Genomic DNA, 230,686 nt, shown 5'->3' with positions numbered 1-230,686 from the left:
GCAGCTTGTCGCCGCTGACCATGAGCGCGAGGGCCCAGAAGAAGTCGTTGTAGATCCAGGTGACCATCAGCGTGGCCAGGGCGGCGAGCGCGGGACGGCACAGCGGCATGACCACCTGCCAGTACTGGCGGAACAGCCCGGCGCCGTCGACGGTCGCGGCTTCGAGCAGTTCGTGCGGCACCGTCTTCATGTAGTTGCTGAGCACGAAGACACAGAAGCCGGTCTGGAACGCGACGTGCACGATGATCAGACCCCAGTAGCTGTCGTACAGCGACCCGGAGGAACTGAGCCAATACGGCATCGGAATTGCGTTGTACAGGCGAAAGAGTGGGGTCAGCAGGGTCTGCTGCGGGAGCAAGTTCCCGGCGACGAACACCGCGAGCATGAACACGTTGAACTTCCAGCTGTACCGCGCCAGGATGAACGCCGCCATCGAGCCGAAGAACAGGATGAGCAGCACCGACGGCACGGTGATGATCAAGGAGTTCACGAAGTAGTGCGGGATCTCGCCGACCTGCCACGAGTCGATGTAGTTGGAGAAGGTGAACCCGCCGAAGGACAGGTACCCGTTGAGCAGCACGTAGTCGTAGCTGCGGAACGAGTTGTACACCGCCCACGCCAGGGGGAAGAGCCAGGCAGCGGCCATGACCGTGAGCAGGACGTAGACGGCTTTCTGTCCCACCCCGGCTCGGCGTCGATTGGCGACGGCCGTGCGGTTGGGGGTCAGCGACGTGCGATCCGGGGTGGTGACGGTAGTGGTCATCAGTCTTTGCTCCGCAGAACGATGGCGAGGTACATGGCGATGAAGACGAGCGAGATGACGAGCATGATCGTGGCGAGGGCGGAGCCGAACCCGATGCGACCGGCTTCGCCCACCACGTTCGCGGTGACGAGCGCCGAGATCAGCTCCAGTCCGTTGCGCCCTCGGTTGATCACCCACACCAGGTCGAAGGCTCGCAACGCCTCGATGACGGTGATCACGATGATCAGCAGGTTCGTGTTCTTCATCAGCGGGAAGATGACGCTGAAGAAGGTGCGCACCGGTCCCGCGCCGTCCATGACCGCGGCTTCGCGCACGGACGGATCGATGGCCTTGAGGCCGGCCAAGTACAGCAGCATGATGTATCCGGTGTGGCGCCAGCCGGCGGCCACCATGACGGCCCAGATGTTGATGTCCGGATCGCCGAGCCAGTCGACCTCGCTGCCGAGGACCGCGTTGAGCACGCCGCCGTCGGTGGCGTAGATGAGCTGCCAGATGAACCCGATGAGGGCCATCGACAGGACGACCGGGACGTAGAAGATGCTCTGGTAGAGCCGAGATCCCTTGAGGTTCTTGTCCAGAAGGATCGCGAGGCCGATACCGATCACGGTGGGAACGAGGAACAGGAACGCGAGCCAGAGGACGTTGTTCTGCAGCGCCTGCTGGAACGGCGGGTACGCCTGGACGGCGTCGACGTAGTTCTGGGTGCCGATCCATTCGATGCTCGACGTGCCGCCGATGCCGTCCCACCGGGCGAAGGACAGTACGACGGTGAACACCGTCGGAATCCACACCAGGCCGACGACGATCAGGGCCGGCAGGCCGAGCATGAGGGCGATGGTCCACTTGTCGCGCCCACTGCGACGGACTTTCGGTGCGCGAACCCGTTCGGGCGCAGCGGATGTGGTCATGGCGATACCCGATCTGAGGTCGAGGGACGTGGCGGGGACGCGAGTGCGATCATGTGCCGAACACCGCCGACTTCTGGCGCTCGATGCTGCGGACCAGTCCGTCGACGTCGTTGGGGTTGCCGAGGAACTGCTGCATGGCCGGGATGAGCACGATGGACGCGAAGTCCGGCCGGGTGTCGCGGTCGAGGAACTGGGTGATCGATCCCGCGTTCTGTACCAGCGCAGCAGATTTGCGGACCAGCTCCGGGAACTCGGAGAGGTCGGCGTCGCGGTGCGCGGGAATGGCCTGCGGGTCCTGCTTCGCGTACGCCACCGCGGGTTCCGGGCGGGTGACGAAGTTCAGGAAGCTGTCCGCGGTCGCGCGATTGCGCGGGTCGGCCCGCATCATGAATCCGTCCATCGGCGCCTCGACGGCGTCGGAGCCGACCGCGGAGTCCAGCTCGGGGAAGGTGAAGAAGTCGAGATCGTCGCGTTCGGCCCCGGCGGGGAAGGACTGGGCGACGAACATCCCGGCGACCAGTGAGCCCACGCTCTTGTTGAGCAGGGCCTGCTGCGCCTCCTCGATCCGTCGCCCGAGGGGCTGCGTCTGGTGGAACGGCAGCAGTTCGCGCCAGGTGTCGAAGACCGTGCGGACCCGGTTGTCGGTCCAGCTGATGTCGCCGGCGAGCAGCGTGCGGTGGAACTCGACGCCGTTGAGCCGCAGGTTCAGGTAGTCGAACGTGCCGAACGGGGGCCACCCGTCCCGTGCACCGAACCCGATGGGCGTCACGCCGTCGGCCTGCATCTGCCGGTTGAGGGCGATCCACTGGTCGTACGTGGCCGGCGGCTCGTACCCACGCTCGGCGAACAGGCTCGGCCGGTAGAACACCGCCCACGGGTAGTAGAAGAACGGGACCAGATACTCCTTGCCGTCCATGCCCGTCGAGCTCTCGCGGAAGCTCTCGTTGAACCCGCCGCCGTTCTGCGCCCAGACCGGCGACAGATCCTCGACGAGCCCTTTCTCGGCGAAGAACTGCATGCGGTAGCCGCCCATCCACGTGAACACGTCGTCCGGCGTGCCCTGCAGATAGTTGTTGACGTTCTCCTGGAACGACGTCGAGTCGACGGTGTTGATGCGCACGCCGATCCCGGTCTCCTGCCGGAACATCGCGGCGACGTCCTCGACGCCGGGACGGGAGTTCGCGTTGGACAACCGGGAGCCGAGCGTGACCGCGTTCGGATCGACACCGTCCCCGCAGGCGGACAGCAGTCCGCCCGCGGACACGGCGCCCGCGGCGATCAGCGCGGAGCGGAGAAAGTCACGCCGGGACGGGTGCCATGCGTGTGGGTTCATGAGAATCCTTCGACGGGAACGGACCGAGTCTGATCAGAAATGAACATCGACGCTGTGCGAACGTGTCGACAATCCGCTCGATCGGGGTGATGCAGGTTACAGAAACATGACCGGTACCGCCCTGTCAAGCGCATGATGGCGTCGCTACCTGGCGAAGTAGGAAAATGTTCATTCATGTTGACTTTCGAACACGACTGATTCATTCTGTAAGCATGGACACAGCACGACCCCTGCCTACCGTCAACCGCGTGCCGTGGCCCACCGACGGCATCTCCTTCGGTGGCGACTACAACCCCGAGCAGTGGCCCGAGGACGTCTGGCGTCGCGACGTCGAGCTCATGAACGAGGCGGGCGTCGACTTCGCCACCGTCGGCGTCTTCTCGTGGGCCCGGCTCCAGCCCACCGCCGACACCTGGAACTTCGAGTGGCTCGACCGCGTGATGGACCTGCTGCACGAGGGCGGCATCCGCGTCGACCTGGCCACCGCCACCGCGTCGCCGCCGCCCTGGCTGGCCACCGCCTACCCCGAGATGCGTCCGGTGGACGAACGCGGATACCGCTACGCCATCGGCAGCCGGCAGACGTGGAGCCCCAATTCCCCGGTGTACCGCGAACATTCGCTGGTCCTGGTCGAGAAGTTGGCGCAGCGCTACCGCAGCCACCCCGCCCTCGCCATGTGGCACGTGTCCAACGAGCTGGGGTGCCACAACGCGCTCTGCTTCTCCGAGGACAGCGTGCAGGCGTTCCGGCAGTGGCTCGGTAAGCGGTACGTCGACCTCGATCGCCTCAACGACGCGTGGGGCACGGACTTCTGGAGCCAGCGCTACAGCACGTGGGACGAGATCGTGCCGCCGTCGGTGAGCACCACCTTCGGCAACCCCACCCACCAGCTCGACTGGCGCCGTTTCTGCTCGAACTCGCTGCTCGATCAGTACCTCGCCGAGAAGGCCGTCCTGAACCGCATCTCACCCGGGGTCCCCGTGACCACGAACTTCATGGTGGGCATGGGGCAGGGCGACGCGCTCGCCGGGAACATGGACTACGCCGCGTGGGCTCCGGAGCAGGACATCGTCACCACCGATCACTACCTCGTCGGACCCGAAACCGGTGACGACGCAGCGCATCACCGGCTCTCGTTCTCCGCCGACCTCACCCGCGGTGTCGCGGGCCGGCGGCCCTGGCTGCTCATGGAGCACTCCACGAGCGCGGTGAACTGGCAGCACATCAACCGGGCCAAGGCTCCCGGTGAGATGATGCGCAACTCCCTCGCCCACCTGGCCCGAGGCGCCGACGGCATCGCCTACTTCCAGTTCCGCGCCTCCCGCGCCGGGGCCGAGAAGTTCCACTCCGCCCTGGTACCGCACGCCGGCGAGGACTCCGCGCGCTGGCGGGAGGTCGTCGAACTCGGCACGCTGCTGCGTACGTTGAAGCCGGTGGCCGGCAGCACCGTCGACGCCCGGGTCGCCGTTCTCTTCGACTGGGACGCGCAGTGGGCGTGCGAGCAGGAGGGCCACCCGACGAAGCTCATGCAGCCCTTCGAGATCGCCCGACGCGCCCACCGCGGCTTCACCTCGGGCGGCGTGACGTGCGACGTGGTGCCGTCCTCGGCGGATCTCGGTCGCTACGACGTCGTCGTGGTCCCCGCCCTGTACCTGTGCACCGACGACACCGCCCGGCGCATCGCCGACGCGGCCGAACGTGGTGCGCAGGTGCTGATCACGGCGTTCTCCGGCATCGCGGACACCGACGATCACGTGCATCTGGGCGGCTACCCCGGCGCGTTCCGCGATCTGCTCGGCGTCCGCGTCGAGGAGTTCTTCCCGCTCGGCGAGGGGCAGACCCGCACCCTCGACGACGGCACGGTCACCGAGATCTGGTCCGAGGTTCTCACCGTCTCCGACGACGTCGAGGTTCTCGCCCGCCACACCACGGGCCACCTCGACGGCGTCCCGGCCCTGACGCGTCGCGGCGTCGGGAGCGGCTCCGCCTGGTACCTCGCCACGGTGCCCGAGGCGGCGGGGTGGGCGAGCATCGCCGATTCCGTTTGCGGCGCAGCGAGCATCGAGGTCGCCCGAGGTCTCGGCTCCGACGTCGAGGTCGTGCGCCGATCCACCGACACCGACTCCTGGCTGTTCGTGCTCAACCACGGCTCCGACGCCGCGACCGTGCCCGCGGTGGGTCTCGACCTGGTCAGCGGCGAGAAGGCCGACGGCACCCTCGTGGTGCCGGCCGGTGGCAGCGCGGTCGTCGCCGAGACCGCGGCGGCGCGGTAGATGCTCGCCCATCTGCGTCAGCAACGCATCCTGGATCAGGTCACCGAGCGCGGAGCCGTGAAGGTGGCCGATCTGGGCGCGTCGCTGTCGGTGTCGGACATGACGATTCGCCGTGACATCAACGAGCTCGTGGCGCGCGGGCTCGTGGAACGGGTGCACGGCGGGGTGACGCTGCCGCAGTCGGCGAGCGTCTACGAGCCCGGGTTCTCGGCGAAGTCCGAACTGGACCGGGACGCGAAGGCCGCGATCGCGCGCGCCGCCGCCCGCTACGTGCGGCCCGGAACGTCGATCGGCATCTCGGGTGGCACCACCACTCACGCCCTCGCGCAGGAACTGCTCGACGTCCCGAACCTCACCGTGGTGACCAACTCGCTGCCCGTCGCGGACGTCTTCCACACCGGTGGGCGCACCGATCGGACGGTGCTGCTCACCGGTGGTGAGCGCACACCGTCGTACGCGCTGGTCGGTCCGCTCACGGTCGGTGCGCTGCAGGGGATCCACCTGGACATGCTGTTTCTGGGCACGCACGGAGTGGACGTCGAATCGGGCCTCACCTGCCCCAATCTCATGGAGGCACAGACCAATCAGGCGTTGGTCGCGTCGTCGCGGCGCGTCATCGTGCTCGCCGACCACACCAAGTGGGGCGTGCGCGCCCTCGCCAACACCATTCCCCTGTCCCGCGTCGACGTGTTCGTCACCGACGCCGGCCTCGACGCCGGCGCCCGCGACGCGCTCGACGACGCCGTCGACGACGTGGTGATCGCCGGCGACCCCACCGCACGAGAGTCGAACGAGGAACGAGCAGTCGATGACCGCCCCTGACGTGTCGATGGCCCCGGGCCACCGCCTGCGCAAGACCGCGACCACCCTGGCCGACGGTCGCGAGCTGATCTACTACGACGATTCCGAGCCGTACGTATCCGGTTCCGCCGCTCGGGATCTCGTGGATACCCGCGCCCTGCCGGCGCTGGTGTCGCAGTCGCAGATGCGCTTCGACGTGCTCACCGGCGAGTGGATCGTCATCGCCGCCCAGCGCATGGACCGCACCTTCCTGCCTCCCGCCGACGCGTCGCCGCTGGCCCCGTCGCAGCCCGGCCGCCCCGCGACCGAGATCCCGGCGGCGGACTACGACGTCGTCGTCTTCGAGAACCGGTTCCCCTCGCTGTCCGATACCGCAGCGCAGCAGGACCTTCCGAGCACGGTCGACGCGGAACCTCTGTGGCCGTTGGCTCCGGGAACCGGACGCTGCGAGGTGATCTGCTTCGCCAGCGATCCCGACGCGTCGTTCGCCGCCCTCGAGCCGTCCCGCGCGCGCACCATCGTCGACGTGTGGGCCGACCGCACGGAGGAGCTGTCCGCGATTCCCGGCGTGCGCCAGGTGTTCTGCTTCGAGAATCGCGGCAGGGAGATCGGGGTCACGCTCACCCACCCCCACGGCCAGATCTACGCCTACCCCTACCTGCCGCCCAAGACCGACGCGTTGATGCGACAGTCGCGCGCGCACCACGAGCGCACCGGGCGCCTGCTGCTGGCCGACGTGCTGGACGCGGAACTGCGCTCGGGCCGACGCATCGTGGTCGCCGCCGACCACTGGGTGGCCTACGTCCCCGCGGCGTCGCGCTGGCCGGTGGAGGTGCACCTGGCTCCGCGTCGGGACGTCCCCGATCTGGCGGCCCTCACCGCTGCCGAACGCGACGAGCTCGCCGTCCTCTATCAGCGCCTGCTGCGCGCGGTCGACGCGTTCTTCGAGGGCGTCGACGAGGTTCCGTACATCGCGGCATGGCACCAGGCCCCCGTCGGCGACGGTCGAGAGCTGGGACGGCTTCACCTGCAACTGTTCTCGATGATGCGCTCCCCCGGCCGCATGAAGTTCTTGGCCGGGTCGGAGTCCGCGATGGGGGCGTGGGTCAACGACACCACCCCCGAGCGCATCGCCGATCGACTCGTCGAGGTGCTCGCATGACGGTCACCTGGCGGCCCGTGGTGCCCGAGCACGATCTCGGCGACACCGCGGTCACCCGGTTCCGCGACACGTTCGGCGGTGAGCCCGACGGGGTGTGGATCGCGCCCGGCCGGGTGAACCTGATCGGCGAGCACGTCGATTACGCGGGCGGGGTGGTCCTGCCCTTCGCGCTCCCCTACGTCACCGCCGTGGCCGTCCGTCGCCGCGACGATCACCGGGTACGAGCAGCGTCGACGCACGAGAACGGTTCGTGGGGATGCACCATGGGGTCGATCGCCCCCGGCAGCCCGGAAGGCTGGGCGGGGTACGTCGCGGGCGTGGCGTGGGCGCTGGCGGATCGCGGCGTGAGCGGTGCCGACATCGCCGTGCACTCCTCGGTTCCCGTCGGGTCCGGGCTGTCGAGCTCGGCGGCGCTCGAGTGCTCCGTCGCTCTCGCGCTGAACGAGCTGTTCGACCTGAACGCGGACCGGCAGACGTTGATCGACGCCTGCATCCGCGCGGAGAACGACATCGCGGGCGCCTCGACCGGCGGCATGGATCAAGCGGTGGCGCTGCGCGCCGAGGCCGGTCACGCGCTGCTGCTCGACTGCCTCGACGGCGCCACCCGGCAGATCCCGTTCGACCTCGCCGCAGCCGACGCAAGCCTGCTGATCGTCGACACCAACGCCCCGCACCGCCTGGTCGACGGGCAGTACGGCGAGCGCCGGGCCTCGATCGAGGCGGCGTGCACCGAGCTCGGCGTCCCGACCCTACGGGGGCTCGACCCCGCTGTGGCCGAACGGTTCTCGGATCCGACGCTGCGGGCTCGGGTTCGGCACGTCACCACGGAGATCGGCCGCGTCGAGCAGTCCGCGACACTTCTCGACGCCGGCTCCACCGGCGCCGAGCTGGGCGAGCTCCTCACCGCCTCGCACCGATCCCTGCGTGACGACTTCGAGGTCAGCTCACCCGAGCTCGACTGCGCCGTCGACGCCGCCCTGGACGCCGGCGCGTTCGGTGCCCGCATGACGGGCGGCGGCTTCGGCGGATCGGCCATCGCCCTGGTCCCCACCGACCGCGCCGAGGCCGTTGCCCTCCACATCCACACGCGCGCAGCCGAATCCGGCCTGCCCGCGCCCACCTTCCTCACCGCCGAGCCCTCCCGCTCGGCGCACCGACTGCACCAGTAAGCACGAAGGAGAACAGACATGGCACAGGTCACGTACGAAGGAGCCACCAAGCTCTACCCCGGCTCGGACGTCGCCGCGGTCGAGTCGCTGGACCTGGCCATCGAGGACGGCGAGTTCCTGGTGCTCGTCGGACCGTCGGGCTGCGGTAAGTCGACGTCGCTGCGCATGCTCGCCGGCCTCGAGGACGTGGACTACGGCGCCATCAAGATCGGCGACCGTGACGTCACCTCCCTCGCGCCCAAGGAACGCGACATCGCGATGGTGTTCCAGAACTACGCGCTGTACCCGCACATGACCGTCGCCAAGAACATGGGCTTCGCGCTGCAGATCGCCGGGATGGACAAGGCGGAGGTCGGACGCCGCGTGGCCGACGCCGCGAAGATCCTCGACCTCACCGAGTACCTCGACCGCAAGCCGAAGGCGCTGTCCGGTGGCCAGCGCCAGCGCGTGGCGATGGGACGCGCCATCGTGCGCGAGCCGCAGGTGTTCCTCATGGACGAGCCCCTGAGCAACCTCGACGCGAAACTGCGCGTACAGACCCGCACGCAAATCTCTCAGCTGCAGCGTCGCCTCGGCACCACCACCGTCTACGTCACCCACGATCAGGTCGAGGCCATGACCATGGGCGACCGCGTCGCGATCATGAAAGCCGGTGTGCTCCAGCAGTGCGCGACGCCGAAGGAGCTCTACGAGCGTCCCGTCAACGCATTCGTGGCCGGCTTCATCGGCTCCCCCGCCATGAACCTGTTCGACGTGGACGTCTCGGGAGGCGCCGCGCAGCTGGGCACGCTCTCCGTGCCGATGGAGCGGACGATCTCGGACCGGGTCGGCGGCCCGCGCGTGACGATGGGTGTGCGCCCCGAGGCCTGGGCGGTGTCCGACACCGGGACCGACGTCACGGTCGACGTGGTCGAGGAACTCGGCGCGGACTCCTACATCTACGGCCGCACGGTGGGTGACGAGCTGCAGGTCGTAGCGCGGATTCCCGACATCGCGAGCCCCGATCGCGGCGACGTCATCCGCCTCGCCCCGCGCCCGGAGAGCGTGCACTGGTTCTCGGCGACCGACGGTGCGTCGTTGCACCTGTAGACGCCACGATCCGCACACCTTCCACCGGTTCGCACCGCCTCCGACACGCTGCAGGCGGTGCGAACCACGGCACCGTGTGCGGATCGGTGAGCCGCGCCTACCGCGACCCGGCCCCCACCCGATCCTCGCGCCGCACGCCACGCTCCTCGCCCGCGTCCACCCGCCCGGCCCGAGCGGCGAACACCGCGAACACGATGCCGCCCACCACCAGGAATCCGCCCACCGTCCCCGCGAGCGCCGGCCCCCGCATGGTCACCCACGCGAGCTGGTCCGCGGCGTCGCGGCCCATCGCCATCTGCTCCGCCCGCGCGTCGTCGGTGAGCCGCAACGAGGCGCGGAAGATGGTCATCTCCGGCACCGCGGGATCTCGGGCGAAGTACTGGTACGGGTTCTCCTCGGTACTGACCAGCACCCCGCTGCTCGGCTCGATGTAGATGTTGCGGACGTTCGAGTAGTAGCGCTTCATCGTCACCGGCGCGTCACCTCCCTCGAGGCCCCACTTCGACGCCGGCAGCGTGATCGAGTTGATCGCGGAATCGGTGGTCAGCGAGGTGTCGTACTGCTCGACGACCGACTGGAAGTGGTAGACCGGCAGCCCGTCGATGGTGGTCTCGCCGATGAAGCGGGCGTCGAACGAGTTCAGTGCGGTCAGGTCGAACGTCCGGTAGTCCTGCTTCTGCGTGTCGAACGGGAAGCGGTACACCAGACCGTCGTGCTCGATCTCGCGCGCCGGAGCGTCGGCGCTGGTCTGGATGGACCCGTTGGGCGCCACGGGGTCTCCCGTTCGGCGATCGACCGTCAATCGATGAATGGATGCCTGCACCACGCCCACCTCCTCGGGCCGATCGTCGCGGCGGATGGTCGAGCCCGCCTGGAACGTCACCCGGTCCGCGTCGGACGGCTCCTCGACGGTGACGAACCGCTGCACCACGAGCGGCACGTTCGAGCTCACGTCGAGCGGTCCGTCGGCCGTGATGGATCGCGTGTCCAGGATCTCGCCGCCCTCGCCCTCGGGGGTCTGCACGATCGCGGTGGTGCGGATGTCCAGCGGCGTCGTGGCCATCCGGCCGTACACGTACGTCGGCAGCAGCACCGCCGTCGTCAGCGCGAAGCATCCCAGCGCGATCAGCAGGCACGACGCGACGAGCAGAGGATTGCGTCTGTTCATCTCGTCACCTGCTGCCGTAGGTGACGTCGCCCAGCCGGGCGTCGGCGGGATCGAGGGTCTCGGTGACCTCGGGGCGCGCATCCTGCGCGCTCACCGACGTGACGCCGACGACGACGCCGAGCGAGATCAGACCCCCCACCACGGCACTCAGAACCACTGGAACGACAACTCTCATCTCGCCCGCACCCCCCGGAAGCGTCCGGCACGCTGCACGGGCGCAGCGCTGCCGACCTTCGAAACCTTGTCACCCCGTGCGCGCGAACGGGTCGGCGAAGAGTTGTGAATCGTCTCGTAAGTTTCCGGCCCCCGCTGGGACGGGTGCCGTTTCGCCTGTTCACTCCAGGGGTACCTACTGCGCATGACCGAAACCACCGGACGCCCCCCGGCCCCCGCCGATCTGTCCACCGTCCAACTGGTCGAGCGCCTCACCCAGCAGGTGGGCACACTCGTGCGCACCGAGGTGGGCAACGCCCTCGACGAGGTGAAGTCGAAGGGCACCAAGCTCGGTGTCGGCATCGGCATCTCCGGCGCCGGCGCCCTCCTTCTCTTCCTCGGCCTCGCCACGCTCGTCGCCACCGCCGTTCTCGGCCTGGCCACGGTGCTCGCACCCTGGCTGTCCGCCCTGATCGTGGCCGCCGTGCTGCTGATCGTCGGCGCGATTCTCGCCAAGGCGGGAACCACCGCCGCGAAGAAGGCCGTGCCGCCCGCACCCACCGACACCGTCTCGAGCGTCCAGCTCGACGTCGACGCCGTGAAGAACAACGCCAAGATTGGGCACTGATGAGCGACCCGAAGCACGCGCTGAACGAGAACACCCCCGTGACCGACGTGACGACGCCCGTCGAGGAGCAGCGTGAGGAGCTCGCCGACACCGTCGCCGCCCTCGCCGAGAAGCTCGACGTGTCCACCCGCGTGTCCGACGCCGCCAAGGAGCAGACCGACAAGGTCGCCGCGGTGGCGCACGACGGCATCGAGACCGTCAAGCAGAACCCGCAGACCGCCGGCATCTCGCTCGCCGGCGCCGTGGCGGCCGTCGTCGTGGTCCTGCTGGTTCGCCGTCGCCGGGCCCGGAAGAACCAGCCGCTGCCCGTGCTCGTGGCCCGCAAGAAAGGACTGCTGGCATGAGCTCGACCGCCAAGACCTTCTACAAGCCGCTGGCCCTGATCACCAGCATCGTCGGCGGCCAGCTCGCCGGTAAGGCCTTCGCCCAGATCTACGGGCGCATCGGGACCTCGGACGCGACCATGCCCGATCCCAAGGATCTGTCGCGCACCAACAAGGAGGTGCTGATCGCGGCCGCGCTCCACGGAGTGGTGTACGGCGTGGTCAAGGCCATGGTCGACCGGGCCGGAGCCCGCGGTTTCCGCGCGGTCGCCCACGAGAACCCCCAGTAACAGTTCCAGCCACCAGCACTTCGAGACCGGGAGAAACTCAGTGACCGAGAACCAGGGCGCCGCGTCCGACGCGCGCAGAGACCTGATCGACAAGGTGACCGGCCGTGCCAAGGAGGTGGCGGGCGCCATCACCGGCAACGACGAGCTCGCCGACCGCGGTCGGCTGAAGCAGGCCGAGGTGGAGAACCGTCGCGAAGCGGAGGCGACGGAGACCGCCGCCGCGCTCGAGATGGAAGAGGCGCAGCAGGACATCGCCGAGACCGAGGCCGAGTCGGAGGTCGCGCGACAGGAGGTCGAGGACAAGACCGACGCCGCCGAGGCCGCCGCGCAGAACGATCGTCTGCACGCACACCAGGTCGCCGAGACCGACGCCATGCGTGAGGCCGAGCAGGCCCGGGTCGCTGCGGAAGCCGAGTCGCGCCGCGAGGTCGCCGAGGCCGACGAACAGCGCCGGAAAGCGGAAGCCGAAGCCGCGGACGAGATCTCCGCAGCTCGCACCGACTACGAGAAGTCTCTCGACGAGGCCGACAAGCTCGAGCAGGAAGCGGCTGCAGCGCGCCGACGTGCCGCCGCTGCCGAGGCCGACGCCACCACACTCAACGAGGAGCGCCCGTGAACCTGGCCCGCCGAGTACTGCGACTCCAGTACGCCGTCGCCCGCCTGCCCCTGCAGGTGGTCGAAGCCACCGTCATCAGCCGACTCGACGCCGAGGGCGGCCTTCGCGGCGCCTACCAGCAGGTCATCGGAACGCTCGACGGAACCGTCGGCGCCCTGCTCGGAGACGAGCAGCTCGCCCGTCAGGGTGAGCAGATGCGCACGGCCGCAGAGGAATTGGCGAAGGCCAAGGAACTCGAGGCCCGGGCGCGCGCCGAGCGTGAGAAGGCGACCCGCGCCACCCAGCGCAAGGCCGACGAGGCCGCCAAGAAGGCCGAGCAGGCCCGCAAGGACGCCGCGGCCAAGATCGACGAGGCAGCCGACACCGAGGTCGAGAAAAAGGTGAAGGCCGGCACCGCGGCCGCCGAGCGCCTCGAAGATCGCACCTCCCGTGCGGACGAGATCGCCGAGCGCCGCATCGCCGCGAAGGAGAAGGAGCGCAAGGCCGCACTCGACGCGGTCGAGCGCAAGGAAGAACAGGCCAAGGCTCCCAAGACGGAGGAGATCGAGGAAGCCGTCGAGAAGCTCGACGACGCCACCGCGAAGCGTGAGGACGCGGAGCGACTGGCCGACGTGGCGGACGCGGAGAAGAACAGCTGACGTACCCCGCACCATCCGCATCACCGCGAACCCGAGCAGGCCCAGAGAAAGTGGCCTGCTCGGGTTCGTGCCAGTTGCGGACACCGGTAGTGGGACCATGAGCAGGTGAGCACATTCGAAACGTCCGTGGAGTCGATGCCGAACGGGGAGACCAGCCCCCGAACCACCGGGTCGGCCGCCGCCGCCCGCGACCACCGCGTCCTCGAGCAGTCCAGCAAGCTGCAGAACGTTCTCTACGAGATCCGCGGCCCGGTGCACGCCCACGCCGCTCGGCTCGAGGCCGAGGGCCATCGCATCCTCAAGCTGAACATCGGCAACCCGGCACCGTTCGGATTCGAGGCGCCCGACGTCATCGTTCGCGACATGATCGCCGCCCTGCCCTACGCCCAGGGGTACTCCGAGTCCAAGGGCATCATGTCCGCCCGACGCGCCATCGTCACCCGGTACGAACTCGTCGAGGACTTCCCCCACCTCGACGTCGACGACGTCTACCTGGGCAACGGGGTCTCCGAGCTCATCACGATGACCATGCAGGCGTTGCTGAACGACGGTGACGAGGTGCTGATTCCCGCGCCCGACTACCCGCTGTGGACCGCGATGACCACGCTCTCCGGCGGCAAGGCCGTGCACTACCTCTGCGACGAGGAGAACGACTGGAATCCCGATATCGCCGATATCGAATCCAAGATCACCGACCGCACCAAGGCACTGCTGGTGATCAACCCGAACAACCCCACGGGCGCGGTCTACTCGAAGGACGTGCTGACCAAGCTGGTCGCGCTGGCCCGCAAGCACCAGTTGTTGCTTCTCGCGGACGAGATCTACGACAAGATCCTCTACGACGACGCCGAGCACATCTCGCTGGCCACGCTGGCGCCCGATCTGCTGTGCCTGACGTTCAACGGGCTGTCCAAGGCGTATCGCGTCGCCGGTTACCGCGCCGGGTGGCTCGCCATCACCGGTCCCAAGAAGCATGCCGCGGGCTTCCTCGAGGGCATCGCCCTGTTGGCGTCGACCCGGTTGTGCCCCAACGTCCCCGCGCAGCACGCCATCCAGGTGGCGCTCGGCGGACACCAGAGCATCGAGGATCTGCTGCTTCCCGGTGGCCGCCTGCTCGAGCAGCGCGACGTCGCCTGGACCAAGCTCAACGAGATCCCCGGTGTGAGCTGCGTGAAGCCGCGCGGCGCGCTGTACGCGTTCCCGCGCCTCGACCCCGAGGTGCACGAGATCCACAGCGACGAGAAGTTGGTCCAGGATCTGCTGCTGCAGGAGAAGATCCTCGTGGTCCAGGGAACCGGCTTCAACTGGCCCGGCCACGACCACCTGCGCATCGTGACCCTGCCGTGGGCGCGTGATCTCGCGACCGCCATCGACCGCTTCGGCAACTTCCTGTCCTCGTACCGTCAGTGACCGCGAGAACGGGGACGACGGAAGCGGGGACAGCAGGAGCACGGACGGCGGACAACCGGTGACGAGCGAGCCCGACGCCACCACCCTGGCGTTCGTCCGATCTCTCCCCAAGGTGGAACTCCACGTCCACCTGGAGGGGTCGATGTGGCCGAGCACGCTGAAGGCACTCGCGGACAAGCACGATCTCGAGCAGATCCCGCGGTCGGAGGCCGATCTGCGGCGGTGGTTCGAATTCCGCGACTTCGCGCACTTCATCGAGGTCTATCTGGCGTCGATCTCGGTGCTGCGTGATCCCGAGGACTTCTCGCGGTTGGCGTACGACAGCCTCACCGCGCTCGCCGGGCACAACGTCCGCTACACCGAGATGCACGTCAGCCTCTACGGGCACCTGATGCGCGGGGTGGAGGCGTCGGTGGTCTTCGAGGGCCTCGAGGACGGTCGGCGCCGCGCCGAGACCGAGACGGGTATCGCGGCCCGCTGGATCCCGGACTTCCCCGGCGACTTCGGGGTCGAGTCGGCGGAGCAGACGCTCGATGCGGTGCTCGCCCACCGCACGGACTCGATCGTGGGTTTCGGCATCGGCGGCGTCGAGGTGCCGCGGGAGCCGTTCGGTCCGGTGTTCGCTCGCGCGCGGGCCGAGGGGCTGCGCTCGTTGCCGCACGCCGGTGAGACGGGCGGACCCGGTCACGTGTGGGCGGCGGTGACCGAACTCGGTGCCGACCGCATCGGGCACGGGATCACCGCGGTACAGGATCCGCGGTTGGTGGCGCATCTGGTCGAGCACCGCATTCCCGTGGACGTCTCCCCCACATCGAACCTGCGCACCCGGGTCGTCGACTCGATGGAGCGGCACCCGTTGCCGGCCATGATCGATGCCGGGATCGTTGTGACACTCAACAGCGACGACCCGTCGATGTTCGGCACCGACCTCACGTCCGAGTACCTCGCGGCCCACCGCATGGGTCTCGATCACCGGGCGCTGTGGACACTCGCCGGGGCGGCGGTGGACGCGTCGTACGCCGATGCGAGCACGGTTCGGGCCCTGCGAGCCGAGCTCGCGGAGATCGATCTCCCGTGAACCGCCACAGTGTGTGAGCAAACACCATCGCGATACCGAAATTTGTGACCCTGCGACGATCAGCGGCGCGGAATCGGGGTATGTTCGTACATGAGCCCTCCGGGGTTCCGAAAGCGCCGCCCGGCCCCCCACCCCCCCCGGTGGGCCGCGCGGTAGGTGGCGGGGGACACCCCCCCTGCTTCCCCGCCACCGCTTTCGTCGAAGCGCCACCTCTATAAGGTGTTCAGCGTGAGTCGCCGGAGTGAATTCGAATCCCGTTCGCGCCGGACCGACAGTTCGTCCGGACCCGGTCCCACCCCTGCTCACGGCCATTCTCACGGTCACGGCGGACCCGTTCCCATCGGTCCCACGGCCGCCCGCGTCGTCATCGGCATCCTCGTGGTGATCGCGGTCGCCGCCATCGCCGGTGTCGTGGCGCTGTGGCCCGGCGAATCCCAGGTCGAGGTGCCGGCGCCGTTCCAGACGTCGACGGGCGGGCAGGTCGCCACCGAGTTCGGCACCGTCGTCGCGCAGGACATCGGACCGTGCGGAAGCGCGTCGAACGGCCGGGTGTTCACCGGCTCGCCCATTCCCCCGACGGTCTCCGGATTCGACTGCAATCGCAGCATCGTGCGCATCGACACCGGCGCGAACGCCGGAACCTCGACGCTGCTCGAGATCACCCCCGGTCCCGGAACCCCCGAGTTGTCCCTCGGCGAGGAGATTCGGCTGGTCCGAGGCGTCGACGACGCCGGGACCGCCATCTACGCGTTCGACGACTACTCCCGCGCGACGCCCATGCTGCTGGTGGTCGCCGCGTTCGCCCTGGTGATCGTGGCCATCGCCCGGTGGCGGGGGCTGCGGGCGCTGATCGGCATCGCGGTGGCGTTCGCCGTGCTGGTCGGGTTCATGCTGCCCGCCATCCTGGACGGCAAGTCCGCCATTCTGGTGGCCGTCGTCGGCGGCACCGTCATTCTCTACTGCGTTCTCTATCTCGCGCACGGGCTCAATCTGCGCACCAGTTCCGCCCTGCTCGGCACGGTGGTGTCCATGGGTATCGCGGCCGTGCTGTCCGACGCGGCGATCCGGTTGACCCGCGTCACGGGTCTGTCCGAGGAGCAGAACACCAACGTCCAGGCGTACCTGGAAGGCGTCTCGATCACGGGACTGTTGTTGGCGGGCTTCATCATCGGATCACTCGGCGTCCTCAACGACGTCACCATCACCCAGGCGTCGGCGGCGTTCGAGCTCGCCGCCCTCGACGACACCGCCACCCGACGGTCCATCTTCGCGTCGGCGATGCGCGTCGGGCGCGATCACATCGCCAGCACCGTGTACACGCTGGTTCTCGCCTACGCGGGCGGAGCATTGCCGTTGCTCCTGCTGTTCAGCGTGGCCGGCCGACCCATCGGGGAACTGCTCACCGGAGACGCGGTGTCCATCGAGATCGTGCGCTCGTGCGTCGGCGGTATGGCGCTGGCTCTCTCGGTACCTCTCACAACCGGTATCGCCGTACTGCTTGCGCGGCCGCCGCAGAGCCGGAAGAACGCCCCTGAATCGGGGAGACACTCGGCGAGGCGGTGAATCGGACAAACCCGCCGTCCGCAACTTCATTGTTCTAGTTCACAAGGTTTGAGTTAGCCAAGCAAAACATTCTCCTGTATTGTTTTGCTTGGGTTCGGGGCCCGCCAGGTTCAGTCCGGCCGTTACGACCGGCGACGCCATACCAACCATGTGAGGACACAATGAGCACGTTGACAGCTGCGGACGTCGACCGCATCCGCGAGGTTCTGGGCAAGCACGGCAAACTCCCGGTCGCCGTGGACGCCATCGCCGAGCAGGACGATCTCTACGACAGCGGACTGACCTCGCATGCGAGCGTCAACGTCATGATCGCGCTCGAGGACGAGTTCGACATCGAGTTCCCCGATCGCCTGCTGCAGAAGTCCACGTTCGCCAGCATCTCGGCCATCGCCGACGCCGTCGCCGAACTGGCCTGATCACGATGACGACACTCGACGAGCGTCCGATCGACGCCTCCGCCCGGTCCTTCCTGCCTCTCGACGAGGTCCTGGCCGTGGTGCGCACCCATGCCGCCTCCGTCGACAAGGAGGCCCGCTTCCCCACCGAGTCCGTGCAGGCTCTGCGTGACGGCGGACTGCTGTCCGCCTCCGTCCCCGCCTCGCTCGGCGGCGGTGGCCTCTCGCTGACCGAGCTCGCGAAGATCGGTCGCGCGATCGGCGGCGAGTGCGCCTCCACCGCGATGATCTACGCGATGCACCACACCCAGGTGATGAGCCTGTCGCGGCACGGCCAGCGCAGCGACGTCATCCGTGAGTTCCTGGAGCGCATGCCGGTCGAGCAGACGCTCGTCGCCTCGGCCACCACCGAGATCAACATCGGCGGCGACGTCCGCACCAGCAGCTGCGCCGTCGAATACGACGGTGATCGCTTCCGGCTCGCGAAGAACGCTCCCGTCATCTCCTACGGCGAGTACGCCGACGTCGTGCTGGTCACGGCCCGTCGCAACGCCGACAGCGCGCCCAGCGACCAGGTCCTGGTGACCTGCATGCGGGAGAACCTGACGCTCGACAAGACCGGAACCTGGGACACCATGGGCTTCCGCGGAACCTGCAGCCCGGGCTTCATGCTCGAGGCGACCGGCTCCACGTCGTGGATCATCCCGGACAGTTACAGCGACATCTCCTCGCGAACCATGCTTCCCACCGCCCACGTTCTGTGGGGTGGCGCCTGGCTCGGCATCGCCGACGCCGCGGTGCGCAAGGCCCGCAAGTCCGTGCAGAAGCTGGCCCGCAAGAACCCCGGTGTCACGCCCCCGTCGGCGGCGCGTCTGGCCGAGCTCATGGTCGTGCACCAGCAGCTCGCGGACACCGTCTTCACCGCGTCCACCACGTTCGACGGCATCGCCGACGATCCTGCGGCTCTCGGCTCCATCGGGTTCGCCCTCGCGATCAACAACGTGAAGGTCACCGCGTCGGATCTGCTCATCGACATCGTCGGCCGCGCCCTCCTGATCTGCGGAATCTCCGGATACCGCGAGGACAGCGAGCTGGCCATGAGCCGTCACCTCCGCGATTCGCACGGCTCCGCCATCATGGTGAGCAACGAGCGGATCCTCAACCACAACGCCCAGCTCGCGTTGGTCTACAAGGGACTCTGACTTCTCATGACCACATTCGCAGAGCACACCTCTGTCTCCGATCTGGACGCCGCCCGCTCCGACTTCCGTGACGAACTCGTCGCCGCCGGCCTCCTGGTGAAGAGCTCCATCGACGGCCTCTACGGGCGGTCCGGTGAGTTCGAGGACATCATCGACCTGATCGACCGCAAGGTGGCCGCCGCCGGCGCCGCCGCCCACGGCGCCGATCTGCAGCGCTTCCGGTTCCCGCCGGTCTTCCCGCGCGAATCGTTCGAGAAGACGGACTACATCGCGTCGTTCCCCAACCTCACCGGCGCCATCAACACCTTCGACGGCGACAACAAGGCCCACGCCGAGCTCCTCGCCGCACGCGCCGAGGGTCAGGACTGGGATCACTGGCTCGAGCCCGCCGGGACCATGCTGGTCTCGGCCGCGTGCCACCCGTCGTACTCGATGCTCACCGGGACGCTTCCCACCGACGGCGTCCTCATGGACATCTACGGCTACTGCTTCCGCCACGAGCCCGCCATCGATCCCGCCCGCATGCAGGCGTTCCGGATGCACGAGTTCGTGCAGGTCGGTACCCCCGATCAGGCGGTGACGCACCGTGAGCAGTGGATCGATCGCGGCATGACCGTGCTCACCGAGCTGGGGCTCGACGCGCAGCCCGTCATCGCCAACGATCCGTTCTTCGGCCGGGCCGGACGCATGCTGGCCGCGAACCAGCGCAACGAGAACCTCAAGACCGAGCTCGTAGTCAAGCTGTACGGCGACCTCGACGAGGGCACCGCCGTGGTCTCGTGCAACTGCCACCGCGACCACTTCGGCCACACGTTCGGCATCGAGCTGGCCGACGGGTCCGAGGCGCACAGCGCGTGCGTCGGGTTCGGCATGGAGCGGATCGCGCTCGCCATGCTGCGCACGCACGGCACGGACACGCGGAGCTGGCCGAGCTTCTAGGCTCGCTACCCCGCGCCGCGCACCCTGCAGCGCCCCGTCCCCTCTCCCGCGCACCCTGCAGCACCCCGCCACCTCCCCCGCGCACCCTGCAGCGACGTGCGCACCGTGCAGCGTGCGCAGAGCGCTGGAGGGTGCGCGGGGGCGGGGGGAACGGGGGCGATGGGGAAGCTCAGCGACCCGAGAACGTCCCCCGCGCAACGCTGTTCAGCGCGCGCACGTGCCCCCGCGGCGTCGCCCCGTCCACCAGCGGCCGGAGTGCGATGCTGCGGGTGGTCCCGGGGGCGAGGTGGAACCACGAATCGGCGGGCGCGAACCCGTCGACGTCCACGCACACGTACTGCGCCGCGAACTCGGTGCTCACCTCGAGCGACCACGAATCGTCGTGCAGCACCGCCACCGCGCTCAACCCCACCGAGTTCTGCAGCGGCAACGCCGGTCCACCGATCAGGGTGACCGACTCCGCCAGCACGGTGCCGTCGCGCACCAGGCGCACCGTCACCGCGTCGTACGTTCGCGCGCCGAACCGATGCGCGTGGGTGGCGTCGGTGAACGCACCGATCACACCGTCCACCGTGGTCGTGAACGACGAGTGCGCCGACATCCGCACCGCAACAGCACCTTCCGCCGCCACGGACCCGGTGCGCGTGACACCCCGCACCTCGATCGACGCGTCGAACGCCTCGGGTCCGTCGTGCACCACCTCGATCCGTAGACCGTCCATGCCCTCGTCGGTGACCAGCACGGCGGTCGGTGCACTCGCGCGGGCCAGCGCGTACCACGGCGCCTTGGGCGCACCCGTGCTGTCCGAGAAGCCCCATCCCGCACCGGGTTCCAGATCGCGGAGCGTCAGCACCAGCGCGCCGCCGCACCCCGATCGCGCGCCCCGCCAGTACGGGTACGCCGCGGAGACCGCCTCGCAGATCGCGGCGCGCCCGTGGTCGAGGTACCGCTCGGGGTCGTCGCGGCGCACGGCCGACGGTTCCACCCCGAAGAGCTCGCGCACGTAGTGATCGCGCACGTCCTCGAAGTCCCAGGACGATCCCCGGTCGCGCGGCACCGCCGCCTTCCACCGGGGATGGTGTCCCGCCGGTGACGCGGAACCGAACATCGCATCGACGGCGCGCCGCTCGGGCGGAACCGAGAACGCCAGACACTCCGCCGCGAATTGCACTGCGCTGCTGCGGATATCGGACAGCGGACGCAGGTAGCCACCCACGCCGAAGTAGTGGGCCACCCCGGACCCCACGTGCGTGGCCAGGTCCCCGCCCGACGGCGTCGACGGCACGTACGCCACCCCGCGCTCGCTCTCCGCCACCGCGGCGGGCAGCACCGCGTCGAGCAGGGGCAGGTCCACGCCGAGCCCCAGCATGGTGGGTTGCTGCGCGGTCTCGCTGCCGCCGCTGATCACCGCGAGCGACGGTCCGGCCGCCGAGAGCACGGTCGCCAGTTCACCGACGATCAGTTCGTTCAGCTCCGTGGGCGGATCGAGGGTGGCGAGCATCAGGTCCTGCCACACCAGGATGCCGAGTTCGTCGCAGAGAGAGAAGAAGTCGCGCGCCTCGTACACCATCGTCCCGGTGAGGCGGACCGTGTTCAGCCCGGCGTCGCGCATCGCGGTCAGAGCGCCGCGCAGCGCAGCGGGATCGTTCTGCAGCGTCAGCGGATCCAGCGGAACCCAGCAGCCGCCGCGGCAGAACACCGGCACCCCGTTCACCGACAGCGTCCGGTCCACGAACTCGACCGACCGGAACCCTACCGCGGTCTCGGTCACGGCGGCGTCGACCCGGACGGTCACCGGATGCAACGCCGGCTCGCCGTGGGTGTGCGGCCACCACGGAGCGACGTCGTCGACGGTCAGATCCGCGGACACCGATCCGTCCGCAGCCACCGACACGCGATGATCGACTCCCGCGCACCGCACCTCGACCGTCGCCGACGGATCGACTCGGCCCCGCACCAGCAGGCGCGCACGATCGTCCCACCGGCCGAACACCTCGACCTCGGGGCGCGGAGACACGGGCACGCAGCGGACGGCGCGGAACGGTCCGATCACCGGCGGCACTCCCGAGAAGACCGGCGCGCGACCCAGCATCGAGGTGCGCACCCAGCGCAGACCCTGCTGCGCGACCATCGACGAGCGCCACCGCCCCCGAGCCCGACGCGTGGAGAGGTGGTCGGTCAGGGAACGGCATCGCAGCTCGAGCTCCATGGTGCCGGCGACGGCGATGTCGTCGAGCACCAGCGGCGCGAACATCGACTCCCCCGCGCCGCGCAGTTCCCCGCCCACCCACACCTCGTGGAGCGTGGCGATCGCGTCGAACTCGAGTCGCACGCGCCCGTCGGGCACATCGACGGTGGTGGCGAAGGTCCAGTCGTGGGCGTCGAGGTCCAGCGCCTCGATCGCCGCGGTGTCCCATCCCGCCTCGCGCAGCGCACCCGCCACGGTTCCCGGAACCGTGGCCGGTAGGGCGTCGATCCCGGCGCTCGCGGATCGGACGGTCCACCGCGCACCGTCCAGCAGGGACGCCGGCTCGCTCACAACGCCGACTTCAGCGCCGCCATCGCCGTCTCCCAGGCCGCGGCCATCGCGTCGGTGGATTCGGTGAGATCGACGGACCGACCCCGCGCGGCACGGGCCATGCGGAACTGCACGGACTTCGCGCCGGTGGCGACATCGCGGAACGGTTCGATCGCCGCGGCCGCGCCGGCCACCCCGCGATCGCCCAAGTACCCCGCGTAGTCGGCGGCGAGCTCGGCGGTGGCGCCGCACTGCCGAAGGGTGCCGAACGACCACAGGTGGAACGCGTCGGGTCCGGCCTGCTGGATCCATTCGATGTCGCCGATGACCTGAGCGCCCAACCCCTCCACCGGATTCGACGCGGCGGCGCGGGCGATGTGGGTGCGGGCGACGGTCAGATCGTTGTCCTCGAACGCCGGGCCTCGAGCCAGGACGTCGCGGTCCACGCGGATGCGCTCGACGTACGGCGGGAGCGCGACCTCGCCGGGGTGCAGGTGCAGGGCGAGCGCGCCGTCGAAGTCCGTGCCGCTCAACGTGAACAGGCCGGCGTTGTGGAGGTACGCCATCTCGCGCGCGGCGCTGTCCATGCGCACCGGGACGATCGTGGTCTTGGTGTGCTCGGCGCCGTAGCTGGTGCCCTCGGTGTCCGGCAGGTAGAACGCGTCGACCTCGACGGTGCTGAGCCGGCCGTCCTCGAGGTTCTCGAACAGGTGCTGGGAGAACGGCTTCCAGATGTTCATCTCGGCGACGTCGACGCCGTAGAGCAGGCGCAGATCCTCCGGTTCGAACTTGACGAACTGCCACTGCCGACCGTCCAGCCCGGCGTCGAGCACGAAGGCGGTGGCCGGGATGGGATCGGCGCCGAGCGAGTGCAGCAGTTCGATCCACAGATCGACGTAGCAGTTGGTCTCGGACCAGATGCGTTCACTGGCGTGCAGCGCGTGCGGTCGGTAGTTCGCGATGTCCACTCCGGCCAGCAGCGCCCCCGCGGCGGTGGCGTCGACTTCGGTGGGGGCGGTCGGTACGGACACGCGCGGCTCCTTCGGTTGCGGACGGAGTCGACACTATCCGCCCCCGCAGTGCCCCGACCCGACGACGGGTAGCGAAACGCGTCAGGATCCGCCGGCGGCGGAATCGCGCTCGGCCGGTCCCGGGGACGACGACACGGTGTCCGACGTCGACGCCGTGTCCGGCGCGGAATCGTCGCGGGCGCTCGATCCGGTGTAGGCCCAGAACGTGGCGCCCGCGAGGACCACCGCCGCGACGAGGACCACGACCATCGCCGGCACCAGGCTGGGCCTCGGTTCGATGATGCGCTCTTCCGGCGGTTCGAACTCCATCTCCTCCTCCACCTCGGCCGTGTAGCGGACGGGTTCGACCTCCGCGTAGGAGAAGGCCTGGGTGGGGGCGTCGGAATCGACGTCGAACGCGCGCGCGTAGTACGAGTCGGCCTCGAACTCCGCGACGTCCACGTCGAGGCCGAAGGTCTCCGCGTTCTCCGGGATCACGACGGGCACGCACAGAGCTTCGGCCAGCACGCGGCGCACGGCGGGGATGCGCGCGCCGCCACCGGTGAGGACGAGGGCGTCGATCTCTCGGTCCGCGGTCGCGACGACGTCGCGCACCAGTTCGGCGGAGCGCCGCAGCGGGACGTCGAGCAGTTCCTCGAACCGGGCACGCGTGATGAGGAGAGTGCCGCCGCCCGGCGTGCTCGCCGACCCGGCGGTGGAGAGGGACTCCTTGACCCGGCGGCAGAAGTCGAGGACCTCGGTCTCGGTGGCGTCGTCCGTGGGGCGCGCCAGAATCCCCTCGAGGATCAGATGGTCGAGAACGATGCGATCGAGAACCTGTCCGGAGAACCCGACGGTGTCGGCGGCGCCGAGCACCCGGCCGGACGAGACGTCGGCGACCGCGACGGAGGCCCCGCGGTCGCCGAGGTCGTAGAGCGCGACCGAGCGGTATCCCGCGGTGGTCCCGTGGTCGGCCAGCAGACGAAGTGCGGACGGCAACTGGGCGGCTTCGATCATGACGACACCGGCCGTGTCGAGCCGCGAATCGAGCCGCGCGCTGCGAAGGACACTTTTGTCATCGATCACAACTTTCTCGCGTGAACTCGACCGCCTGGTCGAGTTTGTGGGGTCGCCGACACTGAATGGCGACAAAAAGAATCTTCGGGTATGTTAACTCATGCAAAGGATACTGTGAGATCGAACTTGGTTGCTCGTCCCGAACACCCACACACCACGGCCTCGAAAACCCGTCGCGCGAGCGCTGGTGATTCGGCTCCGGGGAGCCCGCGGGTCGGTTCGGAACGTGACACCGCGACCGGATCGCCGCAGTCTCCGGCCACCTCACACGTGGCGTGTCCCGCGGGGTCGGCACGCCGGAGCCCAGCGGGCTCGGACCGAAAGGCATGTAGACCCCGATGACCACAGCTCCCGACGTACGCGACGCTCGCGCCGCAGCCGAGACGTTGCGGGTCCACATGACCGGTGCCGAGTGGTTCTCCGACACTCCCGGTGGCCTCAATCGCTATTTCACCGACCTGTACTGCGCTCTCGCGGCTCGGGAGGACGTCGACGCGTCCGCATCCGCTTTCGGAACCCCCGATGTCGCAGGGGCCCGCTCGTGGGGCCCGTCCACCGGCTCCACCCTCTCCCGGGTGTGGTCCGCGCTGTCCGACGACCGCGATCTGCCGCGGGGCGCGATTGTGAATCGTCACTTCGGATTGTTCGGTCGGCCGGCGCACGGCCTCCGCGGCAAGCATCCCCTCGTCGTGCACTTCCACGGTCCGTGGGCCGCCGAGAGCGCGATGTCCGGACAGAGCAGCCGCGCGGTGCGCGCCAAGTACTGGGTCGAGCGTCTGCGCTTCCTCGACGCGGACCGCTTCGTGGTCCTCTCCGCACACTCCCGACGCCTCCTCGTCGACGATTACGGGGTCGATCCCGCTGTGATCTCGATCATCGCTCCGGGGGTCGATCTCGCCCGTTTCCGGCTTCCGGAGACCACCGCGACCGAGACCACCGCCCAGACCGAGACCGACGCCCCCACCGTTCTGTGCGTGCGCCGCCTCGAGCGACGCATGGGCATCGACCGCCTCATCGCGGGGTGGCCCGCGGTCCGTGCCCGGCACCCGAAGGCCCGTCTGGTGATCGTCGGTACCGGTTCCGTCGAGGACGAGCTGCGCCGCCAGGCCGCCGACTCCGGTGTCGGAGAGAGCATCGAGTTCACCGGCCGCGCGTCGGACGAGGCTCTGCGGGCGCACTACGCCGCCGCCACCGTCTCCGTCGTCCCCACCGTCGCCCTCGAGGGTTTCGGTCTCATCGCCCTCGAGTCGTGCGCCGTGGGGCGCCCGCCGATCGTGACCGACTGCGGCGGCCTGCCCGACGCGGTCGCCGGACTCGATCCCTCCCTCGTCGTCCCCGCGGGCGACGTCGACGCACTGGCCGATCGCCTCAGTCGCGCGCTGGCCGGCGACGTGCCGAGCGCACAGGACTGCCGCGCCCACGCCGAGTCGTTCTCGTGGGCCGCGTCCGCCGCGTCCCACGTCGATCTCTACCGAGAGCTGGTCCGCTCGTGACGCGCGCACTCTTCCTCGCCCACACCGCCGCCCCGTCGGGCGCCGAGCTCGCGATGTACCGGTTGGTCCGCGCGATGGACAAGACGGATGTGACAGTCGTGTTCACCGAGAACGGCCCGATGGTGGATCGCCTGCGCGACAACGGAACCGACGTCACCCTGCTCGACGGCAGCTTCGACAGCCGCGACGTCACCATCGGTGGTCGCTCGATCGTCAAGCTCGCTCGCGGCGCGCGCGGCCTGCTGCGCACCGGATGGCGCGTGGGCGCCGAGGCGCAGCGCGTCGAGGCCGAGGTGATCGTCGCCGAGTCCACCAAGGCTCTGCTGATGGGCGCCGTGGCCTCGCGCCGCGCCGGCATCCCCGTCGTGTGGCACTCGCACGATCGGATCTCCCGCGAGTACTTCGGCCTCGTCATGTCCACGTTCCTGCGCATGCTCGGCTGGATCGTGGCGTCGGGCTACATCGCCAACAGCCGGACCACGCTGGAGTCGCTGATCCACGTCCGTCGTCCCTCGGTGGTGGCCTACCCCGGCATCGAACTGCCGACCCGGCCCCCGGAGGTGCGGCGCGAACAGTCGGCCCCCGAGGACACCGTCGTGTGCCTCGCCGCTCGCCTGACTCCGTGGAAGGGCCACGTGCTGTTCCTGCGCGCGCTGGCCGATCTTCCGGTGCGTCCGGCCGAGGTCTTCCTCGTCGGCGGCGCGTTCTTCGGCGAGGAGGACTACCGCACGGAGCTCGAGGAGCTCGCCCGCGAGCTGGATCTGCCCGTCACCTTCACCGGTCACGTCGACGACCCGCAGGTGTTCATGCGTCGCTCGGACATCCTGGTGCACTGCACGCTGACGGCCGAGCCGTTCGGCCAGGTCGTCGTCGAGGGCATGCTCGCCGGATGCGCCGTCGTCGCGTCGAAGCCGGGCGGCACCGAGGAGATCGTCGACGACGGCGTGAACGGCGTGCTCGTGCAGTCGGGCGATCAGGGCCAGCTCACCGCCGCGCTCGCCGATCTGATCGACGACCGCGCGCTGCGCACCGCTCTGTCCGCGGCCGGTCCGGCGCGGGCCGCCCAGTTCGACATCGCCGAGTCGGCGCGCTTGGTCCAGGACTTCCTCGAGCAGCTGCTCGGCGAGCGGGCGGGGGCCCGCCGTGGTTGACGAGCTCACCAAACTCTCCGACGTCGCCGACGGTTCCGCGTCGGGTCGGCATCGTCGGCCGGGGTCGAGAAGCCCACTGCGGAACCGGCTCTCGGCGGTCCGCGACATCGCGTACGTCAGCTTCGGAAAGTACGGGCAGTACCTCGTCACCATCGTGACGCTGCCCCTGACGGCGCGCATCCTCGGCACCGAGGGACTGGGTCTGCTGGCCATCGCGATGTCCGCGTTCTTCATCGGCTCGCTGCTGGTGGACCTGGGTATCACGACGTTCCTCGCCGCGATGGCCGACAACACGAACCTGAACCAGCTGCGCGGCAACTACCTCGCGATCCGCGGAACGATCCTGTCGGTGATGGCGCTGGCCCTCGGGCTGAGCGTCGTGTTCGAGGCCCACCAGCACCTGCACATGATCCTGCTGGGGCTCTTCTGCGGCGGCTTCGCCTCGTCGGGCGACGACTGGGTGCTCGTGGCCCAGGCGCGGTTCGGCATCGGTGTCGTCTACCAGGGCATCTCGCGTCTGGTGTATCTCGCTCTGCTCGTCGGCCTGTTGCCGGTGTTCCCCAACGCGTCGTTCGCGATGGTGTGCCTGCTGCTGTCGTCGATCATTCCGGTGGCCCTCACCTGGCGACTGACCATCAAGGACTTCGGTCGGCCGAGCCGGCCGAGCGGTGTGGTGGCCATGCTGCGCCTCGGCGCACCCGTGCTCACCTCGCGGCTGCTCATCACCAGCTACGGCCAGGGCGCGGCCACGTTCTACTCCGCGGCCCTGACCGCGGCGTCGCTGGGCATCTTCGCCGCCAGCGACCGGCTCATCCGCGCGTTCCAGTCCCTGCTCGACGCCATCGGGTTCGGCCTGCTTCCCCGCCTGGCCCGCGGCCGCGACAACACCGCGCGCTTCTGGCGCAGCAGCCTCGAAGGTCTGACGTTCTGCGTGTCGGTCGCCGTGGTGGCGTGCGGCGTGCTGTGGCTCGCGGCGCCGACCCTGATCGGTCTGATCTTCGGAGACCAGTTCCTGGCCGCCGTGGACGTGATGCGCGTGCAGGTCTTCATCCTGCCGTTCACCGCGATCACCTCGTTCGTGACCACGGCGATCCTGCCGGTGCGTCAGGACACGCGCGGTGTGCTCACCGGTGCGGTGATCGGCGCGATCTGCGCGGTCGGCGCCCTGGCGGTCGCGCTGTCGACTCGGTCCATCTGGGCGCTGGTCTACGGCACGTTGGTCTGCGAGGTCGTCGTGGCCACCTGGTACGTGTTCCGCGTGCGCCTGTTGTACGGCCAGGAGAAGAACGGCGGCGCTCCCGCCCTTACCACCGACGACGCCACCGCGCCCCTCCCTCTTCTTTCCGAGCCCAACCCCATGCAGACGAAGGTGACCTGATGAAAATCCTGTTCATCGGCGACGATTGGATCGGCAGCAACGCCCGATCCATGGCCGACGGATTCCGCATCGCGGGCCACGACGTCCTGGTGGTCGACACGACCGCGGTGGCTCTGCCCACCCGGCTGTCGCCGCCGTGGGTCTATTCCAAGCTCGGGCGCGGCCGCGCCCCCTGGGTGCTCGAGGCACTGCACCGCCACCTCGACACCGTCGCCGCGCAGTTCCGCCCGGACATGGTGTTCGCGTTCCGCACGGTGCACCTCGACCAGGAACGCCTGCTCGCGCTGCCCGCCGCGCTGCACGTGCACTACAGCCCGGACGACGTCTCGAACCCCTACAACACCACGCCGGAGTACCTGCGGCACGAGTCGCGGTGGGACCTGGTGGTGACGACGAAGGCGCACAACGTGGCCGAGCTCGACGCTCGCGGCGCGGCGTCCACGCTGTTCGTGCTCAGCGCCTACGACCCCGCGTGGCACCGTCCGTGCGCCCGCCGCGACCCGGCGCAGTTCCTGGTCGGGTTCATCGGCGCGTGCCGGCCGGACCGTCGCGACCACATGGTCGAACTGGCCCGCACGCACGGCACGGACATGCTGGTCCGCGGACCGGGTTGGCGCCGCGTCGCGCCGCTGCAGGCCACGTCGGCCACCGTGGCCGGTGCGGTCTACGGCGAGGAGTTCTCGGTGGTCGTCGCGTCCGTGACGGCGAACCTGGTGCTGCTCAACTCCGACAACCGCGACACCCACACCTGCCGCACCTTCGAGGTGCCCGCCGCGGGCGGTCTCTTCGTCGGCGAGCGGACGGACGAGCACGCCTCGCTGCTCGACGACGGCACCGAGGCCCGGTTGTTCTCGACGCACGACGAGCTCGACGAGATCCTCGACTGGTGCCGCTCGGCCCCCGCCGAGGCACGGGCGATGGCCGAGCGTGGCCACGCCCGCATCGTCGGCGACGGACACGCCTACGTCGACCGCGCTCGGCAGATGCTGGCGGCACTCGACGTGGAGGTGCCGCGATGACCATGATCTGGGAAGTCGGCGTGGTCATCGCCGCGCTGCTCACCATCGCCGTCGCGGCACTGTTCGTCCCCGGCATCGCGCGGGTGTTCCTCATCGCGCAGGTCGCGTACTGGTCGCTGAGCTACGTGTTCCGTCCCATCGTGCTGCTCTCGACCACCCCGGTGCCGCAGTTCGCGGACAGCCTGGCCGATCCGCGGCTGAACACCATGGGTTACGACCGCGCCATCGGCGAGGTGCTCGAGCCCGTGATGTTCGGACTGTGGTTCTACGCGGCGCTGGTGATCGCCTACGCGATCTTCTGCAGCGTGCGCGCCCACCAGAAGCGCGTCGAGGTCGCGCAGATCAACTCCCTCGGCGGCCGACAGGTCGCGGTGCCGACGGCGCCGACCACCAGCCGGGTGGCGCTGGAGGATCCGTACTTCTTCCGGAGCCTCGCGGTGGTCTACGGCATCGGGTTGCTGGGGCGGTTCGTCTCGTTCGCGACCGACAGCGCCGGCGGGGCGGGCGAGATCGCCTCGGCCAACCCGCTTCTGGACGTGGCGGCCGGTCTCGCCACCGTCGGCGCGCTGGGCTTCATCGTGTTCCTGCGCACCACCAGGCCCTGGCTGGGCGTCGTGCTCCTGGGCGCGCTGCTCGGTATGGAACTGCTGTGGACCGTGATCACCGAGTCCAAGACCCCGGTGCTGGGAGCCGCGCTGGCTCTGGCGGTGCGGTTCGCGCTGATCGGGTGGACGAAGGGCACGATCGCCGGTGTGATCGGTATCGCGATCTCGGCGGTGGGAGCCTTCGGCCTCCTGCAGTCGATCAAGGTCGATCCCGCCTCGCGGGCCCTCGGCGCCGCGGCCGACGCCAGCTACCCGGAGTCGGTCCAGCCGTTCCTGTCGATCCTTCGTCGATTCGACCTGCTCGAAGCCGCGACCGACGCGTACTTCATGCAGGGCCGTGAATGGATCTCACCGGGGGAAGTCGTCCGGAACGCATTTCTGAACTTCTTCCCGTCGCAGCTGCTGCCGGTGGAGAAGATGCAGGCCGGCACGGCCTGGGCGAACGAGGTTCGCGGCGCGTCCGTGGACATGTCGCAGATCCAGGTCTCGCTCGCCGAGGGCAACATCGCCGAGGGGTACGTGCTCGGCGGCTACCTCGGGGTCGCCCTGACCGGGATGTTCGTCTTCGGACTGCTCCTGATCACGGTCCGCTGGATTCTCGGCCGCAACCTCGTCCTCGTCGTCCTCGGACTGACGCTCATCGAGTTCCCCGTCCTCTTCGAGCGCGGCGTTCTCGGCGGCACCGAACTGCTCGGGAAATCGCTGCAGATCGCCGTCCTGGTCTGGATCATCTCGCTGCTCGTCGGCGAGTTCGCACGGCGAACGGACGACGTTCCCCCTCCCACCACCTATGTGCCCGACGACGTCTCTTCCCTCGAAGATTCGGCCGGGCGCCCTCATTCTGTACGTGACACCGCAAGCAAAGGATCGAAGCAATGGGCCTGAACGACTACCTCCTGATCGCACGACGACGCTGGATGATGATCCTCGCGTTCGTCGTCGTGGGAATCGTCGCGGCGGCGGCGTACACCTCGTCCCTCTCCGCGACGTACACGTCCACCACCCGTCTGTACGTGACCATGGCCACCGGCACGTCGGTGTCCGATTCGCTGCAGGGCAACACCGCCGCGCAGCAGCGCATGTCGTCCTACGCGAACCTGGTGACCAGTGACCGGGTCATGGACGCGACCATCGCGGAGCTCTCGCTCGACAGCACCACCGGAGCTCTCGCGGCGCAGACCACCGTCGACTTCGCTCCGGCCACGGTGTTGCTGGACGTCTCGGTCACCCAGAACAACCCCGAGGACGCGCGCATCGTCACCGACATGGTGGCCGCGAAGTTCCGCGAGCTCGTCGGTGAGCTCGAGCAGACCGAGACCGGTGCCGCCCCGGCCGCCCGCGTCGACGTGGTCGACCTGGCGTCCACGCCCACCGGCTCCGGCGGTCCCGCCCCCACGCGCAACCTGCTCCTCGGGTTGATCGCCGGCCTGGCCCTGGGCTGCGCCGCGGCGTACGTCCGCGACCGGCTCGACAGCCACATCCGCACCTCCGGTCAGGTCGCGTCGTTGTCCGACGCCCCGTTCCTGGGCACCGTCGCGCACTCGACGCGTCCCGAGGACAGCCGCCGGTTGGCGCTGCGCCTCGACCACGCCATGACCCCGTTCGAGTCGCGGGCCATCCTGGTCACCGGCCCGTCGCGTGGCTCCGAGCCGGACATCGTGCTCGCCCTGGCCAAGTCCCTGTGCGATCTCGGTGCCGCGGTCCTCGTGGTCGACGCCTGCACCGACGGCAGCGGCGTCTCCTCCCGGATGCGCGGAGGTGACAGCGTCGGCCTCGCCGATCTGCTGCGCTCCCCCACCCGTGCGCCCATCGAGGCCACCCGCCCCAGCCACATCGAGGGTCTGCGCATCCTGCCGCTCGGCGACGCCGACGCCCGCACGGGCAGCCTGTTCGCCTCGCCGCGGTGCTCGACGATCATGTCGGACCTGCGCAGCGTCCACAATTACGTCATCATCGACGCCACCTCGACAACGGACGAGACCGACGCCCTGGCCCTCGCGGTCGAGGCCGACGCCGTCCTGGTCGGCGTGGAGACGGCGAGCACGACGGTCGCCGAACTGCGCACCTACTTCGGTGAGCTCGAGACCGTCGGCGCGAGCGTCGTCGGGTCCGTCCTGCTGCCGCACCAGTCGCGCAAGCGCTTCTCGCTGAGCAAGCTGTTCCCGTCGAAGACGCCGGCCGAGCAGATCTCGGCGACCCCCGTCGACGCGAAGAGCAAGAAGAAGGCCAAGCCCGCCAAGCCCGCGCCGGAGGCCGCGAGCCGTCCCGCCGCCCGCACCGCTCCGCAGCCCGAGAGCCGTTCGGCCGCACCCGTAGCGGAGGAGCGTCGCCCGACGCACGCGCGGTCGACGCAGCGTCCGCAGCAGGTTCGCCCCCCCTACGCGGAGCAGCCGCGTGCGTTCACCCCTCCGCCCGTGGACCCGGAGCCCCGCCACGGCGGCTGGACCCCGGCGAGCACCCCCGCGGACGACGCGAACACCGACCGCATGTCCGTCGCGGGCATTCGGGCGGCGTACGAGCAGCAGCAGGTGCAGGACCGCTCGACCGGCACGGCGTTCGACGAGCCGTACGCGGACGTCGCCGACGCCGATACGGCGTACGCACCGGAGGACGTGGTGAACGCTCCGGTCGTCGACGAGTCCGTCGAGACCCCGATCGCGGACGAGGCCGAGGAAGCCGTCGACAGTGACAGTGCGGACGGGGAGATCTCGGACGGGGAGATCTCGGGCGTGGAGACCGCGGACGAGGTGACCGCCGACAGCGTGGTCACGGACGGTGTGGTGACGGACGGTGTGGTCGTCGACGATGCGGTCACCGATGCCGAGGTCGCCGGCGATTCCGGTGCGGACGAGGTCGGTGCGGACGAGGTTGTCGCGGAAACCGTTGTCCCGGAGGAGGCGTCGTCCGAGGCTTCCGTCGCCGACGATGCTCCTGCCGACGACGACGGAACCACCCGCCCGGACGGCTCGACCGGCGCCGATTCCACCGGCACGGAATCCACCGGCACGGAGTCCCGGAAGTCCGGTCAGTCCACCGGATCCGAGGGCTCGCGTTCCCGTTCCAGCCGCATCACCCCGGCTCGTTTCGACCCGAAGCGATCGCAGCGGGTCAACCGATGACGGCGGCATCCGCGCGAACGGCGCAGGGCCCCAACGATCTGAGCGAGGAAAGGCAAGGTCCGACGATGTCGCGTGTGCGACCGACCTGGTTCGGCCCGGCCGACCGTCCGCTGTTCGGCGTGGTCCACACCCCGTCCGGCGACACCGCGCGCGGCGGCGTGGTCCTGTGCCCGCCGATGGGCAAGGAGCACATGGACACCTACCGCGGCATGAAGATGCTCGCGCAGCAGCTGGCCGACGCCGGCTACCTGGTGTTGCGCTTCGACTATGCGGGCGTGGGTGATTCGGCCGACGACCAGCGCGAGCCCGACGCCGTGGACGGGTGGCTGTGGAGCATCGAGCAGGCCGTGCAGATGGTCCGCGACACCGGGTGCGGCCCGGTGTCCGCCGTCGGCCTGCGTGCCGGCGCCCTGCTCCTCGACCGCGCGGCCGAGCGACTCGGCCCGCTGTCCACCGTGGTGCTGTGGGATCCGGTGGCCAGGGGCCGCTCGTACGTGCGGGAGCAGCAGGCGTTCTACCGACTCGGGGTGGGCGGCGATCATGCCGAGACGGCGGACGACTCCGTCGTCGAGACCATCGGACAGTCGCTGCACGCCGACGCCGCCCGCGCGCTGTCCGGGCTCGAACTGTCCGCGGACGCGTCGGGCGTGGATCGGTGGGTCGTCGCACTGCGCGAGGGCGGGTCGTCGACCCGCATCCAGCGCACCGTGGACGCCGCCGGAGCATCCGTGCTCGAAGTGCCCGGCATGGAGCAGTTCGTCACGCCCGCAAGCTTTCTGGTGCCCATTCCGTCGAAGGCGATCGACGCGATCGTCGCGCAGCTCGAGTCCGGTGAGCCGGCCCGGCATCCGGTGACGTTCACCCCCGTCACCGCCGCCACCGTGGTCGGCGGCGACGGCACTGCGGTGATCGAACACATCGAATCCATCGGACCGGAAGGGCTGTTCGGCATCCGCTCCGTTCCCGTCGATGCGGCACCGGAAGCCGGGAAGTCGGTCGTGTTCTGCGCGACGGCCAATGACACTCGCATCGGGCCCGCCCGGCTCTGGGTGGAGCTCGCGCGCGACGCCGCTGCGGCCGGTGTGGTCGCGTTGCGGTTCGACCGCCGCGGCACCGGGGAGAGCGCGGCGGTGGAGGCCGACGAGCACACGCCCATCTACTCCGAGCAGAGCGCCGCGGACGTCCTGACCGCGACCCGCGCGGCGAACACCGACGTCGAGCGCGTCGTGCTGGCCGGCATCTGCTCCGGATCGTGGAACGCGGCCTACGCCGCCTCCGAGCTCGGTGCGGGCGGGGTGGTCATGGTCAACGCGATCGCCTGGAGCTGGCGACGCAAGAAGTCCGCTCAGGGACGCGTCGTTCCCGAGGACATGGGCGTTCCGCGCTCGGACCCCGCGTGGCAGAAGACGCCGCGCGCCCGCGTCAAAGCGGCTCTGCAGAACCATCTTCCGTACCCGGCCTGGCGTGAGCTCGGTCGGCGTGGGGTCACGCAGGTGCCCGAGGTGATGCTGCGCACGCTCATGGACCGGGGCATCGAGACCACCGTGGTCCTCGCTCCGCCGGATCAGCGCTGGTTCGACGATCAGCGCGGACCCGACGGCATGAAGCGCCTCGCCCGCCGCGGGGCCACCCCGGCCATCGTGTCGGTCGACGCCGGCGATCACTCCGGGTATCACGGAGTCATGCGTCGGGAAATCAGTCGTCAGGTACTCGCGTCCGTGTCCGCTCCGGCCGACTCGCGCTCATGAGCGGTGCACCGGTGGATCGGCGGCGACTCTTCACCGCCGGTCTGGCCGCGGCGGCGTCGTTGCCGGTCATCGCGGCCTGTTCCCGGAGCGACGACTCGGCCGAGTCGGCCCAGTTCTCCTCGCCGAACGTCACGGACATGCCGTCGGCCCGCAACGTCAAGGACTTCGGCGCGGTGGGCGACGGCGAGGCGGACGACACCGCGGCCGTGGCCGCCGCGTTCGACGTGACCGGTCCGGTGGCGGTGTACTTCCCCGGCGGCACGTACCGCGTGACGGCGTGGCCGGAGATGGAGAACTACGCGGCGATCTCCGGCGACGGCGCGGATGTCACCACCGTCTTCTACGAGGGCGACGACACCCTGCTCGAGCTCCGCGACAAGCAGCGCATCAACTTTCGGCGCATGGGCTTCTACTTCACCGGGGAGAACGTCACGGGAATCCGGCTGTCCGGATGCTTCCGGTGTTCGTTCGACGCGGTGACCATCCGCGGCAACCACACCTCGTCCAACTTCCCGCAGTTCGTGAATCAGAACGGTGTGGTGCTCGACGAGAACACCGGCGGCACCATGTTCGTCAACTCCGACATCAACAACTTCGGGGTGGGGCTCACCACGGCGTGCATCCAGAACTACCTCACGTCCTCGAAGCTCACGAGCAACCGCATCGGTGTGCTCGGCACGGGCGGCGACTTCAACGCGGGTCTGTCGATCACCAACTCCGAGTTCGTCTCCGACAACGATCCGCGGACCACCGACCGCCACCTGGTGGTCGACGGACCGTCCAACGACTTCTGGCTGACCAACGTGTGGTTCGAGGGCGCGGAGGTCGCGATGTCCATCGGCGCGGCCGGCCAGGGCGGACCGTCGCAGTTCGGTCTGCTCAACTGCAAGGTGTCCGCGCGGACCACGTGCATCGAGTTGATCTACTGCCGTCAGCCGTACCTGTCGAACATCATCTTCGACGCGGACCCCGGCTTCGCCCCGGCGGAGATGACCATCGACCCCGAGTTCGTGGCGACGGGCACCGCGATCAACCTGATTTCTACCATCAACGACGACGTCGACGGGTCCGTCTTCCCCGACGACTGGAACGTCATCGGCCGCGGCACCGCGTCGGGTCCGACGTTCACCAGCACCGTCGTCACCCGCGCGTCGGCCGGGGGAGGCGACCTCCTGCAGGCGCAGGCCCCGGACGGCGCCGTGACGGCGGCGGTGCTCTCGTCGGGGGCGTTCCTGTCCGACCGCGCGGAGGCCGGCGTCGTGCTCAAGGACGAGAACGACGGGTACTGGCGGTTGACCGTCGGCACCGACGGTTCGCTGGGCACCGCGCCGTTGGGCAACACTCGGCCGTCCTGATCGCACACCGAGTACTACTCGGCGTAGCAGGCTAGAGTGTCCCCGTGCCCACGCCCATCGACGCGACCTCCGGTCTGCGTGGGGCGGCGGTCGGCACGCTCTCGGCCCTGGTCACCGCCGCTGCGCACCAGGCCGGCGGCGGGATGTCCGCGTCGACCTCGGCCCTGGTTCTTCTCGTCGCGGTGTGCGGGGCCGTGGGTGCGGTGGCGTCGACGTCGGTGTTCTCCGACTCTCGGGAACGGCCCGCGTTTCATCTGATGTCAGTGCTCGCGGTCGCCCAGATCCTCGGTCACGCGATGCTGACCGTGGTCGACGGCCATCATCACGGTCCGTTGCTCACCGATCGGATGACCGCGAGCCACGTCACGGCGATCGTGCTGGGCGCATTCGTGATTCGCGCCGCGGAGCACGGAGTTCGCCGGGCTGCCTCCCTGATGCGTCGGGTGCTGCCGGTCCTGGTGGCCGTGATCGTCGAACGCGACGACGCGAGCACGTCCCTCCCGCCCTACCGCGCGCCCGTCGCGCGCGGAATCGTCGACCTGTCCGGGTGCGGAACCCGCGGTCCCCCCGTTTCCTGCTGATCCGAGTCCTTCCCGCGCCTGCGCATCGTGCAGGTGCGGTTTCTCGGCGCGTCGTCACCGGCGCGCCGCACTCCGGCACAGGAACGAGACACCCATGTCCGCACCCGACCTCGAGCGCGATTTCGCGCCGCCGAGCGCCCCTCCTCGGAGCTGGCGCCCGCTGATCCTTCGACTGCACTTCTACGCGGCGATTCTCGTCGCGCCGTTCATCCTTCTCGCCACCCTCAGCGGGGGCCTCTACGCCGTGGCCCCCACCCTCGAACAGCTCGTGTATCGCGACTACCTGCACGTCGAGTCGACCGGACCCTCGGTGCCCGTCTCCCAGCAGATCGAGGTGGCCCGCGCCGAACGACCCGATCTGACCGTCACCGGCGTCCGTCCCGCGACCGACCCCGGCGAGACGACGCGCGTCCTGTTCACCGATCCCGGCCTGGGGGAATCGGAGAAGCTCGCCGTCTTCGTCGATCCCGTCACCGCGCAGTCCGTGGGCGAGCTGGCGGTCTACGGATCCTCCAGCGCCCTCCCGCTGCGCACCTGGATCAGCGAGTTGCACCGACACCTGCACCTCGGTGAGCCCGGCCGGCTCTACTCCGAGTTGGCCGCGTCGTGGCTGTGGGTCATCGCTCTCGGCGGCGTCTACCTGTGGTTCGAGCGGTCCCGACGCCGGAAGACATCGCTGCTGAGCATCGACCGGACGGCCACCGGCCGCGGCCGCACCCTGAACCGGCACGGGGTGGTGGGCACGGGGATCGCCGTCGGGCTGATCTTCCTGTCCGCGACCGGGCTGACCTGGTCGACGTACGCCGGGTCGAACGTGACCGAGCTGCGTTCGTCGCTGAGCTGGAACGCGACCCCGGTGGCTACCGCGGTGGGTGGTGCGGGCCAGGCGATGGACCACGCCGGGCACGAGGGGCACGGCTCGATGTCCGCGGGTGCGAGTGATCCTCTCGCGCTGGAGACCTCGATCGCCGCCGTCGACACGGCCCTCGACGTCGCCGCCGCGAACGGGATCGACGGGAAGGTCGAGGTGAGCGTTCCCGACGCGTCCGACACCGCGATCACGGTGGCGCAGACGCGGCAACCGTGGGTGCTGAGCAACAACTCGATCGCGATCGATCCGGTGAGCGGCAGTGTCGTCGACACCCAGTGGTTCGCGGACTGGCCGATCATGGCGAAACTCGCCGCGTGGGGCATCCAGCTGCACATGGGCACGCTCTTCGGGGTGGCCAATCAGCTCGCGCTGCTGGCGCTCGCGATCGCGCTCGGCACGGTGATCGTGCGCGGCTATCTGATGTGGTGGCAGCGTCGGCCCACGCGCACGGCCGGGGTGGTGGGTCGGCCGCCGGTGCGCGGCGGATGGCGACGGGTGCCGCCGCTGGGGCTGGTTGCGCTCGGCGTGAGCGCCGCGGTGGTGGGATGGTTCGTCCCGCTGCTCGGGGCGTCGTCGGTGGCGTTTCTGATGATCGACGTCGTGGTCCAGCGTTGTCGCCACTGATACCCCCGGGGGTATGTACGATGGAGTTTCCGAACGAAAGGTTCTCCCATGTGTCAGCGAGTCACCTGCTCGTCGTGCGGCAAGGCGACGTGGACCGGTTGCGGTCAGCACGTGGACAGCGTGATGGCGTCGGTACCCGTATCGCGCCGCTGCTCGTGCCCGCCGGCTCCCCGCCGCTCGCTCCGTTCGCTCTTCCGCCGTTCCCCCGATCAAGGAGATTCACTGTGAACATCGCCCTCGCCACCACCCTCACCGGCACCGATTTCGACGCCGCCGTCCAGAAGACCAAGGACGCGCTCACCGAGCAGGGGTTCGGCATTCTCACCGAGATCGACATGCAGGCGACGCTCAAGGCCAAGCTCGACGAGGACATGGAGCGCTACCTCATCCTCGGCGCCTGCAACCCGTCGCTCGCGCACCGTGCGGTCGGCGTCATGCGGCAGATCGGGTTGCTGCTGCCGTGCAACGTCGTGGTGCGGGAAGGGGCCGAGGGCGCGGTGATCGTCGAGGCGATGAACCCGGCGATCATGGTCGAGGTGACGGGTGAGGCGGGACTGTCCGACGTCGCCGCCGAGGCCACCACCAAGCTCGAAGCGGCCATCGCCGCGCTCGCCTGAATTCTGCTGGAGGACAACATGGTCGGCGACGACGACAGCATTGCCCTGGTCCTCAACCGCCTCCGCCGTGCCCACGGGCAGCTGGCCGGGGTGATCGGGATGATCGAGGACGGCCGCGACTGCAAGGACGTGGTCACCCAGCTCGCCGCGGTGTCGCGCGCGCTCGACCGGGCGGGATTCAAGATCGTCGCCACCGGGTTGCGGGAGTGCATGACCGGGGCGGGGGCGGACGGGAAGGAGCCGATGAGCGAGGCGGAGTTGGAGAAGTTGTTCCTCGCCTTGGCGTGAGGGGTTTCCCCGCCCCCGCTCCCCGCGCACCCCGCGCACCCCGCGCACCCTGCAGCAACACGCGCACCGTGCACGGTGCGCAGAGCGCTGAAGGGTGCGCGGGGGCGAGGCGAGCGCCCGACGGATCAGCCGAGCAGCTCGTTCATCCGCTCGATCTCGGCGTTCTGCGTGTCCACGATGGTGCGGGCCAACTCGATCGCGTCCGCGTTGGCGCCGTCCTCGATCTCGGTCTCGGCCATGGTGACCGCGCCCTCGTGGTGCTCGATCATCATGGTCAACCACTCGCGGTCGAATGCGGCGCCCTCGAGCGACATGAGCGAATCCATGTCCTCGGCGGACATCATGCCCATGCCGGAGCCGTGGTCCATCCCGCCCATCGAGCCGTGGTCCATCCCGCCCATCGAGCCGTGGTCCATGTCCTCCATCGAGCCCATGTCGGCGGACGGTGCGGGCTGACCCCACGCGTCGAGCCAGGTGGTGAACTGCTCCATCTCGGAGTTCTGGGCTGCGGTGATCTCGTCGGCGAGCGCCACGACGTCGGGGTTCGTGGTCCGGCCGTCGACCATGTCCGCCATCTCGACCGCCTGCGCGTGGTGCGGGTACATCATCGTGGCGAACATGACGTCGGCGTCGTTGAACTGGGCCGACTCGTCCGCCGAATCCGAGGACTGCATCGACGTCTCGGCGCCGGCGGGTGCGGACGATTCAGTCGCGTCGCTGCAGCCGGCAACGAGCAGAACGCTGAACGCGGCCGCGGCAAGAGTGGTGACGGTCTTGTGGGTGGTGCGCATGGGTGTGCTCCTGAATGAGGTGTGGGTACGTGGACTCGTCGGAGCTGTGTGCTCCGAGAGGGTCCGTCACACCCGCAGGAGAACCGATCGATCCAGCTCGGGCACCGAGGGCGGTGGGGCTCGTTCGAGGACCGCGTCGGTGCAGGCCGCGTGGTTCGCCGGGACCGCGGCGGCGAGGTCGATGATCGCGGTGAGCGGCGGCGGCACCAGTCCGGGCCACGACGCGGTGGTCGCTACGCAGGGGTGCATGCCGTGGTGGGCGCCGGGATCGTGGTCGCCGCCGATGTGGTCGTGCTCGACGTGAACGGGCACGGAATGGTGATGGGTGTCGTGGGGCTGCGCGTGGGCCGACGGGACCATCGCCACCGAGTGCATGAGCACGACGCCGAGGACACTGGCGAAGATCAGCACGAGAGTGGGCACGACGGGTCGCCGGAGGGCGATGTTCCGCGGTGCGTTCACGTTTCCACCGTAACAACAGGTACCCCCGGAGGGTATACCGGCCACACCCCGCGCACCGTCCAGCGAGACGCGCAGACTGCACGGTGCGCAGAGCGCTGGAGGGTGCGCGGGGGGCGAAAGACTACAGAACGCCCAGATTCTGCCCCGTCACCTGACCGGTGTTGGAGATCGCCAGCCGCCAACTCCGACCGTCGGGCGACTTCACGATCGGCCCTCCCCCGGCCGAGACCAGCTTCCCGCGCCCCAGCACCGACCATCCCGGCGGGAACGTCGCCAACAGGAAGTCCGCACCCTGGCTGGTGATGAGGTTGACCGCGGTCCCCTCGGCGACGTGGGTCGCGTTGATGCGGATCAGCTGCGGCGTGGCCTGCTGGTCCGAGTCGAAGATGACGTTGGCCAGGTAGGGCTGGCGGCAGTGCTGCAGGTCGAGGCAGATGGCGCGGGCGGCGACCTTGCAGTTCACCATGCCGAACTGAGACGGTCCGCCGACCCCGGCCCGACCGATGGTGAGCGCGTTGGCGGCGCCCTCGAACCACACGTTGGTCAGCCACCACCCGTTGGCGCGGCCGTCCACCGCGATGTGCGTGGACGTGGTGTTGGGGTTGATGTCGGAGGTGAACTCCGAGTTGGCGATCGACATACCCGACGCGAAATTGTTGCCGGTTCCCAGCAACCCGATGTAGTTGGTCGTGAACTTGGTGTTCGCGATGTACGACTGGATGGCCGTCGTGGACATCCCGGTGCCGAAGTTGTTGATGTCGCAGTTGACGAAGGAGGTGCCGCCCGTGTTGTTGATGAGCGCGATTCCGGTCTGCCCCAGGAATCGCGGGTAGCTCGTCCCGGTGTGGTTGCCGCGGAACAGGATCGAGTCGAACGAGCACCGGAAGCACTGATCGAGCTGCACCACCAGCGACGGCGCCACCGTGGAGAAGAACCCCATGTTCTTGAACGCGACGCGCTGTCGGTTCTTCAGGGTGATCAACGTGCCCGTCGTGGTGTGCACGATGGTGGTGAGATCCGCGCCCGCACCGAAGATCGTGGAGAAACTGGCGAACGCCGGAAGCCGGGTCACTCGGTAAATGCCGGGCGGAAAATAGAGCGGTCGTTTTTGTTGCTCGGCCACCACATTGGCGGCAGCAATGGCGGCGGTGTCGTCGGCGCGATCGTCACCGCGAGCATTGAACGGGGCCGCTTTCACGTTCACCCATCCGACCAATGGCGTCAGATCACCTTCGCCGGCCATCAAGGCGATATTCGAATCACCCACGGGAGCCGATCGGGTGGCACCCCCGGCGGCGAACGCCGCCGTTCCGATACCCGCGGCCACGCCCCCCGCCAGGAGCGACCGCCGACCGAATGTGTTGTTGGGGTCGATATTCCGTTTCCGCACGACCGTGCCTTTCCTCTGGTGTGTGATCCCCGCCTCGACGCACAGTAAGCAGCAACCGTGACGAAAACATCGACGACGCGCCGAGGAAAACCCCAGCTCGACGCGTCGGGAACGCTCACCGAACAAAAAGTGTCAATGCCTTTCGGCGACAACGACGGTCGATAAGAAACGCAATGTCTGCGAATGCGCGCAGAATCGAACACCAGGTCATCGGAAGAGATCGACCCGAGCGAGAAACCGGCGATTTACTCGCCCGTGCGGACAACTCGGGCGAGAGGACCGAATCGAAATTTTCTGGTGATTCAGGCCGCTCCGAGGACCCATCGGGGCCGGGTCCACACCTGCCAGTACTCGAGGAGCTCGAACCCGAGACCGGTGTACAGCGGCAGGCCGTCGGGAGAGGAGAGGCCCAGACACGGCACCGAGCCGCGGTGGGCCGCGTCGATCGCCAGGGTGCCGGTGGTCAGACGTGACCCGTAGCCGGCTCGACGACGACCCGGCAGCGTCGCTACCGTCCACCCGGATCCGGCGCCCTCCGTTCGGCACATCAGAGCGCAGGCGACGAGAACGCCGTCGTCGTCCTGGAGACCGGTGAACAGGGTGTCCTCGCGGGCGAGCATGTCCTCCGAATAGGCCAGCGCCGCGACCTCGGGGCCGACGCCGAACGCGGCCGACGCGAGCGCCTGTGCCTCGGGAAGCAGGTCCGCCGTGAGCTCGCGCACACCCGGATCCGCGTCGTAATCGCCGGTGGGGGTGCCCACGAAAGGCATCGCCATGATGCTGACCCACCCCTTGTCGGCGAGAACCTGCGCGGCCGACAGTCCGCGGCCGGCCAGCATCACCAGCGTGGGGATGCGGGCTCCGTGCACGGACTCCACGATGTCCGTGACGTGGAGTTTCACGTCACCCTCGTGCACCAGGGCCAGGTTGTAATCGGGCTGCTGCGCACCGCTCTGCGCGATCCATCCGTGGTCGTCGACCTCGTAGCGATGGTGCGCCCAGGGGGCAGTAGACCGTCCGAAGGCCTGACGCAAGGTCTCCAGCGTTGTGGTTGATGACAACAATCCGGTACGCGCGTTCACAACACATCCCATTTTCGGACCTGCGGTTTGTTACAGACTGGTATATAGTTCACCACGACCTCTTCCAAGGTCGTTCGAAGCCAGTGAGACAGAAAAACAAGCACAGGTCGACCGATGTACTCGCCGCGGGGCGCGACCAGCACGGAGTGACTGTAAGACACCGTAGGCAAGGAGTGGACCCCGTGACGCACCCGTCACTCACCCCCGAACAGGTCGTTCGTGACGTTCTGACGCGCGTCGGCCGCCTGTCCGTCGATGCCACCACCGTGGAACCGGACACCGACCTCTTCGACGTGGGCATGAACTCGCACGCCAGTGTCAACGTGATGGTCGAACTCGAAGACGCCCTGGAGATCGAATTTCCCGACGCCATGCTGCGTCGTTCGACGTTCACCACCGTCGCCAACATCGTCGATGCCCTCGATCGCATGGGCGTCTCGTCCGAGGTTCAGGACGAGCAGAGCCCGGTGACGGCGAGCGAGCCCGTCTGATGACCACCGGAGAGATGGACGCAGTGCGTCGGGAGGGGGCGGAGGCCGCATCGGCCGACGACTCCCGGCAGCCACATCCCCACAATCTTCTTCCCTGGTTCGCCCGACGCGTGGGAGCCGCTCCGGCTCCTGACCGCGGAGTTGCCCGTGCCATCCCGCTCCGTCCCCACGTTCCCGAGCGTCGCCGTCGCCTGAACCGGTGGATCGTTCTCAACCTCCCGAGCATTCTGGGCATCGGCTTCGAGTCCGTCTTCATCGTGCTGGCCCTGCTGCTCGTGCCGTTCCAGGGCAATCTGCTCGGATTGATGATCGTGGTGGTGGTCTTCACCGTCGCCCCGCAGCGCCGCCGCCAGCACCTCACACTGTCCTTGCTCGACGACCTTCCGTCGATGGGACTGATGGTCGTCACCGCGACGCTGGTGGGTGCGCTCCTGCTGGCCAGCTCCTCGAGCTTGGTCAGCACCGCGTGGATCGCGGTGGCCGTGATGGTCGCCGCCGTGATCGGACGCGGATGCGCGTACACCATCACCCGACGCCTGCACCGGTACGAGCGCTATCAGCGACGCACCGTCATCATCGGCAGCGGCGTCGTGGCCAACCGCTTGGTCGAGACCATGCGCGAGTACCCCGAGCACGGCCTCAAGCCCCATGCACTGCTCGACGATTCGCCGATGCCCGCCGCCGTGGCCAGCAACATCCCGGTCGAACCGCTCGCGAACGAGCTCCGCACCTACATCGGGCTGCACCAGATCGACACGATCGTGATCGCCTTCTCCGCGATGCGCGAATCGGCGTTGCTCTCCCTGCTGCGCGAGTGCGATCGGATGGACTGCGAGGTCTTCGTCGTTCCGCGGCTGTTCGAGTACGTCGCGGTCACCGGCGACATGGACCGGATCCACGCGATGCCGCTCGTTCGTATCCGGCGCGACGTGCACCGCTCGCTCGCGTGGCGCGTGAAGCGGGTGTTCAGCAGCGTGCTCGCCGGACTGGCGCTGTTGCTGCTGCTGCCGCTGCTCGCCACCATCGCCGCGGCGGTGTACTTCTCGGACCGTTCCGCCCCGATCCTCTTTCGTCAGATTCGCGTGAGCGGCGACGGAAAGGTGTTCCACTGCCTCAAGTTCCGCTCCATGAAGCCGGCGTCGACGGAAGAAGCCGACACCACCTGGAACATCTCCCAGGACGATCGCATCGGCATGCTCGGGCGGTTCCTGCGCAAGAGCTCCCTCGACGAACTACCTCAGCTGTGGAACGTGCTGGTGGGCGACATGGACCTCGTCGGCCCGCGCCCCGAGCGCCCGCACTTCGTGGACAAGTTCACCACCGAGATTCCGGGATACTCGGCGCGACATCGCGTTCCGGGCGGGCTGACCGGGTGGGCCGCCGTTCACGGCCTGCGCGGGGACACCTCGCTGCGCGACCGCGCGCTCTACGACAATTACTACATCGAGAACTGGAGCCTGTGGCTCGACGTGAAGATTCTTCTTCGCACGGTTCTCGCCGTACTGCGACGAACCGGCGGTTAGTTGAATGACGTTCCGCCGTTTTCTCACGGCGATGGTGATTCTCGTGGCGGCGTTCATCGCCGCCGGTTGGCCGGTCTACGTACAACCCCAGGTGGATCCCCTTCGCCAGGCCGACGCCGTCGTGGTGCTCGGTGGTCATCCCTACGGTCGGTTCCACTACGGGATCGACATCGCCGAACAGGGCTATGCCCCGACCGTGTTGATCTCGAACTCGGTGGGCGCGGACGACGTTCGGATGCAGCAGATCTGCGAGGGCGAGTACACCGTCAGCGTCTCGTGCTTTCTTCCCGAGCCCTACTCCACCAAGGGCGAGGCTCAGGAGATCCGGCGACAGGCAGAGGCGAACGGATGGGAGCACATCATCGTGGTCACCTACGTTCCGCACCTGTCGCGTTCGCGCTACATCGTCCAGCAGTGCTTCGACGGAGAGGTGACCATGTCGCCGAATCCGTACGACGTGGGCTTGGAAGAATGGGCATTCGGCTACGTCTATCAGACGGCCGGATACATCAGAGCTGCACTCGATTCCGAGTGCTAGCGCGCGGGCCGGTTCGTCCGGCTCGTGTGCGACGTTCGACGCGAACGCCGTAGTTCGGCGTCACCGGTAGCGGTGACGCCGTCGGGGGCTACGGCGCTCGCGTCGGATGTGGGGGCGCAGCGCAATTCGCGCGCGCACCACCCGAGTGAGGGTGCCGTTGGGTCCGTCTCGCGACATCAGGGTGCCCCTGACTCCCACCGGCGCAGCACAATTCGCGCGCACCACCCGAGTGAGGGTGCCGTTCGCTCCGTCTCGCGACATCAGGGTGCCCCTGACTCCGACCGACGACCGGCGAGGGAGCGCGGGGCAGCCACCCCATGACCGACTAGAACCCCGGGATGAAAATCTGCGGCGGCGGCGGCAGTTGTATTCCGGGCGGCAGCTGGATCCCCGGCAAGCCGGGAATGATCGGAATGACCTGTTGCGGCGGCGGACCGGGGGCAGGTTGCGGCGCAGCCGGAGCGGGCGCCGGGGCCACGGGTTCCGGAGCGGGGGCCGGCGGCGGGGTGGATGACGGCGGCGGCGGAGGTGCCGCTTCGGTGGTCGGCGCCACGGACGACGGCGCGACGCTGCTGGGCGTCGCGGGCGCGGTGGTGTCGGCGGTCGCGGGCGAGGTCTCCGCCGAGCTGCCGTTACCGCCGTACCCCAACGCCAGACCGGCCGCGGCGAGCACCGCGAGCCCGACCGCCGCGATGATCGGCAGTTTCGCGCGCGCGGGCGGGCGCACATCGGCGCGCACCGGCTCGCCCTTCAACCAGGGTGGCGTATCGGCGGCACGGGGATCAACGACGTCCGAGCGCGGAACCTGGCTGTACGCCATTGTTCCCGCGGCACCGGTGCGAGGAGTGTCCGCATGATCGGCCTCGCCCGACGGGTACGACGCGTCGCTCGGCTCGACCTCGAAGTCGGCCCGCGGGCCCTCGACGCCAAACCCCTCGACTCCCAGCCCCTCGGGGCGGAACCCCTCGGCCGGCACACCCTCCGAGCCGGATCCGCCGTAGGGGGCGTAGGACCGCTCGCCCCCGTACGGCGACCCGTAGGACCGTTCACCGGCACCGTTCGACCCGGCACCGTTCGAAGCAATACCGTTCGAGCCGGCACCGTTCGACCCGAAACCAGCCGCCACCGCACCACCGACGACCACACCCCCGACCGCCGCAGCACCCCCGGAGTACCCGGCGAACCCGGATCCCCCCTCGTTGGGCGTCGCCAGCAACGCAGCCCCCTTGGCGGCGACCAGCTCGGGATCGGCGGGGGTGATGGTGCGCAGCCCCAGCCACCCGGCCAGCGTCGAGCGCACCAACGGGATGCGGGAGCCGCCGCCGATCATGATGATCGCGTCGGCCTCGCGACCGGAATCGGCGAGCACCTTGCGAGTGAGGCGCGCGGAGTGCTCGATGGGCACGGACACCATCGACTCGAAACTCTCGCGCGAGAGCAGGATGAGGCCGCCGACTCCCGGCAGGCACACGGCGCCACTGGTGGACAGTTGCTCCTTGGCTGCGCGGCAGCGCGTTTCGAACTCGCGCCCGTCGACGTCGTCGAGCCCGCCCTGCTGGCGATCGATCTGGCTGTCCCGGATGAGAGCGTCGAACATGTTGCCGCTGACGTCGAAGCTGCGCTCGGCGGCCAGAACCCGGCCGTCCTCGAGGTCCACGACGGTCACGGACAGGCCCGAGCTGCCGAGGTCGTACAGCGCCACCACCCGCAGCCCGGTGAGCTGACCGGTGCTGCGAAGGAACCGCAGCGCGGCGTGTACCTCGGGGAACAGGCGGTAGTTGGCGATGTTCTGTCGTGCCATGGCCCGGGAGACGGCACCGGCCTGGGCGTCGTCGCGGTAAGCGACGCCGGTGGCGGAGATGGCGTCGGACTCGGCCGGATCGGCGAGGATGGTGCCGATGGATTCGGCGGCGAGCTGCTCGGCCTCGTCGAACGTGGTGTCGATGGCGCGGTGACGGAAGGATGCCTCGGCGCCCACTCGCACGTCCTGTGCGGGGCGCGCGAGCCGAACCGCGCTGGTGCCCACGGACACACCGAGAACCGAACTCATGAGCCGCCTTCAGCTTGAACAGGGCCAACGCACGGTATCTGCCGCTGACTTCTCCGGCACCGAGTGTAGCCAAACCGCCTCATACACGTCACATTGCCCGTTTAGGGGCCTCGTAACATGGCGTTTCCCCGTGATCTGCACAACTCTCACAGCGAACTGCTGGACGGACCTCAGTGAGCGTAAGGCATGCGTGCCGTCTCCGGGTCCCCGTACGTCACGGCCCGTTCCCGACGCGATCCGGTGGCCAGCGTGGCGGCCCAGTTCAGCAGTGTGCCGCCGCGGTTGCGGTTCCCGGACAGGAACGCGATGTGGATGAACCCCCACGAGAGCCAGCCGGCGAATCCCGACAGGTGCACCGGACCCGCCTGCAGCAATGCGTGTCCGCGAGCGATGTACGCGGCGCTCCCCAGGTCTCGATACGTGAACGGCGAGGTGTCGCGCACCCCCGATTCCACCGTCCGCGCGATCAGCGCCCCCGCATGCCGTCCACCCTGCATGGCGACCTCGGCGACGCCCGGCAGATCGTTCAGGGCGCTGACGTCACCCACCACGTAGACGTCGGGGTGTCCGGCGACGGAGAGATCGGGCTCCACCGGAATCGCTCCCCCGTGCCCCTGCGTCACCCCCAGCGCCGACGCCAGCTCGCCCGCGAACGGCACGGCCTCGACCCCGGCGGTCCACAGCACGGTGTGAGTGCCGTACTCGGTCACCGCCGAATCGCTCTTACGCGTCACGGTCACGGAGTCGGCGCGGACATCGGTGACGTGGACGCCGAGGTGCGTCTCGACGCCCACCGTGTCCAACGTGGCCTTCGCCCGACGCGAGAGCTCCGGCGCGAACGATTCCAGCACCCGGTCACCGCCGTGGAACAGCATGACTCGGGCCTCGGAGGGATCGATCGTCCGGAACTCCTTCTCGAGCGCCCGCGTGGCGAGTTCCCGGATCTGGCCCGCGATCTCGACGCCCGTCGGACCTCCGCCGGACACGGCGAACGTCAGCCACGGTCGGCGTTCCTCGGCCGTCGGGAGTGATTCCGCCATCTCGAACGCGGTGATGAGCTTGCGACGGATCGCCAGGGCGTCGTCGACGGTCTTCATGCCGGGCGCGTGCTGGGCGAACTCCTCGTGACCGTGGTAGCTCTGGCGCATGCCGACGGCCACCACCAGGTAGTCGTACGCGAGCTCGAAGGTGCTGCCGTCCACCCGATTCGCGATCAGAACCTTGCGTTCGACATCCACGCCCGACGCTTCCCCGAGCGCCACCGAGGCGTTCTTCTGCCCGCGCAGGAGGTGGCGGAGCGGAGAGGTGATGGAACCTTCGGACAGCAGACCCGTCGCGCACTGGTAGAGCAGGGGTTGGAAGACATGGGAGGTGCCGCGATCGAGGACGGTGACGTCGACGTCGGACTTCTTCAATCGTCGTGCGGCGTAGAGGCCGCCGAATCCGCCACCGACGATCACCACGGACGGACGGACACGACGAGCAGCGAGAACCATGCAACTCATGGTTCCACGCGCGCGGCCGGTCGGCACCTAGACTCCGATGCATGCATGTCCTGTACGTCTGCACCGGCAACATCTGCCGCTCCCCCACCGCCGAACTCCTGACCACCGCCTACGCCGCGGACACGGGTATCGACGTGACGACGGAGAGTGCCGGAACCCGCGCGGTCGTGGGGCACGGGGTGGAGAAGACGGCGGCGGAGGTACTGCGTTCCTTCGGAGGCGATCCCGACGGTTTCGTGGCGCGGCGACTCACGCCGGACATAGCGGGCCGAGCCGACGTGGTGCTCACCCTCACCGCGAACCACCGCGACGCGGTGCTCACCGTCTCCCCGCGCAGCCTGCGCAAGACGTTCACCCTGCTCGAAGCGTCGGAGTTCGCGCAGCGCACCGGGAGCGCGGATCCCGCCGCCTGGTTCTCCGCGCGCGCCGCCAATCCGGTGGACAAGCTCGACATCGCCGACCCCATCGGGCAGTCGGACGCGGTGTTCACGCAGGTAGGACAGGAGATTGCGGACGCGCTCGGACCGTTGTTCGAGGTGTGGGCTCGCTGATCGGCCGGGCGGGAACGCCCCGGGGCATCTAGTTGTATGAGGCCATGACGTTGGTGACGCCAGCGGTGAGCCGTGATGCTGGTGGTTGGTTCCCGGCGGCAGTGTGAGGTCGATGGTAGTTGTAGTGCACGTTCCAGATCCTCAGGGCGTCCTCGCGCTGGTGTTCGGAGAACCAGGTTCGGGCGTAGAGGAACTCTTCGGCGAGGATCCTGTTGTAGCGCTCGACTTTTCCGTTGTGGCGCGGGGTGTACGGGGTGATGCGCTGGTGCCTGGACCCGAGCAACGCTCGGGCGAACACCTCGGCCCGGTAGCAGGACCCGTTGTCGGTGACCAGACGTTCGATGCGGTCGATGCCGTGCGCGGCGAAGAACACCCTTGCCCGGTGCACGAATCCCACTGCTGTGACGGCTTTCTCGTCTGCGAGGGCTTCGGTGTAGGCCAGGCGGGAGTACCCGTCGACCGCGGAGTGGAGGTAGACGTAACCGGCTCTCGCGCCCTTGGTCTTGGCGCGGTCGACGGCTTTGGCTTCGGCGCTGCCGCGGCCGTGGGCGCGCCATCCTCCGCCGTCGGGGATGCGCCCGACCTTCTTGATGTCGACGTGGACCATGTGGCCGGGCCGGCGGGCGACGATCGTGCGTGGGGTGCGGTTCGTCTCGCCGGTGGGGTCGAGGAATCGGCGTCGGTTGATGCCCAGGTGATCGAGGTGGCGGGTGACGGTGCGCCGGCTGATCTCGATACCGTCCCGCTGCAGCTCGAACGCGATCCGCGACGCGGGCCACTTCTTCTCGCGGCGGAAGCGTTCGATCCGCACGACCACCGAGGGGTCCGCGGCGGTGGGCTGACGGTGCGGGGCGCTGGAGCGGTCCTCGAGGCCGAGGTCGCCGAACTCGCGGTACCGGTGAACCCACTTGGTGGCGCACGCGCGAGAGATGCCCATCTCGGCGGCGACGTGCGCGATGGGCCGGGTGCGGCACCGTTCGACGAGTCGGCGGCGGCCTTCCGGGGACAGTGGGGCATTACGGTGTGTCACGACAGGTCTTTCTGGTCGGCGGACGAGTTGGTGGTACTTCTCATCCTGCCTACCGGGAAGACCTGTCCCACTACGGGGACGCATCACCGCGTGACTACAACCTCATGACCCGCAACATCTAGTCTGCGTCGGGGGGCTCCGACAAGCCGGGTCCTGCAGGTCGGGGTTCAGTCGAGCGGAGATCCGATGCGCGAGAAGTACGCGGTGAGTCTGGCCGTCGGTGCTGCGGCGGTGGCGATCGGCGCCGGCATCACGTTCGCGACGGTGGGCGGGGTGTTCGGCTCCGGCGTCCAGGACGTGTCGCCGCCGCCCATCAACGGCGTGGGCGTCGCGAACACGCTCTCCCCCAGCGCGTCGGTGGCGGTGTCCATTCCGCCGTCGCCCACGTGGCGCATCGCCCCCGAGAGGACCACGCGCCCACCGCTTTCCGAGCCGTCCAGCTCACCAGACTCCTCGAGCACCGAGTCGGAGGAGGACGACGAGTCGACCAGCTCGAGCCGCAGTTCCCGCACCACGACGGAGACCACCGAGAATCGCAACACCCGCGACGAGGGTGACGAGGACCAGCAGGACGACGACGAGCAGGACGAGGACGGCCGCACCACGACCGGCATCCGCTGAGCCACCGGAGTCAGGGGTCGCCTCACCTCGTCAGACGGACCGAACGGCACCCTCACTCACCGTGCCGGCCGGGAATCCCGCGCGCCCACCGGAGTCAGGGATCCCCTCACCTCGTCAGACGGACCGAACGGCACCCTCGCTCCAAACGGGTGGACCGAACGGCACCCTCACTCCTGCCGCCTCCGCCGCCCCACTCCCGCTTCCCGCGCCGGGGGCGCGCCGTACCCGTGACCGTTGCCGTTCCCGTTGCCCACGGGCGGCTGCTTCTGGAACGACGAGTTCTGCACCGCCGCCTGCGGAGCCGTGGGCGCCGCCGACGGCGGGGTCCCGACCGTGGCCGGGGTGATGTTGCCGGACTGATCGATGCGCGGCATCGTCTTGTCGGTCTCGTAGTAGTGGCGGTAGTCGTAGTCGCGCTTGCCCTTCGACGGGGCCATCGTGAGGATCACGCCGAGCACGGGTGCCCCGACCTGGTGCAGGTTGCCCAGCGCGCGGGTCAGTTCCTCGCGCTTGGTGTGACCGTGCCGGGCGACCACCAGGGCGCCGTCGGCGTGCGCGGTGAGCACGGACGCATCGGTGACGGGCAGCAGCGGCGGGGCGTCGACCACCACGTAGTCGAACCGCTCGCGCAGCGACGCCATCATCACGCGGGCCGCCTCGGATCCGAGGAGCTCGGACGGGTTGGGCGGCAACGGTCCGGAGGCGAGCACCTCGACGCCGGGGAACCGGGTGGGCTGCATGACCTCGTCCACGTCGGCCTGCCCGGAGAGCACCGTGCTCAGCCCCACCGAGCCGACGATGCCCATGTACTTCGACACACGGGGCCGACGGAGGTCGCCCTCGACCAGGGCCACCTGGTGTCCGGCCTCGGCGAGCACCAGCGCGAGGTTGACGGCCGTCGTCGACTTGCCCTCGCTGGGGATCGCCGAGGTGACGACGATGGCGCGCGGCGGTGAATCCACCTCGAGGAACTGCAGATTGGTGCGCATCTCGCGGAACGCTTCCGCGCTGCCGGACGACGATTCGGCGAACGACAGCGTCGAGTCGTCCTGAATGGTCTTGTCGAACGGGACGACGCCGATCACGGGTACTCCGGACAGCTCCTGCAGCGCGGCGCGGTCCTTGATGGTGTTGTCGAGGCGATCGCGGATGACGGCGAGGGCGATACCCAGCAGCAGACCCACCGCGATGCCGAGCGCCAGGTTGCGCGTCGTGTTCGGGGAGATGGGCGACTCGGAGACCTGGGCGGGCTCGACGACGCTCACCTGAGCGAGTGCGGCGCCGCCGCCGGGAGGCGTCTCGAGATCGTCGACGAACTCGACGAAGGTGGTGCCGATGCCGTTGGCGAGGTCGCGGGCGACCACCGGGTCGGAGTCCGAGACGCAGGTGTCGATGAGGACCGTGTCGGGAGACGACGTCGTGGTCACCTTGGCGGCCAGCGCCGACGGGGTCAGCGACAGTCCGAGCGCATCGATGGTGCGCTGCGCGACACTCTCACCGCCGAGCAGCTGCGTGTACGACGCGACGCGCTGCTGCGACGCCAGGTTGCCCTGGTAGACCTCGGTGACGGACGAGGACGAGGAGCCGGTGGAGACGTAGAGCCGGGTGCACGATTCGTACACCGGAGTCGACAGCAGCGAGAACACGAGGGACGCCGACGCGGCGACCACGGTGGTCACCACGATCACGATCCACCGCGCACGCAGAATCCGCACGTAATCCGAAATCTCCACCGGTCACTCCTGTAGAACTCGGGTAAGCAGCGGAAATGATCCCGGTCCCCACCTGCTGAATGAAACGTCTTCGGACAAACCATAACCAGACCGAGCCGTATCGGCATCTTCGCCGCCGCAGGTCCGGACCTCGAATCACCCGTCGCCCCTTTCGACGGGGATCGTCCCCGACGCCGAAACACAAGTAGGGAATTGCCCCGAATATCGGACGAAATCTTCTCGTCCGAGTGACGGGACCCCTGTGGCAGAGTCGGGCCGTGACCAAGCTCGATCGGACCGACGCCCGCCTGCTTCTCGCGCTCTGCGATCTGCCGAGAGCCACGGGCGTGCAGCTCGCCTCGATGCTGGATCTGGCCCGCAACACCGTCCAGGCCCGGTTGGCCCGGTGGGACGAGTCCAAGGTGCTGGCGCCGGTGGATCGGTTGGTGGCGCCCCGCGATCTGGGCTACCCGCTGCGTGCGTTCGTCCGCGCCGTGACCGATCAGCATCGCCTCGAGGCCGTCGTCGAGCGCCTCTCCGGGATCGCGGAGGTGACCGAGGTGTTGGGCATCTCGGGTGAGGCGGACCTGCACATCGGGGTCGCGGCGATCGACGCGGACGATCTCTACCGAGTCGCCGGCCTCATCCTCGCCGTGCCCGGCATCGAGCGCACCACCGTCGCCGTCGTCATGCGCGAGGCCATTCCGTTCCGAACGCGGCCGCTCCTCGAACGCCTCGCCCGACGCGAATCCTGACCCGACTCGGGTACCGACCGACGAGTTCCTGTCGACCGACAGGAACAACAGACCCGAACCAGGTCGAGTCGGCGTTGTCGTCCTGCTCCGCTGATAACGTCCTTCACTGTGACGGGCGACGCCGACCCCCTGCGACGCGGTGCTTCCACCGACCGTCGCCGTGAGTTGACGCGCATCCACAACCGCGTTCGTCGCCGCGTCGCGTGGCTGATTCCCATGTTCGGTGTGATCGCCGCCCTCACCGCGTTCAGCGAGGGCGGTCCCGCCCGCGGCTGGCCCACCTGGGTGCTGGTCCTGCTGGCGATCTCGACGGCACCGGTGGCACTGGTGATCGCCACGCGCAGCCGGATGTTCGTGTGGTGGGAGCCGTCGGAGCGTCAACGCTGGTCCAACATCGCCTTCACCATGTATGCCGACATCGGCCTGAGCATCTGCCTTCTCCTGCTGACGAACATCACGCTCGCGCTGGCGTGCTCGGCGCTCTTCGCCGTGCTCGGTCCGCTCGTGGCGTTCTTCACCGACCGCATCACTCTGCTGATCCACTCGTTCTTCGTCACCGCGGTCATCGCCGTCATCGCGGGCCGGGCCATCGCCGAGACGCCGGAACTGTGGCAGATGTACACGGCCGGCGCCCTCGCCATCTGGCTGGCCTGCACCGCGACGATGACCATCATCGGTGCCGCGTCCGAATCGATGCGCACCTCCCTCGGGCGGCAGCTGGACCGTGCACGCACCGATCCGCTGACGGGTCTGCTGAACATGCGGGGCCTGCAGTCGACGGCGCGGCGGGTGCTCGACGCGTCGGGACCGCCCGTGGGGTTTCTGCTGATCGATCTGGACCACTTCAAGACCGTCAACGATCGGCACGGGCACCTGGTGGGCGACGACGTCCTGGTGCTCGCCTCACGCCGGTTGCGCACCCTGGTCGGCGAGGATGCGCTGCTGACCCGGCGCGGCGGTGAGGAGTTCCTGGTGGTGGTCCAGGTGTCCGACGGGCCGTTGCTCGATCTCGCCGAGCGGGTACGACGCGGCCTGCAGGACCCGGCGGATCGCGTCCCCGTGACCGTGAGCGTCGGAGTCACCGAGGTGTGCCCGGTTCTCACGCGCACCGGATCCATGGACGAGATGATCAACATCGGTATGCACAACTCGGACGTGGCGATGTATCGGGCGAAGGCAGCCGGGCGCAACCGGGTGGCCGAGTTCCGACCGTCCTGACCGGAGACGCTCAGTCGCGGCCGAGTTCCAGCCTCCGCGCCACGACGTCCGCGGCCACGTCCACCACGGATCGGCCGTCCGCATAGGCGTAGCCGCGGAGTCGGCCCAACGCCACGCCGGCGCTCACTCCCAGCTGGACAGCGACCATTCCCGACGCGATGTGCACCTCGGCGAGGTTGTACGGGCCGGCGCCCTCGAGGACAGCACGGTCCAGGTCGGCGGCCGTGGCGGCGACATCACCGTCGTCGCGGTCGTCGTCCCAGTCGCCGTCCCGGTCACAGTCGTCGGCCGCCGGCGGCGAGGTCTCGTAGTGGCTGAGCACCGAGCGCACGATCGCGTCGGCGCACGACCGTGCGGCCCGACGCTCGGAGTCGGACAGCGGCCCCGCGGTGCGGCGGTACAGCGTGAGAACGCCCAGGGACTGCTCGCCGCCGAGCAGGGGCAGCGCGAAGAGGGCCCGCGCGCCGGCGCAGGCGGCGTCGGGACCGTAGAGCGGCCAGCGTTCGCAGACCTCGGGATCGCTCAGGTCGACGGCATCGTGCGGGGCGCCGTCGAGGTGGGCGCTCACGCCGGGGCCCTCCCCGAGGAGGAACTGCAGTTCGTCGAGGCTGCGGCCGAGTTCGTCGGTGGTGTAGAGGAGTTCCCGCACGTCGGGGGTTGACCCCATGACCGCGACGGTCACACCGTCGACACCCGCGAGTTGGACCGCGACACCGGCGACCTGATCGACGGCGACGAATCCGTCCTCGTCGGCCGGTCTGCTCGCTGCCACCTCGGTCCCTTTCGGTCGACTCCGTGCCGCTCGATTACTTCCCGCGCGAGGCCAACAGCTTCCACGGCACGACGGCCGATTCCAGTTGCACGGCCAAGCTCATCTTGGACTTTCCGTCCACCCGTTCCGAGAAACGAATGGGCACCTCTGCGATGCGCATACCCCGCTTGGTCACGCGGTAATTCATTTCGACCTGAAAGGCATAACCGTTACTGCGGACCGACGCGACGTCGATGGCGTTCAGGGTGGTGGCGCGCCACGCCTTGAATCCGGCGGTCGCGTCCTTCACCTTCAACCGAAGAATGGTGTTGACGTAGATGTTGGCCCATTTGGACAGGGCCTTGCGGTGCCACGGCCAGTCCTCGGCCACGGCGCCCCCGGTGACGTAGCGCGAGCCCAGGACCACGGCGGCGTCGGTGTCGCGCAGGACGGCCAGCATGCGCGGGACGGCCTCGGTGGGGTGCGAGAGATCTGCATCCATCTGCACCACGATGTCCGCGCCTTCGTTCAGCGCCTGCACGATTCCCGCGACGTAGGCACGGCCCAGGCCGTCCTTGGTGGTGCGATGCAGAACACTCACGTCGATGCTCGCGTCGATGGCGAGCTTGTCCGCGACCTCACCCGTTCCGTCGGGCGAATCGTCGTCGACGACGAGGACTCCGAGCCCGGGAACCTGCAGGTCCGTCAGCAATCCGACCAGGACGGGCAGGTTGTCACGCTCGTTGTACGTGGGTACGACGACCGTGATTCGGGAGTCGGGTGAGGGTTCGGGCACTTCGGAATGGTGCTGGATTCAGTGCCCGTTGGCAAGAAACGGACTTTCGGTCGCTCCGGGAACGGGCGGTGGTGTCTCCACCGGATCGCCGTAGACGCGGCCCTGTCCACCGTCGCGTTTGGCCCGGTACAGCCGCTCGTCGGCGCGGTCGAGGCAGTCCATCAGGTCCTCCGCCGGCGCCCGCAGCACCCAGCCCGCGGAGAACGTCTGCCCGTACGGGACGGTGCCGGCGAGGTCGACGAGGACCTTCGCGACCTCGTCCGAGGTGCAGTCGGTGAGGGCCAGCGCGAACTCCTCCCCTCCCCATCGCGCGAGCAGCGCCTCGCTTCCCAGCACCTCGGTGGCGGCGGCGGAGAACACGCTGAGCAGACGGTCTCCGGCGGCGTGCCCGTGAGTGTCGTTGTAGGCCTTGAAGTTGTCGAGGTCGATCATGGCCAGAGCCAAGGGAAGTGGCGTGCCCGACGCGGCGAGGCGCGCACGTGTCGCCGCCGCCACCCGCTCACGCCACCCGCGCCGATTCAACAATCCGGTGAGGGAATCGGTGGACACGGCGACCTGCAGGGCGTCCTCGGTGTGTCGACGATCGGTGGTGTCATGGATGACCGCCACGGTGAACGCCTCACCGGCGGGCCCGACGGCCGGAGCGGCAGACACCCAGCCCCACCGCACCTCACCATCGGGGCGGAGGTAGCGCTTCTCCGACCGGTAGACCTCACCTCGCGCGGCCGCGGCCTCCTGGTTCTCCTGCATGGCGTGGTGCTCGGCGATGTCGTCCGGGTGCGTCCAGTCCCGCGACGATCGGCCCATCACCTGATCGAGGGTGCGACCCACCATTTCGAGATAAGCGCCGTTGGAATGGACGAGAAGACCGTTCTCGTCGGCCACCGCCATGGGGACCGTGCTGGACTCGAACATGACGCGGTACCAGCGGTCGGGAAGCGGCGAATCGGACACGGTTCGATTCTGCCCGGTTTTCCGGAAATGGCGGCGGTTTCCAGTGGACGCATCGAGCGACGGGCGATCCGCGCGTCGTCACCCGGCGGGCGGGCCCACGTACGAGCCGTCGATGCGGCCCTTGATTCGCCGTATCGCGGTCCACCCCGACGGCGTCACCAGGGTGCACACGATCGCGCCGAGAACGAGGCCCTGCACCACCGCTCCCCACGAGCCCGGAACCTGGTCACCGAGCGGCCACTTATACAGTCCGGCGAGGACCAGGAGAAAGACGATTCCGCGCACGGTGTCACCGTAAAACGGGCCGGCGATCGCCGCAACGCTCCGAGAACCCGTCAGTCCCCGAGCGGGCGCTCGGAAATGAGTGGCCCGGCCGTCGCCGCGTCGATACTTTCGGACCATGCACATCGCGATGATCGGCACCACGGCCCCGAGTCACATCTACCCGTCGCTGGCTGTCATCGCCGAACTGGTGCGGCGCGGGCACCGAGTCACCTACGCCGTCGGTGAGTCGCTGGCGCCACTCGTCGAGCCCACCGGAGTCGAGGTGGTGCCGTTCGTCTCCACCCTTCCGCAGGGACAGGACTCCTGGCCCGACGATCCCGCGTCGGCAATGCAGGTGTTCCTCGACGAATCCCTGCAGTCGTTCTCCGTTCTCACCGACACCTATGACGCCGACCGGCCCGATCTCCTGCTCTACGACATCGGCGGCCTCGCCGCGCCGGTGCTGGGTGTGCGGTACGAGGTCCCGGCGGTCCAGCTGTCCCCGACGTACGTGGCGTGGGACGGGTACGAGTCCGATCTGGCCGAGGTCCTCACACCACTGCGAACCTCGGACACCGGGAAGAAGTACGCCGGCGACTATGCGGAGTGGTTGCAGCACAACGGCATCGACGTCGACCCCTGGGAGTGGATCACCTACCCCCAGCACTGCCTGTCGCTGATCCCCAAGGTGATGCAGCCGAATGCCGATCGGGTGCCGGACTCAGTACGGTTCGTCGGTCCGTGCCTGGACCCCGTGCGACTGAACGATCGCAGCTGGACCCCACCCGACGGCCCGATCCTTTACGTCTCGTTCGGCACCGGCTACAACGAGCGGTCGGAGTTCTACCGCCTGTGCATCGACACGGTCGGCGACACCGAGTGGCACGTCGTTATCTCCATCGGCCACCGCGTCGATCCGGCGTCTCTGGGCGAGCTCCCGTCCAACGTCGAGGTACATGCCCACGTCCCGCAGCTCGCTGTGCTCGACGCCGCGACCGTGTTCATCACGCATGCCGGCATGGGCGGGTGCACGGAGTCGCTGTGGTTCGGGGTCCCGACGGTGGCAATCCCCCAGGGCGTCGACCAGTTCGGCAACGCGGCGATGCTCGACGAACTCGGCGTCGGCGTCCACCTGCCGTTCGAGGACGTGACGAGGCAGAGCCTGCTCGACGCGGTCGAGAGGGCGCGGGGTTTGGCGGACCGGGCGGCGGAGGTCAGCGAGGACGTGCGGGCGCACGGCGGAGTGGGGCCGGCGGCGGATGCGGTGGAAGGGTTCGTGGGGTGAAGGCCGCGAACGTGTCCGCAGGTAGCACCGTGTGCGCGCTGTCAAACGAGAAAAACCCCATTGTCCGCGACATATGAGAACAGCATTTGATCAGACTTATGCGCGGGTGTGGCAGGCGAACACCGCCTACCCCGCGGGCACGCCGGCGATCCTCCGCGACGGCCGCACCGGCACCGCGAAGACCACCTTCACCTCCGGCGCGACGTTCGACGCGGCGAACTGGAACATCGTCGCCACCGGCGGATCCGGCGGCGCATCTCTTACGAAGGACTCCACGACGGGCATGTACGTCATCGGGTCCGGCTCGTCCCTCACCAAAGACGCCGCCACCGGCATGTACCCGATCGGAGCCTGACCCATGGCCGACTTCCTCATCCCCTACAGCGACACTGCCGCCGCCGGGCAGCGACTTCCCGCTGCCGTGCGTTCTGAGGTGGGCGCGCTGCCCGCCGTCACCGAGAAGCTGGTTGCGGCAACGGCGGCGCAGACCTACATGCGCCCACGTGGACGGACCGTTGCGATCCTCGGTGACTCCACTGCGGTCGGCGTGATCGGCCAGCCCACGCCTCAGCCGAACAACATTCTTCAGGGGTCCGCGCTGCTGTACGGGGTGATGCAGTCCGCCGGGCGAATCGAGTGGGGCGGGCAGTTCGGGGTCGGCGGCGAGAACTCCACCGCCATTCGCGCACGCGTACCCCAGGTCGTCGCCGCCGCACCCGCCTCCTGCGTCATCATGGCGGGCATCAACAACGGATCCGGCCTCGCACAGGCGAAGGCGGATATCGCCGGTATGGTCTCCGATCTCCGAGCCGCCGGCATCGAGCCGATCCTGTCCACACTGCCCCCGTCGAACAAGCCGTTCGCTGAAGACTCCGGTGTCCACCTCCTGCGCAGGCAACTCAACGGCTGGATCCACCGCTACGCCGTCGCGAAGGGCCTGCGCCTCGTCGACTTCTTCGCTGCGCTCGTCGACCCGGCCACCGGCCTCTACCGCTCAGGCGAATTCGCCGACATCACCCACCCCAACAACAAGGGCTACAAGGTGATGGGCAAGGCCCTCGCGGACGCCCTGTCGTCCACCCAGCCCGGGGGGGCGGTCGTGGCGGCTGACGGACAAGATCGACATGACGAACGTCGCTCCGAACAACCTGTTCCTGAACGGCACGACCGTCCCGACCGACTGGTCCGCGTCGAACGGCTCGGCCGCAGTGGAGGAACTCGTTACCCGTACAGGCTTCGCCGGCCGCGCCTTCCATGTAGGCAAGACCGAGAACAGCACGCGCGTTCTCGGCACCGGCATCGGCACCGCAGCATGGACGTTCCAACCCGGCGATCTCATCTCGATCAGCTTCAAGATCGAGACATCCAGGCTGGAATCGTCCGGGGCGACCGTGTCGGTTTCGGTGCCGAACAACGCCGCCACCGCAGGAGGGCCCACCAACGCACTGTCCTGCCAGATCGGTGTCGACCTGCCGCCGTCCGAGTTCTACTACGAGACGATCGTTCCCCGGGCACCACGGGTGCATCCGTCCAGATCCGCTGCGACGGCGGTAGCGGGGCGTTCGACTACTGGGTCGGGGAGTTCGCGATCCGGTCGCTGACCAAGTCCGGGATGCTCGTCACGTAGCAGACGGAAGCGCCGAAACCGGCCGAGCGGTCTAAGCTACGCCAGTGCAGAAGACCAGGGAGAAAGCAGCGTTGCCGCTGTTCGCGATGATCGCGGTCGGATTCATCGTCGTGCAGGACACTCTCAACACTCTTCTGGGCATCCAGGGACCGGCGACAATCGGCCTTGCCTTGCTCGCCGTCGTGACGCTCGTGCTGTCGACGCCACCCGCGATGAAAACAATGAACGTCGAGCGGCACTACGCCTCGGTCCCCCTGTCAATGTGGCTGTTCGTGCTTCTCGCCGCAGCAGGGCTCGCACTCAATTTCACCGTCGCGGGCGTGCAGAACTTCACGGTGTGGTTCATCTTCCCGGCCGTCGCTCAGATCATCGCCCGCGTCGCGACCGTCGAATTGTTCGAGCGGCTCTACCCGTGGTGGGAGCGCGCGACGATCACGGCATCCGTCATCTACCTGGGGATGGTCGTAGCGCTGGGTTTCGGCGCCAGCGGCCTCCCTTACAGCAAGCGCGGAGCGGGTTGGATAATTCTCGGCGCAGTCATGGTGGTGGTCGTGAGAAAGACATATCAGGGTGGCCGGTTGTGGCCGGTCGCCCTGGCCGCTGTCGCGATTGTGCTGTCGGAATCCCGGACACCGACGGCGATCCTCATTTGCTTGATCGCATTCCTGTTCGTCAACGGTGTCGGCGGGCGGGGATCTCGTGTCCGCAACCCGAAGGTAGTGCGGGCGCTTTTCGCATCCACGGTGGGCGGAGTGGCGGTCTGGTACCTCGTGACTCAGGTGGCGTTCGTGACGAATCGATTCCAGGAGGGCGACGGGTTCACTATCTTCAATATCCCGGTCAATTCATCGGGAAGATACGTCCTCTGGGATCTGACAATCAGGTTGTGGCAGGAGAACCCGATCTTCGGGAGTGGCCCTGGTGCAAGTCAGAACCTGATCACCGAGCGTTTTCGGGGCGGGATCGCCCACCCCCACAACGAATACCTTCGGCTCCTGGCCGACACGGGAACTCTAGGCTTGACGCTATGGGTGCTCGGCATGGCCGCGTTGCTGATCGGAGCGGTCGGTCGCTTACGCAGAACACAAGTTCCGCTGGAGCGGACGATCCACGGAGCCGCCGTTGCGAGCTTGCTTCTCGTTCTGGTCGGGTCGATCACCGACAACCTGACGATCGCTGTGTTCCACATGATCATGACGGGAACGATGGTGGGTTTCAGCCTGGCGTTGCAGGGTTCTACTCGTGAAGATCGTCGAACAGGTCAGGCCGCTGCCCGAGGACGATCCAACAGAAGCCCGCTGCCACGGGAAGTAGCCACCACCAACTCCCCGTAGCGACACCGAGGCCCGCGCCGACGACGATCAACGTCCCGCCTGCCACACTCCACCAGCTCAGTGTTGTTTTCACTCGCGCATCATGCCGTAACGATCGGCATCCGCGCGCGCCGAGCCGCGCGGCATGACGCGAAGGATTGCGGCGAGACTACGGGGTACGGGCAGGCAGCGGAGGCGGCGGGTTCGGTCCACCGCGGTCTGCGAACTGCTCAAGGAACCGCTCGGCGAGATAGCGGTGGCCCTCGGTGTTGAGGTGGGAGCCGTCGAAATTGGCGTACTGAGGTGAGTTGCCGTCGGTGAACCACCCGTAGGCGAGCGGGTCGATCAGCGGCGTGTCCGACGCCAGCGCCGCAGCCTTGATCGCATTGTTGTTGCGCTCCATGGTGTCGCCGAGCGGCTGAGGTGCCGACGCCGCCATGACCACGATCTGTACCCCCGGCCATGTGTCGCGGGCAATCTGCAGCGTGCTCGCCACCGCATCGGTGATCGCTTGAGTGTCGGGGCGGTAGTCGTTCTGCCCGCCCTGGATGACGAGCACATCAGGTGTAAATCCATTGGCGGCCGACCGAAGTATCCGTTGGTCGTACCGGTTGGCGATGTCGGCCTCGTCGGCACCGCCGCCCCACGTGAAGCCGGTTCCACCGACACCGTCGACTGCCCACGTCGGGTAATTCAGGGCGCGGGCCACGAGGTAAGCCCACCCGTTCTCCCTCTGATCGGCTGCGTTGTATCCCTCGGTGTACGAATCGCCCATGATGAGAAGTGTGGGGTTCTCGGGAACGGTAATCCGATCGAGTCGATTCAGGTTCGGCGTTGCTACTTGCTCGGAGGTGGACAGCCCCTGCATCGGCGTCGTCCGCTGCTTGTCCAAGTAGAGGCCGGCAGCAATGAGCAATATCGCGACGGCAACGGCGGCGATGACGGCGTTGCGGGTGCGGTGCGAAGTCACCTCGGCATCATGCCGTACCGAGCGGTCTCCGCGCCTGCCGAGTCAAGGGGTGGGGCGTCCGTAAAATTCCTGCGACTTCGCTTTGACATCGTCGTTGATTCGATCGACCAGCACGTCGTTGACAGCGAGGTCGATGTCCTCGATGTGAGCGCCCTTCCTGTGGTCGAGCAATGTCACGTAACCGGTATCAGGGTCGATCGAAACGACGTAGATGGGCTCCTCCTTGTCGACCTCGGTAGCCCAATCGCCATCGCTGAGTGTCGACAACGGAACCCTCGTGAACGCCTTGTTCGCCATGGTCGAACAGTACCGCGGCCCCATTCAAGACGCCCATAATGCGAGATATGTTCCTGGACGATCCGTACCACACACGTTCGGTCATGACTTGTAATTCCGCACCGCGAACCACCTGTGCTCCGTGGAACGTGGCCGCCCCGATACACTTCGATCTGGGTCGACCGTAGGTACCCTCCACTATGCGCATCCCTCGCGAAGTGGACACGTCTATCGGCATCTCCTGCGTGCCGGTGTGCGTGGGTGCGCCACCCACCAACCGTGGAGCGGCCGGGTGAGGATCCTCCAGGCCACCAGCGTGCTGACCCCCGACGGTGCGTTCGGTGGTCCGGTGCGGGTGGCCGTCAACCAGGCAACCGCACTGAAGGACCTGGGGCACGACGTCACCCTGTGCGCTGTCTCCTCCGGATTCACGAAAGCACCGACAAAGGTCGACGGGGTTCCGGTCAAGTCCTGGTCGGCCCGCACTGCCTCAAGCAAGGCCGGCTACTCCGGATTGGTAAGCCTTCGACTGCTGCTGTGGATCCTCTTCCGCGCCGAGCGCTTCGACGTGGTCCACGTTCACCTGTCCCGAGACCTCATCACGCTGCCCGCGGCCTGGCTCGCCACGCTGCGCGGAGTGCCCGTCATCGTGCAGAGCCACGGAATGGTCATGCCCTCGACCCGGCGCTCGGCCCGGCGGTTCGACTCCCTGCTCACACGCCGCGTGCTGCGGCGAGCCCACATCTGCTTCTACTCGACCGAGGACGAGCGCACAGGACTGAACGCCGTCGCCGGCGACCATCAGATCGCTCTGCTGCCCGTCCCCAACGGAGTGCCGGTGTCCGCACCGCGACTCGGCGGAACGACGGATGTGCCCACAGTGCTGTTCCTCGCTCGCCTGCATCCCCGAAAGAACCCGCTGATGTTCGTCGAGGCGGCAGCACGGTTGCTCCATGACGGAGTGTCCGCCGAGTTCGTGCTCGTAGGACCCGATGAGGGCGAGGCCGCCGCAGTACGTAGCGCGATCGACGCATCGGGGCATGCCGACTCGATCCGATGGGAGGGCTCGATCTCCCCTGCCGACACCATCGACCGGATGAGGGACGCCGACCTCTACGTGTTGCCGTCCCACGACGAGGCGTACCCGATGACGGTGCTCGAAGCGATGTCGGTGGGACTGCCGGTCATCGTAACCGACAGCTGCGGTCTCGCACCGTTCGTCGAGCAGATGGAGGCAGGCCTGGTGATCGACGCGACTGTCGACGACTTGGCGGACACCATCGAGAAGCTGGTTCGCGACGACACCGCCCGGAAGACCATGGGGCGAAAGGCGCTCGTTGCCTGCCGGGAGCAGCATTCGATGGACACGGTGGCGCACCGCCTTGAGACCACGTACGTCTCGGTGCGGCGCGCGGTGGATCCGTGACTCACTCCCGCAAGGCGTCGATGTTCTCCCGGTACCACTGCACCGTCGACGTGATCCCGTCTGTCAACGACACCTTCGGCTCCCAGCCACTCCCCTTGAGCGTCGACACGTCGAGCAGCTTCCGCGGGGTGCCGTCCGGCTTCGTGGTGTCCCACTCGATCCGTCCCGAGTAGCCGACGGCATCGGCCACGACACCTGCGATTTCCTTGATCGTCTGATCTTCGCCGGTGCCCACATTCACCTGTTGCGGTCCGTCGAAGTTCTCCAACAGGTGCAGGCAAGCCGCCGCCATGTCGCTCACGTGGAGGAATTCGCGACGCGGAGACCCGGACCCCCAGTTGGTCACGGAGTCCGCCCCATCACGCTGCGCCTCGTCGTACCGGCGGATGAGCGCCGGAAGAACGTGCGAGCCCTTCGGCGAGAAGTTGTCCCCCGGCCCGTAGAGATTCGTGGGCATCGCCGAAATCCACGGCAACCCGTACTGACGCCGAACCGCCTGGATCTGCAGGATGCCAGCGATCTTGGCGATCGCGTAGGCATCGTTGGTCGGTTCGAGGAGACCGGTGAGGAGGGAGTCCTCCCGAATGGGTTGGTCCGCGAACTTCGGGTAGATACAGGACGAGCCGAGGAACTCGAGGCGCGGAACTCGCTGTTCGAGGGCCGCGTCGAGGACGTTGACCTGGATCTGCAGGTTCTCGGACAGGAAGTCGACCGGGTAGCTGCTGTTCGCCAGAATTCCCCCGACCTTGGCTGCCGCGAGAATCACCACCTGCGGCCTGGAGGCGCGGAAGAACTCGAAGACCGCAGTGCGGTCCTTCAGATCCAGCTCCGACGACGTGCGCCCGATGAGGTTGGTGAACCCCTGCTCCTCGAAGTGACGCCACAGGGCCGACCCGACAAGGCCGCGGTGGCCGGCGATGTAGACCGGGGCGGAGCGGTCGAGTGCGGCCGGGGTGAACTCGACGCCGTCGGTCATGAAGCGGTCGTCCAATCAGGAAGGTTCGGCTCGTCGATCCACGGCCGACCCTCGTGCTCCAGGGCGGCGATGTCGGCGTCCACCATGATTTTCGCCAGTTCCGGAGTGTGAACCGACGGCTTCCACCCGAGAATGCGCTCGGCCTTGCTCGCGTCACCGACCAGTGCGTCGACCTCGGTGGGTCGCAGGTAACGGTCGTCGAACTTGACGTGCTTCTCCCAGTCCAGCCCCGCATGCTCGAACGCGGTGGTCAGGAAGTCACGCACGCTGTAATTGCCGCCCGTGGCGAGAACGAAGTCCTCGGGCTCGTCGGCCTGCAGCATCCGCCACATTCCTTCGACGTACTCCGGTGCGTAACCCCAGTCGCGGATTGCGTCGAGGTTTCCCATGTAGATGTTCTTCTCGACGCCGGCCTTGATCCGGGCGACCGCACGCGTGATCTTGCGCGTCACGAAGGTCTCGCCGCGACGGGGCGACTCGTGGTTGAACAGGATGCCGTTCACCGCGAAGAGCCCGTAGGCCTCGCGGTAGTTGCGCGTGACCCAGTAGGAGTAGACCTTGGCTGCGCCGTACGGCGACCGCGGGTAGAACAGTGTGTTCTCGTCCTGCGGGGGCGGTGATGCCCCGAACATCTCGGAGCTCGACGCCTGATAGAACCGGCACTTCACGCCGGCGAGACGCACAGCCTCGAGCAGGCGGATCGATCCGATGCCGGTGGTGTCACCTGTGTGCTCGGGCTCGTCGAAGCTGACCCGCACGTGCGACTGCGCGGCGAGGTTGTAGACCTCGTCCGGGTCGATCTGCGACATCAGGGTGATGAGACGAGCACCGTCAGACAAGTCACCATAATGTAGGAACAACTTGGCTTCCGGGTTGTGAGGATCCACATATAGGTGGTCGATACGCGAAGTGTTGAAGGTCGACGAACGCCGAATCAAACCGTGGACTGTATAGCCCTTACTCAGGAGCAGTTCCGCCAGGTACGAACCATCCTGGCCAGTAATTCCGGTGATCAAAGCCTTCTTCACGACACCTCACATCTTCACGACAAAACGGACAAATTACTGTTGGGCCGACGACGCTGAGGCGATGCACTGCTTGGATTCTGCGTCGACCCGAGCCGGCAAAACTTTACACACGAGCAGGCCGGCCCGCTCACCGAGTTATCCGGGCTCCAGTGCACCACCGCGCCAGCGCGCAACATGTTTTAGTCACCGATAGCATCGGGGCGTGGCCGCCGAATCTGCGCCCGATAGCCTTGACCTGAACACCGACCTGTCCTAACACACGGAAGACCGAAATCGACAGTGAAGCGAAGGCAAATGCAAGAGCCAGCTGTATCCGTCGTCACCGCAGCCTTCAACGCCGAGGCAACGCTCCACGAGTGCATCCGTTCGATTCAGTCGCAAACGTTGCCCACGTGGGAAATGCTGATCGTCGATGATGCGTCGACCGATGACACAGCCGATATCGCTGACAACTACGCCCGAAACGATCGTAGGATACGAGTTATTCGCAACGAGGCCAACGTTGGATCTGGCCGCAGCCGCAACATTGCGATCGACAATGCATCTGCGCCCTACATCGCTGTAATGGACGCAGACGATTTGTCAAAGCCCCGCCGACTAGAACTCCAGCTTGATTTTATGAACGTCAACAGGGACGCAGTTGCCGTTGCCGGACAGCTTGAGGAATTCGGCGTGTGGGGGGGTCCCGAAGTGTCAAGGTGGCCGACCGACTACGACACGATCCGTCAACTTCAGCGGTCCGAGAAGATGCCGTTACCGCATCCGTCAGCATTCTTCGACAAATCTCGCCTCGTCGCCGCAGGAGGGTATGACGAGTTCTGCCGAAGAGCTCAGGATTATGCCTTGTTCCTTAAGTTAGGCGAAGCGGAGATGCACTGCATCGACGAAGTCCTCGTGTCGTACCGAACTCAAAGACCTATCTCACTGAGATATGCCGTTGACAGCGGGCGTTACGGTGCGCTCGCCCGTCAGCGGTCACTGCGTGGGGCCATATCGGAGCGCCCGAACCATCTGCCAGCGTCTCTGTTGACCGATGCACGATCAACCTTGCAATGGGCTCGCAGAGCGCTCCGCGAGCGAGGCTGAAGAATCTGAACGACTCAATACAAACAACTTTACGCGATAGATAGAATAAGTGAACGAACGAGGCCGTGATGATCAGCAAAAGCAGACGTGAGCGCAACATTCCGCCGGTGAACAGAAACGTCTCCGAACTTATCGTCGCCGACTATTACGCGAGGCCAAAAACATCTACGCTTGGCGGCGTGAACAAAAGCAGGAACGACTGGCTGACACAGCTCGGTCGGCACTGCCGCGAGGTTCGTGTTATCGATTCATTAGGCGGGTTCACGGCGAATACGACCGCCATTCCAAATGCCACACACCTCGTGATCCCGCATTTTGGCCGGGGACGGGCGTCACTCCTCCCACGCCCGCTCGCATTCGCTAAAGCGATAGCCTCCTGTGATCTTCTTTACATGCACGAAGGTTGGACAGCCAGCGGGCTCGCTGCTGCTCTAATCGCAAAATTCCAGGGAGTCCCATACATAGTCAAGCCGCACGGCGTTTATGAGCGCGAAATCGTAAAAACTTTGAAACCGTTTCCTGGGCGTAATATTATTGAACGGTTCGTGCTGCATTCCGCGCTCGCAGTACACGTTTTTTTCGAGACCGAAATCGAGCAAGTGCACGCCATTGCCCCACGGGCTAAAACAATAGTTGCAGTGACCGGGTTCAACCCGACGCAAGTAATTCGAACTACGAAGCCCCAAAATTCGTACGTTTCCTGGCTTGGCCGTTATGATGTACACCATAAAGGAATTGACATATTGTTTGAGGCTCTCTCGCGACTCGGGGTCGACGACAGCGTTCATTTAATCATGGTTGGACAAGATTATAATGGCGGTAGGCGCGCCACTGAGGACTTGGCCGACAAATACAATATTCGGCATCTCGTCGATATTCGCGGACCACTGCCCCAAGATGAAGCCCTCCAATTCGTCGCCAATTCAATCGGCTTCGTGCACACCCCCAGATGGGAGTCGCTGGGAAGAACAGTTGTGGATAGCCTGCTGCTCGGAGTTCAGACCGCTGTCGCCACTACTGCACACGTCGGGCGACTGATGCAAAGCGAAGGAGTGGGGAAAACCTTCGCACTCGATCCCGATTCGATCGCACAAAGCTTGCGAGAAATAGCCGAACACCCGAGCGGCGACGCCACTGCTCAAGCCTGGGCACGTGATTACTTTTCCTGGCAGAGTTCGATGCCAAGATGGGCCGTTCAACTCGATACGCTGCTCGCACGGTGACCGCTCATCAAGTCCAAAGACCAACTTGCGCCGAAAACTAAGTGGGATGAGCACAGCATGCCGATTGCCAGAGTGTCCAGGCGCTGCCATCCCGACAGCGCCGGCGCCAAATACTCTGCAAGATTAGAGCAAGTTAAGGGGGCGTTATGAAGGACATGGGTAGCGAGCAGTCGGCTGTGCGTTCACAGGCCGAGGTCGGCTCAGTGCAGTTCGAAGTTTCCTCGCTTCAGAACGCCGTTGACGAGGTTTTGAGGTTGGCAAAGCAGCACTCGCCGACACCGGTGCGGCTTGCTAATGCCTACTGTGTGGCACTCGCACAGCGAGATGACGCATACATGCACCTGTTGAACGGACCCGGCTATACGTACCCCGACGGAACACCTGTCGTCTGGTTTATGCGGCGCAGCAATCGAAACGACCCACGCCCCGAACGCGTCAGAGGTCCCTCGCTTTTCGAGGAATGCCTGTCGAGAGGCCGCGATAGCGGTGTCCGACACTTCTTCGTCGGAACAACCGATTCGACATTGTCTGCACTCGTCGACAATGTATCCGAACGATTTCCCGGCACTGCCATCGCAGGAACTTACGCACCGAAGTTCGCACCGGTTGATGAATCGATGTTATCTGACGTGGCAACACAAGTTGCGCTAGCGAGCCCGGATGTCGTCTGGGTGGCGCTTGGCACCCCAAAGCAAGATTTTCTTGCGGCGGCCCTCGCTGTCCGCAGCGAACGGACTTGCGTCGGAGTCGGCGCAGCTTTCGACTTCTTAGCCGGCACCAGCGTCGAAGCCCCGCGGTGGGTACAAAATTCGTCGTTCGAATGGCTTTTCAGACTTATGGTAGAGCCCAAGCGACTTTGGCGACGCTATTTCTTCGGAAACCTCGCCTTCCTTAGTGCTGCGATACGTCAGACAAAGGTGGGCCGGTGAAGATCGCCGTAATACACAGCTACTACTCCTCGTCTCAGCCGAGTGGCGAAAATAATGCCGTAGACGACCAAATCGCTAGACTTCGCGACACCGGACACGACGTGAAGCTTATCTACCGACAATCACCGGAGTCAGACGCGTCGCCATTTTATAAGATCAAGTCGGCTATCAGTGCCGCCGGCATCTACGGTGCGGACCCAAGACGGGAACTTGAAAAGTTTCAGCCAGACGTAGTCCACGTGCACAACCTTTTTCCGAACTGGGGCCACCAGTGGCTCGGAGAATGGGCGGATAGAACCGTCGCGACCGCGCACAACTTTAGATCTGTGTGCGCTGCCGCCACCCTTTGGCGCGATGGTCAGCCATGTGCGGCGTGCCCCGAACAGGGTAGTCATAACGCTATCAAGCACGCCTGCTATCGCGATTCGCGGGTTGCGAGCATTCCACTCGCGATAGCAACTAGGGGGGCAGGTAAGCATGCCTCAACGATGACGAAGCCGGCGGCGATAATAACCCTGAATCCAGCTGCTCGCCGAAAGTTCCAACAACTTTTTCCAAAGGCCAACGTTTGGTGTGTACCGAATTTTATCGAACACTCGCAGCCTATGGGTACGAAACGACACGGATTTGTGTACGCTGGTCGACTGACCAAAGAAAAAGGAATAGAGGGCCTCCTCGAAAATTGGCCAACAGATTTTCACCTCTCGATTTATGGCAACGGCCCCCTCGAACCCATCGTGGTTCAAGCCGCCCAACGAGCCCCGAACATTCGATACTTCGGAACCAGACCGAGACCCGAGGTGCTCGAAGCCCTCACACAGGCCAGCGGACTTGTTCTGCCGAGCCTCTGGCCCGAGGGCGTGCCCACCGTCGCAATCGAATCACTTTCCGTCGGCACTCCGGTCATTTGCTCGCGCAATGTTGCATCTGTCGACTTCCTGACAAACGTTGACTCCGGCGCATCGATCGATCCAGACAATGCGGATCAGTTACAGGACGCGCTCGCAGGCGAATCCGTTGTCGGTTCATCGGCTACCCAGGCTGCGAGAGCGCTCTATGAACAAAATTTCACGCCGCAAGTCTGGTCATCCCGCATCGAAGAAATCTACAATCGGGTCCGAGCAGGTACATCCTGACCACCACAAGTCCGCAGGTTAGGCCAGCGTCGCTCAACCTTCGCCGCGTTCACTCGACGTCGGTCGGATCGCAGCATTGCAACCACTGCGCTGGAACCGATTCGCAGCGGGGACTGAGGCGGTGAAAGGTCCGTTATCAGCTCGACCCTGACGGCCACTGGACAGCATTGGTCATTCAATTGGCCGAAATTTTGGCATGTAGCCCAAAAATTTGCTGGCCAGGTATACGCTGAACAGCTGAGAAGTTCAAGTTCAACACGCTAAATTACGAATCAGACAAAGCCGTCTGCCAAAAAATTTCACGCAAAATTTACATGCGCGGACACACGAACGGAGTCAAGCATGGCGAGGGTTTGTGTGGTCACTGCTGCGCACAATGCCCAGTCTACGATTGGAGCAGCGATCGAGTCGATACTGTTGCAAACATTTGAAGACTGGGAGATGATCATCGTTGACGATGCTTCGTCGGATGACACTGTTTCCGTAGTGTCCGCCTATTCGACTTCCGACCCGCGAGTGAGGCTCTTGCGGTCTCAAAGAAACTTCGGCGCAGCCGCGGCTCGTAACTTAGCTATCCAATCTACGTCAGCCGAGTACATTGCAGTGATGGATGCTGACGATTGGTCGTTTCCCAATAGGCTAGAAATTCAAGCCAGCTTTCTCGATAACAATTTGACTGTCGTCGCAATTTCAAGCCAACTGAGCGAATTTGGACATTGGGGCGGCCCGATAGTGTCACGTTGGCCAACCGACCCGAAAGTCATCAAAACGCGCCAAATTAGGCTACGTATGCCTATACCGCACCCGTCATGCATGTTCAGGCGATCCAGAATATTGCAGGTTGGGGGATATGACGTTGCATGTAGACGAGCAGAGGATTTCGCTCTTCTGCTGCGACTTAGAGACGACAACGTCGCCTGTGACGGGAACGTTTTGGTTGCTTACCGCACCGCCCGACCAATAAGCGTCAAGTACGCCATAAAGGGGGGGCGGAATGGCAAGTTGGCGGTAGATAGAAACATATCACAACTTGACGTTTACGCCCCGACATCGTTCCCGCGATCCTTTTGGACTGATTTTCGGTCCTTTGTCGGGTGGCTCAAAAGGTTCGCATCTGAGAGAAAGAGGGTCGCCTGCCGTGATTACAGCCGAATCCGTAGGTCTGACCCGACCTCGCGTCGAGAAGTTGGCTGACGCAAGCTAACGATAAGCGCATCCCCGCGCGACAGACACACTCTGCTACTGGGTTCAGTCCCGCCCGTCTGTAACCTGCGCGTGCAAGAGAACGTACGCGTGCGAACGGTTCGTCATGCTGCGAACCAGACTTACGAGTACATGCTGGCGTGGGTTGCGATGCTGTAACGAGCCACGATGGCTGTAGGGGACTAAGATTGCCTCAGAGAGCGCGAGAAATAGGCGCTGCTGTTCCGAAACACGATTAAGTGACGCGAATACTTAGTGAGGATGCAATGGCTGACGCGTACAAACAAACAACAACAGACTCAAAGGTGCAAGAGCTCGCACAGAGTGCAGACAACATGCATCTCCATCGAATTCGCGTGTCCGTAGTTTCCATTTCATTTAATGACCCTGAAGGACTCCAACACACTATCAAAAGTGTAAATTCACAGATAGGAATGTTCGACCTTGAGCACATTGTGGTCGACGGGGGATCACCAGGTATTTCGTCCACACTAGAGGGTTACTCGTCCACGGAGGAGCGGCGGTTCATCGCTATCAGCGAGCCAGATGAGGGACGGTATGATGCGATGAACAAGGGTATTGATCGGTCCTCGGGTGATTTAGTGTGGTTCATGCATTCAGGGGACGCCTTTGCGCGACGAGATTCGATTCAGACCGTGTTGGACACGCTTGATAGCGAAAGTGGCCTCGACAGCGTGCGCGACACGTGGGGGTACGGATTCGCCAGACTCTACGACTCCCAGAAGAAGTTCAAGGGGGTCTTCGGCCACGCTCCCTTCAATTTGAAGCGTTTCTCGTTAGGTGGAAAGTCGATACCACATCAAGCAGCGTTCTTCGGCACTGACCTTCTCAAACGTATTGGGCGCTACGATTTACAACATGGATTGGCCGCTGACCAGCTTTACATGATGAAGTGCGCGATCGATACCGATCCGGTAGTTGTCGATGATTTCCTTTGCGACTTTGACATCACGGGCGCCGGAACGGCGCGGCCGGCGTGGCATCACTTCAAAGATATGCGAGACGCACGTCGCGTCGCAGGACTCGTTTTGGCGAATCGAACCGTGGACGATATCGCAACGCTCGCTTTGACCGGGGTGATGATGGCAAAAGAGATCGCTGTGAAATCTGCTAACTTTTCTGGGACCAGAAAATGAGCGCCCGCGAGCTTAAACCATCTCTTCGGGGTGACGGAGTTTGGATTCGGTGACGGCGAGTTTTTCGTTACCTGTGGGTGGTCATGCTGTACAACATATTCACGTAGTAGAGATCTTGAACAATCAGGGCCGGGCCCCCGGATGTGTCAAGAATCGACCTTTCCTCGCCGGACAAACCCTAGGCGAGGACATAAGCGATCGGGAGCTCGATGAACGTTGAACCGAAAACCCACTCTACGAAGGAAGAGTGCTGGCCGACACGATCGTCGTTGCCCGAGTTCATAAGATCAGACTTACGTGCCAATCGCCGTAATCCAAAAATGCAAATCGTACTGACTCTTTTGCGGGTCACCCAATTTGCGATGGGTTGTCGCGACAAGCCGCGTAAACTCTCGTATCCTTTGATCGTCGCATACCGAATGCTGACCGAAGTCTTGTTATCTCTCGAGATCCGTCCGAAGACCATCATCGGCCCCGGCTTCGCCATACATCACGGATTCGCTGTCGTCCTCAATGATGGTTGCGTTCTAGGAAAGAACGTCACTGTGCGCCAATCGACCACAATTGGACACAACGCACCGGGGGGCGGGTGCCCTGTGTTGGAGGACGGGGTGGAGCTCGGAGCCAACGTGGTTGTCATCGGCGACGTCACCATAGGTAGAAACTCAATAATCGGCGCGGGCAGTGTTGTGACAAGGTCGGTGCCCGCTGGGCACGTCGCCAAGGGCAATCCAGCGAGGGTGACGCCGAAGTAAGCGCCGTTAATCCAGAAGAATCCGAATATCCGTCGATAAGGACACAGGCTGAAGATGTCACGCGTAAAGATCAGCGACACATCCCTATTGGGCCAGCTTGCCAGGGTCGGAACGTTTAGACTTCTTAGCCTGGCGGCCGGAGCCCTGTCGGGTACGGTCGCTGCTTGGATCCTGGTCGATCGATTCGGTGCCAGCGGGTTCGCAATTTTCACGCTTCTCAGCTCGTTACTGATCATGCTGCCTTTTGCGGACCTCGGGCTAGGTGTTGCGTTGCTGAATGCAGCTTCTGACGCCGCCTCTGGTCGGTTGCATCTGGATCAGTTTCGTCGTTACTATTTAGGCGTGCGGAGCTGTCTCTTCAAGATTTCCGCTGTCCTCGTCGTCTTGAATATCACTGTGTGGGCCACAGTCGGATGGCCAGCTCTTCTGGGCATAAGCGACAAGTCTGTCCAAGCGAACTTCGCTTGTTTTCTCATCTTTTTTTCGATAGCAGTCTGCTTGCCGGCGGGGACGGGTGCACGCCTTTTGCAAGGAGACGGCCGCATGGACGCCGTGACGCGAATCGCTATCTTGAATCCTGTAATTCAGATGACTGCGATAGTGCCTATCGCGCTGGTTGCGAACTCGGCCGCGCAAGTAGCCGTGCTCCCAGCTGTTGCATTCGTACTGGTTGCCCTCGCGACCGACCGTGCTGGGCGCCGTGGATTTGGACAGTTGCCTATTCCGCTTCCGTTCTTGGCGTTTCGAGCTCCCGCTGGGTTCGAGATAAGAACGCTTGTAGGACAGTCCGTTTCTTTCCTCACGATCTCGATTGGACTCGTGGTTGCCTTCCAGTTTCAACGAATTATACTCGCGCATTCCAGCACTGACACCGAGCTTGCTCAGTACTCGCTTGTGGCTCAATACCTTGTTCCAGTCTTGTCTGTGGTAGGCGTCATCGCACAAGCGCTGTGGCCGGTCTACCGATCACGGATGGGCGAAATAGACATCCGTACGCTGAAGAAACATGTAGCGGTGTTCATCGGATTGGGCGTCGTCGGCAGCGTGACGCTCTGCCTCGGCGTCTTCATTGTGTCAATGTACTTACTCTCAGGTGAGGTGCCGGTCTCGCCGTTGCTCATGGTGGCAGCTTCTGTTTATGTAATTGCGTTCGCCGCGCATCAGCCCAGCGCAATGGTTTTAAGTCACAAGGATGGCTTGCGGGGCCAGGCCGTGCTTGTCACACTGATGGCACTGGTTTCGCTGACAGCCACGCTTCTTACCGCGAAGTCCTACGGAGCGATGGGTGCGTACTTCTCCATCGGTCTGGCAGTCGCAATCGTCCAGCTCGGCCCTACCTACATCTTCGCGCGACGTTATATCCGATTAAGTCAGCGCAATGCAGCCATTTTTGGGAAAAGTGTGTTGGGTTAACAGTCTGATCCACCAGCAAGTTCGAGCCCATGGCGACTGGGCGGCACCTATTCGAGCACGCCGGCCGCCAATAGTGTGAGCTCCGTATTCGCTGGGCGTCGCAATCTGGCGCCTTACTGGATTTGACAATAACGAAAGCGCGTTGCCGCACCATGTTGACTCGAGAAATAACGTTAAGAACGACCCCGTCGCACCAAAGCGCCCGAAGCTACCCCGGGTTTCTATCTTCCGCGTATAACTCCGGCTTGCCGCCCCCTGGTTCGCAACTGCAAACCAGGGGGCGGCGCATTTCGGCGCAAAATTGGGCATTACCGATCGGACACAACAATATCTGGAACATCACTTATATTGCTGATCGAATGCCTGTCTCGATGATTCCGGGTGTAAATTACTTTACTCCTCTCACTAATGCATGCGAGCAGTGGATGCTTTGCCATCCCGGCACCTCACGACACTCGATCAAGCGACTGGGTCCACGTAAACCTGGGACACCTTATTTACTCGTGGATTCGACGCCTTTGGGATATTTGCAACAAGAGAATTTTGTTCAACATGCCGCCCGGAAGACCTCGAGATGGCGCGCGCTCGGCGATTGCAAATATTACTTCGATTGACTCTCCATATTTTCCACTCCGGAGGCCCCCTCCATCCAGCCGCATTGCGTCCCTTGCATCCCCTTAACGGTTCGAAGGGCCGTTCCTTGGCAGTTGACCCGAAACCTGAACAGCGGTTCCGTCCCCGGCGGCATCGGTCACGCCGGGAGCCAGAACGCCTTGGCTACCACCGAGCCGTGCAATCAACTTGCCATCACGAGCTCAGTGCCAGAACTGCGTCGACGGCTGTCTGCGAATACCCGCTTCGGGTGTGGCGCACGCGCGTGACTTCGGTACCGAAAATCGCTGCTGCCCGGCCGGTCGACCGGTCAGCAGTACATTCTTCGAGTCGCGCCTGACGGACCCGCCCCGTGTCGGATCCGGTTGAAAACTGAGCATGTAATCCGGTCGAAAAGTGAGCACTCATCTCGACGATTGAGGAGTGATCACTGTGGAGGACTGGGCGTTGATTCGTCGGTTGCATGGCTCGGAGGGGATCTCGCAGGCGGAGATTGCCCGCCGGTTGGGGCTCTCGCGCAACACGGTGGCGAAGGCGGTGAAGTCGTCGGGTCCGCCGCAGTACGAGCGGGCGCGGCCGACTGAGTCGGCGTGGTCGCGGGTGGAACCGTCGGTGCGGACGTTGTTGGCGGCGTATCCGTCGATGCCGACGACGGTGATCGCCGAACGCATCGGGTGGCGTGGTGGCCGGTCGTGGCTGTCGGAGAACGTCGCGCGCGTGCGGCCGGAGTACGCGCCGGCCGATCCGGCGGACCGGTTGGTGCATCTGCCGGGTGAGCAGGTGCAGTGCGATCTGATGTTCCCCGGCCATCTCGTCCCCGATCATGCCGGTGTGCTGCGCAGCTTTCCGGTGTTGGTGATGGTCGCGACGTACTCGCGGTTCATCGCCGCGGTGATGCTGCCGTCGCGGATCACCGGTGACCTGCTCGCCGGAATGTGGCAGCTGATCTCCGCCCCCTTCGGTGCGGTGCCGCGAACATTGTTGTGGGACAACGAAGCCGGGATCGGGAGAGGAGGGCGATTGGTATCGGGTGTGCCCGGTTTCTGCGGCACCCTCGCCACGAAGTTGGTGCAGGCCCCGCCGTACGATCCGGAAACGAAAGGTGTCGTCGAACGCGCCAACGGATACCTGCGGTCCTCGTTCCTGCCGGGTCGCACGTTTTCCTCACCTGCTGACTTCAACGATCAACTGGCGCAGTGGTTGTCGACCGCCAACGCGCGCACTCACCGGGTGACCCGGCACCGTCCGGCCGACGTCCTGGCCGAGGATCGGGCGGCGATGGGACCACTGCCGCCGATCGGTCCGACCGTCGGCACGAGCGTCGCAACGAGGCTGGGCCGCGACTACTATGTCGCGTTCGGCGGGTCGTCGTATTCGGCGCACCCGGACGCGATCGGGAGATTGATCACCGTCACCGCAGACCTGCACCGGATCGGGGTGCTGTGCGAGAACACGGTGGTGGCCGATCACCCCAGGCTCTGGGGAACTGGCGGTCTACTCACCGACCCCGCCACCTGGCGGCAGCGAAAGTGCAACGAGCGCAGTACAACACGATCCGCCGCGACGGTGGCGGGTCGGTACCGGTCGAGGTGGAAGTCGCCGACCTCGGTGCCTACGACACCGCGTTCGGGACCGGGGAGGTCGCCTGATGGCCGCCCGGCAGTCCGCCGCGCCGGCGCCGTCGGAGGCGGACAAGATCATCGCCCATCACGCGCGGGCATTGAAGGCGCCGCGGATCAGCTCCGAGTTCCACCGCCTCGCCGAACAAGGCCGCGACGCCGGCTGGTCCCTCGAGGACTACCTCGCGGCGGTTCTCGCCGCGGAATCGAATGCTCGCGCCGAATCCGGAGCCCGGCTGCGCATCAAGGGCGCCGGATTCCCGGCCATCAAAACGGTCACCGACTTCGACTTCACCTCCCAACCCGGCGTCGACCGCGCACAGATCGCCCGACTCGAAGGCGGTGGGTGGCTCTCCGAAGCTCGCAACGTGGTGCTCCTCGGCCCACCCGGCACCGGCAAAACGCACCTCGCGACGGCGCTCGGTATCGCCGCCGCCCACACCGGTCACCGCGTGGCCTTCGCATCGGCGACAGGGTGGATCACCCGACTCGCGCACGCACATAGGTTGGGTCGCTTGGATTCCGAACTCAAGAAGATCTCCCGCATCGGGCTGATCGTGATCGACGAGGTCGGGTACATCCCGTTCGACACCGACGCGGCGAACCTGTTCTTTCAGCTGGTATCGAGCCGCTACGAGATGTCCTCCCTCGTGCTGACCTCGAACCTGCCGTTCGCCCGATGGGGCGACGTCTTCGGCGAAGCCACCATCGCCTCGGCGATGATCGACCGCATCGTGCACCACGCCGACGTCATCGCCCTCAAAGGCACCAGCTACCGCATCAAACACACCGCGATCGAGTCACTACCTTCCGTCACCGCCGACCGTGAGGCACACTCGACCACCTAGAACCTGCTCACTTTTCGACCGGAACAATTGCTCACTTTTGGACCGGAGCCGACACCCCGCGTCGAAACGGCCCAGGACCGACACACTTAGGTACCGGGCCGTTCGGCATAAGACTGTCGCCACAACGCTACAAGCCGCCGATGCCCGACCTCGGGGCTCGTCGACAGCCCGCGGTGCCATGCGATTTCCGACAACTCGCCGATCTGTATGCGTGAAGGCCCGTTCTCGGAGAATATACTTTTTCCGGGGAGCGAACGTGCGCCGAGAACGCCCGTTGTGCGTTTCTCAAGCGGATCAAAGCGCATCCACCCGATTCCATGCACACCGTTCCAAAGTGTCCAGAGACCTCGCTTGTTCACCATTCGCGGATCGAGTCGCTGACACCCGTTGAGTGAGATACGGTGGGGCACGCAATCCGCTGAACAGGAGCTATGTCGAATAAGATGCCCTCGCCCAAACGCGTGATGAATGGGACAACGATCGGAATATCGGCAAAAACGCAGCCTCAATACCGTTCTGCGACTGCGTTCCCGCAACGATATTAATTCGAGCCCCATCGGACCGGACGGCAAAGGACTGCAGTTGAAAGGAATGGACGGAGACCCGGTGGTGCCGTCGTCGTTAGTCATGACCGCCTCGACGGGCCACACCGACACGGCGGCATCTGCTCCGGTGCGCCGACCCCCGGGAGATACATGAGCAGCCTTGCATCCCAGGCTGCCACCGTGCTCTCCGGCCGGTCGGTCATCCGCTTGGCGCAGTTCTCGACGCTGATCATCCTCGTTCGGACACTCAGTCCCTCCGAGTTCGGTTGGTTCGGGATTCTGACGTCCGCGTTCGCGCTGGTCGGGATGCTGGGCAGCTTGGGCCTGCGGCAGTCATTCGCCTACGAGATCGCTCACGGCACACTAACCCCGCATCAGGCCGTGGGAACCACACTCGCGATTCTGCCGCTCCTCGTCGTTCCGTCTGCGCTCGTCGTGTCGCTGCTCTACGCAGATCGCATCCCCGGTTTCGGCCTCAACGCCGGCGTGGCCATCGTGTGTCTCGGGGTCGCATCGGCAATCTCGATCACGTTGACCCAGGGAGTGTTCCTCGGTACCGGCCAGATCCGATCGTTCACCGTCAGCGAGGCGCTGCCTCACCTCATCGTGTGCGTGGTCGTCCTGTTTCTGTTCGTCAACGATCTCGTCACGCTGACCGCGGCACTGTGGATACAAGCGGGGGTGGGGCTGGCCACGCTGCCGATCGGCTACCTCATGGCGCTCGGGCGGAGCGGCCGAATCCGCGCCAACGTCGCTCGCCTCGTTCCGATGGTTCGGTTCGGGCTGGTCTTCGCCTTCAATCTGTTCGCGATCATGCTCTGCTACCGCATCTCCATGTTCGTCATCGGCCACTTCGTCGGTCCTGACGCGGCGGGCCAGTACTTCGCTGCATTGCGCATCAACGAGATCTTTCTGGAAGTGGCATCTGCGTTGGGGATGGTCTTGTTCTCGAGCTCGGCGAGGAACTCCACGAACGTGTCCGCGGTCGTTGCGCAGACCGCGCGCATCTCGGCCGGCCTGTTCTGGTTCTTCGCCGTGATAGCGGCTGTGGTGGCCCTCCTGGCGCCGCTCCTCGTGCCTCTGCTGATGGGGAATCAGTACGGGGACGCGGTTGTGCTGCTGCAAGTACTCGCCATCAGTCTGCCGGCGACTGCGGTGTGCAAGACGATCTATCCCAGCCTCGCCGGACTGGGCAAGGCCTCCTTCGGCACCCCACTCGTGGTCATCAGCCTGATCGTGAACACCGCGATGGCGATAGCCCTGGTTCCCACCATGGGCGCGATCGGCGGGTGCATCGGACTCATCGGGGGTCAGTACGTACTGATGGTTCTGTACGTCGCGCGCTGTCGCCGGACGTACGGGGTGCGCATCACGCAGTTCTTCGTACCGGACTTCACCACGGCCTGGCGCTTCGTGCGCCGCACGAACACGGCCACCGAGCAGCATACGAACGAGACGGGTGGCAACTGAATGCCTCGCAACACCGCACTGGCCACCGACAACGTCGGAGTTCCGGACCGTTCCCAGCAGCACTTCGCTCCGGACGGCACCATGCTCACCATCCGCACGGTCATTTACCACCTCTACGTGGCCTGCGTTCTCGGCGCCAACGCGGTGATTCTGATTCCGCAGGGAGGTGGCGGCGGTTCATTGTTCCAGCTGAGCTGGATCGCACTGCTCGGCGTGTCCGTACTGGCGCTGCTCACCATCCAACATCACAACGTCCCGAACCTGCTGTTCGCGCTGTCGTTCTGCACCTTTGTCATGGTGTCCGCGATCTGGTCGGTGAACCCGACGTCGACGCTGACCTACGGCTCACTGCTGTGCGGGAACATTGCCGTCGCATACATGATCAGCTGCGACTACGGTTTCGCCCGCGCACTTCGCCTGCTTTCTCGCGTCATTCTGACGTTGACAGTCCTGGGCCTGGTTGCGTACGCCGCACGTCTGTCGTTCGCCTTCTACTTCGACCACCAATCACGCGCGAACCTTTTGGGGCTGCAGCCTCTTCGCGGATTCTTCCCGCACAAGATCACCGGCGGTCTGTATGCCGTTCTCGGACTGATCTTGACGGCCCGCCTGCACAGCGGGGTTCCCCGTCTCGCGGCGATTGCCGTCTCCACGGTGTTCATCGTCCTTACCGGTTCTGCCACGGCGCTCGTCCTCGGTGCGGTAGCCGTGTTCGTTCTCATCGGCGTCCACACAGCCGTCCGCAGTTCGATGCGGCCCAGCGTGTTCTTCACACTCGCCTCCGTGGTCATCTCTGCGACCGGCTTCACAGTCGCGGCAAATCGCACAGCCGTTCTGGACTCGCTGGGCCGGGACGACACCCTGACCGGACGGACGTATTTGTGGGAGTACGGCTTACGAACGTGGAGTGAGCGGCCGATCCTGGGCTGGGGTTTCAACGGCTACTTCGAATCCGGGCTGTCGGACTACATCAGGAACATCGGGGTGTTCGCCAACTACGACGTTCCGCACTTTCACCAGGCCTACATCCAGACGATGGTGGACCTGGGGCTGATCGGGCTCGTCGTACTGGTCGTCATGATCGCGTTCTGTCTGTACGCGAGCTACGACTGCGCTCTCTCTCGCGGCGCCGACATCGGAATCGCCGCCTTCGCTCTGACCGCGGTTATCGCGGTGGCGGGCTTCGTCGTGTACGTGACGATCGACTACAACCACTTCGCCACGTTCTCGCTCTTTCTGCAGTTCTTCTGCCTGCGGAAGCTGCGGGGAGCGTCGGCGTCGACTGGACGATGACGATCGGCCAGGCCCCGACTGGGGCCTGGCCGATGGATCCACCGTGGTGGAGCGTCTCGACACCCGTCACGAACGCGAGTGATGTACCCCGAGTTCGGTGGGGAACGCCGAGATCAACGACGCGCATTCCCACGTCGGTATCGCCTCGCCACCCATCCGTACCGCGTCTTTCGCGTCCCCGGCCGGCTCGAAGCTTCCCCGCCCCGTCCCCCGGTAGTAGTCCTCGTATTCGAACAAGGACGAAGTCTTCGGCGTGATCAACCGCGCGGGGATCCCGTATGCGTCCGCCAGTACCAGACCCTGCAGTGAACTCGTCACCACCAGCTCACTGCCCAGAATTCGCCGCCGAATGTCCGCAAACGGCCAGTGCGGCAACGCTGCGTGCACGTTGTGGCGGTACGCCTTCGCGTCGTGGACATCGGGGATCACCGTGTAATCCCAACGCTTGCAGCGTTCTCGCCACGTCGCAGGCCACAGCTCGGCCACCAACAGCGCCGGATCTCCGAATACCTCCGGCACCTCCGCACCTCGCTCGCGCAACCACGCTGCGGTCATCGGACCGCGGACGGCCCGAACGTCCACGCCGGAGTAGTCGGCGTCGGGCCCGGTCGGTCTGCCGGTCACACCCGAACCCCACACCACGTCCCCGGACCGCGCCATCTCGACAACCGATCCCCCACCCAGCAGCCGCCGGGTGGGTCCTGTCGTGACGTCGAGACCGCGCATACGCGCGATCTCGTCCACGATCATCGGACTCAGCAGGTCTCCGAATGTGCTCCTGCGCCTCAGAAGCTGCGCAAGCAGCGCGCCTACACGACACCTTTTCCGTGGTGGAGTTCCGCACACCAACTCCACGCCAGTCATCGCGTTGCCGATTCACTCGCCGCGTTGGTGGCGGGCGATGCAACCTGACGGAGTCGATCCGGGGTCTCTCGGATACCCGACAGTCCCACCACCAGGGCGGCCGGGCTGGGCGCGTTGTGCCGCAGCATCTTCAGCGAGGCCATCACCCCACGCAGATCGCGGTTCGCCGTCGCGGTGCGCAGCAACTGGGTCGCGACGAAGTCGCCGCGGGCCTTGGAGTCCAACTCCCCCGCGTGGCGGTCCCACCACTTCTCGCTCGCCTGCCGGTTGCGCGTCACGGAGATCGACGACGCCGACCCCTTCTGTACGTGCACCAACGGCGCCCCGCAGAACGCGAACTCGGCCTCCGGATCGGCCATCAGCCGAATCACGAAGTCCCAGTCCTGGTGCTTGGGCAACGCGTCGTCCCAGCGCACCCGCTGCGCGAGCGTCGTCGCCGCGAGGATGGTGCTCGACTGCAGGTAGCCGTACCCGTGCCGTAATCGCGGCCGGCGCACCAGGTACGACGCCACGGACTCCCGCTCGGGGTCGAACGGCACCTCTGGCAACACCCGGTGCCGATCACCGTCGACGAAATCGACGGCCGTGAAGCACAACGTCGCCCCCGTGCAGGTCACCATCTCCAGTTGTTGCTCGAGTTTGTCGGCGTCCCACCAATCGTCGTCGTCCAGGAACGCGACGTACTCCGTGTCGGTGAGGTCGAGGCCGATGTTCCGAGCCGCCGCCCCACCGACGCGTCCTGTGGTGACCACGAGGACGGCGTCGCCGCTTTCCAGGTCACTGCCGAGCATGTCGCGCACGATGTCCTCACGGTCCGGGTCGTCGAGGACCAGGATCACCGCCGCGTCCACCGTCTGGTTGCGCACGCTGCGATAGGCGCGGAACAGTTCCGGCCTCCCGATGGTGGGGATGACCACGCTGACGCGAGTACTCATGTGTCCGTCACCTTTCCGGTGTCGTGGTGTGTGCGCTTCGGCGCCGGTCTCGTACCGCGCCGGCCAACATCCAGGGCTCGACCAGGTAGCGGTGGGCGAGGCGTCGGGGATCGTGCGCCAGGCGGTAGAGCCACTCCGCGCCGATGCGCCCCAACCACCGCGGCGCGGTCCGCTGCTCCCCGGAGAGCTGGTCGATGGCACCACCCACGGTTGCCACCACGGCCGCGGGCAGACGGTCCCCGTCGGTGACGAGCAGCTCTTCCTGCAGCGGCATGCCGAGACCCAGCAACACCAGATCGGGGGCGAAATCGTGCAGCTCGTCGAAGTCGTTGCGACGCAGCGTCTTCACACCGTCGTACCCGTCCCACCCCCGAACGACGAAGCGCGGATCCACCCGCTGCAACCGTCTGCACGTGCGGGCGTTCGACTCCCCCGTGGCCCCGACGACAGCAATGCGTCGTACCCGTCGCGATCGCCCGAGCAGTCCCAGCCAGTCGCAGGATCCGGTCCGACTGTCCGTCGCGATCGGCTTCTGCCCCGCACGCACCCGTGCCACGTTCACAGCCGCCAGGACGGGGAAGCCGTCGATGAGGGTGGCGTCGGACATCTCGTACGCCGAGCGGAACTCCTCCGACGTCTGGTGGATGTAGAGGCTGTGCAGGTTGTGGTTGAGGAGGAGGGCGCGCTGACCCACGTGGTCGTCGATCCAGTCGATGACCTCGTCCGGACGCATGGGCTGCAGCCCGACGTCGAACAGCGGCAGATCGATCGCGTCGTGCGAGAGCACAGTCATGAGAACTCCAGAATCGAAAAGCGATGGGCATCGGTGTAGTACGAGGTGGTGGGTCGTGAGACGCCCGGTGTCACTGCCGTCACGACGCCACCTCCACCGCGTCGGGAGCGACGAGCTCGGCCAGGACGCGTCCGAGGTTGTCGACGTCCGCGGCCGCACGGGTCAATGACTCGAGGGTCTCGGCGCGGGACCACTCGACGGCGGTGAGGAAGGCGTCGAGATCGGCCCCCACACCCGTGCGAATGAACGTGGAGTGCGGCAGACCGGCGGCGGCGAAGTGCAGAGCCGTCTTGTCGTCTCCGGGCCGGTGCACGCCGGCAGGCAGCGCACCCTCCGTGGTCCCGACGATGAGGGCATGGATGCGGTCGCTCACCACCATGGCCGCGGTGCGCATGCGGGCTCGGATCACCCGTTCCTGCTCGACGTGCGAACGGTCCTCGGGCCAGCCCAGGAAGTCGGCCTGCAGACGTCCGGCGAGCTCGGCCATGGCGTCCTCGTCGCGTCGTACCTGAACGAAGACGGTGAGGGTGCGTCCGGTCCGCGCCGCGTAGGTGCGCAGCGCGCGGCACTCGTAGTCACCCAGGGGTCCGCGATCCGAGCGGAACGTGACGAGGATGTCGTCGCGTCGGGTGGGCTCGGGGTCGATGCGGGGGCCAGGCGAAAACGCCCAGTCCGGAGTGACCCGCGCGCCACATCCCACGATGCGCGGCGTCTTCCCGTCGCGCCACGAGGTGAGCGTTGCGGTGGTCTGGTTCAGCTTCACGGAGGTCAGCGCGACTCCGGCCCGCAGGCCCGCTTCGTCGCGCACGGCCGTGCCTGCCCGCACCACGTCACCGCCGCGCACTCGCAGAAGCAGTTGCGGTCCGAGGAGGAGGGACTGAGCCATGATGGTCGCGGTGTCGAGGCGTATCTCCCCCGGGTTGGTCACCAGGGTCACCCGGCCGGCGCGCATCATGGCGGTGACCCAGCCGATCTTGTTGCGATGCAAAGTGATCGAGGCGTGCTCGATCGTCGCGACGAGAGAGTCGACGAAGTCCGGGGAGTTCACGCCGACGTAGAGGTCGATGGCGACGCCGGGACGATCGAGGAACTCGAGGAGTCGGCGCCGGAGCACGATGTCGCCGAGGTTGTCGTCCTGACCGGTGGACCATACGAAAACACGTGACGCCGTCATGATCGGTCGCCCACTGACTCACGTGGACGTTGGTCGAAAGCCGGTCGATTCGACCATTTATGCGTGGTGTTCAGAGACTGCTTCGACAATGCCGTCCAGAAACGTCGACAAGGGCCGAACAGTCGACGCGGCGTTACGTCGACTTCACTCTTGGTGCTGTTCACGGAACTCATCAGGCTCCCCGGATGCCCTCAGTGGTCCGCCGACGGCCGACCATTTCGCCCTCACCTTAAAGGGTGGTTAATGGCTTAGCTACCGATAACGGCGTAATTGTCGAAAGGATATTTTCGGTGTATATCTGGACCCATTTCCTGCCTTTCGACGGGAAAGGCGGGCCATTGCCGTCCGATGACCGCTACCGGGGCGCGCGGTCGGGCCATGCGTGGGTGCGGCGGGGCGAGATGGGCACACCGCTGCTCGCGGTACCCGCTACCGGACGATCACTTCGGCGATTTCGGAGCGGGGAAACCTGCGTCACGAACCCCCACAGGGGCAGGGAACCGGACGGTACGCGTCGAACGACGAAACGTGTGTGACGCGAAAGGTCAGCAGACCGAGGCCGGGAACGCCTCGAGCAGGGCGGTCGCCGTCCACTGCGACGGCGTTTCACCTCCCATGCGCACGGCGTCCCGCACGTCGCCGGCAGGCTCGAAGCGCTCCCGGCCGGTTCCCCGGTAGTAGGCCTCGAACCGAAAAATCGACTCACCGTCGTGCCGAATCAACCGCGTCGGGATGCCGTATGCCTCCGCCACCACGAGCCCGGTCAACGAACTGGTCACCACCAACTGACTTCCGAGAATCCGGCGGCGAATGTCCGCGAACGGCCACTGTGGCATCGCCGCGTGCGCGTTGCGACGGAACGCCCTCGCGTCGTACCGATTGGGAACGATGGTGTAGTCCCACCGCTTGCACATTTCCCGCGGGTTTGCCGGCCACAGCTCCGCCACCAGCAGTGCCGGATCACCGAATACCGGCGGCACCACCGCGCCCTGATCCTGTAGCCAGGCCGCGGACAACGGGCCCCGCACTGCGCGCACGTCGACGGCGGAGAAACCGCTGTCGCACTGGGCGGGGACGCCGGTACTTCCCGAACCCCACACCACGTCGCCCGCCCGAGCCAGCTCCAGAATCGATCCGGCGCCGCGCAGTCGTCGAGTCGGTCCGCGCACCAGATCTATTCCGCGTCGTGCTGCGAGTTCGGCGACGATCATCGCCCCCAGAAGGTCACCGAAACGATGACGTCGGCCGACCAGCCGCGCCGGGTTCCGTTGCACCACTTCGGTTCCGGTCATCGCGTCGACATCGAGTATCGAGTTTGCGACCGACAGATATTGCGGGCGTGCACCACTGCCCCCGACAATCCATGATTCACGGACCGGCCGACCGGACGGCCGTCCGGCGGATCTCGTGCGCTGATGATATGCCGTCGATCTGGTTTGTGGTGCTTTTGTCCGAAACCTTCGCTGTTTCGAGGCCGATAGTAAGTTCGGCGAAGCCGGCGCCGTCGCAGCTCTTCACGCTTGCCGTCTCGTCGATGGCCCGGGGTTGCCCAGTGCGTCGGTAATGCCGGTCCTCTGTCCGTTCTTCTAGAGTGTCGGCCATGTCCGACGACCGGCCCGACGACGCCATCCGCGTCGGCACCCCCGAACGCGAACGCGCCATCTCCCTCCTCAACGACGCCTTCTCGCACGGCTACCTGCAGGTCGTCGAGTTCGAGGAACGCTCGACCGTCATCTACGAGGCCCGTACCCGCGGCGAGCTTCGTGCGTCGGTGGCGGATCTGCCCGTGGCCGGCCATCTCTTTCCCGACGCCCACCCGTCGGGCGTGGTGGTGCCCGCCGAGTCCACGGCCGCCCCGGTGGAGTGGGAAGCGGACTGGGACTCGCTGCGACGAAAGGGCGTCTGGGCCGTTCCGGCCACCATGCTGGTGACCGGCTCCGCCGGCACACTCGACCTCGACTTCTCGTTGGCGACGTTCCCCGCTCCCCTGGTGACTCTCAATCTGCAGATGTCCACCGCCACCGTGAAGATTCGCGTCGGGCCCGATCAGGAGATCCGCGTGTCCGATCTCGACACGTCGCGCATGACGAAGATCAAGGACAAGGCCGGGCCGCCGACGCGGGCGGGTGGCGCGGTGATCGACGTGCGGGGATCGTTGTCCGGGTGGTCGAGCATGACCGTCAAGCGGAGTGGGTGACCCGGTTCGACTCACAGCTGCCGCGACTGCGGCGTCGTGCGCCTGACTGCTTCTGATCCGACGGTCGATCGGCCACCAATGGCACATAAACCGTGCATGATCTCCTCGTGAGCCCGATGTCGGCCAAAGACGCCGCCTTTTTCTACCCTCGTGCGCACGGTTCGCCATCGTCCACGGATCAGCATCTCGTCTACGCCTTCGAATGGCCGCGATCCGACGAGGACCCGGCCGACACGATTCGCATTCTGTTCGCACAGCGATATGCGCAGACACCGTTGTTGCATCGGACCGTGACCCGGGTACGCGGGGATCTGAGCCATCCGGCGATCGGCCGCGACCCGGTGTTCGACCCCGGTCGTGTCCTGCCTCGAACGGTGTCGACGTGGGCCGAAACGCTCGTCGTCTTCTCGGACATCGTCCGCGTTCCCCTCGATCCCGAACAGCAGATGTGGCAGGTCCACGTGTTGTGGGGTGTCGCCGACGGTCCGGCCGGTGCCGACACCCTGGTGGTGGTGCACGCCTCGCACGCACTGGGTGCGGGTTTCATGCTGTCGCTGGCCATACAGTCGGTGCTGTTCGACAGCGACGTTCCGATGCCGCAACTCTCACCGCCGGACACCGACTCGCCGAGCCGGATGGCACGTCGCGGTGCAGCCCGACTACCCGCCGATCTGCTCCGATCGGCTCGAACGGCCTGGAGGCTGCGGCGCACCCCTAACCCATCGCCGGATCACGATCGGCCACCGACACCGCTGCTGTACAACGCGCAGCCGAGCGACCAGAGAGTCGTACGGATACTTACGTTCGACACGCAGGGTGAACCACTCGTGGTGCCCCGAGTGCTGGCAGCCATTTCCGAGGCGATGGCCGATCACGCCGAACAGAACGGCGACCACGATGTGCGGGAATCCCTCGCGGCCTATCTGACGCTGGTGTTGCCACCGGGGGTCGAATGGTCGTCGAGCAATCGTTTCGTGTCCACATCCATTCCCCTCTACGCCCATATCCGCGACACCGACGAGCGCGCACTGTCCCTGCGCGCCGCGGTCTCCCGCGCACGGACGGTGGCGTTCGCGCCCGAGAACTTGGCGCGGTACGAGTTGGTGGAGGCGCTTCCACCTGTGGTGGTCTCGCGCCTCGTTCGCCGGTCCGTACGCCGTCCCGGCGGCGGGGGTGCGATCGGCGGCCACACGGTCATCAGTACCGCCGTGCGGGCCGCGCCGGAGCCGCGTGGAATCGGCGCGGCGTTTCGCTTCTCGACCGGTTTTCCCATGCTCTCACCGAGAATTGCCCTGACCCACAGCGTCGCGGTGATCGGGGACCGGGTCACGATCGGTCTGCTCACCGATCCCACCGTCCTACCGGACATCGACGGCTACTGCCGACGTCTGACCCGCGCCGTCCCGTTCTCGCCGACCTACACCCGCGAACGTTAGGACTGAGGGCGTTCCGATCCCAGGTGCACGACCTGCGCCGCGAGCTTGGGTACGGAGATGTTCGAATCCTGTGACAGTTTCGCCAGCATCGAGAAGGCCCGTACCGCGTCGACCCCAAACCGCTCCATCAGCATCCCCTTGGCCTGTCCAATCACATCTCGTGACGCGAGGGCCGACTCGAACTGTTCGTTCTTGGTCGCCGCGTACACCGCGATGGCCGCATGGGTCGCCAGCATGGCCCCCAGCTCTTCGTCCTCATTGCTGAATGCGTTCGGAGCGGCAGCGAACACGTTGAGAGCGCCGACCTCCTTGCCGCTGGTGTACAGCTGAATCGACAGACAACTGCGCACACCCGCCTGCACCGCCGCGCGCCCGAAATCCGGCCACCGCGTGTCGACCTCGAAGTCGTCGCACCGCACGATGGTGTCCCGGCGGGCGGCATCGAGACACGGTCCCTCGTGGTGTTCCTCCTGCAACCGGTCGATGCGCACCGGCAGCTCGCTCGTGGCGGCGTGCGACCGAAATGTCTGCCGGCCCTCGACGACGAGGATGTCCGCACAGTCTGCCGACTCCATCAGCCGGGTCACGCTCGCCGTCACCCCCGCGAAGGTGCTCTCGACACTGTCGGGATGGAAGAACTCGCGCGTGGCCTCGGTCAGCGCGCGACCCAGATCGATTCTCTCGGCCGACCGATCGTCGTCCATCAACGTTCTCCTCGCGAGTCGGTTCGCAACAGCCTCGGTTCTCGGGGCTGCCGCCCGTGAAGGAGTCGGCGCACGCCGAAGTCGGCAACCCGAACCAGATTCTTTGGCGTAAGTCGTTGCGTTGCAGTGGTTTTCAGAAGCCAATCAAAGGGTAGCCGGAACGTACCCAGTGGTTCCTGATGAGGAGTTTACATGTTTCGTCACACCGATCACCGAAGTTGGGCCACGTGAAGACACCGCTGACAGACGCCGGCCACCCCTCGAACGATCCCAGTCGCCCGGAGGCGCCATGACAACCATCGACCCACCCGCAGCACACCGCTTCACCGTGGCGCCGGGCGTGTATGCACCGCAGGACGACTCACATCTGCTGTGCGACGCCGTATCCGACCTCGACGCGGTGGTGGGTGCACGCGTTCTCGACCTCTGTACGGGGAGCGGGATCGTGGCCGTGCACGCCGCCCTCGCGGGAGCGAGGTCCGTCACCGCCTACGACATCAATCCCGACGCCGTGACGTGCGCAGCGGGCAATGCCGAGGCGATGGGGGCGGCCGTCGACGTGCGGTTGGGGTCCTTCGACGATGCGGTGGCCGAGGGTCCGTTCGACGTGGTCGTCTCGAACCCCCCGTACGTCCCCTCGCCCCACACCCCGGCCGGCATGGGCGTCCATCGTGCGTGGGACGCCGACGTCGACGGCCGACTCGTGCTGGACGCGCTGTGCGACCACGCACGCACCCTGCTCGCACCGGATGGGGTGCTGCTCATGGTCCAGTCCGAGTTCTCCGGTCCGTCGACCACTCTGGCCCGGTTGCGGGACAACGGTCTGTCGGCGCAGATCGTGGACACCCGCGTCGTTCCGTTCGGCCCCGTGATGCACGACCGCGCGGCATGGCTCGAAGAGCGCGGGATTCTCGAGCCCGGCCGTCGTCACGAAAAACTGCTGGTCATCAGAGCAGAGCATTCGGTGTGACGCCGTGACCATCGCCCATCCGCCGGAGCAGGACCATCCCGACGGTTCCGAGACGACCGAACCCGATCCCGCCGAGGTCGAAGTGGTCTGGCCCGACAAACCCGATCGAGAGCGGTGGTGGCGACGCACCATGGGGTTGGGAGAGTCATGACCGGTTCACCCGCGACGTGGTCGGTGGATCAGCCGGTGCGGCGCTCCGCGAGTAGCGCCAGTCGGCGCAACGCCTCGGCGTTGCGGGGATACACCGCTGCGTGCTGCACCGCGTCCGGAATCCAGGAGTGCGGCGGATGGGCTGCGTGTTCGATCATCCGAACACGGCACCCGGTGCCGTGTGGTTCCAGCGCGAGGGTGATGTGCGCGGTGCCGAACGGAAACGCTTTGGCACGCAACTGCAACTCTCGTTTCGCGCGCACCGAGACCACCGATGTTCTGTCGTCGAGGACAGCGGGCCACACCCCCACCGAGTGATGGATGGACGATCCCGGCGCGGGCCAGGACGGGTCGACCGACCGGATCCGGGACGCGCCCACTACCCACGTCGCGTAGGTCCACCCGTCGGCCAGGACCGCCCAGACCGTGTCGACGCTCGCGTCGACGATGCGTTCGTTGCCGCGTGACATGGCGGTCATCGTGCCCTACGACGGCTCGGATGTCAGCCCGGTGTACGTTGCGGCGGATGCGCTGCTGCGGCGAGATGCGCCGAGAGAACATCTCGCACCGTGGTCCAGGTGTGGGGCCCGTAGCGCTCGTTGTCGACGTGCCGCAGCTGCGCGTGCCCGCTGAACATGGAGACGAAGTACTGCATCCCCTGCCAGGCCGGAAAGGTCTCGTCGGGATTCTTCGACAGCCGCCTGCCGACTGCGGCCATGGCCGAGAGCGTCCCCGTCGTGCCGGCCCACTGCAGCGCGAAGGGGGTTCCGGTGAGCTCGCTCACCGTCCGAGCCACGTCGCGCGCGGAGATCCGATCGCCGGCGATCTCGATGACCCGAGGCGCGTCGTCGTCGAGGGCCGCGAGGGCGGTGACGCGGGCGACGTCGTCCTTGGTGGTGAAGTCCAGAACCTGATCGGCCGAGGACCAGAACAGCACCCGTCGACGGCCGAAGAGAATCATGGGCGCCTGACCGGTGAGCAGATCGGTGAACATGCCGTTGAGGATCGACGTCGCGCGGACGGGTGCGGCGTCGAGATCGGCGGCGAAGTCGCGTCGGAGTTCGAAGTTGCGGTTGCTGCCGGGGGCGATCGAGCGGTAGTCGGCCGAGTAGTCCGACGGGATGAATCGGGGTACCCCGGCGGCGACGGTCGCGGTCAACAGGGCGCGCTGGGCGTCGACGATCACGGGACGGACGCCGCTGACGGCCGAGACGACGACGTCCGCACCGGACGCGGCGGTGGTCAGCGCTGCCGGGTCGGTGTAGTCGGCGGCGACGATGTCGATGCGGTCGTCGTGGCCGAACAGTGTTGCTGCGGTGGCGTTTCCGGGACGCGTGAGGACTCGGATCCGGACGTCGTGGTGGAGGAGTTCACGGACGATGCGGCGACCGAGATCACCGGTGGCGCCGGCGACGAGAACGGTACGGGTCATGGGGTGCCCTTCGAGTCGTGGGTGATGCAGCCTTCGACGTCGCCGGCACCGAGGGCAACCCGAGCCAGGAGTCGACGCAGCTGTGTCTGCTCGTCCGGGTCGAGGTGCCGCATGAGGACACCCTCGACGCCGCGGAGCGCCGAGCGCGCGGAGGTCAGCAACGATCTCCCGGTATCCGTGGGGTGCACCTGCCGAATCCGTCGATCCCGAGGGTCGGGGCGACGCTCCACGAACCCGCCGGCCTCGAGCGCGTCGATCACGTAGGTCATCTGGGTCTTGTCGATTCCGAGGCGCTGCGCGAGCGCCAACTGGGAGGACGGCGCCTCGGTGGTGATCGCCACCAGCACCTGATAGCCCCGCGGTCCGCCCGGTACGTCGGCGACCGCGCCCACCGCGGACCGGGAGAACCCCTGATACATCGCCGGGAGAGCCCAGCCGAGCTCCGTTTCGATGCCCTCGGAGGCCCAGTCGATATGCGGCACGCCGGCGGTTGACGAATCGTCCATGCGAACAACTGTACTGCTTGGAGATCGTCTTGTGCCATGATGATCTTGTTCTCATATGAACATCGGCCCTCCACGAGACGAGACCATGACCGACGCCACCGCCATCCGCCCCTTCACCCTCGACATCCCGCAGGCCCAGTTGGACGACCTCCGGCAGCGCCTCCTGAACACCCGCTGGCCCGAACCCGAGACCGTCGACGACACCTCACAGGGGCCGCAGCTCGCGAAGATCACCGCGCTCGTGGAGCACTGGTCGACCGAATACGATTGGCGTGCAACCGAAGCGCTCCTGAACGATTGGGGACAGTTCACCACCCGCATCGACGGACTCGACGTGCACTTCCTCCACATTCGCTCCGCCGTCCCGGACGCTCGGCCGCTGCTGCTCACGCACGGTTGGCCGGGTTCCGTCCTCGAATTCCGCCATGCCATCGCTCCGCTGACCGATCCCGAATCCCACGGCGGCACAGCCGACGACGCCTTCCACCTCGTGATCCCCAGTCTCCCCGGGTTCGGCTTCTCGTCGAAACCGACCGAGACCGGCTGGAACTTCCACCGAACAGCGAAGGCGTGGGCGGCGCTCATGGACCGCCTCGGGTACGCACGCTGGTTCGCCCAAGGAGGCGACCTCGGCGCGTCGGTCACGGCGGAACTCGCCGCACTCGAGGCTGCCGACGGCATCGGCCTGGCCGGCGTTCACCTGAACATGGCCCAGTTCATGCCCACCGACGACGAAGCCCGCGCCGCCACACCGGACGAGCACGAGATGATGCAGGAGAGCGGCTACTACCACCAGGTCCTGTCGGCCTACTCGCAGGAGATGTCGACCCGACCGCAGACCATCGGCTACTCCCTCACCGACTCACCCGTCGGGCTCGCCTCCTGGATCTACGCCATGTTCCAGGACGTCGGGGGCACGCACGACCAGCACGGCGACGCCGAGAAGATCTTCTCCCTCGACGAGATGATCGACGACATCATGCTCTACTGGCTGCCCAACACCGCCGCGTCGGCCGCGCGAATGTACTGGGAGGCAGGCCGATCCGGCTGGTCCGGTCCCGGCACCATCGAGAATCCGTTGACCGTGCCGGTGGGGCTCAGCGTCATGCCCGGCGAGTACGTCCGCCGGTCGCGCCGATGGGCGGAGAAACGGTACACGGATCTCGTCTTCTTCAACGAGGTCGCTCGGGGTGGGCATTTCGCCCTCCTCGAGCAGCCGGAGTTGCTGGTCGCCGATATTCGGGAAACGTTTCGTCGGTGCCGGTGAACGCGCTCGTGTGATCGGATCGTGCCGTGTTGGTGTCGGCCCGGCGACGGTCGAACGTGCTGTGGGCGTTGCTGCGTGACGGAAGGACTTGGGACTTCGGACTCCGTCGACTCAGGGCGACACCACCGAGGCACAGGGCTCCGCCGACGAGACCGAGCGCGGTCGGCACCTCTCCGAGGAAGATCCACGACAAGAAGATGGTGATGGCAGGCACCGTGAGGCTGGTGGCCGCCATCTTCCCTGCGTCGGTGCGGGTCAGGGCGTACGCCCAGGTGGTGAACGCGATCGCCGTCGGGCCGAGACCGAGAAACACGACGCCGACAATCGAGCCCACCGGTGCTTCGACGATCTCCCCGACGGCCTGCGGCGCGAACGGAATGGTCGCGACGAGACCGGCCATGCATCCCACCCAGGTCGCGGTGAACGCGTCGACGGTTCTCAACGCGACCTTCTGCATCAGCACCCCCGCTGCGTACAGCACCGCGGTGACCAGTCCGAGAACCACTCCGATCGGATCATTGGTGCCGCCGCCGCTGCCACCCGCGGCGATCAGCAGGACTCCGGCGAAGGCGACCACCATGCCGATGACCAGTGGCCTCGGGAAGCCTTCGGCCATGAACAGCCCTGCAAAGACAGCGACCAGGATCGGCGCGAAGTTCACCAGGAGTGCAGCGGTTCCCGCGTCGAGATGACGTTCGGCCCAGTTGAGAAGCACCGTGTACCCGCCGAACCACAGCAGCCCGTAGCCGATCACCAGTCCCAACGCCCGACCCCTCGGGATCGCACGGCGATATCGAAGCGCGAACACCGACAGTCCGAGGAGACCCACCAACAGCCGACCGAACGCCATCGCACCGGGGGAGAACTGTTCGCCGATCGATCGGATGACGACGAACGCCGACGACCACAGCAGGACCGTCACGATTGCCGCCGCCACAGCGGGAGTGGGAAGTGCGATCCGGCCTGTCATACCTCTGTCCCATCCACGTCGAAAGCTCATGGTGTTCAGAGTCCCGAGCCCAACGGATAAGCACAAGCGACTTGTTCTACACAACACTTCAGTTGGACAGTAGTGTTGTCGCTGTGATCGACGTTCATCGCCTTCGTGTGTTCCGCGCTGTGGTCGCGGATGGATCCATCGCCGGAGCTGCGTCCGGGCTCGGTTACACCCCGTCTGCCATCAGTCAGCACCTCACGGCCCTCCAGCGCGAAACCGGCCTCGTGCTGGTGGAAAAGAGGGGGCGAGGCCTTGTCCCCACCACCGCTGGACGCATCCTCGCCGATCGGAGTTCGCTGGTCTTCGAACGCCTTGCCGATCTCGACGCACTGGTCGGAGATCTCCGCAACGGCCGGGTGGGGACGCTGGCGATCAGTTACTTCGCATCGGCGGGCGCCGCGTGGGTCCCACCCATCGTCGCGTCGTTGACGCGCGAGTTCCCCCGCCTGCGCCTCGACCTGCGGCTGATCGAGCTGCGTGACGAGTCGTCGAGTCCACCTGATGTGGAGATCTACGTCGAAGGTGCAGAATCGACGAACCTGACCGGCTACCAGTCGTTCCGACTACTGTCCGAGCCCTACTTCGCGGTGGTACCGCGGACGAATGATCTCGCCGACAGGACGTCGGTGGAACTTGTCGAACTCCGCGACGAGGAGTGGGTCGACAACGACGTCGCCCGCGGACCTTGCCGGACGGCGGTGCTGGATGCCTGTGCCGCAGCGGGTTTTACTCCGCGCTTCGGCGTAGAAACGCACGACTATCCCACCGCGATCCGATTCGTGGCCGAGGGGATCGGAATCACGGTGTTGCCCGGGCTCGGACTCGACGTGCTGCCCGGCTCGGTCGTCGCCGTCCCGATAACGAACCCCACCCCGAGCCGGCACGTCTCGGTACGCGTCCGCGACGTGATCGCCGACAATCCGGCCGTGGTGCGGATGGTCGAACTGCTCCGACTCCGGGTGAACGGCCCGACGCCTGCCGAGATCGGTCCTTAGCGTCGGGGTGCGAACACGGGTCGATCATTTGCTGGCGGCTCCCGTCGATATGGGCCTCCGGTCGAGCTGTGGTTCGAGATGACCACGCTCACCATGCCGATCCTGGCGCAGACTCACGAACCAACATTGGAGGAGCACGCCCCATGACCGAACCGGCTGACACGGATCCGATCATGACCGCCATCACCGACGCCGTCGGGCGAGGGCGAGACGGCCACGTCGACGAGGCCCGCACCCGGCTCCTCGAGGTCTGGCACCGGATCGGTGTCGGCGGAAACCCGTTGCACCGCTGCTCACTTGCGCACTATCTGGCCGATCTGTTCACCGACCCCGCTCAGGCCCTGGCTTGGGACGTGCGGGCGCTCGACGCCGCCGATGCGGATGCGAACCTCGAGGCGTTCTACCCTTCGCTTCACCTCAACCTGGCGGACGACTATCGCCGACTCGGCTCGTTCGACGCGGCTCGCGAGCATCTGGACTCGGCGCGGGCGGGGGTGTCCTCGCTGCCGTCGGACGCGTACGGGGACCTCATCCGGGAGACGCTCGACCGGGTGTCCGAGGCTGTCGGGAAGGGCGAGACTGCCGCCCTGCCACCGACGGGCATGTGACCCAGTTCTCACTCCGCGAGAACGACCCTGGACTCCCCCTCGTCCCCCGGTGTGGTCTGGAGGCACACCACTCACCGAGTCAAGGGAGACCGTCTTCGGGGGTCGGCCTGCTCGGAGTCACGTCCCGGCCCCGCGCTCGGTGGAGCCCGGACCGAATATGAGCCCTCATGATCGCCTCTACCCACTCCGCGTCGCCACATTCCAACGCATCCACGATCTCGAGGTGATGGACCGCGCTGCGCAACAGCTCGGTCGGGGTGTAGCTGCGAAACGTTCGAGACGCGACGATGGGCTTGAGCATGCCCATGGCGATCTCCGCGATGTGCCGGTTCGGGCACCTCGCCAGAATCGCCGCGTGGAATTCGTTGTTCATCGTCGAGATGTCGGCGATGTTCGTCGAGCCGGTCACCGATGCGTACATCTTCTCCGCCAGTTCGCGCAGTGACGCCAGATCCTCGCCTGTCAGGTGCCCGGTGGCGAGCTTTGCCGCCGACGGCTCGATCAGAGACCTGGCCGCGTAGGCCGCCTCGACCGATTCCTGCGAGTGCTCGGCCACCCGAGCACCCTTGTTCTTCTCGACGATCACCACACCCGTGTTGGCGAGACTCTTCAGCGCTTCGCGCACCGGTGTGCGGCTCACGCCGAGTCGGCCGGCCACATCCACCTCGTTCAGCTTCTCGCCCGGCAGGTACTCGCCGGCCACGATCAGCTCGAAGATCGCGTCGCTCAGTTCGGACATGCTGCGTCCCCACCCATCTCGGTCACGACGGCCACGTCGCGTCTGCCAGCTCTTGGCGCGTTCCACCGCGGGTGACGAACGAATACGACGGAACCCCCGTCGCACCCTCCGCGTGACGTACCACCTCGAGGTACCTGGCAGCGTCGACGCCGGTCCGAATTCCCATGGCGTGGAACGTCTCCACGACGTCCTCCATCGGTACGTTGCCCAGCACCGACGGGTCGCCGGGAAACCACATGTCCCCGCCGAGGCCGCCGAACGAGCCTTCGAGCCAGTCCGCGCCCGCCGCCAGACTCGCGACGGCGTTGAGAACCCCGAGCCCGTTGCGGTTGTGCAGATGGACGCCGACCGGAACACCGGGATGCCGCGTCTTGACGTCGGCGATGCCGGACTCGAACTCGGCCGGCGTCTCCATCCCGCTGGTTCCCGCCAGATAGAGCGAGTCGGTTCCGCGGTCGACGACGCTCCGAAGTTCGGATGGAGGGACCGGGCCTCGGCAGGGGGCGAAGAAGGCCGTGGCCACGGCGGCACTGACCGTCTTCCCCGCGTGGTGCGCCTTCGCAACGATCGTGTCGAATTCCTGCAGTAGCTGTTCGGGAGTCGAGTTCTGGTTCTTGCGCGCCATGCCCTCGTCGACGGGAATGACCACCACGATCTCGTCGATCGCGGTCTCGCAGGCACGTTCGGCGCCACGAAGATTGGGAACCAGGGCCTTGTATCGGACCCCGTCGCGCCGGGGTGCGTTCTCGATCACCTGCTCGGCGTCACGGAACTGGGGAAGAACCTTGGGATGGGCGAACGAGGTGATCTCCAACGTCGTGAATCCCGCGTCGACGAGGCCGTACAGAATCTCGACCTTGAGGTCGGTGGGAACGAACTCGGACACGGCTTGAAGTCCGTCGCGAAGGCCGACATCGACCAGGGTCGCAGTGGGCGGCAGCGCGTCGACAAGCATCAGATCGTCCCCTCGGCGCGAAGCGACTCGACGTCCTCGGCACTGAACCCGCCGACGGAGACCAGGACTTCGTCCGTGTGTTCACCGAGCGCCGGCCCTGGCCAACGGACACCGGTGTCGGTGCGGCTCAGCCGGGGGAACGCGTTCTGCATCGGCACCGTCCCCATCGTGGGATGCGACGTCTCGATGATGCTCTTGCGTGCGATGAACTGCTTGTCCTCCAACATGTCCGACGGTCGGTAGATCTTCCCGACGGGAACGGAGTGGGCGAGCAGCAACTCCTCCAGTTCCGCGGCGCCGTGCGTCACGGTGAACTCGGCGATGAGGTCGTCGAGTTCCACCTGGCGCTCCCCGCGGGCGGTGTGCGTGCTGTAGCGAGGGTCCGTCGCCAGTTCCGGGGTGCCCATGGCCGCGGCGAGGCGGGCGAACACCGTGTCCTGGTTGGCGGCGATGAGAATCCACCCGCCTTCCGCCGTCGGGTACACGTTGCTCGGGGCGATGTTCGGCAGGATCGCGCCGCTGCGTTCGCGCTGATAGCCGGCGACGACCCACTCCGGCACCACCGACTCCATGATGCCCAACACGGCTTCGTAGATGGCGGAGTCCACCACTTGTCCTCTGCCGCTACGGGTTCGCTCGTACACCGCGCCCAGGGTGCCGATGGCGGCGAACACGGCGGCCAAGGTGTCGCCGATGGAAATACCCACGCGGGACGGTGGTGTGGACGGGTCGCCCACCACGTAACGCAGACCCCCCATCGCCTCGCCGATGGAGCCATAGCCGGCCCTCGACGAATACGGTCCGGTCTGACCGAAGCCGGACACTCGGGTGAGGATCAATCCCGGATTGTCGGCGGCGAGCTGCTCGTACCCCAGTCCCCACTTCTCCAGGGTCCCGGGCCGGAAGTTCTCGACCACGATGTCGGCCTTCGCAATGAGTGTGCGGGCCAGGGCCTGTCCCTTCTCCGTTCGCAGATCGACCGTGACCGACCGCTTGTTCCGACCGACCACCGACCACCACAGCGATTCGCCGCCCGGAAGACTGTGTCCCCATTCTCGGAGCGGGTCGCCCTTGCCCGGCTGCTCGAGCTTGATCACGTCGGCGCCGAGGTCGCCGAGGATCTGCCCGCAGAACGGTCCGGCCAGCAGCTGTCCCATCTCGACGACGCGCAGGCCCTCCAGCGGACCCGCGGACGTGCTCCGAGTCGGTTCTTGTTCGTCCATCACTGCCTCCTGTTGTACTCACTATGCGCGGTTACTCGCGTTCGGACTGGCCCGAACCTACGTCCAATGCGACAAATGTATACAATCGTTTGACGAAGTGATGCGCAACACATACGGTTCGGAAGCGCTCGGCGACAACCGTTCGTCGCCCCCTTCCCCGAGGAGCACTCGTGACACCAGCAGGATCCGCAGAACCCGACACCGCCTCCGACACGTCCGAAACCACCAAAGACCTGAGTTCGACGCTGGGCCTGCCCTTGCTGTGGTTCGTCCCCATGGCGCTGGTGATCGTGGTCTTGGCGTACCTGTTCACACCGGCAGGCGGAATGGCCGCCGGGTTCGCCATCACGATGGCCGCAGGAGGTTTGCTGGTGGTCGCGGGCAACGCGATCCCGTACTTCAATCGGATCGGCGGCGGCATCATCCTCGCCATCCTCGTTCCCGCAGTGCTCTACAGCTACGACTTGATGCCCGAGCGGACCGCCGAGGCCATCTCGAACTTCTACGATCTGTCCTCGTTCGGCGAATTCGTCGTGGCCGCCTTGATCGTCGGCAGCATCCTGGGCATGAACCGCACCTTGTTGATCAAGGCCGGTTCGCGCATCATCGTGCCGATCATCGCCACCATCGCCATCTGCTTCTCCCTCTTCGGGCTCATCGGCCACGTCACCGGCTACGGCCTGGGCAACATGCTGTTCTTCGTGGTGGGCCCGGTACTGGGCGGCGGCGTTGCGGCGGGCGCCATCCCCATCTCCGAGTTGATCGCCCAGAACGTCGGCGGTACGTCCGAAAGCTATCTGACGCAGCTGGTTCCGGCCGTGGTGGTTGCGAACATCGTCTGCATCGCAGCCGCCGGCACGCTGGCGTGGCTCGGTCGACGCAAGCCGGACTTGTTCCGCAACTTCAACGGTGACGGCGAGCTGGCGACGACATCGGCGATCCTGAAAGCTCCCATCGCCCGAAAGGTGGATCCGGCCGACGCGGTTCGGGGCACCGTCATCGGACTCTTCACCGCGGGTGCACTGTTCATGGTGGCCGACGCGATCGCGTCCTTCTTCCCCTCCATCCACACCTATGTCTTCCTCATCGCGCTGTGCGCCGTCGCGAAGATCTTCGTACCGCTCCCCGACTTTCTCGTCGAGGGTGCAGACCTCTGGTACCGACTGATCGCTGCAGCGTTCATTCCGGCGATCCTGGTGTCCATCAGCATCGTGGCAATCGACTTTCGCGAAGTCATCTCGCTGTTGAACGACCCCGTCTACATGATCTCCACGATCAGCGTCGTCATCGTCGCGTTGCTTGCCGCGGGCTTCATCGGGTGGTTGGTCAACCTGCACTTCATCGAGTCGGCCATCTCCGGCGGGCTCGGACTGGCGGACTTCGGCTCCAGCGGTGACCTCGCCGTCCTCGGTGCGGCGAACCGTCTGGAGTTGCTCCCGTTCCTGTCGATCTCCTCGCGCATCGGGGGTGGGATCGTGGTTCTGACGCTGTCGCTTCTTGGGCCGCTGGTGCTCTGATCTGCACGTTTGCGTCCATGTAGGCAATATCGAACATATGTTCGACTTTGTCGGTGGGAGGGGTTAATCTCGATCCATGCTTTCGGGGGGAAGCGGCGGATCCACCACGGACACCGTCGACACACAGGTGCGGGGGGCCGCAGCGGACGATGCTGCCGCCACCGCCGCTCCTGCTGCGCCCCAGCAGAATTCAGCGCGGGAGGATTCAGCGCGGGAGGATTCGACCCAGCAGGATTCGACCCAGCAGGATTCAGCGCAGAAGGTGTCGACTCCGCGTGTCATCGGCGACCCCGAACTCGCCCGCCTCATCGCCGCGCAGGAGGACATCACCCGCCAACTCGCCGCGTACGGGACGAAGCACCTGAACACCGCGGACCGGTTGGCGCTGTTGGTGCGCGACGAAGCCGTCACCCGCTCGCGCCTGGGCCGCAGCTACGTCTGGCTCAACGAGCTCCTCGAACAACACGGCTTCGATCAGGTCGGCGCCCGCAAAGCCGACGCCCTCTCCCAGATCCTGAACATCGACCGCTCCGCCGCCACCCGGCGGATCGCCGAAGCCGCCGACCTCGGTGATCGCACCACCCTCGCCGGGGACCCACTCGCACCCGTATTGCCCACCACGGCGAAGCAGCTGCGCCGCGGGGTGATCGACCACGCCCACGTCGTCGTCATCCGCAAATTCCTCAAGACCCTGCCCGCCGCGGTCGATGCGGGTGTGCGCGCCGACGCCGAACGCCACCTCGGCGCCGCCGCAGAAGAACTCAAGCCCTCGGAGCTGTCGATGGTCGCCGAACGCATCGGAGCGCACATCGTCGAAGAAGGCGAATTCGAGCTCCCACCCGAACGCGTCCGCAAACGCGGCATCTTCCCCGACAAACAAGGCCGCGACGGCATGGTCTCCGGACGCTTCGTCCTCGACGCCGAAACATGGTCGTACGCCGAAGCGATCGCGAGCAAACTCGCCAAACCCGGCATGTGCAACCCCGACGACCCCACACCCGTCGTCGACGCACCCGACGGCGATGAGACCGACGGTGATGAGACCGACGGTGATGCATCCGACGGCGCCGCAACCGACGGTGGTGAGACTGCCGGCGGTGACACTGTCGAACCCGCCGCCCGTCCGCGCGATCTGCGCACCCGCCCCCAACGCCTGCACGACGCGTTCAAGACCCTCCTGCGCCAGATGCTCGCCTCCGGAAAGCTCGGCCAACACCGCGGGTTGCCGGTCACCGTCATCGTCACCACCACCCTCGCCGACCTCGAACGCGGCGCCGGCCTCGCCACCACCGCCACCGGCGGCATCCTCCCCATCCGCGACGTCATCCGCATGGGCTCGCACGCCCGGCACTACCTCGCCATCTACGACGACGCCGGATGCCCCCTGAACCTCGGACGCAGCAAACGCATCGCCGACGAGAACCAACGCATCGTCCTCATCGGCTCCGACCGAGGATGCAGCGCACCCGGCTGCGAGCGCCCCGCCACCATGTCCCAGGTCCACCACATGGACGAATGGAAAGACGGCGGAACCACCGACATCGGCCGCCTCACCTTCGCCTGCGACCGCCACCACCCCATGGTCAACGACGGCCCACTCGGATGGGCCACCAGCACCGTCCCACCCGGGCAACCCTACGAAGGACGCACCCAATGGCACCCACCGGCCATCATCGACCCACTACGCCGAGGGCGAGTCAACCACTACCACCACGCCCAGGAATACCTCTGCGCGGACGACGGCACACCCATGCCCTGAGGCGCTACTGTTCCTCGAACAGTTGCTCCAGCGGGACGTCGGGAATCTGCACGCCGCGCGACGCACCGAGTCCGGTGATCTGCATCCAGATGATGTCCGCGAGGAACAGCGAGAAGGTGTTCAGATCGACGGCGTCGTCCTGCGCCCGCCAGGTGCGCACCGCGCCGACCCCACCGGAGATGAGGCTGGACACCCACGGGCCCACCAACTTCAGATCGTCCTCGGAGAGGTCTGCATCGACCAGCGCCAGGAAGCCCTGCACCGCGATCTCGATCTTCTCCGCCACGCGAGCGATGGTCTCCTGCAACGGCGATTCCGCCGCGCCCGTCACGTTCTGCTCGATGACGTGGGTCCACGCAGGGTGGGCCACGACCCACCGGATGTAGGCGTCGACCACCCGCTGCGCGACGGACCGCGCGGTGCCCTCCAGGGTGACGGAATCCGTCAGGGTCGAGCGCAGACCCTCGCAGATCACACGTTGGATGGCGACGTCCAGATCCGCGCGGTCGTCGAAATAGCGGTAGATGCCCGTGCGGTGGATCTTCGCCTCGTCGGCGATCTGCTGCGCCGACGCCCACTCCCCCGGCTGCACGTCCCGATCCAACACCGTCAGCGCAGCGTCGATCACGCGCTGCCGCCGCGCGGCGTTGTGCTGCTCCCAGCGGCGCTTACGCCCGTCGGCGGGAGTCGACTGATCGGTACCCATCGCTGCGAAGCATCTCACGAGCCTGCCGGTCCGGGTCGGCGATCTTCACTCGCGGCCGGCCGGCCGCATGACCCGCCTCCCGCTCGGCGCGGTCCAACCGTCGCCACCCCGCCAGTCCGACGGCATGCGGGCAGGTCTCCGCCAGCAACGCGTCGGGCGAGGTGGTGGGGGCGGCGGACCCGGAATCGAGATGATCCAGAACCTGCTCGACGGTTTCCTGCGCGTCCGTCTTGTTGGTGCCGATGAAGCCGCGCGGACCGCGCTTGATCCAGCCGACGACGAAGTGCCCGTCGGACACCCGGCCACGATCGTTGGGCACGATGCCGCGGTCCGCGTCGAAGGGCAGGCCGGGGACCTCGGTGCCACGGAAGCCGACGGCGCGTACCACGAGTCCGGCGTCGACCGTGTACTCGTCGGAGGTCGGGGTCGCGGTGACCCGGCCGTCCGCGTCGCGCGTAAGTGCGTTGCGCACCAACCGAACTCCGGTGACGCGATCGGTGCCGAGGATCTCGACCGGCGACGCGGCGAAGGTGAGGACGATGCGGCGGCGGGTGCCGTCGGGTGCGGGAAGCGCGGGAGCGGGGCGGGCAGCCATCTCGGCGAGGAGTCGGCTGCGCTGGTCCGTGCCCGTCAACAGCTGGGGATCGGCGTCGATGACCACGTCGATGTCGTCGAGGGTCGACAGGCCCACCAGCTCGGGCATCGTGAACGCGGCCTCGGCGGGTCCGCGTCGACCGATGATCTGCACCTCGCGCACGGCACTCGACCGCAGAACCTCGAGCGCGTCGGGCGCGAGATCGGTTGCGGTGTGCAACCACTGGGGATCGCGGGTGAGGATGCGGGCCACGTCGAGGGCCACGTTGCCGTTGCCGATCACCACGGCTCGCTCGTGGCTCAGGTCCACGGCGGTGGTGCGTCGATCGGGGTGGCCGTTGTACCAGCCGACGAGTTCGGTGGCGGCCATGGATCCGGGCAGGCTCTCGCCGTCGACCCCCAGGGCGCGGTCCGCGGAGGCACCGACGGCGTGGATCACCGCGTGGTACGCGCGGCCGAGCTGGTCGGCGGTGACGTGGGTGCCGACGTCGGCGCCGAGGACGTAGCGGAAGCCGGGCTGATCCTCGATCGCGTCGAAGAGGGCGGTGACCTGCTTGGTGGTCGCGTGATCGGGTGCCACGCCGTGGCGCACCAGACCGTGCGGGGTGAGGAGCCGATCGAACACGTCCACCGACTCGACCTCGGGATGCTTGAGCAACTCGTCCGCGCTGTACAGCCCGGCCGGACCGGCACCGACGACCGCGACGCGGAACGGACCGCGTCGGGTCAGTCGTCGTTGCTTCGGAACGAGGGCGAGCGGGGTGCGATCCGCGTGCGGATTGCGTTGGTAGTACTCGGCATTGATGATCGAGAACGGCAGTTGCTCCACGGTGAGCCGGGTGTCGGGGACGATGGCGCCCACCGGGCAGGCCGTCACACAGGCACTGCAGCCCACGCAGGTGGCGGGGTCGACGAACAGCATCTCGGTGGTACCGAATCCGGGCTCACCCGGCGCCGGATGGATGCAGTTGACCGGGCACGCGACGACGCACGAGGCGTCGGCACAGCAGGACTGGGTGACGACGTGGGGCACGGGCGGTCAGGCCGCGGCGGAGGCGGGCTCGCTGCGGAAGCGCGACGGACGGCCGTCGATCTTCATCAGACGCCAGACCCGACGCGAGACGCGGTTCATCATGCCCATCTCCTCGGACAGCATGCGCACGTCACCGAACATGTCGCGCAACGTCTTTCGCGACTCCTCGTCGCTCCACCACACCTGCTGCACCACCTCGCGCGGAATGCCCAGCTCGCGCTGAACCTCCTTGCTGGGCTTCATGATCACGTCGCACAGCACCCGCATGACCACCGGGGTCAGCACGGACATGACCATCCGCTGACGCTTGGAGAGCTTGGGGGCCTGGTGCTCGAGGTAGCGGTGCGCGAACCCGATGTGCCGCGCCTCCTCCGCCACGTGAATCTGCATGATGCGGGTCAGTAGCGGGTGCTGGACACTGCCCGCGCGCAGGATCGCCTTCTGCGTGTGGTCGATCGGCTCCTCACCGGCGAGCACGCCGACGAAGAAGCCGAACGGGATGATGCCGGCGGCGATGGGGAGCAGCGGCCCGACGCGACGGAACCACCACGGGCCACCCGGCACCTGGACGCCGATGCGGTTCACCATCTCCTGGAACATCTGGGTGTGGTGGCACTCTTCGGTGGCCTCGTGCGTGGAGTAGCGGAACTCCGGTGTGCCGTTGGGCAGGCGCAGCGCGAAGTTCATGATGCCGGCGATGAGGATCTGCTCGAACTGCAGCCCGACCTTGAGGATGTTGGCCTGGCGGTACATGCCGATCTCGATCTGCCGTTCGACGGTCTGCGACCGGTACCACTCGGTGCCGCCCAGCGGATCCACGGCCGGGAGGATCCAGCGGGGATCGTCGGGGATCATCGCGTACTCGGGGTCGTTCCACGGGATGTCGACGAACGCGTCGAAGTGCTGAGTCACGGACGCTTCGGACAGCACGCGCAGCGTCTGCTCGTAGTCCGCGCGGGTCTCGGTTGTCATCGTCATCGCGGTGCACCTCCCAGTGGCTCCGACCCCGGTACGTGTGACGGGGTGTTAGGTGTTACATGCTGTTGCGGGCAAAGTTACTGCAACATGGTGTTGCACGCAAGAGCCGGGGGGTGCCCCGCCGGGGTTAGAGCAGACGCGCTGCGTTGTGGTGCAGCACATCCCGCGACCAGGCGTCGCCGAGTCCCAGTTCCAGGACGCTGCGGACGGCGTGAGCGTAGGTGTACGGGATGTTGGGGAAATCGGACCCGAACAGGATCCGGTCCTGCAGATCGAGCAACCGTGGCTTCTGATCGACCGGGAACTCCGCCATGCGCTCGGTGAAATCGGTGAACGCCATGGTGGTGTCCAGGCACACCGACCGGTACTTGTCGGCGAGGTCGAGGAACGCCGCGTACTCGGGCAGCCCCATGTGCGCGATCCACAGTCGCAGGCGAGGGAACCGGACCATGAGTGCGTCGATCGGCGCCGGGCCGGTGAAGCGACCGGGCTCGGGACCCGATCCGCAGTGGATCACCACCGGCAGCTGCGCGTCCTCGATCTGTCCCCAGACTCCGTCGAGAAAGGCGTCGTGCACGTCGTAATCGCCGACCTGCACGTGGACCTTGAAGATTCCCGCACCGTTCTCGATGGCCGCGCGAACATAGGCATCGGCGTCGGGCTCGGGGTAGAAGGTGGCGGTGCGCACGCAATCCGGGGTGCGGTCGGCATACTCCCCCGCCCAGGTGTTGAGCCATTGCGCCATGTCCGGCTTGTGGGGATAGAGAAGGGACGTGAACTTCTCGACGCCGTAGCGCCGCAGCCGTTCGGTGCGCGCGTCCTCGTCCATGCGATAGGTGATCGGCCACGGTTCCCCGAGGCGGGACTCGACATTGTCGAAATAGCTCCACACCTTCGCCAGGACCCCGTGCGGCATGAAATGGGTATGGATGTCGCACATCGACGTCAATCCCACGTCGGCGAGCAGAGCGCGCACGCGAGCGACGTCGTGCTCGGTGTCGGCGACGCTGGGTTCCGGGGCGCTGGGGTCCGGGGCGCTGAGGTAGGGAGTGCTCGGGGTCACATCGTGGGGGGTCACCGGATCGATGATGCCGCATAACGATTCGACGGTCGGAACGGGCACGATCGCGCTGCGGGGGTTTCGACGAACCCGCGCCGGTGTCATTCTCGGTTCATGGCAACGATGATGCTGGTGGTGCTGGCGATACTGATGGTGTGGACTTCGCTCGCGCTGCTCCTCGGCGCCTGGGGCGGGATGGCCATCGACCGGGCGAGCAAGATCGAGCGATCCACCTCGCCGGTTCCGATACGGGTCGACGTCTCGCGCTAGGTGTTGCGGGTCATGAGGTTGTAGTCACGCGGTGATGCGTCCCCGTAGTGGGACAGGTCTTCCCGGTAGGCAGGATGAGAAGTACCACCAACTCGTCCGCCGACCAGAAAGACCTGTCGTGACACACCGTAATGCCCCACTGTCCCCGGAAGGCCGCCGCCGACTCGTCGAACGGTGCCGCACCCGGCCCATCGCGCACGTCGCCGCCGAGATGGGCATCTCTCGCGCGTGCGCCACCAAGTGGGTTCACCGGTACCGCGAGTTCGGCGACCTCGGCCTCGAGGACCGCTCCAGCGCCCCGCACCGTCAGCCCACCGCCGCGGACCCCTCGGTGGTCGTGCGGATCGAACGCTTCCGCCGCGAGAAGAAGTGGCCCGCGTCGCGGATCGCGTTCGAGCTGCAGCGGGACGGTATCGAGATCAGCCGGCGCACCGTCACCCGCCACCTCGATCACCTGGGCATCAACCGACGCCGATTCCTCGACCCCACCGGCGAGACGAACCGCACCCCACGCACGATCGTCGCCCGCCGGCCCGGCCACATGGTCCACGTCGACATCAAGAAGGTCGGGCGCATCCCCGACGGCGGAGGATGGCGCGCCCACGGCCGCGGCAGCGCCGAAGCCAAAGCCGTCGACCGCGCCAAGACCAAGGGCGCGAGAGCCGGTTACGTCTACCTCCACTCCGCGGTCGACGGGTACTCCCGCCTGGCCTACACCGAAGCCCTCGCAGACGAGAAAGCCGTCACAGCAGTGGGATTCGTGCACCGGGCAAGGGTGTTCTTCGCCGCGCACGGCATCGACCGCATCGAACGTCTGGTCACCGACAACGGGTCCTGCTACCGGGCCGAGGTGTTCGCCCGAGCGTTGCTCGGGTCCAGGCACCAGCGCATCACCCCGTACACCCCGCGCCACAACGGAAAAGTCGAGCGCTACAACAGGATCCTCGCCGAAGAGTTCCTCTACGCCCGAACCTGGTTCTCCGAACACCAGCGCGAGGACGCCCTGAGGATCTGGAACGTGCACTACAACTACCATCGACCTCACACTGCCGCCGGGAACCAACCACCAGCATCACGGCTCACCGCTGGCGTCACCAACGTCATGGCCTCATACAGCTAGGCCCTCTGTCTGCGGAGCGTCACAGCAAGCCGGCCGCGGCGGTCGCGCCCAGCGCGACCAGCAGAAGCGTGATCGACGCGACCAGCGCAAGTATCTGCCCGGCCGACAATGCTCCCGGCGCCCGAATTCCGCGTCGTGAACGATCCCGTGTCCTTTTTACCGCTCGCATGCGTGGGAGGGTATGACCCGGTGGCCGGTAAAACAAGTTATGCGTTTGTTTTATGCGCGAAAGAAACGAACGAGGATCTTCGAGCCGGACTGCTCGGGGCACATCCTTTGACAACGGACCGAAACCGGGCCTTAATTGAAGAGCTGAGCCACCAGCCGAGCCGGAATCCTCGGTGCTGCCAACCGCTGCGCCGACGATCGAAATTCTTCGTCGCCCGGGGTATAGGTACAGAGCGCGATCCTTACGGTTCTGACAGAAGGGCCGCAGAGTCACCGCGCACCGCAGCACGACCGCAGGAGTGCACGCGATGCATCCGAACGGCACCAGCGGCGACACCGTCGCCCGCACGAACCCCCTGTCCGCGGACCCCCATGTCCGCGACACCTGGCGTCAGCTGGCCCGTCGCGCTCGGCGCGGTCCCGGCGTCATCGCACGAACGCACGGCACTCACGAACCGAACGACGTCGACAACGTTATGGCCGACCCGCAGGACGTGCGATCGGCCTACCAACCCATCATCGATCTACGCACCGGCGTCACCATGGGGTTCGAAGCACTGGCTCGCTGGCCCCGGTTCCCCACCGTCGACCCCGCGGCCGTCTTCCTCGCCGCCGCGGACCGACACATGCTCCTCGACGTCGACTGGGCCGCGCGTCTCGCCGGCCTCGAGGGCGCACTCAACGCGTCGATGACGCCGAGGCACGCCCTGTTCCTGAACATCGAACCCGACACCCTCGACGTCATTCCGGACTACGCGTGCGAGCTGCTCCGGCGGGCGAACGAGCAACTGACCGTCGTACTCGAGCTCACCGAGCGATCGCTGTTGTCCGACCCCGGCGCCCTGCTCGCCCAGATCCGTCGGGCCCGGTCCGTCGGTTGCCGCATCGCCCTCGACGACGTCGGTGCGCACCCCGATTCCCTGACGCTGCTCGAATACATCGCACCCGAGATCATCAAACTCGACCGCGCCCTCGTCGCCCGTGATCCCTCGCGAGAGCGCGCGACCATCCTGTCCGCCGTCCGCTCGCACGTCGACGCGACCGGCGCCGTTCTTCTCGCCGAGGGCATCGAGACCACCGAACATCTCGAACGCGCGCAGGCATACGGGTGCGTATTGGGCCAGGGCTGGATGTTCGGGCGACCGGGCCCGCTGCCGGACGACCTGGCCGACACCGACCCGGGGTGGGAACTGCCCGCGCGCCGCACAGCACCCGGCTACGTCGGCGGGCAGGTACCCGCGGTCCCGTCCGAGCTGTTCGGTACCGCTCCGTCCACCGTTGGGCGCAAATCGCTCATCATCGCCCTGACGCAACAGATCGAACAACGGGCGCGGGCTTCGAGCGAGCCTCTGACCGTCATCTCGGCCTTCCAGGACATGGACTTCTTCACGCCGGTCGTTGCCGAGCAGTACCGGCAGCTCGCCGAGAGGCATTCGTTCGTCGCCGCGCTGGGCGTGGGAATCGCGGCCGAGCCGGCGCCGGGAGTGCGGGGCGCGGAACTGCAGCCGGACGAGCCGTTCGTGCACGAGTGGACCATCACCGTGGTCGGCCATCACCACTTCGCCGCCTTGATCGCGCGGGATCTCGGCGACTCCGGGCCGGACAGCGACCGGCGCTTCGAATTCCTGCACACCTACGACCGCGAACTGGTGGTCACGGCCGCGCGGTCGCTGATGTGCCGCGTGTTGCCGGAACTGCGCTCCGAGCCGGTGTCGCCACCGCATCTCGAACTGATCGACTGACTGCGTCGGGGGATCGTGGACTTCTACGCCTGCTCAGCAGGTGTGGGGGTCCACGATTTTCGTGTTCACCGAGGCACGCACGTCGTCAAGCGCCTCGCGAAGATACTGCGGGTAATCCTCGGCGTCGGCAAAGGACTCGGGCGCGGTCAGCACGCTGAACGTCGCGGTGTCACCGAGTGTGTAGAGCCCGTGCGAGATGCTCCCGGCGGGAGAGAGCGCCGGGAAGCCGGCAGTCGACACCGCCGGTGCACCGCACAGCGAGAGGTCCGCGGGTCCACGGTTCAGGCTGGTCACCGAGGTGTGGGCCAGGACCGACGCAGGCCGCGCGGAGCTGCGCGGCTCCATCGCACGAAGCACCGGTCTGGGCACCCGGTTCGGAACATCGAACTGGCGCAACACATCCGGATTGGACAGGCGAGCGATCTCTCCGTCGAGGGACGCCTTGATCCTCGCTCCACGCTCACGCACGTCGGCGCTCCCGGTGCCGAGACACACCATCGCGGGCAGAAAGCGGTTGTTCGCGCTCCATCGAACGCCCGCAGGCACCCCCACCGTGACGTGGGCGCCGAGTTCGCACGCTGCGGGATCGTCGTGGTCGCGCGCGAAGCGCTCCATCGCGATCGACACGGCCGTGAGCGCACCGTGCGTCACCGTCAGTCCGGGCAACTTCAGCTCCCGCACCGGCAGCGACACGATCGACACCGCACGCCTCGGACCCGGCGGGTTGTTGAACCCGGCGGGCGGTCGCCGGGTGGGGTCGGGCGGGAGCGCACCCCGATGCTGCAGCGCACGGCTTCGGCGCGACGCGCGAGTGGATTCGATCAGTGCCGCCGGGGCGCCCGCCGACCTGAGCCCGCACCGCCCGAGACTGCGCACCGCGAGTTCCGCGCGACCAGGAGTGTGGGTCGCGGCGCGCACCGACGGAGTCTCGGCCGATGCGTCGGCACCGAAGAGCGCGCGCGCCAACGACATCGCTCCGCGGCCGTCCACGAGGGTGTGGCTGAGCTGCAGAACGATCACCGTTGCTGTGGCTGCACATCCGGGCGCCCCGGTGACCTCGGGGAACACGTGCAGCCGCCAGGTGTGTCGGGTGGGGTCCAGCGCGCTCTCCGACAGTGCGGCGAGCCTGTCGACGCACGTAGCCCAGTCGATGCAGCCGTCGGCGGCCGCGACGACGCGGAGCCGAACATCCGTGGGGTCGACCACCCACATCGGGTAGTCCAGATGACCGGCCGGGTTCACGACGCGGCGATGCAGTGCGTCGATGTCCCGAGCCCGATCGACGACGTGAGCGCGGACCTCGTCCGTCGTCGGGGCTTCCGACAGCGACGACGTGTCGAAGATCAGAGTCAGGTACTGATCACTGGACCCCTCGAAGTGGACAGAAGGGAGAAACGTCGCATCCACGGCGTTCATTCGGCTCGAGAAGTGCTGGAGCGTTGACGATCTGCGGTCACGTAGTGACATGTAACAGAAGTATCACGGTCGCACGCCGACTGCCAGCCGTGCAGATCAGGGCTCGGGGGATCGTGGACTTCTACGCCTGCTCAGCGGGTGTGGGGGTCCACGATTTTCGTGTTCGGCGGGGGTCAGCGCCGCAGCGCGCGACGCACCTCGGCGATCACGGCCTCGGGCTCACCGAGCAGACGGTGGTAGGTGAACCGCAGCACCGTCCACCCCTCGGCGACCAGCCGGTTCTGCCGCTTGGCGTCGCTCGCCATGCGTTCGGCCGAACGGTGGAACGCCCAGCCGTCGATCTCCACGGCAACGCGCTCCTCCTCGAACCCCACGTCGATCACGTAGCCGCACGATCGAACCCCGCACCGCCACCCGCCGATCTTCGCGTCTCGCAGCAACCGGAGGAACAGGCGCTCCGCTTCCGATTCCGCACCGTCCGCCACCCGAGCCAACATCGCGCTCGCCAGCGGACTACCCGTGCGGCCCCGGTTGCGACGATGCGCCTCGTGTAGACGAGGGAGGGTGGTGCAGGTCTGCAGCGAACGGTCGAGGAACGTCATACCGCGACCGATCTCCCTCTCGCCCAACAGAACTGCCGTCTCCAGCACGGTCAGATCCGGCGCTGTGACGCGCAGTTCACGGACGGTGCGCTGATCACGGGGCGCGAGGTCACGGCGGCGCAGGGTCGACGCGGCGCGGCGTGGGCGGCGTGCAGCGGGGACGGTGATCCAGGGATCGGGTGGGGGCGAATCGAGCAGCCCCATCCACCACGCCGCGCTCGGACCCCACGCGCAGGCACCGGGCCCCGCCCCGTAGACCGCGGCGCGCAGATGGACGGCCGCGGATCGGCGATGGCCGGCGAGCAGATAGACCGACGGCGCGAGCCGCTCGACGTCCCCGGTTCCGAGGCGATGACCGATGCCGCTCGACGTGATTCCGGCGCCGAGCATCTGAGCGCGGGTGACCACGCCGTCCTGCGCGGCGGCGATGCGGTGCAGATTCATGGTCCGTTGGACGATCCTCGGCGCGCGGCGGATCCCCGGGCCGAATCGTGGACTTCTACGCCCGCTCAGCGGGTGCACACGTCCACGATTCAGGCCCGCACGGTCGCCGAACGCACGTCGGCGATGGCCGCGTGGAGGTAATGGGGGTACTCGTCGGCACCGGCGAACGAATCCGGCGACGTCTGGACGCTGAACGTCGACGTCTCGCCCAGGGTGTAGAAGCCGTGAGTGAGGCTGCTGACCGGCGACAGTGCCGGTGTGGCCGACGTGAACACCGCGGGGGCGCCGCACAGGCGCAGCGTCGCCGGGCCACACCGGAGGCTGCTCACCGAGGTGTGCGCCGTGACCGGTGCGGACCTGCTGTCGAAGCGCGATTCCACCAGGCGCAACGCCGGTAGCGGAATGCGGCTCGTGACGTCGAACTGCCGCACCACGTCCGGGTGCGACAGGCGCGCGAGCTCACCGTCGAGCGACGCCTTGATGGCACGGCCTCTCTCCTGCGCATCGTCGATGCCGACACCCAGGCCCACCATCGCGGGGAGGAAGCAGTTGTTGGCGGTCCACGGGGCTCCGTCCGGAACTCCCACCGTGACGTGAGCTCCCAATTCCGCCGTTGCGGGGTAGTCGTGGTCGCGCGCGAAACGCTCCATCGCGATCGACGCGACGGTCAGCACGCTGTGGGTGATCGTCAGTCCCGGGAGTTTCAACGCCCGCAGCGGAAGCGTCGTCAGCGTCAAGGAGCGCCGAACCCCGGGGTAGTTGTTGACTTCGGACCGACATCTCCGCTCGACTCGGGGCGCGGGAGGCCGCGCGGATGCTCGGTTCGGTGTTCGGCTCGTCGTCGGGCCCGAAGAGGGCGCGTGCCACCGCGATTCCGCCCTGCCCGTCCACGAGGCTGTGGTTCAACTGGAGAACGATCATCATGGCCGTCTCGCGCACCTCGGGCGCACCGGTGACGTCGGGAAACACGTGCACGGTCCACGTCGCCTCGGTGGGGTCGAGCGCGGTTCTGCACATGCGCGCCAGCTGGTCGGACCAGTGCGCCCAGTCCATCGGCCCCTCCGCAGCGAGGACCACCCGCTGCCGCATGTCGGTGGGGTCCACAACCCAGATGGGGTAGTCGAGATGCGCGGCGGGAACGACCACGCGGCGACGAAGTACGTCCATCTCGCGGGCACGCGCCACCACCTCGGAGCGCACCTGGTCGATCGTCGGCTTCTCGGCGAGGCCGGAGGTGTCGAAGCACAGCACCAGGTATTGATCGCTGGAGCCCTCGAAGAAGTCCGACGGCAGGAACGACGCGTCCACCGGGTGCATCCGCGGCGAGGAACCGCGACGGCGGGAATGGGTGAGTCCGTTGTGCGACATATGCGTGAATGGTACGGATCGGCCGACGCCATTCCTGGCGAATCACGTCTTCAGGCCCGCACGGTCGTCCGCCGCCCGCGCAGGAGGATGAGCGCGAAGGCCGGTACCCCCACCAGCGCGGTGATCACCCCCACCGGAATCTCCTGCGGCTCGAAGGCAGTGCGGGCGAGCGTGTCCACCCACACCATGAACACCGCGCCCATGATCATCGCGGTGGGCAGCACCCGGCTGTGCTTGGGACCGACCAGCATCCGCGCCGCGTGCGGCAGCACCAGACCCACGAACCCGATGGCACCCGCCGACGCCACCACCGTCGCCGTCACCAACGCGGTGGTGCCGAGCAGCACGATCTGCAGCCGCCGCATCGGCACACCCAGCGAGCGCGCGGTCTGGTCGCCGAGGCTCACCGCGTCGAGCGAGGGCGCCGCGACCACGGCCACCACCACCCCGAACGAGACCACCACCGCGCACGCGGCGACGTCTGCCCAATCCGCACCGCTGAGCGAACCGAGCAGCCAGAACAGCACTCCGCGGGTCTGCTCGGCGTCGGCCGAGGAGATCACGATGAACGAGGTGAGCGCCGAGAACAGTTGCGTCCCGGCCACTCCCGCGAGAATCACCGGACCCGTGCCGCCGCCGGCTCCGGTCGCGAGCATCATCACCAACACGAACGAGACCAGCGCCCCCAGGAACGCGCCCGACGACAACGACAGCACCCCGCTCCCGATTCCCAGAACCGCCACGGCCACCGCCCCCGTCGACGCGCCCGACGAGATGCCGAGGACGAACGGATCGGCCAGCCGGTTGCGCAGCATCGACTGCATGATCGCCCCGCACAGCGCGAGCCCGATGCCGCACAGTGCCGCCAGCAGCGCCCGCGGCAGACGCAGCTCCCACACGATGCCGTCCTGAATGCGGCTCACCCCGGACTCGCCACCCGTGAGGTTCGCCCACACCACGGTGAACACGTCGACCACGGACAGGTTCGCCGGACCCACGGTGATGGACGCGGCGATCGACAGCACCAGGGACGCCAGCGCGACCGCGGCGAGAGCCAGGCGCCTCGGCGTCACCCGGCCAGTCCCCACTCCTTCAGCGCCGCGGCCACCTTCTCGATGCCGTCGACCGTGCGAATGGACGGGTTCAGATCGGCGCCGTTGACGACGACGAAGCGCTCGTCCACCACGGCCGGCATGCGCGAGGTCACCGGATTGGATTCGAGGAACTCGACCTTGCTCTCCAACGCGTCGGCCTCGATGCTGCGCCGGCTCAGATCCGCGAGGACCAGGGCGGTGGGGTTGCGATCGGCGACGCTCTCCCAGCTCACCTGCGGCCACTCGTCGGTGGTGTCCGCGAAGACGTTCTGCGACCGCACCGAGTTCGCGATGATGCCCGACGAACCGCAGCACCCCGCCATGTACGGGGCGGACGCGTCGGCGAACCAGAACGCCAACGACGCGTCGCTCTCCCGGATGGAGGCGGTGGCGTCGTCGTAGCGCTGCCGGAGCTCCGCGATCAGCGCATCCCCCCGCTCGCGCACGTCGAAGATCGCGGCCAGATCGGTGATCTCCCGGTAAACGGTGTCCATGGTGAGCGGTTCGGTGCGCGCGCCGTCGGCGTTGACGCTGTCCGCGGTCTTGCCGATGCAGTCGGTGGGCGAGAGATAGGTGGCGACGCCGAACGACTCGAACCGGTCGCGGTCCGCGACACCGCCGGATCCGAGAGTGCCGCCGAAGGACGCGGTCACCATGTCCGGCTCGGCCTCGAGCACCACCTCGAGCGACGGCTTGTCGTCCGCGAGACGCGGCACCGTGGCGTTCGCCTCGGCAAGGTTCTCGCGCACCGGATCGGTCCAGGTGGCGGTGCCCACCATCCGGTCGGCCAGGCCGAGGGACAGCAGGATTTCGGTCGATCCCTGGTTGAGGGAGACCACGCGCTGCGGCGGGGTGTCGACGGTGACCGTGCGGCCACAGTTCTCGACGGAGACGGATTCCGCGGCGGCGGATTCGGGTTGCGTCGTCGCCGCACAGCCGGAGGCGAGCAGACAGATCGCGGCAGCAGCCGCGAGGGGAAGGCGAGTATTCACGAGGGGTCGTACCGTCCTGCAGGGGGCCCGTGCGCGGAGCCGCGAGGTGTGTGTCGGAGAGGCCGAAGGCCGGTCGAAGGGTCGCGGTACGTCAGGCGATCGGACTCGAGACACCTGGTCTCACACCGTTGCGCGCCAGTCCCGGATTCGCACCGGGTTCCCCTGCCGTCCGCGAGGGTCGAAGCAGACACTAGCCGCTGCCCCCGCGGCGTGGTGACTACCCTCGGCGGACGTGGACCCTTCCTCGGCATCGCATCAGTACGACGCCATCGCCGCGGACTACGCGCGGGCGAACGTCGACGAACTCGCGCAGAAGCCGTTCGACCGGGGCATTCTGCACTCGTTCGCGCGATCGGTGCGCGACGCGCGGGGGACGACGGTGCTGGACGTGGGATGTGGGCCGGGGACGGCCGCGGCGGAACTGCGGGCCGCCGGACTCTCGGTGATCGGTCTGGACGCGTCGGGCGCGATGGTGGAGCACGCGCGGCGGCGCACTCCCGACGCGTCGTTCGTGGTGGCCGATCTGGCGGCGCTACCGGTGCGCGAGAACGCGGTCGACGCCGTGTGCGCGTGGTATTCGATCGTGCACACCCCGGCCGAGCAACTCGCGGCGCTGGTCACCGAGTTCCGACGGGTTCTCAGCGCCGACGGGTGGCTGCTGTTGGCGTTCCAGACGGCCGCACCGACGCTGGAACTACGCACCGCGTACGGCCGCGCGGTGCATCTGGACTTCGTGCGCCACGATGTGGACGAGGTGCAGACGACGCTGATGGACTCGGGCTTCGTGCTGCACCGAGACGCGACGCGGACGGCGAACAAAGAGCTCGGGGAGACGGCGGCCCAGGCTTTCGTGGTGGCGCGGGCAAACGATCATCTGCGGGTGTAGCGGGGGTCAGGCGACTCGTTCGGGGTCGCCCACGGGCGTGCCGACGTAGTCGTCGCCCACGTGCTCTTCGAAATCCGCGTGGTGCACGGCACTACCGATCCACCACCCCGCCAGGGCGGCTACCACGAACCAACCGGCGATCACGCCGAGAAAGATCCACCACATGTGAGAGATACTGCCAGTCGTTTGGCCGAATGACAGGTTTATCTCGAAACTTGCTGAAAACGGTTCGGTAACAGTGACCTGAGCCACGTAGCTTTCGGCAAAGTTCGTGTCATCTCACAAAAGGTATGTTCGCAAAGCTCGGTCGGGTCGGGTCCAGCTGGACGTGCTGCGGAGCCAGCTGCGAGTCCACGAGCATGGGGCCGAGCGGGAGATACCGCGGGATGCTGGCCGCGAAGACGTCGATGCGAATGCGATGGCCGGGGGCGATCACCGCATCGGTGGGCAGCAGGTTGATGTCGACGGTGGTCGGCTCCCCCGGCACCAGCGGCTGCCGGCTCTCCAGCGTGAGCCGGGGCTTCGCGTCGACGTAGTCCCCGTTGGGTGAACGGGTGCTCTTCTCCTCGTCGATCGCGCGGAGCGACGCCTGCAGCGCGCCGTGCGTGATGGGGGTCGACGTGCCGTCGGGCGCGACGTCGTTCATGGTGACCGCCCAGAATCCGTCGGGCCGGTCCAGCACGGTGTTGAGGCGCACGTTGGTGGCGCCGGAGATCTCGGTGCGTTCCGTCATGGGTCCGGTGGTGAAGGTGAGCGCCTCGGCCTCGTTGAATCGCGCGTCCTCGGTGCACGCGGATCCGAAGATCGCCCCGGATCCAGCGGTGCCGATCGCGTTGGCGCGTGAGCACAGGCCGCGCAGACCCGGCGCTACCGTCAGGCGAGCCGGAGCGACGGAGTTCTCGGTGAGGCTGCCGTCGTGCAGGCTGTGTCCGGCCGTGCCGCTGGGCGCCGCCGACAGGTACCGACGCTCCGACTGCGCCCCCGCCCGCGGGAAGGTCTCGCTCCTGGTCCAGCCGCCGCCCTGCTGGAACATGGTGACCGGACCGTAGTTCTCGATGCCGTTGTCGATTCCCTTGAGCCACTTGTCGAACCACGCCCGCTGCAGCACGTCGAGCCGGGGTGGATTGCCGGGGCGGCCGAAGCCGGCACCCGGGTTGACGTGGTACCCGTTGCCCATCACCAGCTGTTTGCGGCCGGGTTCGACCGAGATGTCGTTGTAGATGCGGGGCTGACTGTTGGTGAAGATGTCGTGCCAGCCGCCGTAGATCATGGTGGGGATCGCGACGTTCTCGAGGTCGGCGGACATCTCCTCGTAGAAGCGGCCGTCCTGCGCGACGTTCAGCGTCTCGGGGCGGAGGTCCTCGATGGTGGGCGCGGTGAAGGCGTTGGCCAACTCGGGAATCAGGGTCGTCGGGTCCGCGAGGCGGTCCATCAGCCAGCGGGTGTCGACGTTGCCCTGGAGCACCGACTGCACGTCCGGCACGAACTTGAGGGTGTTCACCAGGATCAGCCACAGCGGCATGAATCCGACCCCCAGGGCGCCGCCGGTGCCGACGATGTCACGCAGCAGATCGTTCCCCGGCTCCACCGGGAAGATGGCCTTCAGGGCGGGCGGTGCCAGCGCGGCGGCCTGCACGGAATTGATGGCGGAGTACGAGATTCCGCTCATCCCGACGGTGCCGTCGGACCAGGGCTGCCGGCTCGCCCAGTCGATGATCTCCGCCGAATCCTGCTGCTCCCGCGGCCCGAGCACGTCCCACGTTCCCTGCGAGAATCCGGTGCCGCGCGCATCGACCACCATCTGCGCGTAGCCGTTCTGCACGAGGGCTCGATCGACGCCGAACACGCGGAGCCCGCCGCCGTCGACGGCCTGCGTCAGCTCGGTGATGCCGTCGAACGGGGTGCCGGCGAAGTTCAGTCCCGCGAGGAAGTCCAACACCGGTTCGCTGACTCCGGGAATCTGCTGAATCGAGTCGACCAGGTTGCCGACCAGCTTGGTGTACGGCGTGATGTTGAGGACCGTCGGCATCGTAGTGTCGACGGCCCGTCCCTGCGCATCCGCCGGCCGATACACGTTGGCCTTCAACACCGTTCCGTCGCTCATGGTGATGGGGACGTCCCATTCGATGGCGACTCCGGGGTACTGCGGCGGGGCGTCGGCGACGGCGGTCCATCGCTGCGCGTCGACTCCGCCGGTGGGGTCCGCGGACACCGGAACGGTGACGAACCCGGCCATCAGAACCACTGCCAATGCCACTGCCGAGAACCGCTTCAGCACACACTGCCCCTCGAGTTTCGTTGTGACCGGCGCCACGAACTTACTGGAGGGTAATGAACCGGACGACCCCCGTCAACGGTTACCCGAGCGGCCTCGCCCCCGCGTCAGGGCGCACGACGATCGTCGCGATCGGCGCGTCCTCGCCGTCCAGTTCGAGGGTGACCAGGCCCGGCTCCTCCACGGGGAACCGGATGTCCTGCCCGCTTTCGGCGGTGATGTCGAACGAGCGCTCGGGCGTGGTGAGCACCCGCAGCGAGCCCTCCGTGTCGCTGTCGACTCGCACCAGAATCTCTTCTCCCGCAACGGCTCCCACACTCTGTGCGGCCGGTGTGACGGTGCCGCCGTTGATCGTGATCGTCAGATCCGCGGGATCCTCCACCGCCTCGCTGACGCGCGAATCGCTCTCGGGCGCCACCGTCTGAGTGATCCGGTCACCCACGGGCGCAGTCACCCGGACGGGTTCCGCCGCCGTGCATCCGATCGCGGCGGTCAGGGCGATCATCGAACCGAACAGTCGCGCCTTCACAGGTCCTCCTCGAATCGATTCAGTCGTCCGGGGAGAGTTTACCGAAAGCCATGCGGCACTGCCGTACTCACGCACTTCGAGGACCGCGGATCGGTACGGGAACCAGAGTCGGCGCGCAATATCGGTGGAGTGTCACAGGTTCGGCGGGGTGCCGGTGCATCGGTGATAGTGCCACCTCGATCCGCACAGGTTGCCTACAGCGAACACCCCCTCCGGCACGCTGCAGCCGGTGCGCGGTGGAGGCACGGGGTGCGGATCGACGCCACACCAGCGCGGCCACGCATTCGATGCCTGGGGTTGCGTAGCCTTACCTAACCTGCCAAGCTCCTGCCGGTAAAGAGACGGTCAAATCCCGACCTCGCGGTATGCGGCGTCGGATCACTTCAGGAGACCCGCGTTGAAGATGTCCCGAACCTCGGCGCTCGCCGCCGTTCTCACCGTCGGCGCCGTCGCGCTCGCCGGCTGCAGCAGCGGTGCGGACGCCACCTCCGCCGACCCGGACGCGGCCACGGTCACCGTCGACACCACCGACGGACCCGTCGACGTGCCGCAGAACCCGCAGCGAGTCGTCGCGCTCGACAACACCTCGTTCGAGACCCTGAAGGCGTTCGGCGTCGAACCCGTCGCGCTGCCGAAGCAGATCATGCCGGACGCGGGATTCGAGGATTGGATCGGCAACGACGCGATCCTCGACATCGGGACGCACCGTGAACCGAACCTCGAGCTGGTGAACGAAGCCGAGCCCGATCTCATCGTCGGTGGATACCGCTTCCAGGAGTACACCGAGGAACTCGGACGCATCGCCACCACCATCGACATCGCACCGTCCGAGGACGCCGAGGGCGGCTACGTCGAGTCGCTGAAGCGTCAGACCACCACTCTCGGAACCATTTTCGATCGCGAGGAGGAAGCGGCCGACATCGTCGCCGCCCTCGACGACGCCACCGCCGACGCCGCCTCGCAGACCGACGGCCAGAGCGTCTTCCTCTCCGTGGTCTCCGGCGGCAAGATCGACAACGGCGCGGGCCGCATCGGCCGCATCATCGAACCGCTGGACCTGACCGACGTGTTCGCCGGCGAGGCAGGTGACGTCCACGGCGATTCCGGACTGGCGCCCGAGGCCATCGCCGCCGCGAACCCGGACTGGATGATCGTGCTCGACCGCGACGCCGCCGCCGGGGAGGCCGGTGCCGCTCCTGCCGCATCGGTCATCGACGCGCAGGAAGCGTTCGCGCGCACCACGTTCGCGTCGGATGACCAGATCGTCTACCTCGACCCGTACTTCTACACCCGCGAGTCCATCCAGGCGTTCACCGAGACGTACGAACAGCTCGCCGATGCTTTCGCGAACGCCGCGTAGCACCGCACTTCTCGCGGCCGTGAGCGGCGCCACCATCGTGTTGGTGGCGGCGTCGCTCATGGTCGGCGAGTACGACATCTCCCTCGCCGCCCTGCTCGACGATCCCGTGGCGCGCGAGATGTTCTTCATCTCCCGCGTACCGCGCACGCTCGCACTGGTGTTCGCCGGTGTCGCGATGGCGGTGTCCGGGGTGGTCATGCAGATGATCACGCAGAACAAGTTCGTCGAACCCACCACCGCGGGCACCAGCGCCTGGGCCGGGCTCGGCATTCTCACCGCACTGCTGCTGATTCCCAACGCGAACCCGATGACCAAGATGCTCGTCGCCACGGCCTTCGCGTTCGTCGGCACCATGCTCTTCGTCGGCGTGCTGCGCCGCATCGCGCTCGAGCAGCAGCTGGTCGTTCCCCTCGTCGGCATCATGCTCGGCGCCGTGATCGGCTCCGTCACCACCTTTCTCGCCGGTACGTTCGACCTGCTGCAGTCCATGTCCGCGTGGCGCTCCGGTGGTTTCAGCTCGGTCGTGCGCGGCTTCTACGAGCCGCTCTGGGCGGTGGTGATCATCGCCGTCCTCATCTACCTGCTGGCGCACCGCTTCACGGTCGCCGGACTGGGCAAGGACCTGGCCACCACCGTCGGTCTGAACTACGAGACGACCGTGGTCCTGGGCGTCGCGATGGTCGCGATCTGCACCGGCGTCACCAGCGTCGTGGTCGGCTTCGTTCCGTTCCTGGGGCTCATCGTGCCCAACGTCGTGTCCATGGTCCTCGGCGACGACGTCCGCAAGAACCTTCCCTGGGTGGCCGTCGTGGGCGTCGCGCTGCTCCTCGCCTGCGATCTGATCGGACGAACCGTGGTGGCCCCGATGGAAATTCCCGCCTCCGTCATCCTCGGCGCACTCGGCGCGGCCGGCTTCGTCGCGTTGGTCCTACGGCAGCGGCGGTACGCGAATGTCTGACACCCTCGCCCGCCCCGTCGCGGCCCCGACCCGCCCGGGGCTCCGATTGGCCGTCGTCGCAACACTTCTGGTGATCGCCGTCGGATGCTTTCTCACCCTGTTCGTACGCGGGTCGTTCGACTACGCGGTCCAGGGCCGCCTCACGATGGTCGGCGCGATGGCCGTGGCCGCCTTCGCGCACGGCATCGGCACCGTGGTGTTCCACACCGTCACCGACAATCGCATTCTCACCCCGTCGATCATCGGGTTCGATTCGCTCTACGTGCTCATGCAGACCCTCATGGTCTTCGTGTTCGGCGGCACCGTGATCGCCCAGACGGAGGGCATTCCCAAGCTGATCGCGCAGACCGTGGCGATGGTGCTGTTCGCGACGATCCTCTACCGGTGGCTGTTCTCCGGCCGACTCGGCAGCCTGTTCCTCATGCTGCTCGTCGGCGTGGTGCTGGGCATGGCGTTCGGTTCGATCTCGACGTTCCTGCAGCGCCTCCTCTCCCCCACGGAGTACGACCTGCTGTCCGTCAAGCTGTTCGGGCGGCTGAGCACGGTCGACGCCGACACCCTGCCGCTCGCGTTCGGCGTGTGCATCGTGGTCGGGGCGATCCTCTGGAAGCGTCGGTACCGGCTCGACGCTCTGCTGCTCGGGCGCGACGCCGCCACCGGGCTCGGGGTCGACCACAAGCGCGAGCTCACCCTCATGCTCATGCTGGTCGCACTGCTCATCGCGTTCTCCACCGCACTGGTGGGGCCGATGACGTTCTTCGGGTTCATCGTCGCGACGATGGCGTACCAGATCACCGGCAGCTACCAGCACCGCTACGTGATGCCGATGGCGTTCCTGCTCGGCATGCTCACACTGGTCGCCGGCCAGTTCGTCATGCAGCACATCTTCTACGCCAGTGGATTCCTCACCGTCGTCATCGAATTCACCGGAGGAATCCTGTTCCTCCTCGTCATCCTCCGCAGGGGCAGATTGTGATCACCTTCTCCGAGGTCTCGAAGACCTACCAGAACACCACCGTCCTCGGTCCGGTGAGCGGCACCATCGCCGCCGGCGGGATCACCTCGGTGATCGGACCCAACGGCGCCGGGAAGTCGACCCTGCTCTCGATCATGGGCCGGTTGCTCGAACCCTCCACCGGCACGGTGCGATTGGGTGAGGCGGACGTACGTACCACCGGCACCAAGAAATTGGCGAGGGTGGTGTCGATCCTGCGCCAGGACAATCACCTGACCGCGCGGCTCACCGTCCGGGAACTGGTGGGGTTCGGGCGCTTCCCGCACTCCGGCGGACGGCTGACACCGTCGGACCGCGAACGCGTCGAGGAGGCACTCGAGTTCCTCGACCTGACCGCGCTGGGCGGCCGGTACCTCGACCAGGTCTCCGGGGGGCAGCGTCAGCGCGCGTTCGTGGCCATGGTGCTCGCGCAGGACACCCCGTACGTGCTGCTCGACGAACCGCTCAACAACCTCGACATGAAGCACTCGGTGGCCATGATGGGCCACTTGCGCAGAGCAGCCGACGAACTGGGTCGCACCATCGTCCTGGTGATCCACGACGTGAACTTCGCCGGCGCCTATTCGGACCGGATCATCGCCATGCGGGACGGACAGATCGTGCACACCGGTACCGCCGCCGAGATCATGTGCGACGAGGTGCTCACCGACGTCTTCGACACCCCGGTCCGCGTGCACGACGTGGACGGGCAGGCGACCGCGATCTACGTGCGGCCCGACGGAATCTCCGGCAATAATGTCGATATCGAAACGTCGGTTCCGTCCCCGAGGTGAATGCAGCCGACGTGGCTGCACCGAACCGAGGAGACGATCATGGCGAAGTACTTGATGCTCAAGCACTACCGCGGCGCACCGGCAGCGGTGAACGATTCCCCCATGGACGAGTGGACGCAGGCCGAGGTGGATGCGCACATGCAGTACATGGAGGACTTCGCTGCTCGGCTCGACAAGAGCGGCGAGTTCGTGGACAGCCGTGCGCTCGCTCCGGAGGGCACCTTCGTCCGGTACGACGGTGAAGGTCGGCCGCCCGTGACCGACGGCCCGTTCGCCGAGACGAAAGACCTGGTGGCGGGGTACATGATGATCGACGTCGACAGTCACGAACGGGCCCTGGAGCTGGCGGCCGAGCTCTCCGCGGCTCCGGGCAAGGGCGGGAAACCCATCCACGAATGGCTCGAACTGCGGCCCCTGCTCGCCGCCCGAGGCACCGTCGTCGACTGACCCGCACGTGGACGCACAACTCCTGCGGGCACTGACCCCAGCGGTGATCGGTGTCCTCGTCCGCCGCGGTGTGGACTTCGCGACGGCCGAGGACGCCGTGCAGGAGGCCCTCCTGCAGGCGCTCCGTACCTGGCCCGACAACCCTCCTACGGATCCGAAGGGCTGGCTGGTCACCGTCGCGTGGCGACAGTTCCTCGACGCCTACCGATCCGACTCGTCGCGTCGGGAACGCGAGGCGAGGGTGACGTCGGAACCCGTCCCCGGCGACGCCGAAGTCGCGGACGACACTCTTCACCTGTTGTTCCTGTGTGCGCACCCGTCCCTGACCCACGGCTCGGCGGTCGCACTGACCCTTCGGGCGGTCGGTGGGTTGACCACACGACAGATCGCCCACGCGTATCTGGTGCCCGAACGGACGATGGCGGCACGGATCTCGCGGGCGAAGAAGAACCTGGTCGACGTCGGTTTCGACGCGCCCGGCGACGTTCGCACGGTGATGACCGTGTTGTACCTGATCTTCAACGAGGGCTACTCCGGCGACGTCGACCTCTCCGCCGAGGCCATCCGCCTGACACGACAACTCGCGTCGATGGTCGACGAACCCGAGGTGCGCGGATTGCTGGCACTCATGCTCCTCCACCACGCACGCCGATCGGCCCGCACGGAACCCGACGGTGCGCTCGTCGCCCTGGCCGACCAGGACCGCAGCCGGTGGGACACCGCGATGATCACCGAAGGCATCGCACTCCTCCGGTCTGCGCTTCTGCCGACGGGCCGACCGGACGCCACTCCCGGCCCGTTCCGGTGTCAGGCGGCCATCGCTGCGCTGCACGCCGATGCGCAACGGGCGGAGGACACCGATTGGGTTCAGATCGTCGAATGGTACGACGAACTGCTCCGCGTCCAGGACACCCCGATCGTGCGGCTCAACCGAGCCGTGGCCGTCGGGGAGGCCGACGGTCCCGTGGCGGGGTTGGCCGCGCTCGACGGGGTCGACCCGACCGTTCCGCGCTTTCTCGCGGCGTCGGCGTATCTGCACGAGAAGTCCGGCGACCTGCAGATCGCCGCACGCCTCTACGCCGACGCGGCTCGGGCAGCGCCGAGTCTCGCCGAGCGACACCACCTGTCACGCCGGGCCGCAGGCGTCCGGAACTCGATGTGATCGTTCCGCCCGCTACTCCCCCGCGTCCGACCACGCCTGCCGCTCCACTCCGAAGGCCTCGGCCTGGGTGGAGCGGAAGGCGGCGATCGACTCCTCGTTGTCCGCCAGGAACGCGTCGTGATCGGCGAGGGAGAAGGTGCCGTCGGTGATGTCGACGCCGCCGCCGCGGCCGGCCGCGAGGTCGGCGCGCATGTCCGCGAGTTCCTCGGTGGTGACGGGGTACCAGGAGATGCGGTCGAAGAACCGCAGCAACCAGGGGGTGCCCTGCTCGAACCCCGCCACGTTCGACGGGTGGCGGTGGTTCCACACCTGCGTGGTGCGCCCCACGAATTGGTACCCGCCCGGACCCTCCATCCCGTAGATGCACAGGTACGCGCCGCCGATACCCACCGCGTTCTCCGGCGTCCAGGTGCGGGCGGGATTGTACTTGGTGGTCACCAACCGGTGCCGGGGATCCAACGGAGTCGCCACGGGCGCACCGAGATACACGTCGCCCAGGCCCAACACCATGTAGTCGGCGTCGAACACGGTGTCGTAGACGTCGTCGACGGAGTTCAGGCCGTTCATGCGACGGATGAACTCGATGTTCCACGGGCACCACGGCGCGTCCGAGCGCACCCCGTGCATGTACCGCTCGATGGCTTCGCGCGTCGACGGGTCGTCCCACGACAGCGGCAGGCGGACCTTGCGTGACGGCACCACCAGCTCCGAGGTGTCGGGCAGCGCCTCCTCCACCTCGACCAGCAGATCCATCAGCTTTCCGACGGGCAGCACGTCCGGGTCGACCTTGACCTGCAGCGAGCGGATGCCCGGGGTCAGATCGACCAGCCCGCGCGGCGCGATCTGCTCGATGCGCTGGTGCAGGGCATGGGCCCGCGCCCGGAGTGCGAGATCGAGTGACATGGAACCGTATTCGACGAGAACGTTGTCGTCGCCCGACCGTCGGTAGCAGACGTCCGTGGCGGCCTCACGGCGCGCGATGACGCCGTCGTCTCCGTCCCCGCCGCGGGAGAACACCGCCGGAGACGACGCCCGACGCCCCATGCCGAGCGATCCGAGCGACGCCGTCTCGGCGCTGCGCACGGGCACGAAGCGGACCGTGTTGCCGGGGCGAAGCTGACCGAGCTTCCACCGATCCGCGGCGACGACGGTGACCGGGCAGACGAACCCGCCCAGGGACGGACCGTCGGGACCGAGAAGGATCGGGGTGTCGCCCGTGAAGTCGAGCGCGCCCACGGAATACGCGTTGTCGTGGATGTTCGACGGGTGCAGCCCCGCCTCGCCGCCGTCGGTGCGGGCCCAGTCCGGCCGCGGTCCGATCAGGCGAACGCCGGTGCGGTCGGAATTGAAGTGCACCTCGTAGGCGGTGCCGAGAATGGTGTCCATGCCCGCACGAGTGAAGAACTCGGGAGCTCCGTGCGGACCCTCGGTGACGGCGAGCTCCCACGCATCGCTCAGGGCCGGAACGTGTTCCATCGGCACCGGCCGCGGGGTGGCCGTGGACGCGGGGTCGGCGGACGTGGGGTCGGCGACCGTCAGTACGTCTCCGGATTCGAGCACCCGGCCGCGGTGCCCACCGAAGTTGCCCATGGTGAAGGTCGACGCGCTGCCCAGGTACTCCTCGGCCTCGAGTCCGCCGCGCACCGCGACGTACATGCGCAGACCCGCACCGCCGACCATCCCGATGTCCAGGACGCTCCCGGCCGACACCGACAGCGGCGTCCACAGGTCCACGGGCTCCCCGTCGAGTGTGACCGGAACATCGGCACCGGCGACGCAGACGACGCCGTCGGAGTCGAACCGCAGGGCCGGACCGCTGAGCGTGGTCTCCAATCCCGCTGCGCCCTCGGCGTTTCCGACGGCGACGTTCGCGAGCCGCAGGGACAGATCGTCCATGGGCCCGGACGGCGGCACCCCGACCTTCCAGTACCCGACGCGCCCCGGCCAGTCCTGCACCGTGGTGAGCATGCCGGGCCGTTCGACGGTGATCTTGCCGGTCACGGGCGCGTCACGATCATGCGGACCTCGGTGGGGTCGAACCCGTTGCAGGGGTTGTTGATCTGCGGGCAGTTCGACACCAGCACAAGCGCGTCGACCTCGGCCCGCAGGGCGAGTCGCTTGCCCGGCGCGGAGAGCCCGTCGACGATGCCCAGCGACCCGTCCGCCTCGACCGGCACGTTCATGAAGAAGTTGATGTTGGACACCAGATCCGCCTTGCCCAGACCCCAGCGCGACCCCTCCATGAGGAAGTTCTCGACGCAGCCGTGCTGATGCTTGGTGTGGTGGCCGTAGCGCAGGGTGTTGGACTCCTGCGAGCACGCGCCGCCGATGGTGTCGTGGTTGCCCACCTCGTCCGCGACGATGGTCATCAGCGGCTGGGACTCGCTGTCGCGCAACACCGTTTCGGTGGTCAGGTACACGTTTCCCTGCCCCACCAGGGTGGTGGCCGCGCTGTAGCGGACGGTGTGATCGTGAGCCCCGTAGATGAGGGTGTCCACCGCCTGGTTCCCCTTCAGGTCCAGGATGGTGAGCACGTCACCGGCGGCGACGACGGCGGACCACGGGCCGCGGGCCGGGGCGATCTCGTCGAGGATCACCTCGCCGGGAACGAGGGCGGGGGTGAGGGTCTGGGTGCTGGTCATCGGGTTGCCTCCGCTGCGATTCGCACGTCTTCCGTGTTGGCCACGGCGCGTCGGTATTCGGGGTCGTCGTTCGGAAGGTCGTCCAGGTCATCGGGTGAGGTCCAGGCCAGTACCTCGAGCGAGGTCGTGTCGAACGTCGGCGACGGGTCGAGCGGGTGCGCGGTGTTCGCGACGGTCACGATAACCGGCAGGTGCACGATCAGGTCGACGGCGGTATCGGGCCCGGCCGAGCCGGTGCTGCGCAGGCTGCCGTCGGACTCGACGGTGACGCCGTGGAAGAAGCTGATGGTCGGCGGCACGTCGCGAGGTCCGAGCCCGTTCTTCAGCGCCCCCAAAATCAGCAGCTCACGACCCGCGGGCGAGGTGGAGTACGGCGACCCGTCGCCGTACTTGGCCGTGTTCGTCGCGAGAGTCGTGGTGCCGCAGAGGGCGTCGTGGTGGCCCGAGGAATCGGCGAGCACCGTCGCCAACACCCGGCCCTGATCGGAGAGCACGGGGTGACCGACGCCGAGGTACGCCTGCCAGGGAACCTTGACCGTGTCGGCGGTGTTCAGTCGCTCCCAGGGCGCGTCGGCGCGGTGGATCATGACGTGAGCGCAGGCGCAGCCGTCGATGTCGCGCAGGCGAAGTCGCGTTCCGCGAGCGAGCACCTTGGTGGTGTAGCGGCCACCGGGGACCGTCTCGGCCCAGGTGAGGGTGCCGGGCTCGACCCCGTGGACGGCCGTCGGCCACTGCGAGGCGGGGACGACGGGCATCGAGTCCGTGATGGCGCGGGCCTGCGCGCGGGCGTGTTCCTTGGCGGCGGAGGTGGTTGCGGTACTGGACATCTCAGGCTCCGATCGTGACTTTGTTGGGGTGGTCCTTGCCGCGGGGGAAGCACGCGACACCGATCAGGACGACGGCGAGGACGGTCAGGGGTGCGGCCCAGCGCAGCAGCGGGAAATCGCCCGACGGGTCGAAGATCTCCGCTCGCGGCCACGACAGGTTGATCACCATCACCGCGCCGTACACGACGGCGAGGATGTTCACGGGCAACCCGATCCAGCCCATCGTGAACAGCTTCTTGCCCTCGGAATCGACCGTCGAGGTGGGATGCGGCCACCCCTTCAGGCGTCGGACGAGGAGGGGAACGGTGACCATCATGTAGGCCAGGTAGATCAGCACGATGCACACACTCGAGAGCGTCGTGAAGATGGCGGCGTTGCCCACGTTGACGATCAGCACGGACACGCAGCCGAGACCGATGATCACGGCGGGGGCGATGGGAGTGCCGGTGGTCTTGTTGACCGACCCCAGCACCTTCGACGCGGGGAGACGTCCGTCGCGGGCCATCGAGAACATCAGCCGGGACGCGGCGGTCTGAATGGCCAAGGTGCAGATGAGGATCGCGATGGCGACGTCGATCAGCAGCACGGTGCCCCACGGCGAGGACAGGACCGAATCCAGCACGTACGGCAGGCCCTGCGTGGCCAGCTGGCCGTCGGTGAGGCTCGGGGCCGCCATGAGTGCGCCGAGGATCATGAGCCCGCCGCCGAGCGCGGAGACCGACAGTGCGAGGCGGATGGTGCGCGGAGCGATGCGTCGCGGGTTCTTCGTCTCCTCGGCCAGCTCGCCGGCCGAGCCGAATCCCACCATCACGTACGCGGCCATGAGGCCGGAGACGATCCACGCCCCGATGTAGCCGGAATCGGCGGGCACGCTGCCGGTGTCGAAGACGACGTCGGGTCCGCGTTGCGCGTGGGTGAAGAAGACGCCGACGATCGCGATGACGCCGATGATCTCGCACGTCACACCGATGGAGTTGATGCGCGCCATCACGTTGACGCCGATCGAGTTGATCGTCGTGGTGACCACCAACAGCGCGGTACCGAGCACGACGGCGTTGGTCGCGCCGTCGGACGAGGTCAGAGCGGTGTCCGTACCGACGATCTGGAAGCCGATCCACACGTTCGGGAGCACCACCTGCAGCGCGATCGCGGCGGCGGACGCGGTGACGATCTGCGCGATGATCATGAACCAGCCGGCGAACCATCCGGCGATCTCGCCGCCCATACGCCGCGACCACTGGTAGATGGCGCCCGAGATGGGATAGCGCGCAGCGAGTTCCGCGAAGCACAGGGCCACCATGAACTGACCGAGGAACACCACCGGCCAGGTCCAGAAGAACGCGGGACCGGCGAACGAGAAGCCGAGTCCGAAGAGCTGGAAGATGGTGGTGAGAATGGAGACGAACGAGAAACCGGCCGCGAACGAGGCGAACTTGCCCAGTTTGCGGTGCAGTTGCTGCTCGTACCCGAACTCGCGGAGGTCGTCGGAATCACCGGCGCGATCCGAGGGGGGAGGTAGTACGGCCTGGCTCATGGGGAATCTCCGTCAGCGAGTAAGTGTGGCCGCGCGTGGCCTCGTCGCCATGCGTAACTGTCAAGTGATAGTTAATCGGTTCGAGGCGCCCCGGTGGTGACGTCGATGTATCGAGATCGGGTCTGCGGGTTGCAGTCGTGTTAACCGTGTTTCGAGAACGTGTACGTCCGCTCACCGCGTCGGGAGATGGCAGCATGTGGGCGTGAGCGTAAGCATCGGACGGCCCCGATCGGCGGCCAGGAAGCGGCCGGGGGCCACCGCGCGCGACGAGATCCTCGACGCCGCGGCCGAGCTCTTCACCACCGGTGGGTTCACCGCGACGAGTACGCGGGCCATCGCCGACGCCGTGGGGGTGCGGCAGGCCTCGCTGTACAACCACTTCGAGAACAAGGACGCCATGCTGATGGCGCTCCTGGCCGGCACCGTGGAAGCACCCGCGGAGTTCGCGCGCTCTCTCCCCGCCGCCACCGACGATCCCCGCGTGCGCATCCACGCCCTGACCTGGTTCGACGCCCGGCACCTCACCACGTCCACCTGGAACCTCGGCGCGCTCTACCTGCTGCCCGAGCTGCGCTCGGACCGGTTCGACGCCTTCCGCCGGCAACGCTGGGATCTGCGCGAGGAGTACGCACGGTTGTCGACCGAGGCGCTGCGACGCATCGGTGTCCTCTCCCCCGACGACACCGTCGCCGCGCACCTGCCGTTCCGGCTCGTCGAGTCGATCATCAACGCGCGCTCCGACGCCGACCTCGACGACACCGGGCCGGACTCACCGCGCGCCGTCGCCGACGCCGCGCTCCGGGTCCTGGGGCTGACCGCCGTGCCCGACGCGGTGACGGACGCGGCGGCGGAGTTGGTGGAGGGGCGGGAGTCGGCGCCGGGGCTGGAGGCGTCGCCGCGCACCGTGCAGTGAGACGCGCACCGTGCACGGTGCGCAGGACGCTGCAGGGTGCGCGCCGAGGGGTGGGGCGCGGGCAAGAACGGGGCGGGTCGGGGCAGGGTGCGCGAGGAGGGGTGCGAGGGGGCGCGGGGCGCTACCCCACCAACGCGCGCAGGAAGATCGGCAGAAAGGGACGCGGCGACGGCGCCCCCGCGGTGCGGAACGGCACCGAATCCCGCGCTGCCTGCACCCAGTCGGCGCGGGTGGTGCCCGAGAGGTCGAGCCGATACGACGAGTCCGCGACCAGGTGGTGCAGCAACGCCGTCCCCGCGCGCCCGTTGCCCTCCCGAAACGGGTGGGCGTGGTTCACCTCCGCGTAGGTCCGGCTGAGCAGGTAGGCCAACCGTCCGTGGTCGGCGCTCGCGAAGTCCGCACCGACGATGGTCTCGTGCGCCACGATCAGCGCTTCCCAGATCGACGCCACGTGGGTGAAGGTGGTGCCGTTCTTCGACAGCTCGACGGTGCGGATCTTTCCCGCCCACTCGTACACGTCCGAGAAGACGTACCGGTGCAGTTCGAGCAACCGGTGCACCCCCTCCATCTCGAAAGCGACACGGCCGGTGTGGATCTCGACCAGTCGCACCGCCGTCACCAGCGCCTCGGCGCGATCCAGCTCGCGCGGGTCCTCGATGCCGAACCGATTCCGCAGCGTCGCGCTCCCGGACTGCAGATAGGGTGCCCGACGCGCGAACCACCGACGCGGCGGCGTCGCTCCCGGACGCGTCAGGCGGGCACACAGATCCGGGACGACGTCCTCCCCGCGCCCGGCGGCGGCAAGAACCTCGAGGTCGGACGGCGTCGGCGCCCACCCCTCGAGCCGTTCCGCCGCCACCGCCTGCCGAATCGCATCGTCAGCGCCCATGGGACCGGCGTTCATGTGACCGAATAGGCCAGCGCCCGTTGCATTCCCGCGACCTCCCGCGCCGCGTTGCTCAGCAGACTGCGAGCGAGCGGAGTGAGATCGGCGAGCGAGACCACGTCGTCCGGCGTCACCCCGGCACGCACCTGATCGCACTGGTGCCCGAGCCGGATGCGCTGCACCACGTCGAAGGACTCCGCCAGCACCTGCGCGTCGTCCACGCCGAGCACCCCGGCGGCCCCGGCGTCGGCGAGGCGCCCGAGGGTGGTGCGCTCGGGTGACCCGCCCCGCAGCCCCGCCCACCGGGCGATGTCGGTGATCGACGACAGCACCGACTCCTTGAGATCCGCGGACTCCGTGCGTCGGAAAAGCTTGTCTCGCAACACCAACTTGGCCTGGCCCACGGTGGCCTCACGGAGCAGCAGGTGCTGGGCCCGCGAGGAGTCGGCCAGACGCGACCGGACGTGCTCGGCCAGATCGAACTCGGCCACACCGCCGACCGCACTCGCGTCGGCGAGGAGCGAGAGCATCACGATCCCCCTGTCGCTCAACGGATCCGCGATCCACCCGTCGACGGCGGCGGTCCATCCCTCGCGGGTGCGCACGAAGCGCCGTTGCGACGCCAACGCGTTGTGCGGGTCCGGCCGGATTCCGCACCGGCGCAGCAGATCGTGCACCGCGGCGCCCGAACGCGTGGCGGCGCCCACCCTGTCCTCCGACGCCACCACCGCGGCGGTCTCGAGGTCCGACGACGGCAACGCCTCGCGCCGCGCGACGCTGCCGAGCACCACGATCTCGCGGGCCGTCAGCTCGGGCCCCACCAGCGCCACGGCTCGTCCGAACGCGGCTCGCACCAACACCGAACGGATTCCCGCGACGTCGGCCGGCGCCACCCGCGAATCGTGCGCTGCGATGACCACGGACGGGATGTCGGCGCAGCGGGTGATCAGGTCCTCGGCGGTCTCCGCGCGGGCGATCGCCGTACGCACCAGCACACCCGCCCGCGTCGCCGACGAGAACAGATCGGCGTCGTCCACGACGCCCACCAGGGCGCCGGCCGCGTCGACGACCACCAGGTGACGCACCCCGATGGCCATCATGTCCGTTCCCGCGTCCGCCACGGATCGAGTCGACGGGACCGTGTGGACCGGCGTCGTCGCTACTCCGGCGACCTCGGAGTCCCGGCCGACACCCCCGGCCACGACGCGTCGGCGAAGGTCACCGTCGGTGACGATGCCCCACACCGCATCGGTGCCGTTCGTGATGACCGCACACCGGGAGCGAGCGGCGGTCATCCGGGCTGCGACCTCGGAGATCGACGTGCTCGCCGAACACACGGGCACCGACGTCTGCGCTCGCTCACCCACCGTCACGACGGCCACCTTATGGCGACAAACGCGGCGCAGCCGCACCAGGGCGGCACACGGCGAAGCAGAAACAGGCATACAGTCAGCACCAGAGCGCCACGACAGGCGATCGGAAGGTACACGTGACACCAACCCACAGAACAACCACGGCGGTGGGTCGCGGCGGCCTGACGCTCGACGCCATCCTGCGCGCCGGCATCGCGTTCATCGACGCCAACGGCGTCGCCGAACTCACCATGCGCCGACTCGGAGCCTCGCTCGGCGTCGAGGCCATGGCCCTCTACCACTACGTTCCCGGCAAGGAATCCCTGCTCGACGGCATCGTCGAGCTGGTCATCGACGATCTGCACGGCGACCCTCAGGTCCTCATGACGGGCGCGACGAGCTGGCAGGACTACCTGCAGCGACTCGCCCACGGCGTCCGGCGCATGGCGCTCGCGCATCCGCAGGTGTTCCCGCTGGTGGCGACGCGACCCTCGGAAGCACCCTGGGTCCGGCCCCCGCTCCGCAGCGTTCGCTGGATGGACAACTTCCTCTCCAGCCTGCACGCGTGGGGCTTCGACGACGCGGCGACCGCGGCCGCCTACCGCGCCTACACCAGCTTCCTGCTGGGCCACCTGCTGCTCGAGGTCTCGGCGCAGGGCGTGGACCTCGTCCCGTCCGTGGATACTGACGAGCCGGGATCGGCCGAGGGCCGTGACGACCTCGAGGTCACGATGGCCGACTATCCCACCGTGTTGCGACTGCGCCCGGAACTGTCGCGCGATCTCGCGCACGTCGAGTTCGAGAAGTCGTTGGAAAGTCTGCTCGAGCGGCTCGCGACCGATCTGCCTCAGCCGACCGCCTGACACACCCGCCGGGCGTCACTCGGCCGAGTCGAGGACCGCCCGCGCGTGCCGCACCACGGACCGGCGGCGGGCCCGCGCCTCGGACACCAGAAGGACGGTGGCCTCGGCGATGTCGACGCCGGCGCGCTCGGACAGCACCCCGATGGCCTGCTCGATCACGGCGTTGTCGTCGAGTGCGACGCGTCGACGATCGGCGGCCACCGACAGCCGTGTGTCGTCGGCCGCGGAGCGATCCAGCGACAGGGCGACCAGATCCGCGATGGCCTGGACGAACGACCCGACGTGCGGGGCGGCGCCCCACGGCCCCGCTGTGTGCACGACGACGGCCCCGGCCGTACGCGCCGCGATTCGCACCGGGTACGCCCGCACCCCACCGATACCCGCGGCGACGGCGGCGGATGCGTACTCGGGCCAGCGGGTACCGTCGCCGGCCAGATCGTCGACCATCACCACCGCGCCGACGCGGATACACGTCTCCGCCGGCCCACCGAGGGCCAGGTACCGGTCGACGGCCACCACCGAGGACGACGCGACGAGGAGGGAATTCGTCTCGGCGTCGGCGTCGGAGAGCACGACCGACACCGACACCGCACCGATGACGGCTCGCGCCCTCTCGGCCAGGGTGTACATCAAGGACGACGCGTCGACCCCGGTGACGAGGTGTCCGGTGATTTCCGCGAGCGCCACGACCTGCTGGGGCGCTCCGGGGTCGTCGTTCTCGTCGGTGGGGTGGAGATCGGTCACGACTGCTGGCCTTTCGTCGTCGAATCCGACGTGGTGTCGTCGCTGGTGAATCGGGTGGTTCTGTCCACGACATCGCGAGCGAGGTCGTCGATCGGGCGGCGTTCGGAGTACGCCGCCGCCCTCAGCCTGGCCAGCGCCTCGTCCGGAGGCACACCGAGCTGTACCGAGATCATGCCCACGGCGAGGTTCACATGTCGACGCGGAGTGTGAGCGTTCGTAGCATACTCGGCGCCCGGCCTCGCTCCGACGGACTCGGGTCGCAGATAGTCCTGCAGCAGAACGGAGGCCAGCGCATCGGCGGATACCTGTGCGACAGCCAGGATTTCGTCGTCCAGAGCACCCGGTACGGTTCGGTAGAGCTCGACCACGCCGAACACGTCACCGCCCGCGCGCAGCGGGAACGCGAAGACCGCGGCCATGCCCCCGGCGGCGGCGTCGGCCGCGAAGCCCGGCCAAGGGATCGAGGCCTCGTCCGTGAGATCGGGGACGGACACGACGGTTCTCCTGCGGAACGCGTCGATACACGGTCCCTGTCCGGTGGTGAACTGCAGTTCGTCGAGGTATTGCGCGACGGCGTCGGTGGCGTAGACGAGTTCGCGGGAGGAGCCGCTCACCACAGTGACGGCAGCGCCGTCCACCCCCGCGAGAGCGAGCAAGTTGCGGCACAGTTCCGAGACGCGCAATCGCGTGTCGGTGCGCTGGGAATCCTCCTCGTGACCGGTCATGATTCCCCGTTCCGCTCGGCGACGTACCGGACGGTCCGACAGCCTATCCCCCGACGGTCACCAGAGTAGACCCGCGGCGACGTCACGGGCGTAGTGTCGTCTCATCAACCGTCACGGAAACCGACACAGATGACCGACGACCAGTTCGCCGAGGTCGAGCGGCACTTGACCATGACCGTCGGCACCGCCGACGACGCCCTCGAGCTCATGACCCGCGTCGCCGCCCTCGCCGTGCGCTTCGTTCCCGGAGCCGACCGCGCGAGCATCACCGTCTCGTTCGACCCCCTGGCACCGTTCACCGTCGGGGCCACCGACGCCGCCGCCGAGGCCGTCGACCGCGAGCAATACGCCGCGAACGACGGCCCGTGCCTGCGAGCGTCGCGCACGGGGGTAGCCGTCGACCTGTCGGTCGACACCGTCGGACGGTGGTGGCCGGACGTTGCCGTCTCGGCCCGTACCGCGGGCATCGGGCGTATCGCGGCGTTTCCGGTGCACGTCGACGGCACACCCGGCCGCACCGTCGGCTCGCTCAATCTCTACAGCGATGCCGGCACCAGGCACGCCGTCGACCCGAGCGGTGATGTGCTGGCGGTGCTGCTGCAGTACCTGGCCGCGTCGTTGCAGACCGTCGACCGCCACACCTCCACGCACGGAGCCGTCCGGACCCTGCAGACGGCGATGGACGCGCGACAGGCGATCGACACCGCCGCGGGCGTGTTCATGGTGCGTGAGGGCCTGACCCTGGCGCAGGCCGTCACGGCCCTGACTGCATACGCGCGCGAGCACGACCTCACCGTCCACGACGCGGCACACGAGGTCCTGAACTCCCTCGCCTGACGGTCAGTACGCCCCGTCGCTGCCGACGACCGCGCGCAGCGTCTTGAAGACGATGAGGATGTCACCGGTCATCGACCAGTTCTCCACGTACGACAGGTCGAGTCGGACCGTTTCCTCCCACGACAGGTCCGAACGGCCGCTGACCTGCCAGAGCCCGGTGATGCCGGGCTTGACCAACAGCCGCCGACGGACGTCGCCGTCGTAGGTCTCCACCTCGCGCCGCAGCGGAGGCCGTGGACCGACGATGGACATCTCGCGCTTCAGCACGTTGATGAACTGGGGCAACTCGTCGATGCTCAGCCGCCGCATCACTCGACCGACGGGCGTGATGCGTGGGTCCTCGCGCATCTTGAACAAGACGCCACCCTCGGACTCGTTGTGGGCGAACAGGTCCGCCACCTTGGTGTCGGCGTCCTGGACCATGGAGCGGAACTTGATCATCTCGAACGGCTTGCCGTCCAGCCCCATGCGCTCCGACCTGTAGAACACCGGGCCACGGCTGGTGGCCTTGACGAGGACCGCGACGATGATCAGCAGTGGTGCGACAGCGATCAGCGCGGCCACGGCGAAGGTGATGTCGAAGAACGTCTTGCCGAAGCGGCTCGCACCGTTGTACTGCGGCTTCTCGACGTGGATGAGGGGCAGCCCGGCGACGGGTCGCATGTGCAGACGGGGTCCGGCCACGTCCACCACGCCGGGTGCGACGACCAGATCGACGTTCATCTTCTCGAGGTCCCACACCATCCGCCGAATGCCGGCGTGGCCGATGTGGTCCGTTGCCGTCACCGCGACCGTGTCGGCGCCCGACGCCTCGATCGCTTCGAGGATGTCGTGCTCGGTACCCAGCACGGGAATCTCGAGTCCGTCGACGGACAGTTGGTCGTCGACGAGCTGGGTCCGCGGCAGGCACACTCCCACCACCGCGTATCCCGAACCGCCGTCGCGGTTGAACGAGCGCGCCATGGACAGCGCCGAGCTGTGGCTGCCGACGATGACGACGGAGGTGGTGAACTGCCCGCGGCGGCGACCGCTCGCGATGCGCTTGCGCCAGATCCAGCGACCGAGCAGCAGACCCACGAGCCCGACGGGCAGAGCGATGGCCAGGTAACCGCGAGCCAGATCGGCGCGGAAGATCAGAGACAGGATGGCCAGCAGGCCGAACAGCCGAAACGTCGCCGAGAGGATGCGCCGATACTCTTCCGCGCCCGACCCGACGACTCGCGGCGAGCGCGTCCGAAAGATGGACAGGAAGGCGAGCCAGGTGATGCCGAGGAGGATGGACACCAGGGTGTAGTTGCCGAGATCGGCGGGGTCGGTCAGATTACCGACGCCGAAGCGCACGACCTGGGCGCTGAGCAGGGCCGCGACGACCACCAGGGTGTCGGTGATGCGCAGGCCGTCGACGTATCCGCTCTCCCAGTCCCGACGCGACTCGACGCGGCGAAACCGTCGGGCGCGTACGCCGGTGCGCTCGGTCGCCTCGGCGGGAGCCGACTGCGCGGAGTCGAAAACCGTCACCTGTAACCCCGTCCTGTGCGCGTGGTCCGTTTCCCCTCGAACGGCCCCTGTCGAAGCCTATTGCCTCGAGTGACGACCCGCACAGACAAGCACAGTGCAGCGCCTCACACCTGTACTTCGGACATTCGGTGCCGGTCGTTACGTTTTCGGCTGCACGGATACACAGAAGAACCGGCTCAGGGTTTGCGACCGCTCACATAGAAGACGATGCGATCGGCGACGTTCACGACCTGATCGGCGTATCGCTCGAAGTAGCGTCCCAGCAACGCGATGTCGACGGCGCGGGTGACGTCCTCGCCGCGCTCGTCGGCGGACACGGTCTCCACCACCAGCGACTTGAGGTGATCGACGCGATCGTCCATGGATTGGAGTTCCGCGATGGAGTCGAGATCGTTGGTCTCGAGCGCCCGCAGGACACGTCGGGACATGTCCAGGCACAGGTCGCTCATCTCGCGGAAGTGCGGCCGAAGATCGGCGGGCACCACGTCGTCCGGGAAGCGACGACGCGCGGCCTCCGCGATGTGCACGGCCAGCCCGCCCATGCGCGCGAGGTCGCTGCTGATGCGGACGGCGGAGAAGACGCGACGCAGGTCTGCGGCCACCGGGGCCTGCAGGGCGAGGACGGTGACGGCCTGCTCTTCGCACTCGAGGCCCAGTTCCGCCAGGGCGTCCGCGTTGGCGATGACGCTTTCGGCCGAGCGGAGATTGCCGTCGAACAGGGCCGCGGACGCACCCGTCAGCGCCGTCTCGGCTTCCGCCGCGAGCGTGCACAGGTCGGCGCTCAGGCCGTCCAGTTGCGCCAGGTATGCGTTCCTCATGAGCTGATCACTCCCCACTGCGTTCGGCCCACGCCGAACCGCAGACGATACTCCTGTACCCGCTACCGGCACCGTTCACGCAGCAAGGGCGCGATATCTGCCGCCCGTATCGCTGCCGAGAAGTACCACCCCTGCGCCGCGGTGCAGCCGTTGCGGCGCGCCGCGGTGAGCTGATCCAACGTTTCCACGCCTTCGATCACCAGGCTGCGCCCGGTGTCGGACGCGAAGCCGGCCAGTGCCTTGATGAGCGAGTCGCCCGCCGTGGTGCCCAGGGTGCGGGCGATCGCAGAGTCGATCTTGAAGCCGTCGACGGGATACTCCAGCAGCCGCTCCAGCGAGGAGAAGCCGATGCCGATGTCGTCGAGCACCACCCGGAATCCACGCTCGTGCAGCGCCGTGATGAAGCCCTCGGCGTGCATGCGGTCCACGAGCGACGGCGTCTCGGTCAGTTCGAACACCACGGCCGACGCCGGCACCCCGGACTGCGCGACGATCTGCTCGAGGTGCGCCACTCCGTCCGGTGCACCGAGGTGGCGGGCCGAGAGGTTGACGTGCAGGTTCAGGTACGGGGACGTCTCCAGCCACGGACCGAAGCTGCGCAATGCGGCCTGCAGGATCGAGTGGTCGACGTCGATCTCGAGGTCGCTACCCGCGATCGCGGGCAGGAACGCGTCGGGACCGAGCATACCGAGATTCGGCCGTTGCCAGCGGGCAAGGGCCTCGACAGCCACGATGCGACCGGAGTCGATGTCGACCACGGGCTGAAACCAGGGCTCGATCTCGTCGAGGTGCAGGGCGTCGGCGATCTTGACGCCGGCGGACCCCACGGTGCGTCGACGATTGCGGATCGCCTCGAGGTAGTGCTCGACCATCCGGCCGAATTCGGCGAGCGACGTCTCGAGCCTCGCGGTGTTCTCCCGAGGTCGGTCGTCGAACACACAGAGCGTTCCGACGATCACTCCCTCGCGCCCGTACAGCGGGACACCCAGATAGGACCGCAGCTCGTACGCCAGCAGTGTCCTCGCGGTGGCGCTCACGGCGTCGTCCTCGGAGAACTGGGACACGACGGAATCGGGGACCGACAGCGCCTTCCGACTCTCCAGAACGAAGGTGCACGTGGTGGTGTCCCGGGCCCTGACGTACGGATCGTCGTCGTCGAAGCCGTGTCGCGCGAGGGTGTACTGGGTGGTGTCGTCCAGGATGTTCACCATGGCCGAGTCGAAGCCGAGTGCTCCGGCGGCCGCGCTGACCAGCGTGTTCAGTGACTCGTCGAGCACCGAATAATCGGCGTAGTTGCGAGCGGACTCGGCCTGACGTTGCAGTGCGGTCCTGTGCATGAGGCCTCCATCCATCCCATTCTCGACGTGTCGATCGACACGCCCGAAGCCCCCTGTTACTACGTCTTCGTGTCCAACCCCCCGAGGTATCGGTTGTGAAGACGCAAAAGTTTCACTATTTCTGCACGTACATCTCACAACGATACGAGCAAACCGGGTAAAAGCCCGCATCATCTGCGAAGTAGCTGCCACAGGCTCCCCCGTTTGTTCCCCGTACGGCGGTTTTCTTCCCCCGATCGGTGAGAAACCTCGCCGAGTGGGTATGCCGGTCCCATGACGGCGAACTTGGATGAGAGGCCGCGAATCGACGAGCAGACCGCAGCGACTTCCGGGCACGACGCGACCCCCGGACACGATGCGGTCACCGAGCTGTCCATCGACGACGTCCCCGCCGAACCTCGGCGACTCACCGCGGTCCGTTCCACCGTGCTGTCGTGGCTCCGGGCACTGGGTATCGACGAGGACCGCAGCCAGGACGTCATCCTCGCCACGTACGAGGCCCTCGCCAACAGTGTCGAGCACGCGTACGTCGGTGGCGCCGAGGCGGCTCCGCACAATGTGACGGTGCACGCCCGCTACGCCGGGAAGTCGGAACTCACCGTGATCGTCGAAGACCAGGGAACGTGGATGGTGCCGGATCACGACCCGCGCCGCGGACGCGGCATTCCGCTCATCCAGGCACTCGCCGACGGCGCCGAGGTCAGCTCGGACTCGACGGGAACCGTCGTTCGGATGCACTGGAATCTGTAGGCGGTGCCTCCCGGGCCGCTCAGTGCACGAGGGCGTGCGACCGCCGGCTCGGGGCCACCACCGGCACCCGGCCCGAATCCGCTGCTCGACGCGCGGCCAGCAACGCGGCACCTTTCGCCGCGAACGTCTGAGGATCCGGCGGCATGATCATGCGTTCGCCCCATTCGCGGGCGTAGACACCCCGGAACAGCGGTAGGTTGGCCGGTCCTCCGGCGAGCACGACGCCGTCGATGCGACGACCCGACGCCCGCAGCACCGTCGACACCCATTCCGCAGTGTCGGTCACGTAGTCGAGCATCAGTCGATCGACGGTGGTCCGCCAGATGTTCACCGTGCCGCCGACGAACGGTCCGCCCACCCGCACCACCCGATGCAAAGCGAGCATCTCCATCGCCCAGTCCACACCATCGCTCAACTGCTCGGCGGCCGTGGCGGACATCGGCTCCGACGACGCGTACGCCGCCATCACGTGCTCCAGAATCGTGTCGGCGAACGCGCTGCCGCGGAACCGATCGGTCCACGTCGCGTCGTGCACGTAACCGGTCGAGACGTCCACGACCGACACCGAGGTCCCGCTCTTGCCCGTGTCGACCACGGCCACCGTGGTCCCCGGCTCCACGAGACCGCGCATCCGCAGGTAGATCAGCTGGGCTCCGAGCTCCGACGCCAATCGCACGCATCCGCCGTCGAACACCGACAGGGCCGTGTGCCCGATGCGGGACTGCGGGTCGTCCGGGACCACCAGCACCGCGCTCGACCGATCACCGTCGTGACGGTCGCAGATCGAGGACACGAACTGCACGGCCGAGGCGAGCCGGTCGTCCCCCGCGGCACCCGCCACCGATTCGGTGCCGAGCAGCGCCCGACCCATCGGATCCATGATCGCCGCGCGCACGGCCGACGCCCCCAGCGACACCCCCACCACTGCTCGCATGTTCCGCCCCGTCCTCGACTCGACCTGATCGAATCATAGGGAGGTAAACCGTCGTTCGTATTGTTTCGAGCGTCTATCGATCACTTCTGGTTGGTTTCACAACGCCGAGGGGGTTTACCCCACCGCGGACTCGTCGAGGCTCGGTCCGGCGCCGACGGTGTCACTGGGTTCTTCGTCGGGGACCGGGTCGCTGGGCGCGGGGTCGGAACTCTCCGGCGCGGGGCTGCTCGTCCCACCGCCGGTGGGAGCGGGGGTGCCACCGGTCGTGGTGCCCGCACCGCCGGTGCCCGGATTGCCGGTGCCCGGATTGCCCGCGCCGCCGCCTCCCGATCCCCCGGTGGCGGCTCCACCCGGACGGCCCAGCGTCGGACGCGTCACGGGCGAGCGGTCCCGTGTCGGCGACGCGTTCTGCGGTGCGGCGCCCGGGGCGGCAGCCTCGGGAGCGATGTCGAACGGCACCGCGCCTCCGAACGGCACGGCACCACCGTCGGCGGCTCCGCCCGTGGCCGCGCCGCCGTTCGAGACCGCGCCGGGGGTGGATGCACTGCCCGGTGTCCGGCCGTTCGGCGCCGCCGCGCCGGGGGCCGCGGTGTCGGATCCCACGGAAGCGTCTGCGGGTGACACTGCCTGCGGCAGAGCCGATCCCGGCGTCGTACCGGAACTCGCCGGCCTCGACCCATCGGTGGATTCCGACAGCGGCTGCGTCACGCCGACGGAGTCCGGCGCCTGCGCACCCGCGACCGACCAGATCGCGACCGATCCCGCCAGCAGCGCCGCGGCGATCCCGGCGCCCACCACGGCGAGGCTGCGGCGCCGATCGTGCGCGGCCGGCGGCGGTGGTGACTCGAGCAGCACCGGGGCCGCTGCGGTCGAACCGAGTTCGCCGTCGTCGTCGCTCCCGGCCGACCACATCGCGGCGCCGACCGCAGACGGGTAGGCCGTGTCCAGCTCGGCATGGTCCACCAGATCGACCCCGGTGAAGAACTGCCGTTCGAGGGCGTCCGCGATCGACGCGCGTTGTGACGGATCCCGATACGCGACCGCTGCGGACTCGACACTGAGGTCGGCGCGGGTCGCGCGGAGCAGCATCACCCCGACCGCCGCGGCCACCGCGTCGCCCACCCCGGACTCGATGGGCGTCGTGCGGTCGTCCACCGGACCCAACTGCGGAAGTTCGCTGTCCACCAACGCCGCGGTCACCTCGGTGTCGGTCGCGGACAAGCCCAGAACTATGTGCATGGTGAATCCTCTACCTGCAGGGTGTGCGCGACGGCCGGTGCCGTCGGCGGTGACGTTCGGGTGCGACCGGTGATCGGTTCCGCGTTCATCCGGGTGCGCCGCCGGACGTCGACGACGGCGGCTTGGAAGCGGAATTCGTGCTGGAGTGCGTCGTGGTCGTGCTGGTTCGCGTCGACGTGGCCGAAGATGACGTCGTGGTCGCCGACGGCACCGCGGTGGGGGCCGGGTCCGGACGCGACGGGCGCGGGGTGGCCCGCGGCGGCGTGTCGGGGCGACCCTGCGCCGCTGCGTTCGGCCGCGAGGTGCGCGGGCGCTGTTCGGCGGGTGTGTCGGCGTCGGGAATCGGGGTGCTCGCCGCACCGACCGGAGGTTCGACGATCGATTCGGGGGCCGTGGACTCGGTCGTGGTGTCGAGCCCGGTCGCGGTATCGGTCGAGGTGTCCACCGCGTCGTCCGGGGGCGTGAGCGGCGGTTCGAGGGACGGCGCCGCGGGAGGTGCCGTCGGCGCTTCCGTGACCGCGGCGATGTCGACCGGCTCGGTCATGACCGCACGATCCGGGGCACGCACCGGTTCGACGTCACCGCGTCCCGACGCGCCGGCCACCGCACCGAACGTCGCGATGGCGGCCAGAGCGGCGGCGCCGACCAGGACGGCGGGGCGCGCGCGGCGGCGGTTCTTGGAGGCACGGTTCTGCGATGAACGGTTCTTCGAGGCACGGCGCGTGGTGGGCGGGGCCGGCGTGCGGGACGTGGGGGTACGAGGCGTTGGGAGCCGGGGCTTGGTGTTCTCGGGGGCCGGGCTGTTCTCGGGGGCCGGGCCGGCGGTGATCGGCGCGAACGACGTCGTGTCCGCGTCGTCTCCGGCGAAGTCTGCTGCGACCGGGGTCAGGACGGTAGCGGAGGCGAGGGCGCTGGCCGACGTGAGAGATGCATCGACCGGGGGTGGCGACGCCGGAACCGGAATGACCCTCGACAGGTGCGCGGCGCCGATGGCAGCGAACAGGTGCGGCCACCGCGGAGTGATCACGGGGACGCTCACCGCGGTGGCGACCGCGCGTTGGACGAGAGGGATCGAGGCGCCCCCACCGACCAAGAGCACGGCGTCGACGTCGGCGCTCACGGCCGCGGTCACCGCAGCGATCACGGTGAGCAGAGAGGGGCCGACGATGTCCTCGAACTCGGTGCGCCGCAACCGAACCGACGGTGCGAGGAACGGTCCGGACAGGTCGACCGCGCGCTCGTCGGACAGCATCTCCTTGGCGATGGCGCAATCGCGACCCAACCGGCTCATCGCGTCGGGCGTCATCTTCTCCGCGGCGCCGTAGGTCACGGCCAGATGGTCGAGGATCGCCATGTCGCAGCCGTCGCCCGAGAAGTCGTCGTGACCGGAACTGGCGTGGAGTTGCCCGGTGTACGCGTCGAGAACGTGGATGCGGGTACCGGTGCGGCCGAGATCGACGACGGCAATGGTGCGGGCCGCGTCGAGCCGTCCGTCGACCCGAGCGGCCGCGAGGAACGCATCGCACTCGCTGATCAGCCGCGCCCCCGGCTCGGCGTACGTATCGGCCGGGTCACCACCGACGGCCAGGACCGGTGTCTCCCGACCCATCGTGCGCGCCAGATCGGCGGCCGCCTCGATCGCGGAGTCCAACGGGCGGTCCATCGAGATCGGGGCGAACTGGGCGTCGGTGACGTGGCCGTCCGGCGACACGAGGACCCCGCGCACACACCCGGTGCTCACGGACAACCCGAAGCTCGTCGACGAACCGAACGAGTCGGACGTACCTGGGGTCATGGTTCACCGCCATCGGGGCCTCGGGAGGACTGTACGGACCGACCAAGACTACGACGTCAAACAGGCTTGGGCAACGTAACAACCCGAGAAAACAAACTTTCCGTCTATTTCGAGAAGTTCAGATACGCCTTCGACGGGGTGGGTCCGCGCTGGCCCTGGTACTTCGAACCGACGCCGGAACTGCCGTACGGATTCTCGGACGGGCTGGACAGCCGGAACAGGCACAACTGTCCGATCTTCATGCCGGGCCACAGCGTGATGGGCAGGTTCGCGACGTTCGACAACTCCAACGTGATGTGTCCGCTGAACCCCGGATCGATGAAGCCCGCCGTCGAGTGGGTGAGCAGGCCCAACCGGCCCAACGACGACTTCCCCTCCAGTCGACCGGCGAGATAGTCCGGCAGCGTCGTCAGTTCGAGCGTCGACCCCAACACGAATTCACCGGGATGCAGCACGAACGGCTCGCCCTCGTCCGGCTCGACCAGCGACGTCAGCTCGTCCTGGCGCAACGACGGGTCGATGTGCGTGTAGCGGGTGTTGTTGAAGACGCGGAACATCTTGTCGAGGCGCACGTCCACGCTCGACGGCTGCACCATGGCGGGGTCGAACGGGTCGATTCCGAGATTGCCGGCGTCGACCTCGGCCTTGATGTCACGATCGGAGAGCAGCACGCAGTGAAGGGTAATGGGTCGAGCAGGGGTCGGCGGACCGTGCGCCGCATGCGAGGGCGCCCTGATAACCTGGGCTCGCACCGCTGCGGTGGTGCACGCCGATGTAGTTCAATGGCAGAACATCAGCTTCCCAAGCTGAATACGCGGGTTCGATTCCCGTCATCGGCTCCACGAGTTCCCTCGTCTCGGATGAGCGGCCGCGAATCCGCACCGGTTGCCGTACGTTCGCACCGGTTCCAGCGCGCTGCAGGCGGTGCGGATCGATGCAAGGTGTGCGAATCCGACGTGCGACCGAATCCGGCGCGCAACCAAACCCGAGCGCTCAGGTCGCCGCGATCCTCCTCATCACCGACCGCCCGACGTTCACCACCGTGCACCGATCGAAGGTGATCGCGAAGCGGAAGCGGCGCTCCGCCTCGGGCCCGCCGTCCCCGAGATCGCGCGCCACCAAGGCCACGTAGTACTGCTGCCCCACCAACACCAGCGTCCACTCGTCGACGAACGGCTCGCCCACCGCAATGCTCGTGCCGCGCACGCCCGGCGCCGGGCATGCCTCCATGCCCACCCCGAGCACCGCGACGAACGGATTGCGTTGCGCCAGAGCGGCATACCGGTCGGCGGTACCGCTGGTGAACCGCCGGATGTCGCCGAACCCCGCCAATACGGTGAGCGGCTCGGGCACCTCGGCGGCCTGCTTCTCGAGAAACAGACACAGTCGCAGCAGACCCTCTTTCGTGGACTCGAGCGAGCGCCCGGTACTCAACGCGTCGGACGGGAAGGCCGGCACGTCGAAGCTGTGCGAGAGCAACGGAATCGACGGCCGAGCCCGATGCGGCACCCACCGGGGCAGCGACCGCCGCGCCCGGCGCGGCAACGGTGCCGGTCGACCGTAGGACCAGCCCTGCGCGAGCGTCGCGCCCAGGGAGCGCGCCCGCACGCGCTGGGCATCCGTCTCGACTCCCTCGGCGAGCACGGTCGCGCCCAACGACTGCGCGTAGGCCGTGACACCGACGACGACGCGCATCTGATCGTCCGTCGGCACGTCGGCCAACAGGGAAGCGTCGAGCTTGACCACGTCCGGCGCGATGAGGGACAGCAGGGCCATCGACTCCGGTGCTGCGCCGACGTCGTCGAGCGCGATGCCCAATCCGCGAGCGCGCGCCGCCTCCACCACCGAGATGAGTTCTGCCGGGTTCTCGAGCAGCGCGCGTTCCGTCAATTCCAGGACGACCCGCAGACCGTGGGCGTCCGGGCCGAACACGTCTTCGCCCGCAGCCAACGCAGCACCCAGAGTATCGGGCTCGAGATTGACGAAAAGGGTCGTTCCGGGCTGCAAGCGCTTCGCGGCCTTCATCACCGCGCGGCGGCACGCGGCGTCGACCTCGACGATGCGGCCGAGGCGGCGAGCGGCGACGAAGACGGAGGTGGGGTCGACGCCGGGCTCGGCGGGCCAGCGCGAGAGCGCCTCGTATCCCACGACGCGTCCGGACTCGATGTCGACGATCGGCTGGAACAGCGGCACCACCGCGGCCGCCGATTCGACCGATGCGAGAACGCGCCGAGCCTCGGCAGGCTCGATCTCGCCGGCGTTCGCGTGCACCGAACCCCCGATTCGGTCGAGACCGGGCATTCGGTACCGGTCGGACGTGACCGATTCGAAGCTGTCGCCGTGCCGGATGGTGTCGGGGACCACAGGCCGCGTCGGGACCGCTCGAGGTGGGTAATCCGATGCGTCGGCACCGTGGTGTCCGGGCATCGACCCACCTCTCTCGAACGGAAAGCAACCCTGTGAACCGAGTACTGCTGTGAACCGCCGCAACGTCTCTGCCCGACTCGATGTCGACGTCACCGCGCCGACCACCCTGGAATTCCAGATCGCCGTCGCCCCGCACCCGGGCGCGACGGTCACCGAATCCCTGACCTTTCTGCTCGACGGAACCGCGGTGCACCCTACGGAGGTCGCCGGGTCGCACGGCAACCGCATCCATGTCCTCGAGGTCGGTACCGGCAACCTGACGGTCGACTACTCGGCGACCGTGGACGGCGCCGCGGAGCCCGCGCCCGTCACCGAGCTCGATCGCTCGATCTACCTGCGTCCTAGCCGATACGCGGAGGCGGACAAGTTCTTCGGGTTCGCCGCCACCGAGTTCGGCGGGGAGTCCGACGACGAGGTGCTGCTGGGGAAGATCTCCGACTGGGTGGGCCGACGCCTGTCGTACGTGCCCGGCAGCAGCGACCCCATCGACGGCGCGGCCGACACTCTCCTCGCGGGGGCGGGCGTGTGCCGCGACTACGCCCACCTGGTGGTCGCGATGCTGCGTGCGCTGAACGTTCCGGCCCGCCTGGTGGCCGTCTACGCGCCCGGCTGCGACCCGATGGACTTCCACGCGGTCGCGGAAGCGCTCGTCGGGGACACCTGGCGCGTCGTCGACGCCACCTGCCTGGCCCCACGCTCGACGCTCGTGCGCATCGCCACCGGGCGCGACGCGGCCGACACCGCGTTCCTGGACAACCACAAGGGCGCGATCACGTTGAACAGCTCGACGGTGACCGCGGTGGTGGACGGCGAGCTGCCGACGGACGACATCACGGAGCTCGTCGCTCTGACGTGAAGCCCTGCCCGGGCGCCCGCAGATTCGTACCGCTCGGATCGGGGTAGTTCCACGCGACGGCCCGTGGTGAAGAAACCGCCACGGGTCGCGTGAATCGGGTTCCCACCGTAGGTGCACGTCTCGGTGGGGACTCGATTTCGGTTCGGAGCGCATGCGCTGGTCGGACCGCGTGTCTGAGGGTCGTCACGGCCCGACCATGGTGGTCTCCGCCACGCCGGGTTACCGTTACCGGACGAACCGGGAAGTGGGACACGAGATGACGACGAGACCTCGAGCGGCGCGCACGGCGTCCGACGCCGAATCCTCGCTGGTCGAGGAGTGGCCCGACGGCACCGTCTCCACCCCCGAGAAAGATCCGTTCTACCGTCCGCCCACGGGCTTCGAGAACGCCGATCCGGGAACGGTTCTGCGTCGTCGGCCGGTTCGGCTCGCGCTGCTCGGCGTCATCCCCCAGCGCGTGTCCGCCTGGCAGTTGCTCTTCCGCACGCAGGACCTCGAGGGCCGCGCGTGTGCGAGCGTCACCACGATTCTGACGCCCGAGACCACCGAGCCCGTCGGAGGGCGGCCACTGCTGTCGTACCAGTGCGCCATCGACGCGGTCGCGGATCGATGCTTCCCCTCGTACGCGCTGCGAGCGGGAGCGCGGGCACGCGGCGCCCTCCCCCAGTTCGAACTGTTCATCATTCTCTACGCGCTGCGGCGCGGTTGGGTCATCTCCATTCCCGATCACGAGGGGTCCGACGGGCACTGGGGAGCCCCGATGGAACCGGGGTACTGCACCCTCGATGCCGTACGCGCCTCGCTGTCCTGCGGGCTCGTAGGCCTCGATTCCTCGACACCCGTTGCGCTGTGGGGTTATTCGGGTGGCGGCCTCGCGACGTCGTGGGCCGCGGAGACGGCGGGCGACTACGCACCGGAGCTCGACATCGTGGGCGCGGCGCTGGGGTCGCCCGTGGGTGATCCCGCATCGGCGTTCGCCCGGCTCAACGGCACGTTCTACGCGGCGCTCCCCACGATGGTGGTGGCCGGCCTGCGCCGGACGTACCCCGCACTCGACCGCACCATCCGAGAGCACGTGGAGCCGAAGGGCCTGGCCATCCTGGACTCCGTGCAGCGCATGACGACGATGCACGCGATGGTGCGCCTGGCGAAGCACGATCTGGATCAGTACACGACTATTCCGCTCGCCGACGTCATGGCCACGCCGGAACTGGTGCAGATGTTCGTCGACATCCAACCCGGCCGCAGCGCACCGGATTTTCCGCTGCTGGTGGTGCAGGCCGTTCACGATCCGATCATCGCCGCCGACGACGTCGACGGTCAGGTGGAGCGGTACCGCGACGCCGGTGCGCACGTGACGTATCTGCGCGATCGACTCAGCGACCACATCATGTTGCATCCGCTGTCGACCCCGCTGAACCTGGACTGGATCGCGGATCGCTTCGCGGGTCGACCGCTGCCCGCGCCTCGCACCGAGACCGTGTGGTCCACAGCGCTCTCGGTGCGCGGCATCAGCGGGTTGCTGTCCTTCGGCCTGACGGCCGGAAAAGCGTTGGTGGGCCGACCACTTCGTTGAAGCCGGCCCAGTTCGGTTCGGTTCGGTTCGCGGAGAGAATCAGGAAGCGAGGCGCTCGGCGACCTTCTTGCCGATGCCGGAGGTGACGGCGGTGGTGCGCTGCTGCTCGCCCTGCTGGGTGCCGAGGAGCACGACGGCTCCGGTGAGCACGGGGATGACCCACTGCGTGATCTTCAGGTTCTTCTGGGCCGCGGCGACGTCCTTCGGGGTGGACGCCGTGGGCGTGGTCGCACCGGCGGTGACGGCGTCCTGACCGGCTGCCCCCACCTTGGCACCGAGTGCGCCGCTGTAGAACGTGACGCCGGCGGCAGCGAGGGTGATCACGGTCTTGACGGCGGTGTTCGCGCCGACGCCGGACTGGTGGGCCACGCGGCCGCGGTTCTCCAGAATCAGGCCCAGACCACCGATGGCGTGCAGACCGATGGCGGCCGCGTTGATGGGGGCCCACTTGGCCCAACCCGCTGCGGCGACGCGAGCGCGGTCCTTGGAGTCCTCGACCTCGTCGGCTGCGCCGTTGACGCCGAGGGCTCCCATGAGTGAACCGCCGAACCAGGCTGCTGCGCCGATGTCGTGCATGGATCGAACTACGATGTTGCTTGTCGACATGGTGTCTCCTCGGGATTCGGCGGTCCTCGGATCAGTGGCCGCCACGCCTTGGGTACCCGAGTCCGGCAACCCCAACCCTGGTCACGGCGTTGCTTCGTGTCCCCGCCGGCCGTGGGTGCGGCGATCCTGCTTCATCTCCGCCTCGAAGACATGCCTACGGCCGCCCTGCAATTCGTCGCGAATACGACGCTCGTGCTCGCGCACCGTGGTCCAGTAGTTGTCGTCGAAATCCTCGACCAGCTGGAAGGTCCACCGACCCTCGACCACGTTGCGGCCGATGATCTCGCGCTCGAGGCGGTCGGCGGCATCACCGTGTCCGGCTTCCCTGAGTTCGTCTGCGGCGCTGCCCATCTGGAGATCCGCGTGGCCCATCAACTGATGGAAGCTGTACAGGTGTCCACGAGCGCGTTCCACCCATTCGAGAGCTTCGGACACCGACCCCACCGCGGAGACGGTGGCATCGTCCACCCCCTCGGGCCGGAGATGGTTCTGGCTCGTTCGTTCACGCTCGTCGGTCATGACCGTGCGAGTACCCCGAACGGTGCCCGAGGAATCGTCAGGGACGGGTGATGAGCTGTGCGATGCGCGTGATCTCCTCCACCGCAAGCGGTTCCGTCCCGATGATCACCTGACGGGCCAACAGGGAGTCGATCGACATCGCGAGCAGTTCCGCCGACGCGACGGTGGCCGGCCGACCCGATGCGGTCAGACCGTGGACGACCAGCGCGACGAACGCGGCTCGTTGACCGTCGAACACAACCTTGAGTTCCGGGCGGTACAACCCCTCGCCGAGCAGGTGGTGGCGGGCCACGACCCGCGCGCGATGGGGCTCGTCGCACATCTGCGTCACGAAGCCCACGATCGCGTCGACGACGTGAGGCTCGCTCCAGTCCGTCAGAGAGAAGTGACGCACGGCCACCTCCAGGTCACCGCGGAAGACCTCCTCGAGGGCGAGGGAGAGCAGCGCACCACGGTTGGGGGCGTGGTAGTTGACGGCCCCGGCGCCGAGGCCGACCGCCTCGTCGACCGCGCGGTGGGTGAAGCCGCGGGGCCCGCGCTCGGCGAGCACGCGCACCGCGGCCTCGGCGATGACCGAGCGCCGGTCCCCCGACCGGCCCGGCTTCCCACTGACGCTCATCGCAGACACGGTAGTCGTGCGCGACGATCCTCGGTCCTCATGCGCCGTGCGAACCCCCCTGCGGTTCGCCACGGCGGCCGTACTCTCCGCCAACTCGGGACCCGAGATGACGGCCGTTGAGATACAACCACGACTCGCACCGTCTCGCACGCTCTTCGATCGCCGAATCGGCCGGTTGACAGGATTCCGGTCACGGCGTTGTCTGTACAGATGTTGAGAAACGGGGATCTCGGACGGCGTCGGTTGCTCACGGCGGGGGCGGTGCTGGCGGTCGCGTCGGTGGTGGGGGCGGCGACGGGGACGGCGGCGCGCAGCTCCGCGTCCCCGCTCGGCAGCGCATCGGGCCCGAACTGCACCGAGCGTTATCAGGGCTATCGCGCCGAGGACCGGCGCCGGCCGTACGCCGCGTACATGGCGGACAGCACCACACCGGCACCCGAGTCGGTCCGCACCGCGTTCGCGGGCCCCCCGATACCGGCGGACGCGGTTCCCCCGTTCGAGACCCTCGCCACCGATCTCTCACCCACGGGCACCTCCGCCGTCGAGACCGGGTACGGGCGGGCCCGCGACGGCGTCACCTTCGTCGCTGTGCACACCCCGATGCCGCGCGTGACCGCGGCGATGTGGGACTGGTGGTTCGGCTGGCACTCCACGGAAGCGGCACGCTACAAGTTGTGGCATCCCGACGCGCACCTGCACGCCTCGCTGCGTCGGGACCGCACCGGGGAGGCCGTCCCCGACCGCGAGAAGTACATCGGGAACACCACCTACGTCGACGAGTACGTCGGCCCCAAGTTGCAGCAGTTGGCCATCCAGTTCCGCGACCCGCTCGCACACGGGTTCGACGTGCCCGACGGTCAGACCGTCGTGTTCGGCCGGGTCGGAAGCAGCATCGCCCCCGTCGACCTCGGGTGGCTCGCCCATCAGGTGCGGCCCACACCCGACGGCGCCGAAATGCGCTCGCGCTTCTACCTCAACCTGCGCGGACTCAAGGTTCCCGACGTCTCGCAGGCGGCCTGCGCCGTCGCTCGCGGCGCGACGGTGGACCCGGCAGACCTCGATCTCGGCCTCGACCTCGGCCGCGACCTCCTGCTGCACTGCGGACAGGAGATGAACCACCTGGCGGGATTCCTGCCGGAGCTCCACGCAGAGTTCTCCTGACGGGTGGTGCGCCACACCCGGGCCGACGGGTCGGCGACGGGGGTTGGCGGCGGGGAGCCCCGGGTATCCGTTCCGAACCCATCGGAAGGTTTCTCTTGCGCATTCTGGTCACCGGATCCACCGGATACATCGGCTCCCGGCTCGTCCCCGCCCTCATCGCCGACGGACACGAGGTGTTCGCCGCCATGCGCGACGACGGGAAGGCCGCGTCGTTCGCGTGGGGCGAGAAGGTCACCCCCACCCACTTCGACATCACCGATCCCGGCTCCATCGACGCCGCCGTCCGCACCATGGACACCGTCGTCTACCTCGTGCACTCGATGGACGACGGCGACTTCGTCGAGAAGGACCGCGAGGCCGCCGAGGCCGTCGCCAGGGCGGCGGAGACGCACGGCGTCGGGCGCATCGTGTACCTCTCCGGCCACGTTCCGGACGACGACATGAACCTCTCCGACCACATCCGTTCGCGGCTGCAGGTGGAGAAGGTGTTCCTGAACTCCACCGTCGACGCCACGGTGTTGCGTGCGGCGATCATCCTCGGTTCGGGATCGACGTCGTTCGAACTGGTGCGACGCATGGTCGAGCGACTCCCGGTCACACCCATTCCCAGCTGGATGGTCAAGAAGGTCCAACCCATCGCGACCGCCGACGTCGTGGACATCCTCGCCGACGCCGCGGGCGGTGAGTCGACGCCCGGCTCGTTCGACATCGGCGGCACGGAGGTCCTCACCTACCCGGAGCTGTTGCAGCGCTACGCGTCGATCGCGCGGCTGAAGCGTCGGCAGTTCACGGTCCCGCTGCTTCCCACGCCGCTCGTGGGCCGAGCCGTGGCCACCATCACCGCGATGCCGCCGGGGACGGTGATCTCCCTCGTCGACAGCCTGCACCACGACATGATCGTCCGCCGCGGTAACGCCGCGACCGACACTTTCGCTCGCGCCGCGCACCCGCTGATCGGACTGGACGAGGCCATCACCCGTTCGCTGACGGCCACCGCACCCGAGGGCACCGAGACCGAGGGCACGACGGATCCGCAGAACGCGGCCGACACCGACCCGTCCTGGGCCGGCGGCATGGTGCGCCTCGAGAACGGCGGCGTGGTGCACGACGCGCCCTCCCGGCTGCGAGGGGTGCTGCTCAACCCGATGTGATGGCGCCCCCCGGGGGGGAGGATTCACGACCGCGTGGTCGGGTACCCCACGACGATGACCCACTCTCCTGGTTCCGCGTCCGCCGATCGACCTGCCGTCGATCAATACACCATGCGAGATCCGCTGCTGGCGTTCGCAGTTCCGGACCGGGAGGGTCAGCCTGCTCTCGAACACCCCGGCCTGACCGCCGACATGCGGACCACGCCGGACCACGGCGAGGACACCTACCGCGGATCCGGTCGACTCACCGGTCGCAAGGCGCTGATCACCGGCGCCGACAGCGGTATCGGCCGCGCCGTCGCCCTTGCCTTCGCCCGCGAAGGCGCCGACGTGGTGATCAGTTACCTCGAAGCGGAGGAGACCGACGCACTCGAGACGGTGCGTCTGGTGGAGCAGGCAGGACGCCGCGCGGTGAAGGCACCGGGCGACATCACCACCGAACAGCATTGCGCCACACTGATCGACACCGCGATGAGCGAACTCGGCGGGCTCGACATCCTGGTCAACAACGCCGCGTTCCAGATGGCGCAGAGCGGCGGCATCGCGGACATCACCTCCGACCAGTTCGATCGAGTGCTCAAGACCAACCTGTACGCGCTCTTCTGGTTGAGCAAGAAGGCCGTGGCCGTCATGGAGCCGGGGTCGACGATCGTGAACTCGTCATCGGTACAGGGCGTCAACCCCTCCGCGGAACTGATGGACTACGCCACCACCAAGGCCGGGATCATCAACTTCTCCAAGGGGTTGGCCAACGACGTCATCGCCAAGGGCATCCGGGTGAACGTCGTTGCGCCGGGGCCGATCTGGACTCCACTCATCCCTGCGACGATGCCGGCCGACAACGTCGCCGGTTTCGGTGACCAGGTCCCGATGAAGCGACCCGGTCAGCCCGCGGAGCTCGCACCCGCCTACGTCTTCCTGGCGTCGGGCGAATCCAGCTACATCACCGGACAGGTCATCGGCGTCACCGGCGGCGCCCCGATCACCTGATCCACCCACCACACGAATCGAAGGACCACCATGAAGGCAGTGACCTGGCACGGCAAGCGCGACGTGCGCGTCGACACCGTCCCCGACCCCATCATCCAGCAACCGACCGACGCCATCATCGAGGTGACCTCGACGAACATCTGCGGGTCGGACCTGCACCTCTACGAGACGCTCGGCATGTACATGAACGAGGGCGACATCCTCGGCCACGAGCCCATGGGCATCGTGCGCGAGGTCGGCCGCGGCGTCGACAACCTCTCGGTCGGCGACCGCATCGTCGTTCCGTTCCAAATTGCCTGTGGCAGTTGCTACATGTGCGACAAGAAGCTCCCCACCCAGTGCGAGACCACCCAGGTTCGCGAGCAGGGTACGGGCGCAGCGCTGTTCGGTTTCTCGGAGCTCTACGGCAGCGTTCCCGGCGGCCAGGCCGAACTGTTGCGCGTGCCGCAGGCGCAGTTCACGCACATCAAAGTGCCCGAGGGACCGGACGATTCGCGTTTCGTCTACCTCTCGGACGTGCTGCCCACCGCATGGCAGGGCGTGCAGTACGCAGACGTTCCCGACGGTGGCTCGCTGACCGTCATCGGCCTCGGCCCCATCGGTGAGATGGCCGCGCGCATCGGCGTCCACCTCGGCTACGACGTGATCGGCGTGGACCGCGTACCCGAGCGCCTCGCCCGCGCCCGCAGCCGCGGTGTCCGCACCGTGGACCTCGCCGAGCACGGCGGACGTGTCGGCGACGTGATCCGCGACATGACCGACGGGCGCGGTACCGATTCCGTCGTCGACGCCGTCGGCATGGAAGCGCACGGGTCACCGGTGGCCAAGGCCGCACAGACACTGGCCGGACTGCTGCCCGACGCGGTGGCCAAGCCCTTCATGGGCAAGGCCGGGGTGGACCGTCTCGGTGCCCTGTACTCCGCGATCGACATCGTCCGCCGCGGCGGCACGATCTCCATCTCGGGTGTGTACGGCGGCATGGCCGACCCGATGCCCATGATGACGATGTTCGACAAGCAGGTGCGCCTGCACATGGGACAGGCCAACGTGAAGCGCTGGGTCGACGACATCATGCCGCTGCTGACGGACGCCGATCCGCTCGGTGTGGACGATTTCGCGACGCACACGATTCCCCTGGATCAGGCGGCGCACGGATACGACATCTTCCAGAAGAAGACCGACGGTGCGATCAAGGTGATGTTGAAGCCCTGATCCTCGGATGACCCGGTGACTCGTTGATCGAGCGACCCGGTGCCCGGTGTCGGGTCAGACGATGGGGACCAAGCGGGTGACGCCCAGGATCTCCAACGTGCGGCGCATGCGAGGTGACGGTGCGATCACGGCCCGCACCGCCCCGGGATGAGCGGCGGCAACGGTTTCGATGACCGTGACACCGGCGGAGCTGAAGAAGTCGACGCCCGACAGGTCCAGCACGAAGCCCGGCGTCGTGCGAGCCGCGGTGGTCATCGCGTCGTGGAGTTCCGGGGCCGTCAACAGGTCGATGTCGCCCGTGACGGCCAGAATGCCGTCGGACTCGGTGGTCGTGAGGGCGGTCGTCGTGAGGGCGGTGGTGGCGAGAGTGGTCATGCGGGTGTTCCTTTGCGCGCGTACTGCTCGGCTCGAGGTAGGAGCTGGAAGCAAAGGCCCGTGGTCTGGACCGCCAGTGAGACAAGTCTGACGCAGGTAGGTGACGGCGCAACTAACTCGTACATCACGTTCAGGTAACGGCGGGTCACGGATCGGTAACGGTGACTTGTGAGCCTTGCGCCACCCGCCCCGCACGAGTGAGGGGCACCCTCGATCCGTCTCGCGACATCAGGGTGCCCCTCACTCGGGCCAGCGGGACCGCCGAGCGGCCGAGCGGCCGGGGGACGGGCCGAGCGTCAGGCGAACGGACGCAACGCGTCGATCGCCCGCACCGGAGCACGCCCGAGCAGCCGCGCGAGATCGCCGGACTCGGTGTCCAGATTCCCGCGGGCGATGCCGGCATCGGCGCTGGCGAGCATCTCCGCCACCGCGTCGGGCAGGCCCGCGTCCTTCAGTGCTGCCACGTGATCGGCCGCGGAGAGGTCGGTGTAGGACACCTCGGCCCCGATCAGCTCGCCCACGACGGCCGCGAGCTCGGTCAGGGTCAACCGCTCGTCGCTGCCGAGTTCGTACACCTGTCCGCCCTGATCGTCGGCAACGAGAACCGCGGCCGCCGCAGCGGCGAGGTCTGCGCGCGCGGCACCGGCGACACGGCCGGTTCCGGCACTACCGATCACGGTTCCGGTATGGCGCGCCACGTCCAGGTTGGACGCATAGTTCTCCCAGTACCAGGAGTTTCGCAGCAGCGCGACCTGCAACGACGACGCGGCGAGCCGCTTCTCCGTAGCGAGATGCTCGGGGGCGAGGCTGATGGACGAGGTGTCCGCGGCGAGCACGCTGGTGTAGGCCAGGAAGGTCACCCCGGCGGTTTCCGCGGCAGCGATGACCGTCTCGTGTTGCTCGACACGCCGACCGAGCTCGGAACCCGAGACCAACAGGACGCGATCGACTCCGGAGAACGCCGCGGTGAGAGCGTCGGCATCGGAGTAGTCGGCGACCCGAACCCGTACGCCGCGCTCGGCCATGGACGCCGCTTTGGCCTCGTTGCGAACGACGGCCACGATGTCCGAGGCCGCCACCCCGCGGTCGAGGAGTTCGGAGACGACGAGCGAGCCGAGCTGTCCGGTGGCGCCGGTTACCGCAATGGTGGTCATGGCATTTCCCTTCACGTGATCGAGCGCCCGGCGACGACCGTCGGACGCTTCCTCGTCACTATGCACTTACTTTTAGTGCAGTGCAAACTTCACGTGGGGTACTGGCCGCGCAGTGCTATGGTGGGGTCATGACCGACGCGACTCCGAGCCTGGAAGCCGACGTGTTCTCCCGCAACTGTCCGTCGCGGGAGACCGTGCAGGACATCACGAGTCGCTGGGGACTGCTCGCCCTCGGAGCGTTGGCCGAGGGCGACTACCGGTTCGGAGCCCTGCGGCGGCGCGTCGACGGCGTGAGCGAGCGGATGCTCTCGCAGACCCTGCAACGTCTCGAGCGCGATGGGCTCGTGGTGCGGACGGTCCTCGAAGCCATTCCCCCGAAGGTCGAGTACAGCCTCACCGACCTCGGACGCGACGTCGCTTCCCGCATCGTCGATCTGATCGAACTCGTGGAGACCAACATGCCGACCGTCGCCGCGTCGCGGGAGACCTTCGACTCGCGCTGAACACACACCCGCTGAACACACATCCGCCCCCACTGCCGACAGGAAGTGGGGGCGGATGCGTGCTGCGAGGTGGAGGGGTGGGTCAGTTGCCCCGACCCGTTTCGCCCTGGAGGCGATCGATCATCTCCGAGGCCTGCGCCTTCGTCAGGTTCTCCGGAACTTCTTCCTTCGCTTCCCTGGCCAGGGTCTCCAGGTAGCTCTTCTGCGGTCCGGTCATCGACTCGTCACCGGTGACCCAGTCGGAGGGATCCTTCTCCGCGTTCAGGTCGGTGGGCTCGGGCTGGGTGCTGTTGGCGTCGCTGTCGCTCATGCGTTCGACTACCCCTCCCCGATCGGCGCCAAACACCCCCCCACAAGCCGGTGCGGCGACGCTGTGAGATGAACAAATCGTCTATTGGCGTGCTTTGTCAGCGAAATCCAAGACAACGGTGCTAAGAACGACGTGTGACTGTGGTTCTGCTCGTATTCGCGACATGGGTCGTACTGGGTATTGTGGCGGCCATTGTTTTGGGTCGCGTGCCCCGCCGTGCCGACCGGGAGGAACTCGGATCCGAGCGTGCCTGGGACATCGGAGAACTGACCGATGACGCGGGCGCGACAATGACGTCACCCGCCATTGATTCCGCGTCCGACAAAGGACCGACCGGTCCGGGTTCGGCGCCGGCCACCGAAACCGGGCGATAACCCGATTTCACCCCGGAATTCCATTTCCGGCGCGGAAAATTGCGCGGGGCCGCTCACAACACCACCGACCCCGCGCCCCCGCCCGAGCCGGGCGCCAAGGTTCGGTACACCGCCGCGAGCCGAGCGACGGCCGTGGCCAGCAACTCCTCGTCCTGCGTGAAGGGCAGCCGAACGTACCGCTCGAAGGCCCCCTCGACACCGAAGCGAGGGCCGGCGGCGATCACCACCCCGCGACTGGGCGCCACCGCGGCGAGCGCCGTGGACACCGCCGCGGGCATCTGACACCACAGCGACAGTCCGCCGGGCGCATCGTCGAACGTCCACTCCGGAAGCTCTCGGCGCACCGCGTCGACCAGCGCGGCACGGTGTCGGCGCAGCTCGTCGCGTCGGGCGTCGAGGATCGCATCGTGTTGCTCGATGAGGGCGACGCACGCGAGCTGGTCCATGATCGGCGTGCCGATGTCCACCGCGGCGCGGGACGTGGCGAGCCGGGCGATCAAGGACGGGGCCGCACGGATCCACCCCACACGCAGGCCGCCCCAGTACGACTTCGACGCCGACCCGATGGTCACCACCGTCGCCGGATGCCCCACCGACGCGACCGGCGGCGGGGGTGGCGCGTCGATCCACAGGTCGGCCATCGACTCGTCGACCACCAGTGTCATGCCGGTCGCCCGCGCGACGGACGCCAGCGCGGCCCGGCCGTCCGCGTCCAGCAGCGCCCCGGTGGGGTTGTGGAAGTCCGGAAGCACGTACGCCATGCGCGCCGAGGTCTGCGTCGCCGCGCTGCGGATCCCCTCCACGTCCCACACTCCCGACGGCAACAGGGGCACCGGAACCGGCCGAGCCGCGGTGCGGCGCAACGCTTCCAACGCATTGGGGTAGGTCGGGTGGTCGACGACGACCCGATCCCCCGGCGACGCGAGGACCTCGAGCAGCAACCGCCATGCCTGCTGCGCCCCCGAGGTCACCATCACCTGATCCGCGGTGGTCGGCAATCCCCGCTCCGCGTACCGTCGAGCGATCGCCTCGCGGAGAACGGCCAAGCCCACGGGTTCGATACCGTGGCCGGAGTAGTATTCCGGAAGCTGTTCGAGCGCAACGGAATACGCGCTCGTCACGGCATCTGAGGGAGCGGTGACGGCGGCGTGTGTCATGTCGATGACGGGACCCGCCGAGGCGAACACCGGCCCCGCGGCCGCCGTGCCGCGCGCGCGATCGGGCATGGCCACCGTGCTGCGCGATCCCTGCCGGCTGCGCAGATAGCCCTCGTCCCGCAGGAGCGCGTAGGTACTGGTGACGGTGGTGCGGGACAGATCGAGTTCCTTGGACAGGTCGCGTTCGCTGGGCAGCGCGACACCGAGGGGGATACGACCGTCGTGCACCAGCAACCGGATGCCGTCGGCGAGGGCGCGGTAGACCGGGCGCTCGCGAGGTCGGCCGGATCCACCGTCGCCGCGCCACCGACCCAGATCACGGGAGAGGGAGGACGCGCCGATCACCCGAGTCACCATGCAGGCCAGTATCGACCGAACTGGCCTTGCTCACCAAGTCCAGTCCGCCGCCGATGCAGGGCGGGCCCGGTCAGGCCGTGCGCACCTCACCCATGAGAAAGGCTCCGGTGCCGGGGAGCCATCCGACGGTGCCACCCTCGAAGACGCTGTACCGGCCGTGGCCGGTGGGCGTGCGCTTCTCGTTCGCCACCGGATAGCCCAGCGTCCCGCCGGGCCCTCCGTGGCCGAGGTACCAGGCGAGGATCTCGCCGTGCACCTCGTGCGCACTCCCCTCGGGCAACGCGAAGACGGTGGCGTGTTGGAACTCGAGCATGCCGCCGCCGCGCGGGCCGAGCATCAGCTCACCGGTGCGATGTCCGATCCAGGAGTGCTCGAGGGAGAACCGATCGAACTGGCACGCGAACACTTCGAGCCCGACGTACGTGCTGTCCATGGTGGACCTCCACCTTCGAAACGCCCAGCACCGCGATCGGAGGTGATTTGTCCGACTTCACAGTGCTGATACCGCACAGTATGAGCCATTCGCGCGGTTTCGTCACCATGTGACGTGAGATCTCCTGGACTTTCGTGCCCGGGTCAGTCGAGAATGTCGCGCCGCACGATCGTCTGGTCGCGTCCCGGGCCCACGCCGAGGTACGACATGTGCGAACCCGACAGTTCCTCCAGTCGCAGCACGTAGTTCTGCGCGTTGACCGGAAGGTCCTCGAAGCGGCGCGCGCCGGAGATGTCCTCCCACCAGCCGGGCATCTCCTCGTAGATCGGCTTCGCGTGGTGGAAGTCGGTCTGCGTCATCGGCATCTCGTCGTGCCGAACCCCGTCCACGTCGTACGCCACGCAGATGGGGATGGTGTCCAGCGAGGACAACACGTCGAGCTTCGTCAGGAAGTAATCGGTGATGCCGTTGACGCGCGTCGCATAGCGGGCGATGACCGCGTCGAACCACCCGGTACGACGGGCGCGCCCGGTGGTCACGCCCACCTCGCCGCCCTGCTTGGCCAGGTACTCACCCGACTCGTCGAACAACTCGGTGGGGAACGGCCCCGACCCGACGCGCGTCGTGTACGCCTTCAGGATTCCGAGCACCGTGGTGATACGACCGGGACCGACGCCCGATCCGACGGCCGCGCCGCCGGCCGTGGGGTTGGACGAGGTGACGAACGGATAGGTCCCGTGGTCGACGTCGAGCAACGTGCCCTGCGAACCCTCGAGCAACACCGTTTCGCCGCGCTCGAGCGCGAGGTTCAGCGCGAGCCGGGTGTCGGCGATGCGGTGCTTGAAGCCCTCGGCCTGGCCGAGCACCTCCTCGACCACCTGCTCCGGATCCAGCGCCCGGCGGTTGTAGATCTTGGCGAGCACCTGGTTCTTGTACTCCAGAGCGGCCTCGACCTTCTGGGCCAGGATCTTCTCGTCGAGAACGTCCGCCGCGCGCACGCCGACGCGGGCGATCTTGTCCATGTAGCACGGTCCGATACCGCGTCCGGTGGTGCCGATCTTGCGGGCGCCGAGGAAGCGTTCGGTGACCTTGTCGATGGCCACGTGGTACGGCATGATCAGGTGCGCATCGGCGCTGAGCAGCAGTTTCGTGGTGTCGACGTCGCGCTTCTCGAGACCGTCGAGCTCGGTGAGCAGAACCCCCGGGTCCACCACGACGCCGTTGCCGATGACGTTGTTGACGCCCGGCGAGAGGATGCCGGACGGGATCAGGTGCAGTGCGAACTTGTCACCGTTGGGCAGCACGACCGTGTGGCCGGCGTTGTTGCCCCCCTGGTACCGCACCACCCACTGCAGCCGTTCACCGAAGAGATCGGTGGCTTTGCCCTTGCCCTCGTCGCCCCACTGGGCGCCGATGAGGACGATTGCCGGCATGTATTGCTCCTCGAGGTCTGCGCGAAATCCGCGCGTGCGGCCGATGCTCGTGCACAGGACGCGGCATCGACTTCTGGCCGGTAGCACACTGTACCGGGTGATCACCGCCGCTCCGGACGAAGGCGACAGGCTCCGACACACCCGATGCGTACCGCTCGGTTTCATGTCGCGACGAGCGTACCGAACAGACGCAGAATCGAGACCGGTTCCGGCCGTCGTGCGGTGGGAGTCCGCGCCCGACGCACCTAAGGTGGAGTGGTCCCGCGTCCGAGGGGGAACGCGGTGGGCGCTGCACGTCCGTGCGCGTTCTCAGGCCCTCCCCCGGAACACCGGTCACCCAGAACACCCTGCCCGCAGACCACCGGCCCCGCAGACGAGGCCGGCGTACGCACGTTCCGCACCCGAGAGGAGACCGCCGCATGACACCTCTGGTCCTGCAGTGTGGCTCCCCGCTGCTGCCGATCGCGCTGTCCTCGATTCCGCTGGTCGCCGCGGGTGACGTCCCCACCAAGGACGAGTGCGACGCGGCCCTCGCCCACCTGGACGCGGTCCACGAACCTCGCCTGGTGGTCCTGGGTACCGACGCGTCCCTGGCGGCCGTCCTGACCCGATTGATGCGGAAGGACCGGCTCGACATCGAGGTCGCGTTCGTTCCGGAGGCCGCGACCGATGCGGGGCAGCTGTTCCGCGTCGGGACCGGGTCGCGTGCCGCGAAGGTCGCGCTCGCCGGTACCGCGACGCAGGTACCCCTCATTCGCGACGACGCCGGAACCGCCGTGGTGGGTCGCGCGACCCTGTGCGGTCCCCTCGGATCGCTGGTGGGCGAGGCATACGTCGACGACACCCGGCTGTTCTCCGGCGCCGTTCCGGGCATCGAGGTCTCCCCGACCCTGGAGATGCCGGGACTGAAGGCGCGCGTTCAGGGCAAGCGCGGACTGTTTCGCAGCCGATGGATCACCGGCCGCGCGATGCAGCTCGGGGCCACGGCGGCGAAGCTGACCAAGGACGGCGTGGCCATTCCGCGCGAGACCACCCGCTCCACGATCTACCGCCACGACAAGCAGTGGTTATTGGTGCGCTGAGTTAGAAGCTCATCGGCTACCAGGTCATCTCGTTGCGGCACGCCTCGCCGCGACCGGCCGCTTCCACCTGCACCGTGGCGTGATCGAGCCCGTACCCGGCGAGCACCGCCTGCGCCGCGGTCAGCACGGCCGACGTGTCCGCGCCGCGGCGGACCACCGTGAGGTGAACCGTGGCCACGTCCATACCGGTGGTCAACGTCCAGACGTGCAGGTCGTGGACGTCCGCCACGCCCTCGAGGGCACCGAGATCCCGGCACAGCTTCCCGATGTCCACGGTCGGCGGGCCGGTCTGGGTCAGAATGCGCAACGCCTGCCCGGCCAGTCGCACAGCCCGCGGGACGACCCACAGCGAGATCGCGATGCCCACGACGATGTCCGCCTGCGTCCACCCGAACAGCAGGACGGCGAACCCGGCGATCAGCACCCCGACGCTGCCGACGGTGTCGGCGAGCACCTCGAGGTAGGCCCCGCGCACGGCGATGGAGTCGGCCGCATCGGCGCGAATGAGCAGCATGACCGCGATGTTGGCGGCCAGTCCGGCCGCGGCCGTGAGGACGAGGGCCAGTCCGGGAATGTCCGGCTGGTCGCCGATGCGCCGGATCGCCTCGACGAAGACGAAGACCGCCAATCCCAGCAGCAGGGCGGCGTTCAGCACCGCCGAGAGCACCTCCGCGCGGTGCCAGCCGAACGTGCGGGCCGCCGAGGCGCTACCGCGTCGGGCCAGGGTGAGGGCGATGAGCCCCATCGACATCCCGACGATGTCGGTGAGCATGTGGCCGGCGTCGGCGAGCAATCCGAGCGACCCGATCGCGAGCGCCACCGTGACCTCGACGACGAAGAACACCACGAGAATGCACCACGCGAGAACCATGCGTCGGATGCGGCGGGTGGACACCTCGTCCGCCGGTCCGGGCGCGTGGGAATGACCTGCCCCCATCGATGCTCCTCCTCTACCACCCACACAAGACGCCACCCGCACACGACGCGCCCGGAAACGACGGCCTCGAAGGCTCACCATACATGCGTGAATACGCATATGCGAGACCGTGCATACATCGGGAAGGGTGGGTCCCCCGGAGTCGGGCGCGGGGGTCAGTCCCTCACGTCGGGGGTGACGGCGGGAGTCTGCACCGTCGGTGGCAGCGTCGCGAGCGCGGAGATCCGCGAGAGTCCCGCCACCTGCAGCAGATCGACGGTGATGGACCGAAGTTGCGCGAAGACCACCGTGGCCGACAGGCCCGCGTCGCGCATCAGATCCGCCTTCGCGCTGAAGGCGACGCTCCGGAGAACGCGGGCCGCGTCGGCACGGTCGGGCTTCTCCCCCGGATCGGCCATCATCACCTCGCTGAGCACGTCGGTGGTCTGCGCGAGCTTCTCCACCAGCTCCACCAGTCGCGGATCCAGGATCTCGTCGTCACGCACCAGCGTCAACGAGCGTCGGGCCAGCACCCTGATGTTGCGGACCGCGTTGTCCAACGGATCCGCGGTCGCCGTCAGATCGGCGAGCCGTTGGCGACTGTTCCAGTACAGCGGCGAGAGCCGACTGATCTCCCGGCCACCGCGCAGGTCGGTGCGCAGAGTGTCGATCGCCGGCTGGGTGGAGCGCGCCTTCTTCAGCGCCTCCTCGATGGGCTTGGGATCGTTCTCGTGCAGACCGTCGGCGACGAGGCGCAGCACGGATCCGGCGGTACCGATCACCGCCGCCGCGTCCTTGCGAGCCCGACGCACCGGGTGGGTGGGCACGAGCGCTACCACCGCGAGCCCCACGAGCCCACCGACCAGGGCGTCGACCATGCGGTCGACACCCGCCTGATCGCCCGGCGGCAGCAGTGTCGCCACCAGCACGGCCGACGAGCCCGCCTGCATCGCGATGATCGGACCACCGTCGAGGAACACCGCGGTGGACATGGCCAGGGCCACCACCAGCGCGATCTGCAGCGGTCCGGTGCCGATGAGGGCGATGAGGGCGTCGCCGACGCCGATACCGACGGTCACGCCGACGATCAGCTCCGCCGACCGGCGGATACGAGCGCCGAGCGAGACGCCCAGGGACACGACGGCCGCGATGGGTGCGAAGAACGGGCGCTCGTGGCCCACCAGTTCGGTAGCGACGAACCACGCGATGCCGGCAGCGAGCGCGCACTGCAGAATCGGCAGCGCGGACAGGCGCAGCCGACGACGCGAATCGTCGAAGCGCGCTCGCGACGATCCCGCGAGCGGCTGAGCGCGGGAGGGCAGGTGCCCGCGCGGCAGCCCGCGCCCCCGCGCCCGGAGATCCGACCAGAGAGACCTAGTGGACGCCAAGTGCTTCCGCCGCTCGCGGATCGCAGTCCTCGAGCAGATCGAGGCAGCGCGCGTACTCGTCGGTCTCGTCGATGGACTGCGCGGCGCGCGCGAGGATCGCCACGCACCGCAGGAAGCCGCGGTTCGGCTCGTGGCTGTAGGGCACGGGTCCGAAGCCCTTCCACCCGTTGCGGCGGAGCTGATCGAGGCCGCGGTGGTAGCCGGTGCGCGCGTACGCGTACGCGGTGATGGTTCGATCCGAGTCCAGCGCGGCCTCGGCCAGGTAGGCCCAGGCGATCGACGCGGTCGGATGTTCGGCCGCGACCTGTTCCGGCGCCGCGCCGTTCAGCAGAGCGGACTCCGCCTCCTCGTCACCCGGCAGGAGAGTCGGTTGCGGTCCGAGCAGATCACCGAAAGAAGTCATGGGCGTAATTGTCCCACGTGCGTGCGCGTCGTCCCACGGCTGCGCCGCCCGAGACGGATACGGTTACCCCTTCCTCACCCGACGTCGTGTTCCTCACCCGACGTCGAGCCCCTCTGCAGCGGAAGGACCCCCGTGTCATCGGACAACACCTCCGGCGAGAAGTCGGGCACCTCCGGACCGGTCGGCCCCCGCCGCATCCCCGCCCGTACCGACGGTGCCGGTAAGCCCGGCAGGGCCGGCAAGCCCGCCACGACCCCACGCGCGTCCGAGGGCGGACACCGCGGACGGTGGATCGTCGCGGCCGTCGTCGCCCTCGTGCTCATCGCCGGGGCCGTCGCGTTCGCTCTGCTCCAAGGATCGGGCGAGAACGACGGCGAATCCGACGACGCCCGCATCCGCGCGGCCATCGGCACCTTCACCACGGCCCTGCGCGACGGCGATCTCGCCACTCTGCGCACCGTGACGTGCGGCCCCCTCGGCACCTTCTACGCCGGGATCGCCGATCCGGACTTCGCGGCCGTGCACGAGGCCGCCGTGGCGGGCCGGACCATTCCCGAGGTCGACAGCATCGACGCGATCACCGTCACCGAGCCGGCGGAAGGATCCGTCGACACCACCGCGACCGCGATCGCACAGGTCACCGCACGAACAGACCCCGCCGGGGTACCGTCTGTTCGTACATTCGACCTGGCCCACGAGGGCGAGGACTGGAAGGTCTGCGCGTAGGCCGACGTACGAAGAACGAGGGGGCCGCCATGCTGTCGTCGCCCCCGCTGTCGGAATCGGCGAGTCGGCTGGCCGACAGGTTCGACACCCGGACCGCCGCCGTCGGCTTCAGCGCCCTGGGCGCCGTGCCGCTGCTGCTGCTCGCGTATCTCCAACCCGGGGTCATCCGGTCGGATCGCACCCCTGTTGTCATCGCGATCATCGTGTTCACCACGATCACTGTCGCCACCGCGATTCACGTGAAAAAACTGAGCGACCGTCAGTTCACCGTGCTCGGTTCCGGGGGCATGATCGGCGTCGCCCTGTCCGCCTACGTCATCGCGGACCCGGCCGGCACGCTCGCCGTCATCTCGATGCTCTCCATCGTGCCCGCGATCGCCGCGTCGGGATCGTCGGTGCGGGTCACCGTCGCGCTGACCATCGCGGGCGTCGTCCTCGCGTGCATTCTGGCCATCGGTGAATCGGCTGTGACGGTCACGGCGATCGCCATCGGTGCCGCCGCCACGGTGATCGTGGTTCCGGTGTTGCTGATCGCGGCCCTGCGCCGGTCCGTCGAGGAGGCCACTCGCGAACTCGCGCGCCTCGCCGACACCGATCCGCTGACCGGCCTGCTCAATCGCCGCGGGGTGCTCACCCACGCCGAGAAACTGTTCCGTACGGCCACGGCGACGGGCAGGCCGACCACCGTGTTCGTCGTCGACATCGATCACTTCAAGCTCGTCAACGACGATCGAGGACACGGGGCCGGGGACTCGGTGCTGGTGGCGGTGGCCGAGCTGGTCACCGCGTTCGCCCCGCCCGGTGCCGTCGTCGCTCGCGTCGGGGGCGACGAATTCGTGGTCCTCTACTCCGACGGCGATCACCAGCGGACCCACACGGATCCCGTCGAGGACACCATCCTCGTGGGCATCCGTCAGGCCGCCGAGGTGACGGTGAGCATCGGAGTCCTCACGGCACACATCGAGGCCTCACCCGACGGCGCGAACCACACCGAAGCGACGGTCGATCGCCTCATCAGGCTCGCCGATCAGGCCCTGTACACGGCGAAGACCGAGCAGCGGGACTGCATCGCCTACGCGCCGACCGCAACGGTCGGCTGGGCGCGAGGAACCGTCTCCGCGCCCAGCTGACCTGCGAGAAACCCGATCTTCGAGACTTGAATTCAGTGGACTCGGTGCCGGCGAACTCAGTGACCGGAGACGCTGCGTCCGGCCGACTTGAGGTCGTTGCACGCCTCGACGACGCGCGCCGTCATGCCGGCCTCGGCCTTCTTGAGGTAGCTGCGGGGGTCGTAGACCTTCTTGTTTCCGACCTCGCCGTCGACCTTCAGGACACCCTCGTAGTTCTCGAAGAAGTGGCCCACCATGGGACGCGTGAACGCGTACTGGGTGTCGGTGTCGACGTTCATCTTGACCGTGCCGTACTCGAGGGCCTCGTCGATCTCGCTCTTGGCCGAGCCCGATCCGCCGTGGAAGACGAAATCGAAGGGCTTCGATCCCGAGGCCAGGCCGAGCTTCTGGGCGGCGACGCGCTGGCCGTCGGCGAGCACGGACGGCTTCAGCTTGACGTTGCCCGGCTTGTACACGCCGTGCACGTTGCCGAACGTCGCGGCGAGCAGGTAGCGCGATCCCGCGTCTCCGGCGCCGAGCGCCTCGACGGTCTTCAGGAAGTCCTCCTCGGACGTGTACAGCTTGTCGTTGATCTCGGCTTCGACGCCGTCTTCCTCGCCGCCCACGACGCCGATCTCGATCTCGAGGATGATCCGCGCCGCCGCGGCCTTGGCCAGCAGATCCTTCGCGATCTCGAGGTTCTCGTCGATCGGGACCGCGGACCCGTCCCACATGTGCGACTGGAACAGCGGGTTCTTGCCGGCGTCGACGCGCTCCTGCGAGATCGCGAGCAGCGGACGCACGTAGGTGTCGAGCTTGTCCTTGGGGCAGTGGTCCGTGTGCAGCGCGATGGTCACGTCGTACTTCGCCGCGATGACGTGAGCGAACTCGGCGAGCGCGACGGCGCCGGTGACCATGTCCTTCACACCGAGGCCGGAACCGAACTCGGCGCCACCGGTGGAGAACTGGATGATGCCGTCGCTGCCGGCGTCGGCGAAGCCCTTGATGGCGGCGTTGATCGACTCGGATCCGACGCAGTTGATGGCGGGAAACGCGAACTTGTGTTCCTTGGCGCGGCCGAGCATCTCGGCGTAGACCTCGGGAGTTGCGATCGGCACGAAGAAACCTCCAGGAGTTATGGCGAGTTCTGCCGGTGGGCAGAACGGTGTGGCCGCCGTGGGTACGGCACCTAGCAGTATGACAACCGAACCCGTCGCGGTCTGCCTCTGCGTCGACACCGCGTGTGGCACTCGACGACGATTCTCGTTCATTTTGCGTGAGATGTCCGAATAGTCGCAGCTCAGAAAGCCGAGCACTTGTTTCCGCCGGTACGCTGAACGCCGTGAGCAACCAGGTGAGCACCGTGTCCGACGCCGTGACGAGCGTTCTGGCCGGTGATCAGGTGACGAATCTGGCGCTGCTGCCGGGCTTCCTCGACCCCGTGAATCTTCTGAACTCCTTCGGCACCTGGGTACTGGTCGGCCTTCTGGTCGTGGTCTTCGTCGAGTCGGGCCTGCTGTTCCCGCTGCTCCCCGGCGACTCGCTGCTCTTCACCGCCGGCCTCGTCGCCGCGTCGAAGTCCGCCGAGGTCGAGCCGTTCGCACCGCTCTGGGTACTGCTGGTGACCATTCCGATCGCGGCGATCCTCGGCGACCAGGCCGGTTACTTCATCGGCAAGAAGGTGGGCACCGGTCTGTTCACCGACGAGGCCAGGTTCCTCAAGAAGCGCTACATCGACGAGTCGCACGCGTTCTTCGAGAAGCACGGACCGATCACCATATTCCTGGCGCGCTTCGTCCCCATCGTGCGCACGTTCGCGCCCGTCGTGGCCGGCGCGTCGGCGATGCGGTACCGCACCTTCATCACCTACAACGTGATCGGGGGTGTCGTGTGGGGTGCGGGCGTGACGCTTCTGGGATACTCGCTCGGCCAGATAGCCGTCATTCGCGACAACGTCGACATCATCTTCCTGCTGATCGTCGCAGTCTCCGTACTGCCGATCGCCTGGGAAGTCGGCAAGCGCATGATCGCAGCGCGCCGTACCCCGCTCGGTGAGGCCATCGACGCGATGGACGGTGAGCTGGACGGCACGTACACGCCGAAGTCCCAGCGCGTCGCACCCCGCGACTCCGCTTCCTGACCGACCCCGTCCTGAACGAACCCCTTCCTGACCGACACCACGGAGCCGTCTCGATGTTCTCTGCTGTCAGCACCACGCTCGCGAGCGGCGAGGTGGGATTCCTCGCCTCGGCCGGACCCACCCTGGTGTGGCTGATCGTGGTGTCGTTCGTGTTCCTCGAGTGCGCCTTCATCATCGGGTTGTTCCTTCCGGGGGACTCGATGCTGATCACGGCGGGCATCGCTCTCGCGGGCCACGCGTCGGGCGTGGGTCACGTCTGGGCTCTGTCGGTGGGCGCGTTCCTCGCGGCGATCGCGGGCAATCAGGTGGGATACATGATCGGGCGGCGCACGGGGCACCGACTGGTGGCGCGCAAGAACGGCAAGTACGTCAACGTCGACAACCTCGAGAAGGTCAACCGACTGCTCGAGCGACACGGGTTCTGGGCGGTTCTGGTGGCTCGGTGGATCCCGTGGGTGCGCACCCTGTGCCCCCTGGTCGCCGGCGCCGCGCGAATGAACCACCGCAGCTACACCATCGCGAGCACGCTCGGCGCGTTGATCTGGGCGCCCGTGCTGCTGCTGGTGGGGTTCTACTTCGGCTCCGTGCTGGATCGGGTGTCGTGGCTGCTGCCCACCGTGCTGACGCTGATGATCATCGCCATCGTGATCGGTACCGGGGTGGGGCTCTACCAGTACCGCAAGGAGATGCGCCGCCCCGCGGTCACCACCGAGGTCCACGACGTCTGAGATACGCGGTGGTCAGGTGGTGACGGCGTGTGCCGCTTCCATCAGCATCCATCCGGCCAGCTGCACGGAGAAATCGCGCTCCGGAATCGACGACGACGTCACACTTCCCGCCGCGGACCGCGCGAGGTGGGCGCCGAATCCGGGGAGCTTCGCGATGGCCGTCCAATCACGCCCGAAGAGCGGCAGACCCTCGATCGACAGGCAGTTGTCCCACGCGGCCGACGCCGACGCCAGCACGATCTCGCCCGCCGTGCGCCGCGCCTCCTCGTCCTCCTCGGTGTACCCGGGCAGCGACGTCGACACGAGCGCGAGGTACCGCGCGAGGATGCCGTTGAACAAGCCCCCATCGCCGCCGCCCCCGCCGGAGATGACTCCGTCCGTCGTCAGATGCGCCTCGACCGCGCGCACCAGACGGTGGACGCGTTCACGGTGCCGATCGTCGCCCAGCCGAACGGCCAGTTCGGTCTCCGCTCCGAGAACGACGCCCTGGCAGTAGCTGTAGACGGGCCGCTCGACGCGTCCGTCGGCGTGGATGCCGTCGAGAACCAGGTCGGTCTCCGGGTCGATCAGGGTGGCGTCGATCCAATCGGCCATCGCCTGTGCGCGCCAGAGCTTTCCGGTGCGGGCGAGCAGGATCGCGGCGGGACCGTTGGAGGGTGCGTTGAAGAAATCGCTCTTCTTGTTCCAGGGGATACCGCCTCCGCGGGCCGGATCCCAGGCGTCGAACAGTTCCGTTTCGAGGGCCGAGATCGCGTCCCGGTTACCGATCAGGTGCAGACGCTGCGCGCGTTCGAGCGACAGGCCGAGCCAGGCCATGTCGTCGTAGTACTGGTTGGTCCAACCGGTGATGTTGCGAAGCCGGTGGGTACGCGCAATGCGAGCCAACCGACGACGGCGACGCGGTGCCGGGGCGCGCTCCTCGGCGTCGACGACACAGTCGACCAGGTGCGCCTGCCACCAGTAGTGCCACCGGAAGAACAGGCGTTCCCGACGCACGGGTGGCCAGGCCACGACGCCGAGCGCGGTTCCCGGCAACCCCCACAACCGTCGAACATGGCGGGCGAACACCGCTTCCTCGGCGGCGTCGGCCCGCTCGGACCACGTGTCGTGCATAGGACGATCTTGCCAGTACGCCGTACAGGCGTCGTCGGCAGTTCACTCGGCGCGGCACCCGGCGCGCGGCGCAGTCACCACGCGCGGCTCAGGTCGCCGTGCTGACGGACCCACGCGTGCATGGCGATTCCCGCCGCCACCCCTGCATTGATGGAGCGGGTGGAGCCGAACTGGGCGATGGACACCGTCATCGCCGCGGCCGTTCGAGCACCGTCGGTGACGCCCGGGCCCTCCTGGCCGAACAGCAGCAGACAGTGCCGCGGCAGCTGCGCCGATTCCAACGGCACCGAGCCCGGAACGTTGTCCACGGCAACGACGGTGAGACCTTCGGCGTGCGCGTACTCGATCAGATCCTCGACGGTGGCGTGGTGCACGAGGTGCTGGTACCGGTCGGTGACCATGGCCCCGCGCCGATTCCACCGTTTGCGACCGACGATGTGCACCGCTCGCGCCGCGAAGGCGTTGGCCGTGCGCACCACGGTGCCGATGTTGGCGTCGTTCTCGAAGTTCTCGATGGCGACGTGCAGGGGGTGCCGACGGGTGTCGAGGTCGGCCACGATCGCGTCCCTGGTCCAGTAGCGATACGCGTCGACGACGTTCCGTGCGTCGCCCTCGGCCAGGAGCACGGGATCGAAGCGGGCGTCGGTGGGCAGCGGACCGTCCCGGACGACGTCCCACGGCGGCGCGCCGCGAGGGTGCTCACCCCACTCGGTGGCGCCGGGCGGGGTGTCGGGCCGGCCGGGCCGGGAATCCCCGGGCTGGGGGTTGCCGGGCTGGGGGTTGCCGGGCTGGGTCACCCCCGATCAGGTGTGGGACAGACGGCGATTCACCTCGCGCGTCAGCCACACGGGCGAGAAGCGCGATCCCGCCGACAGGACCTTCGCGGGGATCCCGACCGGGAAGTGCACCTTGTGGTAGATCCGCTTGGTGGGTGTCGTCGACTTGTAGATGGCGTCGGCGACGTCCTGCGCGGTGAGCTTGACGCCGAGCGAGCCGGTGGTGCCGGTGGATACGCCGTGCGTCATCGCCGTCTGCACGAACAGAGGCCACATCGCCTTCACGCTGATGCCGTGCCGACGCCACTCGAGATCGAGGGCCTCGGTCAGGCCGCGCACCGCGAACTTGGTGGCGCCGTAGGTGGCGAGCTCCGGCTGGCCGTAGATGGCCGACGCCGAGCAGAGGTTGACCACCTGGGCACCCGGGGTCTTCTTCAGGTACGGGAACGCCTCGAGCAGACCGCTGATGACACCGCCCACGTTGATGTCGAACTGCTTGCGGTGCGTGTCGATGGACTGCTCCGCGAACTGGCCCGCGATCAGGATGCCGGCGTTGTTGATCAGGACGTCGAGACGACCGCCGCCGGCCTCGTCGAACTCCGCGAGGCGAGCCTTGAACTGCTCGTTGTCCGTCACGTCCAGTACGCCGGTGGTGGACGTGGAGCCACGGGCCGCGATCTCCTTGGCGAGCGACGCCAACCCGGTCTCGTCGATGTCGTAGGCACCGACGTGGTACCCGGCGCTCGCGTAGGTCAGTGCGGTGGCTCGACCGATACCGGCGGCTGCACCCGTGATGAAGACAGTAGGTTGGGACATGATTGGAGAGTAAAGGGTGGCGGCGTGCGGGAACAGGGCTGTACCCGAAAAAGTTACCGAGGAGTAGGTAAGCAGCGATGAACCACGTGCGTGCCCGACGAGCCGTGTTCGTCGTCACCGGGATCTACGTGCTGGTGCTGATCACGTGGGCCGTCGTTCTGCGCCCGCAGGCCCCGAACGGCACCATTCCGTACCAGATCGCCATTCTCGTGTTCGGCTACGGTGCCGCGCTGGGCCTGGCGATGATGGTGGCGGGCCGACCGTCCGCGGCCGATCGCCGACTCCACGAACACGGACTCGAGGGCTGGGCCGTGATCGACGGGATCCACACCACCTGGACCGACGACACCTCGCGGACCGAACTGGAGGTCACCATCACCGTGCCCGGCCAGGAGTCCTTCACCGGCGTCGTCCTCCGAGACGATCTCGCGTCCCGGCACTCGGTGGGCGACACGATCATGGTGCGCGTCGATCCGGACGACCGCGGTCGGATCTGGATGTGACCACCCGCCACCATCGCACCGTCGAGACGCCGATCGGTTCGATCACGCTCGTGCGCGACGGCTCCGCGGTGGTCGGGGTGTACTTCGAGAACCACCGCCCCGCTCCCCCGGCCGGGGCGCTGGGAGCACCCGCCGGCGACGGATTCGACGCGGTGACGGAGCAGTTGGACGAGTACTTCGCGGGACGACGCCGGGCCTTCGAGCTGGATCTGGACCCGACCGGAACCGACTTCCAGCGCCAGGTGTGGAATGCGTTGCGCACCATTCCGTTCGGGGAGACCTGGACCTATTCGCAGCTGGCGCAGTCCATCGGCAAGCCGTCCTCCGTGCGCGCGGTCGCCGCCGCGAACGCCCGCAATCCGCTGTCGATTCTGGTTCCGTGCCATCGGGTGATCGGCATGTCCGGCAGCCTCACCGGGTTCGCCGGAGGCGTGGACCGGAAGCGATTCCTGCTCGACCTCGAGTCCGCGGACGCCGCTCGACTGTTCTGACGTCACCTGTTTCGACGCCACCTGTTTCGACGCCACCTGTTTCGACGCCACCTGTTTCGACGCCACCTGTTTCGACGCCGAGCCGGAAGGAGTCGGTCAGAGCGTATTGGGCTGCGCAGTACGTGATCAGGACGACGCCTTCCGCAGCTCGCCGCGCCCGGTCCACGCCTCCGCCTCTCCCTCCAGACAGGCTGCGCCGCAGCAGGATCGACGCGTCCGAGAGGGTGAAGAGCGTGGACCCGACGACCGCGCGGCGCGACCCGTCGGCCCCGAGGCTCGACATCGTTCCCAACGCCAGGCCGTACAGAGCCGAGACCCTGGCGACGGCCGGCGCCGTCCGATGGGCGAGGACGGCTGCCCCCGCCCATCCGGCCGCGCGAGGGACCACGTGCCGGGCGCGGAACCGAGAACCGCTGCGCCACAACAGGGTCGACCAGCACACCTGAGTCACGGCGAAGCACGACGCTCCGAGGGCGAACCGGCGATCGTCGTCGGGATCGATCATCGCGATGTCGCCGGCGGTCGCAGCGACGAGGCCGGTCAGCAGGAGCGGCTGCCGCCACGCGTGCGCCCGAAGCCCCAGGATCGGCATGAGCATCGACTTGGCCACAGTGTGTATCGAGTCGGCGTGTATCGCGTCGGCGTGCACCGAGTCGGCGTGCACCGAGTCGGCGTGCATCCGCACACCCTCCGCCCTCACGGTGGCCCCGATGACGGTGGCGCCCGCCGCAGCAAGATAGGCGGCCGTGGCGGTGGACTTCGGCAGTGACATGGCTCACCCTAACGTGCGGTTTTTCCCGTAGTTAGCCTATGTAACAATTAAGGAACTATCAGCACCGGCCGAAAGGACCGTGACGATGACTCGTTCCGAAACAGAGCCTCCCGCCGCATTCACCCCCCGCCCCGGCACCCCCCGCCCCGGCCCACTGGGACAACCGCGGGCCGTATGGGCCGTCGCATTCGCGAGCGTGATCGCCTTCATGGGCATCGGCCTGGTCGACCCCATCCTCAAGCCGATCGGCGAGCAACTCGACGCGTCGCCTTCGCAGGTGTCCCTGCTGTTCACCAGCTACATGCTGGTCACCGGTGTGGCCATGTTGATCACCGGCGTGGTGTCGAGCCGGTTGGGACCGAAACGAACTCTGCTGATCGGCCTGGCGATCATCGTGGTGTTCGCGGCGTTGGCAGGCACGTCGAACACGGTCGGACAGATCATCGGCTTCCGCGCGGGCTGGGGCCTGGGCAACGCCCTGTTCATCGCGACGGCCCTGTCGACCATCGTCGGCGCGGCGTCGGGCGGGGTGGCGCGCGCCATCGTGCTGTACGAGGCCGCCCTCGGAATCGGCATCGCCACGGGACCGCTGGTCGGAGGCCTGCTCGGCGGGTTCAGTTGGCGGGGTCCGTTCTTCGGAGTCGCCACGCTGATGGCCGTCGCGTTCGTCCTCATCGTCGTGATGCTCGACGACCTCCCACGGCCCGCACGAACAACCTCCGTTCTCGATCCCTTTCGCGCACTGCGTCACCGGGGACTGCTGACCGTCGGCATCACCGCGCTGCTGTACAACTACGGATTCTTCACCCTGCTCGCCTACACCCCGTTCCCCCTGGACCTGGGGACCTACAGCATCGGCTTCATCTTCTTCGGCTGGGGACTGTGCCTCGCCGTGGCGTCGGTCTTCCTGGCACCGCCGCTGCAGCGAACCTTCGGCACCGTGCGCATGATGATGGTGTCGCTGTCGTTGTTCGCGGTGGATCTCGCCGTGATGGCCGTGTTCACCGACCACAAGCCGGTGTTGATCGTGGGCACCGTGGTGGCCGGCATCTTTCTGGGCGTCAACAACACTCTGATCACCGAGACCGTCATGATCGCGTCGCCCGCGGAACGGTCGACGGCCTCGGCGGCCTACAGCTTCGTTCGCTTCGCCGGCGGCGCGGCCGCCCCCTATCTCGCCGGGAAACTCGGAGAGAGCAATGCGCACGTTCCCTTCTGGGTGGGCGCCGCGTGCACACTGCTCGCGGTCGCCGTGCTGGCGACCGGACGGCGCGTGCTCGCCCACGTCGACGACCACGATCCCGCACCGCACGGTCTCGACGAAGCCACGGCAGTCACCGTCGGCGACTGACCTCGTGCGCCACTTCGGACTCTTCAGCAACTCTGGCCACAATTGTCTCGATTGTGTGACGAAGTAAGAACCGATCAGAGTAAATGTCGAACCGAAAGGTACGTTTCCTTTCGGTCGGGGGACCGCGCCAGGTGCACCAGCACCGCATCTCTACGACCGAAGGGCCACGCTCCATGTCCGAAAAATCTCTGCTCAGGTCTCGCCGCGCCCGTCTGGCCGCCGCCTCCGCCGCGATGGCGATGGGCGTGGCGCTGGCAGGTCCGGGCCTCGCCGCCGCACAGCCGTCCCCCACCCCGAGCGAATCCGCCGAAAGCGGCAGCAGCGAAACGGAATCCGAGAGCACCGCACCGGAGCCCGAGGCCACGACCGACACCACCGGCACCGGCGAGTCCGTCGATACCGAGGAACTCACCATCGTCGAGGACGTTCCGGTCGACGCCGCCGCGGCCCCCGCCCCCGCCGAGGCACCGTCCGCCGCCCGGCCGCTACCCCAGGTGACCGGCAACGTCGTCGTCGATGCCGCGGGTAACACCACCATCACCGTCAACGTCGTCCCGCAGCTGTCCCCGGCCGAGAAGCAGGCCCTCGAAGACGCGGCCAGGGCCACCAAGGCGGCCGCCGAGGCTTCCGCCGCCGCACAGGCCGAGTACGACGCCGCCCTCGCCGAAGCCGAGGGTGCCGCGGACGCTGCCGCCGACGCCAAGGTCGCCGCGGCCAAGGCTGCGCTCGATGCCTCGCAGGCAACCGAGGCCGCGAAACTCGCCGAGTCGGACCGCCTCGTCGCCGTCGCGAAGGCCACGGCCGCCGACACCGCTGCCGCCGAGGCGGACACCGCCGTGACCGAGGCCGAAACGGCCGCCGAGACAGCAGCCGCAGAGGCCGAGGCCGCAGAGCAGCGGGCCGTCGAGCTCGAAGCCGTCGCTGCCGCGTCGGGATCCGCCGAGGACACCGCCGCAGCCGCCGCCGCTCGCACCGAGGCCGACGCCAGGGCCGCCGCCGCGGTGACGGCACGCACCGCCGCCGAGACTGCCGCTGCGGAGGCCGAAACCGCTGCGCAGGCCGTCGTGGAGGCCGCACGCACGCTGAACTGGGCCCGGATCAACACGGCCCTGCGGAACGCCACCGCCAAGGCCGAGGCCTTCGCCGCTGCGACAGCGCGGGCCGTGGCTGCCCGGGTCCAGGCCGAGGTCGCCGAGCAGCGCGCTCGTGACCTCGAGGCCGCCGCTGCCGAGGCAACCGACGCCGATTCCGCCGCCGCCGAGGCCGCCGCCGCAGCTCGGACCGAGGCCGATACGGCTGCCGAGGCCGCCGCCGACGCGGCAACCGCGCTCGAGGAGGCCGAGGCCGCAGCCGCCGACGCCACCGGTGACGCCACTGCGGCCCGGGAGGCTCTGGCCGCCGCGACCGAACGCGCCGAGGCCGCGGCCGCCGAAGCCACCGCAGCGACGGAGCGGGCCGACGCCGCAGCCGCCGAGGCAGAAGCACGGGCCGCCGACGCGGAGACCGCAGCCGCGGCCGCCGCCGACGCGAAGGAGGTCGCGGACGCCGCCCTGGCCGCTGCCGACGAGGCCGCTGCCGCGGAGGACGCCCTGAAGGCCGACGCCGCCGAACTCGCGGCCAGCGGACCGTCGTTCACGCTGACCATCAAGGTCGGCGACACCGTCGCCGAGGAGGTCGAGGCCGTGAAGATCGACGACACGACCGTCGCCGTCGAGGAGACCGGAACGCAGCTGATCGGTGTGTTCACCGACGACGAGTCCACGTTCGAGACGGTCGACTACTTCACCACCGACGAGGCCGGCAACCCCGTCGTGGCCGGCTCGCTCCCGGCCGTCGACCTCGCGCTCGGAGATTCCGACGCGGGATCCTCGGGCGGATCGACCACTCCGATCGTCCTCGGTGCGGCCGGTGTCCTCGCGGCCGCGGCCGTCGGTGGAGCCGTCGCGGTTCGTCGTCGGCGGGCCGATGTCAGCTCCTGACGTGACGACCGATCCCGACGTGCGGTGCTGATGTCGCATCGGGGCGGTGCTTGATGTCGCATCGCGACGTCGTACGGCGCGGGGCGGCGGCGATGGCCGTCGCCCTGCTCCTCGCCGGATGCGGTGGGTCGACCGACCTACCCGCACCGGATCGCTCGGCGGTGGAGTCACGGGTGTCCGTGGCTGCACCGCCGAGTGCGGTCGCGCCGACGCCCCCGGACGCCATCGAACTCCGCTCCCCCGACGGCACGGTCTACCTCAGCAGCCCCCTGCACCCCGAGCCGCTCTACCGGGGTGGAGCGTCGGGACAGGAATTGAACCCGGTCGACGAACTACCGGTGTGGTGGGCGGAAAGCGGATTACCGGGCACGGACGCGCAGCAGACCGTCGTGATCGCCGGGCACAACTACTCGCAACGGGAGGCGCCGTTTCGTGCGCTCTCGGTGGCGGCGCCGGGAGACACCGTGGTGCTCGGTACCCCGAACGGGTCGCTCGAGTACCGCGTGCAGACCGTCGGGCCGTTGCCGAAGGGATCATTGCTCGCCGACAACGAGCTCCGCGATCCCGTGCCGGGTCGGATCATCCTCGCGAATTGCGATGTGCGCGACGGTGAACCGACCGACGACAACTACATCGTCGTGGCGCAGGCGGTGTAGATCTGGCGGCCAGGGATCTCGAGGCCGGGGTTCAGAGGCCGAGGTCGGCGAGGCCGAGCAGTGAGCGGTAGTCGAGCCCCTCGGCGGCGATGACGGCGTCGGCGCCGGTGGATCGGTCGACCACGGTCGCCACCCCCACCACCGTCGCGCCGGCGTCGCGGAGGGCCGCCACCGCCGTCAACGGCGAGTTGCCGGTGGTGGTGGTGTCCTCGACCACGAGGACGCGCTTACCGACGATGTCGGGACCCTCGATCTGCCGTTGCATGCCGTGGGCCTTCGCGGCTTTGCGCACGACGAACGCGTCGATCGGGCGGCCGGGTGCGTGCATGACGGCCATGGCCACCGGATCGGCCCCCATGGTCAGGCCGCCGACAGAATCGAAGTCCCAGTCCGACACCAGTTCTCGCATCAACGTACCGATGAGGACGCTCGCTCGATGGTGCAGCGTGGCCCGACGCAGATCGACGTAGTAGTCCGCCTCCTTGCCGGAGGACAAGGTGACGGCGCCGTGCACCACCGCGAGTTCGCGAACGAGTGCGGCCAGTTCGTCTCGCTCGGCCTCGAGACCTTCGGCCGTGGAACCGCTGTTGCTCGTCACGTGATGCCCTTCGCTCGGTGTCGGCTGCCTCGACGAACTTACCCGGCGGCGGGGACAGATCAGGCGGCGAGATCGAGGGCCGGGAGCGCGGACTCGGTGGAGGCGGTTTCGACGAACAGTTCGGGCTCGTTCACGCCCAGTACGCGGGCGAACGGCCGACCGAGCGGTGAACGAACGACGCGAGCGAGTTGTGCGGCCTGCGCGTTGTACACCTTCACGGCGCCGGCAATGCGGTGCTCGATGCGATCGAGTTCCATGGCCGGTCGGATGAAGTCCCACCCCAGCGGAGTGTGGTGGTAGACCTCGCGGGCCTCGAACGTGACGTCGTGCAGAGCGACGGACAGGCCGTTCTCCGCGGCAGCGCGGTGCGCGAGGGCGAAGCGTTCGGCGTTCACGGCTTCCGACCACGAACGTGCGCCCACGAGGTGGTTGACAGCGCTTCGACTCAGATCGGCGTCGACGGCTGCGCGGACCAGCTCGGGGACGAGCGCGCGCCGCTTGTCGAGCTCGACTTCGAGCAGGTGCAGCCCGGTGTCGACCCGCGTCACCGACCGGTGGATCCGCCTGGCTGCACCCCACCACGTGAGCGCAGCCAGCACCGCCACAACCGTCACTAGCGCAACAATGATCACAGAGGAAACATAGCGATCCCGGAGCAGACCGTCGACCGCACACGGTCCGGTGCGTCGGCTCGGACCCACCTCTCGATCCCTTCCACCTGCGACGATGATGGTGATGCGCTGGGATTTGCCACTAGCTCGGCCGCGGAATTCCGTCGTACACACTGCCGTGGTCGACGGCTACCCGCGACGGTTGTCCCGAGACCACCGCGGGTAAAAGGTTTCTGAAGAAATACTCATCTTGAACTAACTCGGCCCTCACGCCGGCCCACCACGATGGCATCACAGACATCAACGTCACTCGGAAGGACCCACTTCATGCGCACCACTCGACGCCGCCTCGCCACCCTCACCTGCTCCGCCGCCGCACTCGCTCTCATGGTGGGCTGCAGCACGGACTCGCCGGACGTACCGACCGATCCGGCGACTCAGGGTGCCGTCACCGAAGGGGCGCCTCCCGGGGACACGGTTCCGCCGTCCGCGCCGATCGACGTCGACACCAACTCCGACGCTGCGCCGGCCGTCGACCTGGTCCTCACCCGTGACGACGATTACTCGACCACCCAGTCGGGCGTCACTCTGAACATCACCTGCGACGGCGGCGGTGACATCGACATCGACGCGAACGACGTCCAGCTGCAGGTGACGGGAGACTGCCAGGACATCGACGTGGACGGCAATACCAACACGGTCGACGCCGACAACGTCGACGATCTGGATGTCGATGGCAACGGAAACGTCATCTCGGGCAACAATATTCGCAGTATCGATGTGGACGGTGACACGAACACCGTGCGCGTGCAGTCGGCGACGGAGATCGACGTCGAGGGCAACGGCAACACCGTCACCTACGCCACGGGTCAGCCGAGCATCGACAACGAGGGCGACAACAACATCGCTGTCGGCTGACCTCTCACGCACGCGACGGCCCAGCGACGGGGACGCGGCCTGCCCTCGGGTACGACGCAGCACCGACCGGGTTTCCCGATTCGGGTGTTGCGGTGCGCAGCATCATGGTTCGTCGTCGAGGAGGTATCTCTCGGGGAAGAAGTAGTGGTTGGGTCGCCCGCGTCGGTCGGGGTCGAGGACGGCCGGTGGGTGCCACAGGGTCAGGCCGGCGTAGCGGTGCCCGGCGGGGGCTCTGGTGGTGGCCCACTGGTTGGGGGCGGTGCCGATGAGGCGGTGGTGCATCGGGCAGGCGAGGGTGAGGGTGTCGATGTCGGTGTAGCCGCCGTCGGCCCATTCGTGGGTGTGGTGGGCCTGGGTTCTCATGGCGGGTCGGGTGCAGCCGGGGAAGGTGCAGCCGCGTTCGCGGGCGAACAGGGCCAGACGCTGATCGGTGCTGGCGCAGCGTTTGCTGCGCAGTAGTTGCAGGGTGCGGCCGGTGGCGTCGTCGAACACGGCGAGGTACGGGTGCGAGGCGGAGGCCAGTCGGATGAGGTCGCCGAGGGACAGGGTGGTGCCGGTGGTGGTGGGGGCGAGTCCGGCGGCGGCGGTGAGTTCGTCGATGCCGATGGTGGCGACGACGGTGGTGGGAAAGCCGCGGTGGGTGCCGAGGGTACCGGAGGCCAGCACTTGTCCGAGGAGGTGTTTGAGGGCGTCGTGGCGTCGTTGCCCACCGGTGCGGAAATCCCGGCCGGCGCGATCCGCAGCAGCAGCATCCGCAGCAGGGTCCGCAGCGAGGTCGGAGTCGGACTTCTCCCCTGGTACGGCCTCGGGCATATCTATGTCCACGTCCACGTCCAGCTCGAGGTCGAGGTCGAGGGTGGTGTCGTGACCCGACCGCGCGGGCCCGTCGTCGGCGGTGTGGTCCTGATCCTGTTCGGGCGCAGCGGGATCGGAGTCGTCGTCGTGACCGGGTCCGGCGCCGTCGGCACTATCGTCGAGGCCGGTATCGCCGTCGGTGCCGTCCGCAGCATCAGTGTGCGGCGCGCCGGAGTCGTCCGCGCCGTCGGTATCGACGTCAGCGTCATCGACACCAGCGCGATCGGCGTCGTCGAAGTCGGAATCGTCGGTCTCGGTATCGCCGTCCGCGCCGTCGCCGTCCGGTGCCGGTGCCGGTGTGGGGGGTTCGGCGGCGCCGGCCGGGAACCTCACCCCGTCGGTACCGGCATCGTCCTCGCCGGGCATGCAGCGCCCCGGAGTGGACAGTGCCTCGAACGCCACCTCGAGCATCGCCCGCAGATGCGCATCGATGCAGAAGTTGCCCGTCGACATCCCGTCCACCCCTTGCGGGTCGAACCGGATGAACCGCTTCCGCGCGGCATCGTGGTCGTCGGGGGCGGCGCCGTCGGGGTCGAGCAACTCCAGGATCCGCTTCGCCGCCACCGTCAACTCGTCCGGGCGCACCCACCGGGCGAGGTCCACCAACTGCTTCTCCGCCTGATCACGCTGCCCCGGGTCCGTCCGGGCGGGCAGATCCCGATGGAACTTGCGGATCACCGCCACGTGCCCCGGATCGAGGACTCCTTCGCGGGAGGCTGCGGCGACGTGGGGCATCCGCGGGTCCACCGGATCCCCGGTCAGCGTGGTCCGGGAGGCGAGGTCGGCCGCGACGTGCAGGCGTAGCGCGGCATTGCGGGGAGTGACGCGCAGCAGATGCGCCAACGCCGACGGCGCACCCCCGGATCCCAGGGCGCCGACGACGTCGTCGAACCCGCCGCGTTCGACGACCTCGTGCAACCAGGTGTGCGAGGCCCCCACCAGGGTGCGGATCACCGTCTCCGTCCGTACCAGTACCGCACGGGTGTCCGCGGCGGGCAGCGACCACGAATCGAGCGCCGCCACCGCCGCCACCGCCGCTTCGAGGTCGGCGATCACCGCACCCGCCGCCGGGTCGGAGATCGCCGTCGACACCACCGGAACACCAGCACCAGAACCGGCAGCAGCAGCAGAACCGTCCGGGCACGGCGAGGCCGGCGCCGCAGCCTCGGCTGCGTCGCTCACCCCCTGATCCTGCGGACCCCCCGGTTCCATACGTCCAGAGTAACCGACATATCGAACAAGTGTTCGATTAGTTACTCCGAACGTAAACAGTGCAGACTGGGCACCATCACAACGCCCGCGGCACCCGGCACTCTCCTGACCTACGTGCGTCCGCGCGCGCTCCCGATCGCCGAAGCCGCACGGCGCGTGAGAGTTCGGGGAATCAGACGGCCCGCCGTCGTCAACACCTTGTACTGCAATCCCGGAATGCTGAGCACCTTCCCACTGTCGAGGTCCGCGAACGACGCGTCCACGACCTGGTCGACCGACAGATACATGAAGCTCGGGGTCTTCGACATCTCGATGCCGGCCCGCTGGTGGAACTCCGTCCGCACGAATCCGGGGCACAGCGCCTGCACCCGCACGCCCGTTCCGGCGAGTCCGCCGGCCAGTCCCTCGCTGAGCGACACCACGTATGCCTTGGACGCCGAGTAGGTCGACCCGCGGCCGGACAGCAGACCGGCCACGCTGGCCACGTTGATCACGGTGCCCTCGGCCGCCGCAACCATCGACGGCATGGCCGCCCGCGTGAGCTGCATGACCGCGGTGACGTTGACGTCGAGCTGGGCCTGCAGGAGATCGGTCTCGGCCGTCCAGAACTCGCCGGACGTTCCGAAGCCCGCGTTGTTCACCAGGAACTGCACGCCCTTCTCCAACCGAGCGACGACGGCAGCTCGGCCGTCCGCATCCGCGAGGTCGGCCACCAGAATCTCGGTGTGGGCACCGAAGTCGGTGTCCAGCTCGGCGCTCAGGGCGTTGAGGCGGTCCTCGTCGCGAGCGACCAGAACGAGGTCGTATCCGCGCGAGGCGAGTTTGCGAGCGAACCCCCCGCCGATTCCGGATGTGGGTCCGGTGACCAGAGCTACGGGGCGAGTCGCGCGGGAGACGGCGGAGTTCTCGGGAGTCGGCATGCGAGACAGGGTATCCCCGCCACAAGGACTGTGCGACGAACGAGGGTGCTGCGAACCGAAGTGCTGCGAACCGAAGTGCTGCGAAGTGTCAGACAGCGGGCCGACGCGGCGGCCGGACGTCGTCGCGCGCTGGCGGCAGCACGTGCAGCAACCCGGACAGTCTGGTCACGGCGTCGATCGCAGCATCCCAGTCTCGACCGACGCTGCCCACGGACAGAGTCCCCAACGTCCACGGACCTTCGCTCCAGAGCAACTGCACCGCGTCGGGCACGGAGTGGGTGAACGCGACCATCCGTTGATCACACACTCGACGCGCCACGTCGAGATCGGTGGCGAAGATGATGCGCGGGCCGAGGGACCCCAGCAACTGCATGTCGGCGTCCTTGGGCGGCGGCGTCGTGCGCGGCCGGAGGTCGATGTCCACGTCGGAGCCGACCTCGCGGCGCACGGCCACGATGGTGGTGGCATCTTCGAGGTCGAAGAGCACGAACTCCTCGCCCCGGCGAACACCCTCGACGACGTCGACGGCGGTGAGGAATTCGGAGTTCGCCAAGGCGGCGCGCGAGAAACGGGCCGGCAGTTCGGAATCCGTCGGTTCGAAGTGGTAGCCCTGCGCCGACGCCCACATCTGGCGCAGTCGGCCCCCCTGCGCCCGGCGGGTGCGATCGACGTAGAGCAGCGCCGCCGCGCCCAGTAGCGCGATCACTGCGAGCCCGAACCACATCACTGTCATCGCCGCACACTCTACTGCGCCGACGACGCCGTCGGTGTCGGCAGGGCACGGCTCCTTACCCGTCGGTAACCGAAACGGCGAGGTCAGTGAGTTTCCACAACGGTCGTAGGCCGGGGTGCGGTCCGAGCAAACGTACTCGCGAGTACGTACGCCTACCGTCACACTTGGGTCACGAACGTGGCGTCTCGAACAGAATTCGCCACCTCACACGCACACCAGAAACGAGATGGCGGAGCGAATGTTCACACGTATAGCGGTAGTCAACCGAGGCGAAGCGGCGGTCCGCCTGATCCGAGCGGTCCGCGAGATCAACGCCGAGACGGACGGCTCCGGACAACCGCTCACCGTGATCGCGATGCACACCGAGGCCGAGCGGCGCGCGATGTTCGTCCGCCAGGCCGACGAGACCGTGACCCTGCACAAGACCGGCGCCGGCAACCCCTACCTGGATTACGCCGAACTCGAGCGCGCGCTGGTGGAGTGCCGCGCCGACGCCGTGTGGGTCGGCTGGGGCTTCGTCGCCGAGGACCCCGCGTTCGCGGACATCGTCTCCCGCCTGGGCATCACCTTCATCGGACCGTCGGCGGAGTCCATGCGCCTGCTCGGCGACAAGGTGCAGGCCAAGCTGCTCGCCGAGAAGGTGGGCGTACCCGTCGCGCCGTGGTCCGGTGGCCCCGTGGAGACCCGGGCCGACGCCCGACGCCACGCACAGGCCATCGGCTACCCCCTCATCATCAAGGCGCGCAGCGGTGGCGGTGGCCGCGGCATCCGCAAGGTCTACGCCGAGGACGAGCTCGAACTCGCCCTCGAGCGCACCCAGGGCGAGGCCGAGCGCTCGTTCGGTGACCCCGTCGTGTTCCTCGAGCGCCTCGTCACCGAGGCTCGCCACGTCGAGGTCCAGGTGATCGCGGACAACCACGGCAACGTGTGGGCTCCCGGTGTCCGCGACTGCTCGATCCAGCGTCGCAATCAGAAGGTCATCGAGGAATCGAGCTCGGCCGTCCTCACGAAGGAACAGTCGGACCATCTCCGGACCGCGTCCGCCGAGCTCGTCCGTGCCGCCGGCTACCACGGCGCCGGCACGGTGGAGTACCTCTACCAGCCCGACCAGAAGATCTTCACGTTCCTCGAGGTCAACACTCGCCTGCAGGTCGAGCACCCCATCACCGAGTTCACGACGGGCATCGACCTGGTCAAGCTGCAGATCATGGTGGCGGCCGGCCATGCCCTCGAGGGCGAGTGCCCCGGCGAGTTCGGCCACGCCGTCGAGGCCCGCCTCAACGCCGAGGACGCCGACAACGGGTTCGCCCCCGCGCCCGGCACCGTGCGGTTGCTCAAGTTCCCGCTCGGATCGGGGCTGCGCGTCGACACCGGAATCGCCCAGGGCGACGTCATCCCGCCCGATTACGACTCGATGGTCGCCAAGGTCATCGCCTGGGGCCGCGATCGGTCCGAGGCCCTCGCCCGGCTTCGCACCGCCCTGCGCGAGACGACCGTGGTCATCGACGGCGGTACCACCACCAAGTCCTTCCTACTCGACCTGCTGAACCGCGAGGAACTGATCGACGCCACCGCCGACACCGGCTGGCTCGACCGCACCGGCGCGGGAACCGCCGAGGGGCCCTCCCGGGTCGCCGACGTCGCCCTCGTCTCCGCGGGGGTCGACGCGTACGACGCCGACGAGGCCCGCGAGCGTGCGAAGTTCCTCACCTCGGCCCGCGGCGGCCGGCCTCGCGCCAGCCACGAGATCGGCCGGACGGTCGAACTGAACTACCAGGGCCAGGGCTACCAGCTCACCGTCGGTCAGGTCGGTCCCCACCGCTACCAGGTGACGGTCGACGGCCGCGAGATCGAGGTGGACGTGGAGCGGCTCGGCGAGTTCGAGCGTCGGGCCACCATCGACGGCACCCGCTTCTCCGTGGTCACCGTGGCCGGCCCGGCCGGCTACCTCGTCGAGGTCGACGGCATCAGCCACCAGATCAGCCAGGACGAGGCCGGTCTGGTGCGCGCCCCGGCTCCCGCCGTCGTCGTCGCCGTACCCGTGGCCGTCGGCGACGTCGTCGAGACGGGCGCGACGCTCGTGGTCCTCGAGGCCATGAAGATGGAGACCGCGGTCCGTGCCACCGCCCCCGGCCGGGTCAGCGAGGTGCTCGCCGTCGTCAACGCCCAGGTCGACAACGGCGCGGCGCTGCTGCGCGTCGACCCCATCGGCGAGGCCGCCGCGGTGTCCACCACCGCCCGAGTCGAGTTCCGCTCCCCGTGCGCCGAGCAGAATCCGGACGATCGCTTCGGCGCGCTCGCCCGGCTCGACGAATTGCGTGCTCTCCTGTGCGGTTTCGACGTCAGCGCTTCCCGCGCACTGGCCTCCATCGCCGAGTACGACGATCTACGCGGCGGACTCCCCCGCGACGACCGGCAGATGGTGCAGGCCGAGCTCACTCTGCTCACCACGTTCGCCGACATCTGCGAGCTCACCCGCAACCGTCCGACGATGGCCGAGGAGGACACCGACGAGCGCGTGCACAGTCCGCGTGAGCACTTCCACGCCTTCCTGCAGTCCCTCGACGCCGACGTGCAGGGTCTGCCGGAGGACTTCCAGGACAAGCTCGCTCGTGCCCTGCGCCACTACGACAAGACCGATCTCGAACGCGGCGGCGACCTCGAGGAAGCGGTCTACCGCCTCTTCCTCGCGCAGCAGCGCATCGAGAACCAGGTCCGGCCGATCGCCACGATGCTCGATCGCTGGCTCACCGATCCCTCCGTCGCCCCCGACGCGTCCCGCGAGGTGGGCGAGGTCCTCGAGCGGCTGATCGTCGCCACCCAGGTGCGCTTCCCGGTCATCGGCGACATCGCCCGGAGCCTGCGCTTCCAGCTGTTCGACGAGCCGAAGATCCGCAAGGCGCGCGAACAGGTGTACGACGGCGTCCGAGGAAGCCTGCAGTACCTGACCGAGAATCCCGATTCCGCCGATCACGCCGAGCGCATCGACGCACTGGTCGGAACTCAGGAACCGTTGGTGGAGTTGCTGTCCCACCGGATGTCCGACCCCGGCGCTCTGCTCGAGGTCATCACCCGTCAGTACTACGAGATCCGCGACTTCGAGGACGTCAAGGCCTTCGATCGCGAAGGGCGACACTACGTCTCGGGAACCTTCACCCTGGTCGGCGGCAAGGTCGACCTGTTGTCCACGATGACGGACCACACCGGCCTGTCCTCGACGCTCGACGCACTGGCCGGCATCGCCGGACCCGCTCCGGAGAACCTGGCCGTCGACATCTACCTCGCGTGGCCCTCCGCCCCCACCCGGGCGGACGACATCGTCGCCGAACTCCGGGACGTCATCGCCGGCCACCCGGCCACCTCCTCGTGGCGTCGGGTCACCGTGTCGGTCTTCGGCCGCGGAACCGGCATCTCGCGCCAGGTCACCTTCCGCCCCGGCGAGGACGGCACGCTCGCCGAGGACGTGTCGCTGCGGGACCTGCATCCCCTCACCGGACAACGCCTGGACCTGTGGCGGCTCAAGAATTTCGACGGCTCCCGCCTGTCGTCTCCTCCCGGCACCTACCTCTTCGAGGTCGTGGCGAAGGAGAACCCGAAGGACGAGCGCCTCATCGCGCTCGCCGAGATCCGCGACGCGACGGTCCAGTACGACGATCACGGCAACGTGGCGTCGGTGCCGGGCATCGAGGGCACGCTCTCGGCCTGCCTCGACGGAATCCGCCGAGCTCAGGCTCGCCGCGGTGGCCGCCGACTCGAGCACAACCGCGTCGTCCTCTACGTGTGGCCGGTGCTGGACCTCCCGCTCGAGAACCTCACGGTGGTGGCGCGGCACCTCGCGCCGCTGACGGTCGCGGCCGGGCTCGAGGAGATCACCATGATGGCGCGCTTCCCCGCCCGCCCCGGCGCGGAACCGACCCTGCAGGCCCTGCGCTTCTCGTACCGTCCGGGCACGGGCGTCGTCGTCAAGGTCACCGATCCGCCCACCGAGCCCATGCGCCCGCTCGACGCCTACACCCAGAACGTGCAGCGGTCTCAGGCCCGCGGCACCGTCTACCCGTACGAGCTCATCCCGGTCCTCACCGGACCCGACGGTTCCTTCGTCGAGTACGACCTCGTGGAAGACGGTTCGCTGCAACCGATCTCACGCCCGTACGGCCGAAACACCGCGGGCATCATCGTCGGCCTGGTCTCGACGCCCACCACCCTGCATCCCGACGGCATGACCCGCGTCGCGCTGTTCGGTGACCCCACCAAGGCGCTCGGTACCGTCGCCGAGGCCGAGTGTGCCCGCATCGTGAAGGCCATCGACCTGGCCGAGGAACTGCAGGTGCCGGTCGAGTGGTTCGCCCTGTCCTCGGGCGCCACCATCTCCATGGGCAGCGGCACCGAGAACATGGACTGGGTCTCGCGCGGGCTGCGTCGGATCATCACCTTCACCCAGGGCGGAGGTGAGATCAACATCGTCGTCGCGGGCATCAACGTGGGCGCCCAGCCGTACTGGAACGCCGAGGCCACGATGCTCATGCACACCAAGGGTATTCTGGTGATGACGCCGGAGAGCGCCATGGTGCTCACCGGAAAGCAGTCGCTGGACTACTCCGGCGGCGTCTCCGCCGAGGACAACTTCGGCATCGGCGGGTACGACCGCGTGATGGGCCCCAACGGCCAGGCGCAGTACTGGGCCCCGAACCTCGGCGCCGCCTGCGAGGTGTTGTTCGCACACTACGAGCACGCGTATCGCGTTCCCGGGGAACGCTTCCCGCGTCGGGACAGCACCAGCGATCCCGTCGACCGCGACATCCGGACCTACCCGCACGTGCACCCGTCGAGCGACTTCAAGACCGTCGGCGACATCTTCTCCTCGGCCACCAACCCCGAGCGCAAGAAGCCGTTCGACATCCGCACCGTCATGCGCGCCGTGGTCGATCAGGATCACTCGGTGCTCGAGCGATGGGCCGACATGGCCGACGCCGACACCTCGGTGGTGTTCGACGCGCACCTCGCCGGCTACCCGGTGTCGGTGATCGGCATCGAGTCGCGAGCCATCCCCCGCAAGGGCTGGTTCCCGACGGACGGACCGGACCAGTGGACGTCGGGCACGCTGTTCCCCCGGTCGTCGAAGAAGACGGCACGGGCGATCAACGCGGCCAGCGGTAATCGCCCACTCGTGGTGTTGGCCAACCTGTCCGGATTCGACGGATCACCGGAATCCCTGCGCAACCTCCAGCTGGAGTACGGCGCCGAGATCGGCCGGGCCATCGTCAACTTCGACGGTCCCATCGTGTTCTGCGTCGTATCCCGCTACCACGGTGGCGCTTTCGTGGTGTTCTCCGGCGCTCTGAACGAGAACATGGAGGTGCTGGCGGTCGAGAGATCGTTCGCCTCGGTGCTCGGTGGCGCACCGGCCGCGGCCGTGGTGTTCACGCGAGACGTCAACGCGCGCACCGCCGCCGATCCGACGGTCCGCGACCTCGAGACCGCCATGAACGCGGCCGAGGACGACGGCGAACGCGCCCGCCTGCAGGTCGAGCTGTCCGCCGCGCGCACCTCCGTGCGGTCGGAGAAGCTCGGCGAGGTGGCATCGGAATTCGAAGCGGTGCACAACATCGAACGCGCCCGCACCGTCGGATCGGTTCACCACATCGTCGCGGCGGCCGAACTGCGACCGCAGATCATCGCCGCGATCGAACGGGGCATGGCGCGCACCTGACCCGAGGATGCACGCCGGAGAACGGAACGATCAGCCGGCGACGATGACCTCCGCCGTCATCGTTCCGTTCTCCACCGGGGTGCCCTGCGCGATGATCGACGTGCCCGGAGCCAGGTCTTCCACCGACGACGCGCCGAACGCCAGAATCTGGGTGTTCTCGTCCGTCAGCACGGTCACGCGCGAACCGCCGATCCCGACCATCTCGATGGTGGTGCCGTCCACCGACTCGATGGTGCCCAGCACGGCGCCCTGCGTGCCCAGCGCTTCGCCGAGACCGCCCGGAAGTTGCTCGATACCGGGAGCCCCCTCGGGGTCCTCGGGGAACGCCGGCGGGGGCGGTGGGATCTCGAGCGAGGTCGCCGGCGGCGGAGCGGGCGCGCTGGTCGTCGGCGGGGTGGCGGTCTGCTCGGACCGCGAGTCGACGAGCAGGTAGGCGACGAACCCGAGGATCGCGAGCACCACCAGAGCTCCGATGGCGACGAGAACGGACCTGGACGGACCCCGGCCACCGTCGGGTTCGGGCTGGGGTGGGCCGTACTGGGTGGGCGGCCCGTACGGCTGTCCGCCGTACGGCTGCTGCTGGGGGTAAGGCTGGCCGTAGGGCTGGTCGTAGGGCTGCTGGCCGTACTGCTGACCGTAAGGCTGCTGACCGTAGGGCTGCTGCTGCGTGTACGGCTGACCGTAGGGCGGCTGCTGACCGTACGGATCGCCGTAGGGATTCTCGCCCGCCGGAAGCGCCTCCGTCGGCCGGTATCCCCCGTACCCCTGCTCCCCGTACTGCTGCTCCCCGTACCCCTGCTGCCCGTACTGCTGCTCCCCGTACTGCGGCGCCCCGTACGCCTGCGTGGGGTCGGACGTGTGACCGATGTGCTCGGTCGGGTTGTCGTCGTCGCGCCGATCTCGGGGGTTGGTCATGAATTCGAGGATAGGTGCACCGACGTCGCGGGCGGGTGAGCAGCGGTTCGCTCGACGCGCCCGGACACGGGAAATCGGGCAAAGACGTGAGCCTGGCCGTGACACCTGAGACAATGACGTCACCGCTCGTGCGCGGCGCCGACGACCGGTGCCGCCGATCGACCGGGGTCGATCCGTCGGGGGTCTGAGGTCGGCAGTGTCATGTTCACCGATCCGGACGCGGCGGCGCAGCCGGGGGGAAACCGAGCGAGGGTGTGTGTCCGCTGATCTCGACCACTCCGTACACGCGAACATACGGTTCGCGACACCGACGTATTCGCTGCTAGCGCGGGTCGTCATCGCGACGATGACGGTGTTCGTCGGCGTCGGTTCACTGCTGCTCCTTCCCTCCGGAGCGTTGCGCTCCAGCGGCCCCCCGGTGATCTGGTTCTTCGCGATCACGTCCGTCCTGGTCGCGGTCGTCTGGGTTCGGTTGTGGCCGCGCCGCCACGTCGATGCCGCCTACGTCGCGTACGCCGACATCGCTCTCGTGTCCGTGCTGAGCACGTTCGAGGTCCCCTTCGACGCTCTGCCCGGCTGCGGACTGCTCGCCGTCGTCGCGATGTACGTGGTGGTCTTCGGATCGACCCGAATCATGCTCGTCCACCTCGCCTTCTCCATCGTCGTCGTCGCCGGGTTCGCCACCGCCGCGATCGACGCGGGGGCATCGCCGTGGCTGACCGTCTCGCGCACCTTCACCCTCGTCGGCCTGTTCTCCGCACCGTTCGTCATCCTGCTCTACATCGGCTATCTGCGAGCTCAGGTCGAGAGCAACAAGCGGGATTCCCGCACGGGGCTGCGCAATCGACGCGGCCTGCAGCTCGAGATCCGGTCGCTGCTCACCCGGTTGCCCTCGAACTCCACGATGGGGGTCGTGGTGATCGACGTGGACGATTTCTCCTCCGTGGAGCAGAGATACGGCGTCGGCACCGCGAACGGGGTGATCGACGACGTGGCCGTGGCCCTGAAGGAATCGTTGCCGGGCGACGCGGTGCTCGCCCGCGTGGGTGTCGACGAATTCGTCTGCGTCGCCATCGGATCGCCCCAGCACGTCGACACCGTCGTCGCCACCATGGTGCGGGCCGTCGACGCGTCCACGGTGCGCAGCGCTCCGGTCCACCTGCGCTCGGGAACCGCAGTCGGAGGGGCGGATTCACTACCCGAAGCCGACGCCGTCCTGCGCCGACTCATGGCACTGGCCGAGATCGACCGCTCCGGCGGCGTGGGCCCCATCGGTCAGGGCACACCGACACACACCCAGATCGCCCGGATCCGTTCGCGCATCCTGAGTCTCGTCGCCGACGGTGGACCGTCCATCGTCTTCCAACCGGTCTGCGCCGCCGCGGACGAGGCCGTGGTGGGATACGAGGCGCTGTCCCGGTTTCCGGCCGGCCACGGGTCGCCGCAGGCGTGGTTCGCCGACGCCCGGGTGGCCGGGGTCCGCCGCACCCTCGAGGTCGCGGCCATCGAACGGGCCGTCGAGGCGTCGGCCGCACTCCCGGCATCGAAGTTCCTGTCCGTCAACGCATCCGCCGAGACCATCGTCTCCGCGGACCTGGCGGCGTTGTTGCGCGGCGCCGCCGCCCGGCGCACGGTGCTCGTGGAGGTCACCGAACACGATCTCATCGACGACTACACCGCGCTCGGCGATGCCCTGGCCACGCTGCGCACCGCCGGAATCGCCATCTCGGTGGACGACGTCGGCGCCGGGTACAGCGGTCTCCGCCAACTCGTCGAGATCGAGCCCGACGTGGTGAAACTGGACGCATCCATCGTCCGCGGCATCGACACCGACCGGATGCGCCGAGCCGCAGCGACTTCCGTCGCGACCTTCGCCCGCGAGATCGGGGCGGCGTGCATCTACGAGGGCGTGGAGACGGTGGGGGAACTCGCGACCGCACGCGCCCTCGGCGCCGAAATGGTCCAGGGCTACCTGCTCGGGCGGCCCGGCCCGGCGCCGAGGACCACCGAGAACCACGTGCGGCCGACACCCGACACGTCGCGCACCCGACGCCCGAGCGTCGGCGACGACGAGCCCCCGCACCGGGTGGCGAACCGCAGCAGCTGAGCAGCTGCGGCCGCCCGGGGACTCAGCGCGCCGTGTACCCGCCGTCGACGAGGTAGTACGCACCGGTCATGAACGACGCGGCGTCACTGGCGAGGAACGCGACCAGGGACGACCGAGCCGCACTCAGTGCAGCACCAGCCCCTCGCCCTCGGCGTCCGTGTCCACGCGCACGGTGTCGCCGTCGACGACCGACCCGGCCAACAACTTCTTGGCGAGTTGATCGCCGATCGCCTGCTGCACGAGCCGGCGCAGCGGCCGCGCGCCGTACAGCGGGTCGTAACCCCGTGCGGCGAGCCAGGATCGAGCGTCGTCGCCGACCTCGAGGGAGAGTCGACGGGTCGCGAGCCGATCCTGCAGCTGACCGAGCTGGATGTCCACGATGTGCTCGAGCTGCTTCTCGCTCAACGAATCGAAGATCACGACGTCGTCGAGGCGGTTGACGAACTCGGGCTTGAACGATCGCCGCACCGCGTCCATCACCTGCTCCTTGGTTCCGCCGGCTCCGAGGTTGGACGTGAGGATCAGAATCGTGTTGCGGAAGTCCACCGTTCGACCCTGACCATCGGTCAGACGCCCCTCGTCGAGCACGGCGAGCAGGATGTCGAACACGTCCGGGTGCGCCTTCTCGACCTCGTCGAACAACACCACCGAATACGGACGCCGCCGCACCGACTCCGTGAGCTGACCGCCGGCCTCGTAGCCGACGTAGCCGGGAGGGGCACCGACGAGACGCGCGACCGAGTGCTTCTCGCTGTACTCGCTCATGTCGATACGGACCATGGCGCGCTCGTCGTCGAACAGGAAGTGCGCCAACGTCTTCGCGAGCTCCGTCTTGCCCACACCCGTGGGTCCGAGGAACAGGAACGATCCCGTCGGACGGTTGGGGTCGGACACCCCGGCCCTCGCCCGGCGCACCGCGTCGGACACGGCCCGCACGGCGTCGTCCTGGCCGACGACCCGCTTGCCCAGCTCTTCCTCCATTCGCAGCAACTTGGCCGTCTCGCCTTCGAGCATGCGCCCGGCGGGAATGCCGGTCCACGACGCGACGATGTCGGCGACGTCGTCGGGGCCGACCTCTTCCTTGAGCATGACCTCGGGCCCCGGAACCGTGTTCGCGGTCTTCTCCGCCAGCTCCTTCTCGAGCCCCGGAATCCGGCCGTACCGCAGCTCGGCGGCCTTGCCCAGATCGCCGTCGCGCTCGGCTCGTTCGGACTCGCCGCGCAACGATTCGAGCTGCTCCTTGAGGTCGCGGACCGCGTCGATCGAGGTCTTCTCGTTCTGCCAGCGGGTGCTGAGCTCGGCGAGTTTCTCCTTGCCGTCGGCGAGCTCGCCGCGCAGCTTCTCGAGGCGCGCCTTCGACGCGTCGTCGGTCTCCTTGCTCAGCGCCATCTCCTCGATCTCGAGGCGACGCACGACGCGTTCGATCTCGTCGATCTCCACGGGGCGCGAGTCGATCTCCATGCGCAGGTGCGACGCGGCCTCGTCGACGAGGTCGATCGCCTTGTCCGGGAGGAACCGCGAGGTGATGTAGCGATCGCTCAGCGTCGCCGCGGCGACCAGCGCGGAGTCGGTGATGCGCACGCCGTGGTGCACCTCGTACCGCTCCTTGAGCCCACGCAGGATGCCCACGGTGTCCGCGACCGTCGGCTCCCCGACGAGGACCTGCTGGAAGCGTCGTTCCAGGGCCGCGTCCTTCTCGATGTACTTGCGGTACTCCTCGAGCGTCGTCGCCCCGACCAGGCGCAGCTCTCCGCGCGCCAGCATCGGCTTGATCATGTTGCCCGCATCCATCGCGGACTCGCCGGTCGCGCCGGCGCCGACGATGGTGTGCAGCTCGTCGATGAACGTGATGACCTGACCGGCCGAGTTCTTGATGTCGTCGAGCACGGCCTTGAGCCGCTCCTCGAACTCGCCGCGGTACTTGGCTCCGGCCACCATCGACCCGAGGTCCAGCGACACGACGCTCTTGCCGCGCAGGCTCTCCGGCACGTCGCCCGCGATTATCCGCTGGGCGAGTCCTTCCACGATGGCCGTCTTGCCCACACCGGGCTCGCCGATGAGGACCGGGTTGTTCTTCGTGCGTCGGCTCAACACCTGGACGACGCGACGGATCTCGGTGTCACGCCCGATCACCGGATCGAGCTTGCCGCTGCGCGCGGCCTCGGTGAGGTCCGTCGAGTACTTCTCCAGCGCCTTGTACGTGCCCTCGGGGTCTGCGCTGGTCACCCGCGCACTGCCGCGCACGGCCGTGAACGCCTCCCGGAGAGCGGTGGCGGTGGCGCCGTGCCCCTCGAGCAGAGTCGCGACGTCGGAACGGCCGCCGGCGAGACCGACGATGAGGTGTTCGGTGGAGACGAACTCGTCGTCCAGTTCGGTCGCGAGCTGCTGGGCGGCCGAGATGGCCGCGAGAGCCTCACGGCCGAGCTGCGGCTGCGTCGTCGATCCGGTGGCGGTCGGCATCCGATCCACCAGGGTCTGCGCTTCCCGGCGCACGACCGCGGGATCGACGCCGACGGCCTCCAGCAACGGACCGGCGATGCCGTCCGTCTGATCGAGCAGCGCCACGAGCAGGTGAGCCGGGCGGATGTCCGGGTTTCCCGCAGAGGACGCCGACTGCAGCGCGGCGGTGAGCGCTGCCTGGGTCTTGGTGGTGGGAGTGAACGAATCCACGGTCGCCCTCTTTCTGCTGTCGCATGTGTCGCTGTCGCGTGTGGTGCTGCCTGCAACGGTATCGTACTTGAGTCTATTCCACTCAAGTTAACTGAGCCGCCTGCGCTGAGCGTCACGTCCGAGCTGTCGAACCCCGAGCCGTCGGCGGCGCGATGTCGGGCGTCGGTGCCGAGCACTACTGTGGCGGGGGCACAACAGGACGTGGGAAGAGGTTGTCGAATGCTCGAGGCCGGAGCCATCGCGCTCGTGCGCTCGGGTGTCGCCGCCGTACTGGCCGAGGACGACGGGCCGGATCGCGTCGCGCGCGACTTCTACGCCCACCTCTTCGCCGAGTACCCCGAGTTCCGGGGCTACTTCCCCGCGTCGATGGATCAGCAGCGCCATCGCCTGGTGCGCGCGGTCGAGTACGTGGTGAACCACCTGGACGATCAGCGCACGTTCCTGCCCTTCCTGCATCAACTCGGCCGCGATCATCGCAAGCACGGGCTCACCGGCACCCACTTCCTCGCCGGTCAGAACGCACTGGTGGGCGCGTTTCGTTCGTTCACCGGCTCCGACGGGTGGACACCCGAGGCCGACGCGGCGTGGCGGCGGGTGGTCTCCGTGCTCTGCAACTCGATGGCCGTCGGCGCCGACACCGAGGACCTGCCGCCGTACTGGACCGCGACGGTGGTCGAACACCACCGCACCCTCGACGACCTCGCGATCGTGCGGCTGCAGACGGACCACCACGTGCCGTACGAGCCCGGCCAGTACCTGAGCGTGCAGATTCCGCAGCGCCCTCGCATGTGGCGGTACCTCTCGCCCGCGATCGCACCCAACGAGTACGGCGGGATCGAGTTCCACGTCCGACGCGTGTCGGCGGGCTGGGTCAGCCCGGCGATCGTCACCGAGACCGCCGTGGGTGATCGGTGGCTGCTCGGTCCGCCGTTGGGCGGACTGCACGTCGACCGTTCGGTCGGCGCCGAGGACGTGCTCATGATCGCCGGCGGTACCGGAATCGCACCCCTGCGCGCGCAGCTGATGGAGATGGCGATGAAGAGCCGCAATCCGCGGGTCCACCTCTTCGTCGGCGGGGAGTACCCCAGCGATCTCTACGATCTCGAGACGCTGTGGCACCTCGCGCAGTCGAATCCGTGGCTGACCGTCGTGCCCGTCGTGGAGAACCCCGAGGAGCCGTGGTGGCGACCGGGACCGTCCACGGAGATCCCGCCCGGTATGAACCATCTACTGGTGGGCAAGCTCGGCCAGGTGGTGACGCGGTTCGGCTCGTGGGCCGACCGACAGATCCAGATCTGCGGGTCGCCGTCGATGGTGCGGACGACGCTGTTCGCTCTGCGCAAGGTGGGCACCCCGATGGAGAACGTTCAGCACGATCCGCTGGGGTACTGACCGTTCGACGGCGAAATGGTCGTCCGGGTTACCGGCCGGTAGACGAAATACCGGCGAGTAACCGTCGATTACCGATGAGTAACTGTCACAGAGCGGCGTTCGCGGGCCGTCCGAGACCGGATCGGTCTCGGGGCGAACGCCACGCGAGTGTCGGCACCTTACCGGGTAAAGAGCCTGTATTCATTTCCGGTTCCATCCGGATGAATGTCGTCCGAACGGATTACCAGCGCCACGCATGCGCCCGTACGCATTCTTCGACGAATGCTCCGATCGAACGACTATCCGGCGGCCCGGACGACGCTGGGAAGCATGCGCTCCGGGGCCGACAGCCCACCCCATACGCCGTACGGCTCACCGGCGGCGATGGCGTAGTCACGGCATCGCTGCAACACCGGGCACTGCTCGCAGACTCGCTTGGCCTGCTGTTCACGGGCGGTTCTCTTGTGGCCGCGCTCGCCCTCGGGGTGAAAGAACACGGCCGAATCCATGCCGCGGCACAATCCGTCGAGTTGCCACTCCCAGGTGGTGGCGATCGGCTCCGGTAACTGAACGGGCTTCGACATGACGCTCCTTGTTGCTACCGACGAATTCCTTCCGTCACGGTTGCAAAAATACATTACGAGCCGACCAAGAAGAAGTTAACGTAGGAAACTTCGAAACAATCGCCGCCGCTTTATTTTCGGTTACAGACAACTCGTTATGCCGAGAAACGAGGCGGAAGCAGACCGAACGCCCTGGTGGGCCTCTGTACCGATGCAGCATCGGGGCCCGGAGTCGCCTAGGTTGTGACACGTGAGTGCTGTGGATCTGCCTGTCGAATTACGCCGCGCCCTGGTGGGAGTCGCCCGAGTTCCGCGGCTGCTCGTGGCGTCGGATTACGACGGCACGATGGCCCCCATCGTGTCCGACCCGCAGAAGGCGTTTCCCATACCCGAGTCGGTCGCCGCCCTGCGTGCCCTCGCCTCTCTCGACGGAACCAGCGCCGCGGTCATCTCCGGTCGCGCGCTGCGCGATCTCGCGATCCTCTCGCGCCTGCCCGTGGAGGTTCAGCTCGTCGGCAGCCACGGGTCCGAGTTCGACGCCGGGTTCGTCACCGAGCTGGGCAGCGAGGCCACCGACCTGCTGCGCTCGATCGTCACCGAACTCGAGGCCGTCGCCGCGCGCGGTGCGAACATCACCGTCGAGACGAAGCCCGCGAGCGCCGCCCTGCACGTGCGCAACGCGTCCCCCGAAGACGGCGCCCGTGCCCTCGACGAAGTGCGCACCGGCGCCGCCAACTGGGACGGCGTCCAGGTCACCGAGGGCAAGTCGGTCATCGAGCTCGCCGTCATCGTCACCGACAAGGGGCAGGCGCTCGACATCCTCCGCCATCAGGGCGGCGCCTCCGCGGCGGTGTTCTTCGGCGACGACGTCACCGACGAGAAGGCTTTCCGACGCCTCCACGGCCCGGACATCGGAGTCAAGGTCGGTCCCGGCGACACCCTCGCCGGCTACCACGTCGACAGCACCGAGCAGGTCGCCGCCGCCCTCGCCTTCCTGCTCGAGGAGCGTCGTACCTGGCTCTCCGGTGCCCACGCCCCGCGCATCGAACGGCTGACGATGCTGGCCAGCCCGCGTTCGGTCGCTCTGCTCACCCCCGAGGCCGGGCTGACGTGGATGTGCCACCCGGAACCCGATTCGGCCGCGATGTTCGCGCACCTCCTCGGCGGGGACGAGGCGGGCCACTTCACCGTCGGGCCCGCCAAACCGTCGTTGCCGCTGAGTCAGCGATACGTCGACAGCACCATGACCGTGCAGACCCGCTGGGCCAGCCTCGAGGTCAACGACTACCTCGCGCACGACGTGACACCGGACCGCACGGACTTCACCCGCGTCATCACCGGCAAGGCCAAGGCCGTCGTGGTCTTCGCACCGCGTCCGGAGTTCGGCCAGGCGCGCGTGCGCCTGCAGCTCGAGGACGACGGCATCGAGGTGCTCGGCACCAACGATCCCCTGGTGCTGCGGTCCCCCGGCGTCACCTGGACCGTGAGCAACGAGGCCGGACAGGACATCGCTCGCGCCGAGATCGACCCGTCGGACGGACCCGTGGTTCTCGAACTGCGATGCGGCACCGACGATCTCGGACCATCGCCGGTTCCCGAGAAGGAGCGTCGCGCCCTCGCGGAGTCGTACTGGCACGATTGGGCGGCCTCGCTCACGCTGCCCCAGCTCAAGCCCGATCTCATGAAGCGCTCGGCGCTGACGCTGCGTGGACTGGTGCACGCCGACTCGGGATCCATCATGGCCGCGGCCACCACCTCGCTCCCCGAGGAGATCGGCGGCGTCCGCAACTGGGACTACCGCTACTGCTGGCTGCGCGACGCCGCCCTCACCGCGTCGGCTCTGGTGAACCTGGGTTCACTGAGCGAGGCCGAGAACTACCTGTTGTGGGTGCACGACGTTCTCGCCACGGTGCCGAGCCCCGAACGGCTGCACCCGCTGTACACCCTGTGGGGACAGTCGCTTCCGCCCGAAGCCGTCATCGACTCGCTGCCGGGCTACGCCGGATCACGCCCGGTCCGCGTGGGCAACGCCGCCAACCAGCAGGTGCAGTTGGACGTCTTCGGCCCCATCGTCGATCTGATCTCCACCCTGGCGCACAGTCGCGTGCGCGCCGGCTCCACCGAGAACACCGAGATTCTCACCGACGCGGACTGGAATCTGGTGTGCGCGATGGTCGAAGCCGTCGAGCGCCGCTGGTCCGAGCCGGACAACGGCATCTGGGAAATCCGCGGCAACCCCCGCCACCACGTCTACTCCAAGGTGATGTGCTGGCTGACCGTCGACCGCGCTCTCACCCTGGCCGAATCCTTCGGGCGCGAAGCACAACCGGGATGGCGCACCCTGCGTGACGTCATCCGCGCGCAGGTGCTCGACAAGGGGTGGAGCGAGGAAGCGCAGTCCTACACCGCGGCGTACGGCGGCACCGATCTCGACGCGGCCACGCTGCACATCGGACTGTCCGGACTCATCGACGCCGACGACCCCCGCTTCGCCGCCACCGTCGTGGCCACCGAAGCGGAGCTGCGCAGCGGCGCGACCGTCTACCGCTACCACCACGACGACGGGCTCCCCGGCGGCGAGGGCGGCTTCCACCTCTGCGCGGCGTGGCTGGTCGAGGCGTATCTGCTGATCGGGCAACGGCTTCCGGCCGAGGCGCTGTTCGCGCAGCTCGTCGCCGCGGCGGGACCCACCGGGCTGCTCAGCGAGGAGTACGACCCTGTGGCCGAACGATCGCTGGGCAACCACCCGCAGGCCTACAGCCACCTCGGGCTGCTGCGGTGCGCGCAGCTCCTCGCCGCGAACTGACGGGCGGGACTCGGGGGGTCGGGACTCGGGGCCCGGGACTCAGGGGATCGCGACCGGGCCGACCGTCTCGCCGATCAGGAACTGCGTCGGAAGGTGCTCGGTACGTTCGACTCCCGAGTGCGAACCGCCGAGCACCAGCTCGCCCACCAGCCGCCCCTTCTCCACGACGGGCTGCCGCACGGTGGTCAGCCCCACGCGGGAAGCTTCGGCGATACCGTCGAACCCGGTGACCGACATGTCGTCCGGCACCCGGATGCCCTGCGCCGTCAGATGATCGAGCGCCCCGAGCGCCAGGACGTCCGACGTGCACAGGAGCGCGGTCACATCGGGCTGCGCGGTCATCGCCTGCACGGCGGCCGATCGGCCCGCGCCGCGCGTGTGCTCGAACCGCTCGATCACCTCGAACTCCGGTGCGAGCCCCGCGGCACTCATCGCGTCCCGGATGCCGGCGATCCGCTCCCGCTGAACGTGGAACGTCACCGAGTCCATCCGCTCCGCACTCACCGGACCGTCGTGACGATCGCGTCGTAATCGCATGCACAGCACGGCGATTCGGCGGTGGCCCTGCGCCAGCACGTGGTCCGTCAGCTCCCGCATGGCCCGGCGATCGTCGATCCCCACCAGCGAGGTGCCCTCCACGTCGCGAGGCTGATCGCACACCACCGTCGGCAGGTGACGGTCCCGGACGGCCGTCAGATGCGGATCGTCGTCGGAGACGGAATAGACGACGAACGCGTCGACCCCGGCCTGCTGCACCACGGCCGCGGCCTCCTCGGGAGTGGACACCGGGCCGGCCGGGATCAACAGCAGCCCACGCCCGACGCTCTCGCACGATTCGGCCAGGCCCGTGAGAAAGCCGATGGCGGCCGGATCACTGAAGGAGTAGCTCAGGGCCTCGGTGAGCACCAACCCCACGGCCCCCGCGCGTCGGGTGCGCAGCGAACGGGCCACCGGATCGGGCCCCGGATAACCCCGCGCCTTGGCGGCGCCGAGAACGCGCTCGCGCATCTCGGGCGAGAGTTGGTCCGGACGGTTGTACGCGTTGGACACCGTGGTGCGGGAGACGTTGAGCTCCGCGGCCAGCGACGCCAGGGTGGCCATCCTGCGTGGTTCCGGGGACCTCGACATGGGACGACGGTAGCCGCTGAACCGATCCAGCGCAGCCGAGTGCACCGGACCGTTCGCCCGATTAGGGGCTGGTAACGGTTCCCATTAACATTAGGGGCACAACCCGCAGTCCACACGAGGAGATCGCCGTGTCCACACCCATCCGTCGCGGACGGATCATCACCACGCTCGGCCTCGCCGCGGTGACGGCCACGGCCCTCGTCGGGTGCAGTTCCGACGACACGGCGAGCGCGGCCGGCAGCGACGGCCTCCCCGTCGTGGTGGCCTCGACCAACGTGTGGGGCAGCGTCGCCGAGGCCGTCGTGGGAGACCGCGCCACGGTGCAGTCGATCATCGAGGACCCGTCCGCGGACCCCCACTCGTACGAGGCGAGTCCCGCCGACGCCGCCGCGATCACCGAGGCATCGCTGGTGGTCTACAACGGCGGCGGATACGACGAGTTCGTCGACGACATCCTCGACGCGGGCGCCGATACCCCCAGCGTGGACGCGTACTCGCTGCTGGGCGAGAGCGGGCACAGCGACGACGAGACCCATTCGGACGAAGCCCATTCGGACGAGACGCACTCGGACGACGAGGCCGGTCACAGTGACGAGGCGGGCGACGACCACGGCCACGACCACTCCGGACCCAACGAGCACGTCTGGTACGACCCCGAGGTCGCCGCCGCCACCGCCGAGGCCATCGCGTCCGAGCTCGGTGCGATCGACCCGGACAACGCGCAGTACTACACCGACAACGCCGAGGCGTTCCACGACAGCGTGCACGAGATCACCGATATCACCGACCGCATCGCCGAGCAGCGCCCCGACGCCCCGGTGGCGCAGACCGAACCGATCGCGCACTACCTGCTCGAGGCCGCCGGACTGCGCAGCCTGACGCCGGACGACTTCGTCGACGCCATCGAGGAGGGCAACGATCCCTCCCCTGCCTCGATCGCCGCGACGCGCGACCTGTTCACCGACCGCGAGGTCGAGGTCCTGGTCTACAACACCCAGACCGAGGATGCCGTCACCTCGGACATCCGCGCGACCGCGGAGAGCAACGACGTCCCCGTCGTCGAGGTCACCGAGACCCTGCCCGCCGACACGGACTACGTCACCTGGCAGAAGGACGCCGCACAGTCGCTCGCCGACGCTCTCGGCGTGACGAGCTAGGTGACGTCCGTTCGTCTGGCCGGCGCCACGCTGGCCTTCGGTGACCGCGTTCTGTGGTCGGATCTGGATCTGTCCGTCGCCGCCGGTGAGTTCGTCGCCGTTCTGGGCCCCAACGGCTCGGGCAAGACGTCGCTGCTGAAGGTGCTGCTGGGACAGAACGAGCTCACCTCCGGCGTCGTGGAGATCGGCGGGGCCCCGGTGACGGCGGGCGGCTCGTCCGTCGGGTACATCCCGCAACAGAAGGCCATCGACGAGTCGGTTCCGCTGCGCGGCCGCGACTTCGTCGGGCTCGGGTGGGACGGCCACACCTGGGGCATCGGTTTCCGCGGTCGACGGGCCCGACGCGACGCCGTCGACGCCGCCCTCGCCTCGGTGGGCGCCGCCGACTTCGCCGACGCTCCCCTGGGGCAGCTGAGCGGTGGCGAGCAGCAGCGGCTCCGGGTCGCCCAGGCCCTCGTCGGCAACCCCGACGTACTGCTGTGCGACGAACCGCTGCTGAGCCTCGACATGGCGAACCAACAGATCGTCGCGCACCTCATCGATCAGCGTCGACGCAGCCACGGCACCGCCGTCGTGTTCGTCACGCACGAGATCAACCCGATCCTGCCGATCGTCGATCGCATCGTGTACCTGGTCGACGGCAAGTTCCGCATCGGCAGCACCGACGAGGTCATGACGAGCGAGGTGCTCTCCGAGTTGTACGACACCGAGGTGGAGGTGCTCCGCGTGCGCGGTCGCCTCGTGGTCGTCGGCACCGGCGACGCCATGGACGCGCTCGGCAGTGCGGGCGGCGTCCGACCGGGCGAGGGCACCCACCATCTCGACGAGCCGAACCGGGACTGACATGGACAAGATGCTCGACGCCCTGAGTCGGATCTTCGACTTCGAGACCACGGCGAACCTGCTGACGTACGACTTCGTCCAGCAGGCCCTGATCGCCGCGGCGCTGCTGGGTCTGCTGGCCGGCATTCTGGGGCCGCTGATCGTGAGTCGGCAGTGGTCGTTCGCCGTGCACGGCTCGTCGGAATTGTCGTTGACCGGCGCCTCAGCCGCGCTGCTCGTGGGATTGTCGGTGGGTATCGGCGCGATCATGGGGTCGGTGGTCGCGGCCGTCCTGTTCGCGGTGCTCGGTCGGCGTGCCCGCGAACGCGATTCGGTGATCGGCGTCGTCATGAGCTTCGGACTGGGGCTGGCGGTGCTGTTCCTGTGGGCCTATCCCGGCCGCACCGGCACCAGTTTCTCGCTGCTCGTGGGGCAGATCGTCGGCGTCGGCAGCACCGGGCTGGGGCTGCTCGTCGGCGTCTCGGTGATGGTGATCGCGGTGCTGTTCGTCGTCTACCGACCTCTGCTGTTCGCGAGCACCGACCCCGAGGGCGCCGAGGCCCGCGGCGTCCCGATGCGGAAGCTGTCCATCGTCTTCGCCGTACTGGTCGGCATCGCCTGTGCGATCGGCGTGCAGATCGTCGGCGCCCTGTTGGTGCTGGCCCTGCTCATCACCCCGGCCGCCGCCGCGTCGCGGGTCACCGCGAACCCGGTGCGGGCCACCGTGCTGTCGGTGATCTTCGCCGAGGTCGCGGCCGTCGGCGGCATCCTGCTCTCCCTCGCGCCCGGTGTGCCGGTGTCGACGTTCGTCACCACCATCTCGTTCGTGATCTACCTGGTGTGCCGGGTGATCGGTCGGCGCGGTGGGGACAAGCGCGGCGGGGATCGGCGCGGTACCGGACGGACATCGTCCGCGCCGGAAACTACCCTGGCGTGAATGGTCGACCTGAACAGTGATCTGGGCGAGGGATTCGGCACCTGGACCCTCGGTGACGACGCCGCGATGCTGCAGCTCGTCACCAGCGCGAACGTGGCGTGCGGCTTTCACGCGGGTGACCCCGCGACCTTGCTGACCACGTGCCGCGCGGCGGCGGAGAACGGGGTGCGGATCGGGGCGCAGGTCGGCTACCGCGACCTCGCGGGGTTCGGGCGGCGCTTCATCGACATGGCATCGGACGATCTGTACGCCGACGTCGTCTACCAGATCGGCGCGCTCGACGGGCTCGCGCAGACCGTCGGCTCGGCCGTTGCCTACGTCAAACCCCATGGGGCGCTGTACAACACGATCGTGCACCACGAGGCGCAGGCCCGGGCGGTGGCGACCGCGGTGCGCGACTACGACCCCGGACTGCCCGTGCTGGGCCTCCCCGGCTCCGCGTTCTTCGACGTCGCCGCCGAGCTCGGACTACGGACCGTTCCCGAAGCCTTCGCCGATCGCGCCTACCTCCCCGAGGGCACGCTGGTCTCGCGGCGCGAACCCGGCGCGGTGCTGACCGACGTCGACGACGTGGCGGACCGCGTGCTGCGGCTGGTCACGAGCGGAGAGATCGAGGCCGTCGACGGATCGGTGGTGCGGGTCGACGCCGAATCGGTGTGCCTGCACGGGGACACCCCGGCCGCCGTGCAGATGGCCGAGGCGGTGCGCGCGCGGTTGCGGCAGGCCGGCATCGTTCCGGCGGCGTTCGTCTCGTGAGAATCCTGCCGTTCGGCGACCGCGCGCTGCTGGCGGAGTTCGACGACGTCCACGAGGTCGCCGCACACCACGCCGGGTGGGTGGACGGCACAGCCGGCGTGCTCGACGTGATCCCCGCGGCCCGCACCGTTCTGGTGCGGTTCTCGTCGTCGACCGAACCCGCCCGAGTGGAAGCCTGGATGCGTCGCACGCCGCCGGGCACCGTGGGCACCGCGTCGTCGACGGTGGAGATCGCCGTGACCTACGACGGACCCGATCTCGAGGACGTCTGCGCGGCCACGGGTCTCACCCGCGATCAGGTGGTCGCCGCGCACACCGCGCAGGCGTGGACGGCCGCGTTCTGCGGGTTCGCGCCGGGCTTCGCGTATCTGGTCGGCGGCGACACTCGACTTCGCGTGCCCCGCCGCGACACCCCGCGCACGTCGGTTCCCGCGGGAAGCGTCGGGCTCGCGGGGGAGTTCTCGGGCGTGTACCCGTCCGCGTCGCCCGGCGGGTGGCAGCTGATCGGCACCACCGACGCCCCGCTGTGGGACGTCGACCGCGATCCCCCGGCGCTCGTCGCGGCGGGGACGCGGGTGCGATTCGTGGAGCGGGCGTGAGCGGTGGGTGCGGCTGGTGCGGTGGGTGCGGCTCCGATCCGCACCCTTTCTCGAGGCCGCACACCCGTTCCAGCGCACTGCAGGGTGTGTCCGCCTGCGACAACCGGTGCGGATCGCCATGACCGCACTCGACGTCCTCGCGACGGGCCCACTCACCACGGTGCAGGACCGCGGACGGTTCGGATTCTCCGCCGTCGGGGTGGGCCGCTCCGGCGCCGCGGACGAGGTCTCGCACGACGCCGCCAACCGGTTGGTGGGCAACGATCCCGATGCCGCGACCCTCGAAGTGACGTTCGGTGGGCTGACCGTGCGCGCCCGCGGCGACCTCTACGTCGCGGTGGCCGGCGCTCCCGGACGGGTGACGGTGGACGGGGTGGAGCACGCCCGCGGCGTCGGTATCGCCGTGGGACCCGGCGCCGTCCTGACCCTCGAGCCCCGAGGCCTGCGGACGTACCTCGCGGTGCGCGGCGGGATCGGGGTCGAGCCGGTCCTGGGCAGCCGCTCCTACGACACCCTCGCTCGCCTCGGTCCGCCGCCGCTCACCGTCGGCGACACCGTTCCCGTCGGGGATCGCTCGGAGGAGTGGCCGGCCGCGGACCTCGATCCCTACCGTGCGGACGCCACCGAGCGCGCGCCGGAGCTGCGCATCCTTCCCGGCCCCCGCGCGGACCGATTCACCGCTCGGAGTCGTCGGGCGCTCGTCGAACAGAGCTGGACGGTGTCCACAGACACCGATCGCGTCGGGATGCGGCTGACCGGCGACGAGGCCCTGGTGCGATCGCGAACCGACGAGCTCCCCAGCGAGGGCATGGTGCGCGGTGCGATCCAGGTTCCGCCCGACGGGTCACCCGTGGTCTTCCTCGCGGATCACCCGCTCACCGGGGGTTATCCGGTGAGCGCCGTCGTCGCCGAGGCCGACGTGCACCGGGCCGCGCAGTGTGCGCCCGGGACGGTGGTGCGGTTCGTGTGGCGCTGAATCGTGGACGTCTGCGCCCGCTCAGCGGGTGTGGATGTCCACGATTCGCTCGGCGATCACAGGCCGTACTCCACGCACACGAAGTCCCCGTTCCGCGCGACGTCGACCAGGCGCAGGTCGAACCGCCGCGGCAGCAGCGGACGCCCCGACCCCAGCGTCACCGGAGCGATGTAGACGATCACGCGATCGAGGTGCCCGGCCTCGGCGAACTGCGCGGCCAGGTCACCGCCCCCGACGATCCAGACGTCCTTGCCGCCCGCGGACTCGACGATGCGGTCGACGAACGACGCGACGTCACCGTGCACGAACCGCACGTCCTCGTCCGTCGCGGGGAACTCTCGATGCGTGCACACCCAGGCGGGGACGTCGTACTCCCACCCGGCGCCGGTCTCCGCCGCGTGATCGAGGACCCAGCGGTACGTGGTCGCTCCCATCACCAGAGCCCCGATGTCGGCGATGAAGGCGCCGTAGTTCATCGGCCCGTTCTCGTCCTGCTGCTGCGTGAAGAGCCAGTCGAGGGAGTCGTCGGAGTCGGCGAGGAACCCGTCGAGCGAGGTCGCCGTGTAGTACGTCGTCCGGGTCATGGATCGACGCTAGCCGAGACGACGATCGTGGACCTCCACACCCGCCGAGCGGGCGCAGACGTCCACGATTCGCCCGGAGCTACGCCCGACGGCTCCGCGCGATGTCGGCCAGCACCACACCGGCGGCGACGGAGGCGTTCAACGACTCCACCGGTCCGGCCATGGGGATCGACAGGATGTTGTCGCAGGTCTCGCGCACCAACCGCGACAGGCCCTTGCCCTCGGAGCCGACGACCACCACGACGGGCCCGGTTCCGTCGAACTCGTCGAGCGAGGTGTCACCCTCGGCGTCGAGTCCCACCACCTGTACACCCTTGTCGGCCCAATCCTTCAGCGTCCGCGTGAGATTGGTGGCCCGAGCGATGGGGAGCCGAGCGGCGGCACCGGCGCTGGTGCGCCACGCGACGGCCGAGACGCTGGCGCTGCGACGCTGCGGGATGACCACACCGTGCCCGCCGAACGCCGCCACGGACCGCACGACGGCGCCGAGGTTGCGGGGATCGGAGATGTTGTCGAGCGCGACCAGCAGCGGCGGCTCCTGATGCTGGCGCGCCTGGGCGAGCAGATCGTCCGGGTGCGCGTAGCGGTACGGCGGCACCTGGAGCCCGATGCCCTGGTGCATGCCGTTGGCGCTCATCCGGTCCAGATCGGTGCGCGAGACCTCGAGGATCGAGATCCCGGCCTCGGCGGCGAGCTGGACGCTCTCCTTCAGACGCTCGTCGGACTCGGTGCCGATGGCCACGTAGAGCGCCGTCGCCGGAACCCCGGCGCGCAGGCACTCGAGCACCGGGTTGCGGCCCAACACGTTCTCGGGACCGTCCTCGGTCTTGCGCACCGGGGGACGACCGCCGCCGGGACCGCGACCGCCGCCGCCACTGCCCGCGATCTTCTCCGCGTGACGCGCCTTGCGAGCCGCGGGATGCTTGGTGCGCTCCGATGCCGGCGGCGTCGCGCCGCGGCCCTCGAGTCCCTTGGTGCGCTTACCGCCGGACCCGATGACCTGGCCCTTCTTGGTACCGGACTTGCGGACTGCGCCGCGCCGAGCTGAATTGCCTGCCATGAGTTACTCCGTGCGCTCTGGCGCGCGAGGCGCCGGTTGTCCGACCGACCACTCGGGGCCGCTCGGGGTGTCGGTGACCTCCACGCCCGCGTGGGCGAGCCGGTCACGAATGCGATCGGCCGTCGGCCAATCCTTGCCCGCTTTCGCGGATGCGCGTAGTTCGAGATCGTCGGCGATGAGGAAGTCCAGCGCCGCCCGCGCGTCGGACGCATCGGACGACCCCGTCGCCCAGTGCGCGTCGAGCGGGTCGACGCCGAGCACGCCCGCCATCGCCCGGATGGAGGACGCCGCCGTGACGGCCGCGTCCAGGTCGCCCGCCGCGAGGGCGGTGTTCCCGTCGCGGCGTCGACCGTGAATCTCGGCCAGTGCCTTGGGAACCGAGAGATCGTCGTTCATCGCCGCGGCGAAGGCGTCCGTCCACTCTCCGACGGGCACCTCCCCGGCACGCTCGGCCGTCCGGGTCACGAACGCCTCGACGGTCCGATACGCCGACGCCGCCTCGAGCAGCGCCGCCTCCGAGTACTCGAGCATCGACCGGTAGTGCGCACTACCGAGGTAGTACCGAAGTTCCTGCGGGCGAACGGTACCCAGCATGTTGGGGATCGAGACGACGTTGCCGAGCGACTTCGACATCTTCTCGCCGCTCATGGTGACCCAACCGTTGTGCAACCAGTACTGGGCGAACCCGTCTCCGGCCGCACGTGACTGAGCGAGTTCGTTCTCGTGGTGCGGGAACACCAGATCCAAACCGCCGCAATGGATGTCGAAAGCACTGCCCAGGTACGCCTCGGCCATGGCGGAGCACTCGATGTGCCACCCCGGCCGGCCCCGACCCCACGGCGTCGGCCACGACGGCTCCCCCGGCTTGGCCGACTTCCACAGGGTGAAGTCCCGCGGATCGCGCTTGCCCTCGGCCACACTCTCACCCTGGTGCACGTCGTCGAGCTTGTGCCCGGACAGTGCGCCGTAGCTCGCGTAGCTCTGCACGTCGAAGTACACGTCGCCGGCCGCGGCGTAGGCGTGACCCGCGTCGATCAACCGAGTGATGAGTTCGACCATCTGGGTGATGTGGCCGGTGGCCCGCGGTTCCGCCGACGGCGGCAGCACGCCCAGTGCGTCGTACGCGGAGGAGAAGGCTCGCTCGAAGGTCGCGGCCCACTCCCACCACGGACGGCCGGCAGCGGCGGCCTTGTTCAGGATCTTGTCGTCGATGTCGGTGACGTTGCGAACGAAGGCGACGTCGAACCCGCTCGCGGCCAGCCAGCGCCGCAGGATGTCGAACGCCACCCCGCTGCGGACATGGCCGATGTGGGGTTCGCCCTGAACGGTTGCCCCACAGAGGTACACCGAGGCGTGTCCGGGGGTCAGCGGAGCAAAATCTCGCACGGACCTGGTCGCGGTGTCGTAGAAGCGCAGGGTCACGGGGCTCGATCCTACCGTCGATAGACTCCCGTCGAGACCACCCCGGCCTGCGGCTAGGGGGTGGCGCCGTCCAGGACGAGCGCCGTGGCGATCGCCGCCACCCCTTCGCCGCGGCCGGTGAGCCCCAGTCCGTCGGTGGTGGTGGCCGAGACCGACACGGGCGCACCCAGAATGTTCGTGAGCAGAGCCTGGGCCTCGCTACGACGCGGTCCGATCTTGGGTCGGTTGCCGATCACCTGCACCGCAGCGTTACCGACGCGGAAACCGTTCTCCCCCAACAGTTGCCGGACGTGCATGAGCATCGTGGCTCCACTGACACCGTCCCACTCGGGCCGGCCGGTGCCGAACACGGAGCCCAGATCGCCCAGCCCCGCCGCGGACAGCAGCGCGTCGCACAGGGCGTGAGCGGCCACGTCGCCGTCCGAGTGCCCGGCGCAGCCGTCGGCGTCCTCGAACAGCAGTCCGGCGATCCAGCACGGCCTGCCCACTTCGACGGGGTGGACGTCCGAGCCGATTCCGACGCGCATGCGCTGTGCTCCTTCTCTACCGCGCCGCGACGATCGCGCGGGCGAGGATCAAGTCCATCGGGGTGGTGATCTTGAAGGCCTCGGCGTGCCCGGGAACCGTCACCACCGTGACACCCAGCCGCTCGACCAGGCCGGCGTCGTCCGTGGCGGAGCCTGGAGTCGCAGCGTAGGCCCGGCGCAGGACCTCCGCGTCGAACCCCTGAGGCGTCTGCACGGCACGCAGCGTGTCCCGGTCCACCGTGCCCACCACCGCACCCCGAAGGTCCACGGACTTGATGGTGTCGACGACGGGGAGGACGGGAATGACAGCGTCGGCTCCGGCGGCGACCGCGTCCACGACGCGAGTGATCAGCGACGGCGGAGTCAGACAACGCGCCGCGTCGTGCACCAACACGACATCCGCGTCGTCCGCCAGATGCAATCCGGCACGAACGGAATCGGTGCGCTCGGCACCGCCGGCCACCACGTCGACCATCGGCGTCGACGCCACCGCGTCACGGGTGCGATCCACCAGATCGGCGGGCACGATGACCACGACGCGCGAGAGGGCGCCGGAGGAGACGAGCCCGTCCAACGCCCAGTCGAGCAACGATCGACCGGCCAGGGTCACGAAGGCCTTGGGAATCTGCTCCCCGAGGCGCGTGCCGAGGCCGGCGGCCGGAACCAGGGCGACTGCGACAGTCACCGAGTTCTCGGCTAGGAAGCCGCGGCCAGGACCTCGTCGAGAATGGTGTCGGCCTTGGCCTCGTCCGTTCCCTCGGCCAGCGCGAGCTCGCCCACGAGGATCTGACGCGCCTTGGCCAGCATGCGCTTCTCGCCGGCCGACAGGCCGCGATCCTGCTCGCGCCGCCACAGATCGCGGACGACCTCGGCAACCTTGTTCACATCGCCCGACGCCAGCTTCTCGAGGTTGGCCTTGTACCGGCGCGACCAGTTGGTCGGCTCCTCGGTGTGCGGGGCCCGAAGCACCTGGAAAACCTTGTCGAGGCCTTCCTGGCCCACGACGTCCCGCACGCCCACGTACTCGGCGTTGTCGGCGGGAACTCGTACGGTGAGATCACCCTGTGCGACCTTGAGAACGAGGTATTCCTTCGCCTCGCCCTTGATGGTCCGTGTTTCGATTGCTTCGATCAACGCCGCTCCGTGGTGCGGGTAAACGACGGTGTCTCCGACCTTGAAAATCATGTGTTCGGTGCCCCTTTCGATATGGCCAGTTTAACACGCCCCCCGGACACCGGCGCATCAACGCTGCAGGTCAGGGGCGCACAGCGGTTGACCACGGGGTTGACACAACGGTCGATACGTGTATCGACAGGCCCGGGAAGGCCCCCCGATCGACTTCGAATCGACCCCTGAACGACCCGACGGACCACATCTCACCGACAACTACTACGCTGCGTGGTGGATGCCGGCATCGTGAGCCGGCTCGCCCGGCTTTTCGATGGAGGACGACCAGTGACCGCATCCCTCGCCACGCCCCGCCGCACCCGACGCGTCGTGACCGCGATGGCTCTCGCCGCCGGCGCGGCCGTTGCGTTGTCCGCGTGCGGGTCCGGGCAGATCTCCCAGACCGCGACCCAGGTCGCCGCCATCACCGGCAACAACGCCTCGCAGGGTGACATCCTCCTGCAGAACGTCCACGTCTCGTACCCGGAGAACGGCGAGTTCGCGCTGGAGCCGGGCGGCCGGGCCGAGCTCTACTTCACCGCGATCAACACCAGCCTCGTCGAGTCGGACCGCCTCGTCGGCATCGAGACCGAGGACGCCGCGGAGGTCGTCGTGGACGGGTCCTCGACGTCGGTCGACGTCGAACTCCCACCCCAGGCCAGCGCGGGTGCCGGCATGCCCTCGACGACGCTCGTCGGCACGACGGAGCCCATCGAACTCGACGTGGTGCTCGAGGACCTGTCCGAGAACATCCAGCCGGGTCTTACCGTGCCGATGACGTTCGAGTTCGAGAACGCCGGCGAGATCCTGGTCGACGTGTCCGTCGACGCCGGTCCCATCCGCCCCCGAGTCGAGAACGAGATGTCGGGAGACGGCCACTCCGAGGGCTGAACCACCCCCGAGCCCGACGCCGATCGCCGGTGACGTCGTCACGCGGTAACGCTGTCGGCACTCGTGTCTCTGTCGGTACCCCGATCTAGGGTCGTATCCGTGGCCAAGACTCGTACCAGTTACCGCTGTTCGGCATGCCAGCACACCGTCGCCAAATGGGTGGGCCGCTGCCCGGAGTGCGACACGTGGGGCTCGATGGACGAGGTCACGATGCTGAATGCCGTGACCTCCCGCGCCGGGGCCAGCGCCGTGCGCTCCGGGTCCACGTCGATGATTCCCACCACCCCGGCTCTGCCGATGACGCAGGTTTCGAGCACGTCGTCCATCGCCAAGCCGACGGGTGTCGACGAGCTCGATCGAGTGCTCGGCGGAGGCATCGTCCCCGGTTCCGTCGTTCTCCTGGCCGGCGAACCCGGCGTCGGGAAATCGACTCTGTTGCTCGAGGTGGTCCATCGGTGGGCGCAGCGCAGCCCGCAGGACCGGTCGCTGTACGTCACGGGCGAGGAATCCGCCGGGCAGGTCCGGCTGCGGGCCGACCGCACCGGAGCGGTGCACGAGCGCGTCTATCTCGCCGCGGAGAACGATCTCGCCACCATCTTCGGACACGTCGATCAGGTGTCCCCCACCCTGGTCGTCATCGACTCGGTGCAGACCATGACGGCCGCGGACGTCGACGGGGTGATCGGCGGCGTCACCCAGGTCCGGGCCATCACGTCGGCGCTCACGTCGCTGGCGAAGGGCAGCGGCGTCGCGGTACTGCTCGTCGGACACGTCACCAAGGACGGCGCCGTCGCCGGGCCGCGGTCGCTCGAGCACCTCGTGGACGTGGTGCTGCACTTCGAGGGAGACAAGCACTCGACACTCCGCATGGTGCGCGGCATCAAGAACCGGTTCGGCGCGGCCGACGAGGTGGGGTGCTTCGAGCTGATGGAGGGCGGGATCCGGGAGGTCACCGATCCGTCGGGGTTGTTCCTCCACCACCGCACGGACAGCGTCCCCGGCACCGCGGTGACGGTGACCATGGATGGCAAGCGCCCGCTGTTGGCCGAGGTGCAGGCACTGGTCGCGCCGACGCAGATGCCGACTCCCCGACGCGCCGTCAGCGGGCTCGACGCCGCCCGGGTGGCGATGGTGCTGGCGGTCCTCGAACGGCGGTGCGACGTCACGGTGTCCACGCGCGAGGTCTACGCCGCCACGGTGGGCGGGATGAAGACCACCGAACCGGTCATCGATCTGGCGCTGGCGTTGGCCGTCGCGTCCGCGGTGCGCAACCTGGCCCTGCCGCCCAAGATGGTGGTCCTGGGCGAGGTCGGCCTGGCCGGCGAGGTGCGCCGTGTGACGGGCGTCGACCGACGGTTGGCGGAGGCGGCACGACTCGGCTTCACCTCCGCCGTGATCCCCGCCGACCGAACGAAGAAGTCGTCAGCGCAGGACACCGCGGGCGATCCTCCCGGCATGAAGGTGCACCGAGTGACCGACGTCAACCAGGCGTTGCTCTTCGCCGTGAACACCGGACGCCGCCCCGACGGCACGCCCCCACGTCGGGCCGCGCGGCCGCACATCGCACCGGTACCCTGACGGTCGATGCATCGCGCCGACCCACGTCGCGAGCCGGAACGGACGAGGGGAGCACGGTGACCGAGACGGGATCGACTCGCTCCGCCGTGACCCTGCGCGACGCGCTCGCGGATCTGGCGCCGGGCACCGAACTCCGGGACGGACTCGAGCGCATTCTGCGCGGACGTACCGGCGGCCTCATCGTGCTGGGGTACGACGAGAGCGTCGAGAGCATCTGCGACGGCGGATTCGTGCTGGACGTCGAATTCGCGCCGACGCGACTGCGCGAACTCTCGAAGATGGACGGTGCCGTCGTGTTGTCCACGGACGGCACCCGCATCGTGCGCGCCAACGTACAACTGGTCCCCGACCACACCATTCCCACGGTCGAGTCCGGCACCCGCCACCGCGCCGCGGAGCGCACGGCGATCCAGACCGGGCTGCCCGTGGTCTCGGTGAGTCAGTCGATGAGCATCCTCAGCGTCTACGCCGCCGGGACCCGGCACGTCGTCGAGGGGTCGGCGACCATCCTCTCGCGCGCCAACCAGGCCGTCGCGACGCTCGAACGCTACAAGGCGCGGCTCGACGAGGTCACCCGCCAGCTCTCGGTCGTGGAGATCGAGGATTCCGTGACGCTGCGCGACGCTCTCACCGTCGCCCAGCGGCTGGAGATGGTGCGTCGGGTGTCGGTGGAGATCGAGCAGAACGTTCTCGAACTCGGCACGGACGGTCGCCAGCTGGCCCTGCAGCTCGAGGAGTTGCTGGGCGACAACGATTCCGCACGTCAACTGGTGGTCCGCGACTACCTGTCCGGTACGGACACTCCCACCACCGCCGCCGTCGAGCGGTCACTGGCGGCACTCGATCGGCTCACCGACGTGGATCTGCTCGACACGACTATCCTGGCGCGCGCCCTCGGCTACCCCGCGACCATCGAGGCTCTGGACACCCCGGTCAGCCCCCGCGGATACCGGTTGCTCACGCGCGTTCCGCGGTTGCAGTTCCACCAGATTCACCGACTCGTGACCTCGTTCGGCACCCTGCAGACTCTGCTGGCGGCCACCGCGGCGGATCTGCAGTCGGTCGAGGGCATCGGCGGACTGTGGGCGCGGCACATCCGGGAAGGGTTGTCCCGCATGGCCGAGGCCAGCATCACCGGACCGTTCGACTAGGCACCGTTCGACCAGGCACACGGCCCATTCGAGCCACCGGCCCACCGGCCTAGGTCAGGTTGAACGTCTCCGGGGCACTGCGCAGCTGCCCGAGCTGGCCGACCACCGAGAACCCACCGGGTCCGACGGCCTCGCGCGGGGCCTCGCATCCGGGCACCGACGTCGTGCCGGACCACTTCACCGTGAAGGGGGCCTGCTCGCCGGGCTGCAGGGTGCGCACGTCCGGCGCCGTCGTCGGGAAGCAGTCGATGTTCGACCACAGACGCTGACCGTCGAGCGTGTAGACCAGCACCTGCTGCAGACCGGATCCCAGGTCGCGCTCGCAGGCGGTGGTGCCGATGTTGGTGACGACGATGGTGAATCCGGGCTCGCCGCCCACCGGGTAGGACGGCTGATCCGGCGACGCCTTGACGGCCATCGACTGGTCCGGGCACTGGCCGGGGGCCACGGGTGCGGCCGGAGCCGCGGGCGCCGAACTCGCACCGGACGTCGTGCTCTCGTCCTCGTCGTCGTCGGAGGTCGCAGCAGCGCCGCCGCCGGCTCCACCACCACCACCACCACCGCCGGAACCGCCGGGAGCGGATCCACCGGTGGCGGAAGCGTCGGGCCGGTAGGTGGTGTCGGTCCCCAGGGACTCCGACGCCGCCGCGGCGGACGAGGTGTCCTCGGTGCTGCTGCTGCCGGTCAGTGCGATCACCAACCAGACGACGAGGGCGAGCACCACCACGGACCCGCCGATCGCGAGCGCACGACGGCGCCAGTAGATCTCGGGAGGCAATGGTCCATTCGGCTCGAGCACATCACAACCGTAAGCGCCCGCAACGCGGGCACGCTGCACCTACTACGGCGTGTCGCTCATCGCGGCGACGGGATCACCGGGACGAGCCGAATCCGCGACGTCCTTGCGGTCCATCGCGCCGACCTCCGCGTCGCCGATGTCACCGAACGCACCGCGCAGGTGCACCTCGCCCTCGGCCAGCTTGTACGTGAGCCCCACGATGGCCACCGAGCCGTCCTCGATCTTGCGTTCGATGATCGACGAGCGCTCCTTGAGCAGCGTGCCCGTCTCGAGGACGTGGCGGGCACCGATGTCGTCGGCCTCGGAGTAGCCGAGGCGGCGGGCGTTGAGCACGGACGGGGTCACGCGTTCGACGATGTCGCGGATGAAGCCGGGCGGAACGTTGCCACCGTCGAGGGCGTCGAGGGTGGCCTTCACGGCGCCGCACCCGTCGTGCCCCAGCACGACGATGAGCGGGACGTTCAGGACCTCCACGCCGAACTCGATGGAGCCGAGGACGGCACTGTCGACGATCTGACCGGCGGTGCGCACGACGAACATGTCGCCGAGGCCCTGATCGAAGATGATCTCGGCCGCGACGCGAGAGTCGGAGCAGCCGAAGAGGATCGCCGTCGGGTGCTGGCCACCGACGAGCGAGGTCCGATGGTCGATCCCCTGGCTCGGATGTTGGGGGGTACCGGCGACGAAGCGCCGGTTACCCTCGACGAGTGCTGTCCATGCGGAACGTGGGCTCGAATTCGACATAGGCACATTCTTACTCGAGCATCCCCGACCGGCTCGGGGCGGACGCGGAATTCTTGGCAACCTGACAACCGTTCGGGGAGGGTCGGCACGACGACGATGGACACTGCGAAGACGGACACTGCGACGATGGACACCGCTGCACTGGCCGCCTGGTTCGAGCGCGACGCCCGCGACCTCCCCTGGCGCGCCGACGGAGTCAGCGGCTGGCAGATCCTGATGAGCGAGGTCATGCTCCAGCAGACCCCCGTGGTGCGAGTCGCTCCGATCTGGCTCGACTGGGTGGCGCGGTGGCCGGTCCCCTCCGCGATGGCCGCGTCGAGCCAGGGTGACGTGCTGCGCGCCTGGGGCAAGCTCGGGTATCCGCGGCGGGCGCTGCGCCTGCACGAGTGCGCGAAGGTGCTGGCCGCCGAGCACGGCGACCGAACACCGACCGACGTGGACACCCTGCTGACCCTCCCCGGCGTCGGCGCGTACACCGCCCGCGCGGTGGCGTGCTTCGCCTACGGGCAACGGGTTCCCGTGGTGGACACCAACGTTCGACGCGTCATCGCGCGCGCCGTGCACGGGCGGGCCGAACCGGGAAATCCCAGCACCACCCGCGACCTCGCCGACGCCGAGGCCCTGCTGCCCGAGGACGCCCCGCGCGCCGCCGCCGTGTCCGCCGCCCTCATGGAACTCGGCGCCGTGATCTGCACGGCCCGCACCCCGACGTGCGCTCGCTGCCCGCTGCCGTCGTGCGCCTGGGTGGACGCGGGGAGGCCCGTGCACGACGGTCCGCCGAAGAAGGTGCAGAAGTTCGCGGGCACCGACCGGCAGGTCCGGGGGCGGCTGATGGACGTGCTGCGCACCGCGACCGGGCCCGTCGAGAAGACCCGACTGGACCTCGCCTGGACCACCGATCCCGGTCAGCGCGAGCGGGCGCTCGATTCGTTGCTGACGGACGGGCTGGTGGAACAGACGGGCGACGGGCGGTTCGCGCTGGCCGGCGAGGGCAGCTGAGCCAGGAACTCCGAGACGGCGGTGCGATACGCGTCGGGGGCGTCGTCGTGCACCAGGTGACCGGCTCCGGGCACCCACCGATACGTCGAATCTCCGTGCACCTGGTGCATTCTCACCATCTGACCGGGTGGGGTCACCGAGTGCTCGGCTTCGATCAGCAGCGCGGGCGCCCGCACCGCCGACCACTGCGCCCAGAAATCACGGCGGCCCCACTCGTCCGAGATCGCCCGGAACGTCTCCACGTCGCCGTGCAACCGGAAGCCGTCACCCGACTCGACGAAGGAGTCCAGGAAGTACTGTCCCGCAACGTCTCCGAAGTAGTCCCGCACCGCGGCTGCGTCGGGAAAGGGCTGGGGCCACGCCCGGATGGTCGCCGCCCAGTCGTCGGAGGTGCGACCGCGAAAATCCGGCGCCATGTCCTCGATCACCAACGCGCGCACTCGATCCGGAAACGCAGCGGCGAAACACCAGCCGTGCAGAGCGCCCATCGAGTGTCCGATCACCACCATCTCCCCCAGCCCGTGCACCGCACCGGCGAGGTCGTCGACGAACGCTTCGGTCGAGAGGTCGCCCGGCGCGGGACGTCCGTGTCCAGCGGCATCGAACGTGTGGACGTGCCCCAGGTCCCGAAGCCACGACACCTGTCGTCGCCAGGTCCGCGCGCTCCCCATCAGGCCGTGCAGCAGAAGGATCGGATCCCCGTCGCCACCTTCGTCCCTCAGCACGTCGATCACGGTAGCCTCGCAGACATGCCAGTGGTCAAGATCAACGCCATCTCCGTTCCCGAGGGTGCCGGCGAGGAGCTCGAGAAGCGATTCGCCGCTCGCGCCCAGTCCGTCGACGGTTCGCCCGGGTTCCTGGGGTTCCAGCTGCTGCGTCCGGTCAAGGGCGAGGATCGCTACTTCGTCGTCACCCAGTGGGAGGACGAGGAATCGTTCCAGGCCTGGTCCGGAGGTCCGGCGCGCGCGGCACACGCCGGCCAGCAGGCGAAGCCCGTGTCCTCGGGCGCATCGCTGCTCGAGTTCGACGTGGTGCTGGACGTCGCACCGACGAAGAAGACCGACTGACGGCGAACCCGCCCGAAAACAGTCAGTAGGATCGACGACGTTCTTCGGGCCGCGGTCCGCGCACGAGAGTTGAGGGTCGCCCACATGCACGGTTCCACCCGTCCCACCGTCCTGGCCGCCGCTCTGGTCACCGCGTCGATGCTTCTCGCCGCGTGCTCCGGCGGGGTCGATCCGCTGCTCGAGTCCGGCGCCGCCCGGAACTCCGCCCCGACGGCCGAGCAGGCCGCGGACACCCCCGACGGTCAGCCGCCGGCACCCATCGTGGGTGTCACCGACACCGTCGTCGGGTGGATCACCGAGGAGGACGAGAGTTCACTCGACCCGTCCGTCATCGCGGCCCTCGCGACCCCGCGGCTGGACGAGGCCACGGCCTCGATCGGCGGCCTCGTCGGTCCCATCGCACAGATCCGCCAGAGTGGGCCGCTGACCGTCGACTCCATCGACATCACCGGGCCGGAGTCCACCGTGCAGCTGACCACCGCCCGCGACATCGCGGTGACGTTGCGGCTGCAGGCCTCGCCCGACGGCCGGTTGTCCGGCATCCAGGCCCTCCCCGACGCTCCGGACGTCACGTCCTTCGACGAGGCGGCCGATGCGCTCGACGCGTTGGGCACCGACGTCTCCTACGTCGCCTCCCGCGCCACCGGCGGCACGTGCACCCCGGTCGAGGAGATCGACGCCGACGAGTCCGGGCCACTCGCCTCCGTCGCCAAGCTCTACGTCCTCGGCGCGGTCGCTCGGGCCGTGGAGAACGGCCTCGTCGGGTGGGACGAACAGCTCACCGTGACCGACGCGCGCAAATCGGCCCCCTCGGGCCAGCTGCAGAACGCCCCCGACGGCACGCCGGTCACCGTGCGACAGGCCGCCGAGTCGATGATCGCCATCAGCGACAACACCGCGACCGACCTGCTGATCGACCGAATCGGCCGGGCCGCCGTCGAGAACGAGGTCGTCACCATGGGGCACAGCAACCCGGCCGACCTGACCCCGTTCCCCACGACACGGGAGTTCTTCCTGCTCGGCTGGGGTCTGCCGGACGGTCGCGACGCGTGGCGCGACGCCGACACGGCGGAGCGACGCGCCATCCTCGACGGCCTCGAGAACCGCACCATCGACAACACCGTGGTCGACCCGGCGCAGGCGGACCTCGACTACGAGGGCATCGTCACCCGCCCGGGGGCACCGGACGGCGTCGGGTGGACCGGTTCCGCGAACGACATCTGCTCCGCGTACGCCGCGCTGGCCGTCGGACCCCAGAGCCAGGTGGTGCGGGAGATCCTCGCACTGAACCCCGGCTCGCAGACCGACCCGGCCCAGTTCCCCTACGTCGGTTTCAAGGGCGGGAACGCCCCCGGCGAGGCCGTCGGATCCTGGCTGTTGACCGACGCCGCCGGGCAGGACTGGGTCGTCGCGACCCAGCTCGCCGACGATCAGCCGATCGGGACGCTGGAAACGGCCTACGCGTTCACCGTGGCCGAACAGACCTTCGCCCTCCTTCCCCGCTGACGTTCGCGGGAAAGGAGGGCGAGGAGAAATCCGGAAGACCTAGTCGAGCGCGGCGTCCAGCGTGATCTCGACGCCGGTCAGCGCCTTGCTCACCGGGCAGGTCGCCTTGGCGTCCTCGGCGGCCTTGACGAACCCGTCGGCGTCCAGGCCCTCGACCTCACCGCGCACGGTGATCTTGATGCCGGTCAACTTGAAGCCCTCGGTGTCCGGGCCGAGCGAGACCTCGGCCTTGACCTCGAGGCTCTGCGGCGTGCCACCGGCCGCGGCGATCAGCGCCGACAGCTGCATGGCGTAGCAGGACGAGTGTGCCGCCGCGATCAGCTCTTCGGGGCTGGTGGTGCCGCCGGCCTCGTCGGCTGCGCGCTTGGGGAACGACACGTCGAACGTGCCGGCCTTCGAGCTCGACAGCTCCACCTGTCCGGAACCCTCCTCGAGGGAACCGTTCCAAGCGGTACGTGAAGTGCGAGTGGGCATGTCGACGATCCTTTCGTACGGGGCAACTATCTCCCCCCGAATATCCCGCCGGCCCGATTCTCAATCCGAGGCGGGCCCGGGGATCGACATCAACGCGATGACGTTGCCCGATGGATCGGTGAACCACGCGATCTCGGGCCCGGGTCCGCGCATGATGCCGCGATCGTCCTGCGGCATCGCGTCGTAGCGCTCGAAGGTCGCCCCGCGGGCCGCGTACTCGGTGACGGCCGCGTCGATGTCGGTCACCGGGACGTTCAGGACCGTGTGCGACGCGGGGACGTGGTCGGGCTTCGGATACGCGATGACCGTCGTGCGCCGGTCGATACGGATGCCGAGTACGCCCATCTCCATCCTCAGCACCCGCATGCGCAGCACGTTCTCGTAGAAGGCGGCCGCCTCCTCGGTGTCACGGACGGCGAATCCGGACACCGCGGTGGTGGGCGCCCCCATCTGCGCCTCGGCCTCGTCCGTGAGCCGAACCAGTTGGATCCAGTTGCCGTCGGGGTCCGTCGCCGTCCCGAAGAGGTGACCGTCTCGATTCTCGAGGGGGCTGATCCAGCCACCGCCGAGTTCGTCGATACGCGCGGCTGTCGCGGTGGGGTCGTCGGGTTCGACGTTCAGGATGATGCGCGCACCGTCACGGGCCGGCCCGGACACTTCCTCGCGCCGGTCGAACATGACGAAGAAGCCGTCGAGATCGACGATCGGGTGCGGACCCATCTCGCGGTGCACGGGCGCGTCGAACACGGCGCCGTACCAGTCGGCGAGGGCGTCGGGGTCCTCGCTGGACAGGAGAATGCTGTTCACGGTTGCGGTAGCCATACCCCTACCGACTCCTCGCGGGCCGAGAACTCATCGCGCGCCCAGAGCCGCCCGGACCGCCGCCGCCGCACGTCGACCGGACACCATCGCCCCCTGGATCGACGGGGTGTCCCGATGGTCACCGCAGACGAACAGGCCGTTTCCCCGGTCGACCGGTTGCCGAGCGTTCAGCGGCGGCGACGACTTCGGCAGCGCCCGTGTCACGTCGTGCCGCACCACCAGGTTCCAGTCCCCGGTGTCCACCCGCCACAATCGGCCGGCCTCCGCCGACGCCGCCGCGTCGGTGAGTCCGGCTCCGGCCAATGTCGTCACCTGGACCAGATCACGCCCCTCGGGGGCGTATTCGGGAGCCGCAGCGGACATCACCGCGGTGTTGACGACGGGTCCGCGATCACCGTCGACGGTCAACAGGCGATCCTGCGGCATCCCGGCCGGCGTGCTGAACCACCACGTGATCAACCCGCCCATGGCTGCGGCCGGGACCACGCCCAGATCGGCGGCGTCACGGTTGTCCGTCGCGACCACCACGGCGCGCGCGTCGACCGCCCCGGAGTCCGCGCGCACGGTCGCTCCCGATGCACCCGGGTCAACGCCGTGTACTCGTACCGACGTCTCGGGCGGTCTCGTCAGCCGGGATGCGAGCTGAGCGGGCAGTGCCCTCATCCCGTCCTTCGGTACCGCCGGGGTTCCGAGCAGGAAGGAGCGGATCAGCAGCTTCACGTACTGCGTGGACGTCGTCCCCGAATCGTCGGCGAGGACACCCGCGAGGAACGGCTCGAGTACCTGCTCGCGCAGTGGTCCGCGGACCCCGGCCGCGTCCAGCGACTCGGTCAACGTGACGTCGACGCCGCGCAGGGACCGTTGTGCGCCGACCATCACCGGTGCCACCCACCGTGCCAGGCCGGCGATCTCTCGCGGCGTCAGCAGGCCACTGCGCAGCGTCGACAGCAGCAGGCCCGGCTCGCGTCGCGGATCGCCGAGGGTCACCGAACCGCTACCGCGCCGCACCCGAACGCCTGCGGCGAACGGCCGCAACTGCAGTGCCTCGACGTCGACCAGTCGCTTCACGGCCGGGTACGCCGGGTTGAGCAGTTGGAATCCCACATCGCAGAGGTGCCCGTCGACGACGTCGGTACGCACCCGGCCGCCCACGTCGTCGGCCGCCTCCAGCAGACGTGTGTCGATGCCGCGGCTCTGCAGTTCGCCGCGCACACCAGACCGGCCAGGCCGGCGCCCACCACGACCACGTCCGTACGTTCGACCATCGACTCAGACTTCCATCATCGGTATCCGGCGCTGCCCCCGACACGACGAAACGGGCCGCACCCCTTCGGGTGCGACCCGTTTCGACCGATCCGACTACTCCGAGCTCTCGCCCGACTTCGCCAGGTCCACCGGCAACTCGTCGGGAAGGCTGATCGGCTTCTTCTCACCGCGGAAGGTGAAGACCGCGTCTTCGCCCTGTCCTTCGCCGTCCCAGTTGTCGACGTCGACCAACACGATCTGACCAGGCTCGATCTCGCCGAACAGGATCTTCTCGGACAGCTGGTCCTCGATCTCGCGCTGGATCGTGCGACGCAGCGGCCGGGCACCGAGCACCGGGTCGAAGCCGCGCTTGGCCAGGAGCGACTTGCCCTTGTCCGTGACCTCGATGGCCATGTCCTTGTTCTTCAGCGCCACCTCGACGCGACCGAGCATGAGATCGACCATCTGGATGATCTCGTCCCGGGTGAGCTGGTGGAACACGACGATGTCGTCGATACGGTTCAGGAACTCGGGGCGGAAGTGCTTCTTCAGCTCGTCGTTGACCTTGAGCTTCATCCGCTCGTAGTTCGAGCCCGTTCCCTCGCCCGAGCTGAAGCCCAGGCCGACGGCCTTCGAGATGTCCGAGGTACCGAGGTTCGAGGTGAAGATCAGCACGGTGTTCTTGAAGTCGACCGTACGACCCTGACCGTCGGTGAGACGGCCGTCCTCGAGGACCTGCAGGAGCGTGTTGTAGATCTCCTGGTGGGCCTTCTCGATCTCGTCGAACAGCACCACGGAGAACGGCTTGCGGCGCACCTTCTCGGTGAGCTGTCCGCCCTCTTCGTAGCCGACGTAGCCGGGAGGAGCACCGAACAGACGCGACGCGGTGAAGCGGTCGTGGAACTCGCCCATGTCGATCTGGATGAGCGCGTCGTCCTCGCCGAACAGGAAGTTCGCCAGCGCCTTGGACAGCTCGGTCTTACCGACGCCGGACGGGCCGGCGAAGATGAACGAGCCCGACGGACGCTTGGGGTCCTTCAGACCGGCGCGGGTACGACGGATCGCCTTGGAGACCGCCTTGACGGCCTCGACCTGTCCGATGATGCGCTTGTGGAGTTCGTCCTCCATGCGCAGGAGACGGGTGGTCTCCTCCTCGGTCAGCTTGAACACCGGGATGCCGGTCCAGTTGCCCAGGACCTCGGCGATCTCGTTGTCGTCGACCTCGGCGATGACGTCCAGGTCACCGGAGCGCCACTGCTTCTCGCGCTCGCCACGCTGCGCGACGAGCTGCTTCTCCTTGTCGCGCAGGTTCGCGGCCTTCTCGAAGTCCTGCGCGTCGATCGCCGATTCCTTCTCCCGACGGGCATCGGCGATCTTGTCGTCGAACTCGCGGAGGTCGGGCGGCGCGGTCATCCGGCGGATGCGCATCCGCGCGCCCGCCTCGTCGATGAGGTCGATCGCCTTGTCCGGCAGGAACCGATCGTTGATGTAGCGATCGGCGAGCGTCGCGGCGGCGACGAGCGCACTGTCGGTGATGGAGACGCGGTGGTGCGCCTCGTAGCGGTCGCGCAGTCCCTTGAGGATCTCGATCGTGTGATCGACGGACGGCTCGCCCACCTGCACCGGCTGGAAACGACGCTCGAGGGCCGCGTCCTTCTCGATGTACTTGCGGTACTCGTCGAGCGTGGTGGCACCGATGGTCTGCAGCTCGCCACGAGCCAGCTTCGGCTTCAGGATCGAGGCCGCGTCGATGGCACCTTCGGCGGCACCCGCGCCGACGAGCGTGTGCAGCTCGTCGATGAACAGGATGATGTCGCCGCGGGTGTTGATCTCCTTGAGCACCTTCTTCAGGCGCTCCTCGAAGTCACCGCGGTAACGGCTGCCGGCCACGAGCGAGCCCAGGTCCAGCGTGTACAGCTGCTTGTCCTTGAGCGTCTCGGGGACCTCGCCGTTGACGATGGCCTGAGCCAGGCCCTCGACCACGGCGGTCTTGCCGACGCCGGGCTCACCGATGAGCACCGGGTTGTTCTTGGTACGGCGGCTGAGCACCTGCATCACGCGCTCGATTTCCTTCGCGCGACCGATCACCGGGTCGAGCTTGCCTTCGAGCGCGGCCTGCGTGAGGTTGCGGCCGAACTGGTCGAGCACCAGCGACGTGGACGGGGTTCCCGCCTCGCCGCGTCCGGTGGACGCCTCGCTCGGCTCCTTGCCCTGGTAGCCGGAGAGCAGCTGGATGACCTGCTGGCGGACCCGGTTCAGGTCGGCGCCCAGCTTCACCAGGACCTGGGCGGCGACGCCCTCGCCCTCGCGGATCAGGCCGAGCAGGATGTGCTCGGTGCCGATGTAGTTGTGTCCGAGCTGCAGCGCCTCGCGGAGGCTGAGCTCGAGGACCTTCTTGGCACGCGGAGTGAACGGGATGTGCCCGGAGGGTGCCTGCTGGCCCTGGCCGATGATCTCCTCGACCTGGCTGCGCACACCCTCGAGGGAGATCCCGAGCGACTCCAGAGACTTCGCCGCTACGCCTTCACCCTCGTGGATGAGACCCAGCAGGATGTGCTCCGTGCCGATGTAGTTGTGGTTGAGCATCCGGGCCTCTTCTTGGGCCAGGACGACGACGCGCCGTGCGCGATCGGTGAACCTCTCGAACATCGCTCTCCCTCATACTCTGACGGGCAGTGTCCGAACCGTGTGTTCGGACCTCGGACCCACCGGTTGTCCGTAGGACGGGTGGGCCCTTCGTGGCACTCGAAGCTTCCTGATCCAGCCAAGCCTGCTACACGAGCCCAGAACCCACTCTAGTTGCCGGATCACTCCGTCGCCGCCCCGTGGACGTGGTTCCGCTGGAGGCGAAATCTCACCCCACCGGTACCGGTATGCCTTGCACAACGCAGACGGGGCGCAGATCGTTACCGCGGAGCCGCCCGATACTCCCGGCCGTCGCTTCGCCCGCAGCGAACGTCCCCGTGGTCCAGCCCCCCCCGGACCGGGCCCCGACTCCGCTCGACTCGACGATTCTGCCGAATCGGACAAATTCCCACGGAATGCGCGAGCGCTCGCTCGGCCCATTGTCATTCGTTTGAATGACAATGGGATCTCACAACCGATGTCCGATTTCAGGAGGATTCTTCGTACGCCTTCACGATGTCCGACGAAATCCGACCGCGTGCGCTTATTTCGTACCCCGCGGTCCGTGCCCATTCTCGGATCGCCGCACTCCGTGCGCGGTCCGCCGCACCGCGGGTACGCGGCGTCGACGCACCGGCCTGACCGCCGTTCGTGGACCGGGTCGTCACCTTTCGCGCGTGCACGATCCACTGATCCATCACTTTGCGCAGTTCAGCGGCGTTCGATGCGGACAGGTCGATCTCGAACCAGGTTCCGTCCAGACCCACGGACACCGTTTCGTCCGCGGGCACGTTGTCGATGTCGTCGACCAGCGTCACGGTGACCTTCTTGACCATCGGCGTATCCCCCTCACCACCCGGCGAATGGAATTTCGCCGGGTGGCCCAGATTACCGCTAAAACGCGTTTCGCAATACATACGATGCGCGGAGTCGGACAATTTCGTGATCAGCCCCGATCGGGTCGCACCAATGGAAAGAGAATTGTCTCGCGAATACCGAGACCGGTCAGCGCCATGAGCAAGCGGTCGATGCCCATGCCCGTGCCCGTCGTCGGCGGCATCGCGTACTCCATCGCGACGAGGAAGTCCTCGTCGAGCACCATGGCCTCGTCGTCGCCGGCACTCGCGAGCCGGGCCTGGTCGACGAAACGTTCGCGTTGCACGACGGGGTCGATCAACTCCGAGTATCCGGTGGCCAGCTCGAAACCTCGAACATAGAGGTCCCACTTCTCCACGACGCCGTCGATGTCGCGGTGCGCACGCACCAGCGGCGAGGTCTCGACGGGGAAGTTCCGCACGAACGTCGGGGTGTGGAGCTGGTCGCCGCAGCTGTGTTCCCACAGCTCCTCGACGAGCTTGCCGTGGCCCCAGCCCTTGCCCTCGGGGACGTCGAGCCCCACCGTCGCGGCGAGCGCTCGCAGTTCCTCGACCGTCGATGCGGGCGTGACCTCCTGCCCGATCGCGGCCGACAGCGACGGGTACATCTCGATGGTCGTCCACTCCCCCGAGAAGTCGTACTCCGAACCGTCGGCCAACGTCACGGTCAGCGTCCCGTAGACCGCGGAGACGACCTCCTGGATCAGCTCTCGCGTCATCACCGCGGAGTCGTCGTACGTCCCGTAGGCCTCGTAGGTCTCGAGCATCGCGAACTCGGGCGAGTGCGTGGAGTCGACGCCCTCGTTGCGGAAGTTCCGGTTGATCTCGAACACGCGGTCGATCCCGCCGACCACGGCCCGCTTGAGGAACAGCTCCGGTGCGATCCGCAGGAACAGGTCGATGTCCAACGCGTTGGAGTGCGTCGTGAACGGGCGGGCCGCGGCGCCGCCGTGCAGGGTCTGCAACATCGGCGTCTCGATCTCGAGAAATCCGCGTCGTTCCAGACCGTCGCGCAGCGCGCGCAGCGCGGCAACCCGGCGACGCGCGTTCTCCCGCGCCTCCGGCCGCACGATGAGGTCGATGTAGCGCTGACGGACGCGCGATTCCTCGTTCATCTCCTTGTGCGCGACCGGCAGGGGTCGCAGCGACTTCGCCGCCATGGCCCACTCGTCGGCCATCACCGAGAGCTCACCGCGCTTGGAACTGATGACCTCGCCGTGCACGAAGACCATGTCGCCCAGATCGACGTCGCTCTTCCACGCGGCCAGCGCGTCCTCGCCGACTCCGGCGAGCGAGATCATGGCCTGCAACTGGGTGCCGTCGCCCTCCTGCAGCGTCGCGAAGCAGAGCTTGCCGGTGTTGCGAAGGAAGATGACGCGGCCGGCGATGCCCACCTGCTGTCCGGTGTGGGTATCCGGCTCGAGGTCGGGATGAGTCGCACGGATCTCGGCGAGCGTGTGCGTCCGGGGAACCGACACCGGATAGGCCTCCACCCCCCGCCCCAGCAGCCGATCCCGCTTGGCACGACGAATCCGTAGTTGTTCCGGGGTGTCGTCGTCGATGGGCGTCGAGGCGGAGTCAGTCACGTGCACAGACTTTACTGCGCCGCCGACGCCGGCCGATCCGTCCGGGTCAGTGCGCGGTGACCGCCGCCGTCTCCCGGACGCAGTGGTGGGCGGTGGCCATGACTCCGAGCATTCCCGCTGCCCGCAGCGCCTGGTAGCCGCCGACGAGGTCGGTGGCCTTCCGCAGACCGAGCTCCCGCAGCGACGCCGCAGCGAGGCTCGAGGTATATCCCTCCGAGCACAGGACGATCCACTCCACGTCGTGATCCGTCGCGATCGACAGGCGGGCGTCGCTGCTCGGATCGCACCGCCACTCGAGGACGTTGCGTTCGATCGCGAGCGCGCCGGGCAGCACGCCCTCGGATGCGCGCTGGGCCTGGGGCCGGATGTCGACGACCACGGCGCCGCGCGCGACGGCGTCCTTCAGCTCGAAGACGTGCATACGCGTGTAGGTCGACCGCGCCCGCGCCAACATCTCGTCGATCGTCATCACGCGTCTCCCTCCGGAAGGTCGGTCAGTGCGGAACGGGTACGACGCAGACCGCCCGTGTCGGTCACCTCGTAGTAGGACATGGCCGTCAGTGGCGGCGAGTAGGCGTGCACGCTCAGCGTCGGGCCGGGGGCGACCGAGGGAACCCGGGTCGGGGCGTCGGTCGGGGCATCGTCCCGGGTGCCGGCCGGGGCGTGGGTGACATCGTGGACCCACCCCAGCGGGAACGACGCCTGATCGCCGGCGTTCAACCGGCGACGCCGCAGACCTCCACCGGCCCAACGGTATTCGTCGAGCGAGCCGCTCAACACGGTCAGCGCGCCGAGAGAGCCGGCGTGGTCGTGCAGTTCCGTGGACCGGTCCGGGACCCAGCTGATCAGCCACACGTCCACGGTGTCGTCCGTGTGCAGTCGCGTGCACCACCTCTCGGCCGCGGGATACGCACCGTGCGGGGGCAGCCGGTGATCGTGGCGACCGTCGAGGACGTCGGCGACGCCCTGATCGGTGATGCGCAGCAGGTCGGCGGGGCGCAGGTCGGTGGGGGCCGACCCGACGGAGAGGTCACCGCGGCCGAGCGCGACGCGAGAGGGACGGGGGAAGAGGCGTGCGTCGA

218 protein-coding genes, 1 tRNA gene and 3 pseudogenes (1 of these 222 cut by a window edge) are annotated in these 230,686 nt (G+C 67.9%); 110 read left to right on the top strand and 112 right to left on the bottom strand.

Annotation, left to right across the window (positions count from 1 at the left end; genetic code table 11):
• The 3 genes in view from ACY466_RS03635 to ACY466_RS03625 are tightly spaced (at most 49 nt apart) and all read right to left on the bottom strand, a layout consistent with a single transcriptional unit that may run on beyond the window.
• Positions 1–763, bottom strand: partial view of a carbohydrate ABC transporter permease gene (locus ACY466_RS03635; protein ID WP_463249929.1) — the 5' portion only. The gene continues 158 nt to the left of window position 1, outside the view; the window shows 763 of its 921 coding nt (coding positions 1–763); the start codon lies at positions 761–763; its stop codon lies off the left edge, out of view.
• Positions 763–1,671 carry a carbohydrate ABC transporter permease gene (locus tag ACY466_RS03630; RefSeq protein WP_463249927.1) on the bottom strand — a complete coding sequence of 303 codons (909 nt, stop codon included), beginning with the start codon at positions 1,669–1,671 and terminating at the stop codon, positions 763–765. The genes ACY466_RS03635 and ACY466_RS03630 overlap by 1 nt, the downstream gene beginning before the upstream one ends.
• Positions 1,672–1,720: 49 nt before the next feature.
• Positions 1,721–3,004: an ABC transporter substrate-binding protein gene (locus ACY466_RS03625; RefSeq protein WP_463249926.1), complete on the bottom strand. Its 1,284-nt coding sequence runs from the start codon at positions 3,002–3,004 to the stop codon at positions 1,721–1,723.
• Positions 3,005–3,216: 212 nt separating this feature from the next.
• Here ACY466_RS03625 and ACY466_RS03620 point away from each other — a divergent pair, with 212 nt between their 5' ends.
• The 5 genes from ACY466_RS03620 to ACY466_RS03600 are packed head-to-tail and all read left to right on the top strand — an operon-like array spanning position 3,217 to position 9,498.
• Complete coding sequence (locus ACY466_RS03620) at positions 3,217–5,277, top strand: beta-galactosidase (RefSeq protein WP_463249924.1); 2,061 nt, start codon at positions 3,217–3,219, stop codon at positions 5,275–5,277.
• Positions 5,278–6,099: a DeoR/GlpR family DNA-binding transcription regulator gene (locus ACY466_RS03615; RefSeq protein ID WP_463249922.1), complete on the top strand. Its 822-nt coding sequence runs from the start codon at positions 5,278–5,280 to the stop codon at positions 6,097–6,099. It abuts the gene before it with no gap.
• Positions 6,086–7,240, top strand: a complete 1,155-nt coding sequence (gene galT / locus ACY466_RS03610; RefSeq protein WP_463249920.1) for a galactose-1-phosphate uridylyltransferase — start codon at positions 6,086–6,088, stop codon at positions 7,238–7,240. Before ACY466_RS03615 ends, galT begins: the two co-directional genes overlap by 14 nt.
• A complete protein-coding gene (galK, locus tag ACY466_RS03605; RefSeq protein ID WP_463249918.1) occupies positions 7,237–8,409 on the top strand; it encodes a galactokinase in 1,173 nt (390 codons plus the stop codon). Before galT ends, galK begins: the two co-directional genes overlap by 4 nt.
• Positions 8,410–8,427: 18 nt before the next feature.
• Positions 8,428–9,498 carry an ABC transporter ATP-binding protein gene (locus tag ACY466_RS03600; RefSeq protein ID WP_463249916.1) on the top strand — a complete coding sequence of 357 codons (1,071 nt, stop codon included), beginning with the start codon at positions 8,428–8,430 and terminating at the stop codon, positions 9,496–9,498.
• Positions 9,499–9,595: 97 nt separating this feature from the next.
• Here ACY466_RS03600 and ACY466_RS03595 read toward each other — a convergent pair whose 3' ends face one another.
• Both ACY466_RS03595 and ACY466_RS03590 read right to left on the bottom strand, forming a co-directional pair.
• Complete coding sequence (locus ACY466_RS03595; RefSeq protein ID WP_463249914.1) at positions 9,596–10,666, bottom strand: PorA family protein; 1,071 nt, start codon at positions 10,664–10,666, stop codon at positions 9,596–9,598.
• A gap of 4 nt (positions 10,667–10,670) precedes the next feature.
• Positions 10,671–10,841 carry a DUF2613 family protein gene (locus ACY466_RS03590; RefSeq protein ID WP_463249912.1) on the bottom strand — a complete coding sequence of 57 codons (171 nt, stop codon included), beginning with the start codon at positions 10,839–10,841 and terminating at the stop codon, positions 10,671–10,673.
• Between the two features lie 183 nt (positions 10,842–11,024).
• Here ACY466_RS03590 and ACY466_RS03585 point away from each other — a divergent pair, with 183 nt between their 5' ends.
• From ACY466_RS03585 to ACY466_RS03535, 11 genes are all read left to right on the top strand, one after another.
• Positions 11,025–11,447 carry a phage holin family protein gene (locus ACY466_RS03585; protein ID WP_463249910.1) on the top strand — a complete coding sequence of 141 codons (423 nt, stop codon included), beginning with the start codon at positions 11,025–11,027 and terminating at the stop codon, positions 11,445–11,447.
• On the top strand, positions 11,447–11,791 hold the full coding sequence (locus tag ACY466_RS03580; RefSeq protein WP_463249908.1) for a DUF3618 domain-containing protein: 345 nt from the start codon (positions 11,447–11,449) through the stop codon (positions 11,789–11,791). Before ACY466_RS03585 ends, ACY466_RS03580 begins: the two co-directional genes overlap by 1 nt.
• Positions 11,788–12,060 carry a DUF4235 domain-containing protein gene (locus ACY466_RS03575; RefSeq protein WP_463249906.1) on the top strand — a complete coding sequence of 91 codons (273 nt, stop codon included), beginning with the start codon at positions 11,788–11,790 and terminating at the stop codon, positions 12,058–12,060. Before ACY466_RS03580 ends, ACY466_RS03575 begins: the two co-directional genes overlap by 4 nt.
• A 40-nt stretch (positions 12,061–12,100) precedes the next feature.
• Positions 12,101–12,676, top strand: coding sequence for a hypothetical protein (locus tag ACY466_RS03570; RefSeq protein WP_463249905.1), 576 nt, complete (start codon positions 12,101–12,103; stop codon positions 12,674–12,676).
• Entirely contained in the window at positions 12,673–13,314 is a 642-nt protein-coding gene (locus ACY466_RS03565) for a hypothetical protein (protein ID WP_463249903.1), read from the top strand. The genes ACY466_RS03570 and ACY466_RS03565 overlap by 4 nt, the downstream gene beginning before the upstream one ends.
• Before the next feature lie 135 nt (positions 13,315–13,449).
• Positions 13,450–14,724, top strand: a complete 1,275-nt coding sequence (locus tag ACY466_RS03560; protein ID WP_463252127.1) for a pyridoxal phosphate-dependent aminotransferase — start codon at positions 13,450–13,452, stop codon at positions 14,722–14,724.
• 58 nt (positions 14,725–14,782) lie between these two features.
• A complete protein-coding gene (add, locus tag ACY466_RS03555) occupies positions 14,783–15,802 on the top strand; it encodes an adenosine deaminase (protein ID WP_463249902.1) in 1,020 nt (339 codons plus the stop codon).
• A 339-nt stretch (positions 15,803–16,141) separates the two neighbouring features.
• Positions 16,142–17,365, top strand: coding sequence for a YibE/F family protein (locus ACY466_RS03550; protein ID WP_463252126.1), 1,224 nt, complete (start codon positions 16,142–16,144; stop codon positions 17,363–17,365).
• A 161-nt stretch (positions 17,366–17,526) separates the two neighbouring features.
• The gene (locus tag ACY466_RS03545; protein ID WP_463249900.1) at positions 17,527–17,781 is read left to right on the top strand and encodes an acyl carrier protein; all 255 of its coding nucleotides are present in this window, start codon (positions 17,527–17,529) and stop codon (positions 17,779–17,781) included.
• 5 nt (positions 17,782–17,786) lie between these two features.
• Positions 17,787–18,962: an acyl-CoA dehydrogenase family protein gene (locus tag ACY466_RS03540; RefSeq protein ID WP_463249898.1), complete on the top strand. Its 1,176-nt coding sequence runs from the start codon at positions 17,787–17,789 to the stop codon at positions 18,960–18,962.
• A 6-nt stretch (positions 18,963–18,968) separates the two neighbouring features.
• Positions 18,969–19,901 (top strand): amino acid--[acyl-carrier-protein] ligase, encoded by a 933-nt coding sequence (locus tag ACY466_RS03535; RefSeq protein ID WP_463249897.1) that lies wholly within the window; start codon positions 18,969–18,971, stop codon positions 19,899–19,901.
• Between the two features lie 169 nt (positions 19,902–20,070).
• Here the strand turns inward: ACY466_RS03535 and ACY466_RS03530 are convergent, their stop codons facing one another.
• The 3 genes from ACY466_RS03530 to ACY466_RS03520 all read right to left on the bottom strand — a co-directional run bounded on the left by ACY466_RS03530 (position 20,071) and on the right by ACY466_RS03520 (position 24,515).
• Complete coding sequence (locus ACY466_RS03530) at positions 20,071–22,440, bottom strand: glycosyl hydrolase 2 galactose-binding domain-containing protein (protein WP_463249895.1); 2,370 nt, start codon at positions 22,438–22,440, stop codon at positions 20,071–20,073.
• Positions 22,437–23,450 (bottom strand): DUF1839 family protein, encoded by a 1,014-nt coding sequence (locus tag ACY466_RS03525; protein WP_463249894.1) that lies wholly within the window; start codon positions 23,448–23,450, stop codon positions 22,437–22,439. Before ACY466_RS03525 ends, ACY466_RS03530 begins: the two co-directional genes overlap by 4 nt.
• An 81-nt stretch (positions 23,451–23,531) precedes the next feature.
• On the bottom strand, positions 23,532–24,515 hold the full coding sequence (locus tag ACY466_RS03520; protein WP_463249892.1) for an Hsp70 family protein: 984 nt from the start codon (positions 24,513–24,515) through the stop codon (positions 23,532–23,534).
• A gap of 389 nt (positions 24,516–24,904) precedes the next feature.
• On the opposite strand from ACY466_RS03520, the gene ACY466_RS03515 reads away from it, so the two are divergent.
• From ACY466_RS03515 to ACY466_RS03460, 12 genes are all read left to right on the top strand, one after another.
• The gene (locus tag ACY466_RS03515; RefSeq protein ID WP_463252125.1) at positions 24,905–25,999 is read left to right on the top strand and encodes a glycosyltransferase family 4 protein; all 1,095 of its coding nucleotides are present in this window, start codon (positions 24,905–24,907) and stop codon (positions 25,997–25,999) included.
• Positions 25,996–27,150, top strand: coding sequence for a glycosyltransferase family 4 protein (locus ACY466_RS03510; RefSeq protein WP_463249890.1), 1,155 nt, complete (start codon positions 25,996–25,998; stop codon positions 27,148–27,150). The genes ACY466_RS03515 and ACY466_RS03510 overlap by 4 nt, the downstream gene beginning before the upstream one ends.
• A 76-nt stretch (positions 27,151–27,226) precedes the next feature.
• Positions 27,227–28,528 (top strand): lipopolysaccharide biosynthesis protein, encoded by a 1,302-nt coding sequence (locus ACY466_RS03505; RefSeq protein WP_463252124.1) that lies wholly within the window; start codon positions 27,227–27,229, stop codon positions 28,526–28,528.
• The gene (locus ACY466_RS03500) at positions 28,528–29,547 is read left to right on the top strand and encodes a CgeB family protein (protein WP_463249888.1); all 1,020 of its coding nucleotides are present in this window, start codon (positions 28,528–28,530) and stop codon (positions 29,545–29,547) included. Before ACY466_RS03505 ends, ACY466_RS03500 begins: the two co-directional genes overlap by 1 nt.
• On the top strand, positions 29,544–31,037 hold the full coding sequence (locus ACY466_RS03495) for a hypothetical protein (RefSeq protein WP_463249886.1): 1,494 nt from the start codon (positions 29,544–29,546) through the stop codon (positions 31,035–31,037). The genes ACY466_RS03500 and ACY466_RS03495 overlap by 4 nt, the downstream gene beginning before the upstream one ends.
• Positions 31,028–33,271, top strand: coding sequence for a Wzz/FepE/Etk N-terminal domain-containing protein (locus tag ACY466_RS03490; protein ID WP_463249885.1), 2,244 nt, complete (start codon positions 31,028–31,030; stop codon positions 33,269–33,271). Before ACY466_RS03495 ends, ACY466_RS03490 begins: the two co-directional genes overlap by 10 nt.
• 65 nt (positions 33,272–33,336) lie before the next feature.
• A complete protein-coding gene (locus tag ACY466_RS03485) occupies positions 33,337–35,019 on the top strand; it encodes an alpha/beta hydrolase family protein (RefSeq protein ID WP_463249883.1) in 1,683 nt (560 codons plus the stop codon).
• Positions 35,016–36,374 (top strand): glycosyl hydrolase family 28-related protein, encoded by a 1,359-nt coding sequence (locus ACY466_RS03480; protein ID WP_463249881.1) that lies wholly within the window; start codon positions 35,016–35,018, stop codon positions 36,372–36,374. Before ACY466_RS03485 ends, ACY466_RS03480 begins: the two co-directional genes overlap by 4 nt.
• A gap of 44 nt (positions 36,375–36,418) precedes the next feature.
• Entirely contained in the window at positions 36,419–36,955 is a 537-nt protein-coding gene (locus ACY466_RS03475; protein ID WP_463249880.1) for a hypothetical protein, read from the top strand.
• A 94-nt stretch (positions 36,956–37,049) separates the two neighbouring features.
• Complete coding sequence (locus ACY466_RS03470) at positions 37,050–38,450, top strand: PepSY-associated TM helix domain-containing protein (RefSeq protein WP_463249878.1); 1,401 nt, start codon at positions 37,050–37,052, stop codon at positions 38,448–38,450.
• A gap of 224 nt (positions 38,451–38,674) precedes the next feature.
• Positions 38,675–39,067, top strand: a complete 393-nt coding sequence (locus ACY466_RS03465; protein WP_463249877.1) for a DUF302 domain-containing protein — start codon at positions 38,675–38,677, stop codon at positions 39,065–39,067.
• Between the two features lie 18 nt (positions 39,068–39,085).
• Positions 39,086–39,355, top strand: coding sequence for a metal-sensitive transcriptional regulator (locus tag ACY466_RS03460; RefSeq protein ID WP_463249876.1), 270 nt, complete (start codon positions 39,086–39,088; stop codon positions 39,353–39,355).
• Positions 39,356–39,480: 125 nt separating this feature from the next.
• On the opposite strand, the gene ACY466_RS03455 is transcribed toward ACY466_RS03460, so the two are convergent.
• The 4 genes from ACY466_RS03455 to ACY466_RS03440 form a co-directional block, all read right to left on the bottom strand.
• A complete protein-coding gene (locus ACY466_RS03455; protein ID WP_463249874.1) occupies positions 39,481–40,146 on the bottom strand; it encodes a DUF305 domain-containing protein in 666 nt (221 codons plus the stop codon).
• A gap of 66 nt (positions 40,147–40,212) precedes the next feature.
• Positions 40,213–40,608, bottom strand: coding sequence for a DUF6153 family protein (locus tag ACY466_RS03450; protein ID WP_463249873.1), 396 nt, complete (start codon positions 40,606–40,608; stop codon positions 40,213–40,215).
• Positions 40,609–40,729: 121 nt separating this feature from the next.
• Complete coding sequence (locus tag ACY466_RS03445) at positions 40,730–41,875, bottom strand: glycosyl hydrolase family 28-related protein (RefSeq protein WP_463249871.1); 1,146 nt, start codon at positions 41,873–41,875, stop codon at positions 40,730–40,732.
• 425 nt (positions 41,876–42,300) lie between these two features.
• Positions 42,301–43,059, bottom strand: a complete 759-nt coding sequence (locus ACY466_RS03440) for a GNAT family N-acetyltransferase (RefSeq protein WP_463249870.1) — start codon at positions 43,057–43,059, stop codon at positions 42,301–42,303.
• A gap of 203 nt (positions 43,060–43,262) precedes the next feature.
• On the opposite strand from ACY466_RS03440, the gene ACY466_RS03435 reads away from it, so the two are divergent.
• From ACY466_RS03435 to ACY466_RS03425, 3 genes are read left to right on the top strand one after another with little or no spacing between them, the layout of a single operon-like run.
• Complete coding sequence (locus ACY466_RS03435; protein ID WP_463249868.1) at positions 43,263–43,571, top strand: acyl carrier protein; 309 nt, start codon at positions 43,263–43,265, stop codon at positions 43,569–43,571.
• Entirely contained in the window at positions 43,571–45,094 is a 1,524-nt protein-coding gene (locus ACY466_RS03430; protein WP_463249867.1) for an exopolysaccharide biosynthesis polyprenyl glycosylphosphotransferase, read from the top strand. The genes ACY466_RS03435 and ACY466_RS03430 overlap by 1 nt, the downstream gene beginning before the upstream one ends.
• A 4-nt stretch (positions 45,095–45,098) precedes the next feature.
• On the top strand, positions 45,099–45,632 hold the full coding sequence (locus tag ACY466_RS03425) for a YdcF family protein (protein ID WP_463249865.1): 534 nt from the start codon (positions 45,099–45,101) through the stop codon (positions 45,630–45,632).
• 325 nt (positions 45,633–45,957) lie between these two features.
• On the opposite strand, the gene ACY466_RS03420 is transcribed toward ACY466_RS03425, so the two are convergent.
• The gene (locus ACY466_RS03420; protein ID WP_463249864.1) at positions 45,958–47,682 is read right to left on the bottom strand and encodes an Hsp70 family protein; all 1,725 of its coding nucleotides are present in this window, start codon (positions 47,680–47,682) and stop codon (positions 45,958–45,960) included.
• Between the two features lie 170 nt (positions 47,683–47,852).
• The gene (locus tag ACY466_RS03415) at positions 47,853–49,178 is read right to left on the bottom strand and encodes an NAD(P)/FAD-dependent oxidoreductase (RefSeq protein ID WP_463249862.1); all 1,326 of its coding nucleotides are present in this window, start codon (positions 49,176–49,178) and stop codon (positions 47,853–47,855) included.
• 50 nt (positions 49,179–49,228) lie between these two features.
• On the opposite strand from ACY466_RS03415, the gene ACY466_RS03410 reads away from it, so the two are divergent.
• Positions 49,229–49,738: an arsenate reductase/protein-tyrosine-phosphatase family protein gene (locus tag ACY466_RS03410; protein WP_463249861.1), complete on the top strand. Its 510-nt coding sequence runs from the start codon at positions 49,229–49,231 to the stop codon at positions 49,736–49,738.
• 28 nt (positions 49,739–49,766) lie between these two features.
• Here ACY466_RS03410 and ACY466_RS03405 read toward each other — a convergent pair whose 3' ends face one another.
• Complete coding sequence (locus ACY466_RS03405) at positions 49,767–50,768, bottom strand: IS481 family transposase (protein ID WP_463249860.1); 1,002 nt, start codon at positions 50,766–50,768, stop codon at positions 49,767–49,769.
• A gap of 186 nt (positions 50,769–50,954) precedes the next feature.
• On the opposite strand from ACY466_RS03405, the gene ACY466_RS03400 reads away from it, so the two are divergent.
• Positions 50,955–51,389: a hypothetical protein gene (locus ACY466_RS03400; RefSeq protein WP_463249858.1), complete on the top strand. Its 435-nt coding sequence runs from the start codon at positions 50,955–50,957 to the stop codon at positions 51,387–51,389.
• Between the two features lie 167 nt (positions 51,390–51,556).
• Here the strand turns inward: ACY466_RS03400 and ACY466_RS03395 are convergent, their stop codons facing one another.
• Positions 51,557–53,122, bottom strand: coding sequence for a tyrosine-protein kinase domain-containing protein (locus ACY466_RS03395; RefSeq protein WP_463249857.1), 1,566 nt, complete (start codon positions 53,120–53,122; stop codon positions 51,557–51,559).
• A 257-nt stretch (positions 53,123–53,379) separates the two neighbouring features.
• On the opposite strand from ACY466_RS03395, the gene ACY466_RS03390 reads away from it, so the two are divergent.
• Entirely contained in the window at positions 53,380–53,856 is a 477-nt protein-coding gene (locus ACY466_RS03390) for an Lrp/AsnC family transcriptional regulator (protein WP_463249855.1), read from the top strand.
• 108 nt (positions 53,857–53,964) lie between these two features.
• The gene (locus tag ACY466_RS03385) at positions 53,965–55,074 is read left to right on the top strand and encodes a GGDEF domain-containing protein (protein ID WP_463249854.1); all 1,110 of its coding nucleotides are present in this window, start codon (positions 53,965–53,967) and stop codon (positions 55,072–55,074) included.
• A gap of 10 nt (positions 55,075–55,084) precedes the next feature.
• Here ACY466_RS03385 and ACY466_RS03380 read toward each other — a convergent pair whose 3' ends face one another.
• The 4 genes from ACY466_RS03380 to ACY466_RS03365 form a co-directional block, all read right to left on the bottom strand.
• The gene (locus tag ACY466_RS03380) at positions 55,085–55,846 is read right to left on the bottom strand and encodes a GAF domain-containing protein (protein ID WP_463249852.1); all 762 of its coding nucleotides are present in this window, start codon (positions 55,844–55,846) and stop codon (positions 55,085–55,087) included.
• A gap of 34 nt (positions 55,847–55,880) precedes the next feature.
• Positions 55,881–56,621 carry a polyprenol monophosphomannose synthase gene (locus ACY466_RS03375; RefSeq protein ID WP_463249851.1) on the bottom strand — a complete coding sequence of 247 codons (741 nt, stop codon included), beginning with the start codon at positions 56,619–56,621 and terminating at the stop codon, positions 55,881–55,883.
• A gap of 18 nt (positions 56,622–56,639) precedes the next feature.
• Positions 56,640–57,575 carry a GGDEF domain-containing protein gene (locus tag ACY466_RS03370; protein ID WP_463249849.1) on the bottom strand — a complete coding sequence of 312 codons (936 nt, stop codon included), beginning with the start codon at positions 57,573–57,575 and terminating at the stop codon, positions 56,640–56,642.
• 78 nt (positions 57,576–57,653) lie between these two features.
• Positions 57,654–57,860 (bottom strand): hypothetical protein, encoded by a 207-nt coding sequence (locus ACY466_RS03365; protein ID WP_463249847.1) that lies wholly within the window; start codon positions 57,858–57,860, stop codon positions 57,654–57,656.
• 115 nt (positions 57,861–57,975) lie between these two features.
• Here ACY466_RS03365 and ACY466_RS03360 point away from each other — a divergent pair, with 115 nt between their 5' ends.
• The 4 genes from ACY466_RS03360 (at position 57,976) to ACY466_RS03345 (ending at position 62,085) form a co-directional block, all read left to right on the top strand.
• Positions 57,976–59,124: a macrolide family glycosyltransferase gene (locus ACY466_RS03360; protein ID WP_463249845.1), complete on the top strand. Its 1,149-nt coding sequence runs from the start codon at positions 57,976–57,978 to the stop codon at positions 59,122–59,124.
• Between the two features lie 73 nt (positions 59,125–59,197).
• Positions 59,198–59,479 carry a hypothetical protein gene (locus ACY466_RS03355; protein WP_463249843.1) on the top strand — a complete coding sequence of 94 codons (282 nt, stop codon included), beginning with the start codon at positions 59,198–59,200 and terminating at the stop codon, positions 59,477–59,479.
• A 3-nt stretch (positions 59,480–59,482) separates the two neighbouring features.
• Positions 59,483–60,751, top strand: coding sequence for an SGNH/GDSL hydrolase family protein (locus ACY466_RS03350; RefSeq protein ID WP_463249841.1), 1,269 nt, complete (start codon positions 59,483–59,485; stop codon positions 60,749–60,751).
• 44 nt (positions 60,752–60,795) lie between these two features.
• Entirely contained in the window at positions 60,796–62,085 is a 1,290-nt protein-coding gene (locus tag ACY466_RS03345) for an O-antigen ligase family protein (protein ID WP_463249839.1), read from the top strand.
• Between the two features lie 148 nt (positions 62,086–62,233).
• On the opposite strand, the gene ACY466_RS03340 is transcribed toward ACY466_RS03345, so the two are convergent.
• Together ACY466_RS03340 and ACY466_RS03335 are read right to left on the bottom strand one after the other, a co-directional pair.
• Positions 62,234–63,034 (bottom strand): SGNH/GDSL hydrolase family protein, encoded by an 801-nt coding sequence (locus ACY466_RS03340; RefSeq protein ID WP_463249838.1) that lies wholly within the window; start codon positions 63,032–63,034, stop codon positions 62,234–62,236.
• A 42-nt stretch (positions 63,035–63,076) separates the two neighbouring features.
• Positions 63,077–63,331: a hypothetical protein gene (locus tag ACY466_RS03335; protein WP_463249836.1), complete on the bottom strand. Its 255-nt coding sequence runs from the start codon at positions 63,329–63,331 to the stop codon at positions 63,077–63,079.
• Between the two features lie 271 nt (positions 63,332–63,602).
• Between ACY466_RS03335 and ACY466_RS03330 the strand changes: the two genes are divergently transcribed.
• On the top strand, positions 63,603–64,736 hold the full coding sequence (locus ACY466_RS03330) for a glycosyltransferase (RefSeq protein WP_463249835.1): 1,134 nt from the start codon (positions 63,603–63,605) through the stop codon (positions 64,734–64,736).
• Position 64,737: 1 nt separating this feature from the next.
• Here the strand turns inward: ACY466_RS03330 and ACY466_RS03325 are convergent, their stop codons facing one another.
• On the bottom strand, positions 64,738–65,712 hold the full coding sequence (locus tag ACY466_RS03325) for a GDP-L-fucose synthase family protein (protein WP_463249833.1): 975 nt from the start codon (positions 65,710–65,712) through the stop codon (positions 64,738–64,740).
• On the bottom strand, positions 65,709–66,740 hold the full coding sequence (gene gmd, locus ACY466_RS03320) for a GDP-mannose 4,6-dehydratase (RefSeq protein ID WP_463249831.1): 1,032 nt from the start codon (positions 66,738–66,740) through the stop codon (positions 65,709–65,711). Before gmd ends, ACY466_RS03325 begins: the two co-directional genes overlap by 4 nt.
• A 294-nt stretch (positions 66,741–67,034) precedes the next feature.
• Between gmd and ACY466_RS03315 the strand changes: the two genes are divergently transcribed.
• From ACY466_RS03315 to ACY466_RS03260, 12 genes and pseudogenes are all read left to right on the top strand, one after another.
• Positions 67,035–67,826: a glycosyltransferase gene (locus tag ACY466_RS03315; RefSeq protein ID WP_463249830.1), complete on the top strand. Its 792-nt coding sequence runs from the start codon at positions 67,035–67,037 to the stop codon at positions 67,824–67,826.
• Positions 67,827–67,894: 68 nt separating this feature from the next.
• Complete coding sequence (locus ACY466_RS03310; RefSeq protein WP_463249829.1) at positions 67,895–69,049, top strand: glycosyltransferase; 1,155 nt, start codon at positions 67,895–67,897, stop codon at positions 69,047–69,049.
• A gap of 146 nt (positions 69,050–69,195) precedes the next feature.
• Positions 69,196–69,978, top strand: coding sequence for a WecB/TagA/CpsF family glycosyltransferase (locus ACY466_RS03305; protein WP_463249827.1), 783 nt, complete (start codon positions 69,196–69,198; stop codon positions 69,976–69,978).
• Positions 69,975–71,114, top strand: coding sequence for a glycosyltransferase family 4 protein (locus tag ACY466_RS03300; RefSeq protein WP_463249825.1), 1,140 nt, complete (start codon positions 69,975–69,977; stop codon positions 71,112–71,114). The genes ACY466_RS03305 and ACY466_RS03300 overlap by 4 nt, the downstream gene beginning before the upstream one ends.
• A 342-nt stretch (positions 71,115–71,456) precedes the next feature.
• Entirely contained in the window at positions 71,457–72,308 is an 852-nt protein-coding gene (locus tag ACY466_RS03295) for a glycosyltransferase family 2 protein (RefSeq protein ID WP_463249824.1), read from the top strand.
• A 275-nt stretch (positions 72,309–72,583) separates the two neighbouring features.
• Entirely contained in the window at positions 72,584–73,474 is an 891-nt protein-coding gene (locus ACY466_RS03290) for a glycosyltransferase (RefSeq protein ID WP_463249822.1), read from the top strand.
• 209 nt (positions 73,475–73,683) lie between these two features.
• Positions 73,684–74,229: a serine acetyltransferase gene (locus tag ACY466_RS03285; RefSeq protein WP_463249821.1), complete on the top strand. Its 546-nt coding sequence runs from the start codon at positions 73,684–73,686 to the stop codon at positions 74,227–74,229.
• 54 nt (positions 74,230–74,283) lie between these two features.
• The gene (locus ACY466_RS03280; protein ID WP_463249819.1) at positions 74,284–75,642 is read left to right on the top strand and encodes a polysaccharide biosynthesis protein; all 1,359 of its coding nucleotides are present in this window, start codon (positions 74,284–74,286) and stop codon (positions 75,640–75,642) included.
• A 1,044-nt stretch (positions 75,643–76,686) separates the two neighbouring features.
• Positions 76,687–77,903: pseudogene (gene istA, locus ACY466_RS03275) on the top strand (IS21 family transposase).
• Positions 77,903–78,721 (top strand): IS21-like element helper ATPase IstB, encoded by an 819-nt coding sequence (gene istB / locus ACY466_RS03270; protein WP_463249817.1) that lies wholly within the window; start codon positions 77,903–77,905, stop codon positions 78,719–78,721. The pseudogene istA and the gene istB overlap by 1 nt, the downstream one beginning before the upstream one ends.
• 695 nt (positions 78,722–79,416) lie before the next feature.
• The gene (locus ACY466_RS03265; protein WP_463249816.1) at positions 79,417–80,736 is read left to right on the top strand and encodes a lipopolysaccharide biosynthesis protein; all 1,320 of its coding nucleotides are present in this window, start codon (positions 79,417–79,419) and stop codon (positions 80,734–80,736) included.
• Positions 80,737–82,029, top strand: coding sequence for an O-antigen ligase family protein (locus tag ACY466_RS03260; RefSeq protein ID WP_463249814.1), 1,293 nt, complete (start codon positions 80,737–80,739; stop codon positions 82,027–82,029). It abuts the gene before it with no gap.
• A 66-nt stretch (positions 82,030–82,095) separates the two neighbouring features.
• Here ACY466_RS03260 and ACY466_RS03255 read toward each other — a convergent pair whose 3' ends face one another.
• From ACY466_RS03255 to ACY466_RS03230, 6 genes are all read right to left on the bottom strand, one after another.
• On the bottom strand, positions 82,096–82,779 hold the full coding sequence (locus ACY466_RS03255; RefSeq protein WP_463249812.1) for a polysaccharide pyruvyl transferase family protein: 684 nt from the start codon (positions 82,777–82,779) through the stop codon (positions 82,096–82,098).
• 110 nt (positions 82,780–82,889) lie between these two features.
• Positions 82,890–83,828 (bottom strand): glycosyltransferase, encoded by a 939-nt coding sequence (locus ACY466_RS03250; RefSeq protein ID WP_463249810.1) that lies wholly within the window; start codon positions 83,826–83,828, stop codon positions 82,890–82,892.
• A gap of 7 nt (positions 83,829–83,835) precedes the next feature.
• On the bottom strand, positions 83,836–84,621 hold the full coding sequence (locus ACY466_RS03245) for a WecB/TagA/CpsF family glycosyltransferase (protein WP_463249809.1): 786 nt from the start codon (positions 84,619–84,621) through the stop codon (positions 83,836–83,838).
• A 79-nt stretch (positions 84,622–84,700) separates the two neighbouring features.
• The gene (locus ACY466_RS03240; protein WP_463249807.1) at positions 84,701–85,795 is read right to left on the bottom strand and encodes a hypothetical protein; all 1,095 of its coding nucleotides are present in this window, start codon (positions 85,793–85,795) and stop codon (positions 84,701–84,703) included.
• Between the two features lie 545 nt (positions 85,796–86,340).
• A complete protein-coding gene (locus tag ACY466_RS03235; RefSeq protein WP_463249806.1) occupies positions 86,341–87,087 on the bottom strand; it encodes a polysaccharide pyruvyl transferase family protein in 747 nt (248 codons plus the stop codon).
• Positions 87,088–87,163: 76 nt separating this feature from the next.
• Positions 87,164–87,397, bottom strand: a complete 234-nt coding sequence (locus ACY466_RS03230; RefSeq protein ID WP_463249804.1) for a hypothetical protein — start codon at positions 87,395–87,397, stop codon at positions 87,164–87,166.
• Here ACY466_RS03230 and ACY466_RS03225 point away from each other — a divergent pair.
• Together ACY466_RS03225 and ACY466_RS03220 are read left to right on the top strand one after the other, a co-directional pair.
• Entirely contained in the window at positions 87,396–87,992 is a 597-nt protein-coding gene (locus ACY466_RS03225; protein ID WP_463249802.1) for a DUF1707 SHOCT-like domain-containing protein, read from the top strand. The two genes, ACY466_RS03230 and ACY466_RS03225, sit on opposite strands and share 2 nt — an antisense overlap.
• 116 nt (positions 87,993–88,108) lie before the next feature.
• Complete coding sequence (locus ACY466_RS03220) at positions 88,109–89,428, top strand: WS/DGAT domain-containing protein (RefSeq protein WP_463252123.1); 1,320 nt, start codon at positions 88,109–88,111, stop codon at positions 89,426–89,428.
• Here the strand turns inward: ACY466_RS03220 and ACY466_RS03215 are convergent.
• Entirely contained in the window at positions 89,425–90,132 is a 708-nt protein-coding gene (locus ACY466_RS03215) for a GAF and ANTAR domain-containing protein (RefSeq protein ID WP_463249800.1), read from the bottom strand. The genes ACY466_RS03220 and ACY466_RS03215 overlap by 4 nt on opposite strands.
• A 289-nt stretch (positions 90,133–90,421) precedes the next feature.
• Here ACY466_RS03215 and ACY466_RS03210 point away from each other — a divergent pair, with 289 nt between their 5' ends.
• Both ACY466_RS03210 and ACY466_RS03205 read left to right on the top strand, forming a co-directional pair.
• Positions 90,422–91,102 (top strand): HemK2/MTQ2 family protein methyltransferase, encoded by a 681-nt coding sequence (locus ACY466_RS03210; RefSeq protein ID WP_463249798.1) that lies wholly within the window; start codon positions 90,422–90,424, stop codon positions 91,100–91,102.
• 4 nt (positions 91,103–91,106) lie between these two features.
• Complete coding sequence (locus ACY466_RS03205; protein WP_463249797.1) at positions 91,107–91,253, top strand: hypothetical protein; 147 nt, start codon at positions 91,107–91,109, stop codon at positions 91,251–91,253.
• 28 nt (positions 91,254–91,281) lie between these two features.
• Here ACY466_RS03205 and ACY466_RS03200 read toward each other — a convergent pair whose 3' ends face one another.
• The 3 genes from ACY466_RS03200 to ACY466_RS03190 are packed head-to-tail and all read right to left on the bottom strand — an operon-like array spanning position 91,282 to position 93,190.
• A complete protein-coding gene (locus ACY466_RS03200; RefSeq protein ID WP_463249795.1) occupies positions 91,282–91,722 on the bottom strand; it encodes an SRPBCC family protein in 441 nt (146 codons plus the stop codon).
• A 32-nt stretch (positions 91,723–91,754) separates the two neighbouring features.
• A complete protein-coding gene (locus ACY466_RS03195; RefSeq protein WP_463249794.1) occupies positions 91,755–92,684 on the bottom strand; it encodes an NmrA family NAD(P)-binding protein in 930 nt (309 codons plus the stop codon).
• Positions 92,681–93,190 carry a MarR family winged helix-turn-helix transcriptional regulator gene (locus ACY466_RS03190; RefSeq protein ID WP_463249792.1) on the bottom strand — a complete coding sequence of 170 codons (510 nt, stop codon included), beginning with the start codon at positions 93,188–93,190 and terminating at the stop codon, positions 92,681–92,683. The genes ACY466_RS03195 and ACY466_RS03190 overlap by 4 nt, the downstream gene beginning before the upstream one ends.
• Positions 93,191–93,275: 85 nt before the next feature.
• On the opposite strand from ACY466_RS03190, the gene ACY466_RS03185 reads away from it, so the two are divergent.
• Positions 93,276–94,457 carry an epoxide hydrolase family protein gene (locus ACY466_RS03185; RefSeq protein ID WP_463249790.1) on the top strand — a complete coding sequence of 394 codons (1,182 nt, stop codon included), beginning with the start codon at positions 93,276–93,278 and terminating at the stop codon, positions 94,455–94,457.
• Here ACY466_RS03185 and ACY466_RS03180 read toward each other — a convergent pair.
• Positions 94,363–95,427, bottom strand: coding sequence for a DMT family transporter (locus ACY466_RS03180; protein ID WP_463249789.1), 1,065 nt, complete (start codon positions 95,425–95,427; stop codon positions 94,363–94,365). The two genes, ACY466_RS03185 and ACY466_RS03180, sit on opposite strands and share 95 nt — an antisense overlap.
• Here ACY466_RS03180 and ACY466_RS03175 point away from each other — a divergent pair.
• The gene (locus ACY466_RS03175) at positions 95,409–96,449 is read left to right on the top strand and encodes a LysR family transcriptional regulator (RefSeq protein ID WP_463249787.1); all 1,041 of its coding nucleotides are present in this window, start codon (positions 95,409–95,411) and stop codon (positions 96,447–96,449) included. The genes ACY466_RS03180 and ACY466_RS03175 overlap by 19 nt on opposite strands.
• 143 nt (positions 96,450–96,592) lie before the next feature.
• Positions 96,593–97,057 carry a hypothetical protein gene (locus ACY466_RS03170; protein ID WP_463249786.1) on the top strand — a complete coding sequence of 155 codons (465 nt, stop codon included), beginning with the start codon at positions 96,593–96,595 and terminating at the stop codon, positions 97,055–97,057.
• A 79-nt stretch (positions 97,058–97,136) separates the two neighbouring features.
• Here the strand turns inward: ACY466_RS03170 and ACY466_RS03165 are convergent, their stop codons facing one another.
• From ACY466_RS03165 to ACY466_RS03155, 3 genes are read right to left on the bottom strand one after another with little or no spacing between them, the layout of a single operon-like run.
• Positions 97,137–97,796, bottom strand: a complete 660-nt coding sequence (locus ACY466_RS03165) for a GntR family transcriptional regulator (protein WP_463249784.1) — start codon at positions 97,794–97,796, stop codon at positions 97,137–97,139.
• Positions 97,797–97,818: 22 nt separating this feature from the next.
• Positions 97,819–98,751 (bottom strand): hydroxymethylglutaryl-CoA lyase, encoded by a 933-nt coding sequence (locus ACY466_RS03160; RefSeq protein ID WP_463249783.1) that lies wholly within the window; start codon positions 98,749–98,751, stop codon positions 97,819–97,821.
• A complete protein-coding gene (locus tag ACY466_RS03155) occupies positions 98,751–99,974 on the bottom strand; it encodes a CaiB/BaiF CoA transferase family protein (RefSeq protein ID WP_463249781.1) in 1,224 nt (407 codons plus the stop codon). Before ACY466_RS03155 ends, ACY466_RS03160 begins: the two co-directional genes overlap by 1 nt.
• Positions 99,975–100,144: 170 nt before the next feature.
• Here ACY466_RS03155 and ACY466_RS03150 point away from each other — a divergent pair, with 170 nt between their 5' ends.
• Both ACY466_RS03150 and ACY466_RS03145 read left to right on the top strand, forming a co-directional pair.
• Positions 100,145–101,491 (top strand): 2-hydroxycarboxylate transporter family protein, encoded by a 1,347-nt coding sequence (locus ACY466_RS03150; protein WP_463249779.1) that lies wholly within the window; start codon positions 100,145–100,147, stop codon positions 101,489–101,491.
• Between the two features lie 76 nt (positions 101,492–101,567).
• The gene (locus tag ACY466_RS03145; RefSeq protein ID WP_463249777.1) at positions 101,568–103,250 is read left to right on the top strand and encodes an HNH endonuclease signature motif containing protein; all 1,683 of its coding nucleotides are present in this window, start codon (positions 101,568–101,570) and stop codon (positions 103,248–103,250) included.
• Positions 103,251–103,254: 4 nt separating this feature from the next.
• Here ACY466_RS03145 and ACY466_RS03140 read toward each other — a convergent pair whose 3' ends face one another.
• From ACY466_RS03140 to ACY466_RS03125, 4 genes are all read right to left on the bottom strand, one after another.
• The gene (locus tag ACY466_RS03140) at positions 103,255–103,956 is read right to left on the bottom strand and encodes a TetR/AcrR family transcriptional regulator (RefSeq protein WP_463249775.1); all 702 of its coding nucleotides are present in this window, start codon (positions 103,954–103,956) and stop codon (positions 103,255–103,257) included.
• On the bottom strand, positions 103,919–105,583 hold the full coding sequence (locus ACY466_RS03135) for an FAD-dependent oxidoreductase (protein WP_463249773.1): 1,665 nt from the start codon (positions 105,581–105,583) through the stop codon (positions 103,919–103,921). The genes ACY466_RS03140 and ACY466_RS03135 overlap by 38 nt, the downstream gene beginning before the upstream one ends.
• Before the next feature lie 6 nt (positions 105,584–105,589).
• Complete coding sequence (locus ACY466_RS03130) at positions 105,590–106,561, bottom strand: AurF N-oxygenase family protein (RefSeq protein WP_463249772.1); 972 nt, start codon at positions 106,559–106,561, stop codon at positions 105,590–105,592.
• A 127-nt stretch (positions 106,562–106,688) separates the two neighbouring features.
• Positions 106,689–107,639, bottom strand: a complete 951-nt coding sequence (locus ACY466_RS03125) for an amidohydrolase family protein (protein ID WP_463249770.1) — start codon at positions 107,637–107,639, stop codon at positions 106,689–106,691.
• A gap of 96 nt (positions 107,640–107,735) precedes the next feature.
• On the opposite strand from ACY466_RS03125, the gene ACY466_RS03120 reads away from it, so the two are divergent.
• Both ACY466_RS03120 and ACY466_RS03115 read left to right on the top strand, forming a co-directional pair.
• A complete protein-coding gene (locus ACY466_RS03120; protein ID WP_463249769.1) occupies positions 107,736–107,891 on the top strand; it encodes a hypothetical protein in 156 nt (51 codons plus the stop codon).
• Between the two features lie 118 nt (positions 107,892–108,009).
• Positions 108,010–109,011 carry an IS481 family transposase gene (locus tag ACY466_RS03115; RefSeq protein ID WP_463249767.1) on the top strand — a complete coding sequence of 334 codons (1,002 nt, stop codon included), beginning with the start codon at positions 108,010–108,012 and terminating at the stop codon, positions 109,009–109,011.
• A 19-nt stretch (positions 109,012–109,030) separates the two neighbouring features.
• On the opposite strand, the gene ACY466_RS03110 is transcribed toward ACY466_RS03115, so the two are convergent.
• Positions 109,031–109,180 carry a hypothetical protein gene (locus ACY466_RS03110; RefSeq protein WP_463249765.1) on the bottom strand — a complete coding sequence of 50 codons (150 nt, stop codon included), beginning with the start codon at positions 109,178–109,180 and terminating at the stop codon, positions 109,031–109,033.
• 307 nt (positions 109,181–109,487) lie between these two features.
• Here ACY466_RS03110 and ACY466_RS03105 point away from each other — a divergent pair, with 307 nt between their 5' ends.
• Positions 109,488–110,921 carry a sensor domain-containing phosphodiesterase gene (locus ACY466_RS03105; protein ID WP_463249763.1) on the top strand — a complete coding sequence of 478 codons (1,434 nt, stop codon included), beginning with the start codon at positions 109,488–109,490 and terminating at the stop codon, positions 110,919–110,921.
• A gap of 33 nt (positions 110,922–110,954) precedes the next feature.
• Here ACY466_RS03105 and ACY466_RS03100 read toward each other — a convergent pair whose 3' ends face one another.
• The 6 genes and pseudogenes from ACY466_RS03100 to ACY466_RS03075 form a co-directional block, all read right to left on the bottom strand.
• Positions 110,955–112,337, bottom strand: coding sequence for a wax ester/triacylglycerol synthase domain-containing protein (locus ACY466_RS03100; protein ID WP_463249761.1), 1,383 nt, complete (start codon positions 112,335–112,337; stop codon positions 110,955–110,957).
• Positions 112,338–112,510: 173 nt separating this feature from the next.
• Positions 112,511–113,383, bottom strand: coding sequence for an endonuclease domain-containing protein (locus tag ACY466_RS03095; RefSeq protein ID WP_463249760.1), 873 nt, complete (start codon positions 113,381–113,383; stop codon positions 112,511–112,513).
• Positions 113,384–113,472: 89 nt separating this feature from the next.
• Complete coding sequence (locus ACY466_RS03090) at positions 113,473–114,120, bottom strand: hypothetical protein (RefSeq protein WP_463252405.1); 648 nt, start codon at positions 114,118–114,120, stop codon at positions 113,473–113,475.
• Between the two features lie 40 nt (positions 114,121–114,160).
• Positions 114,161–114,700, bottom strand: a pseudogene (locus tag ACY466_RS03085) (wax ester/triacylglycerol synthase domain-containing protein); the annotation flags it as partial.
• A gap of 101 nt (positions 114,701–114,801) precedes the next feature.
• Complete coding sequence (locus tag ACY466_RS03080; RefSeq protein WP_463249758.1) at positions 114,802–115,824, bottom strand: FecCD family ABC transporter permease; 1,023 nt, start codon at positions 115,822–115,824, stop codon at positions 114,802–114,804.
• On the bottom strand, positions 115,821–116,795 hold the full coding sequence (locus tag ACY466_RS03075; protein WP_463252122.1) for an ABC transporter substrate-binding protein: 975 nt from the start codon (positions 116,793–116,795) through the stop codon (positions 115,821–115,823). The genes ACY466_RS03080 and ACY466_RS03075 overlap by 4 nt, the downstream gene beginning before the upstream one ends.
• A gap of 274 nt (positions 116,796–117,069) precedes the next feature.
• Here ACY466_RS03075 and ACY466_RS03070 point away from each other — a divergent pair, with 274 nt between their 5' ends.
• Positions 117,070–117,723, top strand: coding sequence for a class I SAM-dependent DNA methyltransferase (locus ACY466_RS03070; protein WP_463249757.1), 654 nt, complete (start codon positions 117,070–117,072; stop codon positions 117,721–117,723).
• A gap of 6 nt (positions 117,724–117,729) precedes the next feature.
• Here the strand turns inward: ACY466_RS03070 and ACY466_RS03065 are convergent, their stop codons facing one another.
• The 3 genes from ACY466_RS03065 to ACY466_RS03055 all read right to left on the bottom strand — a co-directional run bounded on the left by ACY466_RS03065 (position 117,730) and on the right by ACY466_RS03055 (position 120,527).
• A complete protein-coding gene (locus ACY466_RS03065) occupies positions 117,730–117,888 on the bottom strand; it encodes a hypothetical protein (protein WP_463249755.1) in 159 nt (52 codons plus the stop codon).
• Positions 117,889–117,997: 109 nt separating this feature from the next.
• Positions 117,998–119,959: a CocE/NonD family hydrolase gene (locus ACY466_RS03060; protein ID WP_463252121.1), complete on the bottom strand. Its 1,962-nt coding sequence runs from the start codon at positions 119,957–119,959 to the stop codon at positions 117,998–118,000.
• Between the two features lie 121 nt (positions 119,960–120,080).
• Positions 120,081–120,527, bottom strand: coding sequence for a hypothetical protein (locus ACY466_RS03055; protein WP_463249754.1), 447 nt, complete (start codon positions 120,525–120,527; stop codon positions 120,081–120,083).
• 403 nt (positions 120,528–120,930) lie between these two features.
• On the opposite strand from ACY466_RS03055, the gene ACY466_RS03050 reads away from it, so the two are divergent.
• Genes ACY466_RS03050 through ACY466_RS03025 form a run of 6 tightly spaced genes read left to right on the top strand, consistent with a single transcriptional unit; the run spans position 120,931 to position 126,242 of the window.
• On the top strand, positions 120,931–121,887 hold the full coding sequence (locus ACY466_RS03050) for a siderophore ABC transporter substrate-binding protein (protein WP_463252120.1): 957 nt from the start codon (positions 120,931–120,933) through the stop codon (positions 121,885–121,887).
• Positions 121,865–122,845: an ABC transporter permease gene (locus ACY466_RS03045; RefSeq protein WP_463249752.1), complete on the top strand. Its 981-nt coding sequence runs from the start codon at positions 121,865–121,867 to the stop codon at positions 122,843–122,845. The genes ACY466_RS03050 and ACY466_RS03045 overlap by 23 nt, the downstream gene beginning before the upstream one ends.
• Positions 122,838–123,821 (top strand): iron chelate uptake ABC transporter family permease subunit, encoded by a 984-nt coding sequence (locus ACY466_RS03040; RefSeq protein ID WP_463249750.1) that lies wholly within the window; start codon positions 122,838–122,840, stop codon positions 123,819–123,821. Before ACY466_RS03045 ends, ACY466_RS03040 begins: the two co-directional genes overlap by 8 nt.
• On the top strand, positions 123,818–124,633 hold the full coding sequence (locus tag ACY466_RS03035; RefSeq protein WP_463249748.1) for an iron ABC transporter ATP-binding protein: 816 nt from the start codon (positions 123,818–123,820) through the stop codon (positions 124,631–124,633). The genes ACY466_RS03040 and ACY466_RS03035 overlap by 4 nt, the downstream gene beginning before the upstream one ends.
• A 39-nt stretch (positions 124,634–124,672) precedes the next feature.
• On the top strand, positions 124,673–125,080 hold the full coding sequence (locus ACY466_RS03030; protein ID WP_463249746.1) for a YciI family protein: 408 nt from the start codon (positions 124,673–124,675) through the stop codon (positions 125,078–125,080).
• Between the two features lie 7 nt (positions 125,081–125,087).
• Positions 125,088–126,242: an RNA polymerase sigma factor gene (locus ACY466_RS03025; protein ID WP_463249745.1), complete on the top strand. Its 1,155-nt coding sequence runs from the start codon at positions 125,088–125,090 to the stop codon at positions 126,240–126,242.
• Positions 126,243–126,254: 12 nt separating this feature from the next.
• On the opposite strand, the gene ACY466_RS03020 is transcribed toward ACY466_RS03025, so the two are convergent.
• The 4 genes from ACY466_RS03020 to ACY466_RS03005 are packed head-to-tail and all read right to left on the bottom strand — an operon-like array spanning position 126,255 to position 131,245.
• Entirely contained in the window at positions 126,255–128,243 is a 1,989-nt protein-coding gene (locus ACY466_RS03020; protein WP_463249743.1) for a 5-oxoprolinase/urea amidolyase family protein, read from the bottom strand.
• On the bottom strand, positions 128,240–128,884 hold the full coding sequence (locus tag ACY466_RS03015; RefSeq protein ID WP_463249741.1) for an urea amidolyase associated protein UAAP2: 645 nt from the start codon (positions 128,882–128,884) through the stop codon (positions 128,240–128,242). The genes ACY466_RS03020 and ACY466_RS03015 overlap by 4 nt, the downstream gene beginning before the upstream one ends.
• Positions 128,881–129,711 carry an urea amidolyase associated protein UAAP1 gene (locus ACY466_RS03010; RefSeq protein ID WP_463249740.1) on the bottom strand — a complete coding sequence of 277 codons (831 nt, stop codon included), beginning with the start codon at positions 129,709–129,711 and terminating at the stop codon, positions 128,881–128,883. The genes ACY466_RS03015 and ACY466_RS03010 overlap by 4 nt, the downstream gene beginning before the upstream one ends.
• A gap of 1 nt (position 129,712) precedes the next feature.
• The gene (locus ACY466_RS03005) at positions 129,713–131,245 is read right to left on the bottom strand and encodes an amino acid permease (protein ID WP_463249738.1); all 1,533 of its coding nucleotides are present in this window, start codon (positions 131,243–131,245) and stop codon (positions 129,713–129,715) included.
• Between the two features lie 202 nt (positions 131,246–131,447).
• Between ACY466_RS03005 and ACY466_RS03000 the strand changes: the two genes are divergently transcribed.
• A complete protein-coding gene (locus tag ACY466_RS03000; protein WP_463249737.1) occupies positions 131,448–132,158 on the top strand; it encodes a TetR/AcrR family transcriptional regulator in 711 nt (236 codons plus the stop codon).
• A 121-nt stretch (positions 132,159–132,279) separates the two neighbouring features.
• Here the strand turns inward: ACY466_RS03000 and ACY466_RS02995 are convergent, their stop codons facing one another.
• Both ACY466_RS02995 and ACY466_RS02990 read right to left on the bottom strand, forming a co-directional pair.
• Positions 132,280–133,047: a Fic/DOC family protein gene (locus ACY466_RS02995; RefSeq protein WP_463249736.1), complete on the bottom strand. Its 768-nt coding sequence runs from the start codon at positions 133,045–133,047 to the stop codon at positions 132,280–132,282.
• Positions 133,048–133,058: 11 nt separating this feature from the next.
• Positions 133,059–134,417: a putative nucleotidyltransferase substrate binding domain-containing protein gene (locus ACY466_RS02990; RefSeq protein WP_463249734.1), complete on the bottom strand. Its 1,359-nt coding sequence runs from the start codon at positions 134,415–134,417 to the stop codon at positions 133,059–133,061.
• Between the two features lie 116 nt (positions 134,418–134,533).
• Here ACY466_RS02990 and ACY466_RS02985 point away from each other — a divergent pair, with 116 nt between their 5' ends.
• Complete coding sequence (locus tag ACY466_RS02985; RefSeq protein WP_463249733.1) at positions 134,534–135,259, top strand: TetR/AcrR family transcriptional regulator; 726 nt, start codon at positions 134,534–134,536, stop codon at positions 135,257–135,259.
• Between the two features lie 15 nt (positions 135,260–135,274).
• On the opposite strand, the gene ACY466_RS02980 is transcribed toward ACY466_RS02985, so the two are convergent.
• Together ACY466_RS02980 and ACY466_RS02975 are read right to left on the bottom strand one after the other, a co-directional pair.
• Positions 135,275–136,003 carry an ANTAR domain-containing protein gene (locus tag ACY466_RS02980; RefSeq protein WP_463249731.1) on the bottom strand — a complete coding sequence of 243 codons (729 nt, stop codon included), beginning with the start codon at positions 136,001–136,003 and terminating at the stop codon, positions 135,275–135,277.
• On the bottom strand, positions 136,000–136,728 hold the full coding sequence (locus tag ACY466_RS02975) for a GAF domain-containing protein (RefSeq protein WP_463249730.1): 729 nt from the start codon (positions 136,726–136,728) through the stop codon (positions 136,000–136,002). Before ACY466_RS02975 ends, ACY466_RS02980 begins: the two co-directional genes overlap by 4 nt.
• Positions 136,729–136,857: 129 nt before the next feature.
• On the opposite strand from ACY466_RS02975, the gene ACY466_RS02970 reads away from it, so the two are divergent.
• The gene (locus ACY466_RS02970; RefSeq protein ID WP_463249728.1) at positions 136,858–137,565 is read left to right on the top strand and encodes an ANTAR domain-containing protein; all 708 of its coding nucleotides are present in this window, start codon (positions 136,858–136,860) and stop codon (positions 137,563–137,565) included.
• A gap of 3 nt (positions 137,566–137,568) precedes the next feature.
• Here the strand turns inward: ACY466_RS02970 and ACY466_RS02965 are convergent, their stop codons facing one another.
• The 3 genes from ACY466_RS02965 to ACY466_RS02955 form a co-directional block, all read right to left on the bottom strand.
• A complete protein-coding gene (locus ACY466_RS02965; protein ID WP_463249726.1) occupies positions 137,569–139,083 on the bottom strand; it encodes a sugar transferase in 1,515 nt (504 codons plus the stop codon).
• Positions 139,084–139,259: 176 nt separating this feature from the next.
• Positions 139,260–139,901: a phosphate signaling complex protein PhoU gene (gene phoU / locus ACY466_RS02960; RefSeq protein WP_463249724.1), complete on the bottom strand. Its 642-nt coding sequence runs from the start codon at positions 139,899–139,901 to the stop codon at positions 139,260–139,262.
• A 62-nt stretch (positions 139,902–139,963) separates the two neighbouring features.
• Entirely contained in the window at positions 139,964–141,238 is a 1,275-nt protein-coding gene (locus ACY466_RS02955; RefSeq protein ID WP_463249722.1) for a sensor domain-containing phosphodiesterase, read from the bottom strand.
• A 273-nt stretch (positions 141,239–141,511) separates the two neighbouring features.
• Between ACY466_RS02955 and ACY466_RS02950 the strand changes: the two genes are divergently transcribed.
• The gene (locus ACY466_RS02950) at positions 141,512–141,988 is read left to right on the top strand and encodes an ATP-binding protein (protein ID WP_463249720.1); all 477 of its coding nucleotides are present in this window, start codon (positions 141,512–141,514) and stop codon (positions 141,986–141,988) included.
• Positions 141,989–142,007: 19 nt separating this feature from the next.
• On the opposite strand, the gene ACY466_RS02945 is transcribed toward ACY466_RS02950, so the two are convergent.
• The 4 genes from ACY466_RS02945 to dcd all read right to left on the bottom strand — a co-directional run bounded on the left by ACY466_RS02945 (position 142,008) and on the right by dcd (position 146,627).
• Positions 142,008–142,922 (bottom strand): Hsp70 family protein, encoded by a 915-nt coding sequence (locus tag ACY466_RS02945; RefSeq protein ID WP_463249718.1) that lies wholly within the window; start codon positions 142,920–142,922, stop codon positions 142,008–142,010.
• A 114-nt stretch (positions 142,923–143,036) separates the two neighbouring features.
• Positions 143,037–144,161 (bottom strand): hypothetical protein, encoded by a 1,125-nt coding sequence (locus ACY466_RS02940; RefSeq protein ID WP_463249717.1) that lies wholly within the window; start codon positions 144,159–144,161, stop codon positions 143,037–143,039.
• Between the two features lie 85 nt (positions 144,162–144,246).
• A complete protein-coding gene (locus tag ACY466_RS02935; RefSeq protein WP_463249715.1) occupies positions 144,247–145,956 on the bottom strand; it encodes an Hsp70 family protein in 1,710 nt (569 codons plus the stop codon).
• 104 nt (positions 145,957–146,060) lie between these two features.
• Positions 146,061–146,627 (bottom strand): dCTP deaminase, encoded by a 567-nt coding sequence (gene dcd, locus ACY466_RS02930; protein ID WP_463249713.1) that lies wholly within the window; start codon positions 146,625–146,627, stop codon positions 146,061–146,063.
• A 97-nt stretch (positions 146,628–146,724) separates the two neighbouring features.
• Between dcd and ACY466_RS02925 the strand changes: the two genes are divergently transcribed.
• Positions 146,725–146,798 (top strand) — tRNA-Gly (locus ACY466_RS02925).
• Between the two features lie 151 nt (positions 146,799–146,949).
• Here the strand turns inward: ACY466_RS02925 and ACY466_RS02920 are convergent.
• Positions 146,950–148,383 carry a sensor domain-containing phosphodiesterase gene (locus tag ACY466_RS02920; RefSeq protein WP_463249711.1) on the bottom strand — a complete coding sequence of 478 codons (1,434 nt, stop codon included), beginning with the start codon at positions 148,381–148,383 and terminating at the stop codon, positions 146,950–146,952.
• Between the two features lie 49 nt (positions 148,384–148,432).
• Between ACY466_RS02920 and ACY466_RS02915 the strand changes: the two genes are divergently transcribed.
• Positions 148,433–149,239, top strand: a complete 807-nt coding sequence (locus ACY466_RS02915) for a transglutaminase-like domain-containing protein (protein WP_463249709.1) — start codon at positions 148,433–148,435, stop codon at positions 149,237–149,239.
• A gap of 256 nt (positions 149,240–149,495) precedes the next feature.
• Positions 149,496–150,815, top strand: a complete 1,320-nt coding sequence (locus tag ACY466_RS02910) for a lipase family protein (RefSeq protein ID WP_463249707.1) — start codon at positions 149,496–149,498, stop codon at positions 150,813–150,815.
• A gap of 39 nt (positions 150,816–150,854) precedes the next feature.
• Here the strand turns inward: ACY466_RS02910 and ACY466_RS02905 are convergent, their stop codons facing one another.
• The 3 genes from ACY466_RS02905 to ACY466_RS02895 all read right to left on the bottom strand — a co-directional run bounded on the left by ACY466_RS02905 (position 150,855) and on the right by ACY466_RS02895 (position 152,559).
• Complete coding sequence (locus ACY466_RS02905) at positions 150,855–151,421, bottom strand: hypothetical protein (protein ID WP_463249706.1); 567 nt, start codon at positions 151,419–151,421, stop codon at positions 150,855–150,857.
• 81 nt (positions 151,422–151,502) lie between these two features.
• Positions 151,503–151,940 carry a hypothetical protein gene (locus ACY466_RS02900; protein ID WP_463249704.1) on the bottom strand — a complete coding sequence of 146 codons (438 nt, stop codon included), beginning with the start codon at positions 151,938–151,940 and terminating at the stop codon, positions 151,503–151,505.
• 37 nt (positions 151,941–151,977) lie between these two features.
• Entirely contained in the window at positions 151,978–152,559 is a 582-nt protein-coding gene (locus ACY466_RS02895) for a TetR/AcrR family transcriptional regulator (RefSeq protein WP_463249702.1), read from the bottom strand.
• Positions 152,560–152,769: 210 nt separating this feature from the next.
• On the opposite strand from ACY466_RS02895, the gene ACY466_RS02890 reads away from it, so the two are divergent.
• The 4 genes from ACY466_RS02890 to ACY466_RS02875 all read left to right on the top strand — a co-directional run bounded on the left by ACY466_RS02890 (position 152,770) and on the right by ACY466_RS02875 (position 157,073).
• The gene (locus tag ACY466_RS02890) at positions 152,770–153,720 is read left to right on the top strand and encodes a DAPG hydrolase family protein (RefSeq protein ID WP_463249700.1); all 951 of its coding nucleotides are present in this window, start codon (positions 152,770–152,772) and stop codon (positions 153,718–153,720) included.
• A gap of 95 nt (positions 153,721–153,815) precedes the next feature.
• Entirely contained in the window at positions 153,816–154,871 is a 1,056-nt protein-coding gene (locus tag ACY466_RS02885) for an NAD(P)H-binding protein (protein WP_463249698.1), read from the top strand.
• Positions 154,872–154,982: 111 nt separating this feature from the next.
• Positions 154,983–155,861, top strand: a complete 879-nt coding sequence (locus ACY466_RS02880; protein WP_463252119.1) for an SDR family oxidoreductase — start codon at positions 154,983–154,985, stop codon at positions 155,859–155,861.
• A 30-nt stretch (positions 155,862–155,891) separates the two neighbouring features.
• Complete coding sequence (locus tag ACY466_RS02875; protein WP_463249696.1) at positions 155,892–157,073, top strand: alcohol dehydrogenase catalytic domain-containing protein; 1,182 nt, start codon at positions 155,892–155,894, stop codon at positions 157,071–157,073.
• Positions 157,074–157,127: 54 nt separating this feature from the next.
• Here ACY466_RS02875 and ACY466_RS02870 read toward each other — a convergent pair whose 3' ends face one another.
• Together ACY466_RS02870 and ACY466_RS02865 are read right to left on the bottom strand one after the other, a co-directional pair.
• Positions 157,128–157,448, bottom strand: coding sequence for an STAS domain-containing protein (locus ACY466_RS02870; RefSeq protein ID WP_463249694.1), 321 nt, complete (start codon positions 157,446–157,448; stop codon positions 157,128–157,130).
• Between the two features lie 296 nt (positions 157,449–157,744).
• Positions 157,745–158,602: an NmrA family NAD(P)-binding protein gene (locus ACY466_RS02865; protein WP_463249693.1), complete on the bottom strand. Its 858-nt coding sequence runs from the start codon at positions 158,600–158,602 to the stop codon at positions 157,745–157,747.
• Positions 158,603–158,730: 128 nt separating this feature from the next.
• Between ACY466_RS02865 and ACY466_RS02860 the strand changes: the two genes are divergently transcribed.
• Positions 158,731–159,105, top strand: coding sequence for a winged helix-turn-helix transcriptional regulator (locus ACY466_RS02860; protein WP_463249691.1), 375 nt, complete (start codon positions 158,731–158,733; stop codon positions 159,103–159,105).
• An 82-nt stretch (positions 159,106–159,187) separates the two neighbouring features.
• Here ACY466_RS02860 and ACY466_RS02855 read toward each other — a convergent pair whose 3' ends face one another.
• The 4 genes from ACY466_RS02855 to ACY466_RS02840 all read right to left on the bottom strand — a co-directional run bounded on the left by ACY466_RS02855 (position 159,188) and on the right by ACY466_RS02840 (position 163,169).
• A complete protein-coding gene (locus tag ACY466_RS02855) occupies positions 159,188–159,415 on the bottom strand; it encodes a DUF3072 domain-containing protein (RefSeq protein WP_463249689.1) in 228 nt (75 codons plus the stop codon).
• A gap of 427 nt (positions 159,416–159,842) precedes the next feature.
• Entirely contained in the window at positions 159,843–161,303 is a 1,461-nt protein-coding gene (gene yczR, locus ACY466_RS02850; RefSeq protein WP_463249687.1) for a MocR-like transcription factor YczR, read from the bottom strand.
• Between the two features lie 70 nt (positions 161,304–161,373).
• Entirely contained in the window at positions 161,374–161,736 is a 363-nt protein-coding gene (locus tag ACY466_RS02845) for an LGFP repeat-containing protein (protein ID WP_463249685.1), read from the bottom strand.
• A 143-nt stretch (positions 161,737–161,879) separates the two neighbouring features.
• The gene (locus tag ACY466_RS02840) at positions 161,880–163,169 is read right to left on the bottom strand and encodes an adenylosuccinate synthase (protein WP_463249683.1); all 1,290 of its coding nucleotides are present in this window, start codon (positions 163,167–163,169) and stop codon (positions 161,880–161,882) included.
• Between the two features lie 419 nt (positions 163,170–163,588).
• Here ACY466_RS02840 and ACY466_RS02835 point away from each other — a divergent pair, with 419 nt between their 5' ends.
• Complete coding sequence (locus ACY466_RS02835; RefSeq protein WP_463249681.1) at positions 163,589–164,251, top strand: hypothetical protein; 663 nt, start codon at positions 163,589–163,591, stop codon at positions 164,249–164,251.
• Between the two features lie 16 nt (positions 164,252–164,267).
• Here the strand turns inward: ACY466_RS02835 and ACY466_RS02830 are convergent, their stop codons facing one another.
• The 3 genes from ACY466_RS02830 to ACY466_RS02820 form a co-directional block, all read right to left on the bottom strand.
• Positions 164,268–165,188, bottom strand: a complete 921-nt coding sequence (locus ACY466_RS02830; RefSeq protein ID WP_463249679.1) for a cation diffusion facilitator family transporter — start codon at positions 165,186–165,188, stop codon at positions 164,268–164,270.
• 155 nt (positions 165,189–165,343) lie between these two features.
• Entirely contained in the window at positions 165,344–166,489 is a 1,146-nt protein-coding gene (locus ACY466_RS02825) for an FUSC family protein (RefSeq protein WP_463252118.1), read from the bottom strand.
• A gap of 52 nt (positions 166,490–166,541) precedes the next feature.
• A complete protein-coding gene (locus ACY466_RS02820) occupies positions 166,542–166,958 on the bottom strand; it encodes a DUF3151 domain-containing protein (RefSeq protein WP_463249677.1) in 417 nt (138 codons plus the stop codon).
• A gap of 132 nt (positions 166,959–167,090) precedes the next feature.
• Here ACY466_RS02820 and ACY466_RS02815 point away from each other — a divergent pair, with 132 nt between their 5' ends.
• Positions 167,091–167,684 (top strand): Rv0361 family membrane protein, encoded by a 594-nt coding sequence (locus tag ACY466_RS02815; RefSeq protein WP_463249675.1) that lies wholly within the window; start codon positions 167,091–167,093, stop codon positions 167,682–167,684.
• A gap of 29 nt (positions 167,685–167,713) precedes the next feature.
• Entirely contained in the window at positions 167,714–168,814 is a 1,101-nt protein-coding gene (locus tag ACY466_RS02810; protein ID WP_463249674.1) for a GGDEF domain-containing protein, read from the top strand.
• Between the two features lie 56 nt (positions 168,815–168,870).
• Here the strand turns inward: ACY466_RS02810 and fbaA are convergent, their stop codons facing one another.
• Complete coding sequence (gene fbaA, locus ACY466_RS02805; protein ID WP_463249672.1) at positions 168,871–169,911, bottom strand: class II fructose-bisphosphate aldolase; 1,041 nt, start codon at positions 169,909–169,911, stop codon at positions 168,871–168,873.
• A 224-nt stretch (positions 169,912–170,135) separates the two neighbouring features.
• Between fbaA and ACY466_RS02800 the strand changes: the two genes are divergently transcribed.
• Both ACY466_RS02800 and ACY466_RS02795 read left to right on the top strand, forming a co-directional pair.
• Positions 170,136–170,933 carry a VTT domain-containing protein gene (locus ACY466_RS02800; protein ID WP_463249670.1) on the top strand — a complete coding sequence of 266 codons (798 nt, stop codon included), beginning with the start codon at positions 170,136–170,138 and terminating at the stop codon, positions 170,931–170,933.
• A gap of 53 nt (positions 170,934–170,986) precedes the next feature.
• Positions 170,987–171,661 carry a DedA family protein gene (locus tag ACY466_RS02795; RefSeq protein ID WP_463249668.1) on the top strand — a complete coding sequence of 225 codons (675 nt, stop codon included), beginning with the start codon at positions 170,987–170,989 and terminating at the stop codon, positions 171,659–171,661.
• A gap of 12 nt (positions 171,662–171,673) precedes the next feature.
• Here the strand turns inward: ACY466_RS02795 and ACY466_RS02790 are convergent, their stop codons facing one another.
• The 3 genes from ACY466_RS02790 to ACY466_RS02780 all read right to left on the bottom strand — a co-directional run bounded on the left by ACY466_RS02790 (position 171,674) and on the right by ACY466_RS02780 (position 174,366).
• A complete protein-coding gene (locus ACY466_RS02790; RefSeq protein ID WP_463249666.1) occupies positions 171,674–172,774 on the bottom strand; it encodes a glycoside hydrolase family 76 protein in 1,101 nt (366 codons plus the stop codon).
• A 74-nt stretch (positions 172,775–172,848) separates the two neighbouring features.
• On the bottom strand, positions 172,849–173,571 hold the full coding sequence (locus ACY466_RS02785; RefSeq protein ID WP_463249664.1) for a TrmH family RNA methyltransferase: 723 nt from the start codon (positions 173,569–173,571) through the stop codon (positions 172,849–172,851).
• 6 nt (positions 173,572–173,577) lie between these two features.
• Entirely contained in the window at positions 173,578–174,366 is a 789-nt protein-coding gene (locus ACY466_RS02780) for an SDR family oxidoreductase (protein WP_463249662.1), read from the bottom strand.
• A 77-nt stretch (positions 174,367–174,443) separates the two neighbouring features.
• Here ACY466_RS02780 and ACY466_RS02775 point away from each other — a divergent pair, with 77 nt between their 5' ends.
• A complete protein-coding gene (locus ACY466_RS02775; RefSeq protein WP_463249660.1) occupies positions 174,444–174,869 on the top strand; it encodes a hypothetical protein in 426 nt (141 codons plus the stop codon).
• Entirely contained in the window at positions 174,860–175,360 is a 501-nt protein-coding gene (locus ACY466_RS02770; RefSeq protein ID WP_463252117.1) for a methylated-DNA--[protein]-cysteine S-methyltransferase, read from the top strand. Before ACY466_RS02775 ends, ACY466_RS02770 begins: the two co-directional genes overlap by 10 nt.
• On the opposite strand, the gene ACY466_RS02765 is transcribed toward ACY466_RS02770, so the two are convergent.
• On the bottom strand, positions 175,281–176,132 hold the full coding sequence (locus tag ACY466_RS02765; RefSeq protein WP_463249658.1) for a lysoplasmalogenase: 852 nt from the start codon (positions 176,130–176,132) through the stop codon (positions 175,281–175,283). The two genes, ACY466_RS02770 and ACY466_RS02765, sit on opposite strands and share 80 nt — an antisense overlap.
• A gap of 85 nt (positions 176,133–176,217) precedes the next feature.
• On the opposite strand from ACY466_RS02765, the gene ACY466_RS02760 reads away from it, so the two are divergent.
• From ACY466_RS02760 to ACY466_RS02750, 3 genes are all read left to right on the top strand, one after another.
• Positions 176,218–177,483 (top strand): MFS transporter, encoded by a 1,266-nt coding sequence (locus ACY466_RS02760; RefSeq protein WP_463249656.1) that lies wholly within the window; start codon positions 176,218–176,220, stop codon positions 177,481–177,483.
• A gap of 173 nt (positions 177,484–177,656) precedes the next feature.
• Positions 177,657–179,462, top strand: coding sequence for a hypothetical protein (locus ACY466_RS02755; protein WP_463249654.1), 1,806 nt, complete (start codon positions 177,657–177,659; stop codon positions 179,460–179,462).
• Between the two features lie 53 nt (positions 179,463–179,515).
• Entirely contained in the window at positions 179,516–180,118 is a 603-nt protein-coding gene (locus tag ACY466_RS02750; RefSeq protein WP_463249653.1) for a class F sortase, read from the top strand.
• A 31-nt stretch (positions 180,119–180,149) separates the two neighbouring features.
• On the opposite strand, the gene pyrE is transcribed toward ACY466_RS02750, so the two are convergent.
• Positions 180,150–180,716, bottom strand: coding sequence for an orotate phosphoribosyltransferase (gene pyrE / locus ACY466_RS02745; RefSeq protein WP_463249651.1), 567 nt, complete (start codon positions 180,714–180,716; stop codon positions 180,150–180,152).
• 59 nt (positions 180,717–180,775) lie between these two features.
• Positions 180,776–181,330: a LemA family protein gene (locus tag ACY466_RS02740; protein WP_463249649.1), complete on the bottom strand. Its 555-nt coding sequence runs from the start codon at positions 181,328–181,330 to the stop codon at positions 180,776–180,778.
• Positions 181,331–181,654: 324 nt separating this feature from the next.
• Between ACY466_RS02740 and ACY466_RS02735 the strand changes: the two genes are divergently transcribed.
• Positions 181,655–182,245 (top strand): DUF3060 domain-containing protein, encoded by a 591-nt coding sequence (locus tag ACY466_RS02735; RefSeq protein WP_463249648.1) that lies wholly within the window; start codon positions 181,655–181,657, stop codon positions 182,243–182,245.
• Positions 182,246–182,347: 102 nt separating this feature from the next.
• Here the strand turns inward: ACY466_RS02735 and ACY466_RS02730 are convergent, their stop codons facing one another.
• The 3 genes from ACY466_RS02730 to ACY466_RS02720 all read right to left on the bottom strand — a co-directional run bounded on the left by ACY466_RS02730 (position 182,348) and on the right by ACY466_RS02720 (position 185,956).
• On the bottom strand, positions 182,348–184,282 hold the full coding sequence (locus ACY466_RS02730; protein WP_463249646.1) for an HNH endonuclease signature motif containing protein: 1,935 nt from the start codon (positions 184,280–184,282) through the stop codon (positions 182,348–182,350).
• A gap of 140 nt (positions 184,283–184,422) precedes the next feature.
• Complete coding sequence (locus ACY466_RS02725) at positions 184,423–185,232, bottom strand: SDR family NAD(P)-dependent oxidoreductase (protein WP_463249645.1); 810 nt, start codon at positions 185,230–185,232, stop codon at positions 184,423–184,425.
• 88 nt (positions 185,233–185,320) lie between these two features.
• Positions 185,321–185,956 (bottom strand): type III secretion system chaperone family protein, encoded by a 636-nt coding sequence (locus ACY466_RS02720; protein WP_463252116.1) that lies wholly within the window; start codon positions 185,954–185,956, stop codon positions 185,321–185,323.
• A gap of 247 nt (positions 185,957–186,203) precedes the next feature.
• Here ACY466_RS02720 and ACY466_RS02715 point away from each other — a divergent pair, with 247 nt between their 5' ends.
• Positions 186,204–191,675: an ATP-binding protein gene (locus tag ACY466_RS02715; protein ID WP_463249643.1), complete on the top strand. Its 5,472-nt coding sequence runs from the start codon at positions 186,204–186,206 to the stop codon at positions 191,673–191,675.
• A gap of 30 nt (positions 191,676–191,705) precedes the next feature.
• Here ACY466_RS02715 and ACY466_RS02710 read toward each other — a convergent pair whose 3' ends face one another.
• Positions 191,706–192,590 carry a hypothetical protein gene (locus tag ACY466_RS02710; RefSeq protein ID WP_463249642.1) on the bottom strand — a complete coding sequence of 295 codons (885 nt, stop codon included), beginning with the start codon at positions 192,588–192,590 and terminating at the stop codon, positions 191,706–191,708.
• Positions 192,591–192,936: 346 nt separating this feature from the next.
• On the opposite strand from ACY466_RS02710, the gene ACY466_RS02705 reads away from it, so the two are divergent.
• Positions 192,937–194,697, top strand: coding sequence for an EAL domain-containing protein (locus ACY466_RS02705; protein ID WP_463249640.1), 1,761 nt, complete (start codon positions 192,937–192,939; stop codon positions 194,695–194,697).
• A gap of 123 nt (positions 194,698–194,820) precedes the next feature.
• Here the strand turns inward: ACY466_RS02705 and clpB are convergent, their stop codons facing one another.
• Entirely contained in the window at positions 194,821–197,367 is a 2,547-nt protein-coding gene (clpB, locus tag ACY466_RS02700; protein ID WP_463249639.1) for an ATP-dependent chaperone ClpB, read from the bottom strand.
• Between the two features lie 219 nt (positions 197,368–197,586).
• On the opposite strand from clpB, the gene ACY466_RS02695 reads away from it, so the two are divergent.
• The gene (locus ACY466_RS02695; RefSeq protein ID WP_463249637.1) at positions 197,587–198,759 is read left to right on the top strand and encodes a globin domain-containing protein; all 1,173 of its coding nucleotides are present in this window, start codon (positions 197,587–197,589) and stop codon (positions 198,757–198,759) included.
• Between the two features lie 278 nt (positions 198,760–199,037).
• Here ACY466_RS02695 and ACY466_RS02690 read toward each other — a convergent pair whose 3' ends face one another.
• The gene (locus tag ACY466_RS02690; protein WP_463249636.1) at positions 199,038–199,322 is read right to left on the bottom strand and encodes a WhiB family transcriptional regulator; all 285 of its coding nucleotides are present in this window, start codon (positions 199,320–199,322) and stop codon (positions 199,038–199,040) included.
• A gap of 229 nt (positions 199,323–199,551) precedes the next feature.
• On the opposite strand from ACY466_RS02690, the gene otsB reads away from it, so the two are divergent.
• Positions 199,552–202,107: a trehalose-phosphatase gene (gene otsB / locus ACY466_RS02685; protein WP_463249634.1), complete on the top strand. Its 2,556-nt coding sequence runs from the start codon at positions 199,552–199,554 to the stop codon at positions 202,105–202,107.
• A 39-nt stretch (positions 202,108–202,146) separates the two neighbouring features.
• On the opposite strand, the gene ACY466_RS02680 is transcribed toward otsB, so the two are convergent.
• Positions 202,147–203,235 carry a LacI family DNA-binding transcriptional regulator gene (locus ACY466_RS02680; RefSeq protein WP_463249633.1) on the bottom strand — a complete coding sequence of 363 codons (1,089 nt, stop codon included), beginning with the start codon at positions 203,233–203,235 and terminating at the stop codon, positions 202,147–202,149.
• Between the two features lie 128 nt (positions 203,236–203,363).
• Here ACY466_RS02680 and ACY466_RS02675 point away from each other — a divergent pair, with 128 nt between their 5' ends.
• From ACY466_RS02675 to ACY466_RS02650, 6 genes are all read left to right on the top strand, one after another.
• Positions 203,364–204,392, top strand: coding sequence for a metal ABC transporter solute-binding protein, Zn/Mn family (locus ACY466_RS02675; protein ID WP_463249631.1), 1,029 nt, complete (start codon positions 203,364–203,366; stop codon positions 204,390–204,392).
• Complete coding sequence (locus tag ACY466_RS02670; protein WP_463249630.1) at positions 204,393–205,235, top strand: metal ABC transporter ATP-binding protein; 843 nt, start codon at positions 204,393–204,395, stop codon at positions 205,233–205,235.
• 1 nt (position 205,236) lies between these two features.
• Entirely contained in the window at positions 205,237–206,151 is a 915-nt protein-coding gene (locus ACY466_RS02665; RefSeq protein ID WP_463249628.1) for a metal ABC transporter permease, read from the top strand.
• On the top strand, positions 206,152–206,907 hold the full coding sequence (locus tag ACY466_RS02660; protein WP_463249627.1) for a LamB/YcsF family protein: 756 nt from the start codon (positions 206,152–206,154) through the stop codon (positions 206,905–206,907). It begins immediately after the preceding gene.
• A 2-nt stretch (positions 206,908–206,909) separates the two neighbouring features.
• Complete coding sequence (locus tag ACY466_RS02655) at positions 206,910–207,506, top strand: 5-oxoprolinase subunit B family protein (protein WP_463252115.1); 597 nt, start codon at positions 206,910–206,912, stop codon at positions 207,504–207,506.
• A 118-nt stretch (positions 207,507–207,624) separates the two neighbouring features.
• Positions 207,625–208,482 carry a 5-oxoprolinase subunit C family protein gene (locus tag ACY466_RS02650; RefSeq protein ID WP_463249625.1) on the top strand — a complete coding sequence of 286 codons (858 nt, stop codon included), beginning with the start codon at positions 207,625–207,627 and terminating at the stop codon, positions 208,480–208,482.
• A 56-nt stretch (positions 208,483–208,538) separates the two neighbouring features.
• On the opposite strand, the gene ACY466_RS02645 is transcribed toward ACY466_RS02650, so the two are convergent.
• The 6 genes from ACY466_RS02645 to carD form a co-directional block, all read right to left on the bottom strand.
• Complete coding sequence (locus ACY466_RS02645) at positions 208,539–209,066, bottom strand: dihydrofolate reductase family protein (RefSeq protein ID WP_463249624.1); 528 nt, start codon at positions 209,064–209,066, stop codon at positions 208,539–208,541.
• Positions 209,067–209,145: 79 nt separating this feature from the next.
• Positions 209,146–210,126: a 23S rRNA (guanosine(2251)-2'-O)-methyltransferase RlmB gene (gene rlmB / locus ACY466_RS02640; RefSeq protein ID WP_463249622.1), complete on the bottom strand. Its 981-nt coding sequence runs from the start codon at positions 210,124–210,126 to the stop codon at positions 209,146–209,148.
• A 3-nt stretch (positions 210,127–210,129) separates the two neighbouring features.
• Positions 210,130–211,548 (bottom strand): cysteine--tRNA ligase, encoded by a 1,419-nt coding sequence (gene cysS / locus ACY466_RS02635; protein ID WP_463249621.1) that lies wholly within the window; start codon positions 211,546–211,548, stop codon positions 210,130–210,132.
• Positions 211,549–211,601: 53 nt separating this feature from the next.
• A complete protein-coding gene (gene ispF / locus ACY466_RS02630) occupies positions 211,602–212,075 on the bottom strand; it encodes a 2-C-methyl-D-erythritol 2,4-cyclodiphosphate synthase (RefSeq protein WP_463249619.1) in 474 nt (157 codons plus the stop codon).
• 16 nt (positions 212,076–212,091) lie between these two features.
• Entirely contained in the window at positions 212,092–212,760 is a 669-nt protein-coding gene (gene ispD / locus ACY466_RS02625; protein WP_463249618.1) for a 2-C-methyl-D-erythritol 4-phosphate cytidylyltransferase, read from the bottom strand.
• Positions 212,761–212,771: 11 nt separating this feature from the next.
• The gene (gene carD / locus ACY466_RS02620; RefSeq protein ID WP_462870553.1) at positions 212,772–213,260 is read right to left on the bottom strand and encodes an RNA polymerase-binding transcription factor CarD; all 489 of its coding nucleotides are present in this window, start codon (positions 213,258–213,260) and stop codon (positions 212,772–212,774) included.
• A gap of 270 nt (positions 213,261–213,530) precedes the next feature.
• Between carD and ACY466_RS02615 the strand changes: the two genes are divergently transcribed.
• The 3 genes from ACY466_RS02615 (at position 213,531) to disA (ending at position 216,862) form a co-directional block, all read left to right on the top strand.
• A complete protein-coding gene (locus ACY466_RS02615) occupies positions 213,531–214,133 on the top strand; it encodes a copper chaperone PCu(A)C (protein WP_463249616.1) in 603 nt (200 codons plus the stop codon).
• 99 nt (positions 214,134–214,232) lie between these two features.
• Positions 214,233–215,711, top strand: coding sequence for a DNA repair protein RadA (gene radA, locus ACY466_RS02610; RefSeq protein ID WP_463249614.1), 1,479 nt, complete (start codon positions 214,233–214,235; stop codon positions 215,709–215,711).
• 56 nt (positions 215,712–215,767) lie between these two features.
• Positions 215,768–216,862, top strand: coding sequence for a DNA integrity scanning diadenylate cyclase DisA (gene disA, locus ACY466_RS02605; RefSeq protein WP_463249612.1), 1,095 nt, complete (start codon positions 215,768–215,770; stop codon positions 216,860–216,862).
• Between the two features lie 49 nt (positions 216,863–216,911).
• Here disA and ACY466_RS02600 read toward each other — a convergent pair whose 3' ends face one another.
• Complete coding sequence (locus ACY466_RS02600) at positions 216,912–217,661, bottom strand: hypothetical protein (protein WP_463249610.1); 750 nt, start codon at positions 217,659–217,661, stop codon at positions 216,912–216,914.
• Between the two features lie 42 nt (positions 217,662–217,703).
• A complete protein-coding gene (locus tag ACY466_RS02595; RefSeq protein WP_463249608.1) occupies positions 217,704–218,405 on the bottom strand; it encodes a carbonic anhydrase in 702 nt (233 codons plus the stop codon).
• 126 nt (positions 218,406–218,531) lie between these two features.
• Between ACY466_RS02595 and ACY466_RS02590 the strand changes: the two genes are divergently transcribed.
• Positions 218,532–219,404 carry an HhH-GPD family protein gene (locus ACY466_RS02590; RefSeq protein ID WP_463249606.1) on the top strand — a complete coding sequence of 291 codons (873 nt, stop codon included), beginning with the start codon at positions 218,532–218,534 and terminating at the stop codon, positions 219,402–219,404.
• On the opposite strand, the gene ACY466_RS02585 is transcribed toward ACY466_RS02590, so the two are convergent.
• A complete protein-coding gene (locus ACY466_RS02585; RefSeq protein WP_463249604.1) occupies positions 219,311–220,129 on the bottom strand; it encodes an alpha/beta fold hydrolase in 819 nt (272 codons plus the stop codon). The genes ACY466_RS02590 and ACY466_RS02585 overlap by 94 nt on opposite strands.
• A 24-nt stretch (positions 220,130–220,153) precedes the next feature.
• On the opposite strand from ACY466_RS02585, the gene ACY466_RS02580 reads away from it, so the two are divergent.
• Entirely contained in the window at positions 220,154–220,471 is a 318-nt protein-coding gene (locus ACY466_RS02580; RefSeq protein ID WP_463249602.1) for an antibiotic biosynthesis monooxygenase family protein, read from the top strand.
• A gap of 84 nt (positions 220,472–220,555) precedes the next feature.
• A complete protein-coding gene (locus tag ACY466_RS02575; RefSeq protein ID WP_463249600.1) occupies positions 220,556–221,977 on the top strand; it encodes a serine hydrolase in 1,422 nt (473 codons plus the stop codon).
• A gap of 39 nt (positions 221,978–222,016) precedes the next feature.
• Here the strand turns inward: ACY466_RS02575 and ACY466_RS02570 are convergent, their stop codons facing one another.
• The 9 genes and pseudogenes from ACY466_RS02570 to ACY466_RS02530 form a co-directional block, all read right to left on the bottom strand.
• Entirely contained in the window at positions 222,017–222,451 is a 435-nt protein-coding gene (locus ACY466_RS02570) for an OsmC family peroxiredoxin (RefSeq protein ID WP_463249599.1), read from the bottom strand.
• A gap of 60 nt (positions 222,452–222,511) precedes the next feature.
• Positions 222,512–223,273, bottom strand: a complete 762-nt coding sequence (locus tag ACY466_RS02565) for a VOC family protein (RefSeq protein ID WP_463249597.1) — start codon at positions 223,271–223,273, stop codon at positions 222,512–222,514.
• A 30-nt stretch (positions 223,274–223,303) separates the two neighbouring features.
• Positions 223,304–224,485, bottom strand: coding sequence for an FAD-dependent oxidoreductase (locus ACY466_RS02560; protein WP_463249595.1), 1,182 nt, complete (start codon positions 224,483–224,485; stop codon positions 223,304–223,306).
• Positions 224,485–224,538: pseudogene (locus ACY466_RS02555) on the bottom strand (hypothetical protein); the annotation flags it as partial. The pseudogene ACY466_RS02555 and the gene ACY466_RS02560, both read right to left, overlap by 1 nt.
• 94 nt (positions 224,539–224,632) lie before the next feature.
• Positions 224,633–227,167, bottom strand: coding sequence for an ATP-dependent Clp protease ATP-binding subunit (locus ACY466_RS02550; RefSeq protein ID WP_463249593.1), 2,535 nt, complete (start codon positions 227,165–227,167; stop codon positions 224,633–224,635).
• Positions 227,168–227,631: 464 nt separating this feature from the next.
• Entirely contained in the window at positions 227,632–227,979 is a 348-nt protein-coding gene (locus ACY466_RS02545) for a histone-like nucleoid-structuring protein Lsr2 (protein ID WP_463249592.1), read from the bottom strand.
• 110 nt (positions 227,980–228,089) lie between these two features.
• Entirely contained in the window at positions 228,090–229,604 is a 1,515-nt protein-coding gene (gene lysS, locus ACY466_RS02540) for a lysine--tRNA ligase (protein ID WP_463249590.1), read from the bottom strand.
• Positions 229,605–229,650: 46 nt separating this feature from the next.
• Positions 229,651–230,073 (bottom strand): rhodanese-like domain-containing protein, encoded by a 423-nt coding sequence (locus ACY466_RS02535; RefSeq protein WP_463249588.1) that lies wholly within the window; start codon positions 230,071–230,073, stop codon positions 229,651–229,653.
• Positions 230,073–230,606 carry a cupin domain-containing protein gene (locus tag ACY466_RS02530; protein ID WP_463252114.1) on the bottom strand — a complete coding sequence of 178 codons (534 nt, stop codon included), beginning with the start codon at positions 230,604–230,606 and terminating at the stop codon, positions 230,073–230,075. Before ACY466_RS02530 ends, ACY466_RS02535 begins: the two co-directional genes overlap by 1 nt.
• Positions 230,607–230,686 lie beyond the last annotated feature (80 nt).

It is taken from the genome of Rhodococcus sp. K11/5, assembly GCF_055193735.1.
This window is presented reverse-complemented; position numbering and strand designations above follow the sequence as displayed.

Bases quoted from the DNA above. Each gene is read 5' to 3' on its own strand.
- ACY466_RS03575 (WP_463249906.1), top strand. From the start codon at position 11,788: ATGAGCTCGACCGCCAAGACCTTCTACAAGCCGCTGGCCCTGATCACC.
- ACY466_RS03145 (WP_463249777.1), top strand. From the start codon at position 101,568: ATGCTTTCGGGGGGAAGCGGCGGATCCACCACGGACACCGTCGACACA.
- galT (WP_463249920.1), top strand. From the start codon at position 6,086: ATGACCGCCCCTGACGTGTCGATGGCCCCGGGCCACCGCCTGCGCAAG.
- ACY466_RS03220 (WP_463252123.1), top strand. From the start codon at position 88,109: ATGTCGGCCAAAGACGCCGCCTTTTTCTACCCTCGTGCGCACGGTTCG.
- ACY466_RS03210 (WP_463249798.1), top strand. From the start codon at position 90,422: ATGACAACCATCGACCCACCCGCAGCACACCGCTTCACCGTGGCGCCG.
- ACY466_RS03195 (WP_463249794.1), bottom strand. From the start codon at position 92,684: ATGACCCGTACCGTTCTCGTCGCCGGCGCCACCGGTGATCTCGGTCGC.
- ACY466_RS02975 (WP_463249730.1), bottom strand. From the start codon at position 136,728: ATGACCGGTCACGAGGAGGATTCCCAGCGCACCGACACGCGATTGCGC.
- ACY466_RS03170 (WP_463249786.1), top strand. From the start codon at position 96,593: ATGACCGAACCGGCTGACACGGATCCGATCATGACCGCCATCACCGAC.
- rlmB (WP_463249622.1), bottom strand. From the start codon at position 210,126: ATGGCAGGCAATTCAGCTCGGCGCGGCGCAGTCCGCAAGTCCGGTACC.
- ACY466_RS03410 (WP_463249861.1), top strand. From the start codon at position 49,229: ATGCATGTCCTGTACGTCTGCACCGGCAACATCTGCCGCTCCCCCACC.
- ACY466_RS03105 (WP_463249763.1), top strand. From the start codon at position 109,488: ATGCATCCGAACGGCACCAGCGGCGACACCGTCGCCCGCACGAACCCC.
- ACY466_RS02830 (WP_463249679.1), bottom strand. From the start codon at position 165,188: ATGGGGGCAGGTCATTCCCACGCGCCCGGACCGGCGGACGAGGTGTCC.
- ACY466_RS03295 (WP_463249824.1), top strand. From the start codon at position 71,457: ATGGCGAGGGTTTGTGTGGTCACTGCTGCGCACAATGCCCAGTCTACG.
- ACY466_RS03215 (WP_463249800.1), bottom strand. From the start codon at position 90,132: ATGGACGACGATCGGTCGGCCGAGAGAATCGATCTGGGTCGCGCGCTG.
- ACY466_RS03065 (WP_463249755.1), bottom strand. From the start codon at position 117,888: ATGTGGTGGATCTTTCTCGGCGTGATCGCCGGTTGGTTCGTGGTAGCC.
- ACY466_RS03460 (WP_463249876.1), top strand. From the start codon at position 39,086: ATGGTCGGCGACGACGACAGCATTGCCCTGGTCCTCAACCGCCTCCGC.
- ACY466_RS03255 (WP_463249812.1), bottom strand. From the start codon at position 82,779: ATGATCGTGGACGAGATCGCGCGTATGCGCGGTCTCGACGTCACGACA.
- ACY466_RS03050 (WP_463252120.1), top strand. From the start codon at position 120,931: ATGTCCCGAACCTCGGCGCTCGCCGCCGTTCTCACCGTCGGCGCCGTC.
- ACY466_RS03200 (WP_463249795.1), bottom strand. From the start codon at position 91,722: ATGTCACGCGGCAACGAACGCATCGTCGACGCGAGCGTCGACACGGTC.
- ACY466_RS03130 (WP_463249772.1), bottom strand. From the start codon at position 106,561: ATGACGATGACAACCGAGACCCGCGCGGACTACGAGCAGACGCTGCGC.
- ACY466_RS03235 (WP_463249806.1), bottom strand. From the start codon at position 87,087: ATGACCGGAACCGAAGTGGTGCAACGGAACCCGGCGCGGCTGGTCGGC.
- ACY466_RS03260 (WP_463249814.1), top strand. From the start codon at position 80,737: ATGCCTCGCAACACCGCACTGGCCACCGACAACGTCGGAGTTCCGGAC.
- ACY466_RS03155 (WP_463249781.1), bottom strand. From the start codon at position 99,974: ATGGACGAACAAGAACCGACTCGGAGCACGTCCGCGGGTCCGCTGGAG.
- ACY466_RS03350 (WP_463249841.1), top strand. From the start codon at position 59,483: ATGGCCGACTTCCTCATCCCCTACAGCGACACTGCCGCCGCCGGGCAG.
- ACY466_RS02845 (WP_463249685.1), bottom strand. From the start codon at position 161,736: ATGGACAGCACGTACGTCGGGCTCGAAGTGTTCGCGTGCCAGTTCGAT.
- ACY466_RS02775 (WP_463249660.1), top strand. From the start codon at position 174,444: ATGAACCACGTGCGTGCCCGACGAGCCGTGTTCGTCGTCACCGGGATC.
- ACY466_RS02970 (WP_463249728.1), top strand. From the start codon at position 136,858: ATGACCGACGACCAGTTCGCCGAGGTCGAGCGGCACTTGACCATGACC.
- ACY466_RS02865 (WP_463249693.1), bottom strand. From the start codon at position 158,602: ATGACCACCATTGCGGTAACCGGCGCCACCGGACAGCTCGGCTCGCTC.
- ACY466_RS03120 (WP_463249769.1), top strand. From the start codon at position 107,736: ATGGCAACGATGATGCTGGTGGTGCTGGCGATACTGATGGTGTGGACT.
- ACY466_RS03595 (WP_463249914.1), bottom strand. From the start codon at position 10,666: ATGAACAGACGCAATCCTCTGCTCGTCGCGTCGTGCCTGCTGATCGCG.
- ACY466_RS02890 (WP_463249700.1), top strand. From the start codon at position 152,770: ATGTTGAGAAACGGGGATCTCGGACGGCGTCGGTTGCTCACGGCGGGG.
- ACY466_RS03355 (WP_463249843.1), top strand. From the start codon at position 59,198: ATGAGAACAGCATTTGATCAGACTTATGCGCGGGTGTGGCAGGCGAAC.
- ACY466_RS02595 (WP_463249608.1), bottom strand. From the start codon at position 218,405: ATGTCGAATTCGAGCCCACGTTCCGCATGGACAGCACTCGTCGAGGGT.
- ACY466_RS02750 (WP_463249653.1), top strand. From the start codon at position 179,516: ATGTCGCATCGCGACGTCGTACGGCGCGGGGCGGCGGCGATGGCCGTC.
- ACY466_RS03560 (WP_463252127.1), top strand. From the start codon at position 13,450: ATGCCGAACGGGGAGACCAGCCCCCGAACCACCGGGTCGGCCGCCGCC.
- ACY466_RS03325 (WP_463249833.1), bottom strand. From the start codon at position 65,712: ATGACCGACGGCGTCGAGTTCACCCCGGCCGCACTCGACCGCTCCGCC.
- ACY466_RS02720 (WP_463252116.1), bottom strand. From the start codon at position 185,956: ATGTGGTTCGGGCTCGCAGTGATCGCGCTACTGGGCGCGGCGGCGCTG.
- ACY466_RS03265 (WP_463249816.1), top strand. From the start codon at position 79,417: ATGAGCAGCCTTGCATCCCAGGCTGCCACCGTGCTCTCCGGCCGGTCG.
- ACY466_RS03590 (WP_463249912.1), bottom strand. From the start codon at position 10,841: ATGAGAGTTGTCGTTCCAGTGGTTCTGAGTGCCGTGGTGGGGGGTCTG.
- ACY466_RS03140 (WP_463249775.1), bottom strand. From the start codon at position 103,956: ATGGGTACCGATCAGTCGACTCCCGCCGACGGGCGTAAGCGCCGCTGG.
- ACY466_RS03490 (WP_463249885.1), top strand. From the start codon at position 31,028: ATGGGCCTGAACGACTACCTCCTGATCGCACGACGACGCTGGATGATG.
- yczR (WP_463249687.1), bottom strand. From the start codon at position 161,303: ATGGTGACTCGGGTGATCGGCGCGTCCTCCCTCTCCCGTGATCTGGGT.
- ACY466_RS03240 (WP_463249807.1), bottom strand. From the start codon at position 85,795: ATGACGGCGTCACGTGTTTTCGTATGGTCCACCGGTCAGGACGACAAC.
- ACY466_RS03515 (WP_463252125.1), top strand. From the start codon at position 24,905: ATGACCGGTGCCGAGTGGTTCTCCGACACTCCCGGTGGCCTCAATCGC.
- ACY466_RS02645 (WP_463249624.1), bottom strand. From the start codon at position 209,066: ATGACCCGGACGACGTACTACACGGCGACCTCGCTCGACGGGTTCCTC.
- ACY466_RS03420 (WP_463249864.1), bottom strand. From the start codon at position 47,682: ATGAGTTCGGTTCTCGGTGTGTCCGTGGGCACCAGCGCGGTTCGGCTC.
- ACY466_RS03535 (WP_463249897.1), top strand. From the start codon at position 18,969: ATGACCACATTCGCAGAGCACACCTCTGTCTCCGATCTGGACGCCGCC.
- ACY466_RS03060 (WP_463252121.1), bottom strand. From the start codon at position 119,959: ATGGCCGGGTTCGTCACCGTTCCGGTGTCCGCGGACCCCACCGGCGGA.
- ACY466_RS03290 (WP_463249822.1), top strand. From the start codon at position 72,584: ATGGCTGACGCGTACAAACAAACAACAACAGACTCAAAGGTGCAAGAG.
- ACY466_RS02955 (WP_463249722.1), bottom strand. From the start codon at position 141,238: ATGCACAGGACCGCACTGCAACGTCAGGCCGAGTCCGCTCGCAACTAC.
- ACY466_RS03480 (WP_463249881.1), top strand. From the start codon at position 35,016: ATGAGCGGTGCACCGGTGGATCGGCGGCGACTCTTCACCGCCGGTCTG.
- ACY466_RS02660 (WP_463249627.1), top strand. From the start codon at position 206,152: ATGGTCGACCTGAACAGTGATCTGGGCGAGGGATTCGGCACCTGGACC.
- ACY466_RS03250 (WP_463249810.1), bottom strand. From the start codon at position 83,828: ATGAGTACTCGCGTCAGCGTGGTCATCCCCACCATCGGGAGGCCGGAA.
- ACY466_RS02650 (WP_463249625.1), top strand. From the start codon at position 207,625: ATGACCGCACTCGACGTCCTCGCGACGGGCCCACTCACCACGGTGCAG.
- ACY466_RS03190 (WP_463249792.1), bottom strand. From the start codon at position 93,190: ATGGACGATTCGTCAACCGCCGGCGTGCCGCATATCGACTGGGCCTCC.
- ACY466_RS03165 (WP_463249784.1), bottom strand. From the start codon at position 97,796: ATGTCCGAACTGAGCGACGCGATCTTCGAGCTGATCGTGGCCGGCGAG.
- ACY466_RS02690 (WP_463249636.1), bottom strand. From the start codon at position 199,322: ATGTCGAAGCCCGTTCAGTTACCGGAGCCGATCGCCACCACCTGGGAG.
- ACY466_RS03500 (WP_463249888.1), top strand. From the start codon at position 28,528: ATGAAAATCCTGTTCATCGGCGACGATTGGATCGGCAGCAACGCCCGA.
- ACY466_RS03430 (WP_463249867.1), top strand. From the start codon at position 43,571: ATGACCACCGGAGAGATGGACGCAGTGCGTCGGGAGGGGGCGGAGGCC.
- ACY466_RS02705 (WP_463249640.1), top strand. From the start codon at position 192,937: ATGACGGTGTTCGTCGGCGTCGGTTCACTGCTGCTCCTTCCCTCCGGA.
- ACY466_RS03010 (WP_463249740.1), bottom strand. From the start codon at position 129,711: ATGTCCAGTACCGCAACCACCTCCGCCGCCAAGGAACACGCCCGCGCG.
- ACY466_RS03540 (WP_463249898.1), top strand. From the start codon at position 17,787: ATGACGACACTCGACGAGCGTCCGATCGACGCCTCCGCCCGGTCCTTC.
- ACY466_RS03230 (WP_463249804.1), bottom strand. From the start codon at position 87,397: ATGGCCGACACTCTAGAAGAACGGACAGAGGACCGGCATTACCGACGC.
- ACY466_RS02870 (WP_463249694.1), bottom strand. From the start codon at position 157,448: ATGACCACTCTCGCCACCACCGCCCTCACGACGACCGCCCTCACGACC.
- ACY466_RS02580 (WP_463249602.1), top strand. From the start codon at position 220,154: ATGCCAGTGGTCAAGATCAACGCCATCTCCGTTCCCGAGGGTGCCGGC.
- ACY466_RS02590 (WP_463249606.1), top strand. From the start codon at position 218,532: ATGGACACCGCTGCACTGGCCGCCTGGTTCGAGCGCGACGCCCGCGAC.
- ACY466_RS02735 (WP_463249648.1), top strand. From the start codon at position 181,655: ATGCGCACCACTCGACGCCGCCTCGCCACCCTCACCTGCTCCGCCGCC.
- ACY466_RS02715 (WP_463249643.1), top strand. From the start codon at position 186,204: ATGTTCACACGTATAGCGGTAGTCAACCGAGGCGAAGCGGCGGTCCGC.
- galK (WP_463249918.1), top strand. From the start codon at position 7,237: ATGACGGTCACCTGGCGGCCCGTGGTGCCCGAGCACGATCTCGGCGAC.
- ACY466_RS03305 (WP_463249827.1), top strand. From the start codon at position 69,196: ATGAAGGACATGGGTAGCGAGCAGTCGGCTGTGCGTTCACAGGCCGAG.
- ACY466_RS03630 (WP_463249927.1), bottom strand. From the start codon at position 1,671: ATGACCACATCCGCTGCGCCCGAACGGGTTCGCGCACCGAAAGTCCGT.
- ACY466_RS02895 (WP_463249702.1), bottom strand. From the start codon at position 152,559: ATGAGCGTCAGTGGGAAGCCGGGCCGGTCGGGGGACCGGCGCTCGGTC.
- ACY466_RS02780 (WP_463249662.1), bottom strand. From the start codon at position 174,366: ATGTCCCAACCTACTGTCTTCATCACGGGTGCAGCCGCCGGTATCGGT.
- phoU (WP_463249724.1), bottom strand. From the start codon at position 139,901: ATGAGGAACGCATACCTGGCGCAACTGGACGGCCTGAGCGCCGACCTG.
- ACY466_RS03485 (WP_463249883.1), top strand. From the start codon at position 33,337: ATGTCGCGTGTGCGACCGACCTGGTTCGGCCCGGCCGACCGTCCGCTG.
- ACY466_RS03545 (WP_463249900.1), top strand. From the start codon at position 17,527: ATGAGCACGTTGACAGCTGCGGACGTCGACCGCATCCGCGAGGTTCTG.
- ACY466_RS02840 (WP_463249683.1), bottom strand. From the start codon at position 163,169: ATGCCGGCAATCGTCCTCATCGGCGCCCAGTGGGGCGACGAGGGCAAG.
- ispF (WP_463249619.1), bottom strand. From the start codon at position 212,075: ATGCGCGTCGGAATCGGCTCGGACGTCCACCCCGTCGAAGTGGGCAGG.
- ACY466_RS02900 (WP_463249704.1), bottom strand. From the start codon at position 151,940: ATGACCGACGAGCGTGAACGAACGAGCCAGAACCATCTCCGGCCCGAG.
- ACY466_RS03110 (WP_463249765.1), bottom strand. From the start codon at position 109,180: ATGCGAGCGGTAAAAAGGACACGGGATCGTTCACGACGCGGAATTCGG.
- ACY466_RS02905 (WP_463249706.1), bottom strand. From the start codon at position 151,421: ATGTCGACAAGCAACATCGTAGTTCGATCCATGCACGACATCGGCGCA.
- ACY466_RS02945 (WP_463249718.1), bottom strand. From the start codon at position 142,922: ATGCGAGCAGTGGTGGGGGTGTCGCTGGGGGCGTCGGCCGTGCGCGCG.
- ACY466_RS02755 (WP_463249654.1), top strand. From the start codon at position 177,657: ATGTCCGAAAAATCTCTGCTCAGGTCTCGCCGCGCCCGTCTGGCCGCC.
- ACY466_RS02565 (WP_463249597.1), bottom strand. From the start codon at position 223,273: ATGGCTACCGCAACCGTGAACAGCATTCTCCTGTCCAGCGAGGACCCC.
- ACY466_RS02710 (WP_463249642.1), bottom strand. From the start codon at position 192,590: ATGACCAACCCCCGAGATCGGCGCGACGACGACAACCCGACCGAGCAC.
- ACY466_RS02665 (WP_463249628.1), top strand. From the start codon at position 205,237: ATGGACAAGATGCTCGACGCCCTGAGTCGGATCTTCGACTTCGAGACC.
- ACY466_RS03015 (WP_463249741.1), bottom strand. From the start codon at position 128,884: ATGACCAGCACCCAGACCCTCACCCCCGCCCTCGTTCCCGGCGAGGTG.
- ACY466_RS03280 (WP_463249819.1), top strand. From the start codon at position 74,284: ATGTCACGCGTAAAGATCAGCGACACATCCCTATTGGGCCAGCTTGCC.
- ACY466_RS02760 (WP_463249656.1), top strand. From the start codon at position 176,218: ATGACTCGTTCCGAAACAGAGCCTCCCGCCGCATTCACCCCCCGCCCC.
- ACY466_RS03225 (WP_463249802.1), top strand. From the start codon at position 87,396: ATGTCCGACGACCGGCCCGACGACGCCATCCGCGTCGGCACCCCCGAA.
- ACY466_RS03615 (WP_463249922.1), top strand. From the start codon at position 5,278: ATGCTCGCCCATCTGCGTCAGCAACGCATCCTGGATCAGGTCACCGAG.
- ACY466_RS02570 (WP_463249599.1), bottom strand. From the start codon at position 222,451: ATGCCCACTCGCACTTCACGTACCGCTTGGAACGGTTCCCTCGAGGAG.
- ACY466_RS02680 (WP_463249633.1), bottom strand. From the start codon at position 203,235: ATGTCGAGGTCCCCGGAACCACGCAGGATGGCCACCCTGGCGTCGCTG.
- ACY466_RS03185 (WP_463249790.1), top strand. From the start codon at position 93,276: ATGACCGACGCCACCGCCATCCGCCCCTTCACCCTCGACATCCCGCAG.
- ACY466_RS03425 (WP_463249865.1), top strand. From the start codon at position 45,099: ATGACGTTCCGCCGTTTTCTCACGGCGATGGTGATTCTCGTGGCGGCG.
- ACY466_RS03310 (WP_463249829.1), top strand. From the start codon at position 67,895: ATGATCAGCAAAAGCAGACGTGAGCGCAACATTCCGCCGGTGAACAGA.
- ACY466_RS03360 (WP_463249845.1), top strand. From the start codon at position 57,976: ATGCACATCGCGATGATCGGCACCACGGCCCCGAGTCACATCTACCCG.
- ACY466_RS02920 (WP_463249711.1), bottom strand. From the start codon at position 148,383: ATGCCCGGACACCACGGTGCCGACGCATCGGATTACCCACCTCGAGCG.
- ACY466_RS03335 (WP_463249836.1), bottom strand. From the start codon at position 63,331: ATGGCGAACAAGGCGTTCACGAGGGTTCCGTTGTCGACACTCAGCGAT.
- ACY466_RS02860 (WP_463249691.1), top strand. From the start codon at position 158,731: ATGACCGACGCGACTCCGAGCCTGGAAGCCGACGTGTTCTCCCGCAAC.
- ACY466_RS03495 (WP_463249886.1), top strand. From the start codon at position 29,544: ATGACCATGATCTGGGAAGTCGGCGTGGTCATCGCCGCGCTGCTCACC.
- ACY466_RS03600 (WP_463249916.1), top strand. From the start codon at position 8,428: ATGGCACAGGTCACGTACGAAGGAGCCACCAAGCTCTACCCCGGCTCG.
- ACY466_RS02765 (WP_463249658.1), bottom strand. From the start codon at position 176,132: ATGTCACTGCCGAAGTCCACCGCCACGGCCGCCTATCTTGCTGCGGCG.
- ACY466_RS03625 (WP_463249926.1), bottom strand. From the start codon at position 3,004: ATGAACCCACACGCATGGCACCCGTCCCGGCGTGACTTTCTCCGCTCC.
- ACY466_RS03620 (WP_463249924.1), top strand. From the start codon at position 3,217: ATGGACACAGCACGACCCCTGCCTACCGTCAACCGCGTGCCGTGGCCC.
- ACY466_RS03095 (WP_463249760.1), bottom strand. From the start codon at position 113,383: ATGAATCTGCACCGCATCGCCGCCGCGCAGGACGGCGTGGTCACCCGC.
- ACY466_RS02820 (WP_463249677.1), bottom strand. From the start codon at position 166,958: ATGACTTCTTTCGGTGATCTGCTCGGACCGCAACCGACTCTCCTGCCG.
- ACY466_RS02950 (WP_463249720.1), top strand. From the start codon at position 141,512: ATGACGGCGAACTTGGATGAGAGGCCGCGAATCGACGAGCAGACCGCA.
- ACY466_RS02795 (WP_463249668.1), top strand. From the start codon at position 170,987: ATGTTCTCTGCTGTCAGCACCACGCTCGCGAGCGGCGAGGTGGGATTC.
- ACY466_RS03585 (WP_463249910.1), top strand. From the start codon at position 11,025: ATGACCGAAACCACCGGACGCCCCCCGGCCCCCGCCGATCTGTCCACC.
- ACY466_RS02880 (WP_463252119.1), top strand. From the start codon at position 154,983: ATGCGAGATCCGCTGCTGGCGTTCGCAGTTCCGGACCGGGAGGGTCAG.
- ACY466_RS03030 (WP_463249746.1), top strand. From the start codon at position 124,673: ATGGCGAAGTACTTGATGCTCAAGCACTACCGCGGCGCACCGGCAGCG.
- ACY466_RS02725 (WP_463249645.1), bottom strand. From the start codon at position 185,232: ATGCCGACTCCCGAGAACTCCGCCGTCTCCCGCGCGACTCGCCCCGTA.
- ACY466_RS02545 (WP_463249592.1), bottom strand. From the start codon at position 227,979: ATGGTCAAGAAGGTCACCGTGACGCTGGTCGACGACATCGACAACGTG.
- ACY466_RS03005 (WP_463249738.1), bottom strand. From the start codon at position 131,245: ATGAGCCAGGCCGTACTACCTCCCCCCTCGGATCGCGCCGGTGATTCC.
- ACY466_RS03580 (WP_463249908.1), top strand. From the start codon at position 11,447: ATGAGCGACCCGAAGCACGCGCTGAACGAGAACACCCCCGTGACCGAC.
- ACY466_RS02550 (WP_463249593.1), bottom strand. From the start codon at position 227,167: ATGTTCGAGAGGTTCACCGATCGCGCACGGCGCGTCGTCGTCCTGGCC.
- ACY466_RS02695 (WP_463249637.1), top strand. From the start codon at position 197,587: ATGCTCGAGGCCGGAGCCATCGCGCTCGTGCGCTCGGGTGTCGCCGCC.
- ACY466_RS02535 (WP_463249588.1), bottom strand. From the start codon at position 230,073: ATGACGATCGACGAGATGTTGGCGCGGGCGCGGTCGACCTACACGCGT.
- ACY466_RS02855 (WP_463249689.1), bottom strand. From the start codon at position 159,415: ATGAGCGACAGCGACGCCAACAGCACCCAGCCCGAGCCCACCGACCTG.
- ACY466_RS03100 (WP_463249761.1), bottom strand. From the start codon at position 112,337: ATGAACGCCGTGGATGCGACGTTTCTCCCTTCTGTCCACTTCGAGGGG.
- ACY466_RS02790 (WP_463249666.1), bottom strand. From the start codon at position 172,774: ATGCACGACACGTGGTCCGAGCGGGCCGACGCCGCCGAGGAAGCGGTG.
- ACY466_RS03455 (WP_463249874.1), bottom strand. From the start codon at position 40,146: ATGCGCACCACCCACAAGACCGTCACCACTCTTGCCGCGGCCGCGTTC.
- ACY466_RS03040 (WP_463249750.1), top strand. From the start codon at position 122,838: ATGTCTGACACCCTCGCCCGCCCCGTCGCGGCCCCGACCCGCCCGGGG.
- ACY466_RS02995 (WP_463249736.1), bottom strand. From the start codon at position 133,047: ATGGGCGCTGACGATGCGATTCGGCAGGCGGTGGCGGCGGAACGGCTC.
- ACY466_RS02575 (WP_463249600.1), top strand. From the start codon at position 220,556: ATGCACGGTTCCACCCGTCCCACCGTCCTGGCCGCCGCTCTGGTCACC.
- ACY466_RS02910 (WP_463249707.1), top strand. From the start codon at position 149,496: ATGACGACGAGACCTCGAGCGGCGCGCACGGCGTCCGACGCCGAATCC.
- carD (WP_462870553.1), bottom strand. From the start codon at position 213,260: ATGATTTTCAAGGTCGGAGACACCGTCGTTTACCCGCACCACGGAGCG.
- ACY466_RS03180 (WP_463249789.1), bottom strand. From the start codon at position 95,427: ATGACAGGCCGGATCGCACTTCCCACTCCCGCTGTGGCGGCGGCAATC.
- ACY466_RS03045 (WP_463249752.1), top strand. From the start codon at position 121,865: ATGCTTTCGCGAACGCCGCGTAGCACCGCACTTCTCGCGGCCGTGAGC.
- ACY466_RS02810 (WP_463249674.1), top strand. From the start codon at position 167,714: ATGCTGTCGTCGCCCCCGCTGTCGGAATCGGCGAGTCGGCTGGCCGAC.
- ACY466_RS03160 (WP_463249783.1), bottom strand. From the start codon at position 98,751: ATGCTTGTCGACGCGCTGCCGCCCACTGCGACCCTGGTCGATGTCGGC.
- ACY466_RS02875 (WP_463249696.1), top strand. From the start codon at position 155,892: ATGAAGGCAGTGACCTGGCACGGCAAGCGCGACGTGCGCGTCGACACC.
- ACY466_RS03400 (WP_463249858.1), top strand. From the start codon at position 50,955: ATGCGCGAGAAGTACGCGGTGAGTCTGGCCGTCGGTGCTGCGGCGGTG.
- ACY466_RS03315 (WP_463249830.1), top strand. From the start codon at position 67,035: ATGCAAGAGCCAGCTGTATCCGTCGTCACCGCAGCCTTCAACGCCGAG.
- ACY466_RS03245 (WP_463249809.1), bottom strand. From the start codon at position 84,621: ATGACTGTGCTCTCGCACGACGCGATCGATCTGCCGCTGTTCGACGTC.
- ACY466_RS02935 (WP_463249715.1), bottom strand. From the start codon at position 145,956: ATGACCCCAGGTACGTCCGACTCGTTCGGTTCGTCGACGAGCTTCGGG.
- ACY466_RS02940 (WP_463249717.1), bottom strand. From the start codon at position 144,161: ATGCACATAGTTCTGGGCTTGTCCGCGACCGACACCGAGGTGACCGCG.
- ACY466_RS03285 (WP_463249821.1), top strand. From the start codon at position 73,684: ATGAACGTTGAACCGAAAACCCACTCTACGAAGGAAGAGTGCTGGCCG.
- ACY466_RS03470 (WP_463249878.1), top strand. From the start codon at position 37,050: ATGTCCGCACCCGACCTCGAGCGCGATTTCGCGCCGCCGAGCGCCCCT.
- istB (WP_463249817.1), top strand. From the start codon at position 77,903: ATGGCCGCCCGGCAGTCCGCCGCGCCGGCGCCGTCGGAGGCGGACAAG.
- ACY466_RS02835 (WP_463249681.1), top strand. From the start codon at position 163,589: ATGACACCTCTGGTCCTGCAGTGTGGCTCCCCGCTGCTGCCGATCGCG.
- ACY466_RS03415 (WP_463249862.1), bottom strand. From the start codon at position 49,178: ATGGTTCTCGCTGCTCGTCGTGTCCGTCCGTCCGTGGTGATCGTCGGT.